Origin of the sequence: Tumebacillus algifaecis (genome assembly GCF_002243515.1) — a bacterium.
Lineage (GTDB): Bacteria > Bacillota > Bacilli > Tumebacillales > Tumebacillaceae > Tumebacillus_A > Tumebacillus_A algifaecis.
Map to the genome: position 1 here is coordinate 317,864 of NZ_CP022657.1, position 230,686 is coordinate 548,549.

Genomic DNA, 230,686 nt, shown 5'->3' on the forward strand with positions numbered 1-230,686 from the left:
GAGCAGGCGATGGAAACGGGCGCAACGGCGATCGGCACCGCTTGTCCGTACTGCATGACGATGATCACCGATGGCACGAAGGCGAAAAACGTGGAAGAAAATCTTCCGGTCTATGACGTCGTAGAGTTGCTTGAGATGTCCGTCTTCGGCGCGAAACACTAGTCTTCGTCACACGCATCTTGAAAGACACCGGAGCATTTCTGGTGTCTTTCTTCCAGTCATACAAGTTTAGTCTACTAAGTCAGTTTTTCCATTACGTAAGCCCAAAGGAGTTGTTTCTATGACAAAAACGGTGATTGTTAGCACAGCACGCACTCCGTTCGGCAAGTTTGGAGGCGCGCTCGCTCCGCTCACGGCAACCGATCTCGGCGGTTTGGTCATCAAAGAAGCGTTAACCCGCGGCGGAGTGTCTGGTGAACAGGTAGATGAAGTGGTGATGGGCATGGTTCTGCAAGGAGGCGCTGGCCAGATTCCGTCGCGTCAAGCGGCGATCAAGGCAGGTCTGTCCTGGGATGTACCGACCCAGACGATCAACAAAGTCTGCGGGTCGGGCATGCGCGCTGTCACGCTGAGCGACCAGATCATCCGCTCCGGCGATGCAGATGTGATCGTCGCTGGGGGATGGAGTCGATGTCGAACGCTCCCTACATCTTGCCGGGTGCTCGTAACGGTCTGCGCATGGGTGATGGCAAAGTGGTCGATCTGATGCAGTATGACGGTTTGCGCTGTGCGTTCCATGATGTGCCGATGGCCGTGCACGGCTCGGTTGTGGCTGATGAATATGACATCTCGCGCAGTGCGCAAGATGAATGGGCGCTGCGCTCGCAACAGCGCGCGGTGGCGGCGATCGAAGCTGGCACATTTGATGTTGAGATCGTTCCGGTCGAAGTCCCGGGCAAAAAAGGTGCGGTCACGGTCGTTGACAAAGACGAAGCACCGCGCGTCGATACGTCGCTTGAGAAATTGGCCGCGCTGAAGCCGGTATTCAAAAAAGATGGCTCGATCACAGCAGGCAATGCGCCAGGTGTCAATGACGGTGCTTGTGCGATCGTGCTGATGTCGGAGGAGAAAGCTGCCGCAGAGGGCATCAAGCCGCTGGCGACGATCCTCGGACACACTCAGGTGGGGGCGGACGCACCCTATATCGCAACAACTCCCGCTTTGGCGATTCAAAAACTGCTCAAAAAGACAGGATATCAAGTAGAAGACATCGACCTGTTCGAGGTGAATGAAGCGTTTGCAGCGGTCACCCTGACCGCTGGGAAACTGGTCGGCTGGGATGAAGAGAAGGTCAACGTCAACGGCGGCGCAGTTGCGCTCGGGCACCCGATCGGCGCATCGGGCGCACGCATTATCGGTACACTGATCTATGAACTGCGTCGTCGTGGCGGCGGTTTGGGGATCGCTGCGATCTGCTCTGGTGCGGCACAAGGCGACGCGATCCTGTTGCAGGTGCACGGCGAATAATCATCGCTCGCTTTTTCGACAAATATTGCCCGGGGAATAGGCTTCCCCGGGTGACTACATACCAATTGGAGGGTACATATCGCATGGAGATTCGCAAAGTTCTCGTCATCGGTGCTGGTCAGATGGGCGCTGGCATCGCGCAAGTTGCAGCAACAGCAGGTCTGGAAGTCATTCTCAACGATCTGAAGCCTGAATTCTTAGAACGCGGTATGGCGACGATCACGAAAAACCTGTCCCGTGATGTTGAAAAGGGCCGCAAGACGGAAGAGGAAAAAGCGGCGATCCTCGCGCGGCTGAAACCGACGACGAACATGGGTGACGCCCACGATGCGCAACTGGCGATCGAAGCGGCGACCGAAAACATGGAGATCAAGAAGAACATTTTCCGCCAGATGGACGAAGTGCTTCCGGAAGGTGCAATCTTGGCTACCAATACCTCTTCTCTGCCGATCACCGAGATCGCGGCGGTCACGTCCCGTCCGGAGCTGGTCATTGGCATGCACTTTATGAACCCGGTGCCGGTGATGAAGCTGGTTGAGATCATCCGTGGTCTTGCGACTACCGATGAGGTGTATAAGTCGATCGAAGACCTGTCCAAAAAGATGAGCAAAGTGCCGGTCGAAGTGAACGACTTCCCAGGCTTTGTATCGAACCGCGTGCTGATGCCGATGATCAACGAAGCGATCTACTGTGTGTTCGAAGGGGTAGCGACGCCAGAATCGGTCGATGAAGTGATGAAGCTCGGGATGAATCATCCGATGGGGCCGCTGACTTTGGCAGACTTTATCGGATTGGACACCTGTCTTGCGATCATGGAAGTGTTGTACGAAGGGTTTGGCGATTCGAAATACCGTCCGTGCCCATTGTTGCGCAAGTATGTTAAAGCGGGCTGGCTCGGGAAGAAAACGGGTCGCGGCTTCTACACCTATTCTTAATTTTTAGCACGGGAGGTCATACGGTTATGGAATTTCAAAACTTGTTGTTCGAAGTGCGCGATGGGGTCGGGATCATCACGTTGAACCGCCCGAAAGCGCTGAATGCGTTGAACTCGGCGTTGCTCGATGAGATGGGTGCATTGCTTGATGATATCGCGAAAAATGAGGCGATCCATGTGGTCGTCATCACCGGCGGCGGAGAGAAAGCGTTTGCGGCAGGTGCGGACATCGCGGAAATGCAGAACTTTACGGCGATCGAAGGCCGAACGTTCTCGGTAAGCGGCATGAAGAACATCTCCAAGCTGGAGACGATTCCGCAGCCGACGATTGCGGCGGTCAACGGGTTTGCGCTCGGCGGCGGCTGTGAAGTGGTGATGGCTTGTGACATCCGGATCGCATCGACCAAAGCGAAATTTGGCCAGCCAGAAGTCAACTTAGGCGTCACGCCAGGCTTTGGCGGCACACAGCGCCTGCCGCGTCTGGTCGGGCCTGCAATCGCCAAAGAACTGCTGTTCACAGGCGATGTGATCGGGGCGGAGCGCGCCTATCAGATCGGTCTGGTCAATCAGGTGGTCGAACCGGAAGAGTTGCTGAACAAAGCGCTGGAGATGGCACAAAAAATCGCTTCCAAAGGCCAATTGGCGGTGCGCATGTCCAAACAGGGTGTCAACGAAGGCATGAACATGGATCTGTCTCGCGCTCTGCAATATGAGTCGGAGCTGTTCGGGCTGTCGTTTTCGACCGAAGATCAAAAAGAAGGCATGGCAGCTTTCTTGGAAAAACGCCAAGCAGAATTTAAAGGCAGATAGGCGAGGGGGGCTTGGGAGAGATGGATTTCAACCTGACAAAAGACCAGCGCGATCTGCAGCAGATGGTACGCGATTTTGCACAAAATGAAATTGCACCGCTCGCGGCAGAACTGGACGCAAGCGACGAGTTTCCGATCGAACTGATTCGCAAAATGGGTGAGCTCGGCCTGCTTGGGATTCCGATTCCAGAGGAGTATGATGGAGTAGGGGCCGACTTTACGTCGTACATGCTGGCGATCGAAGAGATTTCCTACGCGTCCGCTTCGGTCGGTGTGATCTTGGCTGTACATACCTCGGTGGGCACGATGCCGATCTTAAATTTTGGATCGGATGAGCAGAAGCAAAAATATGTGCCGCGTCTGGCGGCAGGCGAACTGATCGGCGCGTTCGGCTTGACCGAGCCAGGCGCTGGGTCGGACGCTTCGGGCATCCGCACCCGCGCGGTGAAGCAAGGTGATACCTATGTGCTGAACGGCTCGAAGATCTTTATCACCAACGGTGAAGTGGCCGACATCTTCATCGTGTTTGCGGTGACCGATCCGGAGGCGGGAGCGAAAGGCGTGTCGGCGTTTATCGTCGAGCGCGAAACGCCGGGCTTTTCAATCGGAAAGAAAGAGCACAAGATGGGGATGAACGGCTCGGGGACTGTCGAGTTGATTTTTGACAACGCAATGGTTCCGGCGACGCAGTTGCTCGGGGCGGAAGGCCAAGGGTTTACGGTGGCGATGAGCAACCTCGACGGCGGCCGCATCGGCATCGCGGCACAGGCGCTGGGGATCGCCAGAGCTGCATTTGACGCGGCGCGCGCCTATGTGCAACAGCGCGAGCAGTTTGGCCGCCCGATCGCCGATTTTCAGGCGGTGCAGTTTATGCTCGCCGACATGGCGACCAAGATTGAAGCGTCTCGCCTCTTGATCTACAACGCGGCAGCCCTTCGTCAAGCCAAGCTGCCCGTTTCCAAGCAAGCCTCGATGGCCAAATATTATGCCACCGATACGGCGATGTCGGTGACGACCGATGCGGTTCAACTGTTCGGCGGGTACGGCTATTCGAAAGAGTATCCCGTGGAGCGCTTGATGCGCGATGCAAAAGTTACCCAAATCTACGAGGGCACCAACCAGATCCAACGCATTGTCGTGGCGAAGAACCTGTTAAAGGGCCTGTAGGAAAGAGAGGAAGCAGAAGATGAACTTTCAACTGACGCAAGATCAATATGAGATCCGCAAGCTGGTGCGCGATTTCGCGCTGAACGAGGTGGCTCCGGGCGCGATGGAGCGCGATGAGAAGGAAGAGTTCTCCCGCGAGATTTTTGACAAGATGGCTGAGATCGGCCTGTGCGGGATTCCGTGGCCGGAAGAGTACGGCGGCGCGGGCATGGACTACGTCTCCTATGTGATCGCGGTGGAAGAGCTGTCCCGCATCGACGCATCGGTCGGCGTGACGCTGTCTGTGCAAACCTCGCTGGCTGGTTGGCCGATCTACAAGTTCGGCAACGAGGAGCAAAAGCAGAAGTACCTGCGCCGTTTGGCAGAAGGCACTTCGATCGGCGCATACGGCTTGACCGAGCCGGGCTCCGGCACCGATGCGGGCGCTATGCGCACGACGGCGGTGGAGAAGGACGATCATTGGGTGCTCAACGGTTCGAAGATCTTTATCACCAATGGCGGCGTGGCCGACATCTATGTCGTCTTTGCTGTGACCGATATGGAAAAGCGCACTCGCGGCGGTATCACCGCGTTCATCGTGGAAGCAGATTTCCCGGGCTTCTCTGTCGGCAAGCATGAAAAGAAGCTGGGCATTCGCTCCTCGACCACGACGGAGATCATTTTTGACAACTGCATCGTGCCGAAGGAAAACATGCTCGGCGCGCTTGGCGAAGGCTTCAAGATCGCGATGATGACGCTCGATGGCGGTCGTAACGGCATCGCGGCACAGGCGCTCGGGATCGCGCAAGGCGCGCTCGATCTGGCGACCGACTATGCACAACAGCGCGAGCAGTTTGGCAAGTCGATCTCCACTTTCCAAGCGATCCAGTTCAAACTGGCCGATATGGCGACCGAAATCGAAGCGGCTCGCCTGCTCACCTACCAAGCGGCGTGGTTGGAGTCGGAAGGTCTTCCGTACGGCAAACAGTCGGCGATGTCGAAAGTGTTTGCGTCCGACGTGGCGATGAAAGTGGCGGTCGAAGCGGTACAAATCTACGGCGGATACGGCTTTACGCGCGAGTATCCGGTCGAGCGCTTCCTGCGCGATGCGAAGATCACGCAGATCTACGAAGGCACCAACGAAGTGCAGCGCATGGTTATCGCACGCCATCTCCTGAAGGAGAAATAGGATGCACGAGCTGGTTCGGCGGATTTTAAGCGGTGACAAGCGCGCTGCAGCCCGTGCCATCACGCATATCGAAAACGATGCGCCGCAAAAGCATGAGATCCTCCGCGACCTGCACCCGCACACGGGAAATGCCTACCTCGTCGGCCTCACCGGGTCGCCGGGGGCGGGCAAAAGCTCGCTGACCGATCGCATCATCACCTATCTGCGCAAAGAAAAGGAGATGAAAGTCGGCGTGATCGCCGTCGATCCGACCTCGCCGTTTACCGGTGGGGCGATCTTGGGCGATCGCGTGCGGATGGGCACACACGCCCTCGACCCTGACGTGTTCATCCGCTCGATGGGCACGCGAGGTTCGCTTGGGGGGCTGGCACGGACGACGCAGGAGGCGCTGCGCGTGCTCGACGCGTGGGGCTGTGAAGTGATCCTGATCGAAACGGTCGGCGTGGGGCAGAGCGAACTCGACATCATGAATGTGGCCGACTCGACCGTCGTCGTGCTCAATCCGTCGGCGGGCGACCACATCCAGACGATGAAGGCGGGCATCATGGAGATCGCAGACCTGTTTGTGATCAACAAAGCAGATCTGCCCGGTACGGACAAGACGGACCGAGAAGTCAGCAACATGCTCGATTTGATGGGCCATGTGCCGTGGCGTCCGCCTGTGACGCGCACCATCTCGCGTGACAACAAGGGGATTCCCGAGTTTTGGGAGAAGGTGCAGGAGCACGAAGCGTACCTGCGCTCCTCCGGCGTTTGGGAACAGCGTCGCCATAAGCGTCGTCAGGACGAAGTGCTGGCGATCATCGAAGGGCAGATGACCCGTCGCGTGAAGGAACTGATGCACGGCGATGCGTCGTGGAGCAACAAGATCGCTCAGGTGGAACAAGGTGCGGTCGATCCGTATTCGGTTGCCGATGAGATGATCGGGAAGTTGTTGAAATAATAGGGAAGACCCTCGGTTCAGGACCGAGGGTCTTTTTGCATCGTCGCTCCGCCGGGCAACAGCGAGGGTTTGGTGTTCCATCTGCCATGTGTGCGCTCTGTTGTCGCAGGTGCTGTTCATGCTTGAGGTGGCAGTCACTCCGCATCTCCATGAGCCGTGCCCGCTTCCTCGTGGCGGAGTGTGTTTTGGTATTTATAAAAAACGCGGTTGAGCATTCTGATCGATCGCTTGTCTTTTTCCCGAAATGCTCGGGATAGTTGGTTCCGAAGCCAACTTGGCACTCGTCCCTCCCCCTTGTGAAAAGATTTTGCTTCTAGGCTATGCGAGGGGGACTGGAAAGGTGCCCAGTTGCTTGTTGGCAATTGAATCGAGCGAGCGGAGCGAAACTGGCACAGCAAGACCGATTTGCGTCAGGGAATGCATTTGCTCAGATCGCACGGTCTGGGGAGACAAAAACAGACGTTGGCGCTTAGCTCCAACGTCTGTTCGATACTTCTGCTCGAGCTGCTTTCATCCGAGACTACTCTGCTTGCGGGACGATCTGCTCAATCGCCACACCAGCCCGCTGCAACAGTTCGACCGCATACTCGTCGATCCGATACCCTTCGGTGTAGTAGATCTCCTTTATACCCGCCTGAATGATCTGCTTCGAGCAGAGCAGGCATGGAAAATGAGTCACGTAAATCGAAGCGTCTGCTGTCGAGACGCCAAATTTGGCACATTGCAAGATGGCGTTCGATTCGGCGTGGATCGTGCGGATGCAATGGCCGTTTACGACATGACAGCCGACATCGTGGCAGTGCACATCGCCTGCGACGCTGCCGTTGTAGCCGGTGGAGATGATCCGTTTGTCGCGCACGATCACCGCCCCGACATGCAGGCGGTCACAGGTGGCGCGGGTGGCGACCATCTTGGCTTGGTCCATAAAATATTCGTTCCACGGTTTGCGCATCGCGGTGCCCTCCCAGTTTTCAACTTTCATGTCTATTCTACATCCCGAGAAAATAGGTGTCGAACAGAAGATTAGTTTCCGACATTTCGACGAACTGTTCGACGGAAGCCCCCTTTTTCACGACGAATGTACGTTCTCTCTTGCAATCATGGGCGGTAGACTCGGCTTGCTTCCCGCTCGATTCACGGACATACGTTCGCGAAGAGGAGCCCCGATAGCTGTCGGAATTTTCTTTGTTAGCGGTGCGGCGTTTTGACAAACATCGCTGATGATCCATGCTATCCTGAGACCATTCAAATCAGGAGACGGGATGGTGGACGAGCATGTGGAAACGGATGTGGGAAGGACGCCTGGCGTTTGGGGGCGGGGGTCAGGCCGAGGCGGAGCAGGCGCTCGGGAGGATCGCCTCCCGGTGGCAGCGTCTGCAAGGCCGAGTCGGAGCGGTGGTCAACCGCGGGACGCTGGTGCTGGTGATCATGGCCTTTTTCCTCGGGCGTGCGATGATACTGGGAGAACTCGCCCCCTTCTCGATCGCGTTCTACGCTGTGATCTTGCGGCTGAAACGGTCGGCTGCCAAGCCGGTGCTGCTCTCGCTGATCGCAGGCTCGCTGACAGCTCAAGGCATCTTCTCGATCTGGCCGATGCTGGTGACCGCCTTGCTCTTTTACCGGGTGATCTACGGGATGTTGACCAAGAAGAAGGCGCTGACCTTGAACATGGTGCCATTTGTCGTCTTCCTCGTCGATGCGGGGGTGCGAATGGCAGCCAACGCAGCGGTGAGTGACACGACGACCTACTCGTTGATGATGGCGCTGGTCGAAGGGTTTCTCGCGATGGTGCTGACCCTGATCTTCATCCAGTCCCTGCCGATCTTCACTTTCCAGCGCGGTGTCAAAGCGTTGCGCAACGAAGAGATCGTTTGCCTGGTGATCATGCTCGCTTCCGTACTGACCGGGTTCCACCATCTGACGGTGGCCGGGTTGTCGTTTGAAAATATATTCTCGCGCTACCTGATCATGCTGTTCGCACTGATCGGCGGGGCGGGGGTTGCCGCTGGGGTCGGGGTGGTGACCGGAATCATTTTGACGATGGCAAACATGTTGGCAGCTACGCAGATCGGGCTGCTCGCATTCTCCGGCTTGCTCGCAGGTCTGCTTCGCGATATGAGAAAGATGGGAGTCGGGATCGGCTTTGTGCTGGGGACGGCGATTCTGACCGTCTATGTCAACGATGTGGCTACGGTGATCGCAGCGCTTCAAGAGTCGGCGGTGGCGTTCTTGCTGCTGCTTTGCACACCGAAGAGCTTTATCGATCAGGTGTCGCGCTATGTGCCGGGGACGCATCAGCATTCCTTATCCCAGCAGGATTATACGAGGCGGGTTCGCGATCTGATGGCGACGCGAATTCGCGAGGTGTCGAGCGTGTTTGACGAATTGTCCCACACGTTCGCACAGATTTCCAGCGCGAAGGTCAAGCCGCTCGATGAGGTGATGAACAAAACGATCGATGTGGTCGCCAATGAAGTGTGTGCCGATTGTTTCAAGCGGTCGCAATGCTGGGAGAAAAATTTCTATGGCACGTATCGCGCGCTGTTCGATACGGCGACTTTGATCGATCTGGAGGGAGGGGTCAAACGCGCCAATCTGCCACCGGAGCTGAAAAAGTTCTGTGTGCGCACCGAGCAGATCCTGCCTGCGATGCACCGGGCGGTGGAGCTGACGAAACGGGACATGCAGTGGCAGTACCAACTGGCAGACAGCCGGAACATGGTGGCCGCACAGCTGGCCGGGATCGGAACGATCATGAGTGATCTCGCGCAGGAGATTCGCAAGGAAAACAACGTGTCGGTCGATCATGAAGAACATATCGTAGCTGCCTTGGAACATCTCGGGCTGTCGATTCGCTCGGTTGAGATCGTGTCGCTTGCGGAAGGGAAAGTGGAGATCGAAGTCACTTCCGCCGGAGCCGCATCGGCAGAAGAAGGGGAGAAGCTGATCGCGCCGCTGTTGTCCGAAATCATCGGCGAAAACATCATCGTGTCGCGAAAACGCGTGTGGGAGGATGAGAACAGCGTGACGATGACGCTGTCCTCGGCGAAGATTTACCAGATTGAGACGGGTGTGGCCAGCGCGGCGAAGGAGGGTCGCCTGCATTGCGGGGATTCGTTTACCACCTTGGACGTGGGGAATGGAAAATTCGCCGTGGCGGTCAGCGACGGGATGGGTAATGGCGAGCGGGCGATGCAAGAGTCGAGCGCGGCGATTCGGCTGTTGCAGCAGTTGTTAAAAGCAGGCTTTGAGGAGCAGATGGCGATCAAAACGGTCAATTCTGTGCTTCTCCTACGCTCGAAAGATGAGATTTTTACGACGATGGATCTGGCTTTGATCGATATGTTCACAGCCAAGACCGAGTTTTTGAAAATCGGCTCAGCCCCGTCCTTTATCAAGAGGGGGCAACGCGTTTTGTCGATCGAAGGGGAGAATGTGCCGATCGGAATCTTGCAAGACATTGACATCCAGACGGTCGAAGAAGAGTTGAAGGAAGGCGACTTCTTGATCCTGATGTCGGACGGTATATTCGATGCGCCGAAGCACACCGACGACAAGGAAGGCTGGCTGAAAAAGCGAATCGAGGAATTTGAATCGAACGATCCGCAGGAGATCGCCGACATGCTGGTCGAACTGGCGGTGCGGATCAACCACGGCAAAATTATTGATGACATGACCGTGTTGGTCGCAAAAGTGGAAAAATACAAGCCGGAGTGGGCGACGATCCGCTTGCCGGGCGTGCAAAAGCTGAAGCGGAACAAAACGGCAGGTGCGGAAAAAGGAACGGAGAAGCTGGTGCCGATGAATTGACTGTGACATCGGATCGGGACGTGGAAGGGGTCGGCAAGGCGTATGCTTTTCGAGAAAGGGCGCTCCTATGGAGTGCCCTTTCGTGCTATGTGCTATGTGCTATGTGCTATGTGCTATGTGCTATGTGCTATGTGCTATGTGCTATGTGCTATGTGATGGTGGGTGGGCGTGCAGTCGAGCACCTGTGGATTAGGCGATCGGTACGGGGAAGTGGAAGTTGACAGCGGCGTCTCCAGAGCGCCGACTGATCGGGGGTGGCAATGGATCGACACACATTTTCTGAAGATAACGATAGTATCTTGTACGGTGATGATTAGACCGCTTCGGGAACGGCAAAGATGGTACGTAACATGTTCTTTGGAGAGGTGGAACTCATATGTGGCAAAAGATGAAGATGAAGCAGATTTTGTTGATTACCGACGGGTGTTCGAACAAAGGAAGCGACCCGGTGCAGGCAGCCCGCATGGCGCATGGCCAGGGAATTGCGGTCAATGTGATCGGCATCGTCGATGGCGGTGATCTGGGCTCAGCTGGGCGGATCGAAGCTGCGGAGATCGCCGAAGCGGGCGGTGGGCTGTCGCGAATTGTGGAAGCGAAGCAATTGGCGATGACGATGCATATGATGACAAAGCACACGGTGCAGATGACGATTCAGCAGGTGGTCAACAAAGAGCTGAAGCAACTCCTTGGCACCGACGCAGAAGGTCTGCCGCCAGAAAAGCGCACCGAGGTGGCGGAGATGGTTGATCGCATGGGCGATGAAGCGTTGTTGCAACTGGTTCTGCTAATCGACACGTCCGCTTCGATGCACGACAAACTGCCCACGGTGCGCGAGGCGATTCGCGACCTGCAGATCGGTCTCGACGTGAGGAAAGGCGCGCATCAGGTGGCGATCCTCTCGTTCCCCGGCTCCTCGAAAGAAGATGTGTGCGTGCTGGCCGACTTCAGCGCCGCACCCAATCTGAACAAGCTTTCCAACGACCTGCGCGCCCAAGGTGGCACGCCGACCGGACCTGCGATCGAGCGCGCTTTGCAACTGTTCGCTGGGAACGCCAAGCCCGATCTGACTCCCTACCGTGAAGAGGACGACCGCGATGGCGACATGGCAGCCTACGTCATCTAAGCCGCTGTTTTGCAGTGGAGAAGTGGTAAGAGGCGTCTGGAACAAGCGGAGCTACCTCGTCGAAGGGTTGCTCGGTCGCGGGGCCAACGGCGAAGTGTACCGCGTGCGCAAAACGAACGGAGAACGGCTGGCGCTAAAAGTGTCGCCTCAGTCGAGTGACATCGCGCTGGAACATAAAATATTGCAACAGCTGCAAGGGGCGGCCCGGGGCATCGACCTCGGGCCGCTCGTCTTTGACTTGGATGATGTGAGCACGCCGCGGGGCAAGGCGTTCTTTTACGTGATGGAACAGGTGCATGGCACGGCGTTACCCCCATTTTTGAAAAAAAGGGGTCGGCACTGGACGAGCGTCCTGATGCTCCAACTGTGTACCTATCTGGAGCAGATGCATCAGCTCGGCTTCTGTTTTGGCGACTTGAAGGTGGAGAACTGTCTGGTCGATGAGCAGCGCGGACGTCTGCGCTTGGTCGATTTTGGTGGGGTGACGCCGTTTGGGCGCGGGGTGAAGGAGTACACCGAATGGTACGACCGGGCCTGGTGGGGGCAGGGCAGCCGCCGCGCGGAGGAGTCTTACGATGTGTTCGCGCTGTCGATGATGGTCGTGGCCCTGCTCGCTCCCGACCTGCGCCACAAGTTGGCCGCACTGACAGTGCCCAATTTCTCATTGTTGATGCAGAGCGTGGCGGCCGACCCACGTTTTGGCCCGTGGCGCAAGGCGCTGCAGTCTGTGTGGAGCGGGCGGACGAAGACGGTGGCGCGCTTTCGGGAACTGCTGTTGCCGATGGTCAATGCGAGCGTACAGCATGAAAAACGGGAGAAGAGGGACAATCCGTCCCACGATTGGAGCGATGTGCTGTTGTTCGGCTCGGCTGCCGTGCTCATCGGCGTCGTTTGCCTGATCTTTTTGTAGTGGGACGGAAGGAAACTACGACCCGAACGCGAACTCTGTGAAAACGATTTTTAAGGGAACAGGTGAACACGCGATGAGCATAAGTTTAGAAACGGCGTTAGACCTGTGCCTGCGGGCCGGGAATATCATGTTGAGGTGTGGGGCTGAGACTTCGCGGGTCGAAGATACGATCAAGCGGCTCGGCAGTGCGTACGGAGTCGATCAGGTGCAGAGCTTCGTCACGCCGACCGGAATTTTTATCTCGGTCGAGATCGAAGGGGAGACCACGCGCACCGGCATCCTGCGCATCACCGGGTCGTCGAGTATCAATCTGACCAAAGTCCACAAGGTCAACTCGATCTCGCGCCTGTATGCACAGGGCCAAGTCAGCATAGAAGAAGTGTTTGCCACCTTAGACGAAATCGAACGGACACCGTTTACGTATCGCCTGCGCTATCAGCATCTGGCTTCGGCATTCGCTTCGGGTGCTTTTGCCGTCTTGTTCGGTGGGAGTTGGCCGGAATTTGTGGTCGGTGCTTTTTGTGGCTGGATCTCACATTTTGTGTTGGGCATGCTCGGAGAGCGGATGCCCAATTTTCTCTGCGTTTTCTTCGCCGCCTTCGCGGGCGTATCGCTCGCGGTGATCGGGATCGAGCTATCGGTCGCCACCAAATTTGAAGCGACGATCATCGGGTCGGTGATCCCGCTCGTCCCCGGTGTGGCGGTGACCAACGCCGTGCGCGACCTGATGTCGGGGGAGTTGATCTCCGGCGTGGCGCGGGCGGCCGAAGCGTTTCTGATCGCGTTTGCGATCGCAGCTGCTGTCGCCGTCGTGCTGGCGATTCGCGTACACGGGGGGTGTTCTGATGGAAATCGAACGGAGCGTGCTACAAGTGTTGCTCTTGGTGGGCGTCGCGTTCTCAGCGACCGTCTGCTATGCGGTGCTCTATCAGATCCCCAAACAGGCGCTGCTCTTGGTCGGCTGCGTCGGGCTTGGCGCATGGCTCGTCCAATACATCTCGCTACAACTCTGGACGTCGCCTGTCTTTGCCGCACTGTTAGGCGGGGTGTTCGTCGGGGGGGCCAGCGAAAAGCTGGCTCGCATGATGCGGATGCCCGTCACGGTGTTTGTCGTCGGCGGGATCGTACCGCTCGTCCCCGGCTCATCGGCGATGGCGACGATGCGGGAATTTGTGATGGGCAATTATCTGGAGGGGTTGTCGCGCGGGACGCTGACGATGTTGATCGCCTCGGCGATCTCGGCAGGTCTCGTGCTGGCCGGTTCGTTGTTGCGTCAAGATAGGAGGGGGAAGCGTGCTCGGAAAAGTCAGTGATGCGGCCTTAGAACACGCGCTCTTGGCAAAAGGGGATCGGGTGCTCGTCGCCGTCTCGGGCGGTGTGGACTCCTGTGTGCTGCTCGACGTCCTGGTCAAGTTGCAAGCGCGGTGGGAGCTCGACCTCGCCGTCGTCCATGTCGATCACGGGCTGCGCGGGGAAGCGTCGGCAAGCGATGCCGATTTTGTTCGCAAGCGGGCCGCGCACTATGGGCTGCCCTGCTACGTAGGCGCGTTCGATGTCGGTGCGTATGCAAGTGCGCACAAACTCTCGATCCAGGCGGCAGCAAGGGAGGTGCGCTACGCCTATTTTAAAGAAATCGCGCAACAGACAGGGCGCACCAAGCTCGTCACCGCGCACCATGCGGACGATCAGGCCGAGACGGTGCTGATGCGTATCCTGCGCGGCACTGCGACCCGTGGTTTGACAGGCATCCCGATCAAACGGACGGAGACGGGGTATGAAGTCGTGCGGCCGATGCTGGCGATTTGGCGCGAAGAGATCGAACAATACGCAAAAAAGCAGGAAATCACGTATCGAGAAGACGCATCGAATGCATCATTAAAATACGTTCGTAATAAGATACGATTACAGCTTTTCCCCGAACTTCAGCGCGACTACAACTCAGGGGTAAAATCGGCGCTGCTCAATCTGTCCCGATTGGCAGGCGAAGATGAGCGCTATTTGGAGGAGTTGGCACAGCAGCGGTTTGCCGAAGCGGTGACGACGAGGGGAACGGCGCTTCTTGAAGTCAATTGTGAACATTTTGTTGTAAGTCCCCTTCCTTTACAACGACGGGTAATTACACTAATATTATATTATCTGTGCGGACATACCATAGTGTGGGAGCAAGTACATATCGAAAACATCCGCTCCCTCTTGACGGGCGCTTCGCCCAGTGCCCGCTTGTCCCTGCCTGGCGGGGTGCAAGTGCGGCGTGAATACAACCGCGCATTTGTAAGCGTTACAGATTCCGGTGAGACGGACAAGAAGACCGCCCCGCCCGCACGAGTCGTGCTGGGTCAAGAGCTTTTGACAGGTGCGTTGCACTTACCCGTTGAACTGCACGGTTTTGACCATCGTTTGCAGGCCGAAGTGACACAAGGTGTGCCGCCTCGTCCGACCGACGCCTGGGAAGCCCAATTCGACGCTGATGAATTGTCCGGTTCTTGCATATACATACGTTCATGGGAAACGGGCGACCGTTTTCATCCCATCGGAATGCAAGGCACCAGGCTGATCAGCGATGTATTTGTTGATGCAAAGGTGCCAATACATAAGCGCATGACGTGGCCGCTACTTTGTATCGACAGCGAGATCGCATGGGTGGTAGGCATCCGTCGCGGAAGCCAGGCGAAAGTCACGAACAAGACGCGAAAGACGCTCGTCCTTCGGGCGCTGCGGCTCTCTTAATTTTTCAGGGGGGTACACGAACCTATGCATACAGATGTGCAAGAGATCCTCTTTACCGAAGAAGAAGTTTCCGCTAAAGTGCGTGAACTCGGTGAGCAGATCACCCGCGATTATCAGGGACAGAATCTGCTCGTCATCGGCATCTTAAAAGGCGCTGCGATGTTCATGGGCGACTTGGTCAAACGGATCGGCATGTTGGTGGAGATGGACTTTATGGCCGTTTCGAGCTATGGCAAGTCCTCCGAATCTTCAGGAGTTGTGCGGATCATCAAGGACCTCGACAAGAGCATCGAAGACCGTCACGTCTTAATCGTGGAAGACATCATCGACACGGGACTTACCCTGCATTATTTGAAAAACCTTTTGCAACAGCGCAACGCAGCTTCGGTAAAAGTTGTCTCTTTGCTCGACAAGCCGGAGCGTCGCAAAGTTGAGATTTCCCCGGACTATCTCGGATTCTCTGTACCCGACCACTTTATCGTAGGGTACGGTCTTGATTTTGCGGAACGCTACCGCAACCTCCCTTATATTGGGGTGTTGAAACCGGAAGTTTATCAATCCTAAACGCGATTCGGGCGAAAGAGGTACCTGAGGTGCCGAGAGGAGGTAAGGAATGAACAGATTTTTCCGCAATGCCGGTTTTTATTTGCTGATCTTCCTGATCACCGTGGGGATTGTAAACTTCATCACAGGTGAGAAGCAGGAAAAGCTGGAAATTACGTATGACAAGTTCATTCAAAAAGTGGAACAAGGCAACATCAAGGAGCTGACTGTCACCAGTGAAGGGCTTACCTTGAGACTCACCGGCAAGATGGCTGGCGAGCAGGGGGCGACTGAAGAGTTTATCACCCGTGCCTTGTTTAGCGAAGAGTTCTCGCAGCAGTTGAACCAAGAATTGAAGACGGCCAACGTCAAGATCAACGAACCGCAAAAAGAGTCGATCTGGTTTACCTTCCTCACGTCGATCGTACCTTTCATCGTGATCTTCATCCTGTTCTTCTTCCTGATGAACCAAGCGCAAGGCGGCGGTTCGAAAGTGATGAACTTTGGCAAGAGCCGTGCCAAACTCTACAACGAAGAGAAGAAGAAAGTCACCTTCGACGATGTCGCAGGTGCGGACGAAGAGAAAAACGAGCTGGTCGAAGTGGTCGATTTCTTGAAAGACCCGCGCAAGTTTGCAGCGCTCGGCGCACGCATTCCAAAAGGCGTGCTGCTCAACGGGCCGCCCGGCACCGGTAAAACGTTGCTGGCGCGCGCAGTAGCAGGCGAAGCGGGCGTTCCGTTCTTCTCGATCTCCGGTTCCGACTTCGTGGAAATGTTTGTCGGTGTCGGTGCATCGCGTGTGCGCGACCTGTTTGAAACGGCGAAGAAAAACGCGCCGTGTATCATCTTTATCGACGAGATCGACGCAGTCGGTCGTCACCGCGGCGCAGGGCTTGGCGGCGGTCACGATGAACGCGAGCAGACGCTCAACCAATTGCTTGTCGAAATGGACGGCTTCGGCGCGAACGAAGGCATCATCATCATCGCGGCGACCAACCGCCCGGACATTCTCGACCCGGCACTGTTGCGTCCGGGACGTTTCGACCGTCAGATCACCGTCAACCGTCCGGACGTCAAAGGCCGTGAAGCGATCCTGAATGTCCATGCGCGCAACAAGCCGATCTCGGACGGCATTCCGCTTGGCGCCATCGCCAAGCGCACGCCGGGATTCACCGGTGCGGATCTCGAAAACGTGCTCAACGAAGCGGCGCTGCTCGCAGCCCGCAAGAATAAAAAGCTGATCGAAACGGAGGAAGTGGAAGAAGCGATCGACCGCGTCATCGCAGGCCCTGAGAAAAAGAGCCGCGTGATGTCCGAACACGAACGCAAGCTGGTCGCCTTCCACGAGGCAGGTCACGCTGTTGTCGGATACCACCTCGAACATGCGGATGAGGTGCACAAGGTGACAATCGTGCCCCGCGGCATGGCGGGCGGTTACACGGTGATGATCCCGCGAGAAGACCGTTTCTTCATGACTCGCTCCGAAATGTACGATAAGATTTCTGGACTGCTCGGCGGCCGCGTTGCCGAAGAGATCGTCCTCGATGAGATCTCGACTGGTGCGCACAACGACCTGGAGCGCGTCACCGATATCGCGCGTCGCATGATCACCGAGTACGGGATGAGCGACAAGCTTGGCAATCTGCAATACGGTCACCGTCAAGGCGGCAACGTATTCTTGGGCCGCGACATCTCGCACGACCAGAACTACTCCGATACGGTGGCGCTTGAGATCGACCAAGAGATGCGCAGCATCGTCGATCAATGCTACAACCGCACCAAAGAGGTGTTGACCACGCACCGTGATCAACTCGATCTGCTGGCCACCGTCCTGCTCGAAAAGGAAACGATCGACAAAGAAACGATCGACGCCCTGATGGAGACGGGCAAGTTGCCAGACGGTTCCGTTCCTGGCATCAAGGTCAACATCGCCTCCTCTGGACCTGATTTAGAAAAGGCGGAAGTGGAAGCGCCGGAGTCTGAACAGCAGGATGATGAGAATAAAGAGCAGTAAAACTGGAGACTTTAGAAAAAACACCTGTCGCTCCTTCGACAGGTGTTTTTTTGGAAGATGAGCACGGCCACTTATGAATTGCATCGCTGCATAACATCACGACAGGCACTCGACTCGCGCCAAGAGGCACTGCATTTTGTTTACAGCACGTTGCAAAGCGTCATGGAAGCGGAGCAACACCCGCGCCTCTTTTATCAAGACCTGAACGGACGCAACATCCGCCAGCTTTTTGATACGGTGCTTCAGGAGATGAAAAGCAAGCTTGGCTTACTGCTTTGCGCTTCCACAATGTATGCCAGCGATGGCTTTCTCTACCATCACTCGGTCAACGTCGCTTTGGTCGCGCTGGCGATTCGGCATCGAATACGGCTTGCCAGAACAGCAGTTGCTCGACCTTGGGGTCGGCACTCTGCTTCATGATATCGGGAAATTATGCCTGCCCAAGCAACTGCTCAACTTTGATCACCGGATGTGAAAATAAAGGAGCGTCGATTCTATGTCAACCGAACAACGAATGAAATCGGATATCGAGATTGCCCAAGCTTCCAAGTTAAAGCCGATCCACGAGATCGCAGCACAAGTGGGTCTGTCCGCCGAAGACATCGAACAATACGGTAAATACAAAGCGAAGATCTCCCTCGACGTCTACCGCCGTCTCGAGCACAAACCGGATGGCAAACTGATCCTCGTCACCGCGATCTCGCCAACTCCTGCTGGCGAAGGTAAATCGACGACGACCGTCGGGCTTGGCCAAGCGCTCGGTCAACTGCTCGAAAACACCGACCAAAACGCGATGATCTGCCTGCGCGAGCCCTCTCTCGGGCCGTCATTTGGCATGAAGGGCGGTGCGGCGGGCGGCGGTTATTCGCAGATCGTCCCGATGGAGGACATCAACCTGCATTTCACCGGAGATTTTCACGCGATCACCTCGGCGCACAATCTGCTGGCCGCTTTGATCGACAACCACATCCACCAAGGGAACGCGCTGCGCTTTGATGTGCGCCGCATCGCGTGGAATCGCGTGCTCGACATGAACGACCGCGCCCTCCGCCAGATCGTTGTCGGTCTGGGTGGCCCTGCCAATGGCGTGCCGCGGGAGAGCGGGTTCGATATCACCGTCGCCTCCGAAGTCATGGCCGTTCTGTGCTTGGCGCAGGATGAACAAGACCTCAAAGAGCGCCTCAAAAAAATGATCATCGGTTACAACGCGGACAAAGCGCCGATCACCGTCGCCGACCTCGGTGCCGAAGGGGCGATGGCCGTCCTGCTCAAAGACGCGATCCAGCCGAACTTGGTGCAAACGCTCGAACACACGCCAGCCCTCGTACACGGCGGGCCGTTTGCCAACATCGCCCACGGCTGCAACTCGGTGATCGCGACCAAAATGGCGCTTAAGCTGGCCGACTATGTCGTCACCGAAGCGGGCTTTGGCGCAGATCTGGGAGCTGAAAAGTTCTTCCACATCAAATGCCGTCAAGCCGGGCTGTCCCCGGCAGCAACTGTGGTCGTCGCCACGATCCGCGCTTTGAAAATGCACGGTGGCATCGACAAATCGGCGCTGGCAACGCCCGATGCTGAGGCGGTGCGCGAAGGGCTCTCCAACCTGTCCAAACATATCGAAAACGTCCAGATGTTCAACGTTCCGGTCGTGGTCGCGATCAACCAATTCCCGACCGATAGCCCAGAAGAGATCGCGGTCGTCACCGACTGGTGCAAAGAGAATGGCATTCCGGTCGCACTCTCCGAAGTGTTCACCAAAGGTGGCGCGGGCGGCCTTGAATTGGCACAGCAGGTGCTCGACCTCGTCAACACGCGTCCGGGCAGTCTGATGTTCTTGTACAACCAAGAGGACACGATCCAAGTGAAAATCGAAACGATCGTCCGCGAAATCTACGGCGGCGATGGTGTGCAGTTCACTTCGAAAGCGCAGACCATGCTCAAGCGCATCGATGAGATGGGGCTCAGCCACCTCCCGGTCTGCATGGCGAAAACGCAGTATTCCTTCTCCGACAACCCCAATCTGCGCGGTCGTCCGGAAGGATTTACGATCACGATTCGCGAGTTGAAAATCTCGGCAGGCGCAGGCTTTATCGTCGCGATCACGGGCGACATCATGACCATGCCGGGCTTGCCCAAAGTTCCGGCCGCGATGAACATGGATCTGCTCGCAGAAGGCAAGATCACCGGCCTGTTCTAACGTTTACCTGCCCGTCGGGGGATGAACTCCACATCCTGCCAGACAACAAAAACGCCCCGGCGGGTATACTAAGTAAAGGTCGCACATTCTCACTTTTGTGACAAAATTATGTCAAATTGACACTTCACTCGATCAGCGTTAGAATGACAGAAAATAGGCATAATCAGCCCATTTCCAAACAGAAGGGGGCACTGTCCGCGATGGCAACCATCCAAGCTGTACCGAATCGTGAACAGCTCGACCAATACAAAGAACGCTTACTTCAACTGAAAAAAGAGCGCAACGCGATCATCCTCGCCCATTACTATATGCGTGCGGAGGTGCAAGAAGTTGCAGATTACATCGGTGACTCCTTCGGCCTCGCACAAAAGGCAAAAGACACCGACGCAGATGTGATTCTCTTTTGCGGCGTTCACTTTATGGCTGAAAGTGCAAAAATTCTCAATCCAAATAAAATCGTGCTCATGCCGGACGAACGCTCTGGCTGCCCGATGGCCGATATGGTCACCGGCGAAGGTCTGCGCAAACTGAAAGCGGAGCATCCGAACGCGACGGTCGTGGCCTATGTTAACACGTCGGCAGAAGTGAAGGCCGAAACGGACATCTGCTGCACGTCCTCCAACGCATTGAAAGTGATCAACTCGGTCGAATCGGATGAGATCATCTGGGTGCCCGACAAAAACCTCGGTCACTACGTCTCTCAGTTCACCGACAAGAAAATGATCATCTGGCAAGGCTACTGCAACACGCACGACCTGCTCACACCCGAAGAGGTGTTGGCGCTCAAAGCAGAATACCCGGATGCACCGATCGTCGTTCACCCGGAGTGCCGTCCTGAAGTTGTCGCGCTGGGCGACTACGTAGGCTCCACCACCGGCATTCTCAAATACTGCCGCGAGTCGGACTTCAAAAACTACATCGTCGCGACAGAAGAAGGCGTTCGTTACATGCTGGAGAAGGAATCTCCGGAGAAGACGTTCCACTTCGCTTCTCGTTACATGGTCTGCCCGAACATGAAAGTTCATAACGTCAAAAAAATGGTTCGCGCACTGGAAACGATGCAGCCGCAGATCGAAGTCGATCCGGAAGTTGCAGAAAAGGCGCGCCGCTCTCTTGACCGCATGCTTGAAATCGTCCCGAAGTAGCTGCGGCACATAGCAAGTCAGACATCACGAACCTCGAGCACTCGGTGAAGGAGACACATCAGATGTTCTCACGATTCCTTGTAAACTTTAAGGCGGAAGACGTAGCTACTCATGACACGGATGTCGTCGTGATCGGCACGGGCATCGCCGGCATGTATACGGCGCTAAAGATCAGCGAATATGCAAACGTCATCATCCTTTGTAAAAAAGGTCTCACCGAGAGCAATACCAACCGGGCACAAGGGGGAATCGCCGCGGCCATCGCCGAAGGCGATTCCCCTGACTTGCATCGAGAAGATACGATGATGGCCGGGGCCGGTCTCAATGACCTCGCCGCCGTCGAAGTTCTCGCCAACGAAGGTCCGGATCTCGTAAACGACCTGATCCGTCTCGGCACACAATTCGATACGGAAAACGATGAAGACGGTGAGCATCTCGCGCTCACCCGCGAAGGCGCACACAGCAGACGCCGCATCCTGCACGCCAACGGCGATGCGACAGGTGCTGAGATCGTCCGCGCGCTTGCTGTGCAAGTGCGCAACAACAAGCGCATCCAAGTGATTGAAGGCGCATTCGCCATCGACCTGATCACAGCTGAGAACGGGTCGTGCAAAGGCGTGCTCTACCAAAAGTCGGGCAAACTGCACTACATAAGATCCCAAGCCACCGTGCTTGCCACAGGCGGTGCAGGCAACATGTATCGCTACACATCCAACCCTTCTGTCACCACTGCAGACGGTTTTGCCATGGCATACCGAGCGGGTGCACAGCTGCAGGACTTGGAGTTCATCCAGTTCCACCCGACGACTTTGAATTATCCGGGCGCCCCGCGCTTTCTGATCTCCGAAGCACTGCGCGGAGAAGGGGCGGTGCTACGCAACATCGCAGGCGAGCGTTTCATGCCCGCTTATCATGAGCTGGCCGAACTGGCCCCGCGCGATATCGTGGCCCGGGCCATCGTCTCGGAGATCGAGAAAACAAAAGCGACGTTCATCTACCTTGACATCACGCATCAGCCTGACGAATTGATCAAGTCGCGTTTTCCGACGATCTATGAGTTCTGTCTGCAATACGGTCTCGACCTGACCACCGATTGGATTCCGGTCGCGCCAGCCGCGCATTACGTGATGGGCGGTGTAAAGACCGATCTCAATGGCGAAACGAATGTCAGAAGGCTGTTTGCCTGCGGTGAAGTGTCCTGCACGGGGGTGCACGGCGCCAACCGCCTCGCTTCCAACTCGCTGTCCGAAGCGATCGTCTTTGGCAAACGCATCGCCGAACGCATCGAAGAGTTCTTACAGACTGACACGGGCGACTTGATCGCGCTGCCACAAACGGAGCGGGTCATGCAAAGCCCGATTGAGAAAATTGACAACCGCCGCCTCCATCTGCAAAAAGTGATGGTGCGCCACGTCGGCGTCAAGCGCACCCGCGATTCCTTGGAGCGGGCCTTGTCCGAACTGGGCAGATATGTCCCGATGCTCTCTCAAACCTATAGCAAAAAAGGGGACTGGGAGTTTATCAACCTGCTGACGGCGGCCCTTTTGACGACGCAAGCTGCTCTGCTGCGCGAAGAGAGTCGCGGCGGTCATTACCGCAATGATTTTCCGAAAGCAAAAGACTCCTGGCTGAAACACACCATCTTCCAACGGGATGTGGGTGTAATCGAAGAGAGGTGCTAATATGCTGCTAGATGAGCGTGTAATTGAACGAGCGGTGCGTGCCGCTCTTGAAGAAGATATCGGTTCTGGTGACATCACGACCAACTCGATCGTTTCCAGAGACAAAGCGGGCCACGGCACCCTGCTTGCCAAAGAGCCTGGCGTCATCGCCGGGCTTGATGTGGCAGAGGTCGCCTTCAAACTGGTCGATCCGACCCTGGAGATCAAACGGCTCGTCGCAGATGGTGATGCGGTGGCCAAAGGCACTCCGCTGATGGAAGTGTTCGGCTCCGCGCGCTCGATTCTGATCGCTGAGCGCGTCGCGCTCAACTTCCTGCAACGCATGTCGGGGATTGCTACCCGCACTTCTAAGTTTGTCGAGTTGGTGCGCTACTACAACGCGAAGATCGTCGATACCCGCAAAACCACACCGGGCCTGCGCGCCTTGGAAAAATATGCGGTCGTCATCGGCGGTGGCCGCAACCATCGCTTCGGTCTGTTCGATGCTGTGCTGATCAAAGATAACCACATCGAGATCGCAGGTGGCGTCAAACAGGCAATCATGGCAGCCCGCCACCAGATCCCGCACACGATGCGCGTCGAAGTGGAAGTGGAGTCCTTGGAGCAGATCGATGAAGCGCTCGAAGTGAAAGCGGACATCATCATGTTGGACAACATGACGTTCGAAACGATGCGCGAAGCGGTCGAAAAGATCGCCGGACGCGCATTGATCGAAGCGTCTGGCGGCGTGACCGAAGAGACGATCGTCGATATCGCCAAGACCGGTGTCGATTACATTTCGATCGGCGCCTTGACCCATTCGATCAAGTCGCTCGACATCTCGCTTGATATCCTCGCGAAATAACGGAGAAGAGAACATATGATACTCGTTTTAGATGTAGGGAATACGAATATTACGCTCGGCGTATACAAAGGAAAAGAACTGCTCTACCATTGGCGCATCGCGACCATCCGCGAACGCACCGAAGATGAATTGGGGATTCTCGTCAAAAGCCTGCTCGCCGACAAAGGCATCTCCGTGGGCGAGATCAACGGCATCGCGATCTCCTCGGTCGTGCCGCCGCTGATGTTTGCGCTGGAGCGCATGTCGGTCAACTATTTCGGCCACAAGCCGATCGTCATCGGCCCAGGCGTGAAGACGGGACTGAACATCAAGTACGAAAATCCGCGTGAAGTCGGCGCTGACCGCATCGTCAACGCCGTCGCTGCGATCGAAAAATACGGCTACCCGCTGATCATCGTCGATTTTGGTACCGCGACGACCTTTTGCGTGATCAACGAGCAAGGCGACTACATGGGTGGCGTAGTGGCACCTGGCATCAACATCTCGACAGAAGCGCTGTTCCGCCATGCGGCGAAACTGCCGCGCATCGAGATCACCCGTCCGCAGAGCGTCGTGGGACGCAACACGGTGACCTCGATGCAATCGGGTGTCCTCTATGGATTTACGGGACAGGTTGATGGCATCGTGTCGCGGATCAAAAAGGAATTCAACCTGCCGTTCAAAGTGATCGCAACGGGTGGCTTGGCGCGTATGATCACAGCCGAGTCATTCGAAATCGAGATTCAGGACGACAATTTGACACTAGACGGTTTGCGGCTCATCTGGGACCGCAACCAGTAAAAAGGAGGAACAGCTTGTGGCAGTAAGAAATGTTGTGCTCGATCCCAATCCGGTACTGCGAGCGACCGCAGTTTCCGTGACCCAGTTTGACGAAGAGCTGTTCACACTGCTCGACGACATGGCCGACACGATGTACCAATACAACGGTATCGGCCTCGCCGCGCCACAGGTCGGCATCTCCCAGCGTGTGATCGTCGTCGATTACGGTGACGAATTTGGCGGTCTGATCGAGATGATCAACCCAGTGATCACGGAAAAATCGGGCTCGGTCGTCGATGTCGAAGGCTGCCTGTCCATCCCTGGACTGCGCGGCAACGTCGAGCGCTTTGAGAAGCTGACCATCAGTTATCAAAAGCGCGACGGAAAGACGTATCAACTGATGCCGGAGGGTTACTTCGCTCGAATCTTCCAGCATGAGATCGACCATCTCGACGGCATTCTCTACACGGACCACGCCCTCGACACCTATTCGATCGTCGAGAGCGATGTAGAAGAAGTCGAATAGCATGCACAAAACCCTTGCGAACTGGCAAGGGTTTTTTCATAATGAAAGGAATGGGACAAGAAGGAGTGAGCGCCATGTCGGACCAAGAGCATATGATCCGCAACCTGATGTCGATCATCGAGCGGATGGTCGATCTGCAAGACCGAATGGTAAGACAATTGGAAACCGTCACTTCACAAGTCGAAGAACTCCAACACCGCCTCGACGAATATGACCGAAAAGAGCAGCCGAAACTCATCCGGCTCAACTGATCTTTGCTGTTCTATCCCCCCGTATCTCTTCATATCCTGTACACGGAACTCTCTCACCACAGCACGATGTTAACGAAAGCTTGTCGTATAAAGTCGAAATTTAAAAGAAAGTCAGTTATTAGTGAATGGCGAGAAGGGTTTTTAGGACCGGACGCGAAACTGTACTGTCATAGAAGCTGAACGATTTGAAGAGAGGGGACTCACTCGATGGGCAGCAAAGATCAAAAGGTATTGATCGTCGATGACCAATACGGTATACGCGTATTGTTGCATGAGGTTCTGGATAAAGAAGGATACTCTATTTTTCAAGCGCCAAACGGCGTAACCGCCCTGCAGATTGTTAAAGATGAAAAGCCAGATCTAGTCCTGCTCGATATGAAGATTCCAGGCATGGACGGTTTGGAGATTCTACGGCATATCCGCAATATTGAGCCGGATACGAAAGTGATCATGATGACCGCATATGGAGAGCTCGACCTGATCAAGGAAGCGACCGTGCTTGGCGCGATCACTCATTTCACCAAGCCGTTTGATATTGATGAACTGCGTGAAGCGGTCAATCAGCAACTGGTATCGTAAGGAAGGGGTACAGACATGATGGAACATACATCGATGATTCGCCTGCGCATGAGCTCACACGATGCGCATTATGGCGGCGACCTTGTGGACGGAGCGCGGATGCTCGGTCTATTTGGTGATGTGGCGACCGAGCTGCTCATCCAATTGGACGGAGACGAAGGGCTTTTTGTCGCCTATGATTGTGTAGAATTTAAAGCGCCGGTATATGCCGGAGATTATATTGAAGCGCACGGCAAGATCACCAAGATCGGCAACACGTCGCGCCAGATGGAATTTCATGCTTATAAGGTGATCCAAGCGAAGGTTGACCCAGAGAACCCATCGGCTGCCGATGTGCTGGCCGAACCGATTCTGGTCTGCTATGCGCGCGGCACTTGTGTCACACCGAAAGACAAGCAGCGTCTGGGAGGTTGAAGACATGGAAAAGTTGATTATCACCTGTGCGCTGACCGGCGCGGAAGTCACGCGTGAACACAACCCCAACCTGCCGATCACGCCCGATGAGATTGCGGCCAGCGCCTATGAGTGCTGGAAGGCGGGGGCGGCGATCGTGCATGTGCATGCCCGAAACGCGGACGGCAGCCCGACGCAGGACAAGGAGATCTACCGTCAGATCATCGAAAAGACTCGTGAGCTGTGCGACGTGATCGTTCAGGTCTCCACAGGCGGTGCGGTCTGGATGACCCCGGAGGAACGTCTACAACCGGTTACGCTCAAGCCTGAGATGGCGACGCTGACGGTCGGCACCGTCAATTTTGGCGACGATGTGTTCATGAATACGCCGCAAAACATCGAGCTGTTTGCCCAAGCGATGCAAGAGCACGGTGTGCGTCCCGAATTTGAAGTTTTCGAGGTGGGCATGATAACAAATGCCATGAAACTGGTCAAAAAAGGGTTGGCAACCGCTCCTTTGCATTTTGACTTTGTGATGGGAGTGCCCGGTGCCATCGCAGGGACGCCGGAGAACCTGATGCACCTGATCAAGCAGTTGCCAGAAGGTGCTTCCTGGTCGGTGGCGGGAGTGGGACGCAGCCAACTGCCGCTTTCCACGATGGCCATTCTGCTCGGCGGCCACGTCCGAGTTGGGTTTGAAGATAACATCTACTACAAAAAAGGCGTACTGGCAGACAGCAACGCACAGTTTGTGGAGCGCGTCGTCCGCTTGGCGAATGAACTCGGCCGCGAAGTGGCAACACCCGACGAAGCAAGAAAAATGTTGGGACTCCCTCTGTAATTTGGTATCATGAATAAGGGAAACGACCTGTTGCATTCAGTACAAGGACGGAGGGTACATAATGGCATTTGCATCGTTTAAAGAAGTGTTGCTCGACGGCTATAAGAACGGCTATGCGGTTGGTCAGTTTAACATGAACAACCTGGAGTTCACCCAAGCGATCATCGAAGCGGCAAACGAAGAAAAGTCCCCGGTCATCTTCGGCGTGTCCGAAGGCGCGATCAAGTACATGGGTCTCGATTACACCGTGGCGATGGCGCGTGTGGCGATGGAATCGTCAAAAGTTCCGGTCATCCTGCACCTTGACCACGGCCCGAACCGCGACCTCGTCATGAAGTGCATCAAAGCGGGCTTCTCCTCGATCATGATCGACGCGTCGCACTATCCGCTGGAGGAGAACATCCGCCTCTCCCGCGAGATCGTGGACCTTTGCCATTCGGTCGGCATCGAAGTGGAAGGCGAACTGGGCCGCATCGGCGGCACTGAAGACGATCTGACAGTCGATGAGCGCGATGCGACCCTCGCCGTTCCGGCAGAAGCGCTGCGCCTCGTGCAAGAGTCGGGCATCGACGCACTTGCCCCGGCGATCGGTTCTGCACACGGCCCGTACAAAGGCACGCCAGAGCTGGCTTTTGACCGTCTGAAAGAGATTCGTGACCTGCTGCCGGGCACGCCGCTCGTGTTGCACGGAGGTTCTGGGATCCCGGATGCAGACATCAGGCAAGCGATCTCGCTTGGCGTTTCGAAGATCAACGTCAACACCGAGAACCAACTGGCGATGACGCATGTCATCCGCGAAGTGCTGGGCAAAGACGCAAATGTCTACGACCCGCGCAAATATATGAAACCAGCCCGTGACGCGATCAAAGAGGTCGTCAAGGAAAAAATGCGTCTGTTCGGCTCGTCCGGTCGCGCATAAGCTGTTGTTTTGAGGAGGTAATAGATCGTGAAATTTTTCCTTGATACTGCGAACGTAGCAGAAATCAAAAACGCCGCCGAGCTTGGCGTGATCGCAGGCGTTACCACCAACCCGTCGCTTGTGGCGAAAGAAGGTGGCGATTTTACTGCGATGCTCAAAGAGATCGTCGAGATCGTCGATGGCCCAATTTCGGCCGAAGTGATTTCGCTCGACGCGGCAGGAATGGTCGAAGAAGGCGTGAAATTGGCCGCTTTGCATGAAAACATCGTGATCAAAGTGCCGATGACGCTCGAAGGCTTGAAAGCTGTACACGCGTTCTCCAAGCAGGGGATCAAGACCAACGTCACTTTGATCTTCTCGGCGAACCAAGCGCTGTTGGCAGCAAGAGCGGGCGCGACGTTCGTGTCGCCGTTCCTCGGCCGTCTCGATGACATCTCGATGGAGGGGATGGGGCTGATCCGCGACATCGCGGAAATCTTCGACATCCACAACATCGACACTGAGATCATCGCAGCGTCGATCCGCCACCCGATGCATGTTCATCAGGCGGCGCTGTCTGGCGCGCACATCGGCACCTTGCCGCTCAAAGTGTTGGAGTCGCTGGTCAAGCATCCGCTGACCGATCAAGGGATCGAGCGCTTCTTGGCCGACTGGAACAAAACGATGAAATGAGCACCTGTATAGGTGCTTTTTCTCATATCGAAGGGAGTTTGGATATTTTGGAAATGATGGATGCGAAACAGATTATTGAGTATATCGGCAAAAGCGAAAAGAAAACCCCGGTTAAAGTACATATCAAAGGTGAGCTCGACGCGATCGAGTTTGGCGCGAGCATCAAGACGTTCTTCACCGGCAACGTGGGCGTGCTCTTTGGCGACTGGAAAGACGTGGAGCCGGTACTGACCGCCCATGCGGACAAAATCGAAGACTACGTGGTGGAGCACGACCGTCGCAATTCGGCGATTCCGCTGCTCGATATGAAAAACATCAAGGCGCGCATTGAGCCTGGCGCGATCATTCGCGACCAAGTGACGATCGGTGACAACGCGATCATCATGTTCGGCGCTTCGATCAACATCGGTGCGGTGATCGGGGAAGGCACGATGATCGACATGAACGCGGTCGTCGGTGGTCGTGGCACGATCGGCAAGAACTGCCACATCGGTGCGGGCGCGGTGGTTGCTGGCGTGATTGAGCCGCCGTCTGCCAACCCGGTCGTCATCGAAGACGATGTGCTGGTAGGTGCGAACGCTGTCATCCTCGAAGGGGTGCGCATCGGCAAAGGATCGGTTGTCGCAGCGGGCGCAGTCGTCACGCAAGACGTACCGGAAGGCGTCGTGGTGGCAGGTGCTCCGGCGCGGATCATCAAAGACATCGATGCGAAGACCAAGTCGAAAACGGAAATCATGCAGGAGTTGCGCCAACTGTAATGAGCACCTACGCCGAGATTCGCAGAGCTTTGCACCGCATCCCGGAACCGGGCTTTCAGGAGTTCAAAACACAGGCTTTCCTGCTCGACTATCTGCAAAAGCTGCCTGCAGAACGTCTCGATATCAAAACGTGGCGCACAGGCATCTTGGTGAAGGTCAAGGGCACCAATCCTAAGCGCCGTATCGGCTATCGTGCCGACATGGACGGCTTGCCGATCACCGAGGAGACGAGCTATGCGTTTCGTTCGGAGCATGAAGGCTACATGCATGCCTGTGGGCATGATGTGCACATGACGATCGGGCTTGGGGTGTTGACCCACTTTGTCAATCATCAGGTGGCAGATGATCTGATCTTCCTGTTTCAACCGGCCGAAGAGGGGCCGGGCGGTGCTCAGCCGATGCTTGAAAGCGACGAGTTTCAGGCTTGGAAGCCGGACATGATCTTCGCTTTGCACATCGCACCGGAATATCCGGTGGGCACGATCGCCTTGCGCCCAGGCATCCTGTTTGCGAACACGTCGGAGCTGTTCATCGACCTCAAAGGCAAAGGCGGCCATGCGGCCTTCCCGCACACCGCTAATGATATGGTGGTCGCGGCGGCGCATCTGACCACGCAATTGCAAAGCATCGTCGCTCGCAACGTCAATCCGCTCGACTCGGCGGTGGTGACGATCGGCAAGATCACCGGAGGGACTCGCCAGAACATCATCGCCGAATCGGCGCGTCTGGAAGGCACGATCCGCACGATGTCGCTCGATTCGATGAAACAAGTAAAAAGCCGCATCGAAGCGCTGGTCGCAGGCATCGAAGCGGGCTTCGAGTGCGAGGCGCAGATCGACTACGGCTCCAATTACTGCCAAGTGTTCAACGATGAAGCGTTGACGCTCGAGTTTATGAACTGGGTGCGCGACACGGGAGCGGTCAATCTGATCGAATGCCCGCCCGCGATGACAGGCGAAGACTTTGGCTATTTTCTCGAAGCGATCCCGGGCTTTCTTTTCTGGCTCGGAGCTGACACACCGTATGGTTTGCACCACGCCAAACTCGAACCGAGCGAGCAGGCGATCGATGTCGCGATCGGATTGCTGAGCAAGTATCTGACTTGGAAATCAGAGCAGGCATAAGATGACAAAAGGTCTTCCGAATTTGGAAGACCTTTTGTCGTATCTGGAAGTGGCTCGTCCAACTTTGCCGACAACTTTGCCGTACAGCGCTTGCTCACGCCCGCAGTCGTTCGGCCGCCTGTGTTTGATTTTTGCTCAGCGCCGTCTGCAGCGGTGTTTCGCCGTCCTCTTTTTGCAGATGAACGTCGGCGCCGTGTGCGAGCAACAGCTCGATCATCTCCAGATTGCCTTGCAGTGCGGCCTCATGCAGTGGGGTGAAGCCGCTCTCTTGCTTGGCATTAACAGCTGCGCCATGCTGGAGCAAGCGCTCAGCGATCGCGAGGTGAGCGTTGGCCACTGCCGAGTGGAGCGGCATGACCGAAAAATCATTTTTCGAAGCGGCGTTGACTTCCGCTCCCTTCGCCAACAGGAATTCCACGACTGCCAGATGACCTAAGAAGGCGGCAAGTCCGAGCGGTGTAAAGCCATCGTTGCCATACGCGTTGGCCAGTTCAACCGCACCTGCCACCAACTCGCGCACACGCGCCTCCTCACCAAGCGCTGCCGCTTCAAACACATCAAGTTCGATGCCTTGCTCCACCAGCAGAGCGGCCACTTGTGGCTTCCCATGATACACAGCGGCCAACACGGGCGACTGTCCGCTCGTGCTACGCAGTTGCAACAGCTCCCGATCCGATGCGATCATCGACTTGATCGCCTCCAGATCACCCGATGCACATGCTTGTAAAAACGCCTGACTGTTCAAAAGATAACCTCCTGCCCGATGAAAGAATAAACTTATCATAAATGGAAAAATCATCCCTAGGCAAGATGCTAAAAACGATCCTGTACCAGCTCGATCAATTCATCGTTCGCTGTGTCTAGCCACAGATTGAGCACGGCGATCGCTTGCGGATCGATGTCGGTCAGCGCCTGTTCTAGATCGGAACGCGTCGCCGTTCGACCAACATTTTTCAGGTAGTATTGCTGTAAGAACTTGAAAAACTGCTCGTCGCCCAACCGTTGCCGCAAGTCGTGATACATCAGCACGGGGCGCTGGTAGCTGTAATAATAATGGGCTTGTGAAGTCTGATAGGTTCCGTAAGGCACCGCCGACTTGCCCGTCTTGACGCGATTGGGCGTCCCGTACTTGTAGGGGGAGTAGGTGTATTGATTGGCAAACCGCTTCCAAGCATCGTCGATCTTTGCCTGATAGGCAGCCGCACCATCGCGCCGCTCTGCGTCGAGCAAGGCCGCATAATCGGCAAGCCCTTCATCGAGCCAAGGTGTCTCCACCTCATAATTGCCGACCGCATGATAAAACCAGGCATGAGCGATCTCATGTACGATCCAGTGCTCCGGGTCGTCGTAGCCCCAGAGATCCTCCGAAAATAGCGCCAAGTTCGGCAGTTCATGCGCATAGATCGTTCCTGGCGGCAGTTCCAGCACGCTCAGCACCGGGAAGGGATTCGTGCCGACTTTTTCCGAATAGGTCTCGACTGCTGAACGGGTCAAGGCCAAGGTGCGCGGCAAATTGGCCGCGGCGACAGATGCCACCGTCACGCTCAGCCCTTTCTCCGTCCGGTAGGTCGTCTCCTGAAAACCAGCACCGCCCACCAAGGCGAAATTGCGCACCTTCTGCGCCCGATAGCGCAACAGCTTCTGCCCGTCCTCCAAACTCTGCTCACTCACCAACTGGCCGGACGTATACCATTTCAGCGCCGCTCCGCTCTGCCATTCGACCTCATAATTCCCCAAGTCCATCAAATACGGATCGCCAAACCCCAGCGACTGCGGACGCTTCATCCATTCTCCATCGCGTTCAACTCCGACCAGCGGGTACCAATAGCTCGCCGTCGCGACGTCTCTCCACCAACCTGTGCGCGAAGGAGCGGCTGGCAGTTGGGTGACGAATGACAACGTCACCGTCTGCGGGAAAGTGCTTTTCTTGGCGGGCACGATCACTTCTTGCGCCGTCGCGCTCACGTCAACCGCCGCATCGTTCACTTTCACATCCTGCACCTGCATCGGTACATATAAATAAAGCGGCAGACCATCCAGCCGCAGTTCTGGCACAGTCACGCTCATCTCACCTGTGATCTTCCCCGTCCGCTCATCAAATCGTGCCTTGATCTGATAGGATGGCTCGGTCGGCGTCGGTGCAGCCAGCGGATGTAAATGTAACACCTGCGCACCGAAATATAACATATACTGCTGTTTCAAAATCGGCGTCCATCCGTCCGCCGGGCGCAACACCACTGCCAGCACCGCCAACGTGGCCAACAGTGTCAGCATCACCGAGTACAGCTTGAGAAACCGCTTCCTTCGCCGCATCGCAGAGCCCTCCTTTCTTGCCGCTCATCTAGCCGTCCCTGTGGAATGCTACAAGCTTCGACAAAAAGAGCAAGGTTCCTTCAAAAGAAAAACAGTATAACACAATACAACCATTGTGATATAATATAACCGAACTTTCAGCACGGAAGGGGTTATTATTCTACATGGAACGCGAATTAGCACTGGAGATTGTGCGCGTCACCGAAGTGGCAGCTTTGGCATCGGCACGTTGGATGGGCACTGGGAAGAAAAACGAGGCGGACAACGCGGCGACCACCGCGATGCGCGCGATGTTCGACTCGGTGAATATGCAGGGCACCGTCGTGATCGGCGAAGGTGAGATGGACGAGGCACCGATGCTTTACATCGGCGAGAAGCTCGGCACGGGCGAAGGTCCGCAGCTCGATGTTGCCGTCGATCCTCTGGAAGGCACCAACATCGTGGCCAAAGGTCTCTGGAACGGTCTGACCGTCGTGGCGGTCGCACCGAATGGCACCTTGCTGCACGCGCCCGATATGTACATGGAGAAGATTGCGGTCGGCCCCCGCGCCAAAGGATTGGTACATCTGGACGCGACAGTTAAGGAGAACTTGGCGGCGGTCGCGAAAGCTGCTGACAAAAACATCTCCGAAGTGGTCGCGATCCTGCTCGACCGCCCGCGCCATCAAGACCTGATCGAGCAGATCCGCTCGGCAGGTGCTCGCATCAAATTGATCTCCGACGGCGATGTGGCTGCAGCGATCAATACCTGTTTTGACGAGACGGGCGTGGACATCATGTTCGGCACAGGCGGCGCACCGGAAGGCGTGCTGGCCGCAGCCGCGCTCAAGTGCATGGGCGGGGAGATGCAAGGCCGTCTGAAGCCTGAGTCTGACACGGAGATCGAACGCTGTGCGAAAATGGGCATCGCCGACCACAGCCGCATCCTGCTGCTCGACGATCTGGTCAGCGGCGACGATGCGATCTTCGCTGCGACCGGGGTCACCGAAGGCGAGCTGCTCAAAGGCGTGCGCTTTCTCGGTCACCACGTCGCGACCACCCATTCGCTGGTCATGCGCGCCCGCACGGGCACCGTTCGCTTTATCGAAGCGCGGCACAAGCTCAACCAGAAGCCGCACCTCGTCATGGTGTAAACGCAACACACGATCGCATCGCCGGTGCCGTTTGACGCGTCCTGCATAAAGTAGGAAGAATACGGCTACTATGGTATAATGCTTTAATGTGTTGCATTCATCATGATGATTGTAGGTGAACGTTCCTTGCATACTATCGCAGAAATGGAACTGATGAAGCTTACCGAACTGTATAAGTTAGCCAAACAGTTCGAGATTCCTTATTACGGCACGCTCAAAAAGCGCGAGTTGATCTTTGCGATTTTGCGCGCGCAGGCAGAAGGGGAAGGCTTGTTGTTTGCCGAAGGGGTTTTGGACATCATGCAGGACGGATACGGGTTCCTGCGTCCGGTCGGCTACACCTCCTCTTCGGAAGACATCTACGTCGCAGCTTCTCAAATCCGCAGATTTGACCTGCGCACCGGTGACCGCGTCTCGGGCAAAGTGCGCAAGCCAAAAGAAAATGAGCGCTACTTCGGGCTCTTGCAAGTCGAAGCGGTGAACGGCGTCTCCCCGGAAGTGGCTGCCGAGCGCATTCATTTCCCTGCGCTGACCCCGCTGTTTCCGACACGCAAGTTTACGATGGAAACAACTTCTGAAAAATATTCCACGCGCATCATCGACTTGCTTACTCCGGTCGGTTTCGGACAGCGCGGACTGATCGTCGCACCACCGAAAGCAGGTAAGACGATGCTGCTCAAAGAGATCGCCAACAGCATCACCACCAACCATCCGGAAGTCGATCTGTTCGTCTTGCTGATCGATGAGCGTCCGGAAGAAGTCACCGACATGCAGCGCTCCGTCAATGCGGAAGTGGTCGCTTCCACATTTGATGAACTGCCGGAGAACCACATCAAAGTCTCCGAGCTGGTCTTGGAGCGCGCGATGCGCTTGGTTGAGCATGGCCGAGACGTCGTGATCCTGATGGACTCGATCACTCGCCTCGCCCGCGCCTACAACCTCGTCATCCCACCGTCGGGACGCACGTTGTCCGGGGGGATCGACCCGGCGGCACTGCATCGCCCGAAGCGCTTTTTCGGCGCGGCGCGCAACATCGAGGAAGGCGGCTCGCTGACCATTCTCGCCTCGGCGCTGGTCGATACCGGCTCGCGGATGGACGATGTGATCTATGAGGAGTTCAAAGGCACGGGCAACATGGAGCTGCAACTCGATCGTCGTCTGGCCGAGAAGCGCATCTTCCCGGCGATCGACATCCGCAAATCGGGCACGCGCCGTGAAGAATTGCTCGTCTCCCAAGAACATCTCGACAAGATCTGGGCGATGCGCAAATCGATGAGCGACAACGCGGATTTTACCGATCTCTTCCTGAAGACGTTGAAAAAGACCAAGTCGAACGTGGAGTTCCTCGCCGCGATCGAAGGGACCAAGGAAGCCAAGCAGTTGAACAAAGAGGAAGCAAAAGGGACGGACGCACGTTAATCCGTCCCTTTTTGTGTTATCATAAGACGGATAAGACATGTTAAGAGAGGACGAATTGTGCATGCATCTCGTTTATGCTGATAAAAAAGGGCAGATCTACGACCATCCCGATCTGCTCGCACTTGGGCGCAACGGGGAGTTCTTGACCGATATTTATGAAGAAGAGTTGATTCCGTTGCCAGACGGGGCGACCTTGGTGTCACTGCCGGGCACGAAAGCGCTCGGCTTTGATCCGGAGACGGGCAAGACGATCTCGCTGCCGGCCGACTTTACAGCGGTCGGCGCTCTGCTCCCACAAGGTTTCACACGCCTGCTCTTGCCAGGCTATGCCAAGCAGGATGATGCGGAACCGTTCCCGCTGTTCGGCTACACCGCAGTGGTCTGGAAAGAGGACGGCTTCTATGTGGCCGCCGATGCTTCTGACGATCCGTACCGCTGGAATCCGGAGATCTTCCCGGATGATCAGGTCGAGGAGAAGGTCAAACAGATCACCGCACAATACCCGGAGAATCGAATTTGGCAACATCTGAGCAACTGTGCGCTCGGCTACGGTTGCCTGACTTCGCGCAACACTTTCCTCGAGCGCTGGGAAGGGGCGCTGCCCGTCTCTTCGACCTGCAATGCGGGCTGTGTCGGTTGCATCTCCGAACAGCCGGACGATTCTCCGTTCCCGTCGCCTCAGGTGCGGATGAACTTCAAGCCGACGGTGGAAGAGATGGTCGAACTGATGCTGCATCACTTGATGGCGTCTGATGATGCGATCATCTCGTTCGGTCAAGGCTGTGAAGGGGAGCCGTCCACGCGCGGCATCGACATCGCAGAAGCGATCCGCCGCGTGCGCGAACAGACCGATCGCGGCTTTATCAACATCAACACGAACGCTGGCCTCGTCGATATGATCAAAAAGATCACCGATGCCGGGCTCGATCTGATGCGCGTCTCGACGATCTCCGCCCTCGATGATCACTACAACGCCTATTACCGTCCGCGCTTGTATGGTGTCGAGGACGTCGGACGGTCTTTGAAATATGCGGCCACAAATGGGGTATACACCTCGATCAACTATCTGATCTTCCCAGGGGTCACCGACCGTGAGGAAGAGATCGAAGCGATGGTCGATTTTATCAACCAGAATGAGGTCAAACTGATCCAGATGCGCAACCTGAACATCGACCCGGAACTGTACCTCGGCACGATCCCGAAAGCGAAAGGCGAACTGCTCGGCATGAAGACGATGCTCGATATCTTCAAGAGCGAGTGCCCGAATACGGTGATCGGCTCCTACACGCACGTTCCGCCGTCCGAGTTACGCAAGTATAGCAAAAAGCCCTGACCGCTACGGTCAGGGCTTATTTTCATAACAGAAAACTTAGTGGTTCGGGCCGTGGTCGGTCCACCAGAGATCGCAAGTGTTGGTCGGTTCCGTTTCGATGACCACTTCGCTTGCAACTGACAGGACGTGGACTTCTGCAATCAAGGTCTCCGGACCTGTCACGTTCGGACCAAAGTCGGTCCACCAAGCTTGTGCGTCGCCTTGCGGTGTTGCCAGTACGGTTACCACTGCAACTGTGGACAGGAAGATAAAGCCGATAAGTTTTTTCATGTGTGTTGTGCCTCCCGAGAAAGTAGATTCACCCTGCTGTGAATATTGCTGCGATGAGTAGGTGGAAATTTTTGATTGTTTAAGTGCTGATAATGGTGATGGTGTCTGCGCTATAAATTATTATACAGATCACAGTTACAAATACAACAGATTTTCGTGAAAAAGTGATCATAAAATTATCTACAATTTGTAACAAAATGCTACATAATCTCCCTTCTACACAAATAAAGGACTTGTCCGCTCGGACAAGTCCTAGAAAAGGTGGAGATTGAAAGTTATCCCATAATGCCGATCTTCCGCAGTGTCTCATCGAGGATGACATGCATCCGACGCAGCGTATCGGTCGCTTTCACATAGTCGTTTTGCGCTTCGTACAGGTCGGCAAGCTCTTGATAAACAAGGCGTAATTCGCGCAGTTGTTCCTGTTCGGTCAGCGTGGCAATCGTCCGTTCAAACCAGTCAACTGCCGCGGCGAGATCGCTTTGCTCGCGCTTGACGACGGCCAGTGCGTGGTAGATCGCCGCGAGGTTTTGGGCGTTGTCTGGAAGCAAGAACAGCGATTCTTGGCAGAACGCCTCCGCCTGTTGCAACTTGCCAGCTTTGACATAAAGCTTGGCGATCTCACCGTGAATTTTCGCATCGTCGCTCGGAATTTCAAGTTTGCGATATTCTGCTAAACATTCATGTAAAAGATCAATTGCTTTTTCGATACGTCCTTGTTCAGCTTCAACAAGTGCAAAGTTAGCTTTTACGTCGATCGCTTGTTTAATATTTTGCAAGCTTTCGTAAATGGTCAGGGCATCATGGCAATAATCGATGGCGCGGCTAAAGTCGCGCAATTTCTTATACGAGACACCCAGTCCGAGATAGACATCGGCCAATTGGCGAAGGTTGGTCGAACCGCGCAACAAGTTATACGCTTCTCTGTAAAAGCGAATGCCATCTTCATATTCACCTAAACGATAGTGGGCGTGCGCCAGATTGGTCACGATGCGGGCGCGTGTGTAGGGATCGATCTCTTTGAGGCGGGAGAACGTTTCATATGCTTTGCGCCAATGGTAGAGCGCCAGAGGGAAATTTTCTTGTCCAAACCGCGCTTCGCCCAGTTTGTTTAAGCAGAGCAAGGCCGTATGATCATCATTTTTACGGATCACCGTATCGAGTACCTGTTCAAACATCTCGACCGCTTTTTCGATGTCGCCGCAGACCATGAACGCTTCCGCAAGGTCGAACTGCACTTCATGCACGGGCAGATGTGGAGCTGGGTTGCCGATCAACTCGCGAAACAACGGGATCGCTTGTTCAAAATTGTTGGCCGCCAAATAGGCTTTGGCCAGTTTATAGGTGCTCGTCTGCTCCATCTGGGTCTGCATGTCAGCAATAAAATATTCGATCGGCGTCTCTAAGCGCTCCGCAACCTGCTCCAATACCTTGTGTGATGGATATGCTTTGTCCGATTCGATCTGCGAAATCATCGATATGGTGACAATCCCGGCCCCCAACTCCTGTTGGGTCAAGCCCTTCTGTACCCGCAATTCCCGTATTTTCTGTCCTAAAGAGATCAACTTTAACCCTCCTGAATCATTTATTTGAGTTATGATTTATCAGGCACTATAGTTAAGCGCGAAATTACTAGGTGATTCCTTGTATTTAAAGTACACTCTAATTTGAAGTTTGTAAAGCGTTCTAACAATATCTACACAATTAGTAGGGAATTTTTTCTGATGCCCTAAATTCTTGCGAGGTATGAAGATTTCGTGCTATACTATCTTGCAGTGTGTATGAACAAAGGGCCATGGCAAAATCTATGGCCAGGAAAGAGGTGACAAGAATGAAAGCAAATCTCCATCCGAAGTACTATGTTACTACTGCTTCCTGCGCTTGCGGCAACAAGTTCGAAATGGGTTCCACTAAGGAAAACCTCAAAGTAGACGTTTGCTCGCAGTGCCACCCGTTCTATACTGGTAAGCAAAAGTTTGTGGATGCCGGCGGTCGCGTAGACAAGTTCAAGAAGAAATACAACCTGTAAGCCGCGATCGAAACAGTATAGAAAAAACAGGGCGCTCTGCCCTGTTTTTTTATTGTCCGAAATCGGAAGACTAGGAACAGGAACAAAGCTCTTTTCGTCGAACCTGTACAGGAACGATCATGTACGAATCATCTGGTTAGGGAGAGATCTAGGTTTGTATTTTACGAAGCAGCCGGGTTGGATTGAAGTGATTTGTGGCAGCATGTTTTCCGGCAAAAGCGAAGAGTTGATCAGGCGTGTCAAACGGGCGAAGATCGCCCGCCAGCAGGTACAAGTGTTCAAGCCGAAGATTGATGACCGCTATCATCTGACGGCGGTCGCCTCACACAGCGGCGATACGCATGAGGCGATCGCGATCGCCGATGTGGCGGAGATTCGTTCCCATCTGAACGCGGAGACCACCGTCATCGCGATCGACGAGGTGCAATTTTTGGCAGATGATGTGGTGGCATTTTGTCAGGAGATGGCAGAGCGCGGTGTGCGCGTGATCGTGGCCGGGCTCGATACCGATTTTCGCGGTCAGCCGTTCGGCCCGACCCCGCTGTTGTTGGCTACAGCCGAGTATGTGACGAAGTTGCAGGCGATCTGCTCGGTCTGCGCCGATCCTGCGACTCGCAATCAACGCTTGATCGACGGCAAGCCTGCAGGCTATGACGATCCGGTCATTTTGGTCGGGGCGTGCGAATCGTATGAAGCGCGTTGCCGTCATTGCCATGAGGTGCCCAAGGGCACATCTATACAGCTTCATGCCATTTCAAATACGTAAAAGCAAGCGGCGCTTCCATCGGAAGGGCCGCTTGCTTTTGCTTTCCAGTGTCAGGGTTCCGCCTCGCGGGCAAGATAAGCACAACACCGAGGAGGAGGTGACCTTGATGCAGACAAGCATGAAATGGATCACAGGTCTCACAGCCGCGCTGACGGCGCTTTCGATCACCGGATGTTCTGCGACCAACGATTTTGCTCGCAATGAGCAGCGCTACGGCACGAACACCGTGCAGATCGCTCCAGGGTCGGAGCGGGTGACGATGCCCCGTTTTGACAATAAGAACATCGACGTGGACGGCGATGGTGACAAAGAGCATCTCTCCGGTCGCAACGATGTGAACAACCCGTCGGTCGATCTGAGATCGTTTACCTATCCTGGCACCACCAACACGACGCAGGGCATCTACCCGACATCGACGGCCGACCGCGTTCAGAACTTGGCATCCTCCGTTGACGGGGTGGCCAATTCCCGTGCGGTCGTCGTCGGACGGACGGTCGTGCTCGGCTTGAATTTGGAGCGCACGGTGCGTCCAGCCGACAGGGCGGATCTGGTCAACATCGTTCGCCAGCGTCTGTTGGTGCAAGCCCCTGTGTTTGAACGGGTGCACATCACGACCGACCGCGCCCAGACCCGCCGCATTCAGCGTCTCGCCGATGAGATGCGCGCCGGACATTCTTTGTCGCTGTACAACGACGAGTTCATGGACCTGACGCGCAATGTTCCGGCAGTCGGTCCGAGCATGATGCCAGCCGAAAACAGATAGCTCTTCCCGCTGCTGAAGCGGAGCCGCAAGTCTTGGGCTCCGTTTTCTTATGCTGTGCGCTGATGTGCGATTTCTTCAACAGTTTGCGAAGTAGCTGGTACGTGGTGGTTCCCTCCTTCAAAAGGGAATTCTTCCCCTTACCATTTGCACAATTTGACTGTATTATGATGAGTTCCCATTTTGACGGAAGTAAGGTTCTCTATTATACTTAGAATGTTATACGATACCCAAGTTGCAGGGAGACCACTCCTTATTGCTGCAAGTTTATCGGGGGACAGGCGTTGCTCGAAATGTGGCAATCGCCGTTTGCCATTCCGATCATACGATACATGTGGAAGGGGATCGCGCTCCCCTCTTCCCAAGAGATCCAGCTTGCTGGGCCTGCCGACCGTTCACGAAACGGTCGCACTGTATGACGGTTTCGCTTTTCGTGATGTGGATCTCGATCGTGCTGTTACATCTTTCCGGTGCCGGGCTTGGACAGAGGGAGCAGATCTGTCGTTGTCTGCTCTTGCTTCTGCAGGTCGCCGGGCTGTCCTTTGAACTGATTCTTTTCGCAGGCGGCACGACGAATAAATGTGTGCCTTGGCGGTTCGTGCCAGGGATGTTGTTGTACAAATATACGACCCGCGCTCCTCATGCACGGCAGGATCGAAGTGGCGATCGCTGCGGTGCCATGCGTGACCTGTGGGTCAGACTCCAGTAGAGGTGATAAGGATGATCGATCGCTTACAATCGCTTGAAGACCGCTATAACAAGTTGAGTGACCTGCTGTGTGATCCGGACATCGCCAGCGACCCGAAGAAGCTGCGCGAGTACGGCAAAGAGCAGTCCGACCTTGAAGATACGGTGAACGTGTTCCGGGAGTACAAAGAAGTTGTGCAAGGCTTGACCGATGCTAAAGGCATGCTCGCTGAGAAGTTGGATGACGAGATGCGCGAACTGGTCAAGATGGAGATCGACGAACTGGTCGATCGCGAAGCTGATCTCAAAGACCGTCTGACCATTCTCTTGCTTCCGAAAGACCCGCTCGATGAGAAAAACGTTATCGTCGAGATCCGCGGTGCGGCAGGTGGCGACGAAGCGGCGCTGTTTGCAGGCGACCTGTTCAAGATGTACACCTCCTATGCAGAGCGTCAAGGCTGGAAGACGGAGACGGTCGAATCGAGCTACACCGAGCTTGGCGGCTTCCGCGAAGTCGTGTTCCAGATCATCGGCAAAGGTGCCTATTCCAAGCTGAAATTCGAATCGGGCGCACATCGCGTGCAACGGGTTCCTTCGACCGATTCGGGTGGCCGGATTCATACTTCGACCGCGACGGTCGCCGTGTTGCCAGAAGCGGAAGATGTAGAAGTGGAAATCCACGACAAAGACCTGCGCATCGATACGTTCTGCTCGTCCGGTCCGGGCGGCCAGTCGGTTAACACCACGCAGTCGGCCGTGCGGATCACCCACGTTCCGACCGGAGTGTCCGTCTCTTGTCAGGACGAGAAATCGCAGATCAAGAACAAGGATCGCGCGATGAAAGTTCTGCGTGCGCGCCTGTTTGAAATCGAGCTGAAAAAACAGCAGGAAGCGGCAGCGTCCGCTCGTAAATCGGCAGTCGGCACTGGCGACCGCTCCGAGCGCATCCGCACCTACAACTTCCCGCAATCGCGCGTGACCGACCACCGCATCGGGCTTACGCTGCACAAATTGGACTACATCCTCGCAGGCGACCTCGACGAGATCATCAACACGCTGATCACCGTCGAACGCACCGATGCGCTGAAAGCGCAAAATGAGGAAGAATAATGTCTCACGGGACGCATGAAACGATTCGGGAAGCCCTGTTGTGGGCTTCCCGTTTCTTTGAAGAAAAGGGCGTTCGCTCCCCGCAGTTCAATGCGGAAGTGCTGTTGCAGCATGTTTTGGGGATCGACCGCACGAAGATGCTCGTCCGCCTTCAGGACGCTTTTCCAGTTGAGGCGCGGGAGGCATTTGCCTCGGTCGTGCAAAAGCGGGGCGAGCAAGTGCCCCTTCAGCATTTGACGGGGGTGCAAGAGTTTTATGGGCGACCCTTTTTCGTCTCGGGGGATGTGTTGATCCCGAGGCCAGAGACGGAGCTGTTGATCGAGCGCATCTTGCAGGAAAAAGGGTCGATCGATGCGCCGTTGATCGTGGACATCGGGACGGGAAGCGGGGCGATCGCCCTGACCTTGGCGTTGGAATGGCCAGCCGCTCAGGTCGTCACCGTCGATATTTCGCCGGATGCGCTGGCGATGGCGCGGCGCAACGCAGAAAATTTGGGCGTGGCCGATCGGGTCGAATTTTTGCAAGGGGATCTGGTCACACCGCTGATTGAACGGGGGCTGCGGCCTGACATCGTGGTTTCCAATCCGCCGTACATCCCGACGGCCGACTGTGAGACGCTCGATGTGGAAGTGCGCGACCATGAGCCTCGCTTGGCGCTGGACGGTGGAGAAGACGGATTGTATCCCTATCGCGTGATCTGCTCGGCCCTGCCTGCGTTGTGGCCCGAGCAAGGGCCAGCTTTGGTGGCCTATGAAGTGGGAATCAATCAGGATCAGGCTGTCGAGCAGATGATTCGTGCGGTGCTCCCTGTGGGTGAGACGGGCATCGTGCCGGACTGGCAGGGCATTGGGCGCGTGATCTGGGGCAAACGGGGAGAGTGAAGGAACGATGCCGAGCTATAAAAAGTGGATGTTGCTGTTCATCTTTCTAGGAGTTTTATGTGGGCTGTTCATCACGTTTGGACGCGGCGTTGTGGAGCATGCGCCGCTGATCGGCTGGGGCGGCGCGGTCGTCTGTTACGCCATCGCCTTTGGCATCGTGAAGAGTGGACGGCGAAAACGCTAATCTCTTATTTTTTTGCTAGATTCGCATTTGCTAGGTTTAGACTCGCAAACTTCTGTCCATACTCGTAGCATAAGAGAGTACGAGGGGGATGCGAGAGATGATGAACTGGGTGGCAAAGATTCGTGAAGCGGTGCAGAAAGTGAACAAGCGCGTGGTCGTCGCCCTGCTGCTGGCGGCGATGCTCGGGACGGGGATGCTGATGGCGCCGATGAACGGGCAGGCGGTCGCGACAGAAGCGGTGCTGGTTCCAGAAGAGCAACAACAAGGTGTACAGCTTCAGCAAGGGCAGTCCATTCCGGGCGACGCGATCCGCCTGCGCATCATTGCGAACAGCGACAAGCCGGAGGATCAGCAGTTGAAGCGCGACATCCGCGACCAGATCATCGCGGCGATCGCACAAGAAGTAGCAGGTTTGCAGACGGCAGAAGCGGCGCATGAAGCGATTCGTCTCGCCGTGCCGCAGATGAATGAGATCGCCCAGCGCGTGATCGAGGCACAAGGCTACTCGTACCAAGCGGTGACCGACTTTGGCCGCGTGCCGTTTCCGACCAAGATGTACGGCTCCGAAGTGTATCCGGCAGGCGAGTATGAGGCGCTGCGCATTCAGATCGGGGAAGCACAAGGTCAAAACTGGTGGTGCGTGCTGTTCCCGCCGCTGTGCTTTGTTGATCTGAGCAACGGCGATGCGGTTCAGGCGAAAGACATGGAAACTGCGGCGATCACGACGGTAGCGCTAAAAGACGCGGCGGGCGAGGAGCAGGAAGTGGAAGTGCGCTCCGCTTTCTTTGACAAACTGTCCGCTTGGTGGGACGGTTTCACCGACAGCATCGGCGGATTTTTCGCTTAAGTTCACAAAATATCTCACACCGCATCCCCTCGGTGCATCGTGTGAATCGAACAAGCCCGTACCTGACGCGATTATGACGCTTAGGTGCGGGTTTATTTGTGCCCAATCTAGCATATCTGCACGTCGTGGCGCATAGAGATAGAGCAAAATGCGAGAGAGGGCGTGGGGACGAGATGAGCATCGTGATTCGGAAGGCAAGCCAAGCCGATCGAACGAGTATTCAACGCTTGTTGCTGGAGGCAGGGCTGCATGCACAGGGTGTGGATCAAGCTGTGGATCGTTTTTTGCTGATCGAACAGGAAGAGGAGGGAGGGCACAAGACGGCGATCGGCACGATTGGGCTGGAAATCGTGGCCGGGAAGTATGGCCTGATGCGCTCGCTCGTCATCAAGAACGGGCCGGGCACGGCGCAGCTCGGTGCGGAGCTGTTGCGGCTGTTTGTGGCCTATGTGGAGACGATGGAGATCGAACAGCTCTACTTACTCACACAATCCACAACTGTCCCCCTGTTTATCCACATCGGGTTTTCCACAATCGAGAGAGAACGGGTGCCACATGCTGTAGCCCAGAGCCCACACTTCCTGGCGTACAGTCAGCAGGACGTCGTCTGTTTGGTAAAAAACTATACATCCACAAGTTATCCACAACACCATGTGGATAGTGTGAATAAATAGGAATATACGTTCCTATTTTTTTCGACAAAATGATTCATGTTTTTTCCTGTTCTTTTGCTATACTAAGGACACACGAAAACGAACAGGGACGGGTGCAGATGGAGACGAAACGCTTAGGTACAACCGAACAGGACATCGCGGTGGCAGCAGAGCTATTGCGGCAGGGAGAGGTGGTCGGTTTTCCGACGGAGACCGTGTATGGGCTAGGTGCGAATGCATGGGACGCTGCTGCTGTGGATAAAATTTTTGCGGCGAAAGGCAGACCGGCCGACAATCCACTGATTGTCCACATTGCACACAAGAGCGATGTGGAGAAGTTGGCCCGAACTGTGCCGCTCGGAGCGAAGTTGTGCATGGATCGGTTTTGGCCAGGGCCGCTCACGTTGGTGCTGCCTTGTGTGGACAGCGTGCCGCGCAATGTGACGGCTGGGCTTGATACGGTGGGCATTCGCATGCCCGACCATGTGACGGCGCTGCAGTTGATCGATGCGGCAGGTGCGCCCTTAGCGGCGCCGAGCGCGAACCGCTCGGGCCGTCCAAGCCCGACGCTGGCCGATCATGTGCTCGAAGATTTGAACGGACGCATCGCAGGCATCGTGGATGGCGGTGCGGCAGGCGTTGGCGTCGAATCGACCGTGCTCGATTTTTCCGGAGAGGTGCCGATGATCTTGCGCCCCGGCGGTGTGACGCGCGAGATGCTGGTCGAGTTGCTCGGGGAAGTGTTGGTCGATCCTGTGCTGCAAAGTGGGGTCGGCACGCCGAAGTCGCCAGGCGTGAAGTACACGCACTATGCGCCCAAAGGCGAGATGTGGCTGGTCGAAGGGCCGCGAGATCAAGCGGAGATCGCAGAGCGGGTGGCCAAGGCGAGACAGGCGGGGTACCGCGTAGGGGTACTGACCACGGCGGAGCGGGCCGAGTTATTCACAGCCGATGTGGTGATCGCTTGTGGACGGCGCGACGATCTATCCACAGTGGCGTCCGGCCTCTATGATGCGATTCGGCAGTTCGATCACGCAGGTGCCGATCTGATCTATTCGGAAGTATTTCCGGAGACTGGGGTGGGGCTTGCTGTGATGAATCGATTGCGTAAAGCGGCGAGCCATCGAGTTATTTACGCATAAGAACGCAATACGGCGGAGAGGGACCTGAAAAAAGGGCTCCTCTCCGTTTCATCTTTCTCCAGTGGATCGTGTATAATAGGAAGAGACAACTGAAATAGATCTAAGGCTGAATTCCGGCTCGATCCGGAAGCGGAGGACCCAATCAATACGGGGTGAAATCTGCTTAATGCAGAAAGGGTGAACATGATCTCTCTTGCCACCCGAACCCGACAGCTAACTTCGTAAGCCGATGCGAGAAGAGGGTGAGAAGTGTGAACCGTTGTCTGATCGTCACTATGGATGAATCGGCCGTTCCGTTCATTCAATCGTTACACAGCATGGGACTGGATTGCGCGTTTTTGGATTTTTGTGCGCAAACGGCCCACTTTCTGCGCGTTCAGAAGATTGATGCGCCTGTGATCAAAGTCGGTCCGCATAAGCAGGATGTGGTCAGCGATGCGCGGATTCGCGAGTTTGATACGGCGGTCGTTTTCGAAGGCGCGTGGCTGGAAAGCGCGTTGATCGTGCAAGCGCTGAAAAAGGCTGGCGTTGGCAAAGTTGTTGTCGTCGCGCAAAATCTCAGTTTTATGCGCGCCTACCGAGCATTGGGGGCCGACCGTGTGGTCGGTGTTCGCCGCTGGAACCGCGATTCGTTTCGCGTGTTGAACGGTGAGGCCAAGGTACGTGGGGCGTAGTGGTTGGGATACGAGCACTATCTTCAAAAGACCGGAGCTTGTCGATAAAGCTCGGGTCTTTTTTTATTTTGGGGTATTAGACGAGGGGATTTGTCCACACGGGAACTGCCTGTAGGGCATAGGATATGGCATCGGTAGAGGTTCACTCAACAGAGTCGGAGGTGAAAGTATGCAGCGACAGTTTGAAAAGTTGATCGGTAAAACGGTAACTCTTTATACGGAAAAAGGTGCACATGTCGGCATCGTCGAGAAAGCGGACGCGAAAGGTGTGACGTTGCGGGCGCTTCCCAAAAAGAACAGCAAGGGCTTGGATGTGGAGCATGTGTTCTTTGGCGGCGGGTTCTATCCGTACGGCGGGCTAGGTGGTGTCGGTGTCGGTGCTGGTGTCGGAGTGGGTGTTGGAGTTGGGGTTGGAGTCGGCGCAGGTTTTGGCGGTGGATTTGGACCGGGGATTGGATTTGGGCCAGGGATCGGATTTGGACCGAGGGTCGGGTTCGGTGCAGGTCTCGGAGGCGGTTTTGGCGCCGGCATCGCGCGTCCATTCGGAGTTCGACCGTTTGGCGGCGGGCTGTTCTGGTAGTTCGTTTCAAGTGTTAATAGCCCTGGCTTGGGTTGCTGAGCCAGGGCTTTGCCATGTCCACAAGCGGTTCAGTTCGTAGGACAAGGCGCATACACATGAACGGAAGGGACAACCGGGGGGAGGAACTGTCGTTTTGATGACCAGTTTTCAGTGGGGTGAGGTGGCGACCCTTTTGATCATGGCGCTTGCGCTTGGCATGGATGCATTCTCGCTCGGGCTTGGGATGGGCATGTTGCGGTTGACTCGACGGGAGATCGCACGGATTTCGCTTGTGATCGGCCTCTTCCATGTCTTGATGCCGCTGCTCGGCATGGTGGCAGGCTTGTATCTGGCCAAAGCGGTCGGTGAGGTGACCCAATGGATCGGCGCACTGCTTCTGATCGGACTTGGCGTACATATGGTGTGGAATTCGATGAAAGGACAGGAAGAGAGCGGCGCGATGCGTGGTGATTCGCGGACGACAGGACTTGGTCTGGTGTTGTTTGCGCTGTCGGTGAGCATCGATTCGCTGTCGGTCGGCTTCTCGCTTGGAACGCTCGGGGCAAACGTATTGATCGCCGTGCTGTTGTTTGGCATCTGTGGCGCGCTGATGGCGGCGACGGGGCTGTCGCTAGGCAGTAAAGCGTCCCATCTGTTCGGCGAGTATGGCGAGGCGATCGGCGGGGCTGTCCTGGTGGCGTTTGGCATCAAGTTCTTGCTGTGAGCGGACGAAGGGAGGGGGACGCTGATGACCCATATTTTGCTGATCAGTCTGGTGTCGGGACTGGCGACGACGTTTGGCGGACTGGTAGTGCTGCGCATCGGCAAGCTGACGCGGCACGGGTTGGCTTTCTTTCTGGCGTTGGCGGCGGGGATCATGTTGGCGGTGGTGTGTGCCGATCTGATTCCGGCATCTTTTTCGGGCGGTGGGACGACAGCGGTGCTGTATGGGGTGACGGCCGGCTGGCTCTTCATGATGGTGATGCGCCGCGCCGTGACGGCCGTGCTGCGCAGGTCACCGTTGGGGACTGGGGCGTCGTTTCACTATCTGCGGCTAGGGTGGTTTATTGCGGTGGTCACCGCTTTGCATGACATTCCGGAGGGATTGGCGATCGGAGCTGGCGATGTCTTGCATCCGGAGCTCGGGATGTTGCTTGCGCTGGCGATCGGGCTGCACAATCTGCCAGAGGGGATGTCGATTGCGGTACCGCTGCGCATGGCGGGGATACCGGGGAAGAAGATCATCGGGATCATCACGCTGGCGGCGCTGTTCACACCGCTTGGGACGCTGCTTGGCATGCTGTTGTTCGAAGTGTCACCGCAGCTGATCAGCATGTCGATGGCCTTTGCGGCGGGGGCGATGGGCTATGTGGTGGCGCGGGACTTGTGGCCGGAAGCGTGGCATTCTTCGAAGCTGATCACGGCGGGAGGGTCGTTGCTCGGCGCGGCGCTGTTGCTTGTGGTGGGGCATTTTCATTTGCATGGCTAGCCAGTGCGCGGCTATACTGAGAGGGAAACAGATGCGAACGGAACAAGGAGGATTCGGATGAAACTGTTGTTTGTATGCACCGGGAACACGTGCCGAAGCGCGATGGCAGAACCCCTGATGCGCAGCCGTCTCGAGCAGGTGGGTCTCGGGGAGCAGGTGGAAGTGCGTTCGGCAGGAGTGGCGGCGGTCGCGGGCTCGCCGGCTTCGCAAGGAGCTGTGAATGTGTTGAATGGCAAAGGCATGGACGGGGCCGGGCATATGGCGTCGTTCGTAGACCGCGAGACGGTGAACTGGGCCGATCTGATTTTGACGATGAGCCAGTCGCACAAGCGAACGCTGATCGAGAAGCATTTTGAAGCGATGGACAAGACGTTCACCTTGAAGGAGTTTGTCGATGACGACCCGAAGAACGTGGCGATCTTCGAGGAGATGGCCGACGTGCAAGAGGCGGCACAGACCAAGCAAAGCCTTTTCTTGGCGGAACATGCCGATGAGGTCGAGGCTCTGCAAGTAAGGTATCAGAGCGGAGATGCCAGCGCCGAGCAGGACCTCGTGCAGCTGCAAGAGCGGTTGGAAGCTACTGTGCAAGCGGAGAGCAAGCGGATGGGCGAGTTGATGAGCCAACTGCCCAGCTTCGATATTGCCGACCCATACGGCGGGTCGCAAGGCGTGTATGACGCTTGTGCAGAGGAGATCGACGGACTGCTTGAAAAGCTGGTTGTCCGGCTGCAGGAGGAGTTGTAGGGATTTAAGAGGGTAGGACAGAAAGGAGCCACAGCAATTTGCTGTGGCTCTATTAGGTGGCTGTGAGTGGAGCTGGTAGGATATACTAGTTTGAAAGAAGCGGATTCTGGAGGTGATTCTTTTGAAATTGAAAAGCATTAGAATCAAAGATGTGAAACGACTGCATAACACTTCGATAAGCTTTTACGATAAGATGGGAGATAAAGTACGAAATCGGACGATAATAGTCGGCAAGAACGGTTCAGGTAAGACGACATTGCTTGAGGTGATTTATGGTATCGCGTACCTTTTGGAAAAAGGGGTAAGAGGCATTCAGGATGGCATTCAGGATGAAGAGATCATCGATTTTTTTAGTCCGGGTGCTACAGAAGCCTGTTTTGAATATCCTGTCCTTGATGGGACAAATCAGTTGCTTGTGCGTACTGGGAAGGCTTTTCAAGCGTTCGATAAGGGTCCAGCACCTGCAGTTCAGGATGATGTGAACATTGCTAAAGGCGATTATGTTGGCCAAGATCGAATGCCGGATTGTTTAGTTTCTCGCACCGAGAGTGGGCGAAAATTTCTTGAAAAAGTCCAAATCGCTGCTGCTGGACTTGAAGACCGTACACCGATCGGAAACGTGCTGTATTTTCCTACCGACCGATTTGCTAAATTTAGTGGAGGGTCGGGCGAGTTAGTCAATGAAAAACCGGAGTTTCGCTGGTGCTATCGTTTCAATCGCGATCAGGACGAATGGAAGGGCTCGTTGGAAAGCTTTTTGGTCTGGCTATATTTTCATGATTTGCAGAGAGAAAAACTAGGATATCCAGGCTCTTCAAAATTTGAAGAGTTCAAAGCGATGATCAATCGCTTTTTAGAGGGCAAGCGAATCACAACTGTCAATACGAGTTTTAAGGTTGAAGTAATAGAAAGTGGAACGAACCGAACGTATGGATTAGAAGCATTAAGTTCGGGAGAGAAGCAAGTGATTTTGTTGCTTGGTGAAATATACCGATACATTTCTGTAGGCAGTCTCATCTTGATCGACGAACCGGAAATTCATCTTCACCCCGTGTGGCAAAGAATTTTTATCGCTACATTGACCGATCTGTGTGAGAAATATGATGCACAGTTAATCCTGACAACTCAGTCACCTGAAATTGCCAAATCGGTGATGTCTAGTGAGGTAATATCATTGGATAACTTACTAGACGAGTCTGAGGTATCAGCGAATGAGTGAGTATCCGACGTTGTTTGTAGAAGGTTCGGACGATGAAAAAACTTTGCATCTGATGTTCCCGATGATCTTGGGCAATGTACAACAAGCGAACAGTAAAAAGGACGTCCGAAAAATGGTGAGTCAGACGGAAAACAGTTTTGGGATCGTCGATCGGGACTTTGAATTTCAGACGATAGAACAGCCGCGGGTCACCATCTTGGATAGGTATGCATTAGAAAACTATTTGCTTGATCCTGCATACCTATACAAACTAGCTGTCGATCTAAAGGTCGATCAACATGAGCAATGGAGCTCCAAAGAAATGATTGAGCAACAAATTTTAAAAATGGGTCAGTCTTTCTGCCACTTTGCAACGGCAAATAGCTTGTTGCATGATTATGGCTTACGATTATATGATTCTGAATTAAGGCAATATTTTCGAGCTCATCCTGACGAAACGAGTTCTACGGAGGTGTTGCAGAGTTTAGTAGATCGATTTAATAAACTTCCTCAAGAAGCGGAGATACGTTCTTCCTGGGCTGAACGGTATCAGGAAATTGAACACGCATGTAAAAGCATGGGTGGCGTACACCAGTGGATTGACGGAAAATTACTACTTCGATATGGCATCTATCAAGAAATCCGAAAGGTGTATCAAAAGAATTTGAAACTGCAAGATGTGGTTGAGCGACTTGCAAGTTTTGCTAGACATGACCCACCTGATTTTCTCTGTACGACCTTACGAGGTATCGGAATGGTGGATTAATTTTCGCAATCAAGAAAAGAACCCCCGCGCATGCGCAGGGGTTTTCGTGCTACAAGGTCGTCTCTTCCAATTGGAACTGATGGGTTGCAAGCTCCCTGTAGAGCTCATGGCTTTCGAGCAGTTCTTCGTGCGTGCCGACTCCGGTGACGCGGCCCTTTTCGAGGACGACGATCTGGTCGGCATCGACCACAGTGGATAGACGGTGCGCGATGACGAGGGTGGTGCGGTGGCGCATAAGGTTGTTCAGCGCGTCTTGGACCACTTTTTCGGACGTGCTGTCGAGAGCTGAGGTGGCCTCGTCGAGCATCAGGATGTTCGGATTGCGCAAGAGGGCGCGGGCGATGGCGATCCGTTGGCGCTGGCCGCCGGAAAGCATGATGCCGCGCTCGCCGACCTCGGTGTCGTAACCGTTTGGCAGCTCTTCGATAAAGTGGTGGGCATAGGCCATCTCGGCGGCCTGCCGCAATTCCTCGGGCGTGATCTCCCGCTCCACACCGTAGGAGATGTTTTCACGAATCGTACCCGCCATCAACGGGCTTTCCTGTGACACGTAGCCGAGCTGTTCCCGCCAGGATTGGAGGTTGAAGGAGTCGATAGGCGTGTCACCAAGCCGGATCGTGCCGCCGCTGGGAAGGTAGAAGCGCTCAAGCAGCGAGAACAGCGTCGTCTTGCCCGATCCGCTGGGGCCGACAATCGCCGTGACCTTGCCAGGCAAGATCGAAAAATTCACATTGTTCAGCACCTGATCGCCGGTCTGGTAGGCAAAGGACAGGCTTTCCACCCCGATCGGCTGTGCGGTGTTCTCCACCAAAGTCTGCACTGCGTGATCTTCCTCTTCATGCTCCAGAATTCCCATCAAGCGCTCCGTTGCGCCCATCGCTTTTTGAATCGAGGTGAAAAACTGGGCCAATTGTCCAAACGGCATGATGATCTGGAAGAGATAGAGAATAAATGCTACCAATTCCCCTGCGCTCAAGGCGCCTGTCGCCACGCGCACACCGCCGTACCCGATGATCACCACGAGCATCGCCATCATCAAGAAGGTCATCAGCGGTGCAAGAATCGAGTGGATTTTCGCTTCTCGCAATCCGTATTGGAACAGATGTTGAATCCCTTGGTCCCCATTTTCCTTTTCGCGCCGCTCGGCGTTGAACGATTTGACGAGGCGAATTTCTTGCAACACTTGGGTGAGCAGGGCGGTGAAGCTGGCCATCTCATCTTGCAACCCTTTGGAGATCAGGTACATCTTGCGCCCAAGCGGCCGGATGACGAGGAAAGCGATCGGGATCGCTGACAGCATGACGAGCGTCATCTGCCAGTCGAGGAACAGCAGGATCGCCACCGAGCCGATGATCGAGATGATGCTTGTGAAAAAGGAGATCAGGTGTGTGACGATAATCTCCTTGATGATCCCAGTATCGCTCGTCATCCGCGAGATCGTTTCCCCGGAGCGATGCTTGTCAAAATAGGGGATGGGCAGTACGAGCAGTTTGTGCCACAAACGTCGGCGCAGGTTGGCGACCACTTTTTGCCCGACGAAGGACAGCATATAATGTGAGAAAGCGGCCGACGCCCCTTGTAACAAGAAGGCGGAGATCAGCAGAAAAATCACCGACTTGTTCAGCGCGGACACGCTCACCACATCGACCAGATTTTTCGTAAACCACGGCACGATCAAGGAGGCGCCCGTGTTGATCAAACTCAAGATCAACACGCCTGCGATCAACAGCTTCGGTGGATTGGTCCTGGTGATCAAACGCAGAAAGGCGCGCCATTGGTCCTTTCGAACAGGTTGTTGCTGTGTTTCAGTATTCATATAAGCACCCGCTCCCAGTAAAATGATAGGACTCGTACATGTAGGCAATCGATAGGCTATACTAGACTGATTGATGCACATGGGTGCATCGAGGTGCGAGGTCAAGATTCCCTTCCTCTATTGATAACAAAATCAAGCAAAAGATGGAAGTCAAATTTTTGATACCCTGTACCCTGCCGATCGCCGATCTGATGAAAGCAAGCGTTTCGAGAGGGTGGTCAGGAGCGAAGATGAGGATCACGCTAGCAAATCAGTAAACGGTTCTGCTATGCTAAAACAGATTGTACTAAACGTTGCCGCGCATAGGGGCACGCCCTGCATGGCACCGACGCACCGTATGTCAGCGGCTTTGCAACACATACATTCCAGCGCAACGGAGGTCATACGATGAAAGTGGCTATCGCAGCCGACCACGGCGGGTTCACGCTGAAGGAGTCGGTGAAGAAAAAGCTTGAGAGCATGGGGCTGTCCTACCATGATTTTGGCACCTACTCGGAAGAATCGGTCGATTACCCGGACTACGGGATTCAGGTCGCAGAAGCGGTCGCCCGCGGTGAATATGACCGCGGCATCCTGATCTGCGGCACCGGGCTTGGCATGTCGATCGTCGCCAACAAAGTGCCAGGCATTCGCTGTGCGCTTTTGCATGACACGTTCTCGGCAAAAGCGACTCGCGAACACAACGACACCAACGTGATGGCGATGGGCGCGCGCGTCATCGGCGCAGGACTGGCTGATGACATCGTCGAACTGTGGCTGAGCACCGATTTCAGCGGCGGTCGTCATGCGGCTCGCATCGAGAAAATCGGGAACATCGAGCAGCGCTATGGCCGCGAAAACGGGATCAGCGGATGCTAAGTCCGGAACTTGTAGCTGTCAAAGCACAGACCTTGCAAGCGATCCACGACCTCCAAGCTACAGCTGGGCTTGATCGCGATCAGATCCTCGTCATCGGGGCCTCCTCAAGCGAAGTTGTCGGCAAAAAAATTGGCTCGGGCGGCTCGTTGGACGCGGCAGAACTGATCGTCGAAGCGGTGCTGGAGGCGCGGGACACATACGGATTTCAGGTCGCGTTTCAATGCTGTGAACATCTCAACCGCGCGCTGGTCGTCGAAAGGGACACGCTCAAGCAGTTTCAGTTGGAGGAAGTGGCGGTCGTGCCCGTTCCGAAAGCGGGCGGTGCGGTGGCATCCACAGCATTTGGCAAGTTGAAGCATCCGGTGTTGGTCGAAACGATTCGGGCGGATGCGGGCATCGACATCGGGGACACGTTGATCGGGATGCACTTGCGCCAAGTCGCGGTGCCTGTGCGAGGGACTTTGCGTGAGATCGGTGAAGCGCATGTGACGATGGCGCGCACCCGGCCCAAGCTGATCGGCGGCGCACGTGCCGTGTATGTGCTCGGTGAGCGCGAATAACTCCTAAAAACACGAACTTTTTATCAGAAATATGCTATACTGTTCGGAAATACTACGTTTCAGTTGGAAAAGGGGAGACCTTGGATGAGTCATTTGAGATTGGTAGACAGTGAAGTAGCAGAAGCGCTGGAGCTGGAGCTGGGTCGTCAACGCAGCAAAATCGAGTTGATCGCGTCGGAGAACTTCGTATCCCGCGCAGTCATGGAAACGATGGGCACCGTGCTGACCAATAAATATGCGGAAGGCTATCCGGGCAAGCGCTATTACGGCGGTTGCGAGCATGTGGACATCGTGGAGAATTTGGCGCGCGATCGGGCGAAGGAACTGTTTGGTGCTGAACATGCCAACGTGCAGCCGCACTCTGGCGCACAGGCCAACACCGCTGTCTACTTTGCATTCCTGAAGCCGGGCGACACTGTGCTTGGCATGAACTTGTCGCATGGCGGTCACCTGACACACGGCAGCCCGGTCAACATCTCCGGTCAGTATTACAACTTCGTTCCTTACGGCGTCGAAGAAGAGACGAGCATGATCAACTATGACACCGTGCGCGAACTGGCGGTCGAACACAAGCCGAAGATGATCGTGGCAGGCGCCTCCGCCTACCCTCGTTCGATCGACTTCCAAAAGCTGCGCGAAATCGCAGACGAAGTTGGGGCTTATCTGATGGTGGACATGGCGCACATCGCCGGTCTGGTCGCAACCGGACACCATTCGTCTCCCGTTCCGTATGCCGACTTTGTCACCTCGACGACGCACAAAACGCTGCGCGGTCCGCGCGGCGGCTTGATCCTGTGCAAAGAGCAGTATGCCAAAGCGATCGACAAAGCGATCTTCCCAGGCATCCAAGGCGGTCCGCTGATGCATGTGATCGCTTCGAAAGCGGTAGCGTTTGGCGAAGCGCTGCGTCCGGAGTTTAAAGGCTACATCCAACAAGTGGTGGACAACGCTTCGGCGCTTGCCCAAGCTCTGATCGAGCGCGGCTTGAACATCGTCTCCGGCGGGACGGACAATCACCTGCTCCTGATCGATGTACGCAACCTCGGGCTGACCGGGAAAGAAGCGGAGCACCTGCTCGACGAGATCGGCGTCACCACCAACAAGAACACGATTCCGTTCGACCCGGCGTCACCGTTTGTCACCTCTGGTGTTCGCATCGGCACCCCGGCCGTCACGTCGCGTGGCTTCGGGAAGGCGGAAATGGTCGAGATCGCAGAGATCATCGCGCTGACCTTGAAGCACAAGGACGACCAAACCAAAATCAACGAAGCGATCGGCAAAGTGAAAGCGCTCTGCGACAAGTTTCCGATGTATGAAGGCTTGACCTATCTCTAGGAAAAAAAAGCCTGCCGTTATGGACGGCGGGCTTTTTTTGCTATAATGGAAAAAGACATCCAGAAAAGGAGATTCTGTCATGAGCAAAGTATACGTTTTTGATCATCCGTTGATCCAACATAAATTGACCTACATACGCGATAAACACACCGGCACCAAACAGTTCCGCGAGTTGGTGGAAGAAGTGGCCATGCTGATGGCTTATGAGGCGACCCGCGATCTACCGCTGACCGAGGCGGTGATCGAAACGCCTGTCGCAGAGACGAAGACCAAGGTGCTGGCCGGGAAGAAGCTCGGCGTCGTGCCGATCCTGCGTGCAGGGCTTGGTATGGTCGATGGCATCTTGAACCTGATTCCGAGCGCCAAGGTCGGTCATATCGGTCTGTACCGCGACCCGGAAACGATGCAACCGGTCGAGTATTACTGCAAACTGCCATCCGATGTGGCCGAGCGCGATCTGATCGCCGTCGATCCGATGCTCGCGACGGGCGGTTCGGCCGCTGCGGCGATCACGTTCATGAAACAGCGCGGTGCGAAAAACATCAAACTGATGTGCTTGATTGCCTCTCCGGAAGGCATTGAATTGGTGCAACGCGAACATCCGGATGTCGATATTTACGTGGCGGCTGTAGACGAGTGTCTCAACGACCACGGCTATATCACACCGGGTCTTGGTGACGCAGGCGATCGCCTGTATGGCACGAAGTAAGGTTTGGCAAGAGAAAAGGAGAGCGATGAACAAGATGGAACCCATTCGCGTACTGACGGTATTTGGTACTCGTCCTGAAGCGGTCAAGATGGCTCCGCTCGTAAAAGCGCTGGAGCGGGCAGGCGAGCAGATTCATTCCCGCGTTTGCGTGACGGCACAACACCGTCAAATGCTCGACCAAGTGCTAGAGCTGTTTGAGATTACGCCCGACTATGACCTCGATATCATGGAGCCGCGTCAGACGCTGACCGGCGTCACGACCAAGGCGCTGGCCGGTTTGCAGGATGTGATCCAGCAGGAGAAGCCGCACATCGTGCTCGTCCACGGCGACACGACGACAACTTTTGTTGGTGCCCTGGCCGCCTTTTATCAGCAGGTGGCGATCGGTCACGTCGAGGCGGGACTGCGCACCAACGACAAATACTCGCCGTTTCCGGAAGAGATGAACCGCCAATTGACCGGGGTGATGGCCGACCTGCATTTTGCGCCGACCGAACAGTCGAAGCACAATCTGCTTCAGGAGAGCAAGCCGGAAGCGAAGATCTTCGTCACGGGCAACACCGCGATCGACGCGATGGCGACCACTGTGCGCGACACCTATTCCCACCCGATTCTCGATTCGTTGCAACAAAATCAGCGCCTGGTGTTCATGACAGCTCATCGCCGTGAGAACCTCGGGGAGAAGATGGAGAACATCTTCCGCGCGGTGCGCCGTCTGGTCGAAGAGCATGAGGATTTGGTGGTCGTCTACCCAGTGCATCTCAATCCGGCGGTGCAGGAACCGGCGCGTGCCATCTTGGGTGGTCATGAGCGGATTCACCTGACCGACCCGATGGACGTGTATGACGGACACAACTTCATGTCCCGTGCCTACCTGATTTTGACCGACTCCGGCGGCATCCAAGAGGAAGCGCCGTCGCTGGGCGTTCCGGTGCTCGTCCTGCGCGACACCACCGAGCGTCCAGAAGGCATCGCAGCGGGCACCTTGAAGCTGGTAGGTACCGAAGAAGCGGTGATTTATGAGATGGCGGGCGAACTGCTCACCAACTCCGAGACGCACCGCAGCATGTCGGTTGCAGTCAACCCCTATGGCGACGGCAAAGCGTCTGAGCGCATCGTGCAAGCGATCCTGCACCACTTTGGGAGCGGGGATAAGCCGGATGAGTTTACCGTCTGAGGAACAGAACCCTATCGTATGATGCGGCCGCGATTGGACTAGGTATCGACTTCGTTCAAGCAGAGCGGGCGGTGCGACCTCAGTTTGCAGGCTAAGAGGTTCAGCGAGTGAGCGGACCTGCTGCGTAACGGGCGACCGTCCTTGCCAATGCAAAACCACCGAGCCAAGCGGCCCGGTGGTTTTCTTTGCGTTTATGCGTTTTTCGCGTTCGTCCGCAGGATCACACCAAGGCTTTCATATCCGGCCAGCGCTTCTCCGAAAAGCTGTGTCGCCATGTTCTGATCGCCCGCTTTGGCACAGATGCGGCCCAACTTGACGAGGATGTCCGGCGTGCGCGTCTCTACCGAATGGCTGCGCGCGAGAGTCAAACTTTCTTCCAGCGCCTGACGTCCAGCCGCTTCATCGCCTAAGAAGCAGGAGATCTGATAGGACAGAGCGAGCGCTCGAGCACGGTCTACTTCGGCCGACGGGATGTCGAGGTTGCGAAGCGCATCTTGCAGGCGGCTTTGCGCTTTCAACACCTCGCCCGCTTCGAGTAGCGCTTCGACATGATCGAGCATCGTCGGGAGCAGGGATGCATCACCAAGCTTTTGTTTTTGCTCGATCGCCAGCTCGAAATGCAAGTTGGCCTGCCCGTGGTCGCCCGTCTTCACGTACAGTTCGGCCAAGTTGCGTTCCGCTTCCGACAGTTCATGCTGTGTCTCCAACTGGCGGGAGATGCGCATCGCTTCTTGAAACAGCTCGAGCGCCTTGTCATACTGCTCCTGCTCGCGGTAGGTCGCTCCGAGCATGATCAGGGACTCGGCATACGCCTCCAGATTGTTCATCCGCGAGACGAGGCTCGTCGCTTTTTCAGCATAGTCGAGGGCAAGGTCATATTTGCCCATCTTGTGATACGATTGCGATAACAAGGAGAGAATCTTGCGGCTCAACTCATCATCCATCGCCTCTTGCGTGGCATGGTCAGCCTGTTTTAGGTAATCGAGCGCCTGCGCATAAAAGGACTGACGAAACGAGACCTGCGCAAATTGAAAATAGATGCTCGGCAACCATTCGTGATGTCCGGACATATGTGCGGCCGACTGCGCTTCAAACAGGTATTCGTTGGCGCGATGATACTCTTCTTGTGTTAAGGCGATGCGCGAAAGCAGCAGAGCTGACTGCGCGATATAATGATGCAAGCGCAGCTCTTTCGCGTCATTCATGATCTCTTCAGCAAAACGAGTCGCCATCGAATAGCGCTTGCGATGTAAAAGAGCTTCCGATTCGGCGAGCAGCGTCTTGGCGCGACGGCCGAGCGTCTCTTCCGGCGTTTCTTTAAAATAGCTGTACGGCGTTTGCAACTGCTCGGCGAGATAGCGCAGCAAGTCTTCCGATGGAACTTGTAGATCACGCTCGACAAGGCTAAGCGTTGCAGGTGAGATCGTCTCCCCGGCGATGTCCTTCAAGGTGAGGTCCAATTCTTTACGTTTTAAGCGCAGTTTTTGCCCGAGGGTCAAATATTGCATAATCGCTTCTCCTATTCCAAGGACGAATTCCTAAAATGCATGTTGTTGATGATAATTTACCATGCCATGAACCCAAGTGAAAAGAGGCCAAATGCAATTCACAGCAGTTAAAAATGACCTGAAGATCGCGTGTAGGAATCCTTGTGCAGGGAAAAGTAGCAAAGACGAGAATATAATAGTCTGAATCTGATTTTTGGATAAGTGTTGTTTTCGAAAGGAGTTTACTTACATGGCAAATCGAGATGCAGTGATTGTAAGCGCTGTCCGTACAGCGATCGGTAACTTTCAAGGAGCGCTCGCAGGCATTCCAGCTCCGGAACTGGGCGCTGTCGTCCTGACCGCAGCGCTTGAACGCGCAGGGGTGTCGGCAGATTTGGTCGAAGAAGTCATCCTCGGCAACGTCCTACAAGCGGGGCTTGGGCAAAACCCGGCTCGTCAAGCGGCAATCAAAGCGGGCTTGCCGAACACGATCGCCTCGATGACGATCAACAAAGTGTGCGGCTCCGGTCTGAAAGCGGTCATGCTGGCGGCGCAAGCGATCAAAGCGGGCGATGCGGATGTCATTCTCGCAGGCGGTTTTGAAAATATGTCTCGCGCACCATATTTATTGGAAGGCGCTCGCACCGGCTACCGCATGGGTGACCAAAAAGTGACCGACATCATGATCCGCGACGGCCTGTGGTGCGCATTTGACGACACCCACATGGGCATCACCGCAGAAAACGTGGCGGAGCGCTACGGCCTGACCCGTGAGGAGCAGGACGAGTTCGCCGCCTGGTCGCAGCAAAAAGCGGAAGCAGCACTGGCTTCTGACCGCTTCAAAGATGAGATCGTTCCCGTCCAGATCCCGCAGCGCAAAGGCGACCCGATCGTATTTGACAAAGACGAATTTCCGCGTGCTGGCACCACTGCCGCATCGCTTGGCAAGCTTCGTCCGGCCTTCAAAAAAGAGGGCACCGTCACCGCAGGCAACGCATCGGGCATCAACGACGGCGCAGCTGCCGTGCTCGTCATGTCCCGTGAAAAAGCGGAAGCGCTCGGCCTGAAGATTCTGGGGACGGTCACCGCTTACGCATCGGCAGGTCTCGATCCGAACGTGATGGGTCTCGGCCCGATCTATGCGACCAAAAAAGTATTGGATCGCGCAGGTCTCTCCATCGGCGACATCGACCTGATCGAAGCGAACGAAGCGTTTGCCGCACAGTCGCTCGCAGTCGGACGCGACCTCGAGATTCCGCGTGAAAAGCTGAACGTCAACGGCGGTGCGATCGCGCTCGGCCACCCGATCGGTGCATCGGGTACCCGCGTCCTCGTCTCGCTGATTCACGAGATGGAGAAGCAAGAGGCAAAACGCGGTTTGGCGACGCTGTGCATCGGCGGCGGCCAAGGCGTTGCCCTTGTCATCGAACGCTAGACAAATCGCGTGGATGGCGACTTTTAACAACTTTTTGTCGGTTTTATGAACGCAAGATAAAACTACCGAAGTGATCGACTACAGCCTCCCCGGTTTCATTGACAAGCAAAGGGCGGATGTAGTAGTATGGTCTCTGGGTTGGCGTTTCATACTAGGGACTACTGTCTCAACTAGTGAAACTTTCCATACTCAGAGGCCATTTTTGTGGACTTTCATACATAAATACACCGCCTCGAGGCCAACGTATCTAAGGGTACTAGGTTGAGGTAAAGATGGGAGTCTCGAAATGAACGAATTTCAGCGATTAGCCAAAAGAACAGTCAAGTACACGCTGATCATTACGCTTATTTTTGCGGCACTCTGGGCCCTGTTGCCAAGCTTTAAATCGATCTTTGCCGGCCTAACCATTGGGTCGGCAGTTAGTTTGTACTTCGCTGTAAGCGCTTCGAAACAGACGGAGATGGCGGCCGATGTCGCCCTGCGCAATGTGAAAAAGCGTCCGAGCGCCGTCATGATGTATCGCATGGTGATGATCCTCGGCGCGGTGTTGCTCGCTCAAGCGCTAGAACCCAGAATCGGGTATGTTAGCCTTCCTGGAATGTTGATAGGCTTCTTCGTTTATCAACTCGTCATCTTGGCAGGCTTCCTATACAACAAACTCAAAACTTCATAATGAACCATCACGCTATTTGGAAGGGGTGAAATTTGGAATGAATCACTTATTTCCTACCCTCGGAGAAGGGTTGTGGGCGATCAACTTGACCGCAATCGGGACGAGCGTGCTCGCTGCTTTGGTCGTGTTGCTGCTGGCGCGTCTGGCCGTTGCGAACGTCAATGTACGCCGACCGCGCGGCATCCAGAACTTCTTCGAGTGGGTGGTTGACTTCATCACGGGCTTGGCGAAGGATACGATCGGTGATCGTGCGATGACTTATGTTCCGCTCGCGTTCACTTTGATCATCTATCTCTTCGTTGCGAACCAGATGGGTCTGATCACCAACGTCGTCACGCTTGTGCATGAACCGACTTTAGGTGTCTCCCAAGGCATGCTCGATGAGCACGGCGGAGAAGGACATATCGCTTGGTTTATGTCTCCGACCGCGAACCTGAGCGTCGCGATGGCGATGTCGATCGGGATCGTCGGCATGACGCACTTCATCGGTCTGCGCAACCCGCGCCAATACTTCAAGCACTACTTCGAACCGAACCCGGCCTTCTTCATCCTTCACCTGATCGATGAATTGGCGAAGTTCCTGACGCTCGGTCTGCGTCTGTACGGGAACATCTTCGCGGGCGAGGTCCTGATCGCCATCTTGCTCGGTATCCCGCTCTTGTTCGGGGTCATCCCGCTCGGTGGCATCCCGATGATCGTCTGGATCGCGTACTCGATCTTCGTAGGTACGATTCAAGCGTTCGTCTTCACCGTTTTGACCTTGGTTTACATCTCGCAAAAATTGCCGCACAACGAAGCTCATTAAGACTTGTGGTTCGGCAAGCAAATCGCAACACCATGTAACACCCTTTCAATCACAATAAAATCGTATCTCTCAACCTTAAGGAGGTTCTTTTCTAATGGAAACTGCAATCGGTCTTTGCCTTGGTCTCGCAGCTGTAGGTGCTGGTATCGGTAACGGTCTGGTAGTGGGTCGCACCATCGAAGGTATCGCTCGTCAACCGGAAGCAAAAGGTATGCTGCAAACTCAAATGTTTATCGGTCTGGGTCTCGTAGAGGCACTTCCGGTTATCTCCGTTGCAATCGGTTTGATCCTGTTCGCAACCCGCTAGACCATTCCGGACGACCAGCAGGATGGCGAGGTACAGATTTATCGCCTCCGCCTTCCTTTTGTCCACCCGAAAGGAGTGAATTTCAATGGAATTGCAACTGGGAACCATGCTTGTGCAGTTAGGGGTATTCGTTGTCCTCTTCCTGTTGCTGCGCAAGTACGCATTTGGTCCTCTCATGCGCGTCATGAACGAGCGCGCTCAATATATCGAGAATCAAATCACAACGGCCGAGAAGAACCGTGAAGAAGCAGACCGTCTCGCTTCGGAGCATCGCGCTTCGATCGAAAAAGCGAAACAAGACGCACACGACCTCATGGAGAATGCACGCCGTACGGGTGAGAAGCAAGCTGCAGACATCATCGCAGCTGCGGAAACCGAAGCTCGTCGTCTGAAAACAGAAGCAGTTGCTGACATCAACCGTGAAAAAGAGCTGGCGATCGCCGAACTGCGTGAGCAAGTGGGCAGCCTCTCCGTTCTTCTCGCGGGCAAGATCGTAAGCAAGGAGCTGAACGAAGACGGCCACAAGGCTCTCTTTGAAGAAGCAGTTAAAGAAATGGGTGTTCGTGTATGAAGAACACCGTAGTTGCCAAGCGTTACGCTGAAGCTCTGTACAGTGTTGCAAGCGAGCGCAGTCAAGCAGATTCGGTCGAACAAGAGTTGGCTGCGATCCTTGATGTTTTTCACTCTCATCCGGAGCTCACGAACATCCTAGAGCACCCGGGCATCTCGATCGATGCGAAGAAGAAGCAGGTTACTGAACTGTTCAAAGGCCGCGTTTCTGACCTGGTTTTGAACTTCCTCAACCTGCTGTTCGACAGCCGTCGTCAAGATGTGCTCGATGAGGTGTTCGCAACATACGTCGAATTGGCGAATGCTGTGAAAGGCCGCATCAAAGGGGAAGTAGAATCGGCAGTTCCGCTCTCGGAAAGTGAGCTGAACACGCTGAAAACCAAGCTTGGCGCTGACGGCCAGCAGGTGGAATTTACGACAAAGGTCAACCCGGAACTGATCGGCGGCCTGCGCGTGCGGATCGGGGACCGTGTCTTCGACTACTCCGTAACCAGCCAGCTCAACCGTTTTCGTCAAACTCTCAAATACTAGTAAGACAGGGGTGAGATCATGAGCATTCGTCCTGAAGAAATCAGTTCGCTGATCAAACAGCAGATTGAGAACTACCAATCTGAGGTTCAAGTATATGATGTGGGCACCGTAATCCAAGTTGGTGACGGTATTGCTCGTATCCATGGTCTTGAGAAAGCAATGGCCGGGGAACTTCTTGAATTCCCGAACGGCACCTTGGGTATGGCGTTTAACCTGGAAGAAAACAACATTGGTGCGGTTGTCCTCGGTACCGTTATGGGTATCAAAGAAGGCGACCAAGTCAAGCGCACTGGCCGTATCGCACAAGTTCCGGTCGGCGAAGCGATGGTTGGACGCGTTGTCAACGCGCTCGGCCAACCGATCGACGGCCGCGGCCCGATCGAAACGAAAGAATTCCGTCCGATCGAGTCTCCGGCTCCGGGCGTAATCGACCGTAAATCGGTTCACGAACCGATGCAAACGGGTATCAAAGCGATCGACGCGATGATCCCGGTCGGCCGTGGTCAGCGCGAGTTGATCATCGGTGACCGCCAAACGGGTAAAACCGCTGTGTCGCTCGACACGATCATCAACCAAAAAGGTCAAGGTGTGATCTGCGTATACGTCGCGATCGGCCAAAAGCAATCGACCATCGCACAAGTAGTAGAAACTCTGCGCAAGCACGGCGCGATGGAGTACACCATCGTCGTTTCCGCATCGGCTTCCGATCCGGCTCCGCTGCTCTTCCTGGCTCCGTACGCAGGCTGCGCAATGGGTGAATACTTCATGTACAAGGGCGGCCACGTCCTCTGCGTATACGATGACCTGTCCAAGCAAGCGGCAGCTTACCGCGAAATGTCCCTGCTGATGCGCCGTCCTCCGGGCCGCGAAGCATTCCCGGGCGACGTCTTCTACTTGCACTCCCGTCTGCTGGAGCGCTCCGCGAAACTGTCCGATGCACGTGGCGGCGGCTCTCTGACCGCACTGCCGTTCATCGAAACCCAAGCGGGTGACGTTTCGGCGTACATTCCGACCAACGTAATCTCCATCACCGACGGCCAGATCTTCCTGGAGTCCGACCTGTTCAACTCCGGTCAACGCCCGGCAGTAAACGTAGGTCTCTCCGTATCTCGCGTAGGTGGTTCTGCACAGATCAAAGCGATGAAAAAGGTTGCAGGTACCTTGCGTCTTGACCTCGCACAATACCGCGAACTGCAAGCGTTTGCTCAGTTCGGTTCCGACCTCGACAAAGCGACTCAAGCCCGCCTCGACCGCGGTGCTCGCCTGACCGAGATCCTCAAGCAAGGCCAATACCAGCCGCTGACCGTCGAGAAGCAAGTCATCTCGCTGTGGGCTGCTGTAAACGGCTTCGCGGATGATGTTCCGGTGACCTCCGTTCGCCGCTTCGAATCGGAGTGGCTGGCGTTTGCAGATACCAACTATCCGCAAATCGCGAAAGCGATCATCGAGACCAAAGACCTCTCGAAAGAAACCGAAGCGTTGCTCAAAGAAGCAATCGCGAAGTTCAAAACGACTTTCGTTGGGTAATCCAGCTTGTCGTCTAGCATAACCATTTCATCTGGTAAGGTGGTGGAATCATGGCAAATACCCGCGACATTCGTCAACGGATTCGCTCCGTGAAGAACACCCAGCAAATCACCAAAGCGATGAAAATGGTAGCTGCGGCAAGACTGCGTCGGGCACAAGAGCGCACAGAACAAGCTCGCCCGTATGCAGCCAAACTTGAAGAAGTAATCGGCAGCATCGCATCTGGCAGCGGCGCAACCAGCCATCCGATGTTGGTATCGCGTCCTGTAAAGAAAACCGGTTATGTCGTCATCTCCTCCGACCGTGGCCTCGCAGGTTCTTTCAACGCACAGGTGATTCGTACTGCTGTGAACGAAATGCGCGGCAAATCGCAAAACGATTATGCAGTGTTTGCGATCGGTCGGAAGTCTCGCGACTTCTTCAAGCGTCGTGGATACCCGCTTGTCGGTGAAGTTGTTGGTCTGTCGGACAGTCCGACCTATGCGGATATTAAGTCTGTAGCAAATCAAGTTGTGAAACTGTTCCAAGACGGCGTGTATGATGAAGTCTACGTGCTCTACAATGAGTTCGTAAACGCTCTCACGCAGGTTCCGATTTCCCGCAAGCTGCTCCCGCTCGAAGATGTGGGCAGCCAGCAGGAGAAGCCGGCACCTGGAACGATCACAGCCAAATACGATTACGAGCCGTCTGCTGAAGCAGTCCTCGACAATCTTCTGCCGAAATATGCTGAAACGTTGATCTTCACCGCCGTTCTGGAATCGAAAGCTTCCGAGTTCGGTGCCCGCATGACTGCGATGGGCGCTGCAACCGATAACGCAGCGACGATCATCAACAACCTGACGCTGGCACTGAACCGTGCCCGCCAAGCAGCAATTACCACGCAGATCACCGAGATTGTCGGCGGTGCCGCAGCGCTTGAATCATAGAACGCACGAATGGAGGGAAACGTGTGAACACTGGACGTATTAGTCAGGTTCTGGGCGCGGTTGTAGACGTTCGTTTCCCGGAAGGCCAGCTTCCGGCACTCAACAACGCTCTGACCATTTCATATCAAGCTCAAAACGCAGGTGAAACGGACATCAATCTTACGCTTGAAGTCGCGTTGCACCTTGGTAACAACGTCGTTCGTACGATCGCAATGTCTTCCACCGACGGTCTGGTCCGCGGCATGGACGTTGTTGATACTGGTGCTCCGATCTCCGTACCGGTAGGTCCGGCTACTCTGGGCCGCATCTTCAACATCTTGGGTGAGACGATCGACGAAGCGGGTCCGGTTGCTGTTGAAAAACGTGACCCGATCCACTCTCCGGCTCCGGAGTATGCAGACCTGTCTACCAAGGTTGAAATCTTTGAAACCGGCATCAAAGTTATCGACTTGCTCGCTCCTTACATCAAGGGCGGTAAGATCGGTCTGTTCGGCGGTGCAGGTGTAGGTAAAACCGTTACCATCCAGGAACTCATCCACAACATTGCGAAACAGCACGGTGGTTTCTCCGTATTCGCAGGTGTTGGTGAGCGTACTCGTGAAGGGAACGACTTGTACCATGAGATGACCGATTCTGGCGTTATCGAAAAGACCGCCATGGTATTCGGCCAGATGAACGAGCCGCCGGGCGCACGTGCTCGCGTAGCACTGACCGGTCTTACTATCGCTGAATACTTCCGCGATGTGGAAGAGCGCGACGTACTGTTCTTCATCGACAACATCTTCCGCTTTACCCAAGCGGGTTCCGAGGTATCTGCACTGCTCGGTCGTATGCCGTCCGCAGTAGGTTACCAACCGACCCTCGCAACTGAGATGGGTCAATTGCAAGAGCGTATCACCTCGACCAAAAAAGGTTCGATCACGTCGATCCAAGCAATCTACGTTCCGGCCGACGACTACACTGACCCGGCTCCGGCAACTGCGTTTGCTCACTTGGACGCAACGACCAACCTTGAGCGTAAAATCGCGGAGCAAGCACTGTTCCCGGCGGTTGACCCGCTCGCTTCCACGTCCCGCGCTCTGTCCCCGGACATCGTAGGCGAAGAGCACTACACAGTAGCTCGTGGAGTTCAGTCCGTCCTGCAGCGCTATAAAGAACTGCAAGACATCATCGCCATCCTCGGTATGGATGAGTTGTCCGATGAGGACAAACAGACCGTATCCCGCGCTCGTAAGATCCAGCGTTTCCTGACCCAACCGATGAACGTTGCAGAACAGTTCACCGGTAAGCCGGGCCGTTACGTGAAGATCGCAGACACCGTTCGCGGTTTCAAAGAAATCCTCGACGGCAAGCATGACGACATTGCAGAAGTTGACTTCTACATGGCGGGCACCATCGACGAAGTTGTCGAGCGTGCGAAGAATAATGCCTAAAGCTCCATCTTGGGCTTAGGAGGAAACCGATATGAACAAAATGCCTATCGAAATCGTCACTCCTGAACGCAAGGTGTACGCAAATGAGGCAAACCTGATCATCGCGCGCGGCGGCGACGGCGACCTTGGCATCATGGCCGGGCATACGCCTGTTGTCACCACCTTGAAGATCAGCTCCCTCCGCGTGAAAACAGATCAGGGGGAAGATGTGATCTCCGTCGCCGGTGGCTTCTTAGAAGTCAAACCGGGGCAGGTATCTGTGCTCGCTGAATCGGCAGAGCTGCCTGAGGAGATCGACATCGACCGTGCAACGCGTGCCAAAGAGCGCGCGGAACGCCGTCTGGCGGAACGTGCGGAATCTCTTGACTATGCTCGTGCGGAAATTGCTCTTGAGCGTGCGATCAACCGGATCCGAGTGGCGACTACTAAAAACAATCGCTAATGGCTTGTAGGTGAAGCTCCACACGGTTACGTGTGGAGCTTTGCTGTTTAATACCCTGTTTTGAGTAAAAACGGGTAGAATTGGCAAAGGCTAATGGTGCATCTGTTTCTTTACCTGTACTTGCGGTTGAAGCTTGGTTTTACATGGCATCCTGACTTTGTTATAATGTTGGGGGCAAAACTGTGAAATCTTTTTGAAGATGGAGGGGCTAGTATGGTCTCGTATTGGAACAGCTACGTATTTATCTCTCTGTTCCTCTTGTTAGGCTTGTTGCTCCCAATCGGAGCCTTGTGGGTTGCCGGACCGTTGTTGCGTCCGAAAAATCCTACGCCGGAGAAGCTCACGACCTACGAGTCCGGCGTCGAGCCGTTTGGCGAAGCGCACGTCCGCTATAACGTCCGCTACTATCTGTTTGCACTTATGTTCGTAGTGTTTGACGTGGAAATTATGTACCTGTATCCATGGGCTGTCTCGTTCGATAGTCTCGGCTTGTTCGGTCTTGTTGAAATGCTGATCTTCCTCGGCCTTGTAGTCTTGGGGCTTCTCTATGCCTGGAAAAAGAAGGTGTTGGAATGGAAATGACAAAGGACAACAACCAACAGCCTGCTTACATGCAGTTTGAGGGCTTCACGGAAGAGGAGTCCCAAGAGCTGTCCAAGGCGGGCATCATCATCGGCACGTTGGAACAGATCAAAGGGTGGGCGCGCTCGAACTCGCTGTGGCCGCTTACCTTTGCAACCGCTTGCTGTGGCATTGAAATGATGGGCACCGGTGCGGCTAACTACGACCTTGACCGCTTCGGGATTATTTTCCGTGCCTCGCCGCGTCAGGCGGACTGCATCATCATCGCTGGCACGATCACCAAGAAGATGGCTCCGGTCCTGAAGCGTCTTTACGATCAGATGCCGGAACCGAAGTGGGTGGTCGCGATGGGCTCCTGCGCGACTGCAGGCGGTCCGTACGTTCGCGGTTACTCGGTCGTCAAAGGTGCAGACCAAGTCATCCCGGTAGACGTCTACATCCCGGGTTGCCCGCCGTCTCCGCCTGCTCTGATTTACGGGCTGAACAAACTCCAGGATAAGATCCGTTTGGAAGCCAAAGGGAAGAAGGTGCGATAGATGAGCGAAGAAACCAAAGCGCCTGAAGCGACCAAAGCTGCGGCACCTCAAGCGGCAGAAGAAACGCCTGAGCCTGTTGACCCGCGCATCGAGTCGGCCACAGCCAAGCTTGAATTGCTCAAAGGCAAGATCACAGCTCAGTTTGGGGCAGATGTGATCGAAGAAGCGTTTTTGGCGAAATTCCAACCCAGCTTCGTCATCAAAAACGAAAGCTGGCCGGCAGTCGTTGAGTATCTGAAAGTGACGGACGAACTCAGTTTCGTCTATCCGGAAGCGATGGCAGGCACCGACCATATGGCCAAAGGCTATTGTGAAGTCTACCTGTACGTGCATTCCTTCGTGCTCGACATGGATGTAGCGCTGAAAGTGCGTACGCCGCGCGATGAGGCAGCGATCCCTTCGGTCGCGCACATCTTCAGCGGTGTGAACTGGGAAGAACGGGAGATTTTCGACCTTGTCGGCATCAAATTCCCGGGGCATCCGGACATGCGCAGAATCATGCTTGAAGACCACTGGCAAGGACACCCACTGCGCAAAGATTACGTTGTGATGGACTAGGGGGAAAGGAAAGCGATGGCTGAAATTCGCACTGAAGAACTCTTAATGAACATCGGTCCTCAGCACCCTAGTACGCACGGCGTACTGCGTGTTGTGGTCAAGGTGGACGGCGAGATCATCCGCGATGCGGAACCGGTGGTCGGCTACCTGCACCGTGGGACTGAAAAGTTGGCGGAAGATCTGCAATATACACAGATCATTCCGTACACCGACCGCATGGATTACCTGGGTTCGATGCTCAACAACCATGCGATCGTCAACGCGGTTGAGAAAGCGATGGATCTGGAAGTACCGGAGCGCGCCGAGCACTTGCGCGTTATCGTCGTCGAACTGAACCGAATTGCTTCACACTTGGTGTTTCTCGGCACCTACCTGCTCGACTTGGGCGCGATGAGCCCGTTCTTGTATGCGTTTGCGAACCGTGAAAAGATCATCGATCTGTTCAACCGCATCTGCGGCGCGCGCCTGACGTTCAACTACATGCGTGTCGGTGGCGTCAAGTGGGACGCTCCGGAGGGCTGGGTACAGGATGTGCTCGATTTTGTCACCCATCTGCGGAAAGAGATGAACATGTTCCACGAGCTGGTGACGGGCAACGAGATCTTCTTGGAGCGCGTCAAAGGTGTTGGTATCTACGATGCGGACACAGCACTCAACTACGCGCTGTCCGGCATCAACTTGCGCTCGACCGGCTTCAACTGGGACCTGCGCAAAAATAAGCCTTACTCGATCTACGACCGCTTCGATTTCAATGTGATCACAGGTAAAAACGGCGATTGCTACGACCGTTACATGTGTCACCTCGATGAGATCGTCGAGTCGATGAAGATCGTTGAGCAAGCAGCACAGCAGATTCCGGACGGTCCGGTCATGGGCAAAGTGCCGAAGATTCTGCGCGTGCCGGCTGGTGAGTATTATGCGGCGGTGGAAGGTGCGCGCGGCGAGCTGGGACTCTACATCGTCTCAGAAGGGAAAGACAAGCCGTACCGCATCAAATGGCGCCGTCCGTCCTTCGTCAATCTGCAGATCTTGCCGAAGCTTCTGGAAGGGCAGTCGATGTCCAACCTGATCGCCGTTCTCGGTGCTGTCGATATCGTGCTGGGGGAGGTTGACGCGTAATGGCAGACATGTTTTCCTGGCTCGATAAGCCGATGGAACTGTCAACGTTCCTGAACATGGCGCTCGGCGGCGTCGTCGTCCTCGCTTTCATCCTCGGCGTGGTCACCTACACGATCTATTTCGAGCGTAAGATCATCGGCTGGATGCAATGGCGGATCGGTCCGAACCGCGTAGGGCCGCTCGGTCTGTTCCAAACGATCGCGGACGTATTAAAACTGCTGATCAAAGAGGACGTCATTCCGGCAAAAGCGGATCGCAACGTCTTCATGATCGCGCCGATCATTGCGTTTTTCCCGTCGTTCATGGTGCTTGCGATCATTCCGTTCTCCGCGACGCACATCTTTACGGCGGCTAGCAACGTCGGTGTGCTGTACTACATCGCGCTGTCGGCGATGTCGATTCTCGGCGTCGTGCTCGGCGGATGGGCTTCGAACAACAAATACTCGCTGATCGGCGGGATGCGTTCGGCCGCTCAGATGATCTCGTACGAAGTGCCTCTCGCGATGTCGATGCTCGGTGTCGTGTTGCTGGCCGGTTCCTTGAACCTCGTCGAAATCGTCGAACAGCAAAAGGATTTCCCTTATGTTTGGTACATCGTGCCGCAAGCGTTGGGCTTCGTCATCTTCATCATCTCGGCGATCGCGGAATTGAACCGTACGCCGTTTGACTTGCCGGAAGCGGAGTCTGAATTGGTCGGTGGTTACTTCACCGAGTACACTGGCTTCCGTTTCGCCTTCTACATGCTGGCTGAGTACGTCTATGTCTTCGCGATGTCGGCACTTGGCACCACGCTGTTCCTCGGCGGCTGGGAAGGTCCGTTCCTGCCGGGCTGGCTGTGGTTTGCGATCAAAGTTTCGGCGTTTATTTTCTTCTTCTTCTGGGTGCGGGCTACCATGCCGCGGATTCGTACCGACCAACTGCTCGTCTTCAGCTGGAAAGTGCTGATTCCGTTGTCGCTGTTGAATCTTGTGCTCACAGCAGTTCTCAAATACCTGATCTAATACAAGTGGGGTGAAATCATGTTCGGTTTCCTAAAAGGGTTGAAAGTCACCTTCGCCCAACTCACGCATAAGAAGGTCACCCTGATGTATCCGGATGAGATGCCGGACTTTGGCGAACGCTTCCGTGGTGTTCACAAGTTCTCGCCTGAGAAATGCATCGTGTGCAACCAGTGCGCGCGGGTATGCCCGACTTCCTGCATCTCGCTTTCGGGCTCACGCGGCGGTGATAAAAAACTGCACATCGATACGTATGATATCAACTTCGAAATCTGTATCCTGTGCGACCTGTGCACCGAAGTATGCCCGACCGAAGCGATCCAGATGACCGATACGTTCGAGCTTGCGACTTACAATCGCGTCGATCTGTACAAGAACATGTTCTGGCTCGACGATAACCGTAAGAAGACCGAAGGCATCCTCGAACATGATGCGTCTTCCTTCGGGGGTGAAAAGTAATGTTCGGTGGCATTGAATTTACCGGGCAGAACATCGCGTTTTTTCTGATCTCGCTGTTTGTCATCGCCTGTGGTGTCATGCTGCTCTCGCTTCGCAAAGTTCTCTATATGGCTCTGGCTGTAGGCGGTGTATTCATCGGTGTCGCCGGGATTTATGTCATGCTCGAAGCGGAGTTTCTCGCTTTCATTCAAATCCTGCTCTATGCAGGCGCCATCACGATCATGATGCTCTTTGCGATCATGTTGACAAAGCATGATGAAGTGGAAAAAGCGCAAAAGGTCACAGCTCACCCGGTTTGGGCGGCGATCGCAGCGGTTGGTCTTGGCGGCATCGTCCTCTATGTGACCAAGTTTTCTGGTCTGCGCTGGCCGACTCCGACCGACTCTCCTTGGGAAGGTCAGGATAACGTCAAACTGATCGGTGAAAGTTTGTTCGGTCAATTTGTCATCCCGTTCGAGCTGGTATCTGTGGTCCTGATTGTGGCACTGGTTGGCGCGATTACTCTTGCAAACAAGGAGGAGAAGTAATCGATGCTATCCGTTGAACAATTTATCACCTTGGGTGCGATTCTGTTTTGTATCGGTCTGTATGGGGCACTTACCAAACGCAACATCATCATCGTCCTCGTTTCGGTCGAATTGATGCTCAATGCTGTCAATATCAACCTGCTGGCGTTTTCGCGCTTTGGCTTGATGCCCTCGATGAATGGTCAAATTTTTACCCTCTTTGCGATGACGATCGCAGCGGCTGAAGTGGCTGTAGGTCTTGCTATTTTGATCTCGTTATACCGAAACCGCAATACCAGCGACGTTCGGGATCAGGACCTCATGAAATGGTAAGTCGGGGTTCATAGAACTACGGAGAAAGGTGATCTTATGGTCGAATATGCCTGGTTAGTTCCCCTCTTCCCGCTGGTGGCGTATCTGCTCCTGTTCGTGCTCGGTCGGCGGGCGCAAGAGGGAATTGTCACTGCGATCAGCGTGCTGGCAGCGCTGGCGGGCTTCGCGGTATCGCTTTTCATCCTGTCGGATGTAAAAGCAAACGGTGCTTCTGCGCCGTACATCTTCCACTGGTTGAGCGTTGGTGAAACCACGCTGTCGATGGGCTATGAAGTCACACAGCTCAACGCGATGATGCTGGTGGTGGTCACGTTTATCTCCACGCTGGTACTGCTCTTCTCGAAGAGCTACATGCACGGCGATGAACGCTTTCCGGTGTTCTATCAATATTTAAACTTGTTTATCTTCTCAATGCTCGGATTGGTCATCTCGCCGAACCTCCTGCAAGTGTATATCTTCTGGGAACTGGTCGGCTTGTGCTCCTTCCTGCTCGTAGGCTTCTGGTACTTCAAGCCGGAAGCGGCTGCAGCGGCGAAAAAAGCATTTATCGTCACGCGGATTGGTGACGTAGGTCTCTTTATCGGGATCGTGCTGCTGTTTGTGGCGACCGGTACGTTCGAATACGCTGGCATCTTCCAAGCGATCGAAGCGAAGCAGTTTGCGATCGACTGGATCTCGCCAGAAGCGCTGATCACTTTGATCGCCATCTTGATCTTCATCGGTGCGATCGGTAAATCTGCGCAGTTCCCGCTACACACTTGGCTTCCCGACGCTATGGAAGGCCCGACTCCAGTCTCCGCGCTGATCCATGCTGCGACGATGGTAGCAGCTGGTGTGTACTTGGTAGCTCGTGCATTCCCGATCTTCGAAGCATCTCCGGATGCGTTGATGATCATCGCGATCATCGGTGCGATCACAGCCATTTTGGCAGCGTTGATCGGTCTGACGCAAAATGACATCAAGCGTGTCGTCGCGTACTCGACCGTTTCGCAGCTCGGTTACATGGTGATGGCGCTCGGCGTTTCCGCATACGTGGCATCGGTGTTCCACCTGATGACACACGCCTTCTTCAAGGCACTGCTCTTCTTGGCAGCAGGTTCTGTCATTCATGCGATTCACCACAACCAGGACATACGCAAGATGGGTGGTCTGTGGAAGAAGTTGCCGATCACAGCTTGGACGTTCCTGATCGGGGCGCTGGCTTTGTCCGGGATTCCGCCGTTTGCCGGTTTCTGGTCGAAAGATGAGATCCTGCTCGGCGCGTATTCGTCCGGCAACATGGTGTTGTTCGGGCTCGGTCTGGTCGCAGCTTTCTGCACCGCTTTCTACATCTTCCGCGTGTTCTTCATGACCTTCACTGGCAGTTTCCGCGGTGAAAAAGAAGTGTACGATCATGCGCATGAGTCGGGTCCGCTGATGACGATTCCGCTGGTGTTGCTGGCGATCATGGCGATCTTCGTCGGTTTCCTCAACTCTCCGGTCACCGATTACGCCTTCGAACACTTCCTGTTCCATGATGGCGAAGTGGGTGAGATCTACACGCCGGAACTCTGGATTGCTGTGCTGGCGACCATCGTGGCGCTGCTCGGGATCGGCCTTGCCTACCTGATGTACAAAGCAAAGGCGATCGATCCGGAGAAACTGGGTGGCGGAGCGCTTCGCCCGCTGTACCAACTGTCTTACAACAAGTTCTATTTTGACGAACTCTATGACTATGTGATCGTCAAGCCGGTCGTCTGGATCGGTCGTGTGCTGAACTTTATTGACAAGTGGATCATCGACGGTATCGTCCACCTCTTCGGTGAAGGGACAGTCGTCGGTGCGCTTGGGCTGAAATACAGCCAGAACGGTCAAGTCCAGACTTATGGTCTGATCACCATTCTTGGCGCAGTGGCGCTGATTACCGGCGCATTGATCTGGGGAGGTGTTGTGAAATGATGGGGAATCTTTTGACCATCATCGTTTTCCTCCCGCTGTTGGCCGCTCTGATCATCGGCTTTGTTCCGCGAGATAGCAAAGGGCAGGCGCGGGCGATCGCTCTGATCGCCACTTTTCTGCCGCTTGTGTTCGCAGGAATTCTCTACGCGGGCTTTGACTTTGACGCGAAAGGCATGCAGTACACCGAATCGGCGGAGTGGATCAACATCGCCAACGTCTACCATGACAAGGCGCTCGTCATCGGATATGACCTTGGTGTTGATGGTCTGTCCATGCCGTTCGTGTTGCTGACTTCCATCGTTTCCTTCCTCGCCGTTCTGGCTTCCGGTAAGATCCAGCATCGGGCGAAGGAGTATTACATTTGGTTCCTGCTGCTCGTAACCGGTCTTTACGGCTGTTTCGTAGCGCTCGACCTGTTCCTGTTCTTCCTGTTCCTTGAGCTGACCCTGATCCCGATGTACTTCCTGATCGGCATCTGGGGCGGCGAGCGCAAAGGCCCTGTGGCGACCAAATTCTTGGTATACCGCGGGATCGCTTCTGCGTTCATCCTCGTAGCCTTCATCGCGATGGCGTTCAAAGCGGCCGATGCGACAGGCACGATCACGCTGAACATGCTGGCGATCGCCGATGCGTTCTCGCAGGCATCGCCTGACCTGATCACGTCCGCTTTCAAAAACGGCATTTTCTTGGTACTGCTCTTGGCGATTTTGATCGAGGAAGCATTCTTCCCGTTCCATACGTGGCTGCCGGATACGCATGAACAAGTGCCGTCCGCAGTTTCGATGATCGTCGGCGGTGTGCTGATGAAGATCGGCGCATACGTACTGTTCCGCATCGCAGTCGGCATTCTGCCCGATGCTGTGCAACACTGGGCGACGCTGATCGCGGTGATCGGTGTGATCAACATCGTTTACGCGGCACTGATCGCCATGGTGCAAAAAGACTGGCGCCGTCTGCTCGCCTTCTCTGCGATCTCCCACATGGGTATCGTTCTGCTTGGGGTGGCGGCGATGAACCAGGCGGGCATTCAAGGTGGGGTCTTCATGACGATCTCCTCCGGTCTGCTCTCCGCGCTCTTGTTCTTCCTGATCGGCGCGATCAAAGAGCGCACAGGCACCGCGTTGATCGCGAACCTCGGCGGTCTGTCCAAGCCGATGCCGATCCTCGCTGGGTTCCTGTTGGCTGCAGCGCTCGGTTCGCTCGGTCTGCCGGGCATGAGCGGGTTTATCTCTGAGATTCTGGCGTTTATGGGCTCGTTTGAAGTATTCCCGGTCCTTTCGGCTGTGGGTGCGCTTGGGATCATCTTGGCCGCTGTCTACCTGCTCTGGGCGATGCAGCGCACCACTTATGGTCCGACGCCTGCACAGCTGGAAGGTGTGACAGACGCTCGTCCGATCGAATTTGTTCCGGCGATCGTCCTGCTCGCACTGATCATCTTGATCGGGGTCTACCCGCAAATCCTCAGTGACCTGGTGAACCCGTCGATCCAAACTCTCGTCACCAGGATAGGAGGGTAGCACATGAATCCGGTACAATCGTTTTCTACGCTGAGCTTTACGGGAGTCTGGGAGGTAATGGCTCCTGAAGTCATCCTCGTTCTGCTCGGGTTCGGGATGCTGGTGTTCGACCTGTTCGTCTCGAAAGAAACCTCCCGCCGCATCTCACCGTGGATCGGCGTGGCAGGTCTGCTCCTCGCCCTTGTTCTCGTGCTGAAAAACTTCGGCGTCGTCGCCGACGGTGGCATGAAAGAACTGTCCAACATGCTGTACGTGCTTGATGACTACGGCAATATTTTCAAAGTGATCTTCATCCTCGGCACGACGTTCACGCTGCTGATGTCGATCGACTTCTTCCGCCATAACCCGCAAGTCAAAGTAGCGGAATACAGCTACCTGTTGATTTTCGCGACGGTCGGTGCGATGGTCATGTCTTCCGCGTATGACCTGATCACGCTGTTCGTCGGTCTGGAATTGCTCTCGATCGCGTCGTACATCCTCGTGGCCATTCGCCGCGATGCAAAAGGCGGCGAGGGGGCGATGAAATACCTGATCACAGGTTCGATCGCCACCGCGTTCGCTCTGTACGGGATGTCCTTCCTGTACGGCGTGACGGGCGTGACCAACATCGCGCAAGGTTCGCAGATGATCGCTCAGATGTGGGTGGAGTTCAAACCTTTGATCGTGCTGGCCTTCCTGCTGATGACGATCGGCTTCGGGGCGAAAATCGCCTTGGCGCCGTTCCACATGTGGGCACCGGACACCTACGAAGGCGCTCCGAACCCGATCACTTCGTTCCTCTCTGTGGTTTCCAAGGCGGCCGGTTTTGCGCTGGTGTTCCGTCTGTTCATCTGGGGGTTCGGCCCCGAGTTTAACGAGCTGTACATCTACCTCGTGATTCTTGCTGCGATCACGATGGTGATCGGGAACGTCGCGGCGCTCGTCCAGAAAAACATCAAGCGTCTGCTGGCCTACTCCTCGGTGGCACAGGCCGGTTATCTGCTGATCCCGCTCGCGGTGCTTGGCAACGGCAGCTCGCAGGAGAACATCTGGCTTGCGCTCGGCGAAGTCACGTTCTACCTCGCTGCGTACCTGTTGATGACGATGGGCGCGTTTGCGATCCTGACCAACGTGACGCGTGCGGCGGGCACCGAATCGCTCGATGCGTTCCGTGGTCTGTACAAGCGTTCGCCGTTCCAAGCGCTGGCGATGACGGTGTTCGTGCTCTCCATGGCAGGGATGCCGATCACTGCAGGCTTCTTCGGGAAGTTCTACATCTTCTTGGGCGCGATCAACACGCAGATGTATTGGTTGGCTGCCCTGCTGTTCGTCACCTCGGCGATCGCCTTCTACTACTACTTTGGTGTGTTGAAAGCGATCTATATGAAGGACAGCGAAGCTCCTGTCACCGAACAAAAACTGGCGCTGCCGTGGTCGCTCGGCCTGATTGCATGGGTCGGTATGATCGGCACTGTGGTGCTCGGTGTGTACCCAACCCTGTTGCTCGACGTGCTCAACGGTTTGAACTGGTTCGGTCTGTAAGTGGATGATCAAGAAAAAGACTCTGGGACTTTAGTCTCGGAGTCTTTTTCCTTGAATTATGGTACGATATAACGAGATATGAAGAAAGTCGGAGGGTTCCGCGATGTTTTTAGGCTCCCAAGAGACCGGGATGGGTTGGATATCCCTGTTCAATCTGGCGTTTCTGATCTTTGGTGTCCTGATCGCGTGGTATGCACTGCAAGTGGTGCGCTGGGAAGTGTTTCTCAAAGAGGCCAAAGGTCGTCCAGCCGCCGTTTTGCGTTTGCTTGTGGCGATCCTGCTCGGGTATCAGTTAGCCAAATTTGCCAATGAATACATGATGTCAACGATGATGCTCAAGCAATTCTTCTAAACTATTTTTCTATCAGCTCGTATATCCTCCCGTTTCTGCGGTCAGAATGGGTAACATCCATTTGACGGGCAGGGAGAGAGATCGATGAAGAAAATTGGAATTCTCGGCATCATCTGTTGTTTGATCGTTGCAGCTTTTAGCTTGTTTTCAGCGCGCGAGACGATTGCGGAAACGGCCGATATGGGCATGTTTTTGAGCAAGGCGTTCGCAGAGACCGCAGCAGATGTAGAAGGCTGGCAGGTGCACAACTGGTCGGTGATCGACAAGGAGTACAAGGCGGCCGAAGATCTGAAGTTGCTCGGGCTCAACCTGAACAAGACGTTCGGGATTCAAAATGCGCAAGAGGCGCTCGAGTCAAAAGGCGATCAAACCTCGTTCACCTTGCGCGGCAAGTGGCAAAATGGCGCGGCCGCACAACTGGTGCTGACTTCGATGAAATTCCAAGACCATGCGCCGCAAACGGTGCTGGTGCTGCGTGTCGAACAGGAAGCGAAAGATCTGAGCGATTATTCGTCTGCGATCAAAAAAGTGAGCGAAACGGCACGCTTTGCGAATACCATCCCACAAATTAGCACTTGTATCAAAGGTTTGCGGGCTGATAGAATGAATGATGGTGAATTGAACTCGATGGTCAAACAGGTGTTGCAAAAAGTGAAGGCCAAAGAGATCGAAGGGGTTCGCTCCGAACTGGTCACCTCTGTATCCGGATACTCTCCTTTAACGAAGGATTACATAGTCACCAATGGGAACAAGATGAATCTGCAAGTGGCAGCTCATTTTGACGGACATCTCGGTAAAACGCGCATTCTGGTGGGTTCACCGATCGTTACCATTGAGTATTAAGGGCTAGCTGCCTCGCCCTGCCTGTGGAGGTTTTTACAACATGGCTAAGATTGTCGTACAGGGCGGACAACGCCTCATGGGCACTGTGAAAGTCCACGGCGCGAAAAACGCCGTATTGCCAATCATCGCCGCTTCCATCTTGGGAAGCAAAGGCGAAAGCGTTTTGGAAGAAGTACCAAATCTCTCCGATGTCGGAAACCTCCGTGCCTTGCTGGAAGTGATGGGTGTGGAGACAGGCGAAGCGGGATCTGGTATTTTGCGTCTGAACGCAGAACTTGCTCATTCAACGGAAGCACCGGCCGAACTTGTTCGGAAACTGCGGGCTTCTTTTCTTGTCCTTGGGCCGCTCCTTGGCCGTTTCGGCAAAGCGCGCGTTTCGATGCCGGGCGGATGCTCGATCGGAGAGCGCAAGGTCGATTTGCACATCAAAGGTTTTGAAGCGATGGGCGCGCAGGTCGAGCAGGGTGATTCCTTCATCGAAGCGGTCGCTGCGGGCGGACGATTGAAGGGTGCTACGATCTACCTTGACTTTGCCTCGGTCGGTGCCACGCAAAACATCATGATGGCTGCCGTACTCGCGGAAGGCAAGACGATCATCGAAAATGCGGCCAAAGAGCCGGAGATTGTCGATCTGGCCAACTATCTGAACAAGATGGGTGCCGACGTGCGCGGTGCGGGTACTGACACGATCCGTATCAACGGTGTCGATGAAATGTTTGGCGCCGAACACATGATCATCCCAGATCGCATCGAAGCGGGCACGTTCTTGGTCGCGGCTGCCATCTCTGGCGGCGACGTATTTGTGGAAGGGGCGATCTCCAACCACCTCGCGCCGCTGATCGCCAAGCTGAAAGAGGCGGGCGCTACGGTGATCGATGATGTGACGGGCGTGCGCGTGAAAGCGGATGGGCCGCTGAAACCGCTGGAAGTGAAGACGCTCGTCTATCCGGGCTTCCCGACCGACCTGCAAGCGCAGATGATGTCACTGCTCACCGTCATTCCGGGCACTTCCTATGTGACGGAGACGGTGTTTGAGAACCGCTTTATGCATGTCGCAGAACTGCGTCGCATGGGGGCGGATATCAAGGTGAATGGCCGGACAGCGACCGTAAACGGCGTGGAGCAACTGCACGGAGCGAAGGTCACCTCGACCGACCTGCGTGCCGGAGCCTGCTTGATTCTGGCCGGACTGGTCGCAAAAGGGCACACGGAGATTCACGGCGTGCATCATATTGACCGTGGGTATGTGGACATCGTGCAGAAGTTTGCCGACCTGGGTGCGCAGATCGAGCGCATTGAGCCGGAAGAGATCAAGGCGGTTGAAGAAGCGTTAGGGCAAGCATTTCTATAATCGAGCAAGGGCGGTCTGCTGAAGCAGGCCGTCTTTTTTTGTTGGAAGTGGGCAAGCTAGGAGCGTGTTGGCAAAGGAGGGGACTACTTGATGCAATCTCCTTTTCTAAAAGAGAGGTGGGTGCAGACTCCATATGGGAGTGAACTGCACCTTTATTTACGCAGTTATGATTTTATGGAGGAGATGGGGACTGAGCTCGGGCCTCAGGAAACGCGTCAGGAGCGATTGTCCACCACGATTTCGCAGTTTGTCCAGCAGCAATATCCAGATGCACAGGCGCGGTTGGTGAAAATTTTTCTCGGGACGATGATGGTGACGTCGATCGCGATGCCGACTGTAGGCGATTCGAGCATGAAGAGCGCCTACGCTGCGACGGCGATCGCGCTGATTGTAAACGATAAAGTGCTCGCTGGCGGGCAGCCTTACCTGCACCGTGACCGCGTGATGGTGCCGCTTCGCATCATCGCCGAAAGCTTAGGCGCGAAGGTGACGTGGGATGCAGCCGCACAGCGAGCGACGATCACGCAGGGGATCAATCGCATCGTGCTGACCAGCAACTCGAGCACAGCTGTGATCAACGGGCGCACGGTGGCCATCGATGCTCCAGCGGTGATCGTGAGTGAAACGTTGTTTGTGCCGGTGCGCTTTGTCGCAGAGTCGTTGCGGGCGCAAGTGGCATGGGACCCGTTTCGGCCGGCGGTCGTCATCTCCAACCAGCCAAGCCGTGTGCACACGGTCGTCAGCGGCGATACGCTGTGGAAACTGTCAGAAGCGTATCGAACGACAGCCACAGCCATCTTGCAGCGCAACGGCATGTCCGACCCGACGCTGTATCCGGGCGAGCAGCTGCTGATCCCGATTCGGGCAACCACCGTTGTCGTGCAGGCGGGCGACACGCTTTGGAAACTGGCACAGGCACATGGCGTGACGGTCGAGGCGATCCGCATGGAAAACCGATTGACATCCGATGCGCTCGTCGTCGGACAGGAGTTGACGATCCCGCAGGCGGGCATCGAACTGCCACCTCTGCCAAGTTTTCAAGCCCGCAACGCCTATCCGATCCTCAAATACTGGGAGACCCGCCTGTAGCGGGTCTCTTTTTTGTTCATATCATTTCCATTTGGCTCATAAGCTTTCATAGAGTATGCTGTGAAGCGAAATGAAGAAATGGAGGCCCGTTCGTACATGAAAAAAAACGTTCTCCCAATCCTTGCCGTCCTCCTCGCAGTGCTCACGGTTACGATCTTGTTGCCGGCCGCCCTGATCTGGCTCTGGCCCGATCGCGAGAAAGATCCGGTCACCACGCCGATCGAACTGCAGACAGCGCCGAGCGACGCGCAGGTGGCTGTCTACCTCACCGACCAGAAGCAGTTGATCACCATGCCGCTGGAACAGTATGTGCGTGGGGTGGTGGCGGCGGAGATGCCCGTCCATTTCGAACCGGAAGCGCTCCAAGCACAGGCGATCGCAGCGCGCACTTACATCGTCCGGCGCATGGCGGGAGGTAAAAAATCGGAACTATACCCCCAAGCGGACGTTTCGGACAATCACAACGAAGGCCAAGCATTTTCCAGTGAGGAAAAACTCAAACAGCGCTGGGGAAGTGCCGACTATGAACAGAACCTCTCGAAAATCAATGCGGCTGTCAACGCCACCCGAGGCCAGATCGCTCTGTACGAAGGCAAACCGATCGAAGCGCTGTTCTTTTCAACCTCTAGCGGCAAAACGGAAAACTCGGAAGACTACTGGGGTAGCACCGTGGCTTACCTGCGCTCTGTCGATTCCCCGTGGGATGCCAAGTCGGACAAGTTCACCGCCACACAGGAGATATCGCTGGCCGATTTTTATAAAAAGTTGGGCTTGCATGCGCTCCCGGCTGCGGAGATCGGCAGTCTGATCAAGCCGATCGAACGCTCCGTCACCGACCATATCAAAAAAATCAAAGTGGGCGATCAAGAGTTTTCCGGTCCAGAGTTCCGGAGCAAGTTGGGCCTGCGCTCCACGCTGTTCACTTGGCAGGTGAACACGGCGAACAGCACGATCTCCTTTTTCACCACCGGCTTTGGGCATGGTGTCGGCCTTTCCCAATACGGGGCGAACGGCATGGCGCAGGAGGGCAAAAAAAGTGATGAGATCATCCGCCATTACTACCAAGGCGTTACCCTCGGCCAAGTGAGTGACATTCTGCCAACGAATTAGGGTGTGCAAGTGCTGTAGATTTTATGAAAAAATTTGGATTCCCTCAGTCAGCCATGTATACGAGTCTCGCAAACGGTCGAGAATGTGCTACTGAGGTGATGATAATGAATAACGAAAAACAACAAGACAATGACAAAGCAACTCGCAACAAAACACCGCAACAACAAAAGTCTTTTTGGGGCAAACGCTGGACGTTCCCGGTTATCTATCTCGCAGCTTCCGTCCTCATCGTTGGTTTGATGTACGCAAAAAGCCAGGACGCAGCTCCGTACGAGATCGAGAAACAAAACACCGGCGAACAAGCAGGCCCGGTGCTTCCCTCCGATGATGCAACCCCGGCCAACACCGCGCCGAGCTTCAACTGGCCGGTTGGGGATGGCGGCGAAGACGCTGTGCTGTCGCTCGACTTCTTCAAAGAAATGTCGAAGGATGAAGAAAAGGCGATGGCGGTCGTCTCCTACGAATCGACGTTCACCCCGCACGAAGGTGTGGACATCGGCCTGAAAAGCGATGCACCGTTCAACGTCATCGCCGCTGCGATGGGCACCGTAAAGGCGGTCAAGGAAGATCCACTGATGGGCTACACGGTCGAAATCGACCATGGTAACGGCTATACGACCTACTACGCTTCGCTTTCCAAAGTCGAAGTTCAAGTTGGCAGCAAAGTGATCTCCGGCCAGCCGATCGCCAAGTCGGGCAACAACCGTTTTGAAAAAGAAGAGAAGAACCACCTGCATTTCGAACTGCGCAAAGATGGTGTCGCGATCGACCCGAACGGCGTGTTGCCGAAGAAGACCACCGCTTATGAAGCGTCGCTGAAGAACGGTGCGAAAGCGGCCAACTCCGATGCGATCGCTCCGAGCACAGGCACACCGTCTACAGGCACACCGTCCGAGAAGACAGAAGAGCCGAAAGATGCTGCGAAAACGGACGCTGAAAAGAAACCGGGTGAAGCGTCCAAAGAGCCAGGTGAGAAATCGAACAGCCCCACCCCCGCCAATTAAAGACTGGTCAGCCAAACCGCTCCTGGACGCAGGGGCGGTTTTTGCAATCTATTCGCGGTCAAAAAAGAAAGATAGAGAGAGGAAATCGGTGCAAACAAGCTGTCAAGGCTCGTCAAGGTCCTTTTTTGGAATATGCTCTTCCCCCCCTCATATACATGTATCAGACAATCCGATGAACATGGGGAGGCGAGGGGATTGCACGACTACATCAAAGAACGTACCCTGAAAATCGGCGAGTACATCGTGGAGACAAAGAACACGGTCCGAACGATCGCGCGGGAATTCGGGGTCTCCAAAAGCACCGTGCATAAGGACCTTACCGAACGGCTGCCCGAGATCAATCCCGACTTGGCCAATCGAGTAAAAGAAATCCTGGAATATCACAAATCGATCCGACATTTGCGTGGAGGCGAGGCAACGAAGAAGAAGTACCGAAAAGACGAAACAAAGCGAAAAGTGGCGAAAAATCTGCAAACTGAAAGAGGAGTTTCTGCGCCGATGTAGAAGATATAAAAGCGATTTCTCTGTATTTCTCAGATGTTTCTCTGCCAGTTAGTGGCAGGTGGATGAAAAGACACCGAGCATGAGATTTCGCTTTTTCCATGAGTTAGATGGAGCTAAGGAGGAACTCTCACACATGTTCGGAATCGACATCGGTGTGGACCTTGGCACAGCAAATGTGCTGGTTCATGTCAAAGGCAAGGGCATCGTCCTCGATGAGCCTTCCGTTGTAGCAATTGACAGCCAGACTAAAAAGGTAGTTGCAGTCGGCGAAGAAGCACGTCGTATGCTCGGACGCACACCTGGACATATCGTAGCGACGAGACCTATGCGCGAAGGAGTCATCGCCGACTTTGATACGACAGAAATCATGCTTCGTCATTTCATTCAGCGAGCGATCGGCAACAACCCGTTTAAGCGCCTGCGCGTGATGATCTGCGTACCGTCGGGCATCACGTCGGTGGAGGAGAAGGCGGTCGTGGAAGCGGCCACCCGCTCGGGGGCCAAGCAGGTCGATCTGATCACAGAACCCAAGGCAGCAGCCATCGGAGCCGGACTGGACATTTATGAACCGTCCGGCAGCATGGTGGTCGATATTGGTGGAGGCACGACCGATGTGGCAGTTCTATCGCTCGGTGAGATCGTCACCTCCAATTCGATCCGCGTCGCGGGGGACGAGTTTGACGAAGCGATCATTCGCTATATCAAGAAAGAATACTCCCTGTTGATCGGTGAACGAACGGCTGAAGATATCAAGATTCGAGTGGTATCCGTCTATCCGGGTGCGCGTCACGAAGAGATGGACATCCGCGGACGCGATATGATCAGCGGCTTGCCCAAGACGGTGACGGTGCGCTCCGAAGAGATGCGGGAAGCGTTGCAGGAGACGGTCGATCTGATCGTCGCCGCCACCAAGCAGGTGCTTGAGGTCACCCCGCCTGAATTGGCGGCCGACATTTTTGACAAGGGCATCGTCCTGACCGGTGGTGGGGCGCTCTTGTACGGACTGGACAAGCTGATGATCGAAGAGTTGCAGATTCCGGTTCACATCGCGAGCGACCCGATGTCCTGCGTCGTGCATGGCACGGGTATGGCGCTCGATTATATGGCCAAGATTTCGAAGAACTCCCTGTTCGGCTTCGGACGCAAGTCGGCCACGGGGGCACTCTGATCCAATCACTTTTCAAGGAGGCGTGACCGATGATCCGCGGACTTTATATCGCCAATTCCGGCATGCATGCGAACGAACGAATGCAAGAGTTGATCTCTAATAATATTGCCAATGCGAAGACGATCGGTTACAAGTCCGATACGGGGATTGTCCGGTCGTTTCCAGAAGAGTTGATCCTGCGGATCAATGACTTCGAGGGCGGGGTTGGTGCGGCCAACAAGCAACTCGGTCGGATGAGCACAGGCACGTTTTTGGAAGAAGCAGTTCCGCGCTTTGTGCCGGGCGTACTGGTAAGTTCGAAAAATCCGAACGCCTACGCGATCGTGGACAACCCTGCACCAGCCAACGAACCGAACCGACGCTCGTACTTTTCGGTGCTGAATGGCAACGAGGTAATGTACACGCGCGATGGTGACTTCAAAACACAGGTCGGCACCAACTTCCTGATCACCACGTCGGGCGATCCGGTGCTCCCGGTCAATGTCGCGACTGGGCTGCCGCAAAACGATGCGCGGATTCGCGTGCGTCAGGATGGCGGGTATGAATATACGAACGCAAACGGAGCCCCGTACAATCAAGCGGTGCGCTTTGGCGCGGTCGATATCATCGACTCGACCAAGTTGGAGAAATACGGCGACACCTATTTCACCAGCGCGGCGGCACCCGTTCGCGGTACAGCTGTGGTGGAAAAGGGGCAGTTGGAGCAGTCGAACGTCGATCTGGCAGGCTCGATGGTCTCGATGATCAACGTGATGAGAACCTATGAAGCCAATCAGCGCATGATCAAATCGCTGGACGGCGTACTCGAAAAAGCTGTCAGCATTGGACGGCTGAACTAACAAGGAGGCGGGCTAGATGCGGGCACTTTGGACTTCTGCACATGGTTTGGCGGGTCAGCAGGCACGCTTGGATGTAATTTCGAACAACGTCGCCAATCTCAACACGCACGGCTACAAACAGCAGGAATTGAACTTCAAGGACATGCTGTACGCAGAGATCCAACAAACGCGGCAGACGGGCAACCTGCAAGGGCGCGAGACGACGAGCGGACTTCGCATCGGTCATGGCGTTTTGCCTGTAGGCATCACCCAATGGTTCACGCAAGGTACGTTGCAACCGACCGAAAATGTGCTGGATGTGGCGATCGAAGGCGAGACCGGCTTTTTTGAAGTCGGAGTCTATAAGAATGGTCTCTTGACCGGTTTTGGCTATACGCGCGACGGATCGTTTGCAGTCGGCTACGATCAGAACGCTGTGCCGTACTTGACCGACTCGGCAGGCAACCCGGTACTTGGGACCGACCGCCAGCCGATTTCGCTGGAAGGTTTCGAGATTGAGACGTTGACGATCACAGCCAATGGGCAAATGACCGCAATGCGCGCTGGTGTGCGTGAGGCGGTCGGGCAGTTGGAACTGGTGCGCATCGAGAACCCGGACACCAATCTAGAGCCTTTTGGCAGCAATATGTACGCGCTCAAGACCAACGCCGCTCCGAATGCGTTGACGCGCGGTGCGTACAATTTGCCGAACGGGGCAACACTGAAACAGGGATTCCTTGAGCAGTCCAATGTGGACATGATCGACCAGATGGCAGACATGATCTCGTCGCAACGGGTCCTCTCGATGAATTCCAGAGCCTTACAGACGATCGATCAAATGATGGGGATGGCAAACAACTTGCGAAATGGGTAATGCCTAATGAATTTACCGAACATCTTAACGATGTTTCGACTTGGATTGATTCCAGTCTATTTCCTCGTGTTTTTTTCCGACCTTACGTACAACATGGAGCTTGCCTTGCTCGTGATCGTCCTCGCCGGACTTACCGACATTGTCGATGGGTACTTGGCGCGAAAGTACGGATTGATCACCGAGCTGGGCAGTATGCTCGACCCGCTGGCCGACAAGCTGATGATGCTGTCGGTCGTTCTTTCTTTCGTCATCGATGACCGTGTATCGTGGTTGATGGCAGGGCTGTTGATCGTTCGCGATCTTGGGATGATTCTCGCTTCTGTCGTGTATGTCACACAGGGCAAGAAGACGGTGCCGGCCACCATCTGGGGCAAGATGAACACCGTGTTGTACTATCTGGCGTTGGTCGCCTTGATGTTTCGCTGGCCGAATGCGGAGGCTTACCTGTGGGGCGTGATCATCTTGTCCTTTTTGATCTCGTTCCACTACATGCGACGCTTCCGTGCGATGAACATATAAAAAGCACTTCTGCAAGCGGGCAGAGGTGCTTTTTATGTGAGATCCAACCGCCGCTTGTGGCGGTGTAAGGACCGAGTTCATGTGGAGGCTGGTCGGCGTTGCCGATACGGTTTGGCTCGATTACATAGATTTGGTAAGATAGAAGGCAAGGAATACAGAGGAGGACATGGAGCATGGAGACAATCTTGAACATTGAAGAGATCCAAGGTATCATCGCGCATCGCCACCCGTTTTTGTTGGTCGATAAGATCGTCGAACTGGAGATTGGGCAGCGCGCTGTCGGCATTAAAAATGTGACGATCAACGAGCCGTTTTTTGCTGGACATTTTCCAGGTTATGCGGTCATGCCGGGCGTGCTGATCGTCGAAGCGATGGCACAGGTCGGTGCGGTGGCGATGCTGGCTAAAGAGGAGAACAAAGGCCGTCTGGCCTTCTTCGGAGGCATTGACGGTTGCCGATTCCGCGGACAGGTGCGCCCTGGCGATGTGTTGCGGATGGAAGTGGAAATCACACGCCTGAAAGGTCCGGTCGGCAAAGGCAAAGCGCGGGCGTTTGTGGACGATAAATTGGTCTGTGAAGCAGAATTGACCTTTGCTTTAGGTGCGAAACAAGAGTAACGGCGACCCGCTCGTTTGGAAAGGCCCGAGGATCATCCTCGGGCCTTTTTGATTTCTGCACGAATCTTGACGAGCGCCCGTCGCTTCCACGTTTTTACCGTATCGGCCGACACACCTTCCATCCGCGCCAACTCGGCCATCGACAGACCATCGATGACGATTTTCTCTACAGCGAGCGCTTCTCGTTCCGAGAGTGAAGTGAGCAAGGAGCGCCATTCCAGTTCACAAAATGAATCTGCGGCTTGTGGATCGGGCTGCATTTCGAGCAGCGTAGCCGCTTCGCCTTCCCCATCGCCAAGCGAGTTGTCGGCCAACTCCCGTGAGTGGTTGCGGTTGCGCACGCGGATGTAGTGCCAGACGCGCTCCTGCGTTTTCGCTTTGGCATAGGCGGGAAAAGGCACGCCGCGCGTCGGATCAAACTGTTGCACCGCCAGCAGAAACGCGATGTACGCCTCCTGTAGCAGATCACCGCGCTCGCTGTGCGGCACAGTAAAACGTCTCGCCGCTTTGACGATCACATTTTCAAATTCCTGCAACAGCATGAGCAAAGCGGTGCTGTCCTGTTGCTGCGCCCGTAAGACGGTACAGGCAAAGCGATCTTCTCCAAACATGCCTTGAGTGCCCCCTGCTGTGGGACCGGTCCCTTGCGGTGTCGTATACGCAGTTTCAGCATAGGGGGCGCAAGGCAGATCGTAAAAAGGGCACTCGACCCTCGCACGACAGCGAGTGGAGGCGAGCGCCGTCCGACTGAGGGCAAGTCGGAACCGAGCTGAATTTTGTCAAAGATTGGGTTGACTGAACTTATAGCCGAAATTAAAATAATGAAAAGGATATGAGATTAAGTCGAGGTAAATGGCGGTTGAAAGGGGATGTGAATATGGAGGTTATGAAAATTGACTGTGACCAATTGCAGTCGGTGCCCGTCGAATCGTATGTGCATGAATTGGCACTGTTGGCACCCGTCTATGTGGAAGGCGGCGGGGATATGACGAGAGTGGTCACGATGGATGGGGATATGTGGAATGATCCGCGGCCGGTGCCGGTCGTGTTAAAAGGGATCGCCAGACATTTTGGCGTTGATCTAACGGCTGTTCGTGAGCGATATGGGGACATACTGGGGAGAAGATTATACGTGCCGTTGCCGTTTGCACCACGGCTGACGCTGGTGCCTGTCAAAATGCGCCAGCCACGGATTGCAAAGGACGGGACGACAGGCTACGTGGCAGCGCAGGTGATTGAACGGGTCATGCCCGGTGCGAGGACAACCACCAGTGCGCTGTTGCTTGGCGGTGGGCAGAAGGTGAAATGTTTACAGAGCGGTGAATTTGTGCGGCAACAGCTTCGCAACGCCCGAATCGTGCAAACTTTTTATAAAGAAACGATGAGCTTGGGACTCACCGTTCCGCTTTGACCAATTTGCCATCCTGTTCGAATACATATTTTTGTTCGGTGTTGAGGAGTTCAGCTTGTCCATTGGTCGCGTTGGTGATCAACTTGTGCAGGTGATCCGCTTCTTCGACCGGAACGAGTGCAAAGACGGTGACTTTTTCCAAGTATTCGATGCGGTCGATATGAAAGTTCTCCACGGCGTGGAGTTCATTTTCCACCTTGCCCAGCCAAGAATAGTCGATGCTGATCGCGATTTCCTGAAACAGTTTGCGCGTGACGATGCCCGCCGCGTGCAGTCCGGCCGCTGCCGTCTGTGAGTAGGCGCGGATCAAGCCGCCTGCCCCGAGCATGATGCCCCCAAAATAGCGAGTGACGACGACGGCGACGTTGCGGAGATCTTCTTTTTTGATCACTTCCAAGATCGGCTTGCCGGCCGTGCCAGACGGTTCGCCGTCATCGTTCGCTTTTTGAATCTCTTGGTGGGGCCCGAACACATAGGCATAGCAGTTGTGTGTAGCATCCCAGTGCTTTTTTTGAATCGATTGGATGAAGCTGAGCGCTTCTTCCTCAGAGTTCACAGGCATTGCGTAGCCGATGAAGCGAGATTTTTTGATGATGATGGTCTCCTCGCCCGGCGCGAGCAAGGTGCGATAGGATGTTAGCAAGCAGATTTCCCCTTTCTCCTACTGCCTCTTGTCTTATCGTAACAGAATGTCAACATGCTGTGAATTGACGCAGGGGAGCAGGAGACTTACAATTATTGAATGGTTGCAATAGCGATGGAACGACTTGGAATGATGGAGGAATAACATGCGCAGGAAATCGACGTTCAAGTGGTTTGCCGGAACGATGGCGGCCCTGTATCTTGTGACGCTGGTCTTTTTCTATGAATTGCCGTTTGGATCGACGATCTATAAAGACGTCCCCAGCGGTCACTATGCCGTCTATGAGATCGAATACATGTATAACCAAGGCTTTATGAAAGGCCGCGATGAGACGGTCTGGAACTTTTATCCGGAAAAGTCGATCACTCGCGCCGAACTGGTCTCGCTGATGCTGAAGATCAACGGTGTGAACGCTGAGACGCTAGTTAAGCCTGCCGACGGTCCATTTGCGGATGTACCGAACGCGCACTGGGCAGCTGCAGATGTGGCCGAAGCGGCGAAGCGTCAACTGATCCCGTTCGATGTGTCGAGCGGTTTCCGTCCCGATCAGCCGGTCACCCGTGGCGAACTGGCCAATGCGGTCGTCCAAACTTTGCAGATTCCGCTGAACACAGCGACCGTTTCCGCACTGCCTGACATCGTCGGCCACCCCTATGAGAAACAGATTCGCACGCTGGTGGCCAACCAATATGCAAAAGGTAATACCGATGGCAATTTCAAGCCGGACGACACGGCTGACCGGTCAGCGACCGCCTATATGTTCGCCAAGGCGCTGAAGGACCTGCGTCCGGATCTGGGTAACGGGAAGAAAGGGGCTAAGAAATAATGCAGACACAAGCACAACTGGGATTGCGTGCACAGCGCGTGCGCGACATCACCTACTACCTCCTGCTGATTCTCTCCTTCTTCTCGATCATCAACTACATGTTGCGCGAACTGTTCGGCGACCTTCCGCTGCTCGGTTCGCTGATCCCGGCGTGGAAGGAAGGCCTGATCTTCCTGCTCTACCTCATGTTCTACCTGAAGTCGAAGGCAGAAGGGCGTATCGATTGGAAGGCGAGCCGCCTGCATTGGCTGATTCTGTTCACCTTTGGGGCGACGCTGTTGTCTGCCGTCTCCAACTGGATCATCCACCCGTCGGTGTTGAAAATTTCTCCGACCTATCACTGGGTAGAAGTGACGGCGAGCATGTCGATCGTGATCGACGGGTTGCGGACGCTGCTCGAAGCGAGTTTATACTTCCTCGTGCTCAATGCCCTGATCGATGATGAAGACACGATCAAAGACATGGTGCACGGGATGATCGTCGCCGCTACGCTGGTCGCGGCGTTTGGGATCTATCAAAAGTTGGCCGGGTGGGAAACACCGCCCGCTTGGACCTATTCGGAAGTCGAAAAAGGGATCAAGATCCGCGTCTTCTCCTCGATCGGCAACCCGAACGCCCTCGGCGGCTTCATGGTGCTGATCACCCCGATCGCGCTCGCCCTTACCCTGTGGGCGAAAAATTGGACACACCGCATATTGTATGGCTCGGCCACACTGCTCATGCTGGGCTGCCTCGTGTTGACTTACTCGCGCGGCGCATGGCTCGGTTTTCTGGCCGGGATGGTCGTCTACACGATCATCACGCGCAACAAATGGCTGGCCGTCGTAGGCGTCGCGGGGCTGATCGCAGCACCGATTGTCGCAGAGAGCGTCGTCGCTCGACTGACACTGGCCTTTACGCCTGAATACTGGAACAAAGCATCAGAAGGCGGACGCGTCGAGTTCTGGGCGCGGGCGCTGACGATCTTTAAAGAGTATCCGGTCTTTGGTACCGGAATTGGCACGGTGGGCGACTCGGTGGCGACCCGTCATGGTGTGCCCGGTGCCACGTGGATCGACAACCAGTATTTCAAACTGCTGGCGGAGACAGGGATCGTCGGCACGCTGACCTATGTGGCGATGGTGTTCACGCCGGTGATCAACGGTATCAAGTCGGTCTTTGGTTCCAAACAGCGCGATACGTTTCTCTTTGCGCTGAACGCTGGTATTGTCGCCGCCCTTTTTGGTATGCTGGTGGAGAACGTTACAGCGGCGATTTTTGAAGACCTCAACGTAATCACGCACTTCTGGACGCTGGTGGCATTGCTCTATGTGAGCATCCGCATTCAAAGCCAGAAGGCGAAAGCATAAACGACAGGCGGGGATGCATAATGGAGAGGCCGATTCGCGTCCTCTATCTGATCGGGGGCGGCGAGTTTGGGGGAGCGGAACAGCATCTGCTCGGACTGGTCAACGATCTGGATACGCATGGATTTCACCCGCAGGTGGCCGCGTTTTATGAAGGCGAATTTGCCAAGCGCGTGCGGGAATTGGGGATTCCGACCACCGTTTTGCAGAGCGATACCAAATCGATGGGCGGCTTGAACCCGCTGCGTGATCTGATTCGCGATTGGCGACCACATGTGATTCACACGCATGGGGTGCGGGCGAACATGATCGGGCGCTTGGCGAACAAGTCGGAAGGCTACCCGGCCAAGTCGGTCACCACGGTGCACAGCAACTTGGCGCTCGACTATCCGGCCGCGTGGAAGCGCACGCTGTTCGGGACGTTCGAGAAAATCACCTGGCCTTATGTCGATCATTTCATTCTCGTCTCGCACGCGATGAAAGATGATTTCTTGCAGATCGGGCTGCCCGAAAAGAAGATGAGCGTCATCCACAATGCGATCGAACTGCCGCTGGAGCCAAGCGTGCATGTCCCGGTGACATCGCTTCGCGATTTGATCGGCGTGGGCGAAGACGTGACCATCGTCGGCACGGTGGCGCGGCTTCATCCCGTGAAAGGTCACACGTACTTGTTGAAGGCGATCCAGAAAATCGTTCAGGAACGGCAGGATGTCGTCTTCCCGTGGTTCGGTGATGGCGATCTTCATGACGAACTGCAAGCGGAAGCGAAGGCGCTCGGTGTTGATTCCTATGTGCGGTTCTTAGGATTTCGCAAAGACATTCCCGATCTGCTTCCACAGCTTGACGTGTTCTGCCTGCCTTCCTTATCTGAAGGCTTGTCGCTGTCGATCCTCGAAGCGCTGGCAGTCGGAGCGCCGGTCGTGACCACCGCTGTCGGCGGATCGCCGGAAGTGATCACCTCGGAGGAGGACGGCCTGTTGGTGCCAGCGGCCGACCCGCAGGCGCTCTATGAGAGCATCTGTCTACTGGTAAAGAACAAAGAGCGCCGTTTGGAATTGGCCAAGGCGGGGCAGGAGATGGTGTACCGCCGCTTCACGATGCGCCGCCTTGTCGAGGAAACGACAAAAGTTTATACCGATTTGCTTCAGACACCAAAATAGGACACATATTCATGCCCCTGCTCGAGTAATTTGAGTAGGGGTTTGCTTTTAAGCCAATGTCTGGCTCGCTCTGACTTCGAAAGATGGAAATAAAAGTTTGTCGAATACTTTTGTGGCAAAAAAGGAACAATTACATATTTTTGAATACAAAAAATGTCTCCCAAGTAGTGACAAACTTTTGGTAGTTTGCTAATATTACAGACATAGGCTCGAGCCCTTGAGAAACCTAACCGCCGTGAGGCTGTCATGAGAGCCTCGCCGGGAAGTGGTTCTGGCGCCACCAGAACCACAACTTGCTAGCCAGCCTGTCGATTGCTCGATCGATAGGAGCAAATATAACCTCAAGGGTAAACACAATTTTCAACACGAGAGATTTGATGAAAACTGTCGGAATCTCTGAACTGTTGCAGAGTTTTCGAATTTGAGTTCATACAGATCTCGCCAATCAGAAGGAGGAAGTCTCTGTGAACAAAAGCAAGAAGCTTACCGCTGCTGTAGCTGCAACCGCAGTTGCATCCGCAATCGTAGCACCGGTTGCGTCCGCATCCGTATCGTTTTCTGATATCGAAGGTTCCTACGCGAAGGATGCGATCCTTGAACTGGCGAACGCTGGCATCATCGTTGGCGAAAACGGCAAGTTCAACCCGTCCGCGAAAATCAACCGTCAAGACTTCGCAATCATCATGGCGAAAGCTCTGGGCCTGGACCTGAACAACAAGCCGGCTACCGCAACTTTCTCTGACATCCCGACCACTCACTACTCCTTTGTTGCAGTAGAAGCTGCTGTTAAAGCAGGCCTGCTGTCCGGTATTGGCGGCGGCAAGTTCGGTGCTAACACCTCCTTGACCCGTGAACAGATGGCAGTTGTGTTCGTAAACGCTCTGGGCGTAGACGTTGCTGGCAAAGGCGCTGACCTGAAATTCGCAGATGCATCCTCCATCTCTTCTTGGGCGAAAGATGCAGTTGCATACGCAGTTGAAGCGAAACTCTTGTCTGGCGGCGAAGGCAACAAGTTCAACCCGCAAGCAAGCGCTGAGCGCCAACAAGTTGCAGTTGTTGCTTCTAACTTCCTGAAAGTTAAAGAAGAACTGTCCGTTGGCACCATCACCGCTGTTGAGTACCTCGACAACACCAACCTGAAAGTTACCTTCTCCAAAGCTCTGGAAGCGGCTGACAAAGCTGATTTCGCAGTAAAGGCGAAAGCAACTGGCGCTGCTGCTGAAGTTGCAAGCGTAACTCTCTCTGACGACAAAAAATCGGCTACCGTTAAGCTGACAGCTCCGCTCGCGGCAGCTACTGCTTACACCGTATCCTACAAGCATAAGTCTCTGGAAATCACCACTCCGCAAGCTGCAACCGTTGAAGTTGCTGCAACCGGCGCGAAGAAACTGACCGTTACCTTCAACCAAGCGGTTGATACTGCAAAAGCTGATTTCGCAGTTAAGAAGGGTACCGTTGCAGTTAACGTTTCTTCCGTAACCTTCTCCGAAGACAAGAAATCGGCAGTTCTCGTACTGACCACCAAGCTGACTAAAGGCGACTACACCGTCTCCGTTACCGGCGTACAAGAGTCTGCTGTATCTGACACTGTATCTGTTGAAAACGAAACGGTTGCTTCCATCACTTTGGGTTCCGACAAAGCTGCAGCTAAGCTGGATGGCGCGGGCATCATCGTTGGCGCTACCGTAACCTACAAGGTTGTAAACCAATACGGTGAAGACCTGACCAACAACACTCCGAACATCAACTGGACCACTGGCTTGGGCACCGCTGCTGACGACAACGCTGGCTTGGTTGAGCTGACTTACAATTTCACCAAAGGTCAAACTGTCGTTCTGACTGGTGTTGATTCCACTTCGAACAAAGTAGTAACCGGCACCCTGACCGTTAGCGATGCTGCTACTACCTCCGAACTTACCTTCGGCGAACTGTACAACGCTGAAGACGAAGAGCTGACCACTACGTCCGACTTCTCCGACTTTGTGATCACGCTCGGCGGCAAAGACCAATACGGTAACACAGCGACTAAAGCACAACTGGAAAATGACTTTATCGTCACTTCTTCCAACCCGCTCGTTGCTACCGTTGAAAACACTGGCGGCTCTAACCCGGCTCCGACTGTGTCCACCGAGGTTGGCAAGAACGAAGACTCCTTGGGTCTGACTCTGGTGAGACCGGCAAACAACATCGCTGGCACCGCCACGATCCGCCTGATCAACAAGTACACCGGTAAAGATTTCACTTTCAACGTGACTGTTGTGAAAGCTGCTGCAGTTGATACCGTAACTCTGTCCGCTCCGACCGAAACGATTGCTGCTGGCGACACCGTTTCCATTCCGTTCTCTGTTCTTGATCAGAACGGTAACGAATTCAAAACGCACTCTGGTCTAGTTGCTGGTCTGGGCCTCAACGCAACCAACGGTAATATTTCCCTCGCATACGACTACGTTGCGAAGAAGTCCGTACTGAACTTCACGGCTAACGCCAAAGGCAAAGCAACTATCACTTTGGCTCCGACCTCTGGTAAAGCTCCGGCTACCATCATTTTTGACGTCGTTGATGCTCGTACTCCGGCAGTAGTTTCGAAAGTTGTTGACCTGAAAGGTGCAGTTGCAGTTGGCGCTACGTCCAAACTGACTGCTGCCAACCTGCAAGTGGTTGACCAATACGGCAAAGCAGTTACTATCGACGAAGATTTCTTCGATGACTACGAAATCGCTGTTGATGTCGCTGGTACCAAAGTTGACGCAGACGCAGACCTGATCACTTCGGTAGACGATGTGATCACCCTGACCGGTGTTGCGAAAGGCACCGAGAAGATCAAGTTGACCCTGCGCAACGCTGCTGACTCTTCCGAAGTTGCTGGCTCCTCGATCGAGTTCAACGTGAAAGCTGTTGCTCTGAGCGACATCGCTTCCTACGAAATCGGCGATGTAGCGAAGATCTACGACGATAACGCTGCTGGCTACCAAGTAGGCTTCGACGTATACGGTAAGCTCACTGACGGCACGAAAGTTGTTCTGCCGAACACAGCATTCACCGCTACTTCGACCAAAGCTGGCCTGACGTACTCCACTGCTACCCGCAAACTGGACGCAAATGGCGTGACCTTCGGCGATGCATCTGAAGTAACCGGTAAAGTGAAAGTCGTTATCGTAACCACTGGTGAGAACCTTGAGAAGGAAGTAACGATCACCAACGTTGCTCCGACTGCTACTACCTTCAAGAACGTTTCCACCAACGCAGTAGCGATCACTAGCGGCGTTGCAGCAGTTGCAGCAGCAGATGTAAACACTGCTAACCTGCTGGCTACCTTCACCGCGAAGGACCAATATGGCGTAGCGTTCGACCTGGATGACGCAACGGTTACCTACTCCAACCTGAAAGGTGCTGGTCTGAACGTTACAAACAACGGTCAAGACAACGCATCGATCACAGGCGCGGCTGCTGGTAACACCTTCGTGATGACCATCATCCTGCCGTCTGGCAAGTCTGCATTCATCAACGTAGTTGTTAAGTAAGTTATCTTAACAACAGTACGGGAAAAAGGAGCCCTGGAAACGGGCTCCTTTTTCTTTTGTGTTATACTTGGAAAAGGTGAATGACTAGCTAGGAGGTAAAGCATGGAGGAGAACAAACAGAGTTTCCTTTCTCGACTATTCAATAAGCAGCAAGGCCAGCAGGTACAGGAAGCTACGCCGGTTGATGAGAGCAAGATTCCTACAGTTGGACGTACGCTGGCGCAAACGATCATCGCATTTACCTCGGATCAGGAAGAACATTTCTCAGAGCAAGAAAAAGAAGCGCTGCGGGCTCAATTGCTGACGATGCCGAAGTTGCAAATTGGTGAGTTGAACTTTCTTCCATTGGAAGCTGGTCTGTATCAAGGCGGGTACTATGTAAAGGTCTTCATTCGCAACGGTTTGGATGTCCAAGAGGAGATCACGTTGCAAGAAGTGCCGATGTATTTACTTGATGCCAAGAATGAACCGGTCGCTGGTGGTGTGTTTGAACTTCAAGACTTTGGGACCCTTCGATTCGGAGAGACTCGATACTGGACTTTTATCTATGCTCAGGAGCAGGTTTACAAAACAAATGCGGACCTGACCGATTTTACGATTCAAATTCAAGGATAGACGTGATGCTTGAAACAGAAGAAGAACCACCTTGCCCCAATGGCAAGGTGGTTCTTCTTCTGTCTAAGCTCGCATTTTGAAACCCTTTAGTCGCTATACTAGCTCAAAACTGAACCCAATTGCATTCAATTCAATCGCTTCGAGGCTGTCGTTTGCTTCGATCGTGATACGATAGTTCACGGCCCAATTGCTCGTTGTCTTTGCCCGATTTGAAATCGTGTGCATCTGGTGATTCAAAAATGATTGTGTACATTCCTCCCAAGTCGGTGCTGGGTCGAGTCCGTTATTGCAAACATCAACTCGCAAAGATGCAGGAATGACACCATCAGTTGGTAGCTGAAACGATGAGCTAAAAACGATCCGTGATGCTGCCCGTGTTGTGGGAATCGGTGTTTTCTTCTGGAAGGCTAAGATGTTTCCACAACGAATCGTCCGCGCAGCAGTCCATGCTCCCGCCGTTCCTGAACTTGCATCGATCGGTGCCATCCGCCAAAAGTACGTCTTTCCCTCCTGTAGATCGGACTGACAGGTGTAACGCACTATACCGTTTGTGTAGGATTGATCGACACCGTCAGAGGGCATTTTGGCGAAGAATCCCAACTCAGTTTTAACCTCCCAACCTGACTGTCCGCTTTCAGTTGAGCGAACGTGTAAGTCTTTTGTAAATGCAGCGTCTTCAGCGATCTCGATTCTGAAATGTTGGTGATCGTTCTCTGGATCAATGCCGATCATGGCTTCGAAAGCGGGTCGCTTGGAAGTCCTGTATGTGTCAACAGGTGAAACGATTGTTAACGGCTCAGGCGGGGAATTTGTTGTGAAATAGTAGGCGTTGCTGAAATCGCTGCTCATTCCACTGCTGTCTGTGACCCTTATTTGCCAGAAGTACGTGCTTCCAAGCGTCAAAGAATCGGAGGGGACATCGTAGAACGTGTTTGCGGAAAGAATCACATCACTGCTGTGAATCTGTACGTTGTCCACTGTGCGGAAGATTCTGATCTCGAATTTCGCTTGCGGATGATTTTCTTGGTCGCTGTAACTCCATGTAAGACGAGGGGTCAGACTTCCGCCAGTCGGTAAGGTCGAATCAGCGTTTCCGTAGGTTGGGATTGCGCTGGGTGCATTTGCAGTTTTGAAATATTGCACTTCACTTGATGGGCTGGCCGCATCGTGGTTGTCCCACACTCTTACTGAATAGTAGTAAACGGTGCCCGGTGAAAGCTTATCTGATGGAATTGTGTACGTACTGCTCACGCTGATTACTTTCCCGCTATCGTCCACTACCGCACCATCACTGCTGCGGGTGGTGATGACCTGATAGGCTTTTTGTGGAGCAGAGGAATCAGGATCGTTGAATGTCCAAGAGAGAGTCGGTGTCAATGTTATCTGTAGAGAGGGGGTTGTGTCTGTACCCGAGGGGCTCAGGTTGCTAGGTACGCTTGGTGCGAGATTTATGGATTCCCAGTCCCACGTACTGGGGGAAAATGTAAAGATTGGCTTCGTAGTTGAAGCCGTATTGACACGGATGTATCCGGCCCCGCCACCGCCGGAAAGGGATGTATTGGTTCCATTAGCACCAGAGCCACTTGTCGCGCTGATGCCTGTTCGGGCTGGAGAATAAGAAGCCCCGCCACCACCACCGCCTGCGGCGTGTCCTGCGCCACCTGCATAACTTGTGACGCTCTCGCCATTACCACCTTTTGCAACTTGACCGCTTTCTCCGCCTGATGGCTGATTCCCTGCAGTTATCGAAGCACCTCCGCCACCACCTGAAGCCACCAAACCGTTATTTCGTAGATTACTTACTCGGCATTCAAGCCAGATCGTTCCGCCTGCGCCGCCACCGCCACCTGTTCCTCCGCTATTGTTACTGCTAAAGCCTAAGCCTCCGCCACAGTAAATCAGCCCATTAGTACCTAAAGTGATCGTATCGGCGTGAATGACGACAATCCCGCCACCAGAGCCACCACCATTGCTGGTTCCATTCCCTGGACCGCCTGGAGTCAGTCGTGTATAGTAGTCGATCGCTATCGAGGGACCGTAGGCAGACGACACATTACTCCCATACCCACCGATAAAGCGGTTCCCTCCACCTGCTCCGCCCGCACCTGTAGATCCAGTCGGTGTTAACAGGGGAATTACGTTTTGTCGTGCACCTTGGGGACCTCTGTCAAGCGTGGTGATATGCCCGTCAATTTTAACAGTACCGGTAGCTCGAAAGAAAATGACGCCCCCGCAAATCGTAATTCTAGCGTTCGCATTATCCCAGACCGGATAATTCGTGGTCAAAGAGCCGGTCGCCTCTATGGTCACGTCTGTATAGTGCGGGACTTTTTGCACGATCATCAAGGCGGGATACCGTCCGGCACCACTTGTCGATGTATCAAGTGGTTCGCCGCCGAGATGTAAAGTATTTCCTGAAATGCTGGTCACGGTAAACGTTTGGTACTTTCCGAAGTTGGCAGCTGTACAGCCAGCCTCTACAGTACCCATCAGGCACATTGCAAGGATCTCGTCTCCTACCGCAATACCCGATGGCGGGGCACTCAGCGTGATGCTGGTGGCCGTTGTGCTGACAACTAAATTGAATGGTGCATATCTGGCAGTATTAAAGTTAGAGGAATTATTAATCGTTAAGACACCGTCGCGCCCAGTTCCTTTCGATAGTGTTCTTGGCATTTTACGCTACCTCGCTTTCTACATAAGATACATTTTCTGATTTAGGGCATCGAACTTCAACGCGTCATTCAGGGGGACGATGTCATCCGTGTTGAAAAACGATTCCACAAAGATGTTGGGTGCTCCGATGTTCAATTTTGATTTTTGGATAGACTCGACTGCGATCGCGAGATTGATGAAGCAAAGTTGTAGAGCGAGCAGCGTTTCGTTGGTCTTAGATTCACGATCCGAAATGTCTTGTTTGAGCGTTTCGACCTTCGTCTGCGTCGATTCAATCGCGCTCTCAATTCGATTCATATCCTGCGCAGTCAATACCTCATGGTTCTGCCAGTCTGTCTTCGGAATGTATGTCATACGCTAACCTCCTTTCTGTAGAGCCGCACAAAGCGCTGGAAGTTGAAGCAAAAAAGTTGAACATTTTTCTCGATTTCTAGCAATCTACTATAAACTATTCTGCATTTCGACCGACATAAAGAGAGAGGGGAAAGTTCTTTCTCGCAAATTTCTTCAAAAGAATTGGGAAGAAGGAACTAGATCGTAATGGCAGGAGTCTTCTGGATACTGTCGAAAACTGTTATCAAATGCAAAATCGTGCAAGGGAGGAATAAAGGTGAAACCATTGCAACACAAGTTGCTCAGTTTGTTTATGATCCTGGCAATGGTCATCACGCTGTTGCCCGTTGGGTTGGCACAGGCGGATGCACAATATTTCCGCTTTACCAACTTTTCGACCAATGCGGCCGATCCGACGCAGGTCAACACCAATGTGGTGCAGCTGGTCGGTTCGTTCAACGGCGTGTCGGCGAACTCGATCACTTATCAGATCGAGCAGATCATCAATGGACAATCTGTCAAAATCTCACGGGGAACGGGTGTCAACCCGATCATCGAGAACGGCAACACGTTTAAGTTTCTCAACGTGGAACTGTTCCAAGGGTTGAATAAGATCACCGTCTTCGGGACCAACCCGAGCGGTAACCAAGTTCCCGGCGAATGCTATGTTTACTTCTCGAATGTTCCAGTCCTCTATGATATCAAATTGGTCAATGGCAACCAATTAGAAGCGGGTGTACCGCAAATCGTTACGTCGCCATCGACTGTCATCTTGCTGAAAGCTCCGAACGCTGACCGCGTGACGATCAACGGCAACATCGCGTATGCGGCGGGCGAAAATTCGTTTATCGTATCCGACTTGAGGTTGCAGCCCGGTCTGAACAACTTGGCGATCGTGGCCAGCAACGAGACGATGACCTATTCGCTCAACCGTCAGCTCGTCTACTTCAACGGTTATCCGACCGCGTATGAGACGAAAGTTGTCAACGGTGGTGGGAACCCGGTCTCGCTGGAAGGCAACCCGACCGTTGGTCCGAACGCCGGCTCATCGCTGACCGGTCGCATCAATGGTCAGATCGTTTATGCAACGGACGCTAGCAACCCGTCGAATCCGGCGCTCACACTTGAACTGTACGACGAAAGCACGGACCTGCTTCTCTCCACGTTGGCGACGACCGTCACGCGTGACACCGTAACACCGGGTCACACGATCTTCTCGTACACCTCTACGACCGATCTGAACGTTTCGGCAAACGGTAAGTATGTGTTGCGCGTGCGCGGCGACTACGGCACACAGACTTCCAACTATCCGATCAGCTTCGCGTATCGCAATACGAATACCGCTTACATCTCGGAATTGAACCAGATCTATAACGTACGCGATCTCGATGCTTCGACCGTCGTGTACGATTCCAGCACGCTCTTCGTTCCGAACTCAACCATTTTCGAATTGCCGATCTGGCTGGAAGCGAAGATTGAGAACCCATTTAATCTCAGCAACGTCACGTTGAAGTCCACTCAGAATGGAGTAGATGTCTCGCCCAGCGTCTTTAACTACACTCCGAAGCTGACTTCCAACGGTACGGCAGCCTTTAAGATCAACAACATGCCGGCTGGTGAGCAGGTCTTGACGGTCACCGTCACATCGGCAGGCGGCACCGAATCGAAGCAGGTTCGTGTCAACTATGTACCAGCTCCTTTCATTCAGTTGAACAACATCTACAACAGCAAGGTGTTCACCACCAACGGCACCTACCCGGCGGATGAAGATGATCCGAAGAAATTTACGACCTTGAAAGGCCGTCTGGTCAACTTCAACAATGCAGGTGGTCCGGATCATGATTCCGTTCAGGTCAAGATCAACGGTCGCTCGGTGGCCCTGAAGGATCACCTGTCGGCTGCAGGAATTGATGCGCAAGGGAACTTCACCTTTGTCGTACCAAACGATATGAAACTGGTCAACGGCCCGAACCAACTGACCATTTCGGGTGTGGCCAACGGCATTCCGGTCACGACAACGCTGACCATCTACCTGTTCTCCGATAAGGTTCCGACGATCGTCAACGTGAAGCCGGTGCCGCATGATGCACTGTCTCCGCTGATGGATGACGAGCAACTGAAGTTCAAGAACACGGGCAACCTGCAATATGTCACCAATGAGCGTGAAGCGGACATCCTGTTCAGCGTTCAAAACGTCGATCAGGTGGTCATCACCGTCGATGGCGTGCAATTGGTAACCGCAGAGAACAATGGCACTGGCACCTTGGTCAGCAATGATCCGATGCTCTTGCGCATCGATTCGCACGACCCGTTGGAGCGTCGCTATATGCTGCGTATTCCGAAACATCAATTGCCGCGCACCGGCCTGAGATCGATCACCATTCAGGCGCATCTGGATAGCTCGAGCGTTTCCTCGACCCTGCAAATCACACGCGAGCTGTCTCCGTACGTCGTGCTCTCGCCGAAACTGCCGAACGAGCGCGTGATCAACCAGAACTTCTTGGACATCGCGATCCAAGCGGAAGGCGCAGATGATGTGCAGATCGGCAAGGAGTCGATGAAGAAAGATGCGAACGACATTTTCCACTATGAGCTGCGCAACTTGAAAGCGGGCATCAACAAGGTGAAGTTCACCGTCGTTCGCGGTACACAAAAACTGGCAGGCGAGTTTGAAGTCAACTATGCGGCTACCAACACGGTCGGTGGTCAGTTCAAAACCACCGTTCCGAAAAGCGGCTCGGTAAAAGTGTTCAACGGCGACCTGACGCTGTCCCTGCCGAAAAACACCTTGCTCCGCCAGTCGAATGCGACACCGGGACAAGATCCGCGCACCGTCGATCTGTTCGACTCGCAGAACATCCTGTTTGGAATCGCGGACCGCAACGATGGCCGTACGCTGAAGAAGTACAATGACAACGGTGAGATTCGCGATATTTCTCCGATGGACATCGCAGCCAATCTGCTGACGGTTCCGTCGCACTTCGGCTACGCATCCAAGCTGTTCTGGTTGGATGCAGGCTACTTCGATACGTCTGCTCTGACCCAATGGACCACCGTTCACGGTCAGCATCCGTACATGAACGGCTATGAATTCTACACCCGCACCACGAACAAATGGATGGAACCGTCGCAGCGCGGCACGATCACCTTGAAATATGAAGGCGACATTCGCGACGTGGTGGCACCGAAGATGTCGATCTGGCGCTTCCACAACAACTCGTGGAAAAACCTCGGCGGCATCGTCGATGTCAGCAAAAAGACGGTCACCGCTTCCTTTGATGGCTTTGGCTACTACGCGGTGTTCTATGATGCGTATTCCTTCAATGACATCATCGGCCATGGATACGCCCGCAACCAGCTCGAAGCGATGTTCTCCAAAGGCGTGATGCTGCCGAAGAACAACAACGAGTTTGGCGTCTATGACAATATCACGCGTGGCGAGTTCGCGACGATGATGGTCAAGATGCTCGACCTTCCGCTCTCCTACGACCCGAACAACTTAACGTTTGACGACGTGCCAAACGTTGCAGTTCCGGGCGCGCTGTACGACTTCCGCTACATTGAGACCGCTGTGAAACGCGGGATCATCCGTGGCATGGGACCGCGCATCTTTGCGCCCAACCAGAGCTTGACCCGTGAACAGGCGGCCGTCATGATCGCTCGGGCGATGAACCTGAAGGTCAGCCTAGACACCGACAAAGAAAAGATCAACCTGCAAAAGCTGTTTACCGACGCAAACACCGTAGACTTCTACGCGATCACTTCGATCACCGCAGTCGCGAAGGAAGGCATTATCGTCGGGCGCCCGAACCAGCTGACGGGCGGCTCGAGCAAGCCGACCTATCGCTTTGACCCGCACTCGTTCTTGAATCGTGCGGATGCAGCGATCATCGCTGACAAAGTGATGCGTAAAATGAAACGTCTGTAAGCGACAGACAGCAGGAAACCCCCTTTTTAGCTCGAAAGAGTTGGAAAAGGGGGTTTTTTCATGCGTTGGAAACCATTTTTGATTTCCTCCACACTCAGTCTGGCGCTGTTGTTCGGTCAGGCGGGCGTAGTTGCTGCCGAGACGGTGGACCCACAGGAACACACTCTGCTTGAACTATACCGACTCATCGTTGACCGTCACTATACACATCCAGATCGCGATAAGGTGCTCCAAGGCGCGATCAAAGGGATGCTCGAAGTGTTGCAAGATCCCTTCTCGTCCTATATGACGCCTGATGAATATGCGGCGTTCATCAAGGCGCTGGACAACCAATATGCCGGGATCGGCACGCAGCTAAACAGCGCCAAAACGGGAGAGATCTTGATCACGGAGGTGTATGATAACTCACCGGCACAGCGGGCGGGATTGCAAGCGGGCGATCGCATTCTCACCGTTGATGGTCAAGCGGTCACTGGAAAACAGATCGACAGCGTGGCCCCCCTGGTGCGCGGCAAAGCGGGCACCGAGACAGTGCTGACCATCATGCGAGGCAGTGTAGGGCCGCAGACGATCAAGGTGAAGCGGGAGGAGATCTCGTTGCCGACCGTCACCGCGAAGGATATGGGTAATGGGGTCGGTTACCTGCGCATTCTGACGTTTGGCGGCAACACGTCTCGGGAATTTTTTACCGAGTATGACAAGTTGATCGCCACCTCGCCAAACGGCATTCTGCTCGATCTGCGCGGCAATGGCGGCGGTTCAGTGCTGTCTGCGCTGGAGATCGCCGATCACTTTCTGACCTCCGGCACGATGCTCGTCCTGCACGATGAGTCGGGCGAGACGCAAGAGATCAAAGCTGATGAACTGGGTACTGACATCCCGGTGGCCATTCTTGTCGATCAACACACGGCCAGCGCTTCGGAGATGCTGGCAGGTGCTTTACAACAGAATGGCCGGGCCAAATTGATCGGCACGCAGACGTATGGCAAAGGCACGATGCAAGAACCGATCACCTTGCAAAGTGGGGGTGTGCTCAAACTATCGGTCGATGCGTGGGCGCTGGGCGACGGTAGCTCGATCCAAGAAGTCGGTTTGACGCCCGACATCCGCTTGACCTTCCCGAGCGTCATGGTCAATGGCGGGCTGAATCAACTGCTCCCGAAACGTGAGCAAACGCTGACCTTGCAACGCAGCGGAGGCAGTGGTGAACTGAACGGCGTTCGCTTGCTCGATGTGCCTGCTCTCCTGACGAAACAAGGACAGGACTTCCTCCCGTTGCGCTATGTGGTGGAAGCGTTCGGTTCCGAAGTCAAATGGCTCCCTGAAGCGTCGGCTGTTCAATTTTCGCTGGAGAACCAAACGGTCCGTGTGCAACTGCGGACTGGCACCGTCTCCGTGAACGACAAAGATCTCCGACTTCAATCATCAGAAGTTCACGTTGAAAATGGTGTCACGTATCTGTCCAGCCGCGCTCTCGATCTGATTCTTGGCGGCGGCATTCAAGCGACAGACCGCACAATTACGATTCGCGCTGACTAATCTCATCACGTTTCGACGCGCACCTGTCAAATGGTGCGCTTTTTATTTCCGAGGAAATAGTGGATGAATAATTATCCGCAAGATTCATACGTTTTACAATGATTTCCTGTTTGTGGTAGTCTAGCCCAAATGTAGACGGAAGGTGTGACTCCCCTGTTGCGAAGATCGCTACTGCCTGTCACCATCGCGCTCCTCCTGCTCTTCTCGTTATGGGTTAGACTCGACTATGTGTCTGGCTTGGAAGTGACGCCTGTTTCCGATATGGCAGACTATGATCAACGGGCGATGCTGCTCGCGGAAAAAGGGACGTTTGCCACCGGGGATCGTCACGGCGCGACCTATCGCGCACCGGGTTATGTGATGTTTCTCGCCGGATTGTATGAACTGTTCGGGCACAAATACCGCATGATCTACGGCGTGCAGTCGCTGCTCTCTGTGGCGACGCTGTTTGCCATCTATCTGATTGGACGACGCTTATTTGACGTCAAGGTGGCCCTGCTAGCCCTGTTTCTGGGCGTGCTGTATGTGCCATTCATCGGTTATGCGGGCGTGTTGCTGACCGAATCGCTGTTTCTCGCCCTGTTCTGCTATGCGCTGTATGCATTTCTGTGTGGCGCAGCGGACGGTAAAATTCGCTGGTTTCTGCTGGCCGGGGCGCTGTTTGGACTCGCCGCTTTGACCCGTTCAATCGCCGTGAGCTTGCCGTTGCTTTGCATCGTCTGGTTGATGTTGCAGCAAAAGACGATCAAACTGCCGCGGCCGCTCTGGGGGCAACTCTTGTCGATGCTCCTGTTGATGGCGGTGGTGATCGCGCCTTGGACGATTCGCAGTTCTTTGGAACAAAAACAGTTTGTGCTCGTCGATACGACCTCAGGGCTCAACCTGTTGATCGGCAACAACGACTATGCCAATGGCTACTTTAATGAAAACATCTACAGCGTAGCGGCGTACAAAACGGCGATGGCAGGCAACAAGCGTGATGCGGAAGTGGATGCGATCATGAAAGCGGGGGCGAAGACGTGGATCGTTGAACATCCTGCCCGTTTTGCCGACCTGACTTGGATGCGCCTGAAAATGCATCTGTCGGCCAAAAAAGACTGGCTGTCCAACACCTACGAGTGGAATCGCATCGCCCTGTTTTCGGAAAACTTTCAGATTCGCTACCAATGGATGTTGATGGCGTTGGGACTGGTCGGCATGGCGCTCGCCGTCTGGCGCGATCAACGGGCGCTGTTGCCCGTTTTTTGTGCGGGTTATTTTCTTTGCGCGATCTCCGTCTTTTTTGTGCAGACGCGCTACCAGTTGCCCGCGATGCCGTTTGTGATGTTGCTCGCGGCCTATGTGTTGCGGGAGATGGGGAAAAGTCCGCGTAAAGCGGTAACAATTTTTGCAGTCGTGTTCTGCCTTACGTTATGGTTAGAGGAACTCGCGGTACAATATAATGTGATGTAAGTATCGGTAATGCAAATTTTTCCAGTCAGTACGATGGCAGGGAAGAGGATAGATCGAGGAGGTGGCTTCGTGGGCGCGAAAAAACGATCGGATCGCTGGCTGTGGGGCTTGGGACTGCTCGGGCTGTTGATGTATTTCGTGTTCTCTTGGCAGGACCTGTTCGCGGCCCAAGAGTGGAAGGCGCTCTCCCGCGAGGAAGTGGTCGAAAAGGCCAAGGCGAACTGGCAGGAGGCTGGTATCGAACTGGAAGGGTATCGGATCAACGCCGTGATGGAAAGCGAACCTTCACTCGACGGATATCTCGGCAAGGAAGACCTGCGCAGCGAATTTGAAAATCAAGCGCCTGCGACCGCTCCTTCTGTCTACTGGCATGTCACCTTTTATGCGGGCGAGATGTCGTCGGGCGACACACGTTATGAAACGTACCATGACCTCGTCAGCGGCCAAGTGTTCCGTCACATTCGTCCAGATACGGATGATGGCAAGGAGATCGGCGAGACAGAAGCACTTCAACTGGCACAGAGCGCTTTAAGCAAGCTCGGCATCGATCGCACGCGGCTGAGCCTGCTGACCGATGAGGAGCTGATGCTGGAAGAAGTGGGCGACTGGGAGCTAAACTCTTTTCATTTCGTTTGGGAGGACCACCAGTACGCAGTGGGAGAATCTCGCCTCTATTACAGCGTGAACGTCACGGATGGCAACGTGTCGGCGGTGACATCCTACTATGAGGTACCAGAAGCGTTCGAACAGTGGCAGAGCAAGCAGACGCTGTTCGCCTCGATTTTGACGGGATTCTCCATGCTCGGGTCGTTCCTAATGCTGGTGATCGCGTTTGTCTTTCTGTTTCTGTTGCAGCAAAAGCGCCCGCATTGGACGACGTTGTGGCTGTCTTTGCTCGTGATGGTACTGTATGCGGCAAGCAACATCAACCAATGGCCGATCATTGAAGCGCAGGGGTTGGCAGAAGGCGGCGTCTTGGGCGTGTTGATCGTCGGTGCGTTTGCGATCGTCGCGGTGGTGTTCGTGTCGATTTTGGTCGGTGCGGGCAATTACCCGCTGACGATGACCGGCGCGATGCTGGTGCGGGAGGTCAAACCATCGCTTTGGCTGTCGAGAAAAGACCCAGAGTGGGGAGAGCGGCTTCGGTTGGCCGCCAAGCGCGGTTATCTGCTGGCGTTCGCTTGGATGGGATTCCAAGGCTTGTTCTACTTCATCGGTGAGCGCTACTTTGGCGTCTGGTACGAGAACGACCTGTCGATGTCGCCAGCTAACATGTGGGTTCCCGCGCTGTTTCCGCTTATGGCATGGTTCGCTGGCATCTCCGAGGAGATCGTCTACCGCCTGTTTGGCGTCACGTTCTTGAAACGGTATCTCAAATACTCCTTCGTCGCCACATTGCTGCCGGCGATGATCTGGGCGCTCGGACACTCGCTCTATCCGATCTACCCAATTTATACGCGCTTCATTGAACTGACGATCTTTGGCGTGATCATCGGCTATTGCTACCTCCACTATGGACTGGAGACGGTGATTTTTGCTCACGTCATTTTCGATACGGTCTTGATGTGCATCCCCTTGTTCCTGTCGGGGGAAGCGGTACAGGTGGCTTCGGGAATTGGATTTTTAATCCTGCCGCTATTGGTTGGATATGGATTCTCATTAATCAAACCGAAGCGAGAGCAATTAGATTTTGCGTAAAGTTGGTTTGCCTTTCGAAAATATGGGCAGAATGTGCATTATATACTTTTATTTATCGTAAGCATCGTATAAGATTAACGTTAAGTAAACTACTTCGTGAATGATAGACCTTCTGGGGGAGGAACGGATATGAATAAGACACTGGGGCAAAAGATCCGGGAATGGCGTATGCGAAAGGGGATCACACAAACGGAATTGGCGGAGGGTCTGGTGACTCCTAGCATGATTTCCCAGATTGAAAGCGACAAAGCGAATCCGTCCTTTAAACTGTTGGAGGGGATTTCCCGCAAGTTGGACGTGCCGATCGATCAATTTTTGATGGATATGCAAGATAAGCTTGAACATGACACGCGTCACAAGCTGGCGAAATCGCTGATTTCGGCGAAGCAGTTTGAAAAAGCGATCCAGGTGCTGGAAGGATTGGCTGATGAGACGGCTGTTGACCGCAACGAAGTGCGCAAAGAATTGGCATCGGCCTATATCTATGCCAAGCAATTTGACAATGCCACCCGTCTGCTCGAATCGATGCTGGAGGAAGTTGCGCTCGACAAAGACCGCTCCCATGCGGTTGAACTCCTGCGTTGGCTTGGTCGTGCCAAGATGGAACAGCATGACTATGTGATGGCGAAGCACTACTTCCAACAAGCGATGAAGGAGCTGGCGAAAAGCGAAACGTTGGATAACGGTTCGCGCGGTTCCCTGTACCACAACTTTGCGGCCACGCTCGCGTACCTTGGGGAGGTACAAGAAGCGATCGAAATCTACAAAAAAGCGATCACCGCGTTGCAAGGCACGCCGAATCTTCTGCAGATGGGCAGAACCTATACGGCACTTGCCACCGCTTATTACCATATGAACGAGTACACGCAGGCTGCGGAAACCACCCGTACGGCAATCACGATGTTCCGCAGTGTCAACAATCGCTTCGATGAAGTCGTCGCGAAGAAAAACTACGGAATTTTGCAGTACGAGCTGGAAAATTACGAAGAAGCGATCGCACAGTTCGAAGACTGTGCCGAAGAATTCAAAGCGATGGGCGAAATGGATCTCGTCGCCAACGTTTACGGGGAGATCGGGACCGTTTATTTCCGTCAGAAAAATTATCAAGAGGCGGAAAAATGGTGTTTCCGCGCCTTGGAATTGCTGGGCAAAGAACACCGTGAGCGCGCGTTCATCTATCGGACGATGGGCGTGATGTATCAAGAACTTCAAAATTTTGAACGCGCATTGGAGTATATGTTAAGTTCTGTCGCACTTTTTGAAAAATACGGCTTGCACGTCGAGGCCTCAAAATGTTATTCTCATATTGTAAGCATATACGAAGCACGTGGAGAGCTAGATAAGGCAAGCGAGTATATGCAAAGAATGACTTCCACAATGCGGGAAGGACTAAGGGTGAGGGGGCTTTATCTGTGAAAAAAGTGATCTTTTCCGTCCTTGCGGTACTGGCACTTGGCGTGTCCTTCGTGAACGTGCAGGCTAATCACGAAGCACTATCCATTACCACACCTATCTTGGACAGCATTAAGTACGCGTCGATCACAACTCCGATCGCTGACTAATTTGGTGCTTCCTATTTGGCAAGTTCCGACTGTCACAGTGTCGGGTGACGCGGAGGTAACATTATGCTGCTCTCATTTTTAATTTTGAATAATCGCTGATATCACAATCGCCTGAGAGTTCAATCTCGGCGATTTTTTTTGCCGAACTGAGATCGTTTGGGTAGAATAGGAAGAAAAGGACTGGAGATATGGCCAACTTGTGGAGTAAGGTTCCTAAATATGAGTTTTTCTCATTTCTCTTCATCACCGTGGTGGCAATCGCGCTGCGTATCGTCTGGATGTTAAAGATACCAAACGCTCCGATTTACGATTTTGCCACCTATCATGAAATTGCGGTCAACATTGCGACCGGATATGGACATACCTACCAAGGCGATGCCATCGCTTTCCAAGGGATGGGCTATCCGACCGCACTCGGCGTATTTTATCGCCTGATCGGGGATACGTCGGTGCAGAGTGGCAAACTGTTCAACCTGCTGTTATCGACGGCCACGCTGCTTTTGGTCTATCCAATCTTTCGAAAGTTGGCGAAAAGCAGGAAAGTTTCGTTGGCTGCCTACGCATTGATCGCCTTTTTGCCGAACTATATCGCATATGTGAATGTGCTGGGCGCCGAAGTGTTTTTGGCGTTTCTGTTTGCGGCCGTGATTTTCTTGCAACTGTATGGGTTCAACAAATGGGTGCGCTACCCGTTGCTCGGCATCTTCATTGGGCTAGCGGCGCTGACCAAGCCGGTCTTTCTCGTCTATCCGGTCGTAGTGGCTGCGGTGCACTATCTTCGTGAAAAAAATCTCAGGCAGACGCTAATCCTGCTCGTCTCGGTCACGCTGGTGATGGCGGCGACCGTCGCTCCGTGGACCTATCGCAACTATGTGAAGTATGAAGCGTTCATTCCGGTTTCCTATAACTCGGGGTACGTACTATACCTGAATAATAACGACAACAATGTGAATGGTGGCTGGATGCCGCTGACCGATGCGGCAGCCTCACCCGAACTGCGGGCCAAGATCGATGCGATCTTAGAGCATGGGGCGCGCAGTGAGAAAGTGGCCTATGAGCTCGATCCACTGTTGAAAGCGGAAGGCAAGAGCTGGATTTTGGCGCATCCGTTGGAGTTTGCCAAACTTGGGGCCCTGCGCGTGCAGGCAACCTTTTTCAACGGCGCGTGGGATATCGGCAGTTGGGCGATGAACGAGCTCTATCCGGAGCAACCGTTCTGGACGATTCAATTGGAGCGCGATCTGAAAGTGTTCCGGGCCGTCTCGGATGCATGGCTGAATGGGATGAATACGCTGGCGTTTCTGTTCGTGCTGATCGCGACCATTCCGGTGGTCAGGTCGCTGTTCGCCCGCGAGCGAAAACTGGCGGATGGACTGGTCTTGCCTACCGTCAACGTGCTCTATTTCACCCTGATCTACTTTGTGTTTGAAGGGCAGGCACGCTATAATTTTCCGGTGTTGTTCCTGATGGCATTCTGCGCTGTCATGGCCCTAGGTACGATTCGAAGCGGTGTGAAACGACTGACCGACTAGCCGCGAACAACCTGTCTGTTCATCTTGGAGGTGGCAAGTGTTGAAGCAAGAAGCTGTACGAGCTGAGGCGAACGTGTTGTTTTTGCTGTTTCAACAGCTCCGTCCGAAACAGTGGACGAAAAATTTACTCGTTTTTGCAGCCCTGATCTTTTCGTTTCAGGTTGCCAATGTCGATCTGTTGATCCGCTCAGTAGCCGGGTTTCTCCTGTTCTGCTTTGTGTCGGGGTGCGTTTATATCCTCAATGATTTTGTGGACCGCGAAGCGGACCGCCAGCACCCGGAAAAACGCGATCGGCCGATGGCGTCCGGGGCGCTCAACCCCTATCTGGCCTTATCGTTCGGGTTTGTGTTACTCCTCGCTGCGATCGCGGTGGGGCTGTATCTCGAGCCCTTGTTTGGCGTGTTGTTGATCGTGTATTTTGCGATCAATGTGGCCTATTCCTTTCGATTGAAACATGTGGTGATCATCGATGTGATGATCATCGCGTCAGGCTTTGTCTTTCGGGCGATCGGCGGGGCGTTGGTGATCGACGTACCGTTTACGCCGTGGTTTCTGCTCTGTACGATGTTGCTCGCCTTGTTTCTGGCGATCTCCAAGCGCCGTCATGAACTGTATCTGCTCCAAAACAACAAAGGGTCGCACCGCAAAGTGCTGGAAAGCTACTCGCCGGAGCTGCTCAATCAACTGAACTCCATCGTCATCACGGCGACGATCATGAGCTATGCACTGTACACGTTCACATCGGGGCACACGATCCATTTGATGTGGACCATTCCGCTCGTCATCTACGGGATCTTCCGCTACCTCTACCTGATCTTGATGGAGGAGAAAGGCGGCAAACCTGAGCGTGACCTGTTTCAGGACAAGCATATCTTGATCACCGTTCTGCTCTACGGACTGGCTGTGGTCGTGATTCTGAACTATTTTGAGTAATCCTTGGGGGACAAAACGATGATCAAGCATAAAGAAAGCCTCATCGCCGGATGGGGCAACTACCCGGCCGAGGTCTGTAACGTGTACCGACCAGATCGCGTGCGGGACATTACGGAGTTGATCGCATCGGGTGCCCAGCCCCATTATATTTCGCGCGGGCTCGGTCGTTCCTACGGCGACACCGCGCTCAATCACGGGTCGGGCGTTCTGCTGCACACAGAGTTCGCCCGCTTTGTGCATTTTGACGAGCAGACGGGCATTTTGGAGTGCGAAGCCGGGGTGTCATTCGAAGAGATCATCGAGCATTTTCTGCCCCGCGGCTGGTTTTTGCCCGTCACGCCGGGCACCAAATTTGTCACGGTCGGCGGCGCGATCGCCAATGACGTGCACGGCAAGAACCACCATGTGGACGGGACCTTCTCCCAGCATGTGCTCGATTTCAAGCTGCTGCTCGCGTCAGGGGAGATCGTGCACTGCTCGCGGGAGGAACAGAGCGACCTGTTTTATGCCACCATCGGTGGCGTCGGTTTGACCGGAGTGATCCTGACCGCGCGTTTTCGGTTGATTCCAGTGGAGTCGGCCTATTTGGAAGTCGATTATCTCAAGGCGAAGAACCTGGATCACGCGTTTGAGCTGTTCGCACAAACTAACGAAAAGTACCAGTATTCGGTGGCGTGGATCGACTGCCTCTCCAAAGGCGACAACTTGGGCCGCTCGGTGTTGATGCTCGGCAACCACGCCCCGGCTTCGAAAGTGAAAACGGGCGGCGACCCGTTGCGGATCAAAAACAAGCCGAAGTTCAACGTGCCGTTCAACTTCCCGTCGTTTGTGCTGAATCGCTGGTCGATTCGAGCGTTCAACTTCGCTTATTACAACATTCATCAAAACGAAAAGAGTAAAATTGTCGATTATGACTCCTTCTTCTACCCGCTCGACAGCGTTCACAACTGGAATCGTGCGTATGGGAAAAAAGGATTTGTCCAGTACCAAGCGGTGTTTCCGCCGGAGACGAGCCGTCAAGGGCTGACCGAGATGTTGAAGCGGCTGAGCCAATCGGGACGCTCCTCCTTCCTCGCCGTGCTGAAAAGCTCCGGTGAGCAGAACGGTGGACTGCTTTCTTTCCCGTTCAAAGGCTACACGCTGGCGCTCGACATTCCGTTGCACGATGACGGGCTGTTCCCGTTCCTGCGCGAGTTAGACGAGCTGGTGGCCGCGCATGGGGGCCGCATCTATTTGGCGAAAGACTCGGAAGCGTCGCCCGCAACGTTCGCCAACATGTACCCCGATCTTGCCAAGTTTCAAGCGGTGAAAGCGGCAGTCGATCCGAACAACGTGTTCTCGTCCTCGCAGGCGCGGAGACTGGGGATTGTGGAGGAATCGCGATGAAAAACGTACTGATCTTAGGTGCCACTTCGGGCATCGCCAAAGCGCTGGCCTATCAGTTTGCCGGAAAAAAGCACAACCTGCTGCTCGCCGGGCGCGATGTGGAGGAAATGAAGCGGATCGCGCAAGACATCCACATCCGACACGGCGTCAAAGTGACGGTGCATCCGTTTGACGCACTCGACTATGACGGCCATGCCGACTTTTTCACCAACTGTCTGGAAACGGCGGGTGAAATCGACGGCATCGTGCTGGCGTACGGCTATCTCGGTGACCAGCGACGCGCCGAAAATGAATTTGCTGAAGCGCGGCGGGTGATCGAGACCAACTATCTGTCGGCCGTGTCGGTGCTGAACATCGCCGCCAATTATTTTGAATCGAAAAAGGACGGGTTTCTCTGTGTGCTCTCTTCGGTGGCTGGCGACCGCGGACGTCAGAGCAACTTCATGTACGGTTCGGCCAAAGGTGGCCTCTCGCTGTATCTCCAAGGGTTGCGCAACCGCCTGAGCAAATCGGGCGTACATGTGCTGACCGTCAAACCGGGCTTTGTGGACACCAAAATGACATTCGGGCAGTCTGGCATGTTTTTGGTCGCGAAGCCCGAACAGGTGGCGAAGGCGATCGACAAGATGATCCAAAAACGTGTGGATGTCGCCTATACGCCCTTTTTCTGGCGCTATATCATGCTGATTATCAAAAGTGTTCCGGAGCGCATCTTTAAGCGCCTGAGCCTGTAGGGTGGCGGGCAGATGAAAGTTTCACGTCAGGAATTGATCGCGGGGAAAGGGCAGAAGCTGATATCGCGGATCATCACCGGCATCATGGTTGGGGTGGTCGTCACGGTGCTCTTTTTCCTCTGGGGCGATGTGCGCGAGGTGAAAGATGTCATCTTTTCGATCTCGTGGTACACCTATGTGCTGGCCATCATGACCACGCTGGCTTCCTATTTTATACGATTTTTCAAATGGCAGTTCTTCTTAAAAGTGCTGAAGATCGAGGTGGCGTGGAAAGATTCGCTGAACATCCACTTCATCGGCCTCTCGATGTCGATCACGCCGGGGAAGTTGGGCGAGCTGTTGAAATCGTACCTGTTGAAGAACACGGCAGGGGTGGAGATGGCCCGGTCGGCACCGGCGGTGTTTGCCGACCGCTTGACCGACCTGTTTGCCATGCTCTGTCTGGTCGGGGTCGGGATTTCGCTGTTTGCTTTTGGCAAGCTGGCCTTTTTCATCGTGCTAGGGGGGCTTTTGGCCGTCACGCTGGTCTTGCAGTCGAAGCGGATCTCGCTTCAAGTGATCGAGTGGCTGGCGATGATTCCCGTCTTGACGAAGCACAAAGGCAGCATGCTGACGCTGTATGAAAGCACCTATGAGCTGTTGCGCTGGAAACCGTTGCTGTTTTCGACACTGCTCTCGGTGATCGCCTGGTTCATGGAGTGCATCTCGCTCTATGTGCTGATCGTCAATCTCGACTTGGGGCTGACGCTGACCCATGTGGTCTTCATCTTTTCGCTGGGCACGGTGGCTGGCGCTTTGTCGATGTTGCCAGGTGGACTGGGCATCGCGGAAGGCAGCATGACCGGGATGTTCATGTACTTTGGCCTCGTCAAAGGCACCGCCGTTTCGATCACGCTGCTGATTCGCCTCGTTACGTTGTGGCTCGGGGTGTTGATCGGGATCGCGATCTTCTTTGTGAAACGGAAAACTTATATGACCTAACAAGAAGGAGCCTGAGGAACGGGCTCCTTTTGCTATGCGCTGGCTACTTGGAAAAGGGTGATTCTATTTCACACTGACTACGCGCATCCTGTTGCGTAAAGAAAAAACCTCCGATGGCCTCGGAGGTCGTCTATTGATGGCTGAACGAATGGTCTTTTTGTGTCAGGACCGAACGTTTGAAATGCTGGTACTTGACGATGTACTTGTCTAGTTGCTGGCTGGCTTGGAGGACGATTGGATGAAGTAGATTCCCTTGGTGTCTCGACACAACGTCTTCCAATTGCTGCCGACAACGCTCAATTTCCTCTAAGTGGACTCGCATACGCATTAATCGTCCTTTCAATAAATGAGATATGCTTTTATTTTAGAACTTTCCAACGAAATTAACAACTAGATTTTTAGCGGTTGATTCTTCCGCTTGTCAAGCAACCCGACCGCCAGTTCGCCGCTAGTTTCTGCCTCTTGGCGAAGCGTTTCGACATGCGGTTGCATCATCACTTGGTAATGTTCCATGTTCTCGATACAGTCCAAGATGCGAGCGCGCAAGCTGTCATAGGTGACGCTGCTCACCGAGTCGATCTCATAGTCGTAGCCGACCCGCTGTACAAAGCGGTCGATCTTGGGGTCATAGGAAAGCGATACGAACGGCACGCCGCAATGGGCGGCCAGAATCAGCGAGTGCAAACGCATCCCGATGATCAGGTCGGTGTTGGCGATGACGTTGGCGATGTCGCGGAAGGAAAACTGGCGGTTGAGCAACACCGCACGTTCTTTCATATAAGAGAGCACGCGCTGCGAGGCACCGACATCCGAAGGATACTGCATCGGGATGAACACGACCTGCCAGCCGTCACGAACCAAGCTGTCCGCATTTTCTGCCAACACTTGATAATACGTATCATTCGACGGCCAGTTGCGGATGGCGATCCCCGCCACCTTTTTGATGCCGCCCAAATAGCGTGTTTTGACTCCGAATTCCTTTAGCATCTTCGCGCCCGCATCTTTTGAAAAAAGCTCGGGGTCGATCGCAAAGGCCGGGTCGGCCGTCACATAGATTTCCGGTTTGGTCACGCCATATTGCAGCAAATCTTGGCGGGACTTTTCGTCGCGCACAGTGATCAGGTTGACGTTGTTGACCACGCGGCGAATTAAATTTTCAGAAAAAGGCTTGGTGATCGGCCCGATCCCTTGTCCATAGAAGACGATCGGTTTGCCGAGGAACTGCGCAAGTTTACAAATCCCTAAGTAGTAGAGAATACTGCGACCGCCGGTGACGTCCTGCAACAGACTTCCGCCGCCCATGACCAGCATGTCGCACTTCAGCAACTCACGGATGATGACAGCGAAGTTCCAACGGTTTACCGCTTTGATGCCAAAAAGCGCCTCGGTGCGGTCGGGCTGATTGGAGAGCACGATGATCTCCGCGTCAGGCTGTCGTTTGCGGATGCTGGACATGATCCCGTACAAGACGGTATCGTCCCCTAAATTGTCAAATCCGTAGTAACCGGATACCAGAATGCGAGACATAGCTTTCACTTCCTAACTATTAAAACGTGCTGCAAAATCGAGATCTTGCACGCCTGAAAATACAGAACTAGTATAACAGCTTGCTATCTCGTTGGAAAGCACCTCTGGCAAATCCTGCAACGGCTAGACGGTCGCATTTTGTAACATCCTAGTCATGGAGACCAAATAAAAGGGGCCGTGACAGCGATGAACAAAATGAGTCCGAATCGGAAACGTTTCTGGGTGGCCAGCTGGGTCGTTCTCTCGCTCGTATGTATCGTCGCGCTGGGCGGACTCTACAAGTTTTACCGCGCCGCTGTGCAAATATACGATCCCGCACCCAAGGAGAACACAAGAGCGGCGAACGAAGCGCCACTTGATGCCAGTTCCCAGAGCTATCTGCACTACCTACAAGGCAAAGCGGACACCAGACCGCAAACTGCTTCTATAGAAGAAACGCAGAAGCCCGCAAACAAACGGGTGGAGCAGAAGTCCCTTTTTCCAAACCTCCTGCCAGCCCGACTGCAAGAGCTTCCGAACAAGCAATCGAAAAAAGTGGAGACCTTCTTGCTGCTGGGCGTCGATTCGCGGCGCAAAGGTGACCGAGCGCGCGCCGATACGATCATGCTGGTGACCGTACCCGAACTGGGCGGCGATGTGCACATGCTTTCGATCCCGCGAGATACGCATGTGCAGGTCGAGGGGCATGGCTACACGAAGATCAATCACGCGATGAGCTACGGCGGGGTGCCCCTGTTAAAGCGCACCGTGCAGAATTTTCTAGGTGTGCCTGTCGATCATACGGTGCTCGTCGATTTTGACGGCTTCCGCAAAGTGGTCGATCAGATCGGTGGACTTGAGTTGAAGGCGGAGAAAGCGATGGACTATGACGACCCGTCCGACGGCACTTCGATCCATCTGCAAGCGGGGCAAAAGCTGGCCACTGGCAAACTGGCGCTCGACTACGCCCGCTTTCGCCATGATGTGGAAGCTGATACCGGACGGATGCGCAGACAGCAACAGGTGATTCGTGCTATGATTCAACAAGGTGGCAAACCGGACAACTGGGGCCGCATGTTCAAACTGGCAGAGATCGCAGGCGAACATGTGAAGACGGACGTTCCGCCCCGCGAGTGGGTGCGCCTGGTGATGTCCTATGCCTACAACAAACCGGAACAGATCCAAACGCTGAAGATCGAAGGGGTCAATCGCATCTCGGACAGCGATCATCTCTGGTACTTTTTTGTAACCGACCAAGAGCGGCGGCGCTTGCGCAGCGTTTTGGAACAACTGAGGCGAGGGAATGCATAAATGGTCAACATTTTAGGAGTACCTTTTTCTACACTCTCATTTGAAGAGACTACCGCCGTATTAAAGACGGCGATGAATAACGGGGAATCGCCACGTCATATCATCACAGCCAATCCGGAGATCGTCATGATCGCGCAGGAAAATGAGACGGTGATGCGCCTGTTGCACGAGGCGGACATGGTGACCCCAGACGGCATCGGCGCAGTCTGGGCGTCGCAGTATTACGGAACGAAGCTCAAAGACCGCGTCACTGGCGCCGAGCTGTCTGAAGCCCTGATCGAACATGCGGCTGCACACGGCTTGGGCGTCTTTTTGCTGGGTGCGGCTCCCGAGTCGAACCGACTGGCGGTGGCCAATTTGCAAAGCAAATACAAGGGGCTGCGCGTCGCCGGACGCGATGGCTATTTTCAAGCGGAGGAAATGGCCGACGTGCTCCGCAGTGTGCAAGCGTTCGGCCCGTCCTTGTTGCTCGTAGGGCTTGGCATGCCGAGGCAGGAATTGTTCATCTCACAACACAAACAGGAACTCGGCGCGTCGGTGCAGATCGGCATCGGCGGGGTGATCGACATTTTTGCAGGGACGGTCAAGCGGGCGCCGAAACTGTGGCAAAACATGCGCTTGGAGTGGCTGTATCGACTGTTGTCGCAACCGAGCCGTTGGCGGAGACAGTTGGTTTTGCCGAAGTTTGTGATCACCGTTTTGACCGATAAAAAGCGCGGAAATCGCTAGAAATGGGACTATGGTATGGCAGGAAAAGGTATGTTTTTTGTCGAAGTGAGTCGCTAAAGATTGAGTAGTGGATGGAGGACTCGCAAAGATGAAAAGACGCATCGCCTTTTTTGGCACCATGGCTCTGACGCTCGCAGTTGGGGTGATGATCGGTCAGATCGGCAAGGCTGATTCCGGCTCAACACCCGGTTCTGCAGAGGACCCGATCGTCACGAAAAGCTATGTCGATTCGAAGATCGCAAGCCTTGGTTCCGGAGGTGGCAACCCAGGCGGCGGCACCCCAGGTGGAAATCCGGGTGGCAGCACGACTCCGATCTCAGGGGTCGATACGTTTAAGGTCATTCAATTGAAGACGGGCCAGACGCTGAAAGGCGGCGAAGGCACCGAGATCATCGTTCGTTCGGGAAGTGTGACGGCGATCGCTTCATCTTCGGGCGGTCTGTCTGACGTTTCCAACAGTGCAGACTTGGCGGAAGGTGCACAAGTGCCGGCCAATCACCTGATTCTCGTTCCGCGCGCTGACGGGCGTGGAATCAAAGCGGTGGCGAACGATCCGTACATCATGGTGCGCGGTACATACACCATTCAATAAAGCAGACCGAGGCACTGTGAGACGTTCGCAGTGCCTGTTTTGTCAGAAAGTGCAAAGGGTCAAAGGGGTTGTGTAGCATGGCCTATCAAGGCAAATCCTACAGCAAACAAGTAAAGGAACAGCCAAAGCCGAAAAAGAAGCTGCGCATCGGACGCTTCTTGCTGATCTTGACGGCGTTTTTGGTCGTGATGAGCCTGACTGGGCTCGCTGGGTATGGTTTCTTTTTAGAGCGCAAAGTGGTCGAACGGGCTAACGCAACGACTCCGTTGCCCGAAGACGGTCCGGTCAACGTGCTCTTGATCGGCGTGGACCGCGATCCCGATTCAACGGAAGAATTGCGGAAGCTCGGCATGAACACCGACACGCTGATCGTGGCGCATCTCGATCCGACGCAGAAGCAGGCGACTTTGCTCTCCATTCCGCGCGACACGCGGGTGCAGCTGCCGACGGGGATGGAGAAGATCAACGCCGCCTACGCGGTCGGCGGGATGGACCGCCTGAAGCAGACGGTGAAGGAGTTGACCGGACTTGGGATCGACCGCTATGTGATGATCGACTTTAAAGGCTTTGCACAGGCGATCGATGCGGTCGGGGGCGTGGAGTTTGAAGTGGACAAACCACTGTTCGATCCGGAAGGCACCGTCCAGCTACAGCCGGGCAAGCAGGTGTTGAACGGCAAACAGGCGCTGACAGCGGTGCGTTTCCGTCATGAGCAGATGGGTGACATCGCCCGCGTGGAACGCCAACAGCGATTTGTGGAAGCGTATCTGAGCAAAATTCAGAGCACGAGCGTGGTGGACTGGATGAACTCCCTGCGCAAGATGAGCGCATCGATGCGCACCGATATGTCGATCTCCGAGATGGGGCGACTGGCGACGACGCTGCAAGGAGAAGAGGCAAGTTTTGTGACACATACGGTGCCGGGCACGTTTCTCGAAGTGTATGGAATCTCCTATTGGAAGGCAGATCCGGAGAAGTTGAGAGAGATTGTCTCACAGATGAAAAACTAGAAGCGGTGACAACCTTTTGATAGGGTAGGCAAGCAAGGAAGGGTACAAAATAGACGTACCGGGCGAAATGCTAGATTCGCTCAACTCTTCCTTGGAGGTGCATGTTCCAATGGCACTTGGCAGTGGACGCAGAAACAAAAGGCAACTGATTCCGCAAGCTCACCAAGCGCTCGATGACATGAAGTACGAGATCGCGGCCGAAATGGGTCTGCCGGTGTACCAAGGCAGCGAAGACTATTGGGGCAACATCACAACCCGAGACGCCGGGGCGGTCGGCGGTCATATGGTTCGCAAGATGGTCGCATACTCGCAAGCGATGATGGCGGGGCAAGAACCGGGCGCGAACCACAACGAAAGTTAAGGATTTTCAATAAAATAGTTCCTTAAATGAAAGCTCCGGAGTGATCCGGAGCTAATTCATTGAATTCTAGGCGGTTTAATCGGAATGAAATCTTTGTGGTATATTCGGAAGTCATTGACACATACTATGAAATACAGTAAGATGTGCTTCATACTATGAAATACAGTAAGAAGTAACTTGTTTCATTGTAAGAAGTAACTTGTTTCATTGTCCCAATAAATATCCTACGAGATACCAGAGCATCCAATGCTTGGTGTCCCGAATACATAATGGGGAGGTACAGAAAAATGGCAAAGCGTTACCTGTTTACCTCGGAGTCTGTCACCGAGGGCCATCCGGATAAGATCTGCGACCAGATCTCCGACTCCGTGCTTGATGCGATCTTCGCGAAAGATCCGAATGCACGCGTAGCATGTGAAACGTCTGTCACCACCGGTCTCGTGCTCGTAGCGGGCGAGATCACCACGTCCACCTATGTGGACATTCCGAAAATCGTTCGTGAGACGATCCGTGAGATCGGCTACACCCGTGCGAAGTACGGCTTCGATGCGGAAACTTGTGCAGTTCTGACCTCGATCGACGAGCAGTCTGCAGACATCGCGGCTGGCGTTGACCAAGCGCTGGAAGCGCGCGAAGGTCAAATGACCGATGCGGAGATCGAAGCGATCGGCGCAGGCGACCAAGGTCTGATGTTCGGCTTCGCTGTAAACGAGACCGAAGAGCTGATGCCGCTGCCGATCTCGCTGGCGCACAAACTGTCGCGTCGCCTGACGGAAGTTCGCAAGAATGGCACTCTGCCGTATCTGCGCCCGGATGGCAAAACTCAGGTGACGGTGGAGTACGAAGGCGACAAGCCGGTACGCATCGACACGATCGTCATTTCGACGCAACATGCTGAAGAGATTACGCTTGAGCAGATCAAGAATGATCTGCATGAGCATGTGATCCTTCCGGTTCTGCCGACCGACCTGGCGCACGAATCGACCAAGTATTTCATCAACCCGACTGGCCGTTTCGTCATCGGCGGCCCGCAAGGTGACGCTGGTCTGACCGGCCGCAAGATCATCGTCGATACATACGGTGGTTACGCTCGCCATGGCGGCGGCGCGTTCTCCGGCAAAGATCCGACGAAAGTGGACCGCTCCGCAGCATATGCAGCTCGTTACGTGGCGAAGAACATCGTCGCAGCGGGTCTGGCAGACAAATGCGAAGTGCAACTGGCGTACGCGATCGGGGTTGCACGCCCTGTTTCCGTCATGGTGGATACGTTTGGCACTGGTAAAGTTGCAGATGAGAAGATCGTCGAACTGATTGAAGCGAACTTTGACCTGCGTCCGGCGGGTATCATCCGCGAGCTCGACCTGCGTCGTCCGATCTACCGTCAAACCGCAGCGTACGGTCACTTTGGCCGCACCGACATCGACCTCCCTTGGGAGCGCACCGATAAAGTAGACATTCTGCGCCAAGGCGCGGGCCTGTAATTTCATAAACAAAAGGCACGCTGTCACTTTGACAGCGTGCCATTTTTCTGAAGCAAAGCCGGATGCAATGCGCAAGCCATAGATCAAAGCGCGTGCAGGATTTGACGACAGCTTGGTGACGAGCGCACCGCGCTTACTGCTTATCCTCTGGGCGCTTTTTTCTGCGGGCGATGATTTTGCGCTCAACATGTTCGGGCAGGGATACAATGCCCGTGCCGTTGCAGCGGGTGCAGATGACTTGCATGGGAAGGGGCATCGGACTGGTGATTTTGCCCCTCCCTTTGCAGTTGCGGCAGGTCTTTCTCAAAGCAGAACCTCCTAGTGGATGTCTTTCTTTTTGAAACGACCGCCGCGGACTTCGGCGATGGAACCGATGGCGAGGAACGCTTGGTCGTCGATTTCTTCAACGATCAGCTTTAATTTCGCTTCCTCAAGACGTGTCACGACACAGAAGATGACTTTTTTATCATCCCCCGTGTAACCGCCTTCACCGTTGAGATAGGTGACACCACGGCCCAGACGAGCTTGCAGCACATTGCCGATCTCACGGTGACGGTCGGAGATGATCCAGACCGACTTGGACTCTTGGAACCCTTCGATCGTCAGGTCGATCATCTTAAAGGCAATGTAGTAGGCGATCAGCGAGTACATCGCATGATCCCAACCAAACACAAAACCAGCACTGGCCAGGATGAAGAAGTTCATGAACATGACGATCTCACCGACAGAAAATGGCGTCTTTTTGTTAAACAAGATCGCCACAATCTCCGTGCCGTCCAGCGACCCGCCATAGCGGATGACCATCCCCACGCCAATCCCGAGGATAATCCCGCCAAACACGGATGCCAACAGCGGGTCGGTCGTCAGCTCACTCACATTATGCAGAAGCGACGTGCCGATCGACATGACAAGAACACCAAGCAAAGTTGAAAGAGCGAACGTTTTCCCGATCTGTTTATACCCGATGATCAAAAATGGTAAGTTTAAGACCAACAAAAACAGACCGATGCTGAGACCTGACAGGTGTGACGCAATGATCGAAAGACCGACAATACCGCCGTCGATGATCCGATTGGGCACCAAAAAGATTTCCAAGCCAACCGACACCAGCGAAGCCCCTAAGATAATAAAGAACACGCGTTTTAGGATCTTCGCCAGCGACGGTTTAGCATGGCTGACAGGTTGGAAGTTCACTTGTAAGTTATCCATCTCCCCAACTCCCTTATTAAGTTTTGTATAGTTCTAAGTATACCACACTTCTTTAGTCGGATTAAAAAAAGCCGAGAAATTTTCTCGGCTTTTTTTTTGGAATCTGTATGATTATGCAGTAATCAGTGCTTCATAAGAGGTTTGTTGGCATTGTTCCCAATCTTGATACAGCGAGACGGAGATGTTCATCGCTTCCATCATCCCAACCGAATGTCCGTGCTTTTGGTACAGGTTGAGCGAGAGCGACAGGTGCTGAATCGCATCTTTCACTTCCCGTTTCGAGCGATACAGATCGGCCAGCAAGCGATGGCCCCGCGCCAGTTCTAAGTCGTTGGCGGTGAGCAGGGGCAGCGAGTCACGAACCATGCTGATCGCCATATCGACCTCGCCTGCCAACTGCAACACATAAGCGGTCTCCAACTGAGTCAAGCCGATGTTGTAGCGATCCTCCTGCTTCATATAATGTTCGATGCACTCATCAAAAATCTGCAGCGCCTCGTCGACCCGTCCATGTTGCTTGGCAAGCAAGACGGCGAGTGAACGTTTCACATCGGTCGCAAGGTCCAGATGGTTCAAGCTTCTGAAGATCGCATGCGCACGCTCGGAGCACACCGCCGCCTGATCGAAGTTTTGCGAATCGAGATAGGACAGGGACAAGGTGAGGAACATCTGTCCGAGATCTTCCAGTGATACGTGCTCCCTGCGCTCTTCGAACGCCATTTGCAAATATTGCACCGCTTCGTCATAACAGCCCAGGCGGTGATACGTATTGCCAATCGAAGTTAACAGATGCGCGCGGTCGAACGGATCAACTTCCACGCGGTCGAGCAGATCGTACGCTTTTTTCCAATGATAGAGGGCTAATTGATACTGTGCGGAATGCTCAGCCACTTCACCGAGGCGCAGATAGACGGTGAACGTTTGCGCAAGGTCGCCGTGCGCTTGGGACAACCGTTCATCGAGCAAATCGATCGCTTCCTCATAGCGGCCTAATTCCTGGCAGCATTTTGCCAAGGTCATGTGAAATTCTTCCGCTTCCCCTTGCCCAAAATCCTGCATGCTCTTGAGTAATGTATACGCTTTCGCAAACGATCCAGCTGCGATCAGCGCTTTTGCGAGTGTGAAAGAAGAACGCTGACGGATGTTGGTCTCCGTATCGGATACAAAGTATTCGATCGGTTTGTCGAGGCGGTCGGCCAGTGCGGCCAACACTTTATAAGAAGGGAAAGCTTTGCCATTTTCAATCTGACAGATCATGCTCGACGTGACAATGCCGCGCGCCAGATCGTTTTGCGTCAAATCGGATTCCTTGCGTGCTTTCTTTATCCGTTCTCCTAGTGAGGAGTTATTCATCGAGGTATCCTCCCTTAATTCAAATTAGCACGAGTAAGAACTTTATATTTATCGTAACAATATGATAATTTATAATCAAAACGAACAGTCCTACCCCTTAGCGGGTGGGGCTTCTCGCGCTAGGATTCGCATTTGTTTTCTTCCATTTTGATAGTCATTTTACGATATTAGAGAAAAATTAGTAGGAATTTGTCGAAACCTACAGCCAAAAATACGGATGAAGTCGATTGAATATTCCTCAAATTGATTTTGTGTGATTTTTTCATTTCTCCCCCAGAAAAATAGACCGAACTTCGTAAGCTATGATATATCACCCTTACCCCATTGCACTGGGGGCGCAGTCCTACCCAACTGCGCCCCCTTTTCTATATCTATCGACAAAATATCTGCCGTGCAGGAAAATAAGTATGTGCATGGAATTTATAAAAGATCACCTAATGAGTATGTAAGTTCAGGGGGTTGTCTCGTTGACGAATGATATCGACAGCAAAATTCTCGATCAAGCGATTCAGGGAGCTCTGCTGGCGATCGAGGAAGGGAAGCATCAGGTCTTTGAGATCGCAGAGAGCGCACGTAAGGAGTACGAAATGCTACGTGATGAATCGGCGATCGTGCAAAGACAAGTGCACGAGACAATACAGGAGGTTGACCGCTTGGAGGGGAGTTACCGCCATGCCCGCCGCAAACTGGTGGAGGTCAGCCAGGACTTTGGAAAATATACAGAATCGGCGTTCAAAGCTTCCTATGATGACGCACATGTCTTGCAAGCACAGTTGCTCGTCACCCGTGAACGGGAAGAGGCTTTGCGCATCCGCCGCGACGATCTTGAGCGCAGGTTGCGCATTTTAGAAGCGACCATCGCCAAAGCGGAAAGCCTTGTCACGCAGCTTTCCATCGCGTTTTCCTACCTGTCGGGCGATCTGCAAAACATCGGCGACGCTCTAAAGAGCGCCGAACAGCGACAGTATCTCGGTATGCGCGTGATCCAAGCGCAGGAAGAGGAGCGCAAGCGCGTGGCAAGGGAGATTCACGACGGCCCCGCACAGATGATGGCCAACGTGGTGCTGCGAGCTGAAATTTGTGAGCGGATGCTCGACCGCCATGTGGACAAGGTGCGCGGGGAATTGCGCGAATTAAAAGAGATGGTGCGAGCGTCCTTGTCGGAGGTGCGCCAGATCATTTTCGATCTTCGCCCGATGGCGTTGGATGATTTGGGCCTCGTCCCTACGTTGCGCCGCTACCTCGCCGATTTTCAGGACAAGCATAAGGTGATCACAGAATTGAAAGTATTCGGGCGCGAGCGCCGGTTGCACACTTCTTTGGAAGTAGCCGTGTTCAGGTCGGTGCAAGAAGCGCTAAACAACATTTCCAAACATGCACGAGCTCATGTAACCAACGTAAAATTGGAGATTTCTGAGAAACAAATCATCGTCCATATAGAAGATGACGGCGTCGGATTTTCGGTCGAGGAGACGCTGCAAAGCCGGGTGGAAGGCCATTTTGGTCTGCTGGGCATTCGGGAGCGCATTCAATTGCTCGATGGAAAAGTGGAGATTAAATCCTTCCCGTTTAAAGGTACCGCGTACACATCACGCTACCGATCACAGAATAAGGGAGGCGATCGCTTTGGAGCAAGAAAAGATCAAATTATTTTTGGCAGATGACCACACGCTGTTTCGCCAAGGGCTTCGACGGATTTTCGAATTGGAAGACGACATAGAAATTGTAGGTGAATGTAGTGACGGTGAAGCGGCAGTAAACCTTGTGCTCGACATCAATCCGCAAGTGGTGCTGATGGACATCAACATGCCCAAGCGCACCGGAGTGGAGGCGACTCGACTGATCAAGGAGGCCAATTCTGATGTCCGCATCCTGATCTTGTCGATCCATGATGATGAAGCTTACATCTTCGAGACGGTTCGCGCTGGTGCGAACGGTTATCTGCTCAAAGACGTTGAATCGGACGTGCTGGTCGAAGCGGTGCGCCAAGTGGCGAGCGGCTCTTCATTCATCCACCCGCAGGTGACCACCAAGCTGCTCGATGAGTTTAAGCGTTTGTCCAATCAGGTGTACGACGGTGATTTCGAACAGGGTGAACAGGGATTGTCGTACGAATGGCAAGAGATTTTGACCCAGCGCGAGATGGAGATTTTGAAGTTGATGGCGGAGGGCAAGAGCAACCGCACGATCGGTGAGTCGCTGTTCATCTCGGAGAAGACGGTCAAAAATCACGTGTCTTCCATCCTCGGCAAACTGTCGGTAGATGACCGCACCCAAGCGGTGATCACCGCGGCCAAGCGCAGTTGGGTGAAATTATAAGAAAAAGCACGTGGGCGAATGGAGCGGCATATATTGACACTACAACCCTGCGAGGAGGTGTCAAGAGTGCTCGCTCTATTCATTTGGGGATTTGCGTTGTATGGCCTGTTTGTTGCGCTGTGGAAGATTGTGCGATTTTGGGTGCAGAAAAATCGGCGGGGAGTGCCGGTGACCGCAATCCTGGTGGTGGCAGAGGGGGCCTCTTACATCGAAGGAATCCTGCGAACGCTGACCACTGCGGAGCCATTTTGCGGACGGGAGCTCGATCTTGTCGTCGTCGATTGCGGATCGCGTGACGAGACGGTGAAGATCGTCGAATCGATCGCCAACAAGCGCGGCACGATCAGCTTGGTTCGGGTGGGAAGGGAAGACCCGACGCATGAGCTGGCTGCCTTGATCGGAAACAAGGGGCGCAGCGTGCAGTGCGTGTTCGACCTGCGGAGCAAAGTGTCGCCTCTGGAAGTGGTGCCTACATTGGCCGCTTTCTGGAGCGATGAAACGGTTTAATATAAAATAGGTCTGCGGACCTATGTACTTACAGCGTTGTCAGACTATATAATAAAGCCATAAGATGAGTCAATCAATAAAGGCAAACCCGCTGAAAGGCGGGGACGCAAAGCCATGGGTCTACAGTCAGCTCTCCCTAAGCTGACCATGATTGCCAGGTTGCTGATTGATACGGTCGCGAACTGTCACCCCACAGTTTGCAAAGTATCCGCCTCGGCAACCCACCGAAGGTGGATTTTTTTATCAGCAGTGACTCATCGGGTAGCATAACTCATTTACCCTTTTTGTAATCCCCCTACCCCCCACACAAAGAACCCCCTTACGAGTCCCCAACTCGTAAGGGGGTTCTTTGCATTTCCCGTCTACCCGTCTATTTTCACTCATGACTTGTTCCAAGCATTCTGCGCAAAAAATGACTCCTTCCAAGAATCGGAAGGAGCCGATTTTAGAAAAGAAGGAGGTCATGTCATGAAAAAGTCACTCGCAACACTGGTGATGTCGTCCGTACTTTAGTATATGCAGACAGCCGTATTTGATGCGGGTTGTTCTAAAGAAATCTTTTACGCATTTTACAAAAGCTTCATCCTCCCGACATGTTGTTCTGCGATACTGAACGTGAAGAAGTTGTGAGCTGACGGGGGAGGGCAACAACATGATAAAGAAACAGGGAAGCAAGGGTGTTTCCGTCCAAACAAGACTCACGTTGTTTGTGTCGGCACTCTTGCTTCTTGTCGTTTTAGCCATGGGGGCCACGGTGTACTATGTGCTGGAACAGGACCTCAAACGGGGGGCCGATTTTCAGTTGCAAGGCCATGCGACACAGACGGCGAAACAGCTGGGTATTCTGTTGCAGACCACCGACTCCCGCATGTTTGAGCGGGAAGCGGTCTATGTGGTAGAAAATGCGGTGCGCTCATTTGAGCAGATCGGCTGGCAGGTGTCGGCCACGCTGTTGCGAGCAGATGGCGAAGCGGCTTTGCAGCGCGAGGGAGCCCTGCAGATCGATCAGAATCTAAAAGCACAGATGATACGAGAAAAATCGGGCCTGCTCCACAGCGCCGAAACGGGGGAAGCTCGTACATATGCGTTCGCATTCGTGCCGGAGCGCAATCTCGTCTATGTCGCAGCGGTGGCAGATCGTGAGATATTTGCCTCGCTTGCCGAACTTCGGCAGCTCACGTTGTTGCTGGTGATCGCAGCGCTGGTGATCGGAAACGTCGGGATCTGGTTTTACACGCGAAAGATTCAAACCTCGCTCTTGGCGATCCGCAACTTGATGCGGGAAGTGGCCGCTGGCAATTTGCAAAACCGCTACGGAGAACGCGATGACTATCGGGAACTCAAGGACTTGGGGCGAGCTGTGGACAGCATGATCGACAACTTGCGGCGCTTGATCGGGCAGGTTGGAGCGATCGCGGGCAGTGTGGCCGCTTCCGCTCAAGCGTTGTCAGACCATGCGGAAGAGACGTCCACAGGCATTCGGCAAGTGGCGGCGACGATTCAGGAAGTGGCTGGAGGTGCGGAGTCACAGGCGCTATCAGCACTGGAGGCGGCCGATGCTGTGGAAGCGATGGCAGGAGAGGCCGCTCGCATCGTCAAACGCTCGATCGGCGTCGCTGATGAATCGGAGCAAACGGCCCACGAAGCACAGCAAGGCAATCTGGCGATCGGACAGTCGATCACGCAGATGAACCACATCAATCGGACGGCCGAACAGACGGCTCTGGCGGTGCAAGCGCTCGAGCGGCGTTCGGCGGAGGTCGGCAAGATCGTGGAAGTGATCACCGGAATTGCCGCCCAGACCAATCTGTTAGCGCTCAACGCCTCGATCGAAGCGGCGCGGGCCGGGGAGCATGGCAAAGGGTTTGCTGTGGTCGCGGAGGAGGTCGCGAAGCTGGCTATGCAGTCTCAAATGTCTGCGCGGCAGATCGCCCAGCTGATCTATGAGATGCAGGAGGAGACGCAGCGCGTGGTGCAGGCGATGAGTGCGGGCAGCGCGGAAGTCGAAGCGGGGATCGTGCTGGCCGACCGAGCGGGCGACACGTTCCAGCGCATTTTGCGGGCGGCAGAGCATGTTGCAACCCAAGTGCAAACGATCACGGCCGCCTCGCGCGCGATGTCGTTGCGCTCCGAGCAAGTGGCAGCCGGAGTTGAGGTGATGAAAGGGATTTCGCAAGATTCGGCCGCAGCTGCACAGAGCTGTGCGGCCGCTTCGGTGACGCAGCTCGTGTCGATGGAGGAAGTATCCGCGTCCGCCGACCGACTGCGAAAGATGGCAGACCAACTGAACGGTGCAATCATGCAATTTCAGGTCCGGGCAGAAGCGAAATAAGCTTCTGTCCGCTTTTTTTGCGCTCATATTTGATAGAAAAATTACTATTATTAACGTTCTGTAAAAGCTGGTCTAGCGTTCTCTCGGATTTTTTACTATAATGGTAGGGTGTAAGACTAAGTAGACAATATAGTAATTGTACTTTGACGCGTAAAGCATTTTGTAAAGGCATGGGGGCGGGAGGTGGCCAGGTGTTTCGAAAACAAGCAGGGGTTCGTCGGACGATGATGCGCATCGGAGCCGGGGCTACACTCTCTTTTGGGTTATTGTTTGCAGGGGTGTCCCTGCTGGAATTGGCACGCGCCGGAGTGTTGTTTGGCTGGTCTTGGGGGACGCAGCCAAATCAGGAAGTGATCTTGTTGCGCGTGATGATGATCAACGCGCTGCTGTTGACGTTGTTGATGATTCGCAATCTCGTGATCGATTTTGATGTGGTGACCGAACGGTTGCGAAAGAAATTGAATATAGTTAATGGATTTATCTTATCGATTTCGATTGTCGCACTTCTATTGAATTATTTTGAAGGGCCGCTCGTCACGCAACTCGAAACGGCGATCAGTTTGGTCAGCATTTTCTGTGCGGGCTTGACCGTGTACCTGTTCCACCTGTTGGTGCAGGTCTTTCGCAATGTGCGGGATCGACTGTCGCATGAACAGGAGTTGTCCGGAAAGCTGTATCATCAGTTGACCACCGACCGCCTGACCGGAATCCCAGGGCGGATGCTGTTTCAGGAGCATTTGGCGGCTTCGATCGCAACCGCTCAGAAGACGGGTGTCAGCGGTGCGGTTCTGTTTTTTGATCTAGATGATTTCAAGATGTTTAACGACTCGCTCGGACATGATTTTGGCGACCAGGTGTTGTTGGCCGTGACCGATCGCATCTTGCAGCACTCGACCGAGGGGATGCGTCTGTATCGGCTGGGCGGTGATGAATTTGTGATCCTTTTGGAGGGTCTACAAGGTGAAGAGGAAGCGACGCAAGTGGCGGAGCGGGTATTTGCCGCGATGAAGGAGAAGCTGAGCTTAGACGGTCAGGACCTGTTCATCAATTTATCGCTTGGCATCTCGCGGTTTCCGGAAGACGGGTCGGACGCACAGACCCTGTATCGCAATGCGGAGATGGCGATGTATCACGCCAAAAGCATCGGGCGCAATAACTACCAGCTCTTCGAGTCGGCGATGAACAAGCGTGCGGCGGAGCGTTTGCTTTTGGCGGGCGATCTGCGTCGTGCGCTGGAGCGGGACGAATTTTTCCTCGCCTACCAGCCTCAGGTCTGTCTGACGTCTGGGCGGATCACCGGCATGGAAGCGCTGATCCGCTGGCAACATCCGGAGCGCGGTTTTGTTTCGCCGGGCGAATTCATTCCGCTGGCGGAGGAGACGAAGCTGATCATCCCGATCGGCGAATGGGTGTTGTACACCGCTTGCCGCCAGAACAAAGCATGGCAGGATGCCGGGTTTACGCCGGTCTGCGTGTCGGTCAACCTGTCCGCTTTCCAGTTTGGACAGCCGAATCTGGTGGCGATGATCAAGAAGGTGCTGGAGGAGACTGGGCTTGAGCCGCAGTATCTCAATCTGGAGATCACGGAGAGCATCACGATGAACAACGTCGAGCGGGCGATCAACACGATGCACGAGATCAACGATCTTGGCATCGGCATTTCGATCGACGACTTTGGCACCGGGTATTCGTCGCTCAATTATTTGAAGAAATTCCCGATCCAAACGCTCAAGATCGACCAGTCTTTCGTCCGCGACATGACCGAAGAGCACCAAGATGTGGCGATTCCTACGGCGATCATCGCGATGGCCCACTCGCTCAACCTGAAAGTGATCGCCGAAGGGGTGGAGACAGAAGTCCAGCAGCAGATGCTTCGCGAACGCGGCTGTGACGAGATGCAAGGGTATCTGATCTCCAGACCGTTGCCGGCGCTCGAGTTTGAAAAGCTGTTTCACAGCCTGCCCGGGCAGGAGCAACTGTTGGCCAATTAAAAAGAGAGTCAAGCGCTTTGTCCCAAACAGGGACAAGGCGCTTTTTTTATTCCCACGAGAACCAAAAGAAATTTACAAACCTTTTACGCGGTGTCCGAATTAGATTTACGCGAGGCTGGTACGATAAGAACTGTAAGCAATGACAAAGATAAAAAACTTCGAATTCCTAAGGGGGATTTTCAAGTGTTTGCAACTGTGTCGAAAAAAACACTCTCGCTCGGTCTGATCGCGACAATGACAGCTGGGTTGTTGGTAGGATGCGGTACCAAGGAAGAAAGCCAACCGAAAAGCGGTGGCGATTCGAACGCTCCGAAACAAGAGGAACTCACCGGGAAAATCACTGCATCCGGTTCTTCGGCACTGCTGCCGCTGGTGAAGCACGCAGCCGCTAAGTTCCAAGATAAACACCAAGGCGTCACCGTTGACGTTGCGGCAGGTGGATCGGGTACTGGCTTGAAGCAAGTGGCAGAGGGCGCTGTAAATATTGGGAACTCCGACGTGGAAGCTGGCGATGAATATAAAGATAAAGGTTTGGTCGATCATCAAGTAGCAGTTGCTCCGTTCGTATTGGTTACCAACAAAGACGTGTCGGTAGAAGATATCAGCTCCGAACAAGCTGCGAAAATCCTGACCGGCGAAGTGACGAACTGGAAAGATGTCGGTGGCAAGGATCAAAAGATCACGATCATCGGTCGTGCCGAATCTTCCGGCTCGCGCAAGTACATCAAGAGCGCGCTGCTTCCGAAAGACAAGGACTTCGCGAAAGACGCAGTGGTTCAAGACTCCACTGGCGCGCTGAAAACTTCGGTTGAGCAAACTAGCGGTTCGATCGGCTACATGGACGCTCCGTACGCAGATGACAAAATCAAAATTCTGAAGTTGGACGGCGTGGCTTACTCGCCGGAAAACATCTCCAATGGCTCTTGGAAGCTGTTCTCGATCGAGCATATGTACACCAAAGGCACTCCGGACAAAGTGAGCCAAGCTTTCCTTGACTACATCATGTCTGCTGACTTCCAAAACAATGAAGTGGAAGCACTGAAATTTATTCCGATCAACAAAATCAAGAAATAACAAACACCCGGTACGATCAGGGGGAGGGACGACGCGCAGGCATCGTCCCTGCCCTTACGTTTTGAACCAATTGTAAATATTGCACGAATTATTAGTTAAAAACGGAAGATTGCGTGAGGTGGGGGGTTCCTGATGGCTGAAAAAGGTTCGGTCGGCAACTTGAACATGATGCGCCGCCGCACAGACCGCATGATGAATTGGCTGTTTGTGGGGAGTGCGATTTTCGTATCGCTGATCATTTTTGGGATTATTGTTTTTGTGGGCAATCAGGGATTGCGAACGTTTGCCGACCCAGAAGCGGGAATTGCTGAATTTTTCTTCAGCACAAACTGGACGCCGTCAGAAGGTGAGTACGGAGCGGCAGGGTTTATTCTCGGTTCGTTTCTCGTCACAGGCTTAGCGCTTCTGCTCGCCGTTCCGGTAGCGGTCGGCGGTGCGGTGTTCATGGCGAAAATCGCGCCAAACTGGATGCGCGAGATCATGCGTCCGGCAGCCGACCTGTTTGTCGGGATTCCGTCTGTCGTCTACGGCTTGATCGGTCTGTTGATCTTCGTGCCGTGGTTTTCCAAAATGTTCCCCGGACAGCCGGGCTTTGGCGTGGGGCCGGCGGCGGTGATTCTGGCGATCATGATTCTGCCGACGATCCTGTCCGTTTCGGAAGACGCGCTGCGCACGTTGCCGCGCGCGCTCGAAGAAGCGTCCTATGCGCTTGGCGCCACGCGCTGGCAGACGATTTGGAAGGTGTTGATTCCGGCTGCGATGCCGGGAATCTTGACCGGGGTGATCCTCGGGATGGGACGTGCGATCGGGGAAGCGATGGCGGTGCAGATGGTCATCGGGAACGCGCCGGTGCTGCCCAAAGGTCTCGGGGAACCGACGTCCGTATTGACGACGCAGATCGTCAAAGAGATGGCTTCGATCTTCGGAACGACGGTCAACAACTCGCTGTTCCTGATGTCACTGATCCTGCTGCTCGTCTCCTTGTCGCTGATCCTGATCATCCGCATCGTGGCTCGCAGGAGGGAAGTCTAGATGAACAACAAACTGACAGATAAGCTGGCGACCGGATTATTCTGGGCGATCGGGCTCTTGATTCTTTCGGTTCTCGCATGGTTTCTTTGGTACATTCTTTCGGCGGGCGTGCCGCATCTGACGCTAGACTTCATCTTTGGGAAACCGGAAGATGTCAAAGCGGGTGGCGGTGTCGGCCCGATGCTGTTCAACTCTTTTTACATTCTGTTCTTGTCGCTCTTGTTCTCGCTTCCGTTTGGGATCGGAGCGGGCATCTGGTTGGCCGAGTATGCGAAGAAAAATTGGCTGACCGATCTGGTGCGCTTGTCCACCGAAATGCTTGCCTCCGTTCCTTCGATTGTATTTGGTCTGTTCGGGGCCTTGCTGTTCGTCACCTATTTTGGACTGGGCTTTACGATCTTGGGCGGTGCGCTGACGCTCTCGCTGCTCAATCTTCCGGTGTTGGTGCGCGTGACCGAAGAAACGCTGCGCGCGGTGCCCGACTCCTACCGCGAAGCCAGTCTGGCGCTGGGCTCGACCAAGTGGCAGATGATTCGCAAGGTGTTGATTCCGTCCGCACTGCCAGGTCTGGTCACCGGGATTACGCTGGTGGCAGGACGGGCGCTGGGGGAATCGGCGATCCTGATCTTTACGGCGGGCGTGTCGGTGTCGCGATTTGCACCCGACTTCGACCTGATGGCATCGGGAGCCACCCTTTCCGTCCAGCTGTGGTACATCCGCTCGGAAGCGTTGGTGCCCGATGCGATGGATATTGCTGAAGGGACGGCCGCACTTTTGGTCGTCGTCGTGTTGGCGTTAAACTTGTTGATTGCCTTACCGAGCCGTTATCTGCAACGCAAAGCTGCCGGGAAGTGAGCATAGGGGAGGAAATTCGATGAAACATGCAAATCCTGTCGCGTCCAAAGAGAAACTCCGCGTAGAAGGTGTTGACCTGTTTTACGGCGACAACCAAGCGCTGTTCGAGATCAACCTATCCGTTCCGGAAGGCTCGATCACCGCATTTATCGGCCCGTCGGGCTGCGGCAAATCGACACTGTTGCGCACGCTGAACCGCATGAATGACCTGATTGGTGGCGTCAAAATCACGGGTCAGGTGCTGGTGGACGGAGAAAATATTTACGGTGCGGATACGGACGTCGTCAACCTGCGCAAAAATGTCGGGATGGTCTTCCAGCGTCCGAACCCGTTTCAGATGTCGATTTACGACAATATCGCGTACGGCCCGCGGATTCACGGTATTCGCCGCAAAAAGGAGCTCGATGAGATCGTCGAGCGCTCGTTGCGTCAAGCCGCGCTGTGGGATGAGGCAAAAGACCGTTTGAACAAATCGGCGCTAGGACTCTCTGGCGGTCAGCAACAGCGCCTGTGCATCGCCCGCCTGCTTGCTGTCGAACCGAAAGTGTTGCTGATGGACGAACCGACTTCTGCACTCGACCCGATTTCGACCTTGAAGGTGGAAGAGCTGACCCAAGAGTTGAAGGAGAAGTACACGATCATCATCGTCACGCACAACATGCAGCAGGCGGCTCGCATCTCCGACACGACCGCATTCTTCCTAAATGGTGTGATGGTTGAACATGGTGAAACTGACAAGCTGTTTACCACTCCGGGCGACAAGCGCACGGAAGACTATATCACCGGTCGTTTCGGATAAGAAACGGTACGGACGAACTTGCCAAAGGAGGCGTCGTGCAGCATGGATAACAGAAAAGGGTTTCATCAATCGCTTGAGGAACTGCAGCGAGACCTGTTGCGAATGGGTGTGATGGTGGAAGAAGCGATTTTTCTGGCTGTCAAATCGCTGGCCAAACTCGATGGTGTGATCGCTCAACAGGTGATCGCAGGCGATGAGGCTGTCAATGAGATGATGGTGGATATCGAGTCATCCTGCCTGCGCTTGCTCGCTTTGCAACAGCCGATGGCATCCGACCTGCGCGTGATCGGCACGGCGATGAAGATCGTCACCGACTTGGAGCGCATCGGGGATCATGCGGTGGACATCGCGAAGACGACGCTTCGACTGGAGGGCGAGCAACTGCTCAAGCCGCTGGTCGATACGCCGCGCATGGCCGACATGACCAAAGACATGCTGCGCGACGCGCTGAACGCCTACGTGAAAAAAGACCTCGAGATCGCGCGTGGGCTGGAGCAAAAAGATGATGCGGTCGATAAGCTGTTCAAGCAGATCTTCCTCGAGCTGGAGGAGTTGATGAAGTCCGATCCGACCCATGTACATCAGGCCATCCTGTTGCTCTTGGTCTGCCGGATGCTGGAGCGCATCGCCGATCATGCGACCAACATCGGCGAGTGGGTCATCTACATGCTGACCGGAGAACGCCAAGAGTTAAACCACTAACGCTTGCAGGACACCTCTTGCTTGGCCGCGAATCTCTTTGCAGAGGTAAGGGACGGAGAGAAGGTGTTGGCCCATGCGTTTGCTCCCGGAAGAGCGTGTGACTCTTGAAGGCAAATTGAAGAAAATTACGTATCACAATGAAGAAAATGGCTATACTGTCGCTACGTTGCAGACCGGGAAAAAAGACAGTGCGACGGTAGTTGGCACGATGTTTGGCCCCCAGGAAGGCGACAACGTGCGGGTGACAGGCAAGTGGAGCCGTCATGAAAAATGGGGTCCGCAGTTGGTGATCGAAGACTTCGAGCGGGTGCTACCCGTCACGGCGGAGGCGATCTTATCTTTTCTCAGCTCCGGCACGATCAAAGGTCTCGGCCCCAAGACGGCAAAGAAGCTGGTCGAGCAGTTTGGGGAGAAGACGCTTCAGGTGATCGAAAGCGAACCGGAGCGCCTGCAGATGATCGAAGGCATCGGACAGAAAAAGGCGGAAGGGATCGCGCAAGGACTTCGCGAGCAGTTGGGCGTGCAGTCGGTGATGGTCTACTTGGGCAGTCGCGGCATCACGCCGAGCATCGCGGCCAAAATTTACAAGCGCTATGGAGCGGAGGCGGTCGATGTCCTGCGCTCCAATCCCTATCGGCTGGTCGATGAGGTGCGTGGCATCGGGTTTAAGACGGCCGACAAGTTGGCTTTGCAACTCGGGTTGCCACCCGATTCGCCGAGCCGACTTCGCGCCGCCTTGAAGCATGTGTTGCGCCAAGGAGCGGATGAAGGTCATGTCTTTCTGCCAGAGAGCGAAGTGCTCGGCAAGGCGGAGGGGCTTTTGGGCAGCCAGACGCGCGACCAACTCCCCATGATCTTGCAGGGGCTGGCCGCAGAGCGGACAGGTGGCGTGATCATCGAACCTGCCGCCGACAATCGGGTCTATCTGGCCGGCTTCTATTTTGCCGAACTGAAATCGGCCGAAAAGATTCGGGTGCTGATGAATGGCGGCGTGCAGTTCACAGATGAGGCGACGGACGAAAACGAGATGGAATCGCTGATCGAAACTGTGGAAGCGGAACAGCACATGGAACTAGCACAGTTGCAGCGGCAAGCGGTGGCGGCGGTGCTTCGCGAGCGGCTCGTGATCATCACAGGCGGGCCAGGCACAGGCAAGACGACCACGGTGAAAGCGATGATCGCAGCGCTGGAGCGGCAAGGTGTGACGCCGACCTTGGCCGCTCCGACCGGACGTGCGGCGAAACGGATGACGGAGAGCACGGGGGTGGAGGCGAAGACCTTGCACCGCCTGCTCGAATATGCGATGGTCGAAGGAGAAGGCTTACGCTTCCAGCGGGATGAGGACAATCCGCTAGAAGGCGCGGTCTTTATCATCGACGAGGCTTCGATGATCGACCAACTGCTTTTTTTCCAACTGCTACGAGCGTTGCCTTCGGGGGCGCGGCTGGTGTTGTGCGGTGATATTGACCAACTGCCAAGTGTCGGAGCGGGCCGCGTGTTGCAGGATTTGATCGAATCGGGCGTGGTGACGGTCGTGCGGTTGCAGACGATCTTCCGACAAGCGGAGGAGAGCCTGATCGTCAAAAATGCGCACAGGATCAATCACGGACTTTTGCCTGAGGTGACGAAAGAAGGAGATTTCTTTTTTCTGGAAGAAGGGCGTCCCGATGCGTTGCTCGCACTGGTGCTCGATTTGGCGGCTCGACGACTGCCGAGCTATCTGAAAGCAGACCCGGTCGAGGACATTCAGGTGCTGGTGCCGATGCGGCGTGGTGCGGTCGGCGTGGAAGCGCTCAACGAGGCGTTGCAGACGGTGCTCAATCCTCCCGCGCAAGGCAAAGCCGAGTGGCAACAAGGCGGACGGCTGTTTCGCGTCGGGGATAAAGTGATGCAGACGAAGAACAACTATAACAAAGAGGTCTTCAACGGCGACGTAGGGCGCGTCGCGGCGCTCGATGCGGAGGAAGGCGAGCTTGTGGTCGCCTATGCAGACGACAACGAGCCGCGTCTCGTAACCTACGCGCCGAACGAACTGGATGAACTGTCACTCGCCTATGCAGTGACAGTTCATAAGAGCCAAGGGAGCGAATATCCCTGCGTGATCCTGCCTGTGGTCACCCAGCATCGGGTGATGCTACAGCGGAATTTGCTCTACACGGGCGTGACGCGAGCGAAAAAGCTGGTCGTGCTCGTCGGTACCAAATCGGCTGTGCAACTCGCTGTGCGCAGTCAGGACGGTCAGCGGCGCCATACATGGCTTGCGGAGCGGATCAGAAGTGTAGAAGAGGGGCCTGAGGCCACTATTTAGCGGAGGTGTGCGATGACGCGTGTACTGGTCGTAGAGGATGAAGAATCGATTTCGAAACTGGTGGAGTACAATTTGCAGCAGGCAGGTTTTGAGGTGCTGACGGCCGATTCGGGGACGCGCGCTTTGGAGATCATGGCCGAGACGCCGCGTCCCGACCTGATGGTGCTGGATTTGATGTTGCCAGGCATCGGCGGGATGGAGCTCTGCCAGCGACTGCGCAAAGAGGGCATCACCACACCGATCATCATGCTGACAGCAAAAGATGACGAGGTCGATCGCATTCTTGGCCTGGAGATGGGTGCTGACGACTATGTGACGAAGCCCTTTTCGCCGCGTGAACTGGTCGCGCGGGTGAAAGCGGTCTTGCGCCGGGCCAGCGATGATGGAAGCTCGGAGGAAGGCGTCTTCAATTGTGGCGAAGTGATCGTCGATATCAATCGCTATGAGGTGTCGGTGCGCGGCGAACGCGTCGATCTGACGCCGCGCGAGTTTGAACTGCTCCACTTTCTCGCCAAGCACATGGGCCGCGTGATGAGTCGCGATCAGTTGCTCGACAAGGTCTGGGGCTATGAGTTTGCAGGCGATACGCGCATCGTTGACGTGCATATCTCGCATCTGCGCGACAAGTTGGAACGCGACCCGAAACAGCCGGAGTATATCAAAACGGTGCGCGGCGTCGGTTACAAACTCGTCCGAGGTGAGTGATGATTCGGGGCATCCGCTGGCGGATTGTGCTGACCTACATGGTGCTGATCGTGCTCGCCCTGTCGATTTTTGGGGTGTACATGTTGCAGTTTATCGAGAAGCTGTACATGGACAATCTGCAAACGCATCTCAAAGAGGAGACCGCTCTGCTCGCGACCTGGGTCGCTCCGCAACTGGAGACGTACGAGGAGCCAGGACAAAAAGAAGACGTGCATGAAATGATTCGTCGCACCGGGATGGCCGTATCGGCAAGGGTGACGCTGCTCGATTTGCGAGGCGATGTCATGCTCGACACGCTGGGCGATGAGGAGACGCGGAAAAACCAGTCCGACTACCCCGAGGTCGCCGCGGCTGTGGACGGCAGTGTCGGGATGCATGTGCGCAAAGTTAGTTACTCGGCGTACAACGTCCTGCACATGGCGGTGCCGGTATATGGCGATCACGGTCAGACGGCCGTTTTGCGGATGGCGGTGCCGATGAAAGGCGCGCACGAAACGTTGCAAGAGCTGTGGGGGCGGATCGGCATTTCGCTGTTGATCGTCGCGGCGGTGGCCAGTCTGTTCGGACTGCGCTTTGCGCACGGAATTGCCGCGCCGATCGAAGCGATCACGAAAAGCACACGTAAGATCGCCGCGGGCGCCTTTGACGAGCGAATTCATCAGCGCGGGCGCGATGAACTGCGGGTGATGGCCGATTCGATCAACGCGATGGCCGCTCGTTTGTCCGAGCAGATCGAAGATTTGACGCAGCAAAAGGGCAAGCTGGAAGGAATCCTGAAGCACTTGGTCTCCGGCGTGATCGTCGTTGACCGCTCGGGACGGGTGACGCTGGTCAACCAAGCGGTGGAGCGGATGATCGGCTATCGAGCGGATGAGCTTTTACAAAAGTGGCACTGGGAAGCGGGCTATAATTTTGGCTTGTCAGCCTTGATCGACGAGGCGATTCTGGTCGGGACGGCGCAAATGAAGGAAATCGCGTTGCACCGCCCGATGGAGCGAACGGTCGAAGTGCATATCACGCCGATCTTTTCGAACAACGGGCGGATCGCAGGGGCGGTCGTGTTGATGCATGACGTGTCGGAGTGGCGGCGCTTGGAGCGGATGAGAAGCGAGTTTGTCGCCAACGTGTCGCATGAGTTGCGAACGCCGATCACGGCGGTCAAAGGCTTCTCGGAGACACTGCTCGACGGTGCGCTCCACGACCCGACCCTCACGCGGCAGTTTTTGCAGATCATTCATGACGAGTCGGAACGGCTGAAGCGACTGGTCAACGACCTGCTGGAGCTGTCCAAGATCGAGTCGGGCCATACGGTGTTTCGATTTGAGCCGATCGACCTCGTGCAACTGGTCAAGCGCACGGTGGAGCGCTACCGCCATGAGACGGAAGCACAAGGTCTGACCTTGGAACTCGACGTGCCTGCTGAACGGCTGACCGTGGAGGCTGATGCAGACCGCGTGGCACAAGTGCTGATCAATCTGTTGGGCAATGCGATCGCCTACACGCCTACGGGCGGCAAGGTTCGAGTTTCGGTGACCGAACGGGAGCAGGACGTGGTGCTGAAGGTGAGCGACACGGGAATCGGGATTCCGGAAGAGGACATCTCGCGTCTGTTCGAGCGCTTCTACCGTGTGGACAAAGCGCGCGCGCGGAGGTCGGGCGGCACAGGGCTTGGCCTGGCCATCGTCAAGCATATCCTCGAAAGCCACCACGGGCATGTGGACGTGAGGAGCGAAGTGGGCAAAGGCAGTGAGTTTACGATCACGTTGCCGAAGCAACAAAAAGGAGAGGAGACAGCACTGTAAATGGGTGCTGTTTTTTCCTGTGTAAAAGCGGTATGCTGAAGGAAGCAGAAATCGCAAGGGAGAGTTGAGCGAATGACATCTGTACAAAATATGGAACAAAAAATGATCGCCAGCATGCAAAAGCGGACCGGACGCACGCTGGAAGAGTGGATGGAAAAAGCTCGACGCGACGGCATTCCCGATGGAAAAGGACGATTGAAATGGCTGAAGGAGATGTACGGGCTGGGGCAGAGCACCGCGTATGTGATCTTGAACCATTTGGACGGAACCAGCTTGAGCAGCATCTACTCCGACGGGGACAAACTGGTCGCGGACCAATTCCAAGGGGAGAACGCCGAGCTGCGCGCGCTGTACGATTTCGTGAAAGCGGAGATCGAAGAACTGGGCGATGGTGTTTCAGCCCGCCCCTGCAAAACGTACGTCCCGTTTTATAAGAAGCGACAGTTTGCGATCGTCAAACCGTATCGCGGAAAGCTTCATGTCGGACTCGCCCTCCCTGACGCAGTATCCTCCGAACGCTTGGAGTCGGCGAAGGGGCTCGGTTTTACCGACCGTGTAAAATTGAAATTTTCCTTAGAAAAGCCAGAAGAGCTCGATGCGGAGTTGCGCGCCTTGCTGCAACTGGCCTATGAATCGAATTAGCAGCACGGGTGGCTGGTAGCCGCTCGACGAACTATCTTACTGGAGACGAACCATCTTTTTAGTGGTGTTACCAGATGAATTTAGCTATTCTTTCCAAAGGTGGTATGCGGTATACTGAGAAGGGAAAGAATAAATTCAAGAAAACCCCAGTTTCGAGGATACCCCCCTGTTTTGAAGCAAAAAGTCGATCCTCGAAAAAAAGCGAGATGCAGTCCGAATCAAAGAGCGCGTGAACCCTTGCTACGCCTCACTTTTTCGATGCCCGATTCGATCGGTAACAATGGCAGACCCGTTAGATAGGGGACTGAAAGCTGTAAGATACACCTTAAATCACTCCCGGTTCCGTTTGTAACAATGGCAGACCCGTTATATAGGGGACTGAAAGAAGTCAAAATACGTTCTTCCTACTTGTTCATGACTAGGTAACAATGGCAGACCCGTAATATAGGGGACTGAAAGATCTGAAAGCACTCGTTGCGACCGCCTGCGTATGCAGTAACAATGCCAGACCCGTTAAGTAGGGGACTGAAAGTTTCTCGCTCACTTCGTTTCCCTCCCCTCAGACCAGCGTAACAATGTCAGACCCGTTAAGTAAGGGACTGGAAGGCCGATGACGGTCAAAGCACCTGAAATTACCCCGCCAAGTAACAATGGTAGACCCGATAAGTAGGGGACTGAAAGAACACAGTCGCGAATGTAGCAGCAAGCTTTTTTAGTGAGTAACAATAGCAGACCCGTTATATAGGGGACTGAAAGATCACTATCATGTGCTACAAAATCATGTTCACCTCCTCATAACAATGGCAGACCCGTTTTATAGGAGTCTGAAAGGTCGGTGAAGAAAAGTCCGGCAATGGCGGAAAATCTTCAGTAACAATGGCAGACCCGTTGGATAGGGGACTGAAAGATGCAGGTTTGTAAATTGTTGCTACAATGGACACAGCGTAACAATGGCAGACCCGTTATATAGGGGACTGAAAGTTCTCGGCCTTAGACACTGGATCAGCACGAGCGAGCAGTAACAAAGGCAGACCTGTTAAGTAGGGGACTTGTCGAAGTCTTAGTGCTGGTGATTTGGAGCTTCACCTTCTTTCGAAACGCTTTTTTTGAAGCGTGCTCAGACGAAAAATTGGTCGCAATAGAATAAGTAAAAGGAAGCCCTGAAGCTGGGCTTCCTTTTTTGCTTTCTCCGTAGCTCTTCGTGTTTGGAAAGCATATGTTTTCGAATGCAGGGTCTAACTCCAAAATCGATTTAAAGATAATAATATTCACGAGAGATGGATCATGCTCCGCACAGTCGTGGTCAAGGTGAGAGCAGACGGACATAGTGTCCAGCAGTAATAAGTATAAAAACGATCAAAATTTGCGCTGTATTAGATTTTTAGATTCAAGCCTGACAAGTAAACACCCTCGATTCTAAAACTCAAAACAGGGCTAATGCGAAGATTTGAGTGGGGAGAGATTGGCGTACTTGTTTGTGCCCGCTCATGATGCTCTTCCAAATGAACTGGATATTTCACGGTAAATAGAAAAGTGCATCAAAGTGATGCTCTCAGCGTGTAGTTATCCTCTTTTTGCAGTCCCTAAAGGTTCTCCGTTCCTGTCTGCAGCGATGTTGATACTTCTGAGTGGTTCGCCGTTACGATCTGATGCGCTTTCGATTGAGTAGAATTGAGAAAGCGCAAAAACAGAGGAACAAACCAACAAAGTGGCTAGCACCTTTTTCATTTACGTGCCCTCCTTAGAAAGCTCATCTAACAATTTACTACGTTAGGATACTTTGATGATGCCAAACGGTGAGGGTGGCAAATCTTGCGCCGTGTGAGAGTCGTTCGCAAAGTATCCAATCGACAAAGCAAGAATAGCGATCACAGCGTAAAGCGAAATCCTTTTCATTACAAGTCCTCCTCAAACAAAATGTTGCGATTCTGCAAGCATGATCCTTTCGCAATCCTTGAAGAAACAGCACGAGCAATATTCCCTGATGGATGCCGTAAGAGGAAAGCAAAATCGGGAACGTAAACTTGCAATCTAAACAGAGTACTTCTCTCCTTATTGTTGGGCAAAGGAGCTTTTACTTGGAAAACAAAGAGTTAGCAGAGGGGGCTATGAATGTTTTATGTCGATACGCGGTCAAATCAAAAGAGCCGCATACTCGCGGCCCTTACTATTATTTACGGTTGTTTGACCGAGATAACGTGATCGAACCATAAAGTATTCCATGCTAACCATACATTTACAGGGGTGGTGTCCCATGTATCATGCACAACTACGTTATAGTGATACTTAAAATCATCAGTTGAGTAATATGATTCATAGCCAACTCCAGTCATCGCGTGATCTTTATAAGTCGGATGGCTCACGGTCGTCACCCAGTCAGGTCGAGAGTTGGTCATCTCTGTTACATGTGAGCCGAAATTAGAATAGTGATCTGTGATTGTCGGATAGTATCCTCTGAGATTCCAGTATTGTTTCATACCGGAAATCATATTATATACAGTTGTTCCCCCCTCCGAATTAGTGTTCATGTACATAGCAAGATACTCGATTATGGTGTTTGGTTGGGTTGTATCTTGGACGAGATTCGGATATCCGTTGTTATCCCAATACTTCACAATGTTGGCACCAGATGTCGGTGCACATCCTTTATACCATTGATAATCAGGAATACCTGTAAGAGTCTTTGATTTATACTCTGTAATTGCTTCAGGAGTAATCTGGGAAGCTGAGAGCCTATTCACATTTTCCTTTGCAAGAGGCCCTTTCGACTTAAGTGTGTTTTTCTGGATCTTTTTCTTTAGATGGAGGTCTTCGAAGTGAGCATCGCCCACTTTTTTATAGTGCATCAGAGGTCCAACGTAAATGGCATCCTTCCCGTTAATTCCCACATAGGGGGTTGTGCCGGTTCGAGTAGACTCGATTACGCCGGAGGTTTGTGAGTATGCACTCACGATCATATAACCGCTGGGTCTATCGTTTACTGTGAGGGGAAAAAGGTAAGCAGATACATTCCCATCAAAGTCATACAGCACTTTACCCTCTTGAATCACTGCACTATCCCAGTCATCGGTATCAGCGTGTTGTTTTTGAAGGTCCAGATATTCACTAGCTTGCTTTTGTGCTGTTGTGATCGAAACAACCGGGCTATCGGGGGTGGATGCAAAGATAGGAGTAGTGACTCCCGCCATCAAAAATGTACAAGCGACAAGACCTGCAAAAATGTTCTGTTTCATGAGAAATTCCCCTCTCGTTTAAAAATAAAAATCGTATAAGATATGTAACAAATCTCTGCATGATGTTATATTACAACTATAAATAGATGATTGTCTACGTTAAATTATCCATTTTTTATCTTTATTGTGAAACATCCCCTGCGTTCAAACCGTCAAATATTGTAGGTACTTTTCCAATAAGGAGGACTGATGATGATTTTGTTAAAGAAAAACATAATTTTCCTTGTATTAGCTCTTTGTTGTTTAGGTGTTATTTTGAGTGTGATTCTCAATAACGACTCGTCAAATGCCGAACAAAATGAAATCAAAGGCCCTTCAGTAACTCGTGATGTAGCTGTTCAAACAGCCAAAGATTTTTTTCAGCTTATCGAGGTAGAGAAGGTCGAACTTAGGCATCTCACAACGGAAGAATTAAAGCAAATGCCAATGGAGGCAAAAGATAAGACACCTATTTACTATATTGTTAAAGGTAAAGATCAAACAGGCTCGAAAGTTACAGTCTACGTCTCTTCAGATAACGAAAACCATCATTTTAAAAATTGAGTGTTTTATAATAGCGCGACTTTGAATTTTAGAGTTTTAAAGAATTGCCTCGCAGATTGGCTAATAGCCTAACAGTAGAGACCTTAGGGTGGCGATTATTAAAATGCAGCGAGCTTCTACGTGACATTTCCTCGGTTGCTAACGAAATCGTCCACTGTGGCGGGCCGAATCATAATCGGGTGAGTGGAGGGGCTTCGGCTTCCCCACTTATTTTTTGCATTGGTTAGGATTGACAGGGAGTGGATCGGAACCGTAACTATTCCAAGAGGGAGAGTATTTTCGAAGTGCTAATTACCGTCTGAAGGGCTTTTTCCTAAAGCGAAGCCCCCCTGGAGACGGAGAAGAACGAGTTCACGGGAGGTATTCTAAATGATGTTTCGGGCGGGCCCGCGGGTCGAGGAGGTCAGCCACTTGAAGCTGACGAATATAGACTTCCGCTAAAATTAAATGAGGTGAAAGAGGAGTTGATGTGTCACGACACCGTGCAGACGACGATGCGGTACGTGGAACCGTCTCAGGATGGCGATTGATGTTGTCAGGTGAATTGTCCGACCCGCGTCACACGATACAATGGAAAAACGCCGTCAGGTCTCTTCATCGCAAGGTTTTTCGCTTGCGAGAAGTTTTGGGAAGCCAACAAAATGTTACATTCTGACATGCTGATATATTGGCGTGTTTTTTTGCATGCGGATGAGGAACAGGATGACACAGGTTTCTTTTTAATAATGGAATCCTTTTATTTATTGTATTATATAAGTAACGAATATGATAATATTACTGTTGTGAGACAATAGATAAAGGGTGGTGGTCAAATTGAATCACTCATATAAGGATATAGGACAAAGGGTAAAGGCATATAGATTAAACCGTGGTTTTTCGCAGGACGAATTGGCAGAAGGTATCTGCTCGCGTCAAACGATCAGTTTTCTGGAAAATGGTCAGCATCTGCCTTCTACTGAGTTCATGAAGAAAATCGCAGCAAAGCTAGGTATTTCATTACATGAGATCATGGTTGACCAAGTAAATAATTTGGGTGCGAAAGTGCAACTCGACATCATCAAAGTTTACATCGAAACCGCTGACTACGTGAATGCGTATCCTTTGATCGAGGAATGTGAATGTCGTGATGACCTGCTTGAATACCAGCGGCGTGAGCTTGTTTTGTGTCGGGCTGAGTGCTTGATCCGGACAGGGAAGGCTGAAGAAGCGATCAAACTTCTCACTGATCAACAACAACGATTTGAAATGGAACGTGAGGCTGACGACCATTTCATGGCGACCCTGTATGATAAGTTGGGAACAGCGTACTATTTCTTGCCAAACATGACAAATGCCCACGCACATTATTTGAGAGCGTACCAACTGACTTTGAGATTCGCCGAGATTGATCTAACCGCTGCACGAATCGCATACAACCTAGGGATGGCGTGCAGACAATTGAATCGTAATTCTGATGCAATTGAGTTCCTGTCGAAGGCAGAGGCTTTTTTCAAAAACGCTTCCGACATAAAGCGGTTGAGTCATACATTCTTCGAGTTAGGTATTGCTTATGCAATGAAACACGAATATGAGCAGGCGGACAGATGCATACAGGAGTCGTTAGCAATATATAGGTCGTTAAATGCTGTAAGTACGGCAAGATTAGCACGACAAGTTCATGCTCTAGCGGTGCTTTCGCAAACTCAGCCTGATGTTGCGTTAAAAGAGTTACAGGTTTGTGCATCTGAATATGAAAAGGTTGGGGATATTGTTCGATGTATTTTCACCAATGCCCATCTTGCAAATATATTGATCAATCAAAAGAAGATTTCAGCAGCAAAAGGCTATCTCGATAATGCTCTAAGTCGATTATTTGATCACGACGCAGAGAGCGACCCAAGATTAGTGTACGCGTATCAAGTGAATGCAAAATATCTTCTTGAAGTCAATGATTTTGAGAAGTGTGTTGAATATTCGTTTAAATCCTCAGAACTTTTTGATAGAATGGGACTTGAAAGAGATGCGGCTGACTCCTTGAGCTTATCTGCAAAGGCATACCATGGGCAAGGTAAAATTGATCAAGCCTATGAAATTTCTCAACGGGTAAATGAAAAGTTATGTCGCTTGCAAGATCAATTCTCGAAAAGACTGGAGGTGTATTAATGACAAAAATATGGAACCGCGTATGTATCATTGCGATTTTTATTTTAGGTTTATTTTTAGTTGGGACGCTGGGCGTAAATACAAATTTTTCCGCTTATATAGAAGGCCCCGGTCCGATGAGTAGTAAAAAAGTTTCATACGAACCTGGCCCCGGTCCGATGAGCATCGAGTATGTTGCATATATTGAAGGGGAGGCCAGATGATTCAAAAAGTCTAAACTATATTTGTAGAAACCTTCGGGAAACCGAGGTTTTTTTTGTTATCAGCGATTGGTCTCTCCCACTGAGTAGGACTTCCCCCATCTCTTATTCTTATCGAATCACGTCAATATTCTATTCTACGAGTATTATTACCTTAGATCCGCTAATAAATGTGATTCATCTCTAGTGTTCTTTTTTGTTCCTTAGCATTCTCTATTCTAATAAAATAAATCATGCAACGGAAATGGATATTTCAAACTGAAGTTCGTTTACCTTACGAAATATCGACTAAGAAAGGTGATGAGTGAATTGGATACTTCGCTTTCCCTCGGACAACGAATCCGTGAACTACGATTTAGTAAGGGAATGACTCAGATCGAACTGGCTAAGGGTCTTTGCACCCCGTCCATGGTGTCCCAGGTCGAATCAGATCGAGCACGTCCGTCTTATAAAGTTTTGGTGTCCATAGCAGCACGACTCGACGTTCCGCTTGAGCATCTCTTAAATGGGGTGAGCTTCGACTTGGAGAATTCAAGCAAATACAAATTGGCAAAGAGCATGGTTCAAGCGAAAGAATACAAAACTGCGATTCCGCTGTTGGATGATCTCCTTGATTGTATGGCGTATCGAATACCAAAAGAAAGCCTGCTACTAGAACTTGTGCTTTGTCATCTTGAGTTGAGGAACATTGTGGAAGCGGAAAGTAAACTGAACCAGTTGTATCAACTCGCCAACAACAGTCAAAATGATCGTTTGCTTGCTGTCGTATTGCTTCAATTAGGAAAACTTGCTGCTTTAAAATGCGATTACCCAATTGCACTTTTCCATACGAATCGCGCTTGGGAAGAGCTTCAAACAATAGAGGAGATTGACACAGATCTTCAAGCAAAGGTTACCATGCAGTTGGCTTCACTCCATGAGAGGGTCGGAAAGGTAGCAGAGGCGGGAAAGTTTTACGAAAGGGCGTTGTTGTTGCACCAACACAATGCTGAAGAGCGAGGGAAGACATATCTACGTTTGGCAGAGGTCTATGATCGGCAAAAGAAGTATGAGCAAGCACAAGAATATGCAATGAAGGCAACTGTACTTTTGGAGGAACAATCTACGAATGAACACAGACAGGAAATGCAACGCCGATTGTTTATGCTTCAACGTGATTCGAGCGATTGGAACAAGTCCGTTCCAATACTTTTGTCCATAGCGGAACAGTATGAGCAAAATGGAAAGAAACAGAAAGCGGGTGAAGTTTACGCCGACCTTGCACTGAGTTGTTTGGAAAATGACGAGTATGACGAAGCATGGGCATTTGCTGAAAAAGCGAGAATGGCGCTACCTGATACGGATTCTACGATGGGGAAAGTTCACCGCGTTCTATCATTTGTCTATTCTCGCCGCGAAGATGAGAAAAAAGGGAAGAGGCATCTCGAGAACGCAGTCAAGATTTTTGAGCAACACGGCAAAATTGCGGAGCTTGAAGCTGTTACATTACACATGTGCCGATATCTGAGCGATAAAGGGGAGCACCGGGAAGCATTTGAGAGGATGGAAGCGTTTCACTACTACTTGATCAAACAGTTAGAACAGCGTGGAATTGTGCTGTGAAAGTAAAGCTGATGACTCCCTACGAAAGACATAATTGGGAGTGCTATTCTCGAACGAAAATACGAATAAGTAACTTGGAAGGTTGCCTGTTTATCCATAAGAAAGATCATGATCGTTGGTACTTTCGTGGTCATCGAGTGCAAGCACAAAATTTTTATCAGGCCATGTCCAAATTTGAAGAGAGAATTTTCGGCGTGGAGGGTTTAGCTGACGGTGCTTTATGGGAACGAGAAGGCGCAATGGTCGGTGTAAACGGAAAATGGGGTATTTGTACAAGAGCAAGACGCGGCAAGGAATTTGGATGTGGTGCGGGTACGAGTTCGAAGCGGAGACGGAAAAAGAGGCGAAGTTGCATCTGGAAGGTTTGGATGGATAGGGATTATCTACGGCGACCTTAGTTGGTCGTCTTTTTGTTGAGAACATACCGATCCGGCGTAATGATAAAATTTTTGTTAGATGTAGCTCCTCTAAAAAATCCTGCTTTCCTGATTGTTTTGAAACGTCGTCCGAATGTCTCGTGATTCTGTTACAAGATAAACTTAGCTATTTTATCCAAGGAAAGAATACCTTATACTAATAAGGGAAACAATAAAAGCAACAAAGTAACTTTTCGAGGATACCCCCCTGTTTTGAAACAAAAAGTCGATCCTCGAAAAAAAGCAGGACTGAGCCCGAATCAAAGAGCGCGTGAAGCCTTGCAACGCCTCGCTTTTTCTATGACTGATTCGGTCGGTAACAACGGCAGACCCGTTATATAGGGGACTGAAAGTTTAGCTTATTTGTCTTCTTGAGATAATAATACTACAGTAACAACGGCAGACCCGTTATATAGGGGACTGAAAGAGACCATCGTGCAGCGCCACTGACGCGGATCGCACGGGTAACAACGGCAGACCCGTTATATAGGGGACTGAAAGAAAGCAACAGAACTTTTCCTCATCATGGCAGAACGGGGTAACAATGGCAGACCCGTTATATAGGGGACTGAAAGAGGACGCCGTTGTCATGGATTGGTTATACATTTCCGCGTAACAACGGCAGACCCGTTATATAGGGGACTGAAAGAAAGCAACAGAACTTTTCCTCATCATGGCAGAACGGGGTAACAATGGCAGATCCGTTAGATAGGGGACTGAAAGGAAGCGAATAACCTCATTTTAATGTTGACGCAGGAAAATTCCTTTTTATGGTGAATTCCCTATATTGTACCGCTATGGAATTATTCTTTGAGGTTATTGTCTTGAAAAAAACAGTTCTAATTCTCTCGTTAGCTGCTGCTTTGGTTGTTGCGGGTGATGCAGGAACAAGTGTTGATGCTTCGGATCGCACTTCTCAGAATTCAGTCTCTTCGATGAATACCAAGAAATCAACCAAACGGGTCACTCAATTTCCGTCCAATCAACTTGAAGAATTCGCTCAAAAAATGGATTGACACCACCTGTCCCTGAAGCCACTCTTGCATCAGTCACACTTTCCATCGATCCATCTGCAATTGCTCAGACTGGGCAAGTAAACCCATCGGAGTGTCTTTTGTTCAGTGGGTACAATGACCTGCTGGAATGACAAAAAACCCATCTTGGAAAATATAGGTTTTTTATAAGGGGAATTGACTTTGACAAGAAGAGGTATAGGTTTTGGATTCTGTCTAATCGCCGCTATTCTCATCGCTACCAAGTATCTTAGTGCGGCTATTTACAGTACAAGTTCTTCAAGCTCAGAACATGGCTCAGATGCATTTCAGTTTTGGTTGGATAGCGTCGATCACTCTCTGACTCTTTTAAGCGTTTCGGCTCTATTGATAGGCATTGCATACATTATCTGGGCAGAATGGATTGATCGAAAGCAAAAGATTTGAGAGCCAGCGTATCCCCGATCCTCATAGTTGGGCTCAAAGACATTTGGTCTGAGCTTGCTGATCGGGGTGATGTTGTTGATGCAGATGACGAAAATGCCAATCTGGTACACGTCAACGGAACGCCCGGTTGCAAGTGTCCAACCTGTAATTCGGAGCTTACAGACACGATCTATAAATGGCACAGTGGCATACGGAAGTATGTTGCAATTGTGAAATGGCTGAAAGACCGGTCAGATGATCGGTCTTTTTTTGTTTGGTATCGGTATAGAATTTTGGCTGAAAAATTAGGAAAACGGAGTGCTTATCAGAAGGGCAAGTGTCTCTACGTGCCCGGATTAGAGTCAGAACGTTAGGAAGACTGTGGGTCTGTAACAACGGCAGGCCCATTATATAGGAAACTGATATGGCTGTCTGTCAGGCAGCTCCTTTCTTTTTTGTGGAACGCATTGGACGATTGAATAATAATAATGTAAGATAGAATAGAATATAGAAATCAGAATTTATCCTCAACTTTCTCAGGAGGTTCATAATGAGCAAAATTGCGATTGTGACCGACAGTACGGCATATCTACCGACCGACACGATTCATAAATATGGCATCACCGTGGTGCCGCTGATGGTAAACTTTGGGCAGGAGAGCTTCAAGGAAGGCGTGGATTTCACGGCCGATCAGTTCTTTGCCCGTTTAGCGACTGAGAAGAATCTGCCGACCACGTCGCAGCCGTCTGTGGGCGAGATGGTACAAGCTTATGAGCGCCTGCTGGAAACGCATGATGCGGTCATCGGCATCTTCATCTCTTCCCAGCTGTCCGGTACAGCCCATTCGGCTGAGACCGCCGCGCGCATGGTCGAAGGCGACATCACCGTCATCGACTCCAAAATCACCGCTTCCGGTCAAGCGCGCCTCGTGCTGACCGCCTGTGAGATGATCGAACAGGGTCAAGATAAAGAAGCGATTGTGGCCAAACTGAACTCGATGGTCGAGACGATCAAGGCGTATTTTATCGTCGATTCCCTCGAGCATCTTCATCGCGGTGGCCGCGTATCGGGCGCGTCCGCGCTGATCGGCTCCCTGTTGCAAGTCAAACCGATCCTCCACGTTGAAGATGGCAAACTGGAACTGTTCGAAAAGGTTCGCACGCGCAAGAAGTCGCTCGCACGCATCACCGACCTGGTCAAGGAAAAGCGTGACTCGACCAAGCATCTGACCTTGACCATCGTCTACACCGACAACCCGGCTGACGCAGCGGAAGTGACGGAGCAGGCCAAAGCGAGTTTCCCCGATGCGACGATCACGACAGCACAGCTCGGCCCGGTCATCGGCACACACGTCGGCCCTGGCTTGCTCGGCTTCATTTTTGACCAGCAGTGAGCAACGGGGGATTCTGGGACGCGCTCCTGAATCTCGTGTATCCCAAGCGGCCGCAATGTCTGCTTTGTGAGCAGCCGTTTATCGATGAACAAGAGGCGGTTTGTGCCCCCTGCACCTTGCAAATGCGGGTGGGCATTCCGCCTTTTTGCCGTATTTGTGGACGCGAGATGCCGGAGCCTGACCTGTGTTCAGACTGCTCGTGGCGCAAAGAGCGCTTTTTTCATCGCGCTGTCTCTTTCGGGCCTTACGAGGGGCGGTTGCGCGATGCGATTTTGAAATTGAAAGAAGAACGCAAGCTCGGCCTGTTGCCTCTGCTCGTCAACTGCTTGACCGAAGCGTACGCCTCCCACCTGTTCGACATTCAGATCGACAGTCTGGTCGCAGTCCCGATGGCTGCCGACAAGGAGCGCGTTCGCGGCTTCAACCAAGCGGAGCGTTTGGCCCAAGGCTTGAGCGCACGCGTCGGCCTGCCTGTCGTCGAAGCCCTGCTCTGGCACGGGGCCTCGCGCTCCCAAGTATCGCGAGGGCGGTCGATGCGCCTCGCCTCGATGGAGAACTCGGTCGCGCTGGCCCCGGCGGCGGGCGAACTGGCTGGCAGGACGGTCTGCCTGATCGACGACGTCTACACCACCGGCGCTACGGTCAATGCCTGCGCCAAAAAGTTGCACAGTGCTGGCGTTCGCGCGGTGTACGTGCTGACCGTCGCCCGCTGACAACCGCGCACAACCTCCCTGAAACTAGGGAGGTTTTTTGCACGGGGGAGCGGATTGTCACAAGTAGGAAAATAGGATTATGGAACCTGTCTATCGTGTTTGCTATAATAAGTAAGTAATGGGTGAGGGAGGGTCGCTAACAATGGGACTTGCGAACTGTAAAAATTGCGGAAAATTGTACAATCAACAAACGCACGAAGATATTTGTCCACAGTGTCGGCAGGAGGAAGAGCGCACGTTTTACACGGTGCGTGATTACTTGCGGGAAAATCGCCGATCTACCATCTATGAGCTCAGCGATGCGACTGAGGTGGCGGTGTCTTTGATCATCAAGTGGATTCGCGAGGGGCGCATTTCGACTTCTGATCATCCGGAACTTGCGTATCCGTGTGAAAGCTGTGGCGCTCCGACGCAGGAAGGGCGCTATTGCAAACCGTGTAAAGATCGCTTGCAAAAAGGGTTCGAACAGAGCAAACAAGATCTGATCGAACACCGGGACGATCACTCCAGAAACGCTTATTACCATAGACGCAATAATTAGCAATCGTAAGCATGAGCGAGAAAGAACGTGCTCATTTTGCTTGATCGCATGAGAAGATACTTATGAAAACCGCATTTTTGACCGATACATGGAGTATCCATTGTGTCGGTTTTTTATTTGTGAGGTGAAGCAGGATGAAAATCAACGATACGGCTCATATCTTCCGTCTTCAGGCCTACCAGAGCGCAGAGCGTGCCCGCGAGGAAAAAGGAGTGGGCCAGGCGAGCGGCGCACGTGATGGTGTGTCGATCTCGTCGGAGGCGCTTGAAATGTCGCGCGAGGAAGACTCGGCGCTTCGATCTGAGCGCTTCGAAGCGGTGAAAGAGTCGGTCCAAAACGGTACGTATCAAGTTGACCTGCAAAAAGTAGCGGCGAAACTATACGAATCTTTCATGAGATAAACGGAGTAAAGGGAGTGCAGCATGAACGATCTGACACCAGTTGTGGCTGTGATCAAGCAGATGGTGACCGCTTATCAGGAACTGTTGAAAATTCAGGAACACAAGCGCGACACGCTGATCGCAGGCAACGTTGACTCATTGCCCGACCTCGTGCAGGAGGAACTGAAAGCTGTCTCCACCACGCAAAAGTTGGAGAGCGAGCGTCTCGCCGCCCTGCAAGCCGTGTTCGGCACCGATGTTCGCGCCGAGGACTGGACGTTGGAAAAGCTACAAAGCGTCGCCAACCCTGTGCACCGCCTGCAGATCCGCGCCGTGGGCGAAACGCTCCAGCAGACCGTTCGTCAGGTGCAGGCACTTCATGACCTCAACAGAAAATTGGTGGGACAGTCACTGCAATACGTTCAGAACACGCTCGATCTCTTGAGCGGTGAAAATACAATGATGACCCCGACGTACGGACGTCAGGATGCGTCTTCTCAGGGAGACGGCAGCCCGCGCCGCATGTTCGATTCTAAAGTGTGAGGAGTCGTTTCGATGCGATCAACATTTTTCGGATTGGAAATTGCCAAGCGGTCCCTGTTCACTGAGCAGGCCGCATTAAATACGACCGGGCACAACATTGCGAACTCCAACACGCCGGGCTACTCTCGCCAGGTGGTCAACCGCGTACAAACCCCGTCGATGGAATATCCCCACTTAAACAAACCGGCAGGCCCAGGCCAAGTCGGAACCGGTGTTGAAATCACGCAGATCTATCGCGTCCGCGAGCAGTTTCTCGATTCGCAGTACCGCAACGAGAGCAAGACGTATGGCGAATGGACGAGCCGTTCCGACATCTTGGGAAAAGTGGAAGCGATCATCAACGAGCCGTCGAGCAGCGGCATCCGCACCGTAATCAACGAGCTCTGGACTTCGTTTCAGGACCTGTCGAAAACGTCCACGCCCGATGCGGCGATCGCAGCGCGCAAGATCGTTGCGCAGCGTGCCGTCGCCGTGGCGGAAGCGTTCAACCACCAGTCGCAGCAGTTGAACGAACTGGATGCAGACATCACCGAGAGCATCCAGATCAAAGTCAAAACGGTCAATGCCAAACTCGAAGAGATCCAGTCGATCAACGTCCGGATCAAAGAGCTGAGCGTGCTCGGCGATATTCCGAACGACCTGCTCGACCAACGCGACCTGCTCGTCGATCAGATCTCTCGTCTGGTCGATGTGAAAGTCACCGAAGCGAACAGCATGTACTCGCTGACGATCGGCGGCAACGTCGTGATCGACGCTAACAACGCCGTGACCACGCTCAGCGAGACTAACCCGGTCGTCACTGGCGGCGAGATCAAAGGTTTGATCGATGCGAAGAACATCGATGTGGCCAACTACAAAAATCAACTGGACCTGCTCGCCCAAACGCTGGCGACCGGGGAAGTGAAGATGAAGCTCGAAAACGACTACACCATTCCTAACGGTGTGTCGGTGCGCGGCGCAGACGGGACGGTCTACAACGCAGGCATCGTCTTGCCGAAGGGGACGGAGATTCTCGTCAACGGCCTGAACGGTTTGCACGAGCTGGGCTACACGATGAACAGCCCGCTTGAGACGGGCCAAGCATTTTTCGTCAGCACGGGCGGCTCGATCACGGCTGGCAGCATCCGACTCAATCCGGACATGCTGACCAACCCGGCGAACATCGCGTCGTCGATGAGCATGTACAACGATGGCACGATCGACCGCGTCGTGCAAGGGGACAACTCGCTGGCGCTCATGATGTCCAACCTCGGCAATGCGCTGATGACGTTCACCGACGCCAGTGGCACGGTCAATACGACGCTCGAAGGCTACTTCCGCGGCATCGTGGCTGAGATCGGGGTCAGATCGGAGACGGCGCAAAGCAACCAGTACAACGCCTACGTGATCGCAAGTCAGATCGACAGCCGCCGCATGTCGGTGAGCGGTGTGTCGCTCGATGAAGAGATGGCGAACATGATGATGTTCCAAAAGGCATATGCTGCTGCAGCTCGCGCGCTGACAACGATGGATGAAGCGCTCGACGTCGTGATTAACAGAATGGGCCTGGTAGGCCGATAAGCATAGCTAAGTAGAAGGGAGGATACGAAATGCGCATCACAGGACAGATGATGACTCAAAAGCTGATCGGCAACATACAGAACAACATGACCCGCATGGAAAAATGGCAGCGCGACCTCGCGACGGGCAAAAAGATCCACAGCCCTTCCGATGATCCGGTTGGCACTTCCTACGCGCTTCGGTATCGCAGTGAGTTGGCGCAAAATGATCAATTCACGAAAAATGTTGACTCGGCAAACTCTTGGGTGCAGTACACTGACAAGATGCTCGATTCGGCCACGCAAGTGTTGCAGCGTGCACGGGAACTGGCGGTGGCCGGGGCCAACGACACGCAGGATGTCTCGGCGAAACGGGCGATCGCAGACGAAATCGATCAGCTGTACAAGCAGATGGTGGCGATCGGGAACTCGCAGTTCAATGGCGCCTATGTCTTCAATGGGATGCTCACCGATCAAAAACCCTATGAGGAAGCGAATGCAGAGTTGGCGACTCCCCACGCCGGCGTGTTCCGCTACGAGATCGGCCCAGGCACGATGCTCGATGTGAACACGTTGGGCCGGGACGCATTCGGTACGTCGCCCTCCTCAGATAATGCGTTTCAAGCGCTCAAGGATTTGCGCGATGCACTGATCAACGACAGCCAACCGGGTGTGGCAAATGGAATCTCGCAAGTGAACAACCGCATCAATGAAATCCTCGAGATTCGCGCGGGGATCGGTGCGCGCATGAACCGTCTGGATCTTGCGGAAAATCGTTTGACCGACATCGACCTCAATTTGCAAACCTTGCAGACAAAAGTAGAAGACACCGACATGGCTGAGACGATCACAAAATTTAAGATCGCAGAAGACGTGTACCGCGCTTCGCTCAACACAGGTGCACACATCATCCAGCCCAGTCTGATCGATTTCTTGCGCTAGTGAGGTGAGTGCATATGGTGCGCTTGGAGTTTTACTCCATTCCCGCTCGACATGAGATCAACATCAAGCGGCCGCAGATGGACATGCATCCAGATCGAGCACCGCTTGAGTTGGATGTCAAGGATGCCAAATTGGAACTGCTGCGGGCTGCGCAGGTGAAGATCGACATCGACACCTCGCAGATGCGGGCCGATATCGGCTACAAACCGGTGGTGCAGTTCGTCTCCGATGCGGCAGACAAAGGTCGGCAAGACTGGCTCAGCGGTGTGGATCGCATCGTCAGTGAAGGCAATCAGATATCGCGCTACGACCAAGGCACGCGCGTTGGGCATCTGGCCGATCAGCGTTTGCAGCGGGACGAAGTGTCGATCAATATCAAGCCTGTATCCGCACCTGTGTTCAACGTGGAGATCACCCCGCGACAATCGGAGTTTACACCCGGTCATGTGCGTGTAAACTATAAGCAGTGGTCGGTCAACACCGAGCACGAATGGGGTACGGTGACAGGTCGGATGATTCAGTATCCCGATCTTGTGTTCTCATTGAAAGGCAACTTATACGACACCCAGGTGTAAACCTTGGGTGTTTTTTCACAGGGGGACGTCATGAGCATAGGACAGTTGGAAAGCGTGAAGACAACCGTTATGTTTCCGGAAGGTATTCCAGGCTTTGAAAGCGTTCGCGTTTGCTCGATCGAACGAATGGAGGAGGGACCCTTCTATCTCTTGGAAGAGGAAGCGGGCGATCTATCGCTCGTCCTGGTCGATCCAGAAGCTTTTTTTCATGACTATCGATTGACGGTCAAACCGGACGAACTGAACGTGATCGGGTTGTGCGATGAAACGCAGGCCAAGGTGCTCGTCATCGCCACGTTGGCTGAGCGACCGGAGGACATCCGCGTCAATTTGAAAGCCCCGATCATCCTCAACAAACAAAACGCCCAAGCCTGCCAGATCATCGACACGCACGGCACGTATGAAACGCGCGTACCGCTGTTTGTGGGCGAATAGGAGGCGAGAGACCATGCTTGTTTTATCACGCAAAGCGGGGGAGAGCATCCGCATCGGCGATGAGGTGACCGTGACGGTGCTCGAGGTGAAAGGCGATCAGATCCGCTTGGGAATCGAAGCGCCGAAACATGTGAAAGTGCACCGTCAGGAAGTGTATGCGGAGATCATGGACCTGAACCGCCAAGCGGCGATGGCAAAGGCAGACCGCACACAGCTCAGTTCGCTGTTAAAATCGCTGTCCAAGCAAAAGTGAGCACTTCTCGGGCTGACCTGCATAGGTCAGTCTTTTTATTTTTTATCACATTGAGTTCTAATCGCGTGATTGAGTAAGATAATGGAATCTAGTGACGAAAAATAGCGAAATATAGCCAACTTTGGAGATTCATAGATTCAAAAGTGGTGCCGATAATAAGAATTGTAACGGGATGGCACGGATGCCTTCCTAGTACTTCTTATCATCAAGGAGGATGAAATCATGCGTATTCAAAACAACCTGTCCGCACTGTTCGCTCAGAACAAACTGTCTTCTAACAACACCAACCTGTCCAAATCTCTGGAAAAGCTGTCTTCCGGCTACCGCATTAACCGTGCGGGCGACGATGCAGCAGGCCTGGCAATCTCCGAAAAGATGCGCGGCCAAATCTCCGGTTTGAACATGGCAGTTAAAAACTCCCAAGACGGCATCTCGCTGATCCAAACTGCAGAGGGCGCGCTCAACGAAACGCACTCCATCCTGCAACGTATGCGTGAACTGTCCGTTCAATCGGTCAACGATACCAACACCAAGTCCGACCGCGAGAAAATCACCGACGAGTTGCTGCAACTGCGTTCCGAAATCGACCGCATCGCATCGACCACCGAGTTCAACGGTCAAAAACTGCTGAACGGTTCTTTCGCTGCTAAAACTTTCCAAATCGGTGCAAACCAAGGTCAAACGATCTCCCTGACCATCGGCAACACCAACGCAGCAACTTTGGCTCCGAGCATCACTGCTGCAACCATCGGTTCGATGGCAGCTGGTTCCGGTGGCAACCAAGTAACTGCATCTTCCAACATGATCACTGCTGTTGATAACGCGATCGAGTCGGTTAACAAAGAGCGCTCGAAACTGGGTGCTGTACAAAACCGTCTGGAGCACACCATCAACAACCTGCAAGCAGCAGCAGAAAACCTGACCGCTGCAGAATCCCGTATCCGCGACGTAGATATGGCTTCTGAAATGGTTAAATTCACCAAGAACCAAATCCTCACCCAAGCAGGCACTTCGATGCTTGCACAAGCAAACCAAGCTCCGCAAGGCGTTCTGTCCCTGCTCCGTTAATTCGTACAGGGTGACAACGGCTGACCTGCAAAGGTCGGCCGTTTTTTTATTCAGCGAATTGATTCGGCAAATTGATTCTGTAAGTTGATTCATAGAATTGAATCTATGGTTTGATTCTATGATCTGGAGTATCATACGTATGAATATGCTAGCTAGTAGAAGGTAATGACGAATTTTAGCGAAATATTGCTAAATACGTAGTTTCATAATTTTGACGACCCAACCGATAACAAAAATGTAACGGGACGGCACGGATGCTATCCCACCTAACCTTTTTATTCATCAAGGAGGATGAAATCATGCGTATTCAAAACAACCTGTCCGCACTGTTCGCTCAGAACAAACTGTCTTCTAACAACACCAACCTGTCCAAATCCCTGGAAAAGCTGTCTTCCGGCTACCGCATTAACCGTGCGGGCGACGATGCAGCAGGCCTGGCAATCTCCGAAAAGATGCGCGGCCAAATCTCCGGTTTGAACATGGCAGTTAAAAACTCCCAAGACGGCATCTCGCTGATCCAAACTGCAGAGGGCGCGCTCAACGAAACGCACTCCATCCTGCAACGTATGCGTGAACTGTCCGTTCAATCGGTCAACGACACCAACACCAAGTCCGACCGCGAGAAAATCACCGACGAGTTGCTGCAACTGCGTTCCGAAATCGACCGTATCGCATCGACCACCGAGTTCAACGGTCAAAAACTGCTGAACGGTTCTTTCGCTGCTAAGACTTTCCAAATCGGTGCAAACCAAGGTCAAACGATCTCCCTGACCATCGGCAACACCAACGCAGCAACTTTGGCTCCGAGCATCACCACTGCAACCATCGGTTCGATGGCAGCTGGTTCCGGTGGCAACCAAGTAACTGCATCTTCCAACATGATCACTGCTGTTGATAACGCGATCGAGTCGGTTAACAAAGAGCGCTCGAAACTGGGTGCTGTACAAAATCGTCTGGAGCACACCATCAACAACCTGCAAGCAGCAGCAGAAAACCTGACCGCTGCAGAATCCCGTATCCGCGACGTAGATATGGCTTCTGAAATGGTTAAGTTCACCAAGAACCAAATCCTCACCCAAGCAGGCACTTCGATGCTTGCACAAGCGAACCAAGCTCCGCAAGGCGTTCTGTCCCTGCTCCGCTAATTGGTTGCACGCATTATTCGGCTGGCTGGCAAACTGCTGGTCAGCCTTTTTCTATAAATATGGCTAATTGAGGAGGGCGAGAGAATGCAGATCGGACGAACCAATTCGCTCGATCAGCTTCTGCGCGAACCCTTGTCTCAAAACAGCGACAAAGCACATGTTACGTCAGATGTCCAATCAGTCGTCGCCCAGAAGGAACAGGAAATTGATCAGAAACAGACGGATCAGCATGTGGAGCGTCTCAATCGTGTTTTGGAACAACATCAGAGTCAACTGATGTTCCGGGTACGCCATGAAGCAGGTCGAGCAATCGTACAACTGGTTGAAAAAGAAGGTGACAAGGTGATCTTGCAACTGCCGCCCGAGGGGCTGCTGGAACTGTCCAAGAAAGTTCAGCAGGCGACGGGGACCGTTGTGGATCTGCGCTTGTAAACACAATAGGAGGTGTAGGAGATGAGTATTTCTGGACTCGGCGGACTTGGCGGTCTCGCCTCAGGAATGGACTCGAAGTCGCTGATCGAGAAATTGATGATGCTCGAGGCCCGTCCACTGCTCAAGATGCAACAAAGTCAAAAGAGCACCGAACTAAAAAAGGGTCTCTATCAGGAGATCAACTCCTCGCTGTTGAAGCTGAAGTCGGCGGTCGAAACGCTGTCCGACCCGAAAAAGCTGCTGGCTAAGAAGTTGGTCTCGTCCGATGAGAAAGTGGTCATTGCCAAGATGGCCGATCCGAATAAGATCGTGAGCGGTGACTACAACATTAAAGTGGAGCAATTGGCAACCGCTTGGACAGCCAAGTCGGCCAGCATCACGCCGGCCAATCCGGTGACCAAAGAGCTGAACTGGACGGGTTCGTTTAACATCGAGTACAGCGATGGCACGAATACGCAAGTGTCGAGAGCGATCAACATCGTCGAGACGGACCGCTTGAGCGATATCGCGCTGAAGATTAACGCATCGCTCGAGGACAGCGCCAACGGCAAACAGATGAAAGTGAAAGCGACAGTGGTCGATAACACGTTGATCATGACTTCGACCGAAACGGGCGAAAACAGCACCGTGAAGATCCTGAACGATACGAACGGCATTTTCGGTGCGGGCAAGCTCGGCTTGACGAATGCAGCAGGAGACTTTAGCTCGGCTGTAGCGGGTAAAAACGCTGAGTTCTCGGTGAACGGTGTAGATGTCGTACGTTCGAAAAACACCGGGTTAACCGATGTGATCATGGGTGTCGAACTCACGTTGCTCAAACAAGGTGAGCCGGCGACGAAACTCGAGGCTGGCGAAGACTTTGAAGCGTCGGAAAAGGCGATCCAAGATTTTATCAACGCCTACAATTCGACGATGGAATTGGTCAATGCCCGCATGAATGAAAGCAAGGTCCCGGATGCCAAGTCGGACGCGCTGATGAGCAAAGGGTTGTTGCGTGGCGACTCGGCTCTCTATTCGATTCAGTCCTCTTTGCGCAGCATCACGGGGACAGCTTTCTCGAGCAGTGACATGTTTAAAACATTGAACGCGATCGGGATCAAAGTTGACACCTCCGACGACGGAAAATCGGGACGACTGACCCTCGACTCGAAAAAGTTCCGTGAAGCGATGAACAACAACCCGAACGAAGTGATGAAAGTCATCTTCAACGACAGCAACGGGAATGGCAAGCTCGATGTTGACGATAGTGGCAAAGATAGCGGTTTGGCGGGCATGTTGTTCAACAAACTGTTCATGCTGACCGACACGACGTCCACCAGCTTTGGCCCCAAATCGTCACCGAAGGGGTTGCTCCCCAGCCGGATGAGTCTGATGGACGATCAAATCAAGTCCTTTGACAGTACGATGGAAGCGTTTAATAAACGCCTGACCATGCGCCGTAAAACGCTGGAAGCGAAGTTCACTTCGATGGAGCTAATGCTGCAAAAGAGCAACGCGTCGGCAGGGTTCTTGGCCGCACGCATGAACCTCCCACAAAGTAGCTGACCGAATGAGGGGCTTGAAAAAGCCCCTCTCGTTTTCCACTAAATGTCGACTAGTGTATACAAAGGTGGTGATTGCTGTGCGAACTGCGATCCAAGAAAGCATCTTGAAACTGTTGCATGAGCGTCGCTCCACGTACGCGCATCCACTCAATTCACAGGCGATCAGCGAAGTATTGAATATCACACCGTCCTATGTACGCGAACAGATGAGCCTGTTGCAACGAGAAAATCAAGTCGCCGTGCGCAGAGGACCTAAAGGAGGATATTACCAAGTGGCAAAAGAGAAAACACTGCGACTGCAATGGAATGATGCAGTGACCGAACATGAAGCGGGAACATTCCTCCACGTCTATCAACAGCTGTTGCAACAAGCAAATGAGGCGGAGCAGATCATCACAGGACTCATGATCAACGGCGTCGAAGTACTGCCCGACAGCGTGGCGGGCATGGCGCACACCGAGATTGCAGAAGCGGTGGTCCAAACGAAGCCGATGCCCGAATTTGCAGGGGATCTGATCGCAACGGCGCTCGACTACCTGCCCAACTTGCAACAGGGGTTGGTTCGCATCGCCAATCTGATGCAAGAGGGTCGTGAACAAGAGGCACACGAGCTCTTTTTGCAAGCGGTTGATGGTCTAGAATGGCTCGATTCCTGCTTGGGTGGTCTAGGCGGATGGATGGCCCAAAAAGGCGATACTACCCTGCAACAACTGCACGGCATGTACCAAGGTCAACTATCCGATCTGAGCGAGTTGATGGAGCAAAAGAGCATCACCGAGATCTCCGACCTGTTGGAGTATGAACTATCCGAAACGGTAGCCAATGCCAAAGCGAGTTTGTCCGAACTACAGAGCTTCTTGGATACAGTGGGGAAGGAGTCGTAGGATGAGCGGATTTTTGGAGCAAAACGAGGCGGCCCTCCGTGAACGGAGTGTGCTGTTCGACCACTACATAGCCCAGAAGCACAGTGCCGGGCAAAGTGTGCGCGTCGAGCTATCCAAAGCGGGTGTGCCGACGCTGTTTACCGAAGGAGAAGGCCAGTCCGGATATCTCTACTCCCGCTATCAGCCATTGGTAGAAGCGGAGCGCTGGGCAACGGCGCAGAAGGTGGATGCGCGCGGTCAATTGGTGTACGGGTTGGGGCTTGGCTATCATCTGCGCGCTTTGCGTGCCGCAACAGGGGACAAGATCCCGCTGTTCGTGGTCGAGCCTTCTTGGGACATCTTCCTCGCCGCGATGGAGGCGACAGACCTGACCGATCTGCTGCGCGATCCACACCTGATGTTGAGCGTCGGGCCAGAGATGCGTCGGGCGGCCAAGGATGCTGCATATTTTATCGGTCAGCACCTGTTTGCTGTCGAATGGTTGGAATGGCCAGCGTACCGCCGATCCTTTCCCCAGGCGATGCAGCTTTTTACCGAAGCGACGACGGTGGAAGTGAAGGACGTTCGCATCGAGCAGAACACGATTTTGTTCTTCCAAAAAGAATGGCCGCGCAACTTGCTGTACAACCTCGACAAGATCTTGAAAAACCCTGGTATCAATCACCTGCGTGACAAGATTACGGGACGCCCTGCTGTCATCGTTTCGGCAGGACCATCGCTTTCAAAAAACATTGAGCTGCTCCATGAGATGAAAGGCAAGGCGGCCATTCTCTGTGTCGATACGGCCTACCGCGTGTTGCAGCAACGGGGCATCCGGCCCGACTTGATCTTCGCATTAGACGGCTCGGATAAGAACTACAAGCACTTTACCGGGGTCCAGCCAGAAGGTGTGCCGTTGGTCTTTCTGCCGGCCGCTCATCACAAGATCGTCGAGGAGTATGGCGAGAAAACCTTTACGTCGAACGTGAACGATCAATTTTTGCGTGATGCGCTCCAAGAGGTCGAGCCAAAAGGTGCGATCTCCCACTCCGGCTCGGTTGCGACGCTCGCTTTTGAGACAGCTTGTCTGATGGGAGCAGAGCCGATCATCTTCATCGGTCAGGACTTGGCCTATCCGGGCGGACAGGCTTATGCGCCAGGCACGATGTTTGAGACGATGACCAAATCGATCGAAGACGGTCGCCTGATGATGCATGTGGAAGGTGTGGACGGGCAGCCGGTCTTGACCGATGCCAGCTTGGACAAGTACCGTCGCTATTTTGAGGAGCGAATCGAGGAATTGGCCGAGGAGCACCTTTTCATCGACGCGACGGAGGGCGGGGCCAAGATCGCCGGCACTGAGATCACCACGCTGTGGGATGTGATCGAGCGCTTTTGCCAAGAGGAGTTCGATTTTGAACAGGTGATTGAAGCGGCCGCCGCGCCGACCGGGGAAGATCTGGAACCTGCTCGTCAAACGCTTCGAAAAATGCGCCGCACCCTGCATCAAATCGCTCGCCTTAATCGGATCGCGCTGCTGAAAAATCGCGATCTGCGCGACCTGTACAAAGTCAGACGCCTGCGGGTCGGCAAAGTGGAAGACATGAGCGCCGAACTGGATCGTCTGGAACAACTGATCAAGCGCTTAAACGAGAAGAAATGGCTGGATACGGTCATGCAATCTCTGATCCTGTACCTCACAGAAGGCAAGATGGCGCAAGCGCCTGAGCAGGAGAGCGAACATGCCAAAGCGATGCGGGTGACGGAGAACGCAGAGATCCTGTACCACGGAATGCTGGAAGCTGCCGAAGAGATCAAAAGTCATGTCAATGTCGCCTTAGACCGCATCGGAGAAGAAAACAAACAGGGGGAAGATGTGCGATGATCAACAACCCGTATCAGAAATATCAAAACCAAGCGGTACAGACCGCCACGCCGGAACGACTGTTGCTGATGCTGTTTGAAGGGGCGATCCGCTTTTGCAAAGAAGCGATGCTCGGGATCGACCAAGGTAACTATCAATTGGCCAACGAGAAAAATATCCGTGTGCAAAACATCATCAACGAGCTGATCGTCACGCTCGATCGGGAGAACGGCGGCGAGGTGGCTGAAAACTTGCTGTCGATCTATAACTATGTCAACCAACGCCTGATCGAAGCAAACCTGAAGAAGGACAAAGCGATTCTGGAAGAGGTGCACGTACATCTGCTCGAACTGCATGAAGCGTTCAATGGCGCTGCCCAGATCGTTCGGGCACAAAGCGGCCTGAGCGGGGATCAAGCCTAGAGGAGGCGGGAACATGACCCGATTGGAACTGGCTCGGCAGATACTGGCAGGGAGCAAGCGAATCTTCGACACGTTGCAAAGCGAGCCTGATGAGCAGCTTGCCAACCTGTTCGACGAGCGGCAAGATCGCATTTCCGATTATTTGGAGCTGGAATTGGAGAATGCTGGCCAACCGCAAAGCGCTCAGGAAGAGCAGGAACTGCAAGAGTTGATGAGAGAGAGTTATCAACTGAATCAACAGATTGAAGAACGCTTGCAAAAACTGCGGCAGAATCTGTACGATGAGTTGACGCAAGGCGACCAGATGCGGGATGCGACTACTGCCTACTCTTCTCCGTATGACAATGTGACCGAACCGATGTTTTTCGATAAAAAGAACTAAGCACTCACAGTCTTGTGAGTAATGTGGAAAACTGTTGTGGATATGTGTGCAACTTTGTGGATAACTGTGAACAACATGTGGAAAACGCGATGATGAGGATGGATGAGCTGTGGAACTAAAGAACAAAAAGATTCTGGTGACTGGGGCGGACGGTTTTATCGGTTCCCACCTCACCGAAGAATTGGTGCGGCAAGGTATCGATGTGCGGGCTTTTGTCTACTACAACTCGTTTAACTCGTGGGGCTGGCTCGACCAATCTGCCAAAGAGATTCGGAACAATCTTGACGTTTTTGCGGGCGATATCCGCGATCCGTATGGGGTGAAGCAGGCGATGAAAGGCTGTGATGTCGTGTTGCATTTGGCCGCTCTGATCGCCATCCCTTACTCCTATCATTCGCCCGACACCTATGTCGATACGAACGTCAAAGGCACGTTGAACATCGTGCAGGCGGCGCGCGAACTCGGCGTGGAGAAAGTTGTCCACACTTCGACCTCAGAAGTGTACGGCACGGCGCAGTTTGTTCCGATCACCGAGGAGCACCCGTTGCAAGGGCAGTCGCCCTATTCGGCGAGCAAGATCGGCGCGGATCAGATGGCCATGTCGTTTTACACCTCGTTTGACACGCCGGTCTCCATCATCCGACCGTTCAACACGTATGGCCCGCGTCAGTCGGCCCGCGCGATCATCCCGACGGTGATCACGCAGATTGCAAGCGGTCAGCGCACCTTGCGCCTAGGCTCCCTGCATCCGACCCGTGACTTCAACTATGTGAAAGACACAGTGGATGGGTTTATCGCTGTGGCCAAGTCGGACGCCGCGATCGGCGAGGTGATCAACATCGGCAGCAACTATGAGATCTCGATCGGTGAGACGGTGGAGTTGATCGCAGAAGTGATGGGCGCCAAGGTGGAAATCGAAACGGAAGCAGCGCGGTTGCGCCCAGAAAAAAGCGAAGTCGAGCGCTTGTGGGCAGCCAATGCGAAGGCGAAGCAACTGCTCGGCTGGGAGCCGAACTATGGCGGTAGCGACGGCTTCAAGCGCGGTCTGTTGGAGACGGTCGAATGGTTCACCAATCCTGAACATCTAAAAGGCTACAAAGCCAATATCTACAACTTATGATCGATCTTCTTATCGAAAAATTGCGGTCGGTGCTGCCCGATGACCGCTCGTTTCTCGCCTTGCACGAACCGAATTTTCAAGGCAACGAATGGCAGTATGTCAAAGAATGTCTCGATACGGGCTGGGTGTCGTCCGTCGGCAAATATGTGGATCTGTTCGAACAAAAGCTGGTCGAATACACCGGAGTGAGCCATGCGGTCGCCGTCGTCAACGGCACGGCCGCCCTGCACATCTCGTTGTTGCTTTCCGGCGTGGAAGCGGGCGACGAAGTGCTGATGCCGACGCTGACTTTTATCGCGACGGCCAATGCGGTGTCCTACTGTGGAGCGATCCCGCATTTTGTGGACTGCGAGTTCCGCACGCTCGGTCTCGATCCGCGCAAATTGGCTACTTATCTAGCCGAGATTGCGGAGGTGCGCCAGGACGAGTGCTACAACAGGCAGACCGGACGGAGGATCAAAGCGATCGTGCCGATGCACACGTTCGGCCACCCGGTCGATCTCGACCCGCTCCTTGACCTGTGCGCGCGCTACCAGATCGAACTGGTGGAGGACGCAGCCGAATCGCTCGGTTCGTTCTACAAAGGCCAACACACGGGCGGGTTTGGCCACATCGCGGCGCTGTCCTTCAACGGCAACAAAGTGATCACCACCGGCGGTGGCGGGGCGATTTTGACCAATGATGCAGAGCTGGCCAAGCGTGCCAAGCACCTGACCACGACGGCGAAAGTGCCGCACAAGTGGGAGTACAACCACGATGCGATCGGCTACAACTACCGCCTGCCCAATCTGAACGCAGCGCTCGGCTGTGCGCAACTGGAGCAGTTGCCCGGCTTTTTGGCGCAAAAGCGGACGTTGGCCAAGCGCTATCAGGAAGCTTTGCAGGACGTGCCCGGACTCACGTTTGTCACCGAGCCGGATTTTGCAAAAAGCAATTATTGGCTGAATGCAATCCTTTTGGACGAAACTGAGGCGCATCGGCGTGACGAACTGCTTCGTGCGACCAATGAACAAGGCATCATGACCCGCCCGTTCTGGACGGGGATGCACAAGCTGCCGATGTTTGCCGATTGTCCACGCATGGATTTGACGGTGGCGGAAAGCTTGGAGTGGCGCACGATCAACATTCCGAGCAGCCCGTTTTTGGGAGGACGACATGACGAAGCGTAAAATCTGTGTGGTGACTGGCACTCGTGCTGAGTACGGCCTGTTGTATTGGCTAATGAAAGAGATTGAGCATGACCCCGACTTGCAGTTGCAGATCATCGTCAGCGGCATGCATCTGTCACCAGAGTTCGGCCTGACCTACAAAGGGATCGAGGCGGACGGGTTCACCATCGATGAAAAAGTGGAGATGCTACTGTCCAGCGACACCCCGGTCGGCATCGCCAAGTCGATCGGCTTGGCGACGATCGGGTTTGCTGATGCGCTCGACCGCCTGCGACCCGACATCCTCGTCGTGCTGGGAGACCGCTTTGAAATCCTCGCGGCGGTGCAGGCGGCGCTGGTCGCCCGGATTCCGGTCGCACATCTGCACGGCGGTGAAGCGACGGAAGGGCTGATCGACGAAGGCATTCGCCATGCGGTGACCAAAATGGCACACCTGCATTTTACGGCGGCCGAACCGTACCGCCAGCGCGTGATCCAACTGGGTGAAGCGCCGGAGCGCGTGTTCAACTTCGGCGCGCCGGGCGTGGACAACATCGTGCGCCTGCCGCTGTTGTCGCGTGATGCCTTCCAAGATTCGATCGGTTTTGAGCTGGGCTTGGTGAACTTTTTGGTGACTTACCATCCGGTCACACTGCGCCAAGGCGGAGCGGAGGCGGCAATGACCGAGTTGCTCACCGCGCTCGACCGTTTTCCGGAAGCGAAGATCCTGTTCACCAAGCCCAACTCGGATACCGATGGCCGCATCATCGGCCAACTGATCGACGAGTATGCGGCAAAGCGGGGAGACCGAGTGTTCGTCACGACATCGCTTGGGCAATTGCGCTACCTGAGCGCGATCCAACACTGCGATGCGGTGATTGGCAACTCGTCGAGTGGGCTGATCGAAGTGCCGGTGTTTCAAAAGCCGACGATCAACATCGGCGAACGCCAGCGCGGGCGGTTGAAGCCGGACTCGGTGATCGACTGCGACGAATCGGCTGAGGCGATTGAAGCGGCGGTCGGCACCGCCTTGTCGCCGCAGTTTCAAGACCATCTGCGTACGGTAGAGTCGCCGTTTGGCACCGGGCAGGCTTCCCAGCAGATCAAAGAGCAATTGAAGCGGGCCGATCTGGACGGCATTTTGATGAAAAAGTTTTACGAGGTGACGCCGAGATGAAGATCTTGTTTATGGGCTGTGTGGAATTTAGTGCGCGCACGCTCGGGCATCTGCTCACACTGCCCGATGTGGAAGTGGTCGGCGTGGTCACGAAAAGCGAATCGAAGATCAACGCCGATTTCCATTCCTTGCAACCGATCGCAGAAGCGGCGGGCATCCCGTGCTTTCTGGCAGAAGGCAATCAACAGGCGGAGATCGCGGCGTGGGCGGCGGAGCGGTCGCCCGATGTGGTGTATTGCTTTGGCTGGTCGTATCTGCTGAAAGAGGAATTGCTGACCTTACCGCCGCTGGGGGTCGTCGGGTATCATCCGGCCGCGCTCCCGCAAAACCGGGGCCGCCATCCGATCATCTGGGCCTTGGCGCTCGGGCTGTCCGAAACGGCTTCGACCTTTTTCTTCATGGATCGATGGGCCGATTCGGGTGATCTGTTGTCGCAGGTTTACTTGCCGATCTTGCCGGAAGATGATGCCGGGTCGCTCTATCAGAAATTGGGCGATGTGGCGCTGGGCCAGATCTCGGTGTTCACCAAGCAACTGGCGTCCGGCGACTATCCGCGCATCCCGCAGGACCACAGCGGCGCCAACACTTGGCGCAAGCGGGGACGTCGCGACGGCGAGATCGATTGGCGGATGTCGGCCGAGCGGATTCACAATCTGATCCGCGCGTTGACCCGTCCGTATGTCGGTGCGCATTTCCTCTGGCAGGGGGAAGAAGTCAAAGTCTGGCGTTCCGAATTGTCGGCACTTGGGCAGGCCAATCTGGAGCCGGGCAAAGTGTTGCGGGCGGACGCGGATGGCGTGGTCATTCAATGCGGAGCGGGCGCGCTCAAATTGGTAAAGCATGAGCTGGCAACCTTACCGGAAGAAGGTACATATCTATGAAAAAAATTCTTGTCATCGCACCGCATCCGGACGATGAAACGCTAGGCTGCGGCGGTGCACTGCTCAAACATCGGGCAAACGGCGATGAACTACACTGGCTGATCGTCACGGGTATCTCGACGGGTGCAGGCTTTTCTGAAGAGCGGGTCGCCTCGCGCAACGGGGAGATCCTCCAAGTCGGCAACATGTATGGATTTGAAAGCCTGCACAAGTTCAACTTTCCGACGGCGCAGCTCGACACGATGCCGATCGGCGACATCGTCCAACGCATGGGCCGCGTGATGCATGTTGTGCAACCTGAAGTCGTGTACCTACCGTACCGCGGCGATGTGCACACCGATCACAAAATCGTGTTTGACGCGGCGGTGTCGTGCACCAAATGGTTCCGCTATCCGTCGATCAAGCGGGTGCTGGCCTATGAGACATTGTCAGAAACAGAGTTCGGGATCAATCCGGACAGCAATGGATTTCGACCGAACGTGTTTGTGGACATCAGCGAGCATCTGGAGCAGAAGCTTGAGATCATGCGCATCTTCGCAAGCGAGATGGGCGAGTTCCCCTTCCCGCGCAGCGAGCAGGCGATTCGCGCACTGGCGGCGCTTCGCGGCGCGGCGGCGGGCTGTGCGGCTGCCGAATCGTTTATGCTCTTGAAAGAGAGGGATTGAAATGAGCCAGACCTACATCATTGCCGAGGCGGGCGTCAACCACAACGGATCGCTGGAGCTCGCCAAAGAACTGATCGATCGAGCGGCCGAAGCGGGTGCGGACGCGGTCAAATTTCAAACCTTCAAAGCAGAAAAGCTTGTCGCCAAATCGGCCCCGAAAGCGGAGTACCAGACGAAAACTACGGGGGCAGAAGAGACGCAGTTTGAGATGATCAAGAAATTGGAGCTGGACGAAACTGCGCATCGGGAGCTGATCGAGCATTGTCAGCAGCGCGGGATTCAATTTTTGTCCACTCCGTTCGATCTGGACAGCGTCGATCTCTTGGCGGGGACATTCGACCTGCCGCGCTTGAAAGTGCCGTCTGGTGAAATCACCAACGCACCACTGCTCCTGAAGATGGCGCGAACGGGCAAACCGTTGATCCTTTCGACGGGCATGAGCACGCTCGGTGAAGTGGAGATGGCGCTCGGCGTGCTGGCCTATGGCTATCTAGGCGGAGAGGCACCAGCGGTGGAAGCGTTCCAAGCGGCGTATGCATCACCTGCAGGGCAGGCCGTTTTGCGGGAAAACGTGACTTTGCTTCACTGCACCACCGAGTATCCCACCCCCGCTTCTGATGTCAACTTGCGGGCGATGGATGTGCTCGGACAGGCGTTCGGTCTCCCGGTCGGTTACTCCGATCACACCGAAGGCATCGCTGTGCCGATCGGAGCGGTGGCGCGCGGGGCAGTCTTGATCGAAAAGCATTTTACGCTTGACCGCACACTGCCTGGGCCTGATCATCTGGCCTCGTTGGAGCCTGCCGAACTGAAAGCGATGGTCGAGGGCATCAGGCAGATCGAAGCGGCGCTGGGCGTGGCGCTGAAAGTGCCAGTGGCATCCGAGCTAAAAAACAGGGCGGTGGCGCGAAAAAGCCTCGTCGCCGCTCGTCCGATCGCGCGAGGGGAACGGTTCACAGCAGAAAATGTGACGATCAAACGGCCCGGAACAGGCAAGTCACCGCTCTTGTTCTGGGACGTGCTGGGACAGCAGGCGGAGCGCGATTATGAGGAAGAAGACCTGATCTAAAGGAAGTAAGGGAGAGGAAGAGATGAAAAACTGGAAACAGATACTGATACCTCCGACCGCTTCCATCTTGCGAGCGATCGAGACGATCGACCAAGGCGCTTTGCAGATCGCGCTCGTCGTGGAGGACGGGACGGGGCGACTGCTCGGCACGATCACCGACGGGGACGTGCGGCGTGGCATCTTGCGCGGGGTGGCACTCGATCGCTCGGTGGCGGAGATCATGAATACAGACCCGATCACCGCCTCTTCGCAAGACACGCAGGAAAAGATTCTCGCGACGATGAAAATGCGCCGCCTGCAACAGATTCCGATCCTCGACGCCGATGGGCTCGTCATCGGGGTGCAGGTGCTCACCGACCTTCTGCGCGCTGGGCAAAAGGACAACTGGGTCGTGCTGATGGCTGGGGGATTGGGCACGCGTCTCGCCCCGCTGACCAACGACACGCCGAAGCCGCTGCTCAAAGTCGGGTCGAAGCCACTGTTGGAAACGATCATGCAAAATTTTATCGAGTATGGGTTTCATAAATTTTATCTATCGGTCAATTACAAGGCGGAGATGATTCGCGATTATTTTGGCGATGGGTCGCGCTTTGGCGTGGAGATTCGTTATGTGCATGAGGACAAGCGGATGGGCACGGCGGGCGCGCTGTCCCTGTTGCCGGAGCGCCCTGAGCAGACGTTCTTCGTGATGAATGGCGATCTGCTGACCAAAGTCAATTTTCAGCAGTTGCTCGACTTCCATCACGAGCATGGGGCGCTGGGAACGATGTGTGTGCGGGAATATGATTTTCAAATTCCGTATGGCGTCGTCAAAACGGACAAGCACCGCTTGATGGGGATCGTCGAAAAGCCGGTCGAGCATTTCTTCGTCAACGCGGGAATCTATGTGCTGGAGCCGGAATGCGTCGATCTGATTCCTCAGGATGCGTTTTATGATATGCCGAGCCTGTTTGACCAATTGATCGCGCAAGAGAGCGAGACGAGCGTCTTCCCGATCCGCGAGTACTGGATGGACATCGGGCAGATCGCCGACTATGAGCGGGCGAACGGGGAGTTCGCCGAGGTGTTCGATGATCGGGACTAAGCGGGTGCTGGCTGTGATTCCGGCGCGCGGCGGTTCAAAAGGTGTACCGCGCAAAAACATCCGCAATCTGGCCGGCAAACCGCTGTTGGCGTGGGCGGTCGAAGCGGGGCAGGCCTCGCAGTACATCGACCGCGTGATCCTGTCGTCGGAGGATGAGGAGATCATCGCCGTCGCGAAAGAGTGGGGCTGTGACGTGCCGTTCATCCGCCCGCAGGAACTGGCAACAGATGAAACGCCGGGGATCGACCCGATCTTGCATGCGCTGGAAGAGTTGCCAGGCTATGACTATGTCGTGCTGTTGCAACCGACCTCGCCACTGCGCACGACGGCCGATATTGATAGCTGCATCGAACAGCTGGTGCGAGCCGATGCGCCGTGCTGTGTGACGGTGACGGAGCCTGCCAAAAGCCCGTATTGGATGTACACGTTGCAAGAGGATGGCCGAATGGAGCCGCTGATCCCAGGCGATACAGCCACCCGCCGCCAAGACTTACCCCCTGTGTTTGCATTAAACGGCGCGGTCTACATCGCCAAGACGGAGTGGCTCAAGGAGACGAAAAGTTTCCTCGCGGCAGGTGTTACGGCGCATGTGATGCCAAGCGAGCGGTCGTTCGATATCGACACTGAAATCGATCTGTTTCTGGCCGAAGCCCTCCTGAACCGAGAACGAGGAGCATGATCGGAGCTGGCCGCTAGTTCAGGGACCTGTTGAACTGTTGATCAACAGTTGCTCGCTTGTCGCAACGAAAAAACCCGCTTCCCTTTTGACCAAAGGGCGGCGGGTTTTCTTTATAGGATTTGATTTATCGTCAGCAGGATCGAAATGATGATCGTCACCAGCGCGGCGAACAAGAACGTCGCATCGCGGCCCTTTTCGGCCAATTCGACCTTATCCTTCTCGTTCTTCTCAAGATCTTCTGCCACCATCTCTTTGTGGTCTTCCGGCGTTTTTCCTTTCGGAATGATCGCCGGGAGATTGTAGCGGCGGCGGAAGGAGAACAGGCGGGTGAAAATGACCACGCCGAAGATCAAAAGTATCAAACCGATTTGAAAAAGCGAATTCGATAATTGCTCGGCGTAGCTTGCGATCGTGTCAGGGCGGTGTCTCACCCACACGTAAATGGCGACCAGAGCGGTCGCGATCAAGCCGAAAATCAGCCCGCGTTTCAGTCCTTTTCCCATAAGGTACCTCCTTCAATTTCGCTCCACGACCTACAGGTCGTAGATACTTTCCACTTCGCTTGTGTCAAAGCGAACGGTCTTCACTTCGCCACCTTGGCGGAAGGAAATTTCGTAATGCTCATAGGTGCGCTCGATCAACGTGATGTCGGTCACATCATAGTCGGTCATCAACAGCGCGACCAGATCGGTCTTCGCCTCCATCGCTTCTTCGTCGGCAACAATCATCTCGATCGCCGCCATCTGCGCCCACGACAGCAACAGCAAATCGATATCGTCTATCGGTTCCTCCTCCAAAAGAGGGTCCAAATGTGAGTTGTTCGTGTCGGTCATCTCTGGCACTTCCTTTCCCATCCTGCAGTTCCAATCTTCACTATCTTACCACATTTTTGTTCCGGCTAGCCCTACCGTAAAGGAAAACGCACGTTCGAGTGAGAAGTGATAGAGGAGAGGACTTCGGGAAGGAGTTTGGATGATGCGCGATGTGGTTCGGATCATACAGGCAGGAGATTTACACCTGGGCACACCGTTTTCCGGCAGTGGTTTTCCTGTGGAAAAAGCGCGCCAGAGGCGACGTGAACTGCTCGGTACCTTCCGCAGGCTGGTCGAAGCGGTAGTGGAGCAGAAAGCGGAGCTGTTGCTGCTCACAGGTGACCTGTTTGAAGCGGAGTGGGTGTCAGAAGCGGAAGTGGCAGAAGTTCGCCAACTGCTGGCTGGGCTCAACCGTCCGGTGTTGATCACGCCGGGCAATCATGACTGTTTGCAACCGGGCAGCCCCTATTCATTTGGCGAGTGGCCCGACAATGTGCATATTTTTGGCCCGCAGGTGGGCGCAGTAACGTTTGAACAATGGAACTTGACCGTGCACGGCTATGGCTATGCGTCCCGTTGGTTGCGCGAGAATCCGTACCAAGAGTATCGGGTACCAGACGACGGTGGGTTGCATATCGTGATGGTTCACGGTTCATTTGACGCGCCCGAAGGTACGCCCTATCTGCCGATCCGCGCTGAGGAGGTCAAAGCGATCGGGGCGGACTATGTGGCATTTGGCCACTATCATCAGGCCAGCGTGTTGCTCGATGAAGCGGGTTTGATGCAGGCGGCCTACGCCGGGTCGCTGGAGCCGCTCGGCTATGATGAGCCGGGGGAGCACGGGGCGTTTTTGCTGGAAGTGACCCACGGCGGCGCGCGCGTGGAATGGCTGGCCTTGGCGCAGCGCTCCTATCGGCAGGTGGAAGTTGATGTGTCGGGGGCCCTGTCGCTCTTTGACATCGTGGAAAAAGTGAATGAAGCGGTGCCACTTGAAGTCAGAGGGCGCGACCTGTTGGAAGTGACGCTGAGCGGAGCGCTCGAGCCCAGTTTGATGCTCGACCTCGAAGACTTGCGGGAGCGCATGCAGGATGTGGCCTATCATCTGCGTCTGGTCGATGATACGCATCCTGACATCGACGGCGACGCGTTTGCCGCCCATTCGGCACCGGGGCGCTTCGTCGCCAAACTGCGCGAACGGCTGGACGTGGAGACGGACGAAGCAAAACGCCGCGTGCTGGAGCGGGCGTTGCAAGTCGGGCTGCTCGCGTATGAACGAGGCAAGGTGGTGAACGCATGAGATTTGTCAAAGCGCAGATCGATGGATTTGGGCGCTACAGCGGGGTGACGTTTTCATTCGATGAAGGGTTGAACATCGTCTACGGGCAGAATGAAGCGGGCAAATCGACCTTGCAGCAGTTTCTGATCGCCATGCTGTACGGAATGAAAAAGTCGGGCCGCAAGCGTGCCGTCTATTTAGAGGAAGAAGCGAAATATCGTCCGTGGCAGGGCAGCGCGTATGGCGGTATCTTGTGGATCGAGCAGGATGGCGTCGTCTACCGCATCGAGCGCTCGTTGCGCAAAGAGGATGAGTGGGTGCGGGTGTATCGCCAGGATACGGGCGAAGAGGTGACCAAGCGCTTTGCAGTCGATACCAATAAAGAGCTGGCCTTTGCCAAAGAGCTGACCGGAGCGGACCGCGAGCTTTTTGTGAACACGCTGTGCATCGGCCCGGTCGATGAGCGTGAGCGGGCCTCGTGGCTGCGGGAGAGCGTGCGTCACTCGCAAGGCGGTTCGGCAGAAGAGCTGATGATCCCGGAACAGTCGCGGATTCGCGATGCGGAAGAGGCGATCGGCAAGCGGCTTGAGACGATCGGCACGGAGCGGGCGGGCAGCAAACCGCTCGGCATGGCCCTCAAACAGCGCGACGAGTTGAAAAAAGCGTACCAAAGCGCGCTGGATCGAGAATCGTCGCAACGCGATGCCCGCGAGAACGCGGAAGGAGAAGCGGCAGAGTGGCAGGAAGCGGTGCACGAGGAGCAGCGTCTGCGCCAGGAGCTGGGTGCAAAACTGTCGCTCTACCTCAACTTGCAGGAAGCGCGGCGCGGCGAACTGGCCGGGCGTCAGTTGCAGTTGGAAGAGGCGTTGCGAGAGCGTGCCGAGTCGTCAGGGCTCGGTGTGAACGAAACGGCATTTCGCGAGGTGCAGGCCGACTTTCAACGGCTGGTGACGGCGAAGCAGGAGACCGACTCGTACCAGAAGCGATTGCAGGTGCTGGAAGAAGAGTCGAGAGAGGCGGCTACGTACGCCGCGCCGTATAAAGGGATGGAAGAAAGCACACTCTCCCAGATGGAGCAGACGGCGAGCCGACTGGAGTGGTACGAGCAACACACCGAACAGGGTCCGGTCGTGCGAGATGCGGCGGAGTTGGATGAATTGACCGACCGTCATGCGACCGCCAAGCGCAACTTGTTGCTCGGCGTGGTGGCGCTGGTGATCGCCGTGCCGCTGACGTTCTGGCAGATCTATCTAGGCGTGCTGATCCTGCTTGCGGTCGCGTTTGCCGCTTCGTCCTATTTTTCCAGTGAGAAGTTGGCCGTGGAGATCGAGGCTTGGAAGCAGAAGCAGAACAGTGACATCATGGAACGCGAGGCGATCGCCGCAGAGCAGGAGCGCTTGGAAGCGGCGCTACAGAAGCTACTTGCCGATTTTGGTGTCGATACCCCGCGCCAATTTCGGCAAAAATGGAACGAACTGCTCAAGGCGCGCCAACAGGTCGCGTTTTATGAAAAGCAGTCTCAATGGCTTCAAGGCGAATACACCCGCGCCAACTCCGAACGCGACATCATCGCCCGCCGCGTGCTGCGCGTGCTCGGCAGCGAGGAATCGCAGGCCGTGTTAGATGACACCGAAGCGTTGCGCCGCGAGATCGAAACATGGGAAGCCCGCTTTGAAGAATCTCGACAACACAAAGAGCAGACGAACCAGTGGGAACGCGAACTTTCGGGGTTGCAGCACGAGGTGGAACTGCTCGACATCGATCTGAGACGGCACCTGGAAATCGCAAGCAGGCTGGGCATCACTCCGGCGCCGCCGTCGCTTTTGACAGAAGGCACGGTCAGCGGCGACGAAGTGGAGCGCCACTATGAAGAGTGGCAGGCGGCGGAGCGCGCGCTGTTGGTGAAAAAATCGACCTTGGCTGTGGCTAGCACCCGCTATGAAACGTTGCAAGCAGGGGCGTTGTCGCCAGCCGATCTGTTGCTGGACATGGAAAGGGCAGACGTCGAGTTGCACCGCATCCTCGAAGAGCGGGAAGCGCTCTTGGTCGCTCAGGAGCTGTGGGGGGAAGTCAAAGAGGAATTGTATCAGGCGATTGCGCCGCGCTTCGCCGGTTCGTTGTCCGCCGTGACGTCGCGCATCACCGGAGGGCGCTATCAGGACGTCTACCTCGATCGCGACGAGGCGATCACGACGATCTCGCCCGATTCTGGCTATACGGTGGAACTGTCTGCGCTGTCCTCGGGTACGATGGACCAGATCACGTTTGCGCTCGGCTTCGCACTGTCCGGCTGGATGATTCCGGGCGGGGAGCGATTGCCGTTGTTGCTCGACGAACCGTTTCGCCGCTATGACGACGGGCGGTTGGATGCGGCGTATGACGTGTTGCTAGAAGAGGCGGAGGAGCGGCAAATCTTGCTCTTCACCTGCCGCGATCAGGAAGTGGAACGCTTGCAGGAGCACAGCGAGGGTCGAACTCGCCTCGTCGATTTGAATCTAGAAAGATATGGTATGATAAAAAGGACATAATAAGAGCTGATTCACTAAGGATGATGAAAAAGGGGGACCACCTAGATGGACAAAACTGTGAGCATCATCGGCGTCCCGATGGACTTGGGACAAGGTCGTCGCGGTGTTGACATGGGGCCGTATGCGATCCGTTATGCGAACATCAAAGAGCGCATCGAGCGCCTGGGACGAACCGTAAAAGATCAAGGCAACATCAACGTCCCGACCGCGGAGACGGAAACGATTGAAAACCAAAAGCTAAAATACCTGCCAGAAGTGGCGCGCGTATCGGAAGACTTGGCGGCGAAGGTGGGCGATGTGGTCAGACAAGGTCACTTCCCGATCATCTTGGGTGGAGACCACTCGATCTCGATCGGCTCGATCGCAGGTGTGACACAGCATATCAAAAAGCTGGGCGTGATCTGGTTTGACGCGCACGGCGACATGAACACCGAAGAGACCACACCCTCGGGCAACATCCACGGCATGCCGCTGGCGACCTGCATCGGGGTTGGCAACGAACAGCTGGTCAACATCGGCGGTTTCGCTCCGAAATTGCGACCGCAAAACGTGGTCATCGTCGGTGCCCGCTCCATCGATCCAGAAGAGCGCGAACTGATCAAACAGCATGGCATCACCTGTTACACGATGCATGAGATCGACAAGCTCGGCATCGCGAAGGTGATGGAAGAGGCGATCCGCATCGCTTCCGACGGGACGGACGGCATCCATCTCTCGCTCGACCTCGACTCGATCGACCCCGACATGTGCCCTGGCGTCGGCACCCCAGTGCTCGGCGGTGTCACCTACCGCGAAGGTCACCTCGCCATGGAAATGCTGTTCCAATCGGACAAAGTGGTCTCCTGTGACCTCGTCGAAGTCAACCCGATCCTCGATGAACATAACAAAACGGCCCGCACGGCCGTCGATCTCGTCTGCTCTTTGCTTGGCGAATCGGTGATGTAAGTAAAAGTGCTTGAAAAGCGCCCGAAATGGGTGCTTTTTTTTTGTTGACGATTTGATGACGAAGTGCAGGTGAGGATTACGATTGGTTTCTACTAAATACTAAATGTCCGATCTTATAAAAAGGAATAGGTGCGTGCCTATTTATGGGAACCCTTCCATAGCGTCCTGTATATCTTGAGAACAGGATTGGAGGTAGGCATTCATCTTCCACATACTAAGGGACTGTTTTGCCACAGCCATAAGAAATTCTTATTTCAAGAATAAGCATTTTTGATACATCGAAATGGGCGGGAGGAGAGTGGAGCAGATGAGCACAAAGCCGCTTGTATTGTCTGCAGAGGAAGTTTCACGCTTGAATGAAGCGTATTTGCACAAAGAACCAGCGGAGATTTTGAAGCTGGCGTTCGACAAGGTAGAAAACATTTCGTTCGCCTGCTCGTTTGGCGCTGAAGATGTGGCGCTGGTCGATATGATCGTGAAGATCAAACCGGATGCTAAGATTTTTTACCTCGACACCGACCTGTTGTTTGCAGAAACGTATGAGGTGCGCGACCGCATCCTCGAAAAATACCGCGCCAATCTGATCAAATACTCCCCGTTGCTGACGCTTCAAGAGCAGGCTTTACAGCGCGGCGCTGACCTTTGGCAGAGTGACCCGAACGGCTGCTGTGGTATTCGCAAAGTCGAACCGCTGCAACGCGCACTCGGTGAACTGGATGCATGGATCACCGGGATTCGCCGCGAGCAGTCGCCGACCCGGGCGCAAGCGGGTGTGGTCGAGCTGGACACCAAGTTCAACCTGGTGAAGTTCAACCCGCTTGTCATGTGGACCGACCAAGAAGTTTGGCGGTACATCGTCGAAAACGAAGTGCCGTACAACAAAATGCATGACCAAGGGTATCCTTCGATCGGCTGTATCCACTGCACCCGCGAAGTCAAACCGGGTGAAGACCCGCGTGCAGGACGCTGGGCGGGCCATGCGAAGACGGAGTGCGGCCTGCACCAATAGCGCGCACCGCACGGCAAGCGATCACACATTCCCCGCCGACCGCTGACACTTTGCGGTTTTTCCTGGCGACAGGAGGTAGCGTGTATGGATTTAGAAGTATCGTTGGGCGGCTTTGTCGTCGGATTGTTGATCGGGCTGACCGGGATGGGTGGGGGGCTGGTCATGACCCCGATGATGATCTTTCTTTTTGGCGTGTCGCCAACGGTCGCTGTCGGCACCGATCTGCTCTATGCGTCGATCACAAAAATGTTCGGCGCATGGCAGCACTGGCGACAAAAGACGGTCGATTGGACGGTCGTCAAACTGCTGTCGATCGGCAGCGTGCCGGGTGCCTTGCTCGGCTCCCTGACCATCTTGTTTCTCCAGCACCATTTTGTGGACAGCGTGGAGGGCGTCGTCGGGCGGATGCTCGGGTTTACCTACCTGTTGGTCGCGGTGGTGATGGTGCTTCGCATGTTCAAGACATCGCAGCAGGCGGACAAGAGCGCCGAGCCGATCAAACCGCATCCGCGCAAGATGATCACGCTCGGACTGTTCGGCGGCTTTATCGTCGGGTTGACCTCGGTCGGCTCCGGCACCTTGTTCATGGCTTTTTTACTGCTGATCTACCCGGTCGCAGCATCGCGGCTGGTCGGCACCGATATCGTGCAGGCCGTCATGGTCACAGGCGTCGCGGGTCTGGCCCATTTTGCGATCGGCAATGTCAACCTGCCATTGGTCGGCAGTCTGTTGATTGGCTCGATACCCGGCATACTGATCGGCAGTCGCATGTCGCTAAAAGTGCCGGAGCTTGCGGTGCGCACCTGCCTGTTTTTGATGATCTGCCTGTCCGGATTTAAAATGTTGTTCAGCTGAGACGGCTCAACTCTACAACTGGGAGGTCTGCACTTGTGAATGGACTGATTGCGCCACATGGCGGAACTTTGATCGACCGCGTGCTGAAAGGGGCACAGCGCCAAGCGCAGCAAACGATCGCTGCGGACGCGAAACGAGTGGTGCTCGATGCATTTGCGCTTTCCGATTTGGAATTGATCGCAAACGGTGCGTTTTCGCCGCTGTCCGGTTTTATGGGCCAGGCGGACTATGATGCTGTCGTGGAAACGATGCGCCTGGCCGATGGCACCGTCTGGAGCTTGCCGATCACCCTCCCTGTCAGCGCCGCGCTGGCAGACAAGATCGAAATCGGCGAAACGGTAGCACTTGTCGGGGAAGATGGCGTGCTGTATGGCACGCTGGACGTGACGGAAAAATACATTCCTGACAAACAGCGCGAAGCAGAACTGGTGTATCGCACCACAGAGCAGGCACATCCGGGCGTCGCCAAGCTGTTCGCACGACCTGACGTCTACCTGGCTGGAGCGATCTGGCAGATTGAGAAACAGAATACGCAGGAGTTTGCCGAATTCCGCTTGGACCCGCAAGCGACGCGAGCCCTGTTTGCTGAAAAAGGGTGGCAGAGCGTCGTCGGCTTTCAAACGCGCAACCCGGTGCACCGCGCGCACGAATACATTCAAAAATGCGCGTTGGAGATCGTCGATGGCCTGTTCCTCAACCCGCTGGTCGGGGAGACGAAATCGGACGACATTCCAGCCGATGTGCGGATGGAGAGCTATCAGGTCTTGCTGAACCGATACTATCCAAAAGAGCGCGTCGCCCTCGGCGTCTTCTCGGCGGCGATGCGCTATGCCGGGCCGAGGGAAGCGATCTTTCACGCGATGGTGCGCAAAAACTTCGGCTGCACGCACTTTATCGTTGGCCGTGACCACGCGGGCGTCGGCGACTATTACGGCACCTACGATGCGCAAGAGATCTTCAATAACTTTACAGCAGAAGAACTCGGCATTCTGCCGCTACATTTCGAACATAGCTTTTTCTGCACCAAATGTGGCTCGATGGCTTCTACCAAAACCTGCCCGCATGGCAGCGAAGATCACCTCACCCTTTCTGGCACCAAAGTTCGCGCGAAGCTCCGCGCCGGGGAAAGCCTTCCCGTCGAGTTCACCCGCCCGGAAGTGGCTGAAGTGCTGATGCGCGGGCTACGTGAAACAGAGACGGTGCGCTAACCGATCGACCATTCCATACGTTTCCAGACCGATGACCCGTTGCGAGGGCATCGGTCTTTTTCCTTCGTGGAAGTCTATTCATAGCAGGAATTATTTTGAAGACAGGGAAATGAACAAGGACATGAAACTTTTTCGGCGGAAGTTCGTAAGTAAGGAAAAGCCGGAATTTAAGACGGCGGAGGAATGCAATGGAACTGATCGAACAACGAATCGTAAAACGGGCTCAAAAAGGCGATCGCCTCGCTTTTGCGGAACTGGTAGAGCTGTACAAAGACAAGTTGTACAATCTGGGCTACCGGATGCTCGGCAATCAGCAGGAAGCGGAGGATATCGCACAAGAGGCCTTTTTGCGAGCGTATGCGAACCTGAACAAGTACAACGCACAACACAAATTTTCGACATGGATCTACCGCATTGCTACCAACTTGTGCATCGACCGCATCCGCAAGAAAAAGGCGGACTACTCGCTCGATGCGGAAGTTGACGGTGTGGAAGGGGCCGACATGTATTCGCGACTGAAAGCGCCAGGTGATACACCGGAGCAGGAAGTCATGCGCAGAGAGGCGCGCCAAGAGGTGCAAGACGCGATCGATGCCCTTCCAGAAAACTATCGGACTGCGGTGATTCTAAAATATTTGCATGACCTGTCACTGCTGGAAATCAGCGAAATACTCGAAGTGCCGGTCTCGACGGTCAAAACGCGGATTCATCGCGGACGCGAGGCTTTGCGGACCAGTCTCCGGCCGATGCAAGAGGAGGTGCCTATTCGTGAGCTGCCATGAACATAGTGAAGAGCTGCTACATCGCTACCTCGATGAAGAAATGAGCGTAGCCGAGCGCACCGAATTTGAAGACCATCTGATCACCTGTGACCAGTGTCGGCCCAAGCTGCAAGGATTGGGAACGGCGATTCAAAGTCTGGAACGGCTCGAATGGGGCAAAGCGCCTGCCGGTTTTACCGAAGATGTGATGGCAAAGCTGGCGCATGTCGCGCCGCCACGTCGCAACTGGCGTGTTCCGATCATGAAATACAGCGGTCTCGCCGCGGCGATCCTGCTCGTATTCGGGCTTGGCGTATCGTTAGCGACGCCCAATAAATTCGCGCTGCAAGCCAATCACACCGACGGCCTGATCGTCACGGACGGCAAAGTGATCGTGCCTGAAGGCAGTGAGTATACGGGAGACCTCGTCATCCAAAACGGTGACATTGAAGTGCGGGGCAAAGTGAACGGCAACGTGACGGCGCTCAACGGCAAAGTCCACCTCTCCCGCGCCGCCGGAGCGGACATCTCCGGGGAAGTGGCCGAAGTGGATGAAGCGTTTGAGAAGATCGGGTATTACTTGAAAGAACTGTTTGCAGAGTTTGCGCAGTTTGCAGGGAACGAAAAATAAGCTTCTGCATCATCCCCTTCACCCGATTCGACGGGAAAAGGGGATATTTTTTTTAGGGAGGAAGTCTAATAGTTCAGAACGTACTTATAATTAAAAGGAAAGGTTTATTCCCTGCTCAGGGAAAAATAGTGACAGGATCGGCGCTTCTATTGTATAATTTTAAATGCATGAAGCGAAATCCTAAATAATGGTTTTACTTGTTTGAGTATTTTTTCCAGACAATTTAGCGGGTTTGGAATTATGTGACATCTGACTTCGCGGGGATACAGGGAAAAGAAACTTGAAAAGTAGGTGGGTACTTATGGCTACCAGTGTCTGGCGGACGCCGCGGTTCCTGTTCTACGCAATGGGGAGCGTAGTTAACAATCTAGGCAACCAGTTGCATTTTCTGGTCTTGCCGCTCATGGTCTACAGCATGACGCACTCCGCGTTGAATATGACGGTGATGGCAGTCTGTGAAGCATTGCCACAGGTGCTCCTATCACTGTTTGCCGGAGCGCTGGTCGATCGGTTATCCAGGCGGACTGTGATCTTTGGCGCACTGTGCTTTCAAGCGTTTTGCTGTGCGCTGATTCCGACTTTGTATGCGGCCGAACTGCTGCAAGTCTGGATGCTGTACATCCTTGGAACATGCCTGTCGATCGGACAGATCTTCCTGCGCTCGGCTGAGTTTGCGGCGGTGCCGGCGATGTTTCCTGAGCAGAAACTAGAAGCGAGTGCGGGGCTGTCGAGCTGCTTTACGGCGACGACCATCCTCGGGCCACTGCTCGCCGGAATCCTGATCGCGACATTCGAATATCCAACGCTGCTCGTGATCAATTTCTTCACATACTTCGCACCGATCCTGCTCTGCTTGTGGAGTCGAATTCCACATGAAAATCTGGGTGGGGTGCGCTCGGTCACACAGGTCTTGAACGACACGAAAAACGGGTTGCGTTTTATTTTCAACAGCCGCATTCTGATTTCGATCGCCGTGGTCATGGGGCTTTCCAATTTTGCAGACAGCGGTATATTGACAGTTGTGCTCTTCCATCTCAAACATGAGCTGGTCAAACCGGACAATTACATCTCCTTCGCGCTGATGATCAACGGCATCGGCATGTTGGTCGGCACGTTCGTGCCGCAAAAATTCAAATGGTTGGCAAAAGGCAAGATGATGTTCTTCGCGCTTTTGATCAACAACATCGGTGTTGCGATGTTCCTGCTCCCCGTGACATGGATCGCACCGATCGCTTTGTTTACAGGATCGCTCGGTGGCATGATGCTACATATCGCATACACGGTGCTGATTCAAGAATCGGTGCCCAATGAAATGCTGGGACGGGTCAACGGTGCGATGCGCACGATGATCCTGATCTCGTTCCCGCTCTCCACTTCGATGCTCGGTTCGATCACAGGCTTTCTCGGCTCTCAAGTGGCATTCATCACAGCGGTCTCTTTATCGATCATTCCGCTTTTGATCATCTTCAAAGGCCCGGTGTTTCGCTTCTCGCAGCAACAACTACAGGATGATATTGTCGGCCGCCGAGCCAATGTGGTCTCCTAGAACAGCTCCTCTCTTGAGGGGCTGTTTTTCGTTGCTTTTCACAGAGCTTCGAAGCGACGAAGAGGGGTGTGAGGGGCATTACATTTTTTTGAAATCACGAAAAGGAGATACTACCCCTCTAGCGAATGAAATACAATAGATATGCATGCAATGTTTGGCATGAGAACGGACATAGTAAGCACGAGATTGGAAAGGCAGTAGGTGGGGAAATTGCTTAATTCATTTTCACAACTGATAGGTGGATTCGGCCTATTGGATGTGCTGGACATCCTGATCGTTGCCTTTGTGCTGTATAAGATGATGTTGCTCATCCGAGGCACGCGAGCGGTGCAACTGCTCAAGGGGATCGTCGTGATCCTTTTGGCGACCGGAGTGAGCAGTGCCCTGCAGCTCAATGCGTTGAACTGGCTGTTGGATAAAATTTTGACAATCGGTCTGTTCGCGATCCCGGTCGTGTTCCAGCCTGAACTGCGCCGAGCTTTGGAGCAGTTGGGCCGGGGCAAATTTTTCTCATGGAGTTCGACCCCCGTGCTAGAAGAAGAGGACATCCCCAAGATGATCTCCGAAGTGACGAAAGCGACGCAGGTGTTGTCTAAAAACAAGATCGGCGCGCTGATCGTCATCGAGCGCGAGACTGGGCTGAGCGACTATTTTGAGTCGGGGATTCCGATCGGTGCGGTCGTGTCGTCGGAGCTTTTGATCAACATTTTCATCCCGAATACGCCGCTGCATGACGGGGCGGTGATGATTCGCGCCAACCGCGTGGGCGCAGCGTCCTGCTTCCTGCCGCTGTCCGACTCCTCGCGAATTTCCAAAGAGCTTGGCACGCGCCACCGTGCAGGGATCGGGATCACCGAGGTGTCAGACGCTTTGGTGGCGATCGTGTCGGAAGAGACGGGGACCGTGTCTGTGGCGATCCACGGGGAGATCACGCGCAACCTCGATGAACAGTCGTTCCGAGAGTTTTTGACCACCCATCTCGCGCCTCCGAAGCAAGGCGGCTTCACGCTGTTTGGCAGAAAGGCGGGGTCGTAGCATGATGGATCGTTTTTTGCGCAACAACACGGCGGTCAAGATCCTCTCGGCGGTGCTTGCCGTTGTGCTTTGGCTGATCGTGCATCAGGGCGATGACACGACGGCCAAGAGCGGGTTTACCGCCCAGCCTAAGCAGCAGTTGGAGAAAAATGTGGTGGTGCTGTACGACGAGCAAAACTATTTCCTCGTCAAAAGTCCCAAGGTCACGCTGACCTTGCGCGGCTCCTATCTCGACATCATGAACGCGGTGGCTCAAGGCGACGCGATCAAGGCGGTCGCCGATGCGTCCAAGCTCGGTGTCGGCGTGCATGAGGTGCCCGTGTATGTGCACGGTGCGCCTGCAGGCGTGTCGATCGAAAGCTCCACCGTCCAGATCGAGCTGGAAGCGGTGGAAAACCGCGAGTTCCCGGTCGTACTGCGGATGCAAGGCAAGCCAGGCGAAGGCATGGTGGCGGGGGAGGCGCTCCTTTCCCCGAAGACGGTGATCGTGACGGGCGCGAAGTCGGCGCTGAACCGCATCGATCAGGTCATCGCTCAGATCGGGCTGGAAGAGGCGAAGGAAGTGATTCAGACGACCGTGCCGCTGACGGCGATCGATAAAAAAGGCGACCCGGTCGAAGGCGTGCGTCTGAGCCGCGACCGCGTGGAAGTGAACATTCCGATCGTCAAGCCGTCCAAGTCAGTACCGCTGCGTTTGCAGTTTAAAGGCGACCTGCCGACCGGATTCGCGGTGCAGGAGGTCAAGCAGAGCGGCACCGTGACGATCTACGGAACGGCAGATGCTCTGGCGAAGATCGACTCCTATCCCGCGCCGGTGATCGATTTGACGAATCTGAACAAGTCGATGAAGCTGACCGTCACGCTCACGCCGCTCGAAGGTGTGACCAGCGTACAGCCGGAGCAGGTTGAAGTGGAAGTGGTCGTCGTGCCTGCTGTCGAGCGCACGTTTGAGAATATCGCAGTCAAAGTGAACGGGTTAAAAGAAGGGGAGAGCTATGACATCCTCGGCGGCACCGACCGCGTCGCGGTGACGGTAGAAGGTGCCAAGAACAAGTTGGACGGGCTGACGGCGCAAGACATCAATGCGTTTTTGGACCTGACCAATCAACCGGCCGGACAAAGTGAGATGCGGGTGCAGGTGACCTCACCGAACTTTGTCAAAGTGGTAACGGTAGCGCCGGCGACGATGAAGCTGGAGATCAAAAAATAACAGGTGGTAGCAGCGCCGGAGCCGATTTAGTCCCTCCGGCGTATTTTTTTCGTCATCGGTGCAACCAAACAGTAGGTTCATTCGTCCTATAAGGGAGGAAGTCGTGTACATACTGGTAGTGTAGTAGACAAATTTCAATCCAAGAGCGGCATGTTTTAACAACACATTCGATGAAAATAATGGGTATTGTGTTGTATGCGGTTCTGTGTGAAAATAAATAAATTGAGAGTGAGTACCATTTTCTCAGTGAAGGAGCTATCGATTTCGTGGCGCAATATTTTGGAACTGACGGAGTTCGCGGTGTAGCCAACCTCGAACTTACACCTGAATTGGCATATAAGCTAGGCCGTGCCGGAGCGCACGTCCTGACACAAGGATACGATAAAGAGCGCGCGAAGATCGCAGTGGGCAAAGACACGCGCATCTCGGGCGATATGTTGGAAGCGGCGCTGATCGCAGGGATCACCTCGGTCGGCGTCGATGTTGTGCGCCTTGGCATTCTGCCAACGCCTGGCGTCGCTTATCTGACCCGTTCGCTCGGCGCAGATGCGGGCGTAATGATCTCCGCTTCGCATAACCCGGTGCCCGACAACGGCATCAAATTTTTCGGCGGCGACGGTTACAAGCTGACCGACGCGCAGGAAGCTGAATTTGAACGCCTGCTCGATGCGGCGGTCGATGAACTGCCCCGTCCAACGGGTGATAAAGTAGGCCGTGTCTATGAAGAGATCGATGCTGGCCAGCTGTTTACCGCGTTTCAAAAGTCCACGATCCGCAACCGTTTTGACGGTGTGAAGGTCGTGCTGGACTGCGGAAATGGGGCAGCGTCCTACGTGGCGGCCGACGTGTTTCGCTCGTTGGGTGCAGAGGTCGTTTCGATCTTCTCCGAGCCGACAGGAACGAACATCAACGTCGGTTGCGGCTCGACTCACCCGGAAGTGGTGCGTGAAGCGGTGCTGGAACACGGGGCGGCGATCGGGCTGTCCTTCGACGGCGATGCGGACCGCCTGATCGCAGTCGATGAGCAAGGCAACATCGTGGACGGTGACTACGTGATCGCGATTCTCGCCAAAGCGCTGAAGGACCGCGGCGAGCTGGTCGGCAACACGGTGGTGGCGACGGTGATGTCGAACATCGGCTTCCTCAAGGCGATGCGCGAACAGGACATCAACGTGATCAAGACGGCGGTCGGTGACCGCTACGTGATGGAAGCGATGAAGGCGGATGGCTATGTCCTCGGCGGCGAGCAGTCCGGCCATATCATCATGTTGGAGCACAACACTACAGGTGACGGTCTCTTGACAGCCTTGCACCTCACCGATATTATGGTGGAGTCTCAACAGCGGATGAGTGAATTGCGCCAGATCATGCAAAGTTTCCCGCAGATCATGGTCAACGTGCGCGTTGCGACGAAAGAGGGCTGGAAAGAAAACGACGCGATCCAAAGCGCAATCGCCCGTGTCGAAGAAATCCTCGGCGCAGATGGCCGCGTGCTGGTTCGTCCCTCTGGCACAGAACCGCTGATCCGCGTAATGGCAGAAGGGCCGGAAGAAGAGTCCTTGCGCCGTTACGTCAACGAAATTGCAGATGTTGTGCGCCAAGAACAAGGCGAGAAATAGAAAGGGCCGGGTGTGTACCCTTTTGCGGTATACACCCATCCACCCTTTTGACAGCACTTGCATATATTCTTTGTAGGAGGTGAGGCGTGGCAGAATCGAGAGTGTCAGGCAGTAGGAAATGCAGTAGGTAAGACTTTGCAAGATCATATTGACCAAGCGCCTGAACTGGACGCACGGACGGAAACAGCGAGCCAGTTGACGAGGTGGAGGAGTATCGAACATCGGCGGATGCCTCCCGGTGTATAGCCGCACCGAAAGAGCGTTTTCGAAATCCGACAGGTGACTGACGGGACAAGGAACGTTTTGGCTACTAACGTGATTTTTACAAAAAAGGACAAACTGTTTTTGGGTGCTTATGAATCGTTTTCATAAGCTTGGTTTTCTATACGCTCAAACGGTGAACGTCCGGACAACTGAGGAGGATTTTTATTCATGTGCGGAATCGTAGGATATATCGGAAGCAAGCAAGCGCAAGACGTACTGTTGCACGGACTTTCTAAATTGGAGTACCGCGGGTACGACTCTGCAGGTATTGCCATCTTTGAAAATGGCGGCGTGTCCTTGAAAAAATCGGTGGGCCGACTGGCCAACCTCGCAGAACTGGTCGATGGTCCGGACCGCATCACAGGTTCCCAAGGCATCGGTCACACCCGTTGGGCGACACATGGCCGTCCGTCGGATGAGAATGCGCATCCGCATCAGGATGGCACGGGCAACTTTACGATCGTACACAACGGCATCATCGAGAACTACATGCAGCTGCGCGAGGAACTGACTGCAAAAGGTCATACCTTTTTGTCAGAAACCGACTCGGAAGTGGTGGCACACCTGCTCGACGACATGTGGACAGGCAACTTTTTTGACACGGTGATCGCTGTGTCCCAACGCATCCACGGTGCGTATGCGCTGGGAATCATGACCAAGCATGAGCCGGGCAAGCTGATCGCAGTGCGCAAACAGTCTCCGTTGATCATCGGTCTTGGCGAAGGCGAGAACTTCATCGCGTCCGACATTCCGGCGATTCTGGAGTATACCCGCAACGTCTACATTTTGGACGATGGCGAGATCGCGGTACTGACCGCAGATCGCGTAGAAACGTTCGACCTCGTGGGGAACCCGACGACCAAAGAAGTGTACGAAGTCACCTGGTCGGCGAGCGCTGCTGAAAAAGGCGGCTACGAGCATTTCATGCTCAAAGAGATCCACGAGCAACCGCGTGCGATCCGCGATACGCTGACAGGACGCATTTCTGAAGACGGGCAAAACGTGGTGTTCGATGAGATCAACTGGCCAGCAGGCTTTGCAGAGAAGATCGACCGCGTCCACATCGTCGCATGCGGTACTTCCTGGCATGCTGGGATGGTCGGCAAGCAGGCGATCGAGCGTCTGACCCGCATTCCGGTTGACTGCGAAGTGGCGTCCGAGTACCGCTATCGTGATCCGATCGTGACCGAAAATACGCTGATCATCGTGATCACGCAGTCCGGTGAGACGGCAGATACGATGGCTGCGCTCCGTGAAGCGAAACTGCAAGGTTCGCGCGTGTTGGCGATCACGAACGTCGTCGGTTCGTCGGCTGCTCGTGAAGCGGACGACGTGATCTTCACATGGGCGGGCCCGGAGATTTCGGTGGCCTCGACCAAAGCGTACACCACTCAACTGGTGTCCTTGTACCTGTTTGCAGGCTGGTTGGCACAAGAGCGCAAGACTCCGTTCGTCTCGGAGATCCCGTCCATCTTGAGCGGTCTGCAACAGTTGCCGGAACTGGCCGCCATGGCGCTGCAAACGGAATCGGAGATCGAATCGTTCGCTAAGAACTTGGCAGATAAAGAAAATGCGTTCTTCATCGGCCGCGGGCTGGACTATGCGGTATCGCTGGAAGGGTCGCTGAAGCTGAAAGAGATCTCCTACATGCACGTCGAGGCGTATGCGGCAGGCGAGCTGAAGCACGGGACGCTGGCGCTGATCGTGGAAGACATCCCGGTGATCGCTGTGGTGACGCAAGAGAGCCTGTATGAGAAGACCCTGTCGAACATCAAAGAGGTGAAAGCACGCGACGCCTTCGTACTGGCTGTGGCGTTCGAGGGCGACGAGGAGATTCAGAAGTCGGTCGATCAAGTGATCACCATCCCGCGCGTCGACCCGTTCCTGGCTCCGGTGATCGCGGTGATCCCGCTGCAGCTGCTGTCGTATTATGCATCGGTAGTGCGTGGGAATGACGTGGATAACCCGAGGAATCTGGCGAAATCGGTGACGGTGGAGTAGGTTTTTGGTGTTGGTGTTGGGTGGAGGAGTAGAGTTGTAGAGTTGTAGAGTGACAAAAAAGTTCTTTCATTTAGGCTGTGTACCGTGAGTCAATCACGGTACACAGCCTTTTTATTTTGGAGAGGAGGTTGGGGGGAGCGATCGCAAGGTTGGATTGAGGATAAAACCGACTCGTGCAAAAAAAGCAGGCAGGTGGCACATCACTCAAAATTCCGTCTATTCATTCCTTACTTCGGAACCGTAAACAAGTCATAACCGACAATCCCCGCTCCGATCAGGACAAAGAGGCCAAATACCGTCCAGAACACCTTGCGGGAAGCTGTGTGATAAAGCACAATTAGCATCAAATAAGCAATCAAGAGTGGAATCCCAATCATCAAGTACAGCCAGAGGAGCATTACCATCTCATCTCTCAGGGTAATCCCCAAGAACATTGCGAAGGCTGCATAGACCGCGGAGATTATTGACCATATGATCAGAGAATGTTTCATCTTTTCCTCCTATTAAAAGGATGGGAGGCAACCGTGAAGTTGCCTCCATTCAATCATATATGTTTCGAGCTATACAGATTAGTATTTCTGCTCATAGTCGTACGCTCCCTGCATCGAGCTGACTGCATAAGAGACCAAGTTCGGGTATTTACGCATCTGGCTGTGCTGCCCATAGACTTCATCCTATCGCTTCCGAGAAAGCCAGCGCCGTTTGAACATCTTCGAATAGCCCCCGTTTTTTGCACCAAGTGGTCAACTTTCAGTTAGCAACCTGGTCAAGTTTTGTATTGTCGAATGCAAATGGTGGAATACGGGTATCTGACTCTATTTTTAAAAAACTTTTTGTCATTCTACAGTTGTTGATCGCACAATAAACGGAACCTCAAGAACGAGATTCCGTTTTCTGTTGCTCGGGATTGTTGTGGGGAGCAGACATGTGACATTTACTTTTTGATCACCTCGGACATCACTTTCGCATACTCTTCGGCCAAGAATCGGTAGCCCGAGTCATTCGGGTGAACGCCGTCATTCGAGAGATATTGATTGTAATTGCCTTCACTCCATTTGCCTGCCAGATCGATGAATGTGCAATTCGAGACGCTGGCACAGGCGTTTTTGATCGCGACATTGTAGGTGAGTTCCGATTCTTCAGACAAGGACGGCACGGAGATCATTCCGCTGGCGAAAACAGAAGTTGCGGGCAGGGCGTCTTGGATCGTTTTCAAAAACGTGACGTAATCTGCCTCGAATCGTTCGGGAGTCATCCCTCGAGCGTTATAACCGTAGACGGAAAGCACATAGTCGGGCTTGAGCTGGATGATATCTGTTTGTACCCGCTCTAATCCGCTGTTCTTGGCGCTGGCCGGGACGGGAACGTCGACATCCGTTCGGCCGATGCCTTGGTTGATACTTTCCATACCGAGGATGTCACCCAAGACCGGTGTGATCGAGGTCAATCCCCGATTGCTGGAGCCAGTGCCGTCGATGTAGCTGTGGCCGATGACGACCAGCTTCTTTTGGTTGTGCTCCGGTTTTCTGACATTGGCGTCCGGGCTGATGTAGAGCCCGTCGATCTCACTGTGGTCGGAGAAGACAACTTCGATTTTGTGCCAGCCGGTGCTACCGCTGTAGATCGGGATTTCCTTCATCTTTGCGCTCATCAATTGTTCGACTGCCAGCTTGCCGTCGACAAAGATGGTGACTTTGCCTCCGATGGGGCGCTGTCTGAGGATGGCATAGGGACTGTCCGTTTCGATGGAGGCGCGTCTGCCGAACTGCGGGCGATCGGTGCTGTTCATCCAGCCTTTCATCACGTCGCCCCATTCCGGCTCGTTGACTTTTTTCCAAGGGCCATGCGTATAGAGCCACTCCGGGCTGGTCGGTGCGATCAGCTGTTTCTCATCTGCTGCAGGCGGGGAGCTGGTTTGACACCCGGTAAGGAGGGCGGCAACCATGCAGATGATTCCGACTGAGTACAGCCATTTTTTCATCTCCATCACCTCTCGTGTGTGATTCTTATGTGATCACAGTGTAACAACGGGGGCGGAAACGATCCTGTCTTTTCATGCTTTGTTGTAAAATGGGAGTGAGGTGATGCGGTTTGGATTGGCAGAAACGGTTAGAGGAAGCGCTGGAGTTTATCGAAAGCAATCTGGAAACATCGCTGCCTGTGGAGACCATTGCGAAGGCTGTGTATTCGTCACCCTTTCATTTTCAGCGAATGTTTCATATGTGGTCGGGGATCACGCTGGGCGAATATGTGCGGAAGCGCAAGTTGACATTAGCCGCCCAAGAGTTGGCCGTATCCTCGGCAAAAGTGGTCGATGTCGCGCTTAAATATGGCTATGATCCCCCTGAGTCATTCTGTAAAGCGTTCCGAAAGCTCCACGGTGTCTCCCCGTCGGCCGCCCGGAAACCGGGCGTGTCGATCAAAGCCTTCCCCCGCGTTTCGTTCGAACCGCACGCGCTGGGCGACGCGGAAGTGGATTATCGCATTGTGGAAAAAGAAGCGTTCACCGTCGTCGGGAAGTCGGCAGAGCTCGTTTGCGGTCAAGATGGCCGTACCCGACAGTGGTTTTGGGGGGAAAGCCGGAAGGACGGCACGCTTGACAAGCTGAGCTCGCTCTCTACGGAGACGCCTTTGCTTGGCCTAACCATGAGTTTTGAGGAAGAATTCACATACATGATCGCAAGGGAAGCAGACGCCGCTTCTTTAGATTTGGCACAGGGATGGTCCGTCCAAACGATTCCGGCTGCCACTTGGGCGATCTTCCCTTGTTCGGGGCCGCTGCCGGGGGCGATGCAGAGCGGATTGCGCAAAATTTACAAGGTGTGGTTTCCGGCGACCGAATTTGAGCATGCAGGTTTGCCGGAGATTGAAGTGTATTTGCCGGGAGATGCCCAGGCGGAAGCGTATCGCTGCGAGGCTTGGATTCCGATTCTGAAAAAAACGAACATCTAAAAAGCCAACTTCCTCCGCAGGGGGAGTTGGCTGGGCATAGATGGCGTGCACGTGAGTTCGGAGATGAAAAACGGAGTCGCAGAAGGTGCTGGATCGGCTGGCCGAAGAGCTGCCGGAAGCTTACGGCGGGCTGCACCAAAAGTGAAAGGACATTTTTGTCACTCTACAGTAACAAAAAGTTCATTCTGACTGTGTCCCGTGAGATAAGCACGGCACACAGTCTTTTTTAGAAGGAGAGAGGCATTCGAAATGGCCGTTATACTCGCCCCGTTTGAAGTCTGAAACTATCAAGAACTGAGGTTTGTCCAGATTGGAAACGACGCTTCCACCTGTTCATGAGCCTCCCAGTCTGTATGCTATTATATGGAAGCAAAAACTCCGACTATCTGACTCACACCAGCGATGATCGCAAAAGGTATATCAAAAGGGGATGTGCGGTATTCGGGAGTTACGATCATGATAAAGGTCTTACCTCCCGTAACCAAGGTAATTCTGCGAATCTGGTCGCCTGATTTTCCAAAAATTGCACCCCTCCGACTCCCCGATGCGTTTCAGGCGTCCAACGTCCCTTACACAAATGAAGACTACAGATTGCCATAGCATGGCATCTTCTTTATACTGAATAGTAATTTGATAGGACGCAACTAGGTGCCCTTTTGATAAAGGGATAATAGGGAATCGGGTGAAAATCCCGAGCGGTCCCGCCACTGTAACCGAGGAGTTCTCTTTCACGCATGCCACTCGATAAGTATCGGGGAAGACGAAAGAGCGCATTGATCCGGAAGCCAGGAGACCTGCCTAGCTTGCCGCACCAGATAAACCTTCGAGGAGAGGAGAGGTGTACGAATAAGGAAGCGGCCTGGTTTTCTTTCTTTGCGTCGTTTTTTTGATTGTACGCGTAGCCCCATCTGCCAAGGTGGGGCTTTTTGTGCTGTCAGGCATCGTGTTTTCTGGGGCCTGCACCAGCAGACATTGAGGAAAGGGAGTTGCAAATTGAACTCGATTCAATCCATTGGACAAGCAAAACCGACTCGATTCGTAGGTGGGCTTTCGTGGAGAAACCTGCTTTTGCTGCTGATCGTTTTGTGTTTGGTGTCGATCACGATGGCAGTCATGCTCGGTCCAGTCAAAATCGCGCCCCTTACCGTATGGAAAGTGGCCATGTCCCATCTTCCTTTTTGGGGACCATCCATTGTGCCGGATTGGAGCAAGGCGCAAGAGCACATCATCTGGGAGATCCGGTTTCCCCGTGTGATTCTGGCGGCTGTAGCCGGCGCCGGACTTGCCTTGGCAGGGGCGGTGATCCAGGCACTGCTGCGCAACTCGCTTGCAGACCCGTACATTCTGGGCGTCTCGTCCGGTTCATCCGTAATGGCTGTCATGGTTATCATTTTCGGAGCATTGCCGATGTTCGGACAGTATGCGCTAAGCATCGCGGCTTTCCTAGGGGCACTTGTTTCGATGATCGTCGTCTATATGCTGGCAAACGTCTCAGGAATCATCACCACTTCACGCCTGCTGTTGTCAGGAATCGCGATCTCCATGGTGCTATCTTCCATCACCAGTTTTATCGTGATGATGGCACCGAGGGAGCAGGGAATTCGCGATGCCATGTTCTGGATGATGGGGAGCTTTTCCGGTGCCAAATGGGAATATGTGATCATTCCCGGTTGTGCGGTGTTCGTCGGATTCATTTTTTTACTGTTTCAATATCGCGGCCTCAACGCGCTGTTGATGGGGGAGGAAGCAGCGAAAACACTTGGGATCAACACCAATTCGTTGCGAAAAGTACTTCTCATCGTCGCCTCGCTTCTTACCGGGGTGATTGTGGCGGTATGTGGTTCGATTGGGTTTATTGGACTGATGATTCCGCATATCGCGCGTTTTCTGGTTGGCTCTGATCATCGGAGGGTCCTTCCGGTCAGTGTATTGCTCGGAGTCTTGCTGGCGATCTGGGGAGATGTTTTGGCCCGTTTGGTACTGGCGCCGGAAGAAGTGCCGATCGGAGTGGTGACGTCGATTTGCGGCGGTCCGTTCTTTATTTGGCTTCTGCGGCGCAACTCCTATACGTTTGGCGGTGGAAACCGATGAGTGTAAAAGCAGAGAACGTCTCTTTCCGTATTGGGCAATCCTCGATCATTCGAGATATCACCTTACAGGTATCCGACAAAAAATTCGTCGGATTGATTGGACCAAACGGCTGTGGGAAATCGACACTGCTCAAAATGATCTACCGCGTTTTGAGACCGGATACAGGCACCGTCTATTTGGATAACGAGGAATTGTATCGGATGCCCGCGCGCTCCGTTTTTCAGCGGATGGCAGTGGTCAGTCAGGAATCAACTCACAACTTTGATTTTTCGGTTCAAGAAATCGTGATGATGGGACGCACTCCCCATAAGGGGATGTTTCAATCGGATACGGTTGAGGATCTGGACATCGTGGAACAGGCCTTGTCGCGTGTGGACATGACCGAGTACGCCAAGCGGAGTTTTATGAGCTTGTCCGGCGGAGAAAAACAGCGTGTGTTGATCGCGAGGGCCCTTGCCCAGCAGGCGGAGATCATTGTTCTGGATGAGCCAACCAATCACTTGGACATTCGTCATCAACTGCAACTGATGGATCTGGTCAAAACTCTCGATATAACCGTACTGGCAGCGCTGCATGATTTGAACCTCGCTTCCGTCTATTGTGACGAGCTGTATGTCGTGCGTGATGGCAGTATCGTTGTGTCCGGACCGCCGGAGGATGTGATGACACCCGAATTGTTGCGGGAGATTTTTGGTGTAGAAGCTGAGGTCACCATCCATCACGTCACGGGGAAACCACACATTACCTTTTTGCCGAATCTTTCTCTTCGGCTTGCAACGGCACAAAGAGAGGAGTAAATGGCGATGGCGTTTTGGAAATGCGGTTTTTGCAGCTTCATGTATGACGAATGGTATGGTGACAGCCGAAACGGCATTCCCGCAGGCACTCCACTTTCGGAGCTGGCAGGCGGTCTCTGTTCGCGATGCGGCATGCAAGGAGGGCGGCATGAGCGGCAAGCCAGCCTGCTTTACACCGGAATGGAGGCTGAGTATTACGACCAGTTTGTCGGCAAAGCGGGGATTGCGTTTTACCGAGATTGGATTCAGGAATGGGATACGACACCGACTGTGCTAGAACTAGGCGTGGGCACCGCAAGAATTGCCGCCGAGATCGCGCAGACTGGCGCGACCGTATGCGGAGTGGATTGGAGCCCGGACATGCTGAAGGTGGCGGCAACGAAGCGGGATCGACTCTTCAAAGATAATCCAGAGCGTTTGGAATTGATCGAAGCAGACGCGATGCATTTCGATACCGAACCGAACTTCTCCCACATCATCTGCCCGGATGGGTTTTTGCAACATTACACGATGCTGGATGAGCATGTGGCGCTACTGCAACAGATGCGTCGAAATTTGCGAAAAGGAGGATGGGTCGCCATCGATCTGCTCATTCCTCCTGCAGGAGCGGAGTGGAACACATCACGCCGCAAGCGCTTACCGAATGGAAAAATCGTCTATCAGCAAGTTTCCGGATCGACTTCCTTGGCTCAACAACTGTTTCATTGTTCCGTTACCTATGAATCATTCGTAGAGGGAAGGGAACAGGTCCGCTATCGTGCCGAACGGGAGTATGCACTGATGACTCCTAAAGAATTGGGCCTGCTGCTCGCGGCGGAAGGGTTTGCAGTGACAGCTACGTATGAAAAGTATGGTTGTTCCCAACCATGGGCTACCGCGTTGCTTCCGGAGGCTCAGCCGCTTCCAATCGACCTCGGATTGGAAGAAACGCTGGAAGGGGTGCTGGGAACGCGGAAAGTCAAGCAATATCGGGAGGATGTTTGGATGAACGGCGGATACCCGTTCGACACCGGTAGGGATCAACCGTCTGCCGATCGCGGATCACGATTCACCTTGCTTGCAAAGGTGCGTTAATTGGAGAATTGGAGGAATATCACACATGAAATGGAATAAAAAATCGTTCCTTGTATCAACGCTTTCGATCATCTTCGCGTTCACGCTTACTGCTTGCGGCAATACTGACAACAGTCAAACAGGTTCAGAAGTACAACAGGCTCCGCAGGGGCAGCTCGAGCCCATTACGCTTACCAATATGGGAAACACTCTCACTTTTGCAGATGTGCCGAAGAAGGCGGTCTCCCTGAACCAACATGCTACTGAAATCATGCTCGCGTTGGGTCTGCAAGAATCGATGGTTGGCACTGCATATTTAGATGATCAAATCGAACCGGAATTTCAGGATGCTTATTCCAAAATCCCTGTCTTGTCCAAGGAATACCCATCCAAAGAAGCATTCTTTGCGGTCGAACCTGATTTTGCTTATGCAGGCTGGAAAAGTGCCTTTACCGAACAGTCTTTAGGGACGGTGAAAGATCTAAACGAAGCGGGGATTAAAACGTATATCCAGGAATCGTCAAACATGACAGAACCCACTTTGGAGGATGTGTACAAAGACATCCAAAATATCGGCCGCATCTTTCGTGTGGAGCCACGGGCAAATGAGCTGATTGGAAAAATGAAACAAGAGATCGAACAAACCAAACAACAAATCGGAGACGTGAAAAATCCACTGAAAATATTTGTGTATGACAGTGGAGAAGATAAAGCGTTTACAGCGGCCAATAACTACATGACGCATTTGATCGAGATCGCGGGCGGAAAAAACATTTTTGACGACATTAAAAAGAGTTGGGCGGAAGTCAGTTGGGAAGAGGTCGTTCACCGCGACCCGGATGTGATCGTGATTGTTGATTATGGCGAGCAGTCTGCCGATCAAAAACAAAAACTGCTACTTTCCAAAAAAGAACTGGCGGACATCCCGGCTATCAAAAACAAGCGGTTCATCGTGCTTCCGCTTTCAGCAGCTGCAGAGGGCATTCGTGCTCCGCATGCATTACAAATTTTGGCCAAAGGAATGTATCCTGATCGAATCAAAGAGTAACTGAAAAAGAAGCCGTTTACCTAAGGGGCTGGTTGGGTGAACGGCGCTATCCTCGAAGGGATTCGTACGAGAGATGTCATGCAGAATTCCGATTCTCCATTGAATTGAGGATTATGTACAAGACACCCTGGCGTTCTTTTCCTACGAATATAAGGCGCTTGAATGAGCGAAACGGTTGGCAGGTTAGATAGTTGAAGGGAAGTGTTGAAAAGAGTCGGTCCGTGAGGATCGGCTCTTTTTGGGATGGTGGCGTTGTTTGACAAAATGACCACTAGAATGTGCCGATGAGAAAATTCAAATCTCTAAAGGCGTGCAGAGGTCAAAGGGAGCGCTAACTATAAACCTTGGCTCACCATCCATGACGATCCGTCTAGTGGGTTGAGTATACGCCTAAAGGGAAATAAGAGCGGACGTATACACCATGCTCTTTCCGATTTGGAGCGGAACGACCTCTATTTGCTTGACTGGGGCAATCATGTGATTGATATACGCGAGCAATATTCATTGGATCGAGAGCTGACCATTCATATTGCTGAAGAACTTGGTTTCGCCACCCGATGGACAATGCTACGCAGACACCGATTGTTAGGACGACGGACTTTTTTGTAACAGTTCGGCGTGATAAAGAAGTTAAGTACATAGCCAGAACTGTCAAACGTAGTGAGGAGTTCGAACAGAAATGTCTCATCGAATAACTTGAAATCGAACGCGAGTATCGGACACAGAAATATGTCCATTGGCAGATCGTGACCGAGAAAGAAGTTCCACATCTTATGATATGGCCCCGCCAGTTGCAGGAGGGACCATATTTTGTTCGTGAAGCAAATATGGCAAGTAGCAATACGTTTTTTGGTAATCGCGAAAAAAGATGACGCAGTAGCATTGAAAGTAAATGAATCGTGCATTGCAGAGATTATTCTAATAGGAGCTATCCCGTGGTGCATCTATACGCTTTCCCGTTCAGCAATGATTTGTATCCTGAAAAATTACTAACTTGAGTCCGACCAGTATCTGAATCGAGCGGAGGAATTTGTGGAGTATTTGAAGAGCAATAACCACCATCAACTCGCAGCGTTCTATTCGGACAAAGCGTTGTGCTTTTACAAAAAAATAAAATTTATATAGTAAAACGTTTTTGCTTATATATTTGTTAAAAATTAAATATGGATAGGTCGATTTCCTCAAACTTGTTGCTGAATCTCTTCATCAGCAGGTGAAACACGAAGATGCCGATAAATCTCCAACGAGATGGGGAGACGTGAAATAGGTGGCAGAGAGAAGAAGGGGTGGACACTATCATCGTCGCTAGATTAAAGATACTAATCATTCCATGAGTGTAACTGTTTATATTTATGAATTTCATAGAAGGGGAATAAATTATCATGTCGAACATAGTTAATTGAAAATTTCATTCGTGGGGGTAAGTGTTTTGGATAATCTAAAATCAAATTTGAAGAGCGGTCGTTCGGGAGTATTCATTGGGGCCCGTAACTTAAATGATGAAGTTTATAACATATTGCCGACCTTTGATCTACTCCTCAAGCAAATCGAGCAAATACGGGAGCAAAGCTACAATGAAATGGACTCAAATGAGTCAGGTACCAACTTCAAGAAGGACGTCAATAACACGATCGGTATCTTCGGTGCGAGAGGCACGGGGAAGACGTCTGTTCTCTATACGCTGATCAACAAGCTACTCTCTTCTGGGAACGAGGTATCTGCACTCTCGTCAAACATGGTGATGGGAATTATCGAACCGGACCATTTTGGAGACAACACAAAGATTATGGGCTCAATTGTAGGTTTCTTGAAAAATGCGGTCGAGCAGCAATTGAAGAAGATCGAAAGTTTGGGACAGAAGGGTAAAGTAAAAGGCTTGCATGAATACTTCAACAAGGGGATGCTTCGGTCAAACAATCGTTTACGGAGTAGCTTGAACGAGTTGATCGAATATCACATGTACACTGAGAATGAGTATCGTCAACTTTTGATGCATACTTACGATGATCTTGCTACTCATATTAATAAATCTTCTAGATTGCTAACTCCTGACATCGAGTTTAAAAATAAGTTACACCAACTCATCACCATCCTAGTTGATAACCATCGCTACGTAGTGAGCAACTCCTCGGACGGATCGGAACTAGTAGGTGAGGTACACGAACCGCTTTTGTTTGTGTTTGTTGATGATATCGATCTGAAAATGGTGCGAAGTAGAGAGTTGATGGAGGCGATATTGCAATACGCCAATCATCCCCACGTGGTCACGGTATTGTCTGGGGATTACGATATCTTGCTGGAGTCGGTCACGCTGGCACTGTTGCAGGATGAAAACCTTAAGTGGAGCAATATAACTCCCCGGTTTAAAGCCAACAACCAGGTATCAATTAAAGATCGTAAGCAAAACTTGGCGCATGAATATATCAAAAAAATTATGCCGCCTGCGAGACGTCATCAACTTTTGCAATGGAACGAGAATAACATTCCAAATTTTTCTTTCGATAAACGAACACTAATGGAGCAACTGGATAAACTGCTCGGAAGCAAAAATCTGTTTAGCTACCAGTTAGAAGGCTCGTCAAAACTTTATCCAATCACTAAAAGTTTTAGCATTTTTGATCGGACTCCACGAGGGATTGTGAACGTGTACTATCATATTCACGAGATGAATGAGCGGTTTGCCGAGCTCTGGAGAGTTGATCGCGAGTTAAGCGAACAAGAGAAAAAAGAGCGATTCACGCTTGTGAAGTCTCTAGTCGATACGATTTTGCTATCTTCGACAGAACTAGCTGCAGAACAACGAGGCATTCTAGAAAAATTTATCCAATGGGGACAAGACGCCAGCAACACTTTTCTGGATTATTCGTATATTCAAGGATTGCAAAATAAAAGTAAAGCAAGGGGTACTTCAAAACAGAATGCTTCTAATCAAAAGAATGCTCTAAATCAGCAAAGTTCCACTAATGATGATTCTAATCAGTCTTCCTCCAGCCAAGGTACTAATCTAATAATACCGCTGCTGATTGTAGGAGAAATGATTCGAAGTCTGTTGGATGAAGTGCGATTGGATCAGGGGATGTGTGACGAACTGCAAGTAAGTGCACTACTGGGCATTCTTCAATTGGATACATGGACAACAAATAAGTATGGACATGTTGTCCGTGATATGCTGTCATTCATTAGCTTTCAAAATGCCCTCATAATGACCAATCGTTTGCTGGATAAAAAGGAGTGGCTCGTTCAGCCCTATGATGGGGAGTCAGAGAAAGCCACATTTTGGAAGGAGAAACTGGATCGTTTGTTGCTTACTGAAATAAATAAAATCGTCAGTGTAGGAAAAGAAGAGAATTTACTGAGCAGACTATTTTATGCGCAATATGTTGGAGCTAAACAGTCGGGTCCCCGTATTAAATATGTTGGTCTCATATTAGATTTTTTGAAAGAAGCTAGTAACACCACGGAGGATTTAGCGTACTATAAATCTCTTTATGAGTATCCTATAATGGATGGCCCGTGGGTGAAATTGCAATCCTGGTTCGAAAATACTGAGTTTGCCCAGGAATTGTTCATCAATTTTATCGTAGAGATCAATTCGTGGGACGCGATTGTATTCGAAAACAAATTTAAAGAAAGTCAAGGACATCATATTCAGCCGGCTTCGGTCGAAGAGGAGACAAGTGTAAGCGCAAAGTTGAAAAAGATTTTGATCGCCATTAGGAGGAAGCAACAGAAGAACGAAAAGTTTACGCCTGCTCAAAAAAATCGTATCGATAATCTTATTAAGCAATTCTATGATTCATTATTTAGTAAATTGAGAAAGGAGCTTGAAAGAGATAATTTTGTAATTGAGTGGAAAGATAATAAGACCATTGTCAATGCAATCAGTGATTTCAAGCTCGGTCGCCCAGATGGATTGACGGAAACAACAAAATATAAGCAAACTAAACGACAAATTGAGAGTACTATAGAAGAGCGAGAAACGTATGTACAGTATAGTAAACGTAGATATGAGCTACAAGGTTTAGCTAACAACTATAACGTGTGGTTCGGAAGACGAGAGGCCGAATTACTACTCCAGACCATGAAACAGCAAGCATACATGGCGCCGTCAAATCTACTGCCGGACGAACTGTGGGTGTTGCGTCACCTTGCGGATTACTTAAATCAAGTTCATACAGCTGTTCAGAGAGACGCTGACTACGAAAAAGTAAAAGAGGAAATGCGCCATAAGCTAGCCGAGGGATTTAATGAAGCGAAGAATTTAGTAGAAACTGATCTGAGCGATCTTGGAATCGATTTGGAGGAAGACGAGGAATCAGATGCAAATGCTTGACAAAATGCAACTAACCCTTCAAGTGGCATTCTTTCCTTTCAAGGACCTTTTTTGCTCTAGCAACGATGAATTGGTAGAAATGGCATGGCAGGTTCACCGTCAGACTAAAAAAAGCACTGCATGCTTGAATGCATTCTTGGAGAAGCTGTATCCGTCCATCATGTCCCGGTGCATTCCTTCCAGCTTGGATGAAATCAACCTGCTTCTGGAGAAGTTTCATCCATACTTGTTTCGGAGATACTTTCGTTACGACAGCTTAACTAGAGAGGAGATGGAGAGTCTCTTATACGAGTATTATTTTGATCTCATCCAACAATTCACGCGAGCCTTGATGTCCCATCGCGATGGCGAGATGGTTTTCAAATATTGGAACCATGAACTAAGGAAGCAAGATGAAGCAATGGCTGACATCTGGCAGGCGTACACGGAGTTTGATAAAGTCCATATGTTCAGTCTGCTAAGTCGATTGCTTCCATTGGACTTGTTCGTGGCAAGTTATTATGCTTCGAATCATTTATTTGAGCCGTTGCAGTTGGACGGATTGTATCAACATATCAATCTAGCAGATGCGCCATTGCACGACGTTCTGAGGAATGGAGTTTCTGAAAACCATCTCCATGCCAGTGCAGCGTTTACTTTTACGATGCTGTGGCAGACTTGTATGAACTTTAACGGAGATTTTTCCCATAGCCAAGTTGGAAAGTACTTAAAAAACTTTCGTGTGTCTTTCACTTGCAATTCTAGCGAGGTCAAGGAATATATATTGACAGCTCAATTGCTTCGGTACCTGTTGGCGCATTATATCGCATCTGCACCTACACATTCTCTAAGCCAGTGGATCAGGGAGAATTTACGGCAGTTCCAATCTGTTTACCAACGGCTTGTCTTCGAGGATTCTTCGTTTGCTACAGTGGAAGAATTGAAGACAGCGTTGGAACTAGTGAAGAAGGAACTACCCATTTGTAAAGAGGGTGAAGTTGATTGGATAACCGCTATCTTTGATGAGTATCGATGCATTCATACCTATGGGGAAAACATCTTCCTACAGCAAGTCATGAAATTCAAGGAAGTGCACTCTGATCTGAATCGTGCCGACCTGAATGAATTCCTGCATGTGTTTTTTCGCTATCTGCGAATTAAAAATGAGTTTTATCAAGAGGTAAACCAATCGAATTCGGTGAAAGGACTTGATTATTTTCGGAGTTATTTTGATCGGGCGACGGATGGCTTTAGTTCGCAGGAAGAGCATTATTTTTTGAATATGTTGAGGAATTTGTTCCAGAATCAGTATTTGAAGAAAGTGGAGTTGCGTTTATCAATCGCCCCTCGTGAATCAAAGAATCGGTTGAAGATCCTTAATATTCTTAGATCATATAGACAGATCTTGGCTGAAGACTATCTGGTAGATCACAACAAGGAGGCTAGTTTTCCGAGAATTGGTCTTGTCTATCACTTAATCAAGCAAAAAGATAATATTGACAAGGATTGGATGGAGTACCGCAGAGATAATAGTCGACTGGACCGCCTTCATTATGGTCGTATTCAACAGGATTATCTGGACAAGACTAGCATGATTATGCGGCTACGGAACCGCATTCCGTATCTTTCGAATTTCGTCGTCGGTCTAGACGCGGCCAGTCTGGAGAACCATACGCCGATTCAAGTGTTCAGTCCTGTGTTTGAAGTGGCGAGAAATAGTGATAAAGATGGAATGCGAATGTTGGATCGAGACGGTCACAAGGTGCGACACCAAAGCTTATTCTTTACCTTTCATGCGGGCGAGGACTACCGGCATCTGAACTCAGGCTTGCGGAGAATAGACGAAGTGATCGATTACTGCAAATTCCACTCTGGCGATCGGGTCGGACATGGTATCGCTTTGGGTGTGTCCGTCGAGAGGTGGGTACAAGAAAATGAACAGGTTCTCCTTCCTCAAGGCGAGTATCTTGATAATCTTCTTTGGGCCTGGGGCGTATACACGCGTGCTTCCAGCTATAATTTTAATACATTCTCGTATCTGCAACACAAAATATACAAAGTCTTGCAGAACGTTCTGAAGGATGACTTCCGGCACGGCATGTCCATTGAAATGTTATATGAGGTTTACCAGACCCGGTTCAAACCGATTCAGGATATTGTAGCACCATCTTCGCAACAGATGGCGGCTGCGGTTAGGAACAACCGGGTAAACAGGCAATTCCAATTCTTACTTCACATGTATCACGACAAAACATACTTGGAGCGACTCATGGATCCAATCTTTGTGCGGACGACGGAAATTGAAAGAGAGATAACATTGGACATGCAGAGGTATGTCAGGCATAAGGTTGCCCACAATGGAATCGTAGTGGAAGTCAATCCCTCCTCTAATTTTGCCATTGGTGATATCAAGTCCATCTACGAAAATCAGTTTTTTCAAATTCATCAGCCCGATGATCGTGATGTGCCGAACACTCTTGTCAGCATTAACACAGACGATCCCATCGTGTTCAACACGAATATTAGCAACGAATTCGCTTATTTGTATTACGGTATGCTGTACAGAGGAATAGGCAGAAGCGAGGCGCTGAACTGGATTGAAACGATTCGAAAGTCGGGGATGGACACGTCGTTTATCCGTGATGACGTGAGCAATTATGAGTATTTAAGGCAGTTAGATTGTTTGCTAGCCGCATTAGAGGACCCACACTATTGTGAAGAAAGCTAGGCTGTCTTCACAATAGTGCCAGCCCTGAGATACAGAAGTGAACATTTCTGAGTGGTAGAGCCACGATCTGAGGTACTTTCATTGGTGCACGCGAAAGTCCTCGATATGATTTGGAAGCAAGTTTGCTTTATCTAAATGGCGAAGATACACTGGAGATTTCAGACCAGATTCCTGAAGTATGGTGTGCACAGCAAAGAATTTTGGCTCCCGTACAAATGTGGTGGTAAGGCATGCGAGACAGTATCTAGGTTGGTGATTTGGAAACTCACTTATACGAAAGAATGCGGTTTCTGAGCTTCTGGACCGTCGGGATTACGTAACCGATGCGTTTCAGAAGCTCGATTTTTTGTATTCTTGCCTTCAGTAAAACCGTTCGTATTTGGGTACAGGAAATTTCATTGTCGCTCGTTCCGATCTGTTTTGCTGGTACCAGTGGCGAAGCATGGGAGCTGATTCGGGACAGGGTTCTCGATGAGCCGGATATTTATGATAACGACCGTCGAGGCGAGTTGGTCAAACGAGTCATGGAGAGGTAAAGCGCGGTAGACCGCCAATCTATGGTGTTGATAGGATAAACGTTGATGACAAGACGAAGAAAATCTTTCGAGCCTATTGGTTCAAAGAATATGGTGTTCAAGAAGTAGTGCTCACACGACTACAGTTCATTAGTTTCCGATATAGTAAATGTATTTATTATTTCCTCTTCCTTCCTCCAGTACTTTCGGGCCAAGCGAAATAATTCTTGACCCAATTCCTCACCATGCTCATGTTGATCTCCAACTCGCGCGGGAAACACTCAAACTGCTTTTGGTCGACGGGATGGGCTATCTTCAGATGGACAGGGTAGCTTCAATCTTATTTCAAGTGAGGAGTGCGCGATATGAGCGCGGCAGTATATCATGACCAGTTACAAGAACATCGGGAAGTGGGGAGAATTGATAGGAGACTCTGTCCAATAAAGGGAACCGACATAAAGTTTTAATGTAGCCACAAATATCTTATCAATTCATATTGGCATAGCTTTTACGGTTATGGATTAGATAAGGGAAATAGTAAACTTGAAGTCTATCAACAATTTTACACCAAAATTCCCTATGATCTGTTATGATAAGTAAAATCATATACTGTTCAAATTAAACAAGAACCATTAGGGATAATATGTTCTATTTCGATGAAGATTCCGATGTACAATGCCCAAAGTGTTAACGATTTGATACTTCTTAAAACGCAGCACTTCGCAACGAGTGCAACGAAATCGCCTTTTCTCGTCAAAAAGAAAGACAAGCGATTATTTTGAGCCGAAATAAGTAATTTACACATACATTTACCTGTGATTTTAAATAAAAAAATTCATTTTGCTGAATCAAATATTCGATCAGAGGTGAGCAGTATGCAGACGAATTTTTTGATGAGCCGGAATCGCAAGGCGTTTCATTGTTCTTGGGCGCTCGTTTAACGCGAGGTGGTTAGGTAATCGTCGAGAGATGAAAATTATATTTGACAATAATGAATATATTTGTGAAAATATACAAATCAATAGGAATTCTTTACCAATCTGACTAATTGGGCTCGCTTCTCCAGCTATCGAATATCTGGAAATGATTATAGGGATGTTAATAGACATTTACTGAGGATGGAATTGTCATGATGGGAAAAGAAAGCCAACATGAAAGTGCCATAATGGAGTTACACCGCTATATGCAACAGGTTACTTCTGAAAACCAGATAAATGGCGCTGTATTAGTCATAGAGGCTTACGGACAGTTACTGTTGTTTGAGGCATACGGAGATCGACAAACCATGCCTGACTCGCTTCCCATGATAAAGGATACGATTTTTGATCTGGCCTCCTTGAGCAAAGTTGTCGCCGTTTTGCCTGCCGTTTTGCACTTGGCAGGAGAAGGGAAATTGAAACTTGTACAGACGTTGTCATCCATTTTTTCGCTTAAAGCGGGAGAACCTTTGGCAAAGGTCACAATTGTAGACCTCCTCACGCACCAGGCAGGTTTGTCGGCTCAGACTTTTCTCAAGCAATATGGGCGAGATAAGGAACAGATCATTCGGGGGATTTGCGAAGAACCTCCTGACTATGCATGCAGAACGCAGGTGAAGTACAGCAATCGTGGATTTGTACTATTAGGTGAAATTATCGAACGGGTAGGCGGAACAACACTTGATCAATATGTTGCGAAGAACATATGGCATCCGCTTGGCATGACAGACACGTGCTACAATCCATCACCTGTCCTTACGTCACGCATAGCGCCCACAGAATTTATTCCGGAGCTTGGTGCGTGCAAGAAAGGGATCGTTCACGATGAAAACGCAGAATGGCTCGGAGGCGTGGCTGGGCATGCGGGGGTCTTCTCGACGGCTGGAGATCTTGTCAAGTTTTGTAGGATGATCCTGGACCTTGGAAGGTACGAAGGCCGCCAGCTGTTACCGGCAGAATTGGTGAAAGAATCCTTGCGCAACCATACCCAAGGTCTTGGAGAGTCGCGGGGATTCGGCTGGGATACTTTTCAAGTGCAGGGCCAAACAGAACCGGTATTCGGTCACCTAGGATTCACTGGAACAAGTCTCTGGATTTCTCCGCAGAAGGAGTGCTTTGGCATATTGCTCACGAATCGCGTTCACCCGGATCGGGAATCACAACAGATCCGGACGATACGGCGTAATGTGTTGCAAAAAATGATTCAGGCAGTACGATGCTAGCGAGTGATAGCATTTATCAAGGAGGGGGCTACCGATGTCCTATTCCACTTCATCTAGTATGGAAGTGAAAAAACGAGTTCACCAATTGTTTGAAGAACAGGTCGAACAATCGTTATTGTCTACTGCCCTTGTTTTGGGTGATCATGCATTGTCCTATGTTCAACTCAACGAAAAAGCAAATCAATTGGCACGGTATTTGCGAGATCGCGGAGTAGGAAGAGGGGATTTTGTCGGGATCGGTATGGAACGCTCGTTCGACATGTACATCGCCGTACTCGCTATCTTGAAAGCAGGCGGTGTTTGTGTTCCGTTTGATTCGGATTACCCCAAGGAACGATTAGAATATATGCTGGAAGATGTGGGGGTGTCGCTCTTGGTCACTCAAACATCACTCGCAAAATGTTTTCCCCTTCCGGAAAATAATATCTTCTGTTTGGATTCGAATTGGAGCATCGTCGAAAAAGAACTCACCGACAACCTGAACATCGAAGGAACACCCGAGGATCTTGCTTATATTTATTATACTTCTGGCTCAACAGGCAGACCAAAAGGTGTTATGGTACCTCATCAAGGTATTGTGCGGCTTGTGAAATACACAAATTATCATGGTTTCCACCGTGACGAGGTCTTTTTGCAGTATTCTTCGATTTCCTTTGATGCCGCAACTTTTGAAATTTGGGGAAGCCTGCTGAACGGTTCGCTCTTGGTGATCTATCCTTCACCGACGATTGATATCTTTGAATTCGGGGAAATTCTGATAAGACTACAGGTTACTACTTTGTGGATGACCGCAGGATTCTTTCCACTTGTTGTCGACAATCAGCTTGATTCGCTGCGTTCCCTGCAAACCATCTTTGTTGGAGGTGACGTGGTTTCAGCGATTCATGTGAAAAAAGTTCTACAGTACTTGCCGGGAATTCGTGTTGTGAATGCTTATGGCCCTACAGAAAATACAACATTCAGTACTTTCTTTGAAATGACGGATGTATCTCAAATCGAAGAAAATATCCCAATTGGGAGATCGATCAACCATTCAGAGGCTTTTGTTTTCGATGAGTCTGGAGTACCTGTTGTAATGGGGGACCCTGGAGAGTTGTATGTGGGAGGGGCCGGATTGGCACGCGGTTACTTGAATCTCCCTGAACTCTCTAGGGAAAAATTTATTCCCCATCCATTGCAGACGAACACAGATGCAAAATTATATCGAACCGGTGATCTGGTCTCTCAGAGGCCGGATGGAAACTTGGAGTTTTTGGGGCGGATCGATCAACAGGTTAAGATACGCGGATTTCGCATCGAACTAAGTGAAATTGAAGCTCAGATTCGAAACTGTGCTAACGTTTTGAATACAGTTGTAACGGTTGTGACAAAATCACCTAGTGACAAAAGGATAGGTGCCTATTTTATCGCTGAACCGGGTACTGTTGTGACTGCGAAGGATGTGCGACAGGACCTGCAAAGTCGACTGCCTTCCTATATGATGCCAACGTATTTTCAACAACTAGAGGAGTTTCCTCTTACCTCAAATGGGAAAATCGATAAAAATCGACTGCCACAATTCGATGCTTCTGATCGGAAAAGATCGTTGATTGAGCCCCGTACTGAGACGGAAATGAGGCTCTCGGCTCTGTGGAACGAAGTGTTGGACACCCCTGTAAGCAGCTTGGAAGATGATTTTCTGGAGGCAGGGGGGAATTCACTTCTCGCCATAAAACTTCTGACCCGCATCTCAGCTGAGTTTGGCATCCGCTTGAATATAAGTGTGATTTTCGAATTGCTTAAACTGGGGGATTTGTCCAAACGAATCGAAAGAGAACTGAAAAATAATTGCGCGGAAAATGTGCCAGTAATTCCGGATGTCGACTTGGAATATCGTCGATTATCCTTGGCGCAAGAACAGTTGTGGATGCTGGATCAACTGGTTGCGGAGCGCTCTGCTTACAACATCGTGTCCGCCTATAGAATGAAGGGCGTACTAGATACTGCTGTTTTGCACCGTAGTTTTCTGATGATGATTGAAAGGCATGAGATACTCCGCACGGTTTTTACCCAAAACGATGGAGATGTGCAGTACCAACGTGTGGAATCGTTTGAAGTGCCTCTAACAATCATTGAATTGCAGAAATTCAACTCGGATGAAAGGGAGGATCTTTTCCAAGAGAAGCTCAGTGAATTAATGGCTACACAGTTCAATTTGGAAGAGGGCCCATTGCTAAATCTAACCTTGTTTCAGATGACTGCTGAGGAGTTTGTGTTTGTGCTGGTCGCCCATCATATAATTTTGGATGGCTGGTCGCTTGGCATTCTGTACAATGAGATATCACAATTCTATCGAGCCGAGAAGAGGGGTTCGTGTCAACCGATTCCTGCTATTCAGTATCGTTATGCAGATTATGCGAAGTGGCAGCGTGAAAATTCGGAGAGCAGCAAAGTACGAGGGGATCTGGAGTATTGGAAGCAACAATTGTCAGGAATACCAGATCTATTGCCGTTACCAACAGACTATCAACGTCCTGTAGTCGAGAGTAATAAGGGAGGAACGTACTACTTCCGCGTATCGCACGATTTGCATGCGAAGTTGAATTCGCATGCAAAGGCAAGGGGTATGACGCTGTTTATGGTTATGCTTGCTGCGTATAAGACTCTTTTATTTCGTTATACGGGTCAAACTGACATCACGGTCGGGACACACGCGGCTGGCCGCGAGACGGATGCATTCGATTCTCTAATTGGATATTTTGTGAATACACTCGTGTTGCGAACAGACTTTTCTGAAGACCTCTCGTTTGAAGAACTGCTTAAGTTGGTAAAGCGTGTGACGCTGGAAGCTTTTTCACATCAAAGTCTTCGCTTTGAGCAGTTGGTGAAAGAGTTGAAACCGGAACGCAGTCTGGGATGGAATCCGTTATTTCAAGCTGCATTTGTTTTGCAAAACGTAGATATACACAATTGGAACCTTCCAAATGTTGAGGTAACTCCATTTGAAGCCAAGCAGGAGTTTAGCAAATTCGATCTTTCCTTATTCATGGAAGAGACTCAGCAGGGACTGACAGGGAAATTGGTTTATAGACTGGACTTGTTTAAAGCAACCACCATCAAGCGGATGATGGATCATTATTTGAAGCTCTTGCAAGTCATGGTGGAGGAGCCGGACCGTAGAGTCTCGACAGCTCAACTGGTGTCTGCAAATGAGATGCAGACCATCGTAGCGGAAAGTCATGGCGAGTGCATGGAACTATCTCATTCTTTTCTATTTACTGAAATGTTTGAGCAAGTAGCGGCAACGTATTCGAATAGGATCGCACTCATCTACGAGGATAAACAATACACCTATCAAGAATTGAACCGTATTTCAAATCAAGTAGCACATTTCTTGCAGAAAGTTGGAGTTGGGCCCGGAAAGTTGGTAGGGATCTATTTAAATCGTTCCGAAAAGTTGTTGATCGCAATGTTGGGGATCTTGAAGGCCGGCGGGGCGTATGTTCCGTTTGATACGAAGCTTCCCAAGGAACGAATGGAGTTTATGATCCAAGATACTGGACTTGTAGCATTGATCACTGAGGAAGATTCGCAAAGTGCAGGAACAAGTTCGACCGTTATCGTGAACCTTGAGCAAAAATGGGAGCAGATCATCTGTGAGCCCGATTGGAATTTACCTTGTGCGAATCATGCGGAGGACCCGATCTATTTGATTTACACATCGGGGACTACTGGAAAACCGAAAGGCGTTGTGATTGAACACAGGAACTTATTAAATTACCTGCATGGCATTATTCGCGTGATGAAAGTGGAGCCAGGCATGAGCTTTGCAACCGTTTCGAGTTTGGCGGCTGATTTAGGGAACACGATGATCTTCCCAGCCCTAAGTACGGGTGGGACGCTTCATATCATCAGTTCAGAGCGCGTAATGGACGCTGAGGCATTAGCCGAGTATTTCGGGCGGCATTCGATTGACTTTCTTAAAATTGTTCCGTCGCATTTTCAGGCGCTGTCTAGTTCTGATATGAAACAAGTTTTACCCCAAAAATGTTTGGTGTTTGGTGGTGAGAGTCTTAGAACACGCCTGTTGAACAAAATTCATCAGGTGAGTCCTGAACTTGTGGTCATGAACCATTATGGTCCGACAGAAACGACTGTAGGGGTTTTGGCATATCGAGTACCGAAGCATACAGGTGGTGAGCATGATGCTATCGTCCCGCTGGGGCGACCACTCGCTAATAGCATTGCGTACATTCTAGATGCAAAACTCCAACCAGTGCCGCAGGGTGTACCCGGTGAACTGTACATTGGAGGTGCAGGAGTTTCAAAAGGATATTTGGGTAATCCTGAACTGACGAATGAACGGTTTATTCCGGATCCTTATTCAGACAAACCGAATAGCTATTTGTATAAATCGGGAGATCTTGTGTGCCGCACGGAAAATGGTTTGATCTCCTTTATTGGCCGACTAGATCATCAAGTCAAAATCCGTGGGTATCGGATTGAGCCGGGGGATATTGAGTCGGCGCTACTCTCGTACCCGTCCGTGCAAGAAGCGGTTGTCATTGCACACAGCGTTTCGGGAGAACAAGCCCGTCTCATCGCGTATGTAGTCTTAGTTGAACTAACGAACGCCACACCGGCTGAAGTAAGATGTTTTCTTAATCAGAAAATCCCTGATTATATGATACCAACTGAGATTGTTTTCTTATCGGAAATGCCACTCAATGCTAATGGGAAGATCAACAGAGGCGCACTCCCGCTTCCGGAACTGTCCAGAGTGATTTCTGAAGAATTGGAAAGCGAATCAGGTACGCCATTGGAAATCGAGTTGACTTCCATTTGGAGAGAAGTGCTTGGAGTAAATACGATCAACCGCTACGATAATTTCTTTGACCTCGGAGGACATTCTCTTCTCGCAACACAGGTGCTGTCACGCATTCGGAAATCTTTAGGGATAAACATAACGTTACGTGACCTTTTCCAAGCTCCGACAATTTATCAGTTAAGCCAAGTCGTGGAGTCTTGCGAAACTGAGATTTCGATGTCACTTTCAAATCCTCAGGAACTAATCGTTGAAAGTCTATCTGAAATGGACCTTGATGATCTGTCAGATGAGGATGTTGAAAAATTATTAATAAATCTACTGGATGGAGAGTGAGAGCATGGCGGAACAAATTAAGAATTTGTCACCTGATGAGAAACGTAAATTGTTGGCTCGTCTTTTGCAGGAGAAAGGTGCCCGGGATGCACATCACCCGGCATCCTTCGCTCAGCAGAGGTTGTGGTTCCTAGAGCAATTGGCACCGGGAGAAGCGACTTATAATTTTCCGTTTGTCATTCACTTTCATGGGAGTCTGCACCAGCAAGCTTTGATGCAAGGCTTGAGGGAACTTGCTCAGCGACAAGAAGCGTTGCGTACAACGTTTCGAAATAAAGACGGAGAACTTATGCAATTCATCGCCCCGGTAAAAGACAATGTGCCATTGCAGGTTCGTAATCTGTATCAGGCGCCATTAAATGAAAAAAACGCGATTGTTCGGGAAATCTTGCATGAAGAGTCTGTACGTGGATTTGATCTTGAAAACGGTCCTTTGATGAGATTGCTTCTCTTGCAAGTGGAGGAAGAAAAAACTCTGCTGTCCGTCACCATGCATCACATCATCACAGACGGATGGTCTTTGCAAGTGTTTGCTGATGAACTGGTAACGCTCTATCAAGCAGCGGTTGCTGGCGTGACTAGTGCCTTGCCGTCTCTTGAGATGACCTATTCCGATTATGCGAAATGGCAACGAAAATGGATGCAGGGGGATGTTTTGAAAGAAGAGGTCGAGCATTGGAGGAACAAGTTGGAGGGGGCTCCGACAATTCTCGAACTCCCAACTGACTTTCAACGCCCTGCCGTACAAAAATCGAGCGGTGCTACTTTCTCATTCGCCCTCCCCGGAGATGTTGTCGAGGTGTTACAAAAAATCGGCCGGGAACACAACACGACACTTTTTACTGTCTTGCTATCGGCGTTCCAAGTTTTTCTGCATCGTTATAGTAAACAAAACGACCTATTGATCGGAACGCCGATTGCCGGGCGGAACCGTATTGAAATTGAGAGGACAATCGGTTTTTTCGTCAACTCTTTAATTGTGCGTTCGAAATTGTACCAAGAAGATTCATTCCTTGATTTCCTTGATCGCATGAAGGAAGAAGTCTTAGATGCTTTTACGCATCAGGATTTGCCTTTCGAACGACTGGTCGAAGAATTGCAACCGAAACGAGATCGTAGTTTACACCCCTTGTTCCAGGTCATGTTTGCATACAAGGAGGCATCTCGCATGGTATGGAACCTAGAAGATGTCACCATCCAAGCGGAACTTGGGGAAGTGGAAGTTTCAAAATTCGATTTGACATTAAATATTTCGCACTCAACGGAAGCTTTGCAGGCAGAGTTCGAGTATAGTAGCGATTTATTCAAACCAAGAACAATCGCGCGGATGGCAGAACATTTCAAGAAGTTGCTCCAAGGTATTGCTGCAAATCCGAAACGTCGTCTTGGAGAGGTGCCTCTGATTACGGAACAGGAAATGGACATCATTCTTCATGAATGGAACGGTAGGCAACTTGATGTTGACCTTAGCAAATGCCTGCATCAAGTGTTTCAAGAACAAGCTGAACGTACGCCTCATGCTGTTGCTATCGTTTATCAAGATCGGCACATGACTTATAAGGAATTGAATCAACGTGCTAACAAGTTGGCTCATTTCCTGCAAAAAAGAGGTGTTGGTCCGGAGGTGACCGTAGGGATTGCGATCAATCGAAAGCCTGAACTTATTATCGGGCTACTAGGGATCTTGAAAGCGGGTGGATGCTATGTTCCACTTGACCCTGCCTACCCGAGAAACCGGTTGCTTAGCATGGTGGAGATGAGTCAACCGATCATTTTGTTGACGGAAAAATCAACACATTTCATTTTTGAAGGAATAAGGGTTCCTTGCATTGCCTTTGACGAACTTGAACATTTGGCTGCCCAAGAACAGACTTCCCCTCCTTCCACTGATGTTCGCCCTGATCACTTGTCCTATATGATTTTTACATCCGGTACCACTGGGCAACCTAAAGGCGTCATGGTTCAACATGATTCCTTGATGAATGCTGCGTTTGTATGGAAGCACGAATACCAGTTGAAGGAAGACGATCGATTTTTGCAATTAGCAAGCGCCTCTTTTGACGTGTTTACAGGTGACCTTGCGCGAATGATCATCAGTGGAGGTACGCTTGTAATTTGTCCCGACGAATGGAAAATTGACATGCCTATGTTATCTAAACTGATGATCAATGAACGCATTACATTCGTGGATTCCACTCCGGCTTTGATCGTTCCGTTGGTGAACTTTCTGGGCAATCACGGATTATCCTTGGAGCATTTGCGTTTTTTGGTCACGGGAGCAGATTCGTTGTCGATAGAGGATTACAAAAAGATGCGGTCGAGCTTGGGGAATTGGACGCGCATACTTAATAGTTATGGGGTTACCGAAGCAACTATTGACTCAAGTTATCTGGAGCCGGATCAAATTTATTTGGAGACGACGGGTTTCGGCTACGTATCAATTGGTAATGCACTGCCGAACATGAGTTTTTATGTTTTGGATGAGAACATGCAGATGCAGCCGATTGGTCTTACGGGCGAGTTGTACATCGGAGGTCTGGGAGTCGCTCGCGGTTACCTGCATCGTGAGGACTTGACGGCGATGAGGTTTGTTGAGGACCCATACATGCCAGGCAGAAAAATGTATCGTACCGGTGACTTGGTAAAATGGAGTGATCAAGGCAATGTGGAATTTTTAGGAAGAACTGATCACCAAGTTAAAGTTCGCGGCTTTAGGATTGAGTTGGGGGAGATTGAATCCATTCTGACTAGACATCCTAAAGTACGAGAGGCAGTGGTGGTAGCCAAAGAAATCGGAGTTGAAAAGCGTCTGGTTGCTTACGTGGGAGCCAACGAGGAAACGTCGGTAACCGAACAGGAAATGCGCGCGCATGTTATGGGAGTGCTGCCCGACTACATGGTTCCGTCCATATTCATTTGGATGAAGGAGTTACCGAAAACGCCAAACGGAAAATTGGACCGGAAAACCCTACAGGAACTTGAGGTCGAGGATTCGCGTTGGTCGAGCCGCATGATTGCCGTACCACGTGACCACTTTGAGATCGAGTTGGTGAGAATTTGGGAAACGATCCTCCAAGTCTTTCCCATTGGAATCCGAGACGACTTTTTCGATTTAGGCGGTCACTCCTTACTCTTAATCCGCTTGCTTGACCAAATTCAAAAGGACCTTCAGGTGGAAGTGCCGCTCTCTGTGATGTATGAATGCTCAACGATTGAAGCACTCGCCTTGTATATAAAGCGAGTCACGAATTTTGAATTCAAGCCGAATGAAATCTCATTGGTCACTTTGCAAGCAGGCGGCACAAGTCATCCGATTCTGTTGGTTCATCCGATTGGGGGATATTTGTTTAGCTATGCATCCTTAGTGAGAGCGTTGGGGCCAGATCAGCCGATTTATGGTCTTCAAGTATCTAAGCAGGACATTGAGCAAAGCATGGAAGAGATTGCAAAGGATTATATTGATGAAGTATTGCAAGCGGGGATACCTAGTCCGTACTTGCTGTTCGGGCATAGCTTCGGAGGCAACTTGGCATTTGAGATCGCCTGCCAATTGGAATTAGCTGGCCACGAGGTCGGGCTGGTGGGTCTTCTAGATACCAATTTAGAGCAGTATGATCCTGATATGGATGACTTCGATCATCTCGTTGAATATTGCAGTCGCTTCAACATGTCAAATGAACAACTCTATGAACTGAGAAGACTTAACGAGGAAGATCGACTTCATTACATCCTCGACATCGGGAAAAAGGTGAATTATTTTACGCCCGATCGAGAAGTAAATCGCTTGCGACAAATATTGCAAATCTTTATAAAAAACAACAAAGCACTGAAGAGTTATCAGCCTTCAATCTACCCAAAAAAGCTCGTGTTCTTTAAAGCCATGGACCAAGATAATGATGCAACAGTTGGTTGGGAGCGCTACACGAATCATCCAATGAAAGTTCTGCAAGTTCCGGGAAACCATTATGAGATGATCAAGCCACCGAACGTCCAAGTTCTTGCTGACCGCATCAGAGAAGCTGTTGATGAGTTTACTTATGACTAAGAGAAAGATGGGAGATCCGGTTCAATGATACTTCGCGAATTGCACCGCAATGTGAAAATCCGGCTATTTGAACAGTTTCTAAGTTCTATGGTAGGCAATATGATAGCTCCTTTTCTAATTGTCTATTTTGCTGCTCATTGGGGAGCCCCAGTTGCAGGTGCGATCTTCATAATAAACACGCTGATCAGTATTGTAGCGGGTCTGTACGGAGGGCATCTTGCTGACCAATATGGCAGAAGAACAGTTATGCTGCGTTCCGAGATAATACGTTTCATCGCCACAGTGGTTATGATGCTCGCTGCGACTCCCTGGATGGAGTCTCCGGTGCTCATCTTGATCGCCATGACAATCCGCCAAATTATGAGCACGATTGCTCGTCCTGCTGGTGATGCGATGATATTGGATGTTTGTACCCCAGAAAACCGCAAAACCATTTTTAGTCTTGACTATTGGATGTTTAACATAGCCGTATTAATTGGCGGCCTTGTTGGAGGTTTCTTCTTTAAGGACTACATGGTGATACTTTTGGCTGTCGTGGCTTTGATGTCACTAACTTCCTTGCTGTTGTTGGTCTTCTGGATACAAGATACCTATGTGAAGAAGCAAGAAGCTCCTTCTGAGAATCAACCTCACCGTCCGTTCCGAAGAATTATGGGGCACTATCGGATCGTCTTAAAAGACTTCATCTTTTTGCTCTTTTTGGGTGCGACTTTGCTGCAACTCTCGATCCAGTATGGTACGAACAACTATGCAGTGGTTCGTCTTGCGAACGAAATGACCCATCAACTATTTTTTTCGTGGGGAGATTTTCGATATGTGGTGGATGGCTACCAAATGTTTGGAATCATAAATGCGGTCAATACATTTTTGGTTGTAACGCTTGGCGTGCTGATTGGCAAATGGGTCAAAAAACTAAATGATAAAACGGCAATATATGGCGGCATGGTTCTATATTCCGCCGGCTACGCCTTCATCGCAGGGAGCAGCCAGCCATGGATGCTGATTCTCGCAGTTTCGGTCATGACAATTGGTGAACTTATCTTTATACCATCCAAACAATCGGTATTGGCAAACTTAGTGCCAAGCGAAAACAGGGGTGCGTATATGGCAGTGAACGGTTTGACCAACAAGGGAGCATCAATCGTCGGTTCGGCGGCTGTTTCTGTAGGCGCATTTGTAAGCTCTTGGTCGATGGCAGCAGCCTTTTCCATCATGGGTATTCTCTGTATTTTCGTCTTTTCTGTTATCTTTAGTCGATTAAAAGCGAGTGGGAAAACAGAAGAATCATCAACTAGCATACATGCCTAAAACAAATGTTCTGGATCCTCAAAAAAAGGAAGGTAATTCAACGATGAACGGATCTCTTCAGTCTCAGCGCTTTTTTCGAGAAACACAAGACGAACTTATCAAAGTTCTTCTTGCAGAGGTTGAGTTAGTAGACATCATTCCGAACTTGAACAAATTTATTCTCGACTATTTGATGCAGTTTGAAAGCGAGAAATACATCGATCCTACTGCCGTAATTTCGGAGAAGGCGACGATCGAAGGTGCCGTATATATCGGCTCAAATGTAAAAGTGCAAGATTTTGCGTATATAAAAGGGCCGGCGATCATATTGAACGATACGATCATTGGGAAGTCGGCATTTGTACGTGACAATGTTATCTTAGGCTCGAATACGATAATCGGCCATAGCAGCGAAGTATGTCAAAGCGTCATTTTAAACGGAACTCGGGTTGCCCACTTTAACGCTGTTTCCTTTTCAGTGGTTGGGAGTCATGTCAACCTGAGCAGTTGCGCCGCAATTGCTAGTTATTTGCTAAAAACGGAATTGGATGATATGCCTACTACCTCGTACTTATTTGACAGCTTGCAGCAGAAAGTCACAGTGAACATCTCGAAATTCGGGGCAATCATTGGGGACCGTTGCCGTTTGGGTGCCAATGTGATTGTCAATCCCGGAGTGGTCATGGAGCCGAATTGCATTGTGTACCCGCAGATTTCTTTGGAGAGCAAGTATTATAACGCGAATTTGCAAGTCTACATTCCAGGGTACTACGCGCAAATAGTATGTTCCAAACTTAAGGAGGAGGAAAATGAACAACATGTCTAAAGCTATGTTATGCGTTGAAGGTGGTTATGCATTAAAAGGTGAGATGCAGGTATCTGGTGCAAAAAACTCCGCCTTGTTTCTGGTTGCAGCTGCGCTAATGACAGATGAGCAAGTCACTTTGGGCAATATGCCCGCAATTACTGACATTGACATCCTTCATGAGATTTTGCTTGATTTAGGGATTCACTCCTTGTGGACCCCCTCAGAAAATCGAATGGTAATTGAAGCACGGCAACTTAGCAACTCAGTTGTAAATTCAAAACTTTCTCGAAAGCTCAGAGGTTCAATCGCACTTGCGTGTCCTGTACTTTACCGTCTGAATCGATGCATCATCCCTTATCCAGGAGGTGACATGATCGGAAAAAGACCGCTTGATGAGATGATGCGAGGCATTGAAATGATGGGGGGGGATGTTGAGTTTGCAGAAGGTTTGTTCTCGATTCGAATCGACCGACCGCTTAAAGCCATTGAGATGGAACTTGAATATCCAAGTCATACGGCTACGATGGCCTTAATGATGCTGGGAGCCGTATCCGAGGGACGAACTGTTATTACGAATGCAGCATTGGAACCAGAGGTAATTGACATGCAGGAATTGCTTTTGAGCATGGGGGCTGTCATGTCTGGGGCGGGAACAGATAAAATTGTGATCGATGGCGTACCTAAGTTGAGAGGCGGATCGATCGAGGTGATGCCTGATCGTTTACAAGTCGGAACCTACATCATGGGTGCTTTGATGACCGATGGGCATTTGAAGATGCCGACTTCCTATGTTGAGCATCTTGATAAAGTACTTGATCTTCTCATGGAGGCGGGGGCAACCTGCATCAAAGAGTCAGATGGACAGATTTCGATTGGGGGACATCGTCCTTACAAGGCAATCCGTTTTGAGACCGAGCCGTATCCAGGCTTCCCAACCGATTTGCAATCCCCGATGATGGCGTTTTTAAGCGTTTGTAAAGGGACGAGCTATGCGAAGGAGAATATTTTCGAAAATCGGTTGCTTCACATTAAGGAGTTTAAAAAAATGGGCATAAAAGTGGAGATCTTGTCGGAACGAGAAGTTCTCATCTCAGGCCCAAACGAATACATTTCGGGAACTACTGTCAATGCGGAAGAAATCCGAGGTGGAGCGGCACTGCTTCTATGCGCACTTTCCATGCCTTTAGGATATAAAACATACATCTCAAACATTGGACACATAATGAGAGGATATCCTTCCATTGTTGATACACTATGCAAACTTGGCGCGAAGATCAGTTTCGAGGATTCAGAAACAAGTGAAACACCTACCCAAACTTTAAAGGTTTAGGTCTCGGCGAGTCGACGATAGACAGTTTAGGAGAACCAATCCAAGTGTCAACAGTCCTTTCTCAAGAAATCCAGGCATCTTGCATGGGCAACTACACATTGAAAAATAAAGGCGTCCATTGCTCGGTTATGAATAGAAGCTCGTCAACTGCTGCGATCGTGATTATTTCTTCAGAATATCCTAGGTGGGAGCATAGAGGGAACAGAAATTGACGCCGTGGACGAGCGAAACCATTGGAATTAATAAATTTGATGAAGTATTACAGAGAGCCGGTCTGTAAAAGATCGGCTTTTAACAACCCGTGATGTCGCTCAAATTAAAAAAGTTCATATGCCATTCCGTAGATGGCATAATTTCTAACTAAATCTGACAGGGAGATCAGTTTACGAGAGCTGGGTGAACTATGAGGAGAGGGCGGCGTAACAATCGTCACTTTTGCCGGTAGTCAGCTGTGGATATTTTCCTGACATCAAACAGGAGGAGTGATCTCGGATGAAAATTAGAAAAGCGGTGATTCCGGCTGCTGGGCTAGGCACGCGCTTCCTACCCGCCACGAAAGCACAGCCAAAAGAGATGATGCCGATCGTCGACAAGCCAGCCATACAGTACATCGTCGAAGAAGCGGTGGCATCGGGGATCGAAAGCATCATTGTCGTGACCGGCCGCAACAAGCGCTCCATCGAAGACCATTTTGACAAATCTGTGGAGTTAGAAAAGACACTTGCAGAAAAGGGAAAGGAAGAATTGCTGAAAACGGTGACAGAAATTTCACAGTTGGCTGGCATCCACTACATTCGGCAAAAAGAGCCGCTCGGGCTTGGGCACGCGATCTTGTGCGCGCAACAGTTTATCGGCGATGAACCGTTTGCGGTGATGCTCGGTGATGACATCATGCTATCGGAGCGACCGGCGCTGCGGCAGATGATCGACATATATGAATGGTACGACACCGAAGTGGTCGGTGTGCAGCAGGTTGCGTTGCCTGACGTGAGAAAATACGGCATTATCGAACCGAATCGCTTCGAACAGCCGAATATGGGCCGAGCGATGTGGGTCGAAGATCTGGTGGAAAAACCGGCTGAGAATGAAGCGCCATCCAACATCGCAGTGATGGGGCGTTACATTTTGAAACCGTCGATTTTTCCAATTCTGGAGCGCTTGCAGCCGGGCAACGGGGGTGAGATCCAACTGACCGATGCACTCAAAGACATCTGCCGAGAACACCCGATACTAGCTTTGCTACTGGAAGGACAGCGCTTCGACGTCGGAGACAAGCTCGGCTATCTGCAAGCGACGCTGAAAGTTGCACTCGGGCGGTCGGAGCTTCGTTCTGATCTGCTCGCTTATCTTGATGACCTGCTGGTTCAGGAAAAGCAGCGAGCGAATTAATATGGTGGAAGATGAAAAATTTTATAATTCGCAGTTTTGGTAATTGGGGGGTCAGGTTGAAACGAAACTCTTGGCGGGCCGCCATGATGAGCTAGTAGAGACCGGATAAGATCATGGTGGCTCTGTGGTGAGAAGCTGAGCACAGCGATCATCAAACGATGATCCCAAGCGAATGAAACTGGCATCTATGACATCTGAACGGCTTTTGATCTGAAACTGTGCTAAATCGACAACCTTAACTAGAGGTTTCGAAAGTCTGAAGGCAATTAAAAATGGCAAGGTGGGGCTTTCGTGTATGAGTAAAAGAATCACCGTTATAAGAAAAGTCAAGTACTGTAGTTGGATATGAAGTAGCGATACTGAAATGCTGAACTATCGGGAGGTGAAGGGTGTTCATTTCAACATTAGGACTTGCCGGATTTAATACTGCGGAATATGCGAAACTGAGGCTAGAGCTTGAAGTAGCCCATGCGAAGCTGGTCGAAGGAGATCGCAAGAGTCAGGACAATCTGGGATGGATGCAGCCGCTTGACCCGGATGATGAACAAGTCGGGAAGATCATCGCCGCAGCGGAACAGATTCGTCGGGATGCTGACGTGTTGCTGGTGATCGGTGCAGGCGGGTCATATTTGGGAGCGAGGGCTGGAATTGAAATGCTTGCGGGGCGAAGCGGGACGGAGATTCTTTTTCTCGGGCATCATCTCTGCACGGCAAATTTGAAGGAAGTGTTTGCAAAGCTGAAGGGACGGCGCGTGGCGGTAAACGTCGTCTCCAAATCGGGAACAACGCTTGAGCCTGCAATCGCTTTTCGTCTGGCAAGGCGCTGGATGATCGACCAATACGGTGTGGAGGAAGCGACTCGACGCATCTATGTCACCACCGACCCAGAAAAAGGCGCTCTGCTTGCGATGGCCAAAAAGAACGGCTACAAGTCGTTCTCCATTCCGGAACGGGTCGGCGGGCGTTATTCTGTCTTGACGGTGGCCGGACTGCTACCAATGGCTGTGCACGGCGCCGACATCCGCGAAATGCTACGCGGTGCTCAGGAAGCGGCCAGACTTTATACCAATCCGCGGCTAGAAGCAAACACCTGCTACCAGTATGCCGTCTATCGCAATTTCTGGTACCGGAACGGGAAATCGATCGAACTGCTCGCCGGATACGATACACGCTTGCGGACGTTATCAGACTGGTGGCAGCAACTTTTCGCCGAAAGCGAAGGCAAGGACGGAAAAGGCATCTTTCCTGCGGTGGTGCAGTTGACCACTGATCTGCATTCAGTCGGGCAGTACATCCAACAGGGGCCACGCCATCTCTTGCAGACAGTGCTCTGGGTGAAGCAGTCAGATCTGAACGTCACGCTACCCGAGATGGAAGATGATCTGGATGGATTGGGCTATCTGACTGGACAGGACTTGCATGAAATTAACAAACGGGCATTTTTAGGCGCGCTGACCGCCCACACGAACGGTGGCGTTCCAAACGTCGTCCTCCATCTGCCCGATTTAACGGAGCAGACGATTGGACATATGTTTTACTTCTTCATGAAAGCATGTGCGGTCAGTTCTCTTTTGCTAGGAGTCAACCCGTTTGATCAACCGGGGGTGGAAGCGTATAAACGTCAGATGTTTCATCTGCTCGAAGAAAGGAGAACTTCATGAAAGCATTCGATGCCTACAGAGAATGGTTGAACAGTTCATTTCTCGATGAGCAGACCCGAGCAGAGCTTCGCGCCATTTCCGATCAGCCGGAGGAGATCCACGAGCGTTTCTACAAACACCTTGAATTCGGCACAGCCGGTTTGCGAGGGGAGCTCGGAGCAGGCATTAACAGGATTAACCGCTACACTGTGCGCCGCGCGACAGAAGGTCTGGCACGCCACATCGCCGCTTTGGGCGATGTGGCAAAAGAACGGGGTGTCGTCATCGCGTATGACTCACGCCGCCTGTCACCCGAATTGGCGCTAGAAGCGGCTTGCACGTTAGCCGGCAACGGGGTGCGTTCGTATCTTTTCCAAAAGCTCTGCCCCACGCCTGTGCTCTCCTATGCAGTTCGGGAATTGGGCGCACAGGCGGGAATCGTCATCACAGCGAGCCACAATCCTCCAGCATACAACGGCTACAAAGTGTATGGAGCGGACGGCGGGCAGATTGTAGCGGCCCATGCGGATGAGATTCAGTCCGAGATCGAACAGGTACGCAGTTTGGATGAAGTACACTTCTGCACAGCGAAAGAAGCGGAGGCGGCTGGGCTTTTGTGTTGGATCAATGAGGAACTGGAAGCGCGCTATCTGGAGCAGTTACAGACCCTCTGCTTGAATCGAGAAGCGATTGCCGATGTGGCCTCGCAGCTCAAGATCGTATACACGCCATTGCACGGAACAGGTAATCGCCCAGTGCAGCGCATCCTGAGGGAGGTCGGTTTTACCAAAGTGTATGTCGTGCCGGAGCAGGCGTTACCCGACCCGGAGTTCAGCACCTGCAAGCAGCCGAATCCGGAAGAAGAGGGAGCGTACGCCTTGGCGATTCCGATTGCCGATCGAATCGGCGCAGATCTGATAATAGCCACTGACCCTGACTGCGACCGCGTCGGAATGGCGGTGCGCAACGCTGACGGTGATTTTGTACGATTGACAGGTAATCAGATCGGAGCCTTGTTGCTTTACTACTTGCTCACTGAGCAGAAAAAGCGAAATCTGCTCCCAAACGGAGCGACTATGATCAAAACGATTGTGACGAGCGAATTGGGCCGTGCGGTGGCCGAAAGCTTCGGGGTAGAAGTGATCGACACGCTGACCGGATTCAAATATATTGCCGAACAAATGCGGCACTTGGAAGCGAAACGTGAACGGATGTTTGTGTTCGGCTACGAGGAGAGTTGCGGATTTTTAAGCGCTCCATTTGTGCGTGACAAAGATGCAGTCATGGCGACGATGCAACTTTGCGAGATGGCCGCTTATTATCAATGCAAAGACATCAGTCTGTACGAGGCATTGCAGGCGATCTACCAAGAGTACGGATACTACAAGGAGCAGCACTTATCCCTGACAAGGATCGGACGTCATGGTAGCGCCGAAATTCAAGAGATCCTGAAAACATGGAGGTTGGCGCCACCAGATTTCATTGCAGGTCAGCAGGTAACAGAGTACCGTGACTTTCAGTCTGGGGTGGTACAAGATGTGCGGGCAGGCACTGAAACAAAGCTAAATTTCCCGAAGGCTGACGTCCTACACTATACCCTTGCCGACGGCTCGTGGTTCTGTCTTCGGCCTTCTGGGACGGAGCCGAAGCTGAAAGTCTATCTAGCTGTGTGTGGGGCTTCTTCCACTGAAGCAGATGAGAAGTTGAACCAGCTGGTGCAGGCTGTTAAGGCCAATCTGTAAGTGTGTTTCACATGGGTAAGCAAACTGGATAAGAAGGTCGCCAGCCAACATGTCTTAGTAGAAGACCAAAAAGCTACGTAATTATAGACGAATCCAAATGTTTACTAGTAAGCATCAATTTGATGAGAACTCCTAAACAAAGAACTTTTCGACACTTGTAGAGCCACAAAAACTCCTTCAATTTGGCTGTGTGCCGTGAGATAAACTCGGTGCACAGTCTTTTTTTCGGAGGGCGAGGTGTCAATTTTATGAAAATTTATAGGGCAAAGCGAGGCCATCTTTACGATTATTGGCTGAACACTAATGAAATGAATTTGTAGGGTTTTTTATAAATATGTAGAAGTAAATAAATAGTTTTGTATGGAATCTTGTTTTGAAATTGAAGGGAGAAAAGCAGATGAGTAAATATAGCTTTCGACTCAAGAATAATCATAAGGAAGTAAACAAAAAATCCGTAAAGATCGGTTCACGGGTTTTGACAGATGGGGAGGCAAAAAGTATTCTCCCTAGCTTTGAAAAAATTGGAGAATTGTTAAGAGACTTTCGTAATGCCTCGGGGCAACTAAGAGATAGTAACGATACTGCCGACAATTGTATATCAATACTAGGTGGCCGCGGTTCTGGCAAAACGTCTGTAATGCTTACATTTAAAGCAAAGCATGAGGAAAAATACTCCAAACGGGACATTGTTTTGCCTTTAATTGTTCCCGAAAATATGAGTCCATCAAATGATACTTTGGGATGGCTACTTGGGCAATTTGAAAATGTAGTTGCAAAACTTGATAGTGATTCAGAAGATCGTATGAAAGCGGGAAACAAGTACGATGAGTTGTATGACCGTTGTATTAAAAGTGGAACAAGTTCACTAAAGGATAGATTTGATGATCTTAGAAAGTCTTATGTATTCCGAAAAGAAGAATATTATCGAGCCATCCATGGTCGACATTCAGGTGCGGCCAATTATATCAAGGACAATGAAAACTTTATTCACTCAGATCATAATTTCATTGAACGGTTTCGGAAATTTATAGATCAATTGATTGTAGACAAAAGAGGAGTATTGGGAGGTGGTCACGAGCCCTTAATATTGATTTATTTCGACGATGTGGACCTTTGCGGGGAACGTTGCCCGGATGTTCTTGATACGGTTCGTAACTATTTGAATCACCCTAATATTGTTGTTTTTGTATCGGGGGACTATGATCAATTTACAGAAGCAATTACGATGGATTTTGTCCGGCGGGAGAAAATTGGATATCTGTATTACAACACGAACTTCGTGCCAGATGACAAATCTTCACTTTTAAGAAGTGACAATGCGCAAGAAAAAAATGCGCTGCAATTACGGAAAGTTCGGGCTCAAGATTATCTAAAAAAAGTAATGCCTCCAACTTTGCGCTTTGAAATGAAGCGTCTGGCTACAAATAAGGAAAAATCCAATTTCGAATATGTAGTTCATGATATTTCAAGTGAGAAGCCAATATCTTTAAGGGAATTACTTGAAAATATTCATTTTAGTGGGAACACCTTTGGTGAGATTAACAAAGAGGTTACAGATGTCTTTTTTGCAATCTTTGACGATAATCCGCGAGGTCTTATTAACCCGTATTATTTCCTGTACCAACGAAATATTAGGGAGAATTCTGCATGGGATGCAAATGACTTAAAGCAATTTGTAGAACTTCTGATTAACTCTACAAGTCGTCTCAAAGAATACGAATTTGACTTGAGAAATATTATTGAGATCGGTATTCGTGAGGCAAAAGTTGATTCGGAAGCATCCCAAAAGGCTAAAATTGATCCACAACAGACCTCTTTAAATTACAATGCTCTTGAAATGCTGTGGGTAGCCTATGAGAATAAATTTAATGAAATGGACAGTTCTCTTCGTAGTACGTTTTCGGAGGACCGTTTCTATAATGATATGCTAATGTTAACTATTTTTATTGAATTTATAGAACGATTGATGAAGTTGGAAAATACCGATTTCAGTGTGGTTGACAAAAATGACCCATTGATGCGTGTGTTGAATAAATTCAACAGACAAAAAAAGCTGTATCCCGAGAAGACAGATATGAATCACTTAATTAAAATGTTTCTTGCTCTTGAACGACGAATGCATGTTAGTAACACACGTTTTTTGTTTGATAATCAGGGTTCCGATGATCTGGAATTGAACTATTATCTAGCACTTTCAGAGTATCAGAAACCGATTGATGGAGAATATGAGGATGCTAAACGAGTGTGTGAGTTAGTGAATTTGCTTCATGACACTTATGATGTGGACGAAGAATGGGTAGTGACTCATCTCGGTTATTTGTTTGAAAAGGGTAGAAATATAGAAGAATATTATTTGTCATTTGCTGAAAAAATGAGGATTCATCTCAAATCATTTATGGATGATAAGAAATTGCTTGATATAGTGGATTTGGA

207 protein-coding genes, 2 pseudogenes and 3 riboswitches (2 of these 212 cut by a window edge) are annotated in these 230,686 nt (G+C 52.8%); of the genes and pseudogenes, 186 read left to right on the plus strand and 23 right to left on the minus strand.

What is annotated here, in order from left to right; genetic code table 11:
* From CIG75_RS01600 to meaB, 7 genes and pseudogenes are all read left to right on the plus strand, one after another.
* Positions 1-162 carry the final stretch of a (Fe-S)-binding protein gene (locus CIG75_RS01600; RefSeq protein WP_094235054.1) on the plus strand. Its footprint begins 1,872 nt before the window's first position, so 162 of the gene's 2,034 nt are visible here — the last part of the coding sequence; its start codon lies beyond the left edge, outside the window; it ends in the stop codon at positions 160-162.
* A gap of 118 nt (positions 163-280) precedes the next feature.
* A pseudogene (locus CIG75_RS01605) lies at positions 281-1,467 on the plus strand (acetyl-CoA C-acetyltransferase).
* 83 nt (positions 1,468-1,550) lie between these two features.
* Positions 1,551-2,402 carry a 3-hydroxybutyryl-CoA dehydrogenase gene (locus CIG75_RS01610; RefSeq protein WP_094235055.1) on the plus strand — a complete coding sequence of 284 codons (852 nt, stop codon included), beginning with the start codon at positions 1,551-1,553 and terminating at the stop codon, positions 2,400-2,402.
* Between the two features lie 26 nt (positions 2,403-2,428).
* Complete coding sequence (locus CIG75_RS01615) at positions 2,429-3,211, plus strand: enoyl-CoA hydratase-related protein (protein ID WP_094235056.1); 783 nt, start codon at positions 2,429-2,431, stop codon at positions 3,209-3,211.
* A gap of 20 nt (positions 3,212-3,231) precedes the next feature.
* Complete coding sequence (locus CIG75_RS01620) at positions 3,232-4,377, plus strand: acyl-CoA dehydrogenase (RefSeq protein WP_094235057.1); 1,146 nt, start codon at positions 3,232-3,234, stop codon at positions 4,375-4,377.
* Positions 4,378-4,396: 19 nt separating this feature from the next.
* On the plus strand, positions 4,397-5,545 hold the full coding sequence (locus CIG75_RS01625) for an acyl-CoA dehydrogenase (RefSeq protein ID WP_094235058.1): 1,149 nt from the start codon (positions 4,397-4,399) through the stop codon (positions 5,543-5,545).
* A gap of 1 nt (position 5,546) precedes the next feature.
* On the plus strand, positions 5,547-6,488 hold the full coding sequence (gene meaB / locus CIG75_RS01630; protein WP_094235059.1) for a methylmalonyl Co-A mutase-associated GTPase MeaB: 942 nt from the start codon (positions 5,547-5,549) through the stop codon (positions 6,486-6,488).
* A gap of 134 nt (positions 6,489-6,622) precedes the next feature.
* Here the strand turns inward: meaB and cmpA are convergent, their stop codons facing one another.
* Together cmpA and CIG75_RS01640 are read right to left on the minus strand one after the other, a co-directional pair.
* Positions 6,623-6,769 carry a cortex morphogenetic protein CmpA gene (gene cmpA / locus CIG75_RS01635; RefSeq protein WP_094235060.1) on the minus strand — a complete coding sequence of 49 codons (147 nt, stop codon included), beginning with the start codon at positions 6,767-6,769 and terminating at the stop codon, positions 6,623-6,625.
* A 239-nt stretch (positions 6,770-7,008) separates the two neighbouring features.
* A complete protein-coding gene (locus CIG75_RS01640; RefSeq protein ID WP_094235061.1) occupies positions 7,009-7,440 on the minus strand; it encodes a ComE operon protein 2 in 432 nt (143 codons plus the stop codon).
* Positions 7,441-7,763: 323 nt separating this feature from the next.
* Here CIG75_RS01640 and spoIIE point away from each other — a divergent pair, with 323 nt between their 5' ends.
* The 23 genes and pseudogenes from spoIIE (at position 7,764) to CIG75_RS01750 (ending at position 30,305) form a co-directional block, all read left to right on the plus strand.
* A complete protein-coding gene (gene spoIIE, locus CIG75_RS01645) occupies positions 7,764-10,298 on the plus strand; it encodes a stage II sporulation protein E (protein ID WP_094235062.1) in 2,535 nt (844 codons plus the stop codon).
* A gap of 376 nt (positions 10,299-10,674) precedes the next feature.
* Positions 10,675-11,421, plus strand: coding sequence for a vWA domain-containing protein (locus tag CIG75_RS01650; protein WP_094235063.1), 747 nt, complete (start codon positions 10,675-10,677; stop codon positions 11,419-11,421).
* Positions 11,393-12,331, plus strand: a complete 939-nt coding sequence (locus CIG75_RS01655) for a serine/threonine protein kinase (RefSeq protein ID WP_094235064.1) — start codon at positions 11,393-11,395, stop codon at positions 12,329-12,331. The genes CIG75_RS01650 and CIG75_RS01655 overlap by 29 nt, the downstream gene beginning before the upstream one ends.
* Positions 12,332-12,404: 73 nt before the next feature.
* Positions 12,405-13,136, plus strand: a pseudogene (locus CIG75_RS21565) (threonine/serine exporter family protein); the annotation flags it as partial.
* A 40-nt stretch (positions 13,137-13,176) separates the two neighbouring features.
* Positions 13,177-13,644: a threonine/serine exporter family protein gene (locus tag CIG75_RS21570; RefSeq protein ID WP_094235065.1), complete on the plus strand. Its 468-nt coding sequence runs from the start codon at positions 13,177-13,179 to the stop codon at positions 13,642-13,644.
* Positions 13,625-15,058: a tRNA lysidine(34) synthetase TilS gene (gene tilS, locus CIG75_RS01670; RefSeq protein WP_094235066.1), complete on the plus strand. Its 1,434-nt coding sequence runs from the start codon at positions 13,625-13,627 to the stop codon at positions 15,056-15,058. The genes CIG75_RS21570 and tilS overlap by 20 nt, the downstream gene beginning before the upstream one ends.
* 24 nt (positions 15,059-15,082) lie before the next feature.
* On the plus strand, positions 15,083-15,622 hold the full coding sequence (hpt, locus tag CIG75_RS01675; RefSeq protein WP_094235067.1) for a hypoxanthine phosphoribosyltransferase: 540 nt from the start codon (positions 15,083-15,085) through the stop codon (positions 15,620-15,622).
* A 49-nt stretch (positions 15,623-15,671) separates the two neighbouring features.
* On the plus strand, positions 15,672-17,615 hold the full coding sequence (gene ftsH / locus CIG75_RS01680; protein WP_094235068.1) for an ATP-dependent zinc metalloprotease FtsH: 1,944 nt from the start codon (positions 15,672-15,674) through the stop codon (positions 17,613-17,615).
* A 57-nt stretch (positions 17,616-17,672) separates the two neighbouring features.
* Positions 17,673-18,035: an HD-GYP domain-containing protein gene (locus CIG75_RS01685; protein ID WP_094235069.1), complete on the plus strand. Its 363-nt coding sequence runs from the start codon at positions 17,673-17,675 to the stop codon at positions 18,033-18,035.
* A gap of 76 nt (positions 18,036-18,111) precedes the next feature.
* Positions 18,112-19,812, plus strand: a complete 1,701-nt coding sequence (locus CIG75_RS01690; protein ID WP_227874325.1) for a formate--tetrahydrofolate ligase — start codon at positions 18,112-18,114, stop codon at positions 19,810-19,812.
* A 200-nt stretch (positions 19,813-20,012) separates the two neighbouring features.
* Positions 20,013-20,957 carry a quinolinate synthase NadA gene (gene nadA / locus CIG75_RS01695; RefSeq protein WP_094235070.1) on the plus strand — a complete coding sequence of 315 codons (945 nt, stop codon included), beginning with the start codon at positions 20,013-20,015 and terminating at the stop codon, positions 20,955-20,957.
* Positions 20,958-21,019: 62 nt separating this feature from the next.
* Complete coding sequence (gene nadB / locus CIG75_RS01700; RefSeq protein WP_094235071.1) at positions 21,020-22,639, plus strand: L-aspartate oxidase; 1,620 nt, start codon at positions 21,020-21,022, stop codon at positions 22,637-22,639.
* Position 22,640: 1 nt separating this feature from the next.
* Positions 22,641-23,483: a carboxylating nicotinate-nucleotide diphosphorylase gene (gene nadC, locus CIG75_RS01705; protein ID WP_094235072.1), complete on the plus strand. Its 843-nt coding sequence runs from the start codon at positions 22,641-22,643 to the stop codon at positions 23,481-23,483.
* Positions 23,484-23,498: 15 nt separating this feature from the next.
* Positions 23,499-24,263: a type III pantothenate kinase gene (locus CIG75_RS01710; RefSeq protein WP_094235073.1), complete on the plus strand. Its 765-nt coding sequence runs from the start codon at positions 23,499-23,501 to the stop codon at positions 24,261-24,263.
* A 16-nt stretch (positions 24,264-24,279) separates the two neighbouring features.
* Positions 24,280-24,768 (plus strand): peptide deformylase, encoded by a 489-nt coding sequence (gene def / locus CIG75_RS01715; protein WP_094235074.1) that lies wholly within the window; start codon positions 24,280-24,282, stop codon positions 24,766-24,768.
* A 74-nt stretch (positions 24,769-24,842) separates the two neighbouring features.
* A complete protein-coding gene (locus CIG75_RS20535; protein ID WP_157729326.1) occupies positions 24,843-25,019 on the plus strand; it encodes a hypothetical protein in 177 nt (58 codons plus the stop codon).
* 207 nt (positions 25,020-25,226) lie between these two features.
* Complete coding sequence (locus CIG75_RS01720; protein ID WP_094235075.1) at positions 25,227-25,598, plus strand: response regulator; 372 nt, start codon at positions 25,227-25,229, stop codon at positions 25,596-25,598.
* A 15-nt stretch (positions 25,599-25,613) separates the two neighbouring features.
* Positions 25,614-26,012 carry a 3-aminobutyryl-CoA ammonia lyase gene (gene kal / locus CIG75_RS01725; protein ID WP_227874326.1) on the plus strand — a complete coding sequence of 133 codons (399 nt, stop codon included), beginning with the start codon at positions 25,614-25,616 and terminating at the stop codon, positions 26,010-26,012.
* 4 nt (positions 26,013-26,016) lie between these two features.
* A complete protein-coding gene (gene kce, locus CIG75_RS01730; protein WP_094235076.1) occupies positions 26,017-26,832 on the plus strand; it encodes a 3-keto-5-aminohexanoate cleavage enzyme in 816 nt (271 codons plus the stop codon).
* A gap of 61 nt (positions 26,833-26,893) precedes the next feature.
* Positions 26,894-27,751: a class II fructose-1,6-bisphosphate aldolase gene (fba, locus tag CIG75_RS01735; protein WP_094235077.1), complete on the plus strand. Its 858-nt coding sequence runs from the start codon at positions 26,894-26,896 to the stop codon at positions 27,749-27,751.
* Between the two features lie 27 nt (positions 27,752-27,778).
* A complete protein-coding gene (gene fsa, locus CIG75_RS01740) occupies positions 27,779-28,423 on the plus strand; it encodes a fructose-6-phosphate aldolase (protein WP_094235078.1) in 645 nt (214 codons plus the stop codon).
* Positions 28,424-28,470: 47 nt separating this feature from the next.
* Positions 28,471-29,181, plus strand: coding sequence for a 2,3,4,5-tetrahydropyridine-2,6-dicarboxylate N-acetyltransferase (gene dapD / locus CIG75_RS01745; RefSeq protein ID WP_094235079.1), 711 nt, complete (start codon positions 28,471-28,473; stop codon positions 29,179-29,181).
* A complete protein-coding gene (locus CIG75_RS01750) occupies positions 29,181-30,305 on the plus strand; it encodes an N-acetyldiaminopimelate deacetylase (RefSeq protein WP_094235080.1) in 1,125 nt (374 codons plus the stop codon). The genes dapD and CIG75_RS01750 overlap by 1 nt, the downstream gene beginning before the upstream one ends.
* Positions 30,306-30,399: 94 nt before the next feature.
* Here CIG75_RS01750 and CIG75_RS01755 read toward each other — a convergent pair whose 3' ends face one another.
* Both CIG75_RS01755 and CIG75_RS01760 read right to left on the minus strand, forming a co-directional pair.
* Positions 30,400-31,050 carry an ankyrin repeat domain-containing protein gene (locus tag CIG75_RS01755; RefSeq protein ID WP_157729327.1) on the minus strand — a complete coding sequence of 217 codons (651 nt, stop codon included), beginning with the start codon at positions 31,048-31,050 and terminating at the stop codon, positions 30,400-30,402.
* Between the two features lie 68 nt (positions 31,051-31,118).
* Positions 31,119-32,618, minus strand: coding sequence for a M1 family aminopeptidase (locus CIG75_RS01760; RefSeq protein ID WP_094235082.1), 1,500 nt, complete (start codon positions 32,616-32,618; stop codon positions 31,119-31,121).
* 164 nt (positions 32,619-32,782) lie between these two features.
* Between CIG75_RS01760 and glpX the strand changes: the two genes are divergently transcribed.
* The 3 genes from glpX to CIG75_RS01775 all read left to right on the plus strand — a co-directional run bounded on the left by glpX (position 32,783) and on the right by CIG75_RS01775 (position 36,503).
* Positions 32,783-33,751 (plus strand): class II fructose-bisphosphatase, encoded by a 969-nt coding sequence (gene glpX / locus CIG75_RS01765; protein ID WP_094235083.1) that lies wholly within the window; start codon positions 32,783-32,785, stop codon positions 33,749-33,751.
* A 102-nt stretch (positions 33,752-33,853) separates the two neighbouring features.
* Complete coding sequence (rho, locus tag CIG75_RS01770) at positions 33,854-35,170, plus strand: transcription termination factor Rho (RefSeq protein WP_227874327.1); 1,317 nt, start codon at positions 33,854-33,856, stop codon at positions 35,168-35,170.
* A gap of 61 nt (positions 35,171-35,231) precedes the next feature.
* On the plus strand, positions 35,232-36,503 hold the full coding sequence (locus tag CIG75_RS01775; protein ID WP_094235084.1) for a radical SAM family protein: 1,272 nt from the start codon (positions 35,232-35,234) through the stop codon (positions 36,501-36,503).
* A 36-nt stretch (positions 36,504-36,539) separates the two neighbouring features.
* Here CIG75_RS01775 and CIG75_RS01780 read toward each other — a convergent pair whose 3' ends face one another.
* Positions 36,540-36,773, minus strand: coding sequence for a hypothetical protein (locus CIG75_RS01780; protein ID WP_094235085.1), 234 nt, complete (start codon positions 36,771-36,773; stop codon positions 36,540-36,542).
* A gap of 275 nt (positions 36,774-37,048) precedes the next feature.
* The gene (locus tag CIG75_RS01785) at positions 37,049-38,338 is read right to left on the minus strand and encodes a helix-turn-helix domain-containing protein (protein ID WP_094235086.1); all 1,290 of its coding nucleotides are present in this window, start codon (positions 38,336-38,338) and stop codon (positions 37,049-37,051) included.
* A gap of 266 nt (positions 38,339-38,604) precedes the next feature.
* On the opposite strand from CIG75_RS01785, the gene rpmE reads away from it, so the two are divergent.
* From rpmE to CIG75_RS01865, 17 genes are all read left to right on the plus strand, one after another.
* Positions 38,605-38,802 carry a 50S ribosomal protein L31 gene (rpmE, locus tag CIG75_RS01790; RefSeq protein ID WP_094235087.1) on the plus strand — a complete coding sequence of 66 codons (198 nt, stop codon included), beginning with the start codon at positions 38,605-38,607 and terminating at the stop codon, positions 38,800-38,802.
* Between the two features lie 154 nt (positions 38,803-38,956).
* On the plus strand, positions 38,957-39,568 hold the full coding sequence (locus CIG75_RS01795) for a thymidine kinase (protein ID WP_094235088.1): 612 nt from the start codon (positions 38,957-38,959) through the stop codon (positions 39,566-39,568).
* Between the two features lie 106 nt (positions 39,569-39,674).
* On the plus strand, positions 39,675-40,331 hold the full coding sequence (locus CIG75_RS01800) for a YhcN/YlaJ family sporulation lipoprotein (protein ID WP_157729328.1): 657 nt from the start codon (positions 39,675-39,677) through the stop codon (positions 40,329-40,331).
* A 412-nt stretch (positions 40,332-40,743) separates the two neighbouring features.
* Entirely contained in the window at positions 40,744-41,037 is a 294-nt protein-coding gene (locus CIG75_RS01805; protein ID WP_094235090.1) for a DUF1385 domain-containing protein, read from the plus strand.
* An 11-nt stretch (positions 41,038-41,048) separates the two neighbouring features.
* Positions 41,049-42,125, plus strand: coding sequence for a peptide chain release factor 1 (gene prfA / locus CIG75_RS01810; protein ID WP_094235091.1), 1,077 nt, complete (start codon positions 41,049-41,051; stop codon positions 42,123-42,125).
* Positions 42,125-43,006, plus strand: a complete 882-nt coding sequence (prmC, locus tag CIG75_RS01815; RefSeq protein ID WP_094235092.1) for a peptide chain release factor N(5)-glutamine methyltransferase — start codon at positions 42,125-42,127, stop codon at positions 43,004-43,006. Before prfA ends, prmC begins: the two co-directional genes overlap by 1 nt.
* A gap of 7 nt (positions 43,007-43,013) precedes the next feature.
* Entirely contained in the window at positions 43,014-43,190 is a 177-nt protein-coding gene (locus CIG75_RS20540; RefSeq protein WP_157729329.1) for a hypothetical protein, read from the plus strand.
* A 97-nt stretch (positions 43,191-43,287) separates the two neighbouring features.
* Positions 43,288-44,037: a stage II sporulation protein R gene (spoIIR, locus tag CIG75_RS01820; RefSeq protein ID WP_157729330.1), complete on the plus strand. Its 750-nt coding sequence runs from the start codon at positions 43,288-43,290 to the stop codon at positions 44,035-44,037.
* A gap of 173 nt (positions 44,038-44,210) precedes the next feature.
* On the plus strand, positions 44,211-44,711 hold the full coding sequence (locus CIG75_RS01825; protein WP_094235094.1) for a GNAT family N-acetyltransferase: 501 nt from the start codon (positions 44,211-44,213) through the stop codon (positions 44,709-44,711).
* Between the two features lie 98 nt (positions 44,712-44,809).
* Positions 44,810-45,832: an L-threonylcarbamoyladenylate synthase gene (locus tag CIG75_RS01830; protein ID WP_094235095.1), complete on the plus strand. Its 1,023-nt coding sequence runs from the start codon at positions 44,810-44,812 to the stop codon at positions 45,830-45,832.
* 94 nt (positions 45,833-45,926) lie between these two features.
* A riboswitch (cyclic di-AMP (ydaO/yuaA leader) is annotated at positions 45,927-46,075 on the plus strand.
* A gap of 8 nt (positions 46,076-46,083) precedes the next feature.
* Positions 46,084-46,506, plus strand: coding sequence for an NAD-binding protein (locus CIG75_RS01835; protein WP_094235096.1), 423 nt, complete (start codon positions 46,084-46,086; stop codon positions 46,504-46,506).
* Between the two features lie 169 nt (positions 46,507-46,675).
* The gene (locus CIG75_RS20975) at positions 46,676-47,086 is read left to right on the plus strand and encodes a hypothetical protein (protein ID WP_193791327.1); all 411 of its coding nucleotides are present in this window, start codon (positions 46,676-46,678) and stop codon (positions 47,084-47,086) included.
* 136 nt (positions 47,087-47,222) lie between these two features.
* Positions 47,223-47,789 (plus strand): manganese efflux pump MntP, encoded by a 567-nt coding sequence (locus CIG75_RS01845; RefSeq protein ID WP_094235097.1) that lies wholly within the window; start codon positions 47,223-47,225, stop codon positions 47,787-47,789.
* A gap of 24 nt (positions 47,790-47,813) precedes the next feature.
* The gene (locus CIG75_RS01850; protein WP_094235098.1) at positions 47,814-48,554 is read left to right on the plus strand and encodes a ZIP family metal transporter; all 741 of its coding nucleotides are present in this window, start codon (positions 47,814-47,816) and stop codon (positions 48,552-48,554) included.
* A 57-nt stretch (positions 48,555-48,611) separates the two neighbouring features.
* Entirely contained in the window at positions 48,612-49,298 is a 687-nt protein-coding gene (locus CIG75_RS01855) for a low molecular weight protein arginine phosphatase (protein ID WP_094235099.1), read from the plus strand.
* A 121-nt stretch (positions 49,299-49,419) separates the two neighbouring features.
* Positions 49,420-50,517 (plus strand): AAA family ATPase, encoded by a 1,098-nt coding sequence (locus CIG75_RS01860; protein WP_157729331.1) that lies wholly within the window; start codon positions 49,420-49,422, stop codon positions 50,515-50,517.
* Complete coding sequence (locus CIG75_RS01865) at positions 50,510-51,262, plus strand: DUF4435 domain-containing protein (protein WP_094235101.1); 753 nt, start codon at positions 50,510-50,512, stop codon at positions 51,260-51,262. The genes CIG75_RS01860 and CIG75_RS01865 overlap by 8 nt, the downstream gene beginning before the upstream one ends.
* A 49-nt stretch (positions 51,263-51,311) precedes the next feature.
* On the opposite strand, the gene CIG75_RS01870 is transcribed toward CIG75_RS01865, so the two are convergent.
* Positions 51,312-53,078 (minus strand): ABC transporter ATP-binding protein, encoded by a 1,767-nt coding sequence (locus tag CIG75_RS01870; protein ID WP_094235102.1) that lies wholly within the window; start codon positions 53,076-53,078, stop codon positions 51,312-51,314.
* Positions 53,079-53,465: 387 nt separating this feature from the next.
* Here CIG75_RS01870 and rpiB point away from each other — a divergent pair, with 387 nt between their 5' ends.
* The 5 genes from rpiB (at position 53,466) to wecB (ending at position 57,717) form a co-directional block, all read left to right on the plus strand.
* A complete protein-coding gene (gene rpiB / locus CIG75_RS01875) occupies positions 53,466-53,936 on the plus strand; it encodes a ribose 5-phosphate isomerase B (RefSeq protein WP_094235103.1) in 471 nt (156 codons plus the stop codon).
* Positions 53,930-54,496 (plus strand): TIGR01440 family protein, encoded by a 567-nt coding sequence (locus CIG75_RS01880; RefSeq protein ID WP_094235104.1) that lies wholly within the window; start codon positions 53,930-53,932, stop codon positions 54,494-54,496. The genes rpiB and CIG75_RS01880 overlap by 7 nt, the downstream gene beginning before the upstream one ends.
* Positions 54,497-54,580: 84 nt before the next feature.
* Entirely contained in the window at positions 54,581-55,831 is a 1,251-nt protein-coding gene (locus CIG75_RS01885; RefSeq protein WP_094235105.1) for a serine hydroxymethyltransferase, read from the plus strand.
* A gap of 79 nt (positions 55,832-55,910) precedes the next feature.
* Positions 55,911-56,540, plus strand: coding sequence for a uracil phosphoribosyltransferase (gene upp, locus CIG75_RS01890; protein WP_094235106.1), 630 nt, complete (start codon positions 55,911-55,913; stop codon positions 56,538-56,540).
* A 34-nt stretch (positions 56,541-56,574) separates the two neighbouring features.
* Positions 56,575-57,717 (plus strand): non-hydrolyzing UDP-N-acetylglucosamine 2-epimerase, encoded by a 1,143-nt coding sequence (wecB, locus tag CIG75_RS01895; protein ID WP_094238300.1) that lies wholly within the window; start codon positions 56,575-56,577, stop codon positions 57,715-57,717.
* Positions 57,718-57,908: 191 nt separating this feature from the next.
* Here wecB and CIG75_RS01900 read toward each other — a convergent pair whose 3' ends face one another.
* Positions 57,909-59,225: a helix-turn-helix domain-containing protein gene (locus CIG75_RS01900; RefSeq protein ID WP_094235107.1), complete on the minus strand. Its 1,317-nt coding sequence runs from the start codon at positions 59,223-59,225 to the stop codon at positions 57,909-57,911.
* A 229-nt stretch (positions 59,226-59,454) separates the two neighbouring features.
* On the opposite strand from CIG75_RS01900, the gene CIG75_RS01905 reads away from it, so the two are divergent.
* From CIG75_RS01905 to fabZ, 33 genes are all read left to right on the plus strand, one after another.
* Positions 59,455-60,639, plus strand: coding sequence for an acetyl-CoA C-acetyltransferase (locus tag CIG75_RS01905; RefSeq protein ID WP_094235108.1), 1,185 nt, complete (start codon positions 59,455-59,457; stop codon positions 60,637-60,639).
* 286 nt (positions 60,640-60,925) lie between these two features.
* Complete coding sequence (locus tag CIG75_RS01910) at positions 60,926-61,312, plus strand: hypothetical protein (RefSeq protein ID WP_094235109.1); 387 nt, start codon at positions 60,926-60,928, stop codon at positions 61,310-61,312.
* Positions 61,313-61,349: 37 nt separating this feature from the next.
* Positions 61,350-62,117 carry a F0F1 ATP synthase subunit A gene (gene atpB / locus CIG75_RS01915; protein ID WP_094235110.1) on the plus strand — a complete coding sequence of 256 codons (768 nt, stop codon included), beginning with the start codon at positions 61,350-61,352 and terminating at the stop codon, positions 62,115-62,117.
* A 94-nt stretch (positions 62,118-62,211) separates the two neighbouring features.
* Complete coding sequence (atpE, locus tag CIG75_RS01920; protein ID WP_094235111.1) at positions 62,212-62,424, plus strand: F0F1 ATP synthase subunit C; 213 nt, start codon at positions 62,212-62,214, stop codon at positions 62,422-62,424.
* An 85-nt stretch (positions 62,425-62,509) separates the two neighbouring features.
* Positions 62,510-62,995 (plus strand): F0F1 ATP synthase subunit B, encoded by a 486-nt coding sequence (atpF, locus tag CIG75_RS01925; RefSeq protein WP_094235112.1) that lies wholly within the window; start codon positions 62,510-62,512, stop codon positions 62,993-62,995.
* Positions 62,992-63,525 (plus strand): F0F1 ATP synthase subunit delta, encoded by a 534-nt coding sequence (locus CIG75_RS01930; protein ID WP_094235113.1) that lies wholly within the window; start codon positions 62,992-62,994, stop codon positions 63,523-63,525. The genes atpF and CIG75_RS01930 overlap by 4 nt, the downstream gene beginning before the upstream one ends.
* Before the next feature lie 18 nt (positions 63,526-63,543).
* Positions 63,544-65,052 (plus strand): F0F1 ATP synthase subunit alpha, encoded by a 1,509-nt coding sequence (gene atpA / locus CIG75_RS01935; protein ID WP_094235114.1) that lies wholly within the window; start codon positions 63,544-63,546, stop codon positions 65,050-65,052.
* Positions 65,053-65,102: 50 nt separating this feature from the next.
* Complete coding sequence (atpG, locus tag CIG75_RS01940; protein WP_094235115.1) at positions 65,103-65,978, plus strand: ATP synthase F1 subunit gamma; 876 nt, start codon at positions 65,103-65,105, stop codon at positions 65,976-65,978.
* A gap of 23 nt (positions 65,979-66,001) precedes the next feature.
* Positions 66,002-67,411, plus strand: coding sequence for a F0F1 ATP synthase subunit beta (gene atpD, locus CIG75_RS01945; RefSeq protein WP_094235116.1), 1,410 nt, complete (start codon positions 66,002-66,004; stop codon positions 67,409-67,411).
* A gap of 31 nt (positions 67,412-67,442) precedes the next feature.
* The gene (locus CIG75_RS01950; protein ID WP_094235117.1) at positions 67,443-67,853 is read left to right on the plus strand and encodes a F0F1 ATP synthase subunit epsilon; all 411 of its coding nucleotides are present in this window, start codon (positions 67,443-67,445) and stop codon (positions 67,851-67,853) included.
* A gap of 213 nt (positions 67,854-68,066) precedes the next feature.
* On the plus strand, positions 68,067-68,435 hold the full coding sequence (locus CIG75_RS01955) for an NADH-quinone oxidoreductase subunit A (protein WP_094235118.1): 369 nt from the start codon (positions 68,067-68,069) through the stop codon (positions 68,433-68,435).
* A gap of 29 nt (positions 68,436-68,464) precedes the next feature.
* Positions 68,465-68,971 carry a NuoB/complex I 20 kDa subunit family protein gene (locus tag CIG75_RS01960; RefSeq protein ID WP_094238301.1) on the plus strand — a complete coding sequence of 169 codons (507 nt, stop codon included), beginning with the start codon at positions 68,465-68,467 and terminating at the stop codon, positions 68,969-68,971.
* Positions 68,972-69,529, plus strand: coding sequence for an NADH-quinone oxidoreductase subunit C (locus tag CIG75_RS01965; protein ID WP_094235119.1), 558 nt, complete (start codon positions 68,972-68,974; stop codon positions 69,527-69,529).
* A gap of 15 nt (positions 69,530-69,544) precedes the next feature.
* Positions 69,545-70,648, plus strand: coding sequence for an NADH-quinone oxidoreductase subunit D (locus CIG75_RS01970; RefSeq protein ID WP_094235120.1), 1,104 nt, complete (start codon positions 69,545-69,547; stop codon positions 70,646-70,648).
* An 8-nt stretch (positions 70,649-70,656) separates the two neighbouring features.
* Entirely contained in the window at positions 70,657-71,649 is a 993-nt protein-coding gene (gene nuoH, locus CIG75_RS01975) for an NADH-quinone oxidoreductase subunit NuoH (RefSeq protein WP_094238302.1), read from the plus strand.
* A gap of 18 nt (positions 71,650-71,667) precedes the next feature.
* Positions 71,668-72,105 (plus strand): NuoI/complex I 23 kDa subunit family protein, encoded by a 438-nt coding sequence (locus CIG75_RS01980; RefSeq protein WP_094235121.1) that lies wholly within the window; start codon positions 71,668-71,670, stop codon positions 72,103-72,105.
* On the plus strand, positions 72,105-72,632 hold the full coding sequence (locus CIG75_RS01985) for an NADH-quinone oxidoreductase subunit J (protein WP_094235122.1): 528 nt from the start codon (positions 72,105-72,107) through the stop codon (positions 72,630-72,632). The genes CIG75_RS01980 and CIG75_RS01985 overlap by 1 nt, the downstream gene beginning before the upstream one ends.
* A gap of 3 nt (positions 72,633-72,635) precedes the next feature.
* Positions 72,636-72,944, plus strand: coding sequence for an NADH-quinone oxidoreductase subunit NuoK (gene nuoK / locus CIG75_RS01990; protein WP_094235123.1), 309 nt, complete (start codon positions 72,636-72,638; stop codon positions 72,942-72,944).
* Positions 72,945-72,980: 36 nt separating this feature from the next.
* Positions 72,981-74,882 (plus strand): NADH-quinone oxidoreductase subunit L, encoded by a 1,902-nt coding sequence (gene nuoL / locus CIG75_RS01995; protein ID WP_094235124.1) that lies wholly within the window; start codon positions 72,981-72,983, stop codon positions 74,880-74,882.
* Entirely contained in the window at positions 74,879-76,399 is a 1,521-nt protein-coding gene (locus CIG75_RS02000) for a complex I subunit 4 family protein (protein WP_227874328.1), read from the plus strand. The genes nuoL and CIG75_RS02000 overlap by 4 nt, the downstream gene beginning before the upstream one ends.
* A gap of 3 nt (positions 76,400-76,402) precedes the next feature.
* Positions 76,403-77,920: an NADH-quinone oxidoreductase subunit N gene (locus tag CIG75_RS02005; protein ID WP_094235125.1), complete on the plus strand. Its 1,518-nt coding sequence runs from the start codon at positions 76,403-76,405 to the stop codon at positions 77,918-77,920.
* A 103-nt stretch (positions 77,921-78,023) separates the two neighbouring features.
* Positions 78,024-78,272 (plus strand): DUF1146 family protein, encoded by a 249-nt coding sequence (locus CIG75_RS02010; protein ID WP_094235126.1) that lies wholly within the window; start codon positions 78,024-78,026, stop codon positions 78,270-78,272.
* Between the two features lie 84 nt (positions 78,273-78,356).
* A complete protein-coding gene (locus CIG75_RS02015; RefSeq protein ID WP_094235127.1) occupies positions 78,357-79,115 on the plus strand; it encodes a YwmB family TATA-box binding protein in 759 nt (252 codons plus the stop codon).
* A gap of 40 nt (positions 79,116-79,155) precedes the next feature.
* Positions 79,156-80,466, plus strand: coding sequence for a UDP-N-acetylglucosamine 1-carboxyvinyltransferase (murA, locus tag CIG75_RS02020; protein WP_094235128.1), 1,311 nt, complete (start codon positions 79,156-79,158; stop codon positions 80,464-80,466).
* Between the two features lie 90 nt (positions 80,467-80,556).
* A complete protein-coding gene (locus CIG75_RS02025; RefSeq protein WP_094235129.1) occupies positions 80,557-81,555 on the plus strand; it encodes a copper amine oxidase N-terminal domain-containing protein in 999 nt (332 codons plus the stop codon).
* A 96-nt stretch (positions 81,556-81,651) separates the two neighbouring features.
* A complete protein-coding gene (gene spoIID / locus CIG75_RS02030) occupies positions 81,652-82,665 on the plus strand; it encodes a stage II sporulation protein D (protein WP_157729333.1) in 1,014 nt (337 codons plus the stop codon).
* A 104-nt stretch (positions 82,666-82,769) separates the two neighbouring features.
* Positions 82,770-83,669: a M23 family metallopeptidase gene (locus CIG75_RS02035; protein WP_157729334.1), complete on the plus strand. Its 900-nt coding sequence runs from the start codon at positions 82,770-82,772 to the stop codon at positions 83,667-83,669.
* A gap of 195 nt (positions 83,670-83,864) precedes the next feature.
* Positions 83,865-84,173, plus strand: a complete 309-nt coding sequence (gene spoIIID / locus CIG75_RS02040) for a sporulation transcriptional regulator SpoIIID (protein ID WP_094235132.1) — start codon at positions 83,865-83,867, stop codon at positions 84,171-84,173.
* Between the two features lie 133 nt (positions 84,174-84,306).
* Positions 84,307-85,341 (plus strand): rod shape-determining protein, encoded by a 1,035-nt coding sequence (gene mreB, locus CIG75_RS02045; RefSeq protein ID WP_094235133.1) that lies wholly within the window; start codon positions 84,307-84,309, stop codon positions 85,339-85,341.
* Between the two features lie 29 nt (positions 85,342-85,370).
* Positions 85,371-86,180 (plus strand): flagellar hook-basal body protein, encoded by an 810-nt coding sequence (locus CIG75_RS02050; RefSeq protein ID WP_094238304.1) that lies wholly within the window; start codon positions 85,371-85,373, stop codon positions 86,178-86,180.
* 16 nt (positions 86,181-86,196) lie between these two features.
* A complete protein-coding gene (locus CIG75_RS02055) occupies positions 86,197-87,033 on the plus strand; it encodes a flagellar hook-basal body protein (protein ID WP_094235134.1) in 837 nt (278 codons plus the stop codon).
* Positions 87,034-87,039: 6 nt separating this feature from the next.
* Positions 87,040-87,552 carry a CDP-diacylglycerol--glycerol-3-phosphate 3-phosphatidyltransferase gene (gene pgsA, locus CIG75_RS02060; RefSeq protein WP_094235135.1) on the plus strand — a complete coding sequence of 171 codons (513 nt, stop codon included), beginning with the start codon at positions 87,040-87,042 and terminating at the stop codon, positions 87,550-87,552.
* Between the two features lie 182 nt (positions 87,553-87,734).
* Positions 87,735-88,169 carry a 3-hydroxyacyl-ACP dehydratase FabZ gene (gene fabZ / locus CIG75_RS02065; RefSeq protein WP_094238305.1) on the plus strand — a complete coding sequence of 145 codons (435 nt, stop codon included), beginning with the start codon at positions 87,735-87,737 and terminating at the stop codon, positions 88,167-88,169.
* A 32-nt stretch (positions 88,170-88,201) separates the two neighbouring features.
* On the opposite strand, the gene CIG75_RS02070 is transcribed toward fabZ, so the two are convergent.
* Positions 88,202-88,780, minus strand: a complete 579-nt coding sequence (locus CIG75_RS02070) for an RNA polymerase sigma factor (RefSeq protein ID WP_094235136.1) — start codon at positions 88,778-88,780, stop codon at positions 88,202-88,204.
* A 266-nt stretch (positions 88,781-89,046) separates the two neighbouring features.
* On the opposite strand from CIG75_RS02070, the gene CIG75_RS02075 reads away from it, so the two are divergent.
* Entirely contained in the window at positions 89,047-89,580 is a 534-nt protein-coding gene (locus tag CIG75_RS02075) for a hypothetical protein (RefSeq protein ID WP_094235137.1), read from the plus strand.
* Here CIG75_RS02075 and CIG75_RS02080 read toward each other — a convergent pair.
* Positions 89,564-90,223, minus strand: coding sequence for a YigZ family protein (locus tag CIG75_RS02080; RefSeq protein WP_094235138.1), 660 nt, complete (start codon positions 90,221-90,223; stop codon positions 89,564-89,566). The genes CIG75_RS02075 and CIG75_RS02080 overlap by 17 nt on opposite strands.
* 145 nt (positions 90,224-90,368) lie before the next feature.
* Here CIG75_RS02080 and CIG75_RS02085 point away from each other — a divergent pair, with 145 nt between their 5' ends.
* The 5 genes from CIG75_RS02085 to CIG75_RS02105 all read left to right on the plus strand — a co-directional run bounded on the left by CIG75_RS02085 (position 90,369) and on the right by CIG75_RS02105 (position 97,691).
* Complete coding sequence (locus tag CIG75_RS02085; protein ID WP_094235139.1) at positions 90,369-91,049, plus strand: S-layer homology domain-containing protein; 681 nt, start codon at positions 90,369-90,371, stop codon at positions 91,047-91,049.
* On the plus strand, positions 91,049-92,398 hold the full coding sequence (locus tag CIG75_RS02090; RefSeq protein WP_094235140.1) for an O-antigen ligase family protein: 1,350 nt from the start codon (positions 91,049-91,051) through the stop codon (positions 92,396-92,398). The genes CIG75_RS02085 and CIG75_RS02090 overlap by 1 nt, the downstream gene beginning before the upstream one ends.
* Positions 92,399-92,418: 20 nt before the next feature.
* Positions 92,419-93,555, plus strand: coding sequence for a glycosyltransferase (locus CIG75_RS02095; protein ID WP_094235141.1), 1,137 nt, complete (start codon positions 92,419-92,421; stop codon positions 93,553-93,555).
* A gap of 464 nt (positions 93,556-94,019) precedes the next feature.
* Positions 94,020-97,076 (plus strand): S-layer homology domain-containing protein, encoded by a 3,057-nt coding sequence (locus CIG75_RS02100; protein ID WP_094235142.1) that lies wholly within the window; start codon positions 94,020-94,022, stop codon positions 97,074-97,076.
* A 102-nt stretch (positions 97,077-97,178) separates the two neighbouring features.
* Positions 97,179-97,691 carry an SLAP domain-containing protein gene (locus CIG75_RS02105; protein ID WP_094235143.1) on the plus strand — a complete coding sequence of 171 codons (513 nt, stop codon included), beginning with the start codon at positions 97,179-97,181 and terminating at the stop codon, positions 97,689-97,691.
* A gap of 93 nt (positions 97,692-97,784) precedes the next feature.
* Here the strand turns inward: CIG75_RS02105 and CIG75_RS02110 are convergent, their stop codons facing one another.
* Both CIG75_RS02110 and CIG75_RS02115 read right to left on the minus strand, forming a co-directional pair.
* Positions 97,785-100,367, minus strand: a complete 2,583-nt coding sequence (locus CIG75_RS02110) for a glycoside hydrolase family 78 protein (protein WP_157729335.1) — start codon at positions 100,365-100,367, stop codon at positions 97,785-97,787.
* Positions 100,368-100,385: 18 nt separating this feature from the next.
* Positions 100,386-100,721 carry a hypothetical protein gene (locus CIG75_RS02115; protein WP_094235145.1) on the minus strand — a complete coding sequence of 112 codons (336 nt, stop codon included), beginning with the start codon at positions 100,719-100,721 and terminating at the stop codon, positions 100,386-100,388.
* Positions 100,722-100,977: 256 nt separating this feature from the next.
* Here CIG75_RS02115 and CIG75_RS02120 point away from each other — a divergent pair, with 256 nt between their 5' ends.
* From CIG75_RS02120 to CIG75_RS02165, 11 genes are all read left to right on the plus strand, one after another.
* Positions 100,978-104,628, plus strand: a complete 3,651-nt coding sequence (locus CIG75_RS02120; protein WP_094235146.1) for an S-layer homology domain-containing protein — start codon at positions 100,978-100,980, stop codon at positions 104,626-104,628.
* Between the two features lie 60 nt (positions 104,629-104,688).
* Positions 104,689-106,167 carry a S41 family peptidase gene (locus tag CIG75_RS02125; protein ID WP_094235147.1) on the plus strand — a complete coding sequence of 493 codons (1,479 nt, stop codon included), beginning with the start codon at positions 104,689-104,691 and terminating at the stop codon, positions 106,165-106,167.
* Between the two features lie 156 nt (positions 106,168-106,323).
* Positions 106,324-107,619, plus strand: a complete 1,296-nt coding sequence (locus CIG75_RS02130) for an ArnT family glycosyltransferase (RefSeq protein WP_094235148.1) — start codon at positions 106,324-106,326, stop codon at positions 107,617-107,619.
* Positions 107,620-107,688: 69 nt separating this feature from the next.
* Positions 107,689-109,317 carry a CPBP family intramembrane glutamic endopeptidase gene (locus CIG75_RS02135; protein ID WP_157729336.1) on the plus strand — a complete coding sequence of 543 codons (1,629 nt, stop codon included), beginning with the start codon at positions 107,689-107,691 and terminating at the stop codon, positions 109,315-109,317.
* A gap of 129 nt (positions 109,318-109,446) precedes the next feature.
* The gene (locus CIG75_RS02140) at positions 109,447-110,733 is read left to right on the plus strand and encodes a helix-turn-helix domain-containing protein (RefSeq protein WP_094235150.1); all 1,287 of its coding nucleotides are present in this window, start codon (positions 109,447-109,449) and stop codon (positions 110,731-110,733) included.
* A complete protein-coding gene (locus tag CIG75_RS20545; protein ID WP_157729337.1) occupies positions 110,730-110,879 on the plus strand; it encodes a hypothetical protein in 150 nt (49 codons plus the stop codon). The genes CIG75_RS02140 and CIG75_RS20545 overlap by 4 nt, the downstream gene beginning before the upstream one ends.
* A 197-nt stretch (positions 110,880-111,076) precedes the next feature.
* Positions 111,077-112,411 carry a glycosyltransferase family 39 protein gene (locus CIG75_RS02145; RefSeq protein WP_157729338.1) on the plus strand — a complete coding sequence of 445 codons (1,335 nt, stop codon included), beginning with the start codon at positions 111,077-111,079 and terminating at the stop codon, positions 112,409-112,411.
* A 37-nt stretch (positions 112,412-112,448) separates the two neighbouring features.
* Complete coding sequence (locus CIG75_RS02150; RefSeq protein WP_094235152.1) at positions 112,449-113,345, plus strand: decaprenyl-phosphate phosphoribosyltransferase; 897 nt, start codon at positions 112,449-112,451, stop codon at positions 113,343-113,345.
* A gap of 18 nt (positions 113,346-113,363) precedes the next feature.
* On the plus strand, positions 113,364-114,731 hold the full coding sequence (locus CIG75_RS02155; RefSeq protein WP_094235153.1) for an FAD-binding oxidoreductase: 1,368 nt from the start codon (positions 113,364-113,366) through the stop codon (positions 114,729-114,731).
* Positions 114,728-115,465 carry an SDR family oxidoreductase gene (locus CIG75_RS02160; protein ID WP_094235154.1) on the plus strand — a complete coding sequence of 246 codons (738 nt, stop codon included), beginning with the start codon at positions 114,728-114,730 and terminating at the stop codon, positions 115,463-115,465. The genes CIG75_RS02155 and CIG75_RS02160 overlap by 4 nt, the downstream gene beginning before the upstream one ends.
* 12 nt (positions 115,466-115,477) lie before the next feature.
* Positions 115,478-116,446, plus strand: a complete 969-nt coding sequence (locus CIG75_RS02165; protein WP_094235155.1) for a lysylphosphatidylglycerol synthase transmembrane domain-containing protein — start codon at positions 115,478-115,480, stop codon at positions 116,444-116,446.
* Positions 116,447-116,576: 130 nt separating this feature from the next.
* Here CIG75_RS02165 and CIG75_RS02170 read toward each other — a convergent pair whose 3' ends face one another.
* Together CIG75_RS02170 and csaB are read right to left on the minus strand one after the other, a co-directional pair.
* The gene (locus CIG75_RS02170; protein ID WP_094235156.1) at positions 116,577-116,774 is read right to left on the minus strand and encodes an aspartyl-phosphate phosphatase Spo0E family protein; all 198 of its coding nucleotides are present in this window, start codon (positions 116,772-116,774) and stop codon (positions 116,577-116,579) included.
* Positions 116,775-116,836: 62 nt separating this feature from the next.
* Positions 116,837-117,973, minus strand: a complete 1,137-nt coding sequence (csaB, locus tag CIG75_RS02175) for a polysaccharide pyruvyl transferase CsaB (protein WP_094235157.1) — start codon at positions 117,971-117,973, stop codon at positions 116,837-116,839.
* Positions 117,974-118,159: 186 nt separating this feature from the next.
* Here csaB and CIG75_RS02180 point away from each other — a divergent pair, with 186 nt between their 5' ends.
* From CIG75_RS02180 to metK, 6 genes are all read left to right on the plus strand, one after another.
* Entirely contained in the window at positions 118,160-119,263 is a 1,104-nt protein-coding gene (locus CIG75_RS02180) for an LCP family protein (RefSeq protein WP_094235158.1), read from the plus strand.
* Positions 119,264-119,992: a WecB/TagA/CpsF family glycosyltransferase gene (locus tag CIG75_RS02185; RefSeq protein WP_094235159.1), complete on the plus strand. Its 729-nt coding sequence runs from the start codon at positions 119,264-119,266 to the stop codon at positions 119,990-119,992.
* An 88-nt stretch (positions 119,993-120,080) separates the two neighbouring features.
* Positions 120,081-120,584, plus strand: a complete 504-nt coding sequence (locus CIG75_RS02190) for a hypothetical protein (protein WP_094235160.1) — start codon at positions 120,081-120,083, stop codon at positions 120,582-120,584.
* A 77-nt stretch (positions 120,585-120,661) separates the two neighbouring features.
* Positions 120,662-121,594: an LCP family protein gene (locus CIG75_RS02195; protein ID WP_094235161.1), complete on the plus strand. Its 933-nt coding sequence runs from the start codon at positions 120,662-120,664 to the stop codon at positions 121,592-121,594.
* Between the two features lie 109 nt (positions 121,595-121,703).
* Positions 121,704-121,955, plus strand: coding sequence for an alpha/beta-type small acid-soluble spore protein (locus CIG75_RS02200; protein WP_094235162.1), 252 nt, complete (start codon positions 121,704-121,706; stop codon positions 121,953-121,955).
* A gap of 287 nt (positions 121,956-122,242) precedes the next feature.
* Positions 122,243-123,436 carry a methionine adenosyltransferase gene (metK, locus tag CIG75_RS02205; RefSeq protein ID WP_094235163.1) on the plus strand — a complete coding sequence of 398 codons (1,194 nt, stop codon included), beginning with the start codon at positions 122,243-122,245 and terminating at the stop codon, positions 123,434-123,436.
* Between the two features lie 318 nt (positions 123,437-123,754).
* Here the strand turns inward: metK and CIG75_RS02210 are convergent, their stop codons facing one another.
* Together CIG75_RS02210 and CIG75_RS02215 are read right to left on the minus strand one after the other, a co-directional pair.
* Positions 123,755-124,645 (minus strand): YitT family protein, encoded by an 891-nt coding sequence (locus CIG75_RS02210; RefSeq protein WP_094235164.1) that lies wholly within the window; start codon positions 124,643-124,645, stop codon positions 123,755-123,757.
* Positions 124,646-124,756: 111 nt separating this feature from the next.
* Positions 124,757-125,998, minus strand: a complete 1,242-nt coding sequence (locus tag CIG75_RS02215; RefSeq protein ID WP_094235165.1) for a helix-turn-helix domain-containing protein — start codon at positions 125,996-125,998, stop codon at positions 124,757-124,759.
* A gap of 467 nt (positions 125,999-126,465) precedes the next feature.
* Between CIG75_RS02215 and CIG75_RS02220 the strand changes: the two genes are divergently transcribed.
* The 14 genes from CIG75_RS02220 to CIG75_RS02285 all read left to right on the plus strand — a co-directional run bounded on the left by CIG75_RS02220 (position 126,466) and on the right by CIG75_RS02285 (position 143,066).
* Entirely contained in the window at positions 126,466-127,662 is a 1,197-nt protein-coding gene (locus tag CIG75_RS02220) for a sensor histidine kinase (RefSeq protein ID WP_094235166.1), read from the plus strand.
* Positions 127,625-128,317, plus strand: a complete 693-nt coding sequence (locus tag CIG75_RS02225; protein ID WP_172844383.1) for a response regulator — start codon at positions 127,625-127,627, stop codon at positions 128,315-128,317. Before CIG75_RS02220 ends, CIG75_RS02225 begins: the two co-directional genes overlap by 38 nt.
* Positions 128,318-128,383: 66 nt before the next feature.
* Positions 128,384-128,824 carry a glycosyltransferase family 2 protein gene (locus CIG75_RS02230; protein ID WP_094235168.1) on the plus strand — a complete coding sequence of 147 codons (441 nt, stop codon included), beginning with the start codon at positions 128,384-128,386 and terminating at the stop codon, positions 128,822-128,824.
* Positions 128,825-128,895: 71 nt separating this feature from the next.
* Positions 128,896-128,991, plus strand: a riboswitch (cyclic di-GMP riboswitch).
* 485 nt (positions 128,992-129,476) lie between these two features.
* Positions 129,477-131,156, plus strand: a complete 1,680-nt coding sequence (locus CIG75_RS02235) for a methyl-accepting chemotaxis protein (RefSeq protein WP_094235169.1) — start codon at positions 129,477-129,479, stop codon at positions 131,154-131,156.
* Positions 131,157-131,347: 191 nt separating this feature from the next.
* Entirely contained in the window at positions 131,348-133,147 is a 1,800-nt protein-coding gene (locus CIG75_RS02240) for a putative bifunctional diguanylate cyclase/phosphodiesterase (RefSeq protein ID WP_172844391.1), read from the plus strand.
* A gap of 183 nt (positions 133,148-133,330) precedes the next feature.
* On the plus strand, positions 133,331-134,221 hold the full coding sequence (locus CIG75_RS02245) for a phosphate ABC transporter substrate-binding protein (RefSeq protein ID WP_094235171.1): 891 nt from the start codon (positions 133,331-133,333) through the stop codon (positions 134,219-134,221).
* Positions 134,222-134,353: 132 nt separating this feature from the next.
* The gene (gene pstC, locus CIG75_RS02250) at positions 134,354-135,253 is read left to right on the plus strand and encodes a phosphate ABC transporter permease subunit PstC (protein ID WP_094235172.1); all 900 of its coding nucleotides are present in this window, start codon (positions 134,354-134,356) and stop codon (positions 135,251-135,253) included.
* The gene (pstA, locus tag CIG75_RS02255; RefSeq protein ID WP_094235173.1) at positions 135,254-136,108 is read left to right on the plus strand and encodes a phosphate ABC transporter permease PstA; all 855 of its coding nucleotides are present in this window, start codon (positions 135,254-135,256) and stop codon (positions 136,106-136,108) included.
* Between the two features lie 19 nt (positions 136,109-136,127).
* Entirely contained in the window at positions 136,128-136,907 is a 780-nt protein-coding gene (gene pstB, locus CIG75_RS02260) for a phosphate ABC transporter ATP-binding protein PstB (RefSeq protein WP_094235174.1), read from the plus strand.
* A 42-nt stretch (positions 136,908-136,949) separates the two neighbouring features.
* Positions 136,950-137,609 carry a phosphate signaling complex protein PhoU gene (gene phoU, locus CIG75_RS02265; protein WP_094235175.1) on the plus strand — a complete coding sequence of 220 codons (660 nt, stop codon included), beginning with the start codon at positions 136,950-136,952 and terminating at the stop codon, positions 137,607-137,609.
* A 73-nt stretch (positions 137,610-137,682) separates the two neighbouring features.
* The gene (gene recD2 / locus CIG75_RS02270) at positions 137,683-139,917 is read left to right on the plus strand and encodes an SF1B family DNA helicase RecD2 (RefSeq protein ID WP_094235176.1); all 2,235 of its coding nucleotides are present in this window, start codon (positions 137,683-137,685) and stop codon (positions 139,915-139,917) included.
* Between the two features lie 12 nt (positions 139,918-139,929).
* Positions 139,930-140,622: a response regulator transcription factor gene (locus CIG75_RS02275; RefSeq protein WP_094235177.1), complete on the plus strand. Its 693-nt coding sequence runs from the start codon at positions 139,930-139,932 to the stop codon at positions 140,620-140,622.
* Positions 140,622-142,424 (plus strand): two-component system histidine kinase PnpS, encoded by a 1,803-nt coding sequence (pnpS, locus tag CIG75_RS02280; protein ID WP_094235178.1) that lies wholly within the window; start codon positions 140,622-140,624, stop codon positions 142,422-142,424. The genes CIG75_RS02275 and pnpS overlap by 1 nt, the downstream gene beginning before the upstream one ends.
* Positions 142,425-142,496: 72 nt before the next feature.
* Entirely contained in the window at positions 142,497-143,066 is a 570-nt protein-coding gene (locus CIG75_RS02285) for a DUF5655 domain-containing protein (protein WP_094235179.1), read from the plus strand.
* 1,563 nt (positions 143,067-144,629) lie between these two features.
* On the opposite strand, the gene CIG75_RS20550 is transcribed toward CIG75_RS02285, so the two are convergent.
* From CIG75_RS20550 to CIG75_RS02290, 3 genes are all read right to left on the minus strand, one after another.
* Positions 144,630-144,794 carry a hypothetical protein gene (locus CIG75_RS20550; RefSeq protein WP_157729339.1) on the minus strand — a complete coding sequence of 55 codons (165 nt, stop codon included), beginning with the start codon at positions 144,792-144,794 and terminating at the stop codon, positions 144,630-144,632.
* Positions 144,795-144,836: 42 nt separating this feature from the next.
* Positions 144,837-144,962, minus strand: coding sequence for a hypothetical protein (locus tag CIG75_RS21375; RefSeq protein ID WP_265415058.1), 126 nt, complete (start codon positions 144,960-144,962; stop codon positions 144,837-144,839).
* Between the two features lie 278 nt (positions 144,963-145,240).
* Positions 145,241-146,299, minus strand: coding sequence for a hypothetical protein (locus CIG75_RS02290; RefSeq protein WP_094235180.1), 1,059 nt, complete (start codon positions 146,297-146,299; stop codon positions 145,241-145,243).
* A gap of 189 nt (positions 146,300-146,488) precedes the next feature.
* Here CIG75_RS02290 and CIG75_RS02295 point away from each other — a divergent pair, with 189 nt between their 5' ends.
* From CIG75_RS02295 to CIG75_RS02450, 31 genes are all read left to right on the plus strand, one after another.
* Positions 146,489-146,842 (plus strand): hypothetical protein, encoded by a 354-nt coding sequence (locus tag CIG75_RS02295; RefSeq protein ID WP_157729340.1) that lies wholly within the window; start codon positions 146,489-146,491, stop codon positions 146,840-146,842.
* A gap of 813 nt (positions 146,843-147,655) precedes the next feature.
* Complete coding sequence (locus tag CIG75_RS02300; protein ID WP_172844392.1) at positions 147,656-148,984, plus strand: tetratricopeptide repeat protein; 1,329 nt, start codon at positions 147,656-147,658, stop codon at positions 148,982-148,984.
* Complete coding sequence (locus CIG75_RS02305; protein WP_094235183.1) at positions 148,984-149,187, plus strand: hypothetical protein; 204 nt, start codon at positions 148,984-148,986, stop codon at positions 149,185-149,187. Before CIG75_RS02300 ends, CIG75_RS02305 begins: the two co-directional genes overlap by 1 nt.
* A 306-nt stretch (positions 149,188-149,493) precedes the next feature.
* Entirely contained in the window at positions 149,494-150,786 is a 1,293-nt protein-coding gene (locus tag CIG75_RS02310) for a helix-turn-helix domain-containing protein (protein ID WP_172844393.1), read from the plus strand.
* Positions 150,787-152,026: 1,240 nt separating this feature from the next.
* Positions 152,027-152,218 (plus strand): hypothetical protein, encoded by a 192-nt coding sequence (locus CIG75_RS02315; protein ID WP_157729341.1) that lies wholly within the window; start codon positions 152,027-152,029, stop codon positions 152,216-152,218.
* Positions 152,219-153,170: 952 nt separating this feature from the next.
* Positions 153,171-154,013: a DegV family protein gene (locus tag CIG75_RS02325; protein WP_094235187.1), complete on the plus strand. Its 843-nt coding sequence runs from the start codon at positions 153,171-153,173 to the stop codon at positions 154,011-154,013.
* Positions 154,014-154,048: 35 nt separating this feature from the next.
* On the plus strand, positions 154,049-154,726 hold the full coding sequence (locus tag CIG75_RS02330; RefSeq protein ID WP_227874330.1) for a ComFC family protein: 678 nt from the start codon (positions 154,049-154,051) through the stop codon (positions 154,724-154,726).
* 142 nt (positions 154,727-154,868) lie between these two features.
* Positions 154,869-155,267, plus strand: a complete 399-nt coding sequence (locus CIG75_RS02335) for a TIGR03826 family flagellar region protein (protein WP_157729343.1) — start codon at positions 154,869-154,871, stop codon at positions 155,265-155,267.
* 134 nt (positions 155,268-155,401) lie between these two features.
* Complete coding sequence (gene flgM / locus CIG75_RS02340; RefSeq protein ID WP_094235190.1) at positions 155,402-155,668, plus strand: flagellar biosynthesis anti-sigma factor FlgM; 267 nt, start codon at positions 155,402-155,404, stop codon at positions 155,666-155,668.
* A gap of 21 nt (positions 155,669-155,689) precedes the next feature.
* Positions 155,690-156,190 carry a flagellar protein FlgN gene (locus CIG75_RS02345; RefSeq protein ID WP_094235191.1) on the plus strand — a complete coding sequence of 167 codons (501 nt, stop codon included), beginning with the start codon at positions 155,690-155,692 and terminating at the stop codon, positions 156,188-156,190.
* A gap of 12 nt (positions 156,191-156,202) precedes the next feature.
* A complete protein-coding gene (flgK, locus tag CIG75_RS02350) occupies positions 156,203-157,750 on the plus strand; it encodes a flagellar hook-associated protein FlgK (protein ID WP_094235192.1) in 1,548 nt (515 codons plus the stop codon).
* A 29-nt stretch (positions 157,751-157,779) separates the two neighbouring features.
* Entirely contained in the window at positions 157,780-158,670 is an 891-nt protein-coding gene (gene flgL, locus CIG75_RS02355) for a flagellar hook-associated protein FlgL (protein ID WP_094235193.1), read from the plus strand.
* A gap of 14 nt (positions 158,671-158,684) precedes the next feature.
* Positions 158,685-159,245: a DUF6470 family protein gene (locus CIG75_RS02360; RefSeq protein WP_094235194.1), complete on the plus strand. Its 561-nt coding sequence runs from the start codon at positions 158,685-158,687 to the stop codon at positions 159,243-159,245.
* Positions 159,246-159,275: 30 nt separating this feature from the next.
* Positions 159,276-159,680, plus strand: a complete 405-nt coding sequence (gene fliW, locus CIG75_RS02365; RefSeq protein ID WP_094235195.1) for a flagellar assembly protein FliW — start codon at positions 159,276-159,278, stop codon at positions 159,678-159,680.
* Positions 159,681-159,693: 13 nt separating this feature from the next.
* Positions 159,694-159,933: a carbon storage regulator CsrA gene (csrA, locus tag CIG75_RS02370; RefSeq protein ID WP_094235196.1), complete on the plus strand. Its 240-nt coding sequence runs from the start codon at positions 159,694-159,696 to the stop codon at positions 159,931-159,933.
* 222 nt (positions 159,934-160,155) lie between these two features.
* On the plus strand, positions 160,156-161,001 hold the full coding sequence (locus CIG75_RS02375) for a flagellin N-terminal helical domain-containing protein (RefSeq protein ID WP_094235197.1): 846 nt from the start codon (positions 160,156-160,158) through the stop codon (positions 160,999-161,001).
* 299 nt (positions 161,002-161,300) lie between these two features.
* Positions 161,301-162,146, plus strand: coding sequence for a flagellin N-terminal helical domain-containing protein (locus CIG75_RS02380; RefSeq protein WP_094235198.1), 846 nt, complete (start codon positions 161,301-161,303; stop codon positions 162,144-162,146).
* An 84-nt stretch (positions 162,147-162,230) separates the two neighbouring features.
* Positions 162,231-162,578 carry a flagellar protein FlaG gene (locus tag CIG75_RS02385; protein ID WP_094235199.1) on the plus strand — a complete coding sequence of 116 codons (348 nt, stop codon included), beginning with the start codon at positions 162,231-162,233 and terminating at the stop codon, positions 162,576-162,578.
* 21 nt (positions 162,579-162,599) lie between these two features.
* Positions 162,600-164,123 (plus strand): flagellar filament capping protein FliD, encoded by a 1,524-nt coding sequence (fliD, locus tag CIG75_RS02390; RefSeq protein ID WP_094235200.1) that lies wholly within the window; start codon positions 162,600-162,602, stop codon positions 164,121-164,123.
* A 76-nt stretch (positions 164,124-164,199) separates the two neighbouring features.
* On the plus strand, positions 164,200-165,006 hold the full coding sequence (locus tag CIG75_RS02395) for a DUF8042 domain-containing protein (RefSeq protein WP_227874331.1): 807 nt from the start codon (positions 164,200-164,202) through the stop codon (positions 165,004-165,006).
* A 1-nt stretch (position 165,007) separates the two neighbouring features.
* Complete coding sequence (locus tag CIG75_RS02400) at positions 165,008-166,870, plus strand: motility associated factor glycosyltransferase family protein (RefSeq protein WP_157729344.1); 1,863 nt, start codon at positions 165,008-165,010, stop codon at positions 166,868-166,870.
* Complete coding sequence (gene fliS / locus CIG75_RS02405) at positions 166,867-167,271, plus strand: flagellar export chaperone FliS (RefSeq protein WP_094235203.1); 405 nt, start codon at positions 166,867-166,869, stop codon at positions 167,269-167,271. Before CIG75_RS02400 ends, fliS begins: the two co-directional genes overlap by 4 nt.
* A 13-nt stretch (positions 167,272-167,284) precedes the next feature.
* Entirely contained in the window at positions 167,285-167,653 is a 369-nt protein-coding gene (locus CIG75_RS02410; protein WP_094235204.1) for a flagellar protein FliT, read from the plus strand.
* Between the two features lie 109 nt (positions 167,654-167,762).
* Positions 167,763-168,773 (plus strand): NAD-dependent 4,6-dehydratase LegB, encoded by a 1,011-nt coding sequence (locus CIG75_RS02415; RefSeq protein ID WP_094235205.1) that lies wholly within the window; start codon positions 167,763-167,765, stop codon positions 168,771-168,773.
* On the plus strand, positions 168,770-169,942 hold the full coding sequence (locus CIG75_RS02420) for a LegC family aminotransferase (RefSeq protein WP_094235206.1): 1,173 nt from the start codon (positions 168,770-168,772) through the stop codon (positions 169,940-169,942). The genes CIG75_RS02415 and CIG75_RS02420 overlap by 4 nt, the downstream gene beginning before the upstream one ends.
* The gene (neuC, locus tag CIG75_RS02425) at positions 169,929-171,098 is read left to right on the plus strand and encodes a UDP-N-acetylglucosamine 2-epimerase (RefSeq protein WP_094235207.1); all 1,170 of its coding nucleotides are present in this window, start codon (positions 169,929-169,931) and stop codon (positions 171,096-171,098) included. Before CIG75_RS02420 ends, neuC begins: the two co-directional genes overlap by 14 nt.
* Positions 171,095-171,979: a methionyl-tRNA formyltransferase gene (locus tag CIG75_RS02430; RefSeq protein ID WP_094235208.1), complete on the plus strand. Its 885-nt coding sequence runs from the start codon at positions 171,095-171,097 to the stop codon at positions 171,977-171,979. Before neuC ends, CIG75_RS02430 begins: the two co-directional genes overlap by 4 nt.
* Positions 171,976-172,644 carry a PIG-L deacetylase family protein gene (locus CIG75_RS02435; protein ID WP_094235209.1) on the plus strand — a complete coding sequence of 223 codons (669 nt, stop codon included), beginning with the start codon at positions 171,976-171,978 and terminating at the stop codon, positions 172,642-172,644. The genes CIG75_RS02430 and CIG75_RS02435 overlap by 4 nt, the downstream gene beginning before the upstream one ends.
* Position 172,645: 1 nt before the next feature.
* Positions 172,646-173,713 carry an N-acetylneuraminate synthase gene (gene neuB, locus CIG75_RS02440; RefSeq protein WP_094235210.1) on the plus strand — a complete coding sequence of 356 codons (1,068 nt, stop codon included), beginning with the start codon at positions 172,646-172,648 and terminating at the stop codon, positions 173,711-173,713.
* Positions 173,714-173,735: 22 nt separating this feature from the next.
* Positions 173,736-174,797, plus strand: a complete 1,062-nt coding sequence (locus tag CIG75_RS02445; RefSeq protein WP_094235211.1) for a nucleotidyltransferase family protein — start codon at positions 173,736-173,738, stop codon at positions 174,795-174,797.
* Entirely contained in the window at positions 174,784-175,476 is a 693-nt protein-coding gene (locus CIG75_RS02450) for an acylneuraminate cytidylyltransferase family protein (protein WP_094235212.1), read from the plus strand. The genes CIG75_RS02445 and CIG75_RS02450 overlap by 14 nt, the downstream gene beginning before the upstream one ends.
* Before the next feature lie 110 nt (positions 175,477-175,586).
* Here CIG75_RS02450 and CIG75_RS02455 read toward each other — a convergent pair whose 3' ends face one another.
* Both CIG75_RS02455 and CIG75_RS02460 read right to left on the minus strand, forming a co-directional pair.
* On the minus strand, positions 175,587-175,979 hold the full coding sequence (locus CIG75_RS02455) for a hypothetical protein (protein WP_094235213.1): 393 nt from the start codon (positions 175,977-175,979) through the stop codon (positions 175,587-175,589).
* A 30-nt stretch (positions 175,980-176,009) separates the two neighbouring features.
* Entirely contained in the window at positions 176,010-176,309 is a 300-nt protein-coding gene (locus tag CIG75_RS02460; RefSeq protein ID WP_094235214.1) for a hypothetical protein, read from the minus strand.
* Positions 176,310-176,448: 139 nt separating this feature from the next.
* On the opposite strand from CIG75_RS02460, the gene CIG75_RS02465 reads away from it, so the two are divergent.
* From CIG75_RS02465 to glmS, 13 genes are all read left to right on the plus strand, one after another.
* Positions 176,449-177,585 carry a metallophosphoesterase family protein gene (locus tag CIG75_RS02465; RefSeq protein WP_094235215.1) on the plus strand — a complete coding sequence of 379 codons (1,137 nt, stop codon included), beginning with the start codon at positions 176,449-176,451 and terminating at the stop codon, positions 177,583-177,585.
* On the plus strand, positions 177,582-180,092 hold the full coding sequence (locus tag CIG75_RS02470; RefSeq protein ID WP_094235216.1) for an ATP-binding protein: 2,511 nt from the start codon (positions 177,582-177,584) through the stop codon (positions 180,090-180,092). Before CIG75_RS02465 ends, CIG75_RS02470 begins: the two co-directional genes overlap by 4 nt.
* Positions 180,093-180,137: 45 nt before the next feature.
* The gene (gene rocF / locus CIG75_RS02475) at positions 180,138-181,037 is read left to right on the plus strand and encodes an arginase (protein ID WP_094235217.1); all 900 of its coding nucleotides are present in this window, start codon (positions 180,138-180,140) and stop codon (positions 181,035-181,037) included.
* Positions 181,038-181,344: 307 nt separating this feature from the next.
* Positions 181,345-182,046, plus strand: coding sequence for a phosphoadenylyl-sulfate reductase (locus tag CIG75_RS02480; RefSeq protein ID WP_094235218.1), 702 nt, complete (start codon positions 181,345-181,347; stop codon positions 182,044-182,046).
* Positions 182,047-182,130: 84 nt separating this feature from the next.
* The gene (locus CIG75_RS02485; protein ID WP_094235219.1) at positions 182,131-182,901 is read left to right on the plus strand and encodes a sulfite exporter TauE/SafE family protein; all 771 of its coding nucleotides are present in this window, start codon (positions 182,131-182,133) and stop codon (positions 182,899-182,901) included.
* A 35-nt stretch (positions 182,902-182,936) separates the two neighbouring features.
* Positions 182,937-184,109 (plus strand): sulfate adenylyltransferase, encoded by a 1,173-nt coding sequence (gene sat, locus CIG75_RS02490; protein WP_094235220.1) that lies wholly within the window; start codon positions 182,937-182,939, stop codon positions 184,107-184,109.
* A 188-nt stretch (positions 184,110-184,297) separates the two neighbouring features.
* A complete protein-coding gene (gene sigW, locus CIG75_RS02495; RefSeq protein ID WP_094235221.1) occupies positions 184,298-184,891 on the plus strand; it encodes an RNA polymerase sigma factor SigW in 594 nt (197 codons plus the stop codon).
* Positions 184,878-185,501, plus strand: coding sequence for a zf-HC2 domain-containing protein (locus CIG75_RS02500; protein WP_157729345.1), 624 nt, complete (start codon positions 184,878-184,880; stop codon positions 185,499-185,501). The genes sigW and CIG75_RS02500 overlap by 14 nt, the downstream gene beginning before the upstream one ends.
* Before the next feature lie 301 nt (positions 185,502-185,802).
* Positions 185,803-187,047 carry an MFS transporter gene (locus CIG75_RS02505; RefSeq protein WP_094235223.1) on the plus strand — a complete coding sequence of 415 codons (1,245 nt, stop codon included), beginning with the start codon at positions 185,803-185,805 and terminating at the stop codon, positions 187,045-187,047.
* Positions 187,048-187,299: 252 nt separating this feature from the next.
* Positions 187,300-188,082 carry a diadenylate cyclase CdaA gene (cdaA, locus tag CIG75_RS02510; protein WP_322348599.1) on the plus strand — a complete coding sequence of 261 codons (783 nt, stop codon included), beginning with the start codon at positions 187,300-187,302 and terminating at the stop codon, positions 188,080-188,082.
* Between the two features lies 1 nt (position 188,083).
* A complete protein-coding gene (locus CIG75_RS02515) occupies positions 188,084-189,292 on the plus strand; it encodes a CdaR family protein (RefSeq protein ID WP_094235224.1) in 1,209 nt (402 codons plus the stop codon).
* 266 nt (positions 189,293-189,558) lie between these two features.
* Positions 189,559-190,911, plus strand: coding sequence for a phosphoglucosamine mutase (gene glmM / locus CIG75_RS02520; protein WP_094235225.1), 1,353 nt, complete (start codon positions 189,559-189,561; stop codon positions 190,909-190,911).
* 432 nt (positions 190,912-191,343) lie between these two features.
* Entirely contained in the window at positions 191,344-193,176 is a 1,833-nt protein-coding gene (gene glmS / locus CIG75_RS02525) for a glutamine--fructose-6-phosphate transaminase (isomerizing) (protein WP_094235226.1), read from the plus strand.
* A gap of 227 nt (positions 193,177-193,403) precedes the next feature.
* Here glmS and CIG75_RS02530 read toward each other — a convergent pair whose 3' ends face one another.
* Both CIG75_RS02530 and CIG75_RS02535 read right to left on the minus strand, forming a co-directional pair.
* Positions 193,404-193,667 (minus strand): hypothetical protein, encoded by a 264-nt coding sequence (locus tag CIG75_RS02530; RefSeq protein WP_094235227.1) that lies wholly within the window; start codon positions 193,665-193,667, stop codon positions 193,404-193,406.
* Positions 193,668-194,110: 443 nt separating this feature from the next.
* Positions 194,111-195,157, minus strand: coding sequence for an SGNH/GDSL hydrolase family protein (locus CIG75_RS02535; protein WP_157729346.1), 1,047 nt, complete (start codon positions 195,155-195,157; stop codon positions 194,111-194,113).
* A 110-nt stretch (positions 195,158-195,267) separates the two neighbouring features.
* Between CIG75_RS02535 and CIG75_RS02540 the strand changes: the two genes are divergently transcribed.
* The 17 genes from CIG75_RS02540 to CIG75_RS02630 form a co-directional block, all read left to right on the plus strand.
* Positions 195,268-196,128: an AraC family transcriptional regulator gene (locus CIG75_RS02540; RefSeq protein WP_094235229.1), complete on the plus strand. Its 861-nt coding sequence runs from the start codon at positions 195,268-195,270 to the stop codon at positions 196,126-196,128.
* A gap of 629 nt (positions 196,129-196,757) precedes the next feature.
* A riboswitch (cobalamin riboswitch) is annotated at positions 196,758-196,944 on the plus strand.
* Between the two features lie 186 nt (positions 196,945-197,130).
* Entirely contained in the window at positions 197,131-198,219 is a 1,089-nt protein-coding gene (locus CIG75_RS02545; protein WP_407701278.1) for a FecCD family ABC transporter permease, read from the plus strand.
* Positions 198,216-199,016: an ABC transporter ATP-binding protein gene (locus tag CIG75_RS02550; protein WP_094235230.1), complete on the plus strand. Its 801-nt coding sequence runs from the start codon at positions 198,216-198,218 to the stop codon at positions 199,014-199,016. Before CIG75_RS02545 ends, CIG75_RS02550 begins: the two co-directional genes overlap by 4 nt.
* A 6-nt stretch (positions 199,017-199,022) precedes the next feature.
* Complete coding sequence (locus tag CIG75_RS02555; RefSeq protein ID WP_094238308.1) at positions 199,023-200,090, plus strand: methyltransferase domain-containing protein; 1,068 nt, start codon at positions 199,023-199,025, stop codon at positions 200,088-200,090.
* A gap of 25 nt (positions 200,091-200,115) precedes the next feature.
* Positions 200,116-201,117: an ABC transporter substrate-binding protein gene (locus CIG75_RS02560; RefSeq protein WP_094235231.1), complete on the plus strand. Its 1,002-nt coding sequence runs from the start codon at positions 200,116-200,118 to the stop codon at positions 201,115-201,117.
* 1,429 nt (positions 201,118-202,546) lie between these two features.
* The gene (locus CIG75_RS02575; RefSeq protein ID WP_094235234.1) at positions 202,547-205,450 is read left to right on the plus strand and encodes a hypothetical protein; all 2,904 of its coding nucleotides are present in this window, start codon (positions 202,547-202,549) and stop codon (positions 205,448-205,450) included.
* A complete protein-coding gene (locus tag CIG75_RS02580) occupies positions 205,437-208,157 on the plus strand; it encodes an amidohydrolase family protein (RefSeq protein ID WP_094235235.1) in 2,721 nt (906 codons plus the stop codon). Before CIG75_RS02575 ends, CIG75_RS02580 begins: the two co-directional genes overlap by 14 nt.
* Before the next feature lie 1,644 nt (positions 208,158-209,801).
* The gene (locus tag CIG75_RS02585; RefSeq protein WP_094235236.1) at positions 209,802-210,872 is read left to right on the plus strand and encodes a serine hydrolase domain-containing protein; all 1,071 of its coding nucleotides are present in this window, start codon (positions 209,802-209,804) and stop codon (positions 210,870-210,872) included.
* Positions 210,873-210,906: 34 nt separating this feature from the next.
* Positions 210,907-216,012, plus strand: coding sequence for a non-ribosomal peptide synthetase (locus CIG75_RS02590; protein ID WP_094235237.1), 5,106 nt, complete (start codon positions 210,907-210,909; stop codon positions 216,010-216,012).
* 4 nt (positions 216,013-216,016) lie between these two features.
* Entirely contained in the window at positions 216,017-220,057 is a 4,041-nt protein-coding gene (locus CIG75_RS02595) for a non-ribosomal peptide synthetase (RefSeq protein ID WP_172844394.1), read from the plus strand.
* Between the two features lie 24 nt (positions 220,058-220,081).
* On the plus strand, positions 220,082-221,365 hold the full coding sequence (locus tag CIG75_RS02600) for an MFS transporter (RefSeq protein WP_094235239.1): 1,284 nt from the start codon (positions 220,082-220,084) through the stop codon (positions 221,363-221,365).
* 43 nt (positions 221,366-221,408) lie between these two features.
* The gene (locus CIG75_RS02605) at positions 221,409-222,170 is read left to right on the plus strand and encodes an LbetaH domain-containing protein (RefSeq protein WP_172844395.1); all 762 of its coding nucleotides are present in this window, start codon (positions 221,409-221,411) and stop codon (positions 222,168-222,170) included.
* A complete protein-coding gene (locus CIG75_RS02610; RefSeq protein WP_094235241.1) occupies positions 222,154-223,482 on the plus strand; it encodes a UDP-N-acetylglucosamine 1-carboxyvinyltransferase in 1,329 nt (442 codons plus the stop codon). The genes CIG75_RS02605 and CIG75_RS02610 overlap by 17 nt, the downstream gene beginning before the upstream one ends.
* A gap of 492 nt (positions 223,483-223,974) precedes the next feature.
* Positions 223,975-224,871 carry a UTP--glucose-1-phosphate uridylyltransferase GalU gene (gene galU / locus CIG75_RS02615; protein WP_094235242.1) on the plus strand — a complete coding sequence of 299 codons (897 nt, stop codon included), beginning with the start codon at positions 223,975-223,977 and terminating at the stop codon, positions 224,869-224,871.
* Positions 224,872-225,260: 389 nt separating this feature from the next.
* Complete coding sequence (locus CIG75_RS02620) at positions 225,261-226,532, plus strand: glucose-6-phosphate isomerase (protein WP_094235243.1); 1,272 nt, start codon at positions 225,261-225,263, stop codon at positions 226,530-226,532.
* Positions 226,529-228,253, plus strand: coding sequence for a phospho-sugar mutase (locus tag CIG75_RS02625; protein ID WP_094235244.1), 1,725 nt, complete (start codon positions 226,529-226,531; stop codon positions 228,251-228,253). The genes CIG75_RS02620 and CIG75_RS02625 overlap by 4 nt, the downstream gene beginning before the upstream one ends.
* Positions 228,254-228,650: 397 nt before the next feature.
* Positions 228,651-230,686 carry the 5' portion of a hypothetical protein gene (locus tag CIG75_RS02630; protein ID WP_094235245.1) on the plus strand. 1,408 nt of this gene lie beyond the right edge of the window, so 2,036 of the gene's 3,444 nt are visible here — the first part of the coding sequence; it begins with the start codon at positions 228,651-228,653; its stop codon lies off the right edge, out of view.

Coding starts and splice junctions, on each gene's coding strand:
- CIG75_RS02345 (WP_094235191.1), top strand. CDS start 155,690: ATGAACGATCTGACACCAGTTGTGGCTGTGATCAAGCAGATGGTGACC.
- nadA (WP_094235070.1), top strand. CDS start 20,013: ATGGCAACCATCCAAGCTGTACCGAATCGTGAACAGCTCGACCAATAC.
- CIG75_RS01615 (WP_094235056.1), top strand. CDS start 2,429: ATGGAATTTCAAAACTTGTTGTTCGAAGTGCGCGATGGGGTCGGGATC.
- CIG75_RS01950 (WP_094235117.1), top strand. CDS start 67,443: ATGAACAAAATGCCTATCGAAATCGTCACTCCTGAACGCAAGGTGTAC.
- CIG75_RS02090 (WP_094235140.1), top strand. CDS start 91,049: ATGCAGACACAAGCACAACTGGGATTGCGTGCACAGCGCGTGCGCGAC.
- CIG75_RS02485 (WP_094235219.1), top strand. CDS start 182,131: ATGGATTTAGAAGTATCGTTGGGCGGCTTTGTCGTCGGATTGTTGATC.
- CIG75_RS01930 (WP_094235113.1), top strand. CDS start 62,992: ATGAAGAACACCGTAGTTGCCAAGCGTTACGCTGAAGCTCTGTACAGT.
- CIG75_RS02210 (WP_094235164.1), bottom strand. CDS start 124,645: ATGGATAACTTACAAGTGAACTTCCAACCTGTCAGCCATGCTAAACCG.
- CIG75_RS01720 (WP_094235075.1), top strand. CDS start 25,227: ATGGGCAGCAAAGATCAAAAGGTATTGATCGTCGATGACCAATACGGT.
- rpmE (WP_094235087.1), top strand. CDS start 38,605: ATGAAAGCAAATCTCCATCCGAAGTACTATGTTACTACTGCTTCCTGC.
- murA (WP_094235128.1), top strand. CDS start 79,156: ATGGCTAAGATTGTCGTACAGGGCGGACAACGCCTCATGGGCACTGTG.
- CIG75_RS01690 (WP_227874325.1), top strand. CDS start 18,112: ATGTCAACCGAACAACGAATGAAATCGGATATCGAGATTGCCCAAGCT.
- CIG75_RS01965 (WP_094235119.1), top strand. CDS start 68,972: ATGAGCGAAGAAACCAAAGCGCCTGAAGCGACCAAAGCTGCGGCACCT.
- CIG75_RS02590 (WP_094235237.1), top strand. CDS start 210,907: ATGTCCTATTCCACTTCATCTAGTATGGAAGTGAAAAAACGAGTTCAC.
- CIG75_RS02600 (WP_094235239.1), top strand. CDS start 220,082: ATGATACTTCGCGAATTGCACCGCAATGTGAAAATCCGGCTATTTGAA.
- CIG75_RS02085 (WP_094235139.1), top strand. CDS start 90,369: ATGCGCAGGAAATCGACGTTCAAGTGGTTTGCCGGAACGATGGCGGCC.
- CIG75_RS02200 (WP_094235162.1), top strand. CDS start 121,704: ATGGCACTTGGCAGTGGACGCAGAAACAAAAGGCAACTGATTCCGCAA.
- CIG75_RS02185 (WP_094235159.1), top strand. CDS start 119,264: ATGGTCAACATTTTAGGAGTACCTTTTTCTACACTCTCATTTGAAGAG.
- CIG75_RS01650 (WP_094235063.1), top strand. CDS start 10,675: ATGTGGCAAAAGATGAAGATGAAGCAGATTTTGTTGATTACCGACGGG.
- CIG75_RS02070 (WP_094235136.1), bottom strand. CDS start 88,780: ATGTTTGGAGAAGATCGCTTTGCCTGTACCGTCTTACGGGCGCAGCAA.
- CIG75_RS02625 (WP_094235244.1), top strand. CDS start 226,529: ATGAAAGCATTCGATGCCTACAGAGAATGGTTGAACAGTTCATTTCTC.
- CIG75_RS01625 (WP_094235058.1), top strand. CDS start 4,397: ATGAACTTTCAACTGACGCAAGATCAATATGAGATCCGCAAGCTGGTG.
- CIG75_RS02215 (WP_094235165.1), bottom strand. CDS start 125,998: ATGAATAACTCCTCACTAGGAGAACGGATAAAGAAAGCACGCAAGGAA.
- CIG75_RS01870 (WP_094235102.1), bottom strand. CDS start 53,078: ATGAATACTGAAACACAGCAACAACCTGTTCGAAAGGACCAATGGCGC.
- CIG75_RS01610 (WP_094235055.1), top strand. CDS start 1,551: ATGGAGATTCGCAAAGTTCTCGTCATCGGTGCTGGTCAGATGGGCGCT.
- CIG75_RS21375 (WP_265415058.1), bottom strand. CDS start 144,962: ATGAAAAGGATTTCGCTTTACGCTGTGATCGCTATTCTTGCTTTGTCG.
- CIG75_RS02105 (WP_094235143.1), top strand. CDS start 97,179: ATGGAGGAGAACAAACAGAGTTTCCTTTCTCGACTATTCAATAAGCAG.
- CIG75_RS02125 (WP_094235147.1), top strand. CDS start 104,689: ATGCGTTGGAAACCATTTTTGATTTCCTCCACACTCAGTCTGGCGCTG.
- CIG75_RS02605 (WP_172844395.1), top strand. CDS start 221,409: ATGAACGGATCTCTTCAGTCTCAGCGCTTTTTTCGAGAAACACAAGAC.
- phoU (WP_094235175.1), top strand. CDS start 136,950: ATGGATAACAGAAAAGGGTTTCATCAATCGCTTGAGGAACTGCAGCGA.
- CIG75_RS01830 (WP_094235095.1), top strand. CDS start 44,810: ATGGAGACGAAACGCTTAGGTACAACCGAACAGGACATCGCGGTGGCA.
- pstB (WP_094235174.1), top strand. CDS start 136,128: ATGAAACATGCAAATCCTGTCGCGTCCAAAGAGAAACTCCGCGTAGAA.
- CIG75_RS01655 (WP_094235064.1), top strand. CDS start 11,393: ATGGCGACATGGCAGCCTACGTCATCTAAGCCGCTGTTTTGCAGTGGA.
- sigW (WP_094235221.1), top strand. CDS start 184,298: ATGGAACTGATCGAACAACGAATCGTAAAACGGGCTCAAAAAGGCGAT.
- CIG75_RS02470 (WP_094235216.1), top strand. CDS start 177,582: ATGAGATTTGTCAAAGCGCAGATCGATGGATTTGGGCGCTACAGCGGG.
- CIG75_RS01775 (WP_094235084.1), top strand. CDS start 35,232: ATGCATCTCGTTTATGCTGATAAAAAAGGGCAGATCTACGACCATCCC.
- CIG75_RS02455 (WP_094235213.1), bottom strand. CDS start 175,979: ATGGGAAAAGGACTGAAACGCGGGCTGATTTTCGGCTTGATCGCGACC.
- CIG75_RS20975 (WP_193791327.1), top strand. CDS start 46,676: ATGCAGCGACAGTTTGAAAAGTTGATCGGTAAAACGGTAACTCTTTAT.
- hpt (WP_094235067.1), top strand. CDS start 15,083: ATGCATACAGATGTGCAAGAGATCCTCTTTACCGAAGAAGAAGTTTCC.
- CIG75_RS02380 (WP_094235198.1), top strand. CDS start 161,301: ATGCGTATTCAAAACAACCTGTCCGCACTGTTCGCTCAGAACAAACTG.
- CIG75_RS02435 (WP_094235209.1), top strand. CDS start 171,976: ATGAAAAAAATTCTTGTCATCGCACCGCATCCGGACGATGAAACGCTA.
- CIG75_RS02000 (WP_227874328.1), top strand. CDS start 74,879: ATGATGGGGAATCTTTTGACCATCATCGTTTTCCTCCCGCTGTTGGCC.
- pstC (WP_094235172.1), top strand. CDS start 134,354: ATGGCTGAAAAAGGTTCGGTCGGCAACTTGAACATGATGCGCCGCCGC.
- CIG75_RS02410 (WP_094235204.1), top strand. CDS start 167,285: ATGACCCGATTGGAACTGGCTCGGCAGATACTGGCAGGGAGCAAGCGA.
- rocF (WP_094235217.1), top strand. CDS start 180,138: ATGGACAAAACTGTGAGCATCATCGGCGTCCCGATGGACTTGGGACAA.
- meaB (WP_094235059.1), top strand. CDS start 5,547: ATGCACGAGCTGGTTCGGCGGATTTTAAGCGGTGACAAGCGCGCTGCA.
- CIG75_RS02515 (WP_094235224.1), top strand. CDS start 188,084: ATGATGGATCGTTTTTTGCGCAACAACACGGCGGTCAAGATCCTCTCG.
- CIG75_RS01825 (WP_094235094.1), top strand. CDS start 44,211: ATGAGCATCGTGATTCGGAAGGCAAGCCAAGCCGATCGAACGAGTATT.
- CIG75_RS01855 (WP_094235099.1), top strand. CDS start 48,612: ATGAAACTGTTGTTTGTATGCACCGGGAACACGTGCCGAAGCGCGATG.
- glpX (WP_094235083.1), top strand. CDS start 32,783: ATGGAACGCGAATTAGCACTGGAGATTGTGCGCGTCACCGAAGTGGCA.
- CIG75_RS02275 (WP_094235177.1), top strand. CDS start 139,930: ATGACGCGTGTACTGGTCGTAGAGGATGAAGAATCGATTTCGAAACTG.
- recD2 (WP_094235176.1), top strand. CDS start 137,683: ATGCGTTTGCTCCCGGAAGAGCGTGTGACTCTTGAAGGCAAATTGAAG.
- CIG75_RS02375 (WP_094235197.1), top strand. CDS start 160,156: ATGCGTATTCAAAACAACCTGTCCGCACTGTTCGCTCAGAACAAACTG.
- neuC (WP_094235207.1), top strand. CDS start 169,929: ATGACGAAGCGTAAAATCTGTGTGGTGACTGGCACTCGTGCTGAGTAC.
- CIG75_RS01760 (WP_094235082.1), bottom strand. CDS start 32,618: ATGCGGCGAAGGAAGCGGTTTCTCAAGCTGTACTCGGTGATGCTGACA.
- CIG75_RS01710 (WP_094235073.1), top strand. CDS start 23,499: ATGATACTCGTTTTAGATGTAGGGAATACGAATATTACGCTCGGCGTA.
- CIG75_RS01885 (WP_094235105.1), top strand. CDS start 54,581: ATGAGTCATTTGAGATTGGTAGACAGTGAAGTAGCAGAAGCGCTGGAG.
- flgK (WP_094235192.1), top strand. CDS start 156,203: ATGCGATCAACATTTTTCGGATTGGAAATTGCCAAGCGGTCCCTGTTC.
- CIG75_RS01910 (WP_094235109.1), top strand. CDS start 60,926: ATGAACGAATTTCAGCGATTAGCCAAAAGAACAGTCAAGTACACGCTG.
- CIG75_RS01685 (WP_094235069.1), top strand. CDS start 17,673: ATGAGCACGGCCACTTATGAATTGCATCGCTGCATAACATCACGACAG.
- CIG75_RS02530 (WP_094235227.1), bottom strand. CDS start 193,667: ATGAAACATTCTCTGATCATATGGTCAATAATCTCCGCGGTCTATGCA.
- fliS (WP_094235203.1), top strand. CDS start 166,867: ATGATCAACAACCCGTATCAGAAATATCAAAACCAAGCGGTACAGACC.
- CIG75_RS02295 (WP_157729340.1), top strand. CDS start 146,489: ATGATGATTTTGTTAAAGAAAAACATAATTTTCCTTGTATTAGCTCTT.
- CIG75_RS01960 (WP_094238301.1), top strand. CDS start 68,465: ATGCAGTTTGAGGGCTTCACGGAAGAGGAGTCCCAAGAGCTGTCCAAG.
- CIG75_RS02550 (WP_094235230.1), top strand. CDS start 198,216: ATGAGTGTAAAAGCAGAGAACGTCTCTTTCCGTATTGGGCAATCCTCG.
- wecB (WP_094238300.1), top strand. CDS start 56,575: ATGGAACCCATTCGCGTACTGACGGTATTTGGTACTCGTCCTGAAGCG.
- CIG75_RS02015 (WP_094235127.1), top strand. CDS start 78,357: ATGAAGAAAATTGGAATTCTCGGCATCATCTGTTGTTTGATCGTTGCA.
- CIG75_RS02165 (WP_094235155.1), top strand. CDS start 115,478: ATGAAAGTTTCACGTCAGGAATTGATCGCGGGGAAAGGGCAGAAGCTG.
- CIG75_RS02580 (WP_094235235.1), top strand. CDS start 205,437: ATGCAAATGCTTGACAAAATGCAACTAACCCTTCAAGTGGCATTCTTT.
- nuoH (WP_094238302.1), top strand. CDS start 70,657: ATGTTTTCCTGGCTCGATAAGCCGATGGAACTGTCAACGTTCCTGAAC.
- ftsH (WP_094235068.1), top strand. CDS start 15,672: ATGAACAGATTTTTCCGCAATGCCGGTTTTTATTTGCTGATCTTCCTG.
- CIG75_RS20550 (WP_157729339.1), bottom strand. CDS start 144,794: ATGAAAAAGGTGCTAGCCACTTTGTTGGTTTGTTCCTCTGTTTTTGCG.
- atpF (WP_094235112.1), top strand. CDS start 62,510: ATGGAATTGCAACTGGGAACCATGCTTGTGCAGTTAGGGGTATTCGTT.
- CIG75_RS02050 (WP_094238304.1), top strand. CDS start 85,371: ATGATCCGCGGACTTTATATCGCCAATTCCGGCATGCATGCGAACGAA.
- CIG75_RS02180 (WP_094235158.1), top strand. CDS start 118,160: ATGAACAAAATGAGTCCGAATCGGAAACGTTTCTGGGTGGCCAGCTGG.
- CIG75_RS20535 (WP_157729326.1), top strand. CDS start 24,843: ATGTCGGACCAAGAGCATATGATCCGCAACCTGATGTCGATCATCGAG.
- nuoL (WP_094235124.1), top strand. CDS start 72,981: ATGGTCGAATATGCCTGGTTAGTTCCCCTCTTCCCGCTGGTGGCGTAT.
- prmC (WP_094235092.1), top strand. CDS start 42,125: ATGTCTCACGGGACGCATGAAACGATTCGGGAAGCCCTGTTGTGGGCT.
- nadC (WP_094235072.1), top strand. CDS start 22,641: ATGCTGCTAGATGAGCGTGTAATTGAACGAGCGGTGCGTGCCGCTCTT.
- CIG75_RS02480 (WP_094235218.1), top strand. CDS start 181,345: ATGAGCACAAAGCCGCTTGTATTGTCTGCAGAGGAAGTTTCACGCTTG.
- CIG75_RS01640 (WP_094235061.1), bottom strand. CDS start 7,440: ATGCGCAAACCGTGGAACGAATATTTTATGGACCAAGCCAAGATGGTC.
- glmS (WP_094235226.1), top strand. CDS start 191,344: ATGTGCGGAATCGTAGGATATATCGGAAGCAAGCAAGCGCAAGACGTA.
- flgL (WP_094235193.1), top strand. CDS start 157,780: ATGCGCATCACAGGACAGATGATGACTCAAAAGCTGATCGGCAACATA.
- CIG75_RS01845 (WP_094235097.1), top strand. CDS start 47,223: ATGACCAGTTTTCAGTGGGGTGAGGTGGCGACCCTTTTGATCATGGCG.
- CIG75_RS02010 (WP_094235126.1), top strand. CDS start 78,024: ATGTTTTTAGGCTCCCAAGAGACCGGGATGGGTTGGATATCCCTGTTC.
- CIG75_RS21570 (WP_094235065.1), top strand. CDS start 13,177: ATGGAAATCGAACGGAGCGTGCTACAAGTGTTGCTCTTGGTGGGCGTC.
- CIG75_RS02400 (WP_157729344.1), top strand. CDS start 165,008: ATGAGCGGATTTTTGGAGCAAAACGAGGCGGCCCTCCGTGAACGGAGT.
- galU (WP_094235242.1), top strand. CDS start 223,975: ATGAAAATTAGAAAAGCGGTGATTCCGGCTGCTGGGCTAGGCACGCGC.
- CIG75_RS01805 (WP_094235090.1), top strand. CDS start 40,744: ATGACGGTTTCGCTTTTCGTGATGTGGATCTCGATCGTGCTGTTACAT.
- CIG75_RS02235 (WP_094235169.1), top strand. CDS start 129,477: ATGATAAAGAAACAGGGAAGCAAGGGTGTTTCCGTCCAAACAAGACTC.
- atpB (WP_094235110.1), top strand. CDS start 61,350: ATGAATCACTTATTTCCTACCCTCGGAGAAGGGTTGTGGGCGATCAAC.
- CIG75_RS02160 (WP_094235154.1), top strand. CDS start 114,728: ATGAAAAACGTACTGATCTTAGGTGCCACTTCGGGCATCGCCAAAGCG.
- CIG75_RS02025 (WP_094235129.1), top strand. CDS start 80,557: ATGCAATCTCCTTTTCTAAAAGAGAGGTGGGTGCAGACTCCATATGGG.
- prfA (WP_094235091.1), top strand. CDS start 41,049: ATGATCGATCGCTTACAATCGCTTGAAGACCGCTATAACAAGTTGAGT.
- atpG (WP_094235115.1), top strand. CDS start 65,103: ATGGCAAATACCCGCGACATTCGTCAACGGATTCGCTCCGTGAAGAAC.
- CIG75_RS02170 (WP_094235156.1), bottom strand. CDS start 116,774: ATGCGTATGCGAGTCCACTTAGAGGAAATTGAGCGTTGTCGGCAGCAA.
- CIG75_RS02075 (WP_094235137.1), top strand. CDS start 89,047: ATGGAGGTTATGAAAATTGACTGTGACCAATTGCAGTCGGTGCCCGTC.
- CIG75_RS02190 (WP_094235160.1), top strand. CDS start 120,081: ATGAAAAGACGCATCGCCTTTTTTGGCACCATGGCTCTGACGCTCGCA.
- spoIID (WP_157729333.1), top strand. CDS start 81,652: ATGAAAAAAAACGTTCTCCCAATCCTTGCCGTCCTCCTCGCAGTGCTC.
- atpA (WP_094235114.1), top strand. CDS start 63,544: ATGAGCATTCGTCCTGAAGAAATCAGTTCGCTGATCAAACAGCAGATT.
- rho (WP_227874327.1), top strand. CDS start 33,854: ATGATGATTGTAGGTGAACGTTCCTTGCATACTATCGCAGAAATGGAA.
- CIG75_RS01620 (WP_094235057.1), top strand. CDS start 3,232: ATGGATTTCAACCTGACAAAAGACCAGCGCGATCTGCAGCAGATGGTA.
- CIG75_RS01980 (WP_094235121.1), top strand. CDS start 71,668: ATGTTCGGTTTCCTAAAAGGGTTGAAAGTCACCTTCGCCCAACTCACG.
- fliD (WP_094235200.1), top strand. CDS start 162,600: ATGAGTATTTCTGGACTCGGCGGACTTGGCGGTCTCGCCTCAGGAATG.
- flgM (WP_094235190.1), top strand. CDS start 155,402: ATGAAAATCAACGATACGGCTCATATCTTCCGTCTTCAGGCCTACCAG.
- CIG75_RS02110 (WP_157729335.1), bottom strand. CDS start 100,367: ATGCCAAGAACACTATCGAAAGGAACTGGGCGCGACGGTGTCTTAACG.
- CIG75_RS02505 (WP_094235223.1), top strand. CDS start 185,803: ATGGCTACCAGTGTCTGGCGGACGCCGCGGTTCCTGTTCTACGCAATG.
- CIG75_RS02155 (WP_094235153.1), top strand. CDS start 113,364: ATGATCAAGCATAAAGAAAGCCTCATCGCCGGATGGGGCAACTACCCG.
- CIG75_RS01850 (WP_094235098.1), top strand. CDS start 47,814: ATGACCCATATTTTGCTGATCAGTCTGGTGTCGGGACTGGCGACGACG.
- spoIIE (WP_094235062.1), top strand. CDS start 7,764: ATGTGGAAACGGATGTGGGAAGGACGCCTGGCGTTTGGGGGCGGGGGT.
- kce (WP_094235076.1), top strand. CDS start 26,017: ATGGAAAAGTTGATTATCACCTGTGCGCTGACCGGCGCGGAAGTCACG.
- CIG75_RS02460 (WP_094235214.1), bottom strand. CDS start 176,309: ATGACCGACACGAACAACTCACATTTGGACCCTCTTTTGGAGGAGGAA.
- CIG75_RS20540 (WP_157729329.1), top strand. CDS start 43,014: ATGCCGAGCTATAAAAAGTGGATGTTGCTGTTCATCTTTCTAGGAGTT.
- CIG75_RS02385 (WP_094235199.1), top strand. CDS start 162,231: ATGCAGATCGGACGAACCAATTCGCTCGATCAGCTTCTGCGCGAACCC.
- CIG75_RS02325 (WP_094235187.1), top strand. CDS start 153,171: ATGAGCAAAATTGCGATTGTGACCGACAGTACGGCATATCTACCGACC.
- CIG75_RS01900 (WP_094235107.1), bottom strand. CDS start 59,225: ATGCAATATTTGACCCTCGGGCAAAAACTGCGCTTAAAACGTAAAGAA.
- mreB (WP_094235133.1), top strand. CDS start 84,307: ATGTTCGGAATCGACATCGGTGTGGACCTTGGCACAGCAAATGTGCTG.
- CIG75_RS02465 (WP_094235215.1), top strand. CDS start 176,449: ATGATGCGCGATGTGGTTCGGATCATACAGGCAGGAGATTTACACCTG.
- CIG75_RS02585 (WP_094235236.1), top strand. CDS start 209,802: ATGATGGGAAAAGAAAGCCAACATGAAAGTGCCATAATGGAGTTACAC.
- CIG75_RS01985 (WP_094235122.1), top strand. CDS start 72,105: ATGTTCGGTGGCATTGAATTTACCGGGCAGAACATCGCGTTTTTTCTG.
- CIG75_RS02535 (WP_157729346.1), bottom strand. CDS start 195,157: ATGAAAAAATGGCTGTACTCAGTCGGAATCATCTGCATGGTTGCCGCC.
- CIG75_RS02305 (WP_094235183.1), top strand. CDS start 148,984: ATGACAAAAATATGGAACCGCGTATGTATCATTGCGATTTTTATTTTA.
- CIG75_RS02005 (WP_094235125.1), top strand. CDS start 76,403: ATGAATCCGGTACAATCGTTTTCTACGCTGAGCTTTACGGGAGTCTGG.
- CIG75_RS02195 (WP_094235161.1), top strand. CDS start 120,662: ATGGCCTATCAAGGCAAATCCTACAGCAAACAAGTAAAGGAACAGCCA.
- pstA (WP_094235173.1), top strand. CDS start 135,254: ATGAACAACAAACTGACAGATAAGCTGGCGACCGGATTATTCTGGGCG.
- CIG75_RS02445 (WP_094235211.1), top strand. CDS start 173,736: ATGAAAAACTGGAAACAGATACTGATACCTCCGACCGCTTCCATCTTG.
- CIG75_RS02420 (WP_094235206.1), top strand. CDS start 168,770: ATGATCGATCTTCTTATCGAAAAATTGCGGTCGGTGCTGCCCGATGAC.
- CIG75_RS02595 (WP_172844394.1), top strand. CDS start 216,017: ATGGCGGAACAAATTAAGAATTTGTCACCTGATGAGAAACGTAAATTG.
- CIG75_RS02290 (WP_094235180.1), bottom strand. CDS start 146,299: ATGAAACAGAACATTTTTGCAGGTCTTGTCGCTTGTACATTTTTGATG.
- rpiB (WP_094235103.1), top strand. CDS start 53,466: ATGAAAGTGGCTATCGCAGCCGACCACGGCGGGTTCACGCTGAAGGAG.
- CIG75_RS01780 (WP_094235085.1), bottom strand. CDS start 36,773: ATGAAAAAACTTATCGGCTTTATCTTCCTGTCCACAGTTGCAGTGGTA.
- CIG75_RS02035 (WP_157729334.1), top strand. CDS start 82,770: ATGAATAACGAAAAACAACAAGACAATGACAAAGCAACTCGCAACAAA.
- CIG75_RS02115 (WP_094235145.1), bottom strand. CDS start 100,721: ATGACATACATTCCGAAGACAGACTGGCAGAACCATGAGGTATTGACT.
- atpE (WP_094235111.1), top strand. CDS start 62,212: ATGGAAACTGCAATCGGTCTTTGCCTTGGTCTCGCAGCTGTAGGTGCT.
- nuoK (WP_094235123.1), top strand. CDS start 72,636: ATGCTATCCGTTGAACAATTTATCACCTTGGGTGCGATTCTGTTTTGT.
- CIG75_RS02055 (WP_094235134.1), top strand. CDS start 86,197: ATGCGGGCACTTTGGACTTCTGCACATGGTTTGGCGGGTCAGCAGGCA.
- CIG75_RS01905 (WP_094235108.1), top strand. CDS start 59,455: ATGGCAAATCGAGATGCAGTGATTGTAAGCGCTGTCCGTACAGCGATC.
- CIG75_RS01970 (WP_094235120.1), top strand. CDS start 69,545: ATGGCTGAAATTCGCACTGAAGAACTCTTAATGAACATCGGTCCTCAG.
- CIG75_RS02450 (WP_094235212.1), top strand. CDS start 174,784: ATGATCGGGACTAAGCGGGTGCTGGCTGTGATTCCGGCGCGCGGCGGT.
- CIG75_RS01880 (WP_094235104.1), top strand. CDS start 53,930: ATGCTAAGTCCGGAACTTGTAGCTGTCAAAGCACAGACCTTGCAAGCG.
- fliW (WP_094235195.1), top strand. CDS start 159,276: ATGAGCATAGGACAGTTGGAAAGCGTGAAGACAACCGTTATGTTTCCG.
- neuB (WP_094235210.1), top strand. CDS start 172,646: ATGAGCCAGACCTACATCATTGCCGAGGCGGGCGTCAACCACAACGGA.
- csrA (WP_094235196.1), top strand. CDS start 159,694: ATGCTTGTTTTATCACGCAAAGCGGGGGAGAGCATCCGCATCGGCGAT.
- kal (WP_227874326.1), top strand. CDS start 25,614: ATGATGGAACATACATCGATGATTCGCCTGCGCATGAGCTCACACGAT.
- spoIIR (WP_157729330.1), top strand. CDS start 43,288: ATGATGAACTGGGTGGCAAAGATTCGTGAAGCGGTGCAGAAAGTGAAC.
- CIG75_RS02095 (WP_094235141.1), top strand. CDS start 92,419: ATGGAGAGGCCGATTCGCGTCCTCTATCTGATCGGGGGCGGCGAGTTT.
- upp (WP_094235106.1), top strand. CDS start 55,911: ATGAGCAAAGTATACGTTTTTGATCATCCGTTGATCCAACATAAATTG.
- nadB (WP_094235071.1), top strand. CDS start 21,020: ATGTTCTCACGATTCCTTGTAAACTTTAAGGCGGAAGACGTAGCTACT.
- csaB (WP_094235157.1), bottom strand. CDS start 117,973: ATGTCTCGCATTCTGGTATCCGGTTACTACGGATTTGACAATTTAGGG.
- CIG75_RS02430 (WP_094235208.1), top strand. CDS start 171,095: ATGAAGATCTTGTTTATGGGCTGTGTGGAATTTAGTGCGCGCACGCTC.
- fba (WP_094235077.1), top strand. CDS start 26,894: ATGGCATTTGCATCGTTTAAAGAAGTGTTGCTCGACGGCTATAAGAAC.
- CIG75_RS01865 (WP_094235101.1), top strand. CDS start 50,510: ATGAGTGAGTATCCGACGTTGTTTGTAGAAGGTTCGGACGATGAAAAA.
- CIG75_RS01955 (WP_094235118.1), top strand. CDS start 68,067: ATGGTCTCGTATTGGAACAGCTACGTATTTATCTCTCTGTTCCTCTTG.
- CIG75_RS02555 (WP_094238308.1), top strand. CDS start 199,023: ATGGCGTTTTGGAAATGCGGTTTTTGCAGCTTCATGTATGACGAATGG.
- CIG75_RS02560 (WP_094235231.1), top strand. CDS start 200,116: ATGAAATGGAATAAAAAATCGTTCCTTGTATCAACGCTTTCGATCATC.
- pnpS (WP_094235178.1), top strand. CDS start 140,622: ATGATTCGGGGCATCCGCTGGCGGATTGTGCTGACCTACATGGTGCTG.
- CIG75_RS02140 (WP_094235150.1), top strand. CDS start 109,447: ATGAATAAGACACTGGGGCAAAAGATCCGGGAATGGCGTATGCGAAAG.
- pgsA (WP_094235135.1), top strand. CDS start 87,040: ATGAATTTACCGAACATCTTAACGATGTTTCGACTTGGATTGATTCCA.
- CIG75_RS02610 (WP_094235241.1), top strand. CDS start 222,154: ATGAACAACATGTCTAAAGCTATGTTATGCGTTGAAGGTGGTTATGCA.
- metK (WP_094235163.1), top strand. CDS start 122,243: ATGGCAAAGCGTTACCTGTTTACCTCGGAGTCTGTCACCGAGGGCCAT.
- CIG75_RS02335 (WP_157729343.1), top strand. CDS start 154,869: ATGGGACTTGCGAACTGTAAAAATTGCGGAAAATTGTACAATCAACAA.
- CIG75_RS01800 (WP_157729328.1), top strand. CDS start 39,675: ATGCAGACAAGCATGAAATGGATCACAGGTCTCACAGCCGCGCTGACG.
- CIG75_RS02360 (WP_094235194.1), top strand. CDS start 158,685: ATGGTGCGCTTGGAGTTTTACTCCATTCCCGCTCGACATGAGATCAAC.
- CIG75_RS01750 (WP_094235080.1), top strand. CDS start 29,181: ATGAGCACCTACGCCGAGATTCGCAGAGCTTTGCACCGCATCCCGGAA.
- CIG75_RS02285 (WP_094235179.1), top strand. CDS start 142,497: ATGACATCTGTACAAAATATGGAACAAAAAATGATCGCCAGCATGCAA.